This is a genomic window from Burkholderia sp. AU30280, from assembly GCF_020420125.1.
Classification (GTDB): Bacteria; Pseudomonadota; Gammaproteobacteria; order Burkholderiales; family Burkholderiaceae; genus Burkholderia.
The window spans coordinates 1-224,827 of record NZ_JAIZRY010000011.1; the positions used below are offsets into that span (position 1 = coordinate 1).

General features: G+C 65.6%; 202 protein-coding genes, 16 pseudogenes, 1 riboswitch and 1 other annotated feature (1 of these 220 cut by a window edge). Of the genes and pseudogenes, 117 read left to right on the forward strand and 101 right to left on the reverse strand.

Features of this window, described 5'->3' with window-relative positions; genetic code table 11:
* Positions 1 to 127: 127 nt before the first annotated feature.
* The 3 genes and pseudogenes from LGN17_RS23975 to LGN17_RS23985 form a co-directional block, all read left to right on the forward strand.
* Positions 128 to 325, forward strand: a pseudogene (locus LGN17_RS23975) (type II toxin-antitoxin system RelE/ParE family toxin); the annotation flags it as partial.
* A 2-nt stretch (positions 326 to 327) separates the two neighbouring features.
* Complete coding sequence (locus LGN17_RS23980; protein WP_107310713.1) at positions 328 to 690, forward strand: addiction module antidote protein; 363 nt, start codon at positions 328 to 330, stop codon at positions 688 to 690.
* A 577-nt stretch (positions 691 to 1,267) separates the two neighbouring features.
* The gene (locus LGN17_RS23985; protein WP_226198876.1) at positions 1,268 to 2,155 is read left to right on the forward strand and encodes an NAD(P)H-binding protein; all 888 of its coding nucleotides are present in this window, start codon (positions 1,268 to 1,270) and stop codon (positions 2,153 to 2,155) included.
* Between the two features lie 34 nt (positions 2,156 to 2,189).
* Here LGN17_RS23985 and LGN17_RS23990 read toward each other — a convergent pair whose 3' ends face one another.
* On the reverse strand, positions 2,190 to 3,392 hold the full coding sequence (locus tag LGN17_RS23990) for a benzoate/H(+) symporter BenE family transporter (RefSeq protein ID WP_226198877.1): 1,203 nt from the start codon (positions 3,390 to 3,392) through the stop codon (positions 2,190 to 2,192).
* Positions 3,393 to 3,574: 182 nt separating this feature from the next.
* Positions 3,575 to 4,600: a fatty acid desaturase gene (locus LGN17_RS23995; protein WP_226199128.1), complete on the reverse strand. Its 1,026-nt coding sequence runs from the start codon at positions 4,598 to 4,600 to the stop codon at positions 3,575 to 3,577.
* 302 nt (positions 4,601 to 4,902) lie between these two features.
* Between LGN17_RS23995 and LGN17_RS24000 the strand changes: the two genes are divergently transcribed.
* A complete protein-coding gene (locus LGN17_RS24000) occupies positions 4,903 to 5,730 on the forward strand; it encodes a phosphate/phosphite/phosphonate ABC transporter substrate-binding protein (protein ID WP_226198878.1) in 828 nt (275 codons plus the stop codon).
* Positions 5,731 to 5,855: 125 nt separating this feature from the next.
* On the opposite strand, the gene dbpA is transcribed toward LGN17_RS24000, so the two are convergent.
* The 6 genes and pseudogenes from dbpA to LGN17_RS24025 form a co-directional block, all read right to left on the reverse strand.
* Positions 5,856 to 7,253: an ATP-dependent RNA helicase DbpA gene (dbpA, locus tag LGN17_RS24005; RefSeq protein ID WP_226198879.1), complete on the reverse strand. Its 1,398-nt coding sequence runs from the start codon at positions 7,251 to 7,253 to the stop codon at positions 5,856 to 5,858.
* Positions 7,250 to 7,447 carry a hypothetical protein gene (locus tag LGN17_RS24010; RefSeq protein ID WP_059237929.1) on the reverse strand — a complete coding sequence of 66 codons (198 nt, stop codon included), beginning with the start codon at positions 7,445 to 7,447 and terminating at the stop codon, positions 7,250 to 7,252. The genes dbpA and LGN17_RS24010 overlap by 4 nt, the downstream gene beginning before the upstream one ends.
* Before the next feature lie 274 nt (positions 7,448 to 7,721).
* Positions 7,722 to 9,383 carry a malate dehydrogenase (quinone) gene (gene mqo / locus LGN17_RS24015; RefSeq protein ID WP_226198880.1) on the reverse strand — a complete coding sequence of 554 codons (1,662 nt, stop codon included), beginning with the start codon at positions 9,381 to 9,383 and terminating at the stop codon, positions 7,722 to 7,724.
* 509 nt (positions 9,384 to 9,892) lie between these two features.
* Positions 9,893 to 10,180: a hypothetical protein gene (locus LGN17_RS24020; protein WP_175956815.1), complete on the reverse strand. Its 288-nt coding sequence runs from the start codon at positions 10,178 to 10,180 to the stop codon at positions 9,893 to 9,895.
* A gap of 63 nt (positions 10,181 to 10,243) precedes the next feature.
* Positions 10,244 to 10,388: pseudogene (locus tag LGN17_RS36770) on the reverse strand (Lrp/AsnC family transcriptional regulator); the annotation flags it as partial.
* Between the two features lie 54 nt (positions 10,389 to 10,442).
* Positions 10,443 to 11,312, reverse strand: coding sequence for a mechanosensitive ion channel family protein (locus LGN17_RS24025; RefSeq protein WP_226198881.1), 870 nt, complete (start codon positions 11,310 to 11,312; stop codon positions 10,443 to 10,445).
* A gap of 342 nt (positions 11,313 to 11,654) precedes the next feature.
* Between LGN17_RS24025 and LGN17_RS24030 the strand changes: the two genes are divergently transcribed.
* Together LGN17_RS24030 and LGN17_RS24035 are read left to right on the forward strand one after the other, a co-directional pair.
* Positions 11,655 to 13,019 carry a M23 family metallopeptidase gene (locus LGN17_RS24030; RefSeq protein ID WP_226198882.1) on the forward strand — a complete coding sequence of 455 codons (1,365 nt, stop codon included), beginning with the start codon at positions 11,655 to 11,657 and terminating at the stop codon, positions 13,017 to 13,019.
* Between the two features lie 165 nt (positions 13,020 to 13,184).
* The gene (locus LGN17_RS24035) at positions 13,185 to 13,469 is read left to right on the forward strand and encodes a DUF3144 domain-containing protein (protein WP_226198883.1); all 285 of its coding nucleotides are present in this window, start codon (positions 13,185 to 13,187) and stop codon (positions 13,467 to 13,469) included.
* A 99-nt stretch (positions 13,470 to 13,568) separates the two neighbouring features.
* On the opposite strand, the gene LGN17_RS24040 is transcribed toward LGN17_RS24035, so the two are convergent.
* Positions 13,569 to 14,402 (reverse strand): fucose-binding lectin II, encoded by an 834-nt coding sequence (locus LGN17_RS24040; RefSeq protein WP_226198884.1) that lies wholly within the window; start codon positions 14,400 to 14,402, stop codon positions 13,569 to 13,571.
* A gap of 119 nt (positions 14,403 to 14,521) precedes the next feature.
* Complete coding sequence (locus LGN17_RS24045) at positions 14,522 to 14,911, reverse strand: fucose-binding lectin II (protein ID WP_175965404.1); 390 nt, start codon at positions 14,909 to 14,911, stop codon at positions 14,522 to 14,524.
* Between the two features lie 941 nt (positions 14,912 to 15,852).
* Between LGN17_RS24045 and leuA the strand changes: the two genes are divergently transcribed.
* Positions 15,853 to 17,562: a 2-isopropylmalate synthase gene (leuA, locus tag LGN17_RS24050; protein WP_226199129.1), complete on the forward strand. Its 1,710-nt coding sequence runs from the start codon at positions 15,853 to 15,855 to the stop codon at positions 17,560 to 17,562.
* 425 nt (positions 17,563 to 17,987) lie between these two features.
* Here leuA and LGN17_RS24055 read toward each other — a convergent pair whose 3' ends face one another.
* On the reverse strand, positions 17,988 to 18,761 hold the full coding sequence (locus tag LGN17_RS24055) for an AraC family transcriptional regulator (protein WP_226198885.1): 774 nt from the start codon (positions 18,759 to 18,761) through the stop codon (positions 17,988 to 17,990).
* Positions 18,762 to 18,895: 134 nt separating this feature from the next.
* Here LGN17_RS24055 and LGN17_RS24060 point away from each other — a divergent pair, with 134 nt between their 5' ends.
* The 4 genes from LGN17_RS24060 (at position 18,896) to LGN17_RS24075 (ending at position 23,591) form a co-directional block, all read left to right on the forward strand.
* A complete protein-coding gene (locus LGN17_RS24060; protein WP_226198886.1) occupies positions 18,896 to 20,314 on the forward strand; it encodes an efflux transporter outer membrane subunit in 1,419 nt (472 codons plus the stop codon).
* A 47-nt stretch (positions 20,315 to 20,361) separates the two neighbouring features.
* Positions 20,362 to 21,480, forward strand: a complete 1,119-nt coding sequence (locus tag LGN17_RS24065) for an HlyD family secretion protein (protein ID WP_226198887.1) — start codon at positions 20,362 to 20,364, stop codon at positions 21,478 to 21,480.
* Complete coding sequence (locus tag LGN17_RS24070) at positions 21,477 to 23,060, forward strand: MDR family MFS transporter (RefSeq protein ID WP_226198888.1); 1,584 nt, start codon at positions 21,477 to 21,479, stop codon at positions 23,058 to 23,060. Before LGN17_RS24065 ends, LGN17_RS24070 begins: the two co-directional genes overlap by 4 nt.
* A gap of 126 nt (positions 23,061 to 23,186) precedes the next feature.
* Entirely contained in the window at positions 23,187 to 23,591 is a 405-nt protein-coding gene (locus LGN17_RS24075; protein ID WP_175956806.1) for a peptide ABC transporter ATPase, read from the forward strand.
* Between the two features lie 169 nt (positions 23,592 to 23,760).
* Here the strand turns inward: LGN17_RS24075 and LGN17_RS24080 are convergent.
* From LGN17_RS24080 to LGN17_RS24105, 6 genes and pseudogenes are all read right to left on the reverse strand, one after another.
* Positions 23,761 to 23,880: pseudogene (locus LGN17_RS24080) on the reverse strand (XRE family transcriptional regulator); the annotation flags it as partial.
* Positions 23,881 to 23,937: 57 nt separating this feature from the next.
* The gene (locus LGN17_RS24085) at positions 23,938 to 24,747 is read right to left on the reverse strand and encodes a TlpA family protein disulfide reductase (RefSeq protein ID WP_226198889.1); all 810 of its coding nucleotides are present in this window, start codon (positions 24,745 to 24,747) and stop codon (positions 23,938 to 23,940) included.
* Positions 24,748 to 25,090: 343 nt separating this feature from the next.
* Positions 25,091 to 25,684 carry a DUF4410 domain-containing protein gene (locus tag LGN17_RS24090; RefSeq protein ID WP_226198890.1) on the reverse strand — a complete coding sequence of 198 codons (594 nt, stop codon included), beginning with the start codon at positions 25,682 to 25,684 and terminating at the stop codon, positions 25,091 to 25,093.
* Between the two features lie 222 nt (positions 25,685 to 25,906).
* The gene (locus LGN17_RS24095) at positions 25,907 to 26,914 is read right to left on the reverse strand and encodes a hypothetical protein (protein ID WP_226198891.1); all 1,008 of its coding nucleotides are present in this window, start codon (positions 26,912 to 26,914) and stop codon (positions 25,907 to 25,909) included.
* Positions 26,915 to 27,240: 326 nt separating this feature from the next.
* On the reverse strand, positions 27,241 to 27,717 hold the full coding sequence (locus LGN17_RS24100; RefSeq protein ID WP_226198892.1) for a GNAT family N-acetyltransferase: 477 nt from the start codon (positions 27,715 to 27,717) through the stop codon (positions 27,241 to 27,243).
* Positions 27,718 to 27,982: 265 nt separating this feature from the next.
* Positions 27,983 to 28,216 (reverse strand): annotated as a pseudogene (locus LGN17_RS24105) (zinc-binding dehydrogenase); the annotation flags it as partial.
* Between the two features lie 278 nt (positions 28,217 to 28,494).
* On the opposite strand from LGN17_RS24105, the gene LGN17_RS24110 reads away from it, so the two are divergent.
* The gene (locus LGN17_RS24110) at positions 28,495 to 30,159 is read left to right on the forward strand and encodes an ABC transporter ATP-binding protein (RefSeq protein ID WP_226198893.1); all 1,665 of its coding nucleotides are present in this window, start codon (positions 28,495 to 28,497) and stop codon (positions 30,157 to 30,159) included.
* Positions 30,160 to 30,192: 33 nt separating this feature from the next.
* Here LGN17_RS24110 and LGN17_RS24115 read toward each other — a convergent pair whose 3' ends face one another.
* Complete coding sequence (locus tag LGN17_RS24115) at positions 30,193 to 31,230, reverse strand: aldo/keto reductase (RefSeq protein WP_226198894.1); 1,038 nt, start codon at positions 31,228 to 31,230, stop codon at positions 30,193 to 30,195.
* Between the two features lie 128 nt (positions 31,231 to 31,358).
* Here LGN17_RS24115 and LGN17_RS24120 point away from each other — a divergent pair, with 128 nt between their 5' ends.
* The 3 genes from LGN17_RS24120 (at position 31,359) to LGN17_RS24130 (ending at position 34,094) form a co-directional block, all read left to right on the forward strand.
* A complete protein-coding gene (locus tag LGN17_RS24120; protein ID WP_226198895.1) occupies positions 31,359 to 32,246 on the forward strand; it encodes a LysR family transcriptional regulator in 888 nt (295 codons plus the stop codon).
* A 175-nt stretch (positions 32,247 to 32,421) separates the two neighbouring features.
* Positions 32,422 to 32,721, forward strand: a complete 300-nt coding sequence (locus tag LGN17_RS24125; protein ID WP_226198896.1) for an ArsR/SmtB family transcription factor — start codon at positions 32,422 to 32,424, stop codon at positions 32,719 to 32,721.
* 20 nt (positions 32,722 to 32,741) lie between these two features.
* Positions 32,742 to 34,094: a pyridoxal phosphate-dependent decarboxylase family protein gene (locus LGN17_RS24130; RefSeq protein ID WP_226198897.1), complete on the forward strand. Its 1,353-nt coding sequence runs from the start codon at positions 32,742 to 32,744 to the stop codon at positions 34,092 to 34,094.
* Positions 34,095 to 34,177: 83 nt separating this feature from the next.
* Here the strand turns inward: LGN17_RS24130 and LGN17_RS36555 are convergent, their stop codons facing one another.
* Complete coding sequence (locus LGN17_RS36555; RefSeq protein WP_264166046.1) at positions 34,178 to 34,303, reverse strand: hypothetical protein; 126 nt, start codon at positions 34,301 to 34,303, stop codon at positions 34,178 to 34,180.
* A 17-nt stretch (positions 34,304 to 34,320) separates the two neighbouring features.
* Here LGN17_RS36555 and LGN17_RS36890 point away from each other — a divergent pair.
* Together LGN17_RS36890 and LGN17_RS24135 are read left to right on the forward strand one after the other, a co-directional pair.
* Positions 34,321 to 34,452, forward strand: a pseudogene (locus tag LGN17_RS36890) (Zn-dependent hydrolase); the annotation flags it as partial.
* A gap of 119 nt (positions 34,453 to 34,571) precedes the next feature.
* The gene (locus LGN17_RS24135) at positions 34,572 to 35,051 is read left to right on the forward strand and encodes a cupin domain-containing protein (protein ID WP_226199131.1); all 480 of its coding nucleotides are present in this window, start codon (positions 34,572 to 34,574) and stop codon (positions 35,049 to 35,051) included.
* Here LGN17_RS24135 and LGN17_RS24140 read toward each other — a convergent pair.
* Positions 35,048 to 35,337 (reverse strand): annotated as a pseudogene (locus tag LGN17_RS24140) (ArsR/SmtB family transcription factor); the annotation flags it as partial. The gene LGN17_RS24135 and the pseudogene LGN17_RS24140 overlap by 4 nt on opposite strands.
* A 124-nt stretch (positions 35,338 to 35,461) precedes the next feature.
* Between LGN17_RS24140 and LGN17_RS24145 the strand changes: the two are divergent.
* Positions 35,462 to 36,283, forward strand: coding sequence for an SDR family NAD(P)-dependent oxidoreductase (locus tag LGN17_RS24145; protein WP_226198899.1), 822 nt, complete (start codon positions 35,462 to 35,464; stop codon positions 36,281 to 36,283).
* Positions 36,284 to 36,362: 79 nt separating this feature from the next.
* On the opposite strand, the gene surE is transcribed toward LGN17_RS24145, so the two are convergent.
* The 3 genes from surE to LGN17_RS24160 form a co-directional block, all read right to left on the reverse strand.
* On the reverse strand, positions 36,363 to 37,142 hold the full coding sequence (surE, locus tag LGN17_RS24150) for a 5'/3'-nucleotidase SurE (RefSeq protein WP_226198900.1): 780 nt from the start codon (positions 37,140 to 37,142) through the stop codon (positions 36,363 to 36,365).
* Positions 37,143 to 37,324: 182 nt separating this feature from the next.
* Positions 37,325 to 37,633, reverse strand: a complete 309-nt coding sequence (locus LGN17_RS24155) for an AzlD family protein (protein WP_069250570.1) — start codon at positions 37,631 to 37,633, stop codon at positions 37,325 to 37,327.
* Positions 37,626 to 38,360, reverse strand: a complete 735-nt coding sequence (locus tag LGN17_RS24160) for an AzlC family ABC transporter permease (protein ID WP_226198901.1) — start codon at positions 38,358 to 38,360, stop codon at positions 37,626 to 37,628. Before LGN17_RS24160 ends, LGN17_RS24155 begins: the two co-directional genes overlap by 8 nt.
* A 124-nt stretch (positions 38,361 to 38,484) precedes the next feature.
* On the opposite strand from LGN17_RS24160, the gene LGN17_RS24165 reads away from it, so the two are divergent.
* The 3 genes from LGN17_RS24165 (at position 38,485) to LGN17_RS24175 (ending at position 40,577) form a co-directional block, all read left to right on the forward strand.
* Positions 38,485 to 38,943, forward strand: coding sequence for an Lrp/AsnC family transcriptional regulator (locus LGN17_RS24165; RefSeq protein ID WP_012365188.1), 459 nt, complete (start codon positions 38,485 to 38,487; stop codon positions 38,941 to 38,943).
* A gap of 226 nt (positions 38,944 to 39,169) precedes the next feature.
* Positions 39,170 to 39,739 carry a hypothetical protein gene (locus LGN17_RS24170; protein ID WP_175956779.1) on the forward strand — a complete coding sequence of 190 codons (570 nt, stop codon included), beginning with the start codon at positions 39,170 to 39,172 and terminating at the stop codon, positions 39,737 to 39,739.
* 136 nt (positions 39,740 to 39,875) lie between these two features.
* On the forward strand, positions 39,876 to 40,577 hold the full coding sequence (locus LGN17_RS24175) for a YebB family permuted papain-like enzyme (RefSeq protein WP_226198902.1): 702 nt from the start codon (positions 39,876 to 39,878) through the stop codon (positions 40,575 to 40,577).
* 342 nt (positions 40,578 to 40,919) lie between these two features.
* Here the strand turns inward: LGN17_RS24175 and LGN17_RS24180 are convergent, their stop codons facing one another.
* Entirely contained in the window at positions 40,920 to 41,552 is a 633-nt protein-coding gene (locus tag LGN17_RS24180; RefSeq protein ID WP_226198903.1) for a LysE family translocator, read from the reverse strand.
* A gap of 424 nt (positions 41,553 to 41,976) precedes the next feature.
* Between LGN17_RS24180 and LGN17_RS24185 the strand changes: the two genes are divergently transcribed.
* The 3 genes from LGN17_RS24185 (at position 41,977) to LGN17_RS24195 (ending at position 50,709) form a co-directional block, all read left to right on the forward strand.
* Complete coding sequence (locus LGN17_RS24185; protein WP_226199133.1) at positions 41,977 to 43,614, forward strand: ShlB/FhaC/HecB family hemolysin secretion/activation protein; 1,638 nt, start codon at positions 41,977 to 41,979, stop codon at positions 43,612 to 43,614.
* Between the two features lie 63 nt (positions 43,615 to 43,677).
* Positions 43,678 to 47,010, forward strand: a complete 3,333-nt coding sequence (locus tag LGN17_RS24190) for a GLUG motif-containing protein (protein ID WP_226199135.1) — start codon at positions 43,678 to 43,680, stop codon at positions 47,008 to 47,010.
* A 594-nt stretch (positions 47,011 to 47,604) separates the two neighbouring features.
* On the forward strand, positions 47,605 to 50,709 hold the full coding sequence (locus LGN17_RS24195; RefSeq protein WP_226198904.1) for an ATP-binding protein: 3,105 nt from the start codon (positions 47,605 to 47,607) through the stop codon (positions 50,707 to 50,709).
* Between the two features lie 86 nt (positions 50,710 to 50,795).
* Here LGN17_RS24195 and LGN17_RS36895 read toward each other — a convergent pair whose 3' ends face one another.
* Positions 50,796 to 51,062, reverse strand: coding sequence for a hypothetical protein (locus LGN17_RS36895; protein WP_413227044.1), 267 nt, complete (start codon positions 51,060 to 51,062; stop codon positions 50,796 to 50,798).
* A gap of 264 nt (positions 51,063 to 51,326) precedes the next feature.
* Between LGN17_RS36895 and LGN17_RS24205 the strand changes: the two genes are divergently transcribed.
* Positions 51,327 to 51,998 (forward strand): response regulator, encoded by a 672-nt coding sequence (locus LGN17_RS24205; RefSeq protein WP_012365196.1) that lies wholly within the window; start codon positions 51,327 to 51,329, stop codon positions 51,996 to 51,998.
* Between the two features lie 181 nt (positions 51,999 to 52,179).
* The gene (locus tag LGN17_RS24210; protein WP_226198905.1) at positions 52,180 to 55,266 is read left to right on the forward strand and encodes an ATP-binding protein; all 3,087 of its coding nucleotides are present in this window, start codon (positions 52,180 to 52,182) and stop codon (positions 55,264 to 55,266) included.
* Positions 55,267 to 55,988: 722 nt separating this feature from the next.
* Here the strand turns inward: LGN17_RS24210 and LGN17_RS24215 are convergent.
* Positions 55,989 to 56,321, reverse strand: a complete 333-nt coding sequence (locus tag LGN17_RS24215) for a DUF2322 family protein (protein WP_226198906.1) — start codon at positions 56,319 to 56,321, stop codon at positions 55,989 to 55,991.
* Positions 56,322 to 56,428: 107 nt separating this feature from the next.
* Positions 56,429 to 57,130 (reverse strand): flavin reductase family protein, encoded by a 702-nt coding sequence (locus tag LGN17_RS24220; protein ID WP_226198907.1) that lies wholly within the window; start codon positions 57,128 to 57,130, stop codon positions 56,429 to 56,431.
* A 297-nt stretch (positions 57,131 to 57,427) separates the two neighbouring features.
* On the opposite strand from LGN17_RS24220, the gene LGN17_RS24225 reads away from it, so the two are divergent.
* Entirely contained in the window at positions 57,428 to 57,754 is a 327-nt protein-coding gene (locus LGN17_RS24225; RefSeq protein ID WP_226199136.1) for a thioredoxin family protein, read from the forward strand.
* Positions 57,755 to 57,764: 10 nt separating this feature from the next.
* A complete protein-coding gene (locus tag LGN17_RS24230; RefSeq protein ID WP_226198908.1) occupies positions 57,765 to 58,184 on the forward strand; it encodes a secondary thiamine-phosphate synthase enzyme YjbQ in 420 nt (139 codons plus the stop codon).
* 75 nt (positions 58,185 to 58,259) lie between these two features.
* On the opposite strand, the gene atsR is transcribed toward LGN17_RS24230, so the two are convergent.
* The 3 genes from atsR to LGN17_RS24245 are packed head-to-tail and all read right to left on the reverse strand — an operon-like array spanning position 58,260 to position 61,486.
* Positions 58,260 to 60,071, reverse strand: coding sequence for a hybrid sensor histidine kinase/response regulator AtsR (atsR, locus tag LGN17_RS24235; RefSeq protein ID WP_226198909.1), 1,812 nt, complete (start codon positions 60,069 to 60,071; stop codon positions 58,260 to 58,262).
* Positions 60,068 to 60,571 (reverse strand): molybdopterin-dependent oxidoreductase, encoded by a 504-nt coding sequence (locus LGN17_RS24240; protein WP_226198910.1) that lies wholly within the window; start codon positions 60,569 to 60,571, stop codon positions 60,068 to 60,070. The genes atsR and LGN17_RS24240 overlap by 4 nt, the downstream gene beginning before the upstream one ends.
* A 42-nt stretch (positions 60,572 to 60,613) precedes the next feature.
* Positions 60,614 to 61,486: a response regulator gene (locus LGN17_RS24245; protein ID WP_226198911.1), complete on the reverse strand. Its 873-nt coding sequence runs from the start codon at positions 61,484 to 61,486 to the stop codon at positions 60,614 to 60,616.
* Positions 61,487 to 61,845: 359 nt separating this feature from the next.
* On the opposite strand from LGN17_RS24245, the gene LGN17_RS24250 reads away from it, so the two are divergent.
* The 3 genes from LGN17_RS24250 to LGN17_RS24260 all read left to right on the forward strand — a co-directional run bounded on the left by LGN17_RS24250 (position 61,846) and on the right by LGN17_RS24260 (position 64,516).
* Positions 61,846 to 62,433, forward strand: a complete 588-nt coding sequence (locus LGN17_RS24250) for a tetratricopeptide repeat protein (protein ID WP_175957026.1) — start codon at positions 61,846 to 61,848, stop codon at positions 62,431 to 62,433.
* A 121-nt stretch (positions 62,434 to 62,554) separates the two neighbouring features.
* Positions 62,555 to 63,382 carry a penicillin-binding protein activator LpoB gene (locus LGN17_RS24255; RefSeq protein WP_226198912.1) on the forward strand — a complete coding sequence of 276 codons (828 nt, stop codon included), beginning with the start codon at positions 62,555 to 62,557 and terminating at the stop codon, positions 63,380 to 63,382.
* A 123-nt stretch (positions 63,383 to 63,505) separates the two neighbouring features.
* On the forward strand, positions 63,506 to 64,516 hold the full coding sequence (locus LGN17_RS24260; RefSeq protein ID WP_226198913.1) for a hypothetical protein: 1,011 nt from the start codon (positions 63,506 to 63,508) through the stop codon (positions 64,514 to 64,516).
* Positions 64,517 to 64,727: 211 nt separating this feature from the next.
* Here LGN17_RS24260 and LGN17_RS24265 read toward each other — a convergent pair whose 3' ends face one another.
* The gene (locus LGN17_RS24265; RefSeq protein ID WP_226198914.1) at positions 64,728 to 64,865 is read right to left on the reverse strand and encodes a hypothetical protein; all 138 of its coding nucleotides are present in this window, start codon (positions 64,863 to 64,865) and stop codon (positions 64,728 to 64,730) included.
* Between the two features lie 657 nt (positions 64,866 to 65,522).
* Here LGN17_RS24265 and LGN17_RS24270 point away from each other — a divergent pair.
* The 12 genes from LGN17_RS24270 to LGN17_RS24325 all read left to right on the forward strand — a co-directional run bounded on the left by LGN17_RS24270 (position 65,523) and on the right by LGN17_RS24325 (position 79,850).
* Complete coding sequence (locus LGN17_RS24270) at positions 65,523 to 66,929, forward strand: undecaprenyl-phosphate glucose phosphotransferase (protein ID WP_226198915.1); 1,407 nt, start codon at positions 65,523 to 65,525, stop codon at positions 66,927 to 66,929.
* A gap of 86 nt (positions 66,930 to 67,015) precedes the next feature.
* A complete protein-coding gene (locus tag LGN17_RS24275) occupies positions 67,016 to 68,200 on the forward strand; it encodes a polysaccharide biosynthesis/export family protein (protein WP_413227045.1) in 1,185 nt (394 codons plus the stop codon).
* Positions 68,200 to 68,688: a low molecular weight protein-tyrosine-phosphatase gene (locus tag LGN17_RS24280; RefSeq protein ID WP_319000857.1), complete on the forward strand. Its 489-nt coding sequence runs from the start codon at positions 68,200 to 68,202 to the stop codon at positions 68,686 to 68,688. The genes LGN17_RS24275 and LGN17_RS24280 overlap by 1 nt, the downstream gene beginning before the upstream one ends.
* 7 nt (positions 68,689 to 68,695) lie before the next feature.
* Complete coding sequence (locus LGN17_RS24285; protein WP_226198917.1) at positions 68,696 to 70,945, forward strand: polysaccharide biosynthesis tyrosine autokinase; 2,250 nt, start codon at positions 68,696 to 68,698, stop codon at positions 70,943 to 70,945.
* A 19-nt stretch (positions 70,946 to 70,964) separates the two neighbouring features.
* A complete protein-coding gene (gene wecB / locus LGN17_RS24290; protein ID WP_226198918.1) occupies positions 70,965 to 72,143 on the forward strand; it encodes a non-hydrolyzing UDP-N-acetylglucosamine 2-epimerase in 1,179 nt (392 codons plus the stop codon).
* A gap of 28 nt (positions 72,144 to 72,171) precedes the next feature.
* Positions 72,172 to 73,416, forward strand: a complete 1,245-nt coding sequence (gene wecC, locus LGN17_RS24295; RefSeq protein WP_226198919.1) for a UDP-N-acetyl-D-mannosamine dehydrogenase — start codon at positions 72,172 to 72,174, stop codon at positions 73,414 to 73,416.
* Between the two features lie 20 nt (positions 73,417 to 73,436).
* Positions 73,437 to 74,723, forward strand: a complete 1,287-nt coding sequence (locus tag LGN17_RS24300; protein WP_226198920.1) for a hypothetical protein — start codon at positions 73,437 to 73,439, stop codon at positions 74,721 to 74,723.
* Positions 74,720 to 75,952, forward strand: a complete 1,233-nt coding sequence (locus LGN17_RS24305; RefSeq protein ID WP_226198921.1) for a hypothetical protein — start codon at positions 74,720 to 74,722, stop codon at positions 75,950 to 75,952. The genes LGN17_RS24300 and LGN17_RS24305 overlap by 4 nt, the downstream gene beginning before the upstream one ends.
* Before the next feature lies 1 nt (position 75,953).
* On the forward strand, positions 75,954 to 77,081 hold the full coding sequence (locus tag LGN17_RS24310; RefSeq protein ID WP_226198922.1) for a glycosyltransferase family 4 protein: 1,128 nt from the start codon (positions 75,954 to 75,956) through the stop codon (positions 77,079 to 77,081).
* The gene (locus tag LGN17_RS24315; protein ID WP_226198923.1) at positions 77,078 to 77,878 is read left to right on the forward strand and encodes a polysaccharide lyase; all 801 of its coding nucleotides are present in this window, start codon (positions 77,078 to 77,080) and stop codon (positions 77,876 to 77,878) included. Before LGN17_RS24310 ends, LGN17_RS24315 begins: the two co-directional genes overlap by 4 nt.
* Before the next feature lie 131 nt (positions 77,879 to 78,009).
* Positions 78,010 to 79,089: an aspartate-semialdehyde dehydrogenase gene (locus tag LGN17_RS24320; protein ID WP_226198924.1), complete on the forward strand. Its 1,080-nt coding sequence runs from the start codon at positions 78,010 to 78,012 to the stop codon at positions 79,087 to 79,089.
* Positions 79,086 to 79,850, forward strand: coding sequence for a WecB/TagA/CpsF family glycosyltransferase (locus LGN17_RS24325; RefSeq protein WP_226198925.1), 765 nt, complete (start codon positions 79,086 to 79,088; stop codon positions 79,848 to 79,850). The genes LGN17_RS24320 and LGN17_RS24325 overlap by 4 nt, the downstream gene beginning before the upstream one ends.
* Positions 79,851 to 80,043: 193 nt before the next feature.
* On the opposite strand, the gene LGN17_RS24330 is transcribed toward LGN17_RS24325, so the two are convergent.
* On the reverse strand, positions 80,044 to 81,060 hold the full coding sequence (locus LGN17_RS24330; protein ID WP_226198926.1) for a 1-aminocyclopropane-1-carboxylate deaminase: 1,017 nt from the start codon (positions 81,058 to 81,060) through the stop codon (positions 80,044 to 80,046).
* Between the two features lie 198 nt (positions 81,061 to 81,258).
* On the opposite strand from LGN17_RS24330, the gene LGN17_RS24335 reads away from it, so the two are divergent.
* From LGN17_RS24335 to LGN17_RS24350, 4 genes and pseudogenes are all read left to right on the forward strand, one after another.
* Positions 81,259 to 81,759 (forward strand): Lrp/AsnC family transcriptional regulator, encoded by a 501-nt coding sequence (locus LGN17_RS24335; RefSeq protein ID WP_226198927.1) that lies wholly within the window; start codon positions 81,259 to 81,261, stop codon positions 81,757 to 81,759.
* Between the two features lie 246 nt (positions 81,760 to 82,005).
* Positions 82,006 to 82,101: pseudogene (locus LGN17_RS24340) on the forward strand (ArsR family transcriptional regulator); the annotation flags it as partial.
* Positions 82,102 to 82,335: 234 nt separating this feature from the next.
* Positions 82,336 to 84,057, forward strand: a complete 1,722-nt coding sequence (gene poxB / locus LGN17_RS24345) for a ubiquinone-dependent pyruvate dehydrogenase (protein WP_226198928.1) — start codon at positions 82,336 to 82,338, stop codon at positions 84,055 to 84,057.
* 9 nt (positions 84,058 to 84,066) lie between these two features.
* The gene (locus tag LGN17_RS24350) at positions 84,067 to 84,423 is read left to right on the forward strand and encodes a hypothetical protein (RefSeq protein WP_226199145.1); all 357 of its coding nucleotides are present in this window, start codon (positions 84,067 to 84,069) and stop codon (positions 84,421 to 84,423) included.
* Here LGN17_RS24350 and LGN17_RS36900 read toward each other — a convergent pair.
* Positions 84,418 to 84,567, reverse strand: a pseudogene (locus LGN17_RS36900) (ISKra4 family transposase); the annotation flags it as partial. The gene LGN17_RS24350 and the pseudogene LGN17_RS36900 sit on opposite strands and share 6 nt — an antisense overlap.
* A gap of 103 nt (positions 84,568 to 84,670) precedes the next feature.
* Between LGN17_RS36900 and LGN17_RS24355 the strand changes: the two are divergent.
* The 5 genes and pseudogenes from LGN17_RS24355 to LGN17_RS24375 form a co-directional block, all read left to right on the forward strand.
* A complete protein-coding gene (locus LGN17_RS24355; protein ID WP_226198929.1) occupies positions 84,671 to 86,194 on the forward strand; it encodes a GMC family oxidoreductase in 1,524 nt (507 codons plus the stop codon).
* Between the two features lie 15 nt (positions 86,195 to 86,209).
* On the forward strand, positions 86,210 to 87,664 hold the full coding sequence (locus tag LGN17_RS24360; protein WP_226198930.1) for an aldehyde dehydrogenase family protein: 1,455 nt from the start codon (positions 86,210 to 86,212) through the stop codon (positions 87,662 to 87,664).
* Positions 87,661 to 88,653, forward strand: coding sequence for an amidohydrolase family protein (locus tag LGN17_RS24365; protein WP_226198931.1), 993 nt, complete (start codon positions 87,661 to 87,663; stop codon positions 88,651 to 88,653). Before LGN17_RS24360 ends, LGN17_RS24365 begins: the two co-directional genes overlap by 4 nt.
* A 122-nt stretch (positions 88,654 to 88,775) precedes the next feature.
* Positions 88,776 to 89,417 carry an NADPH-dependent F420 reductase gene (locus LGN17_RS24370; protein ID WP_226198932.1) on the forward strand — a complete coding sequence of 214 codons (642 nt, stop codon included), beginning with the start codon at positions 88,776 to 88,778 and terminating at the stop codon, positions 89,415 to 89,417.
* 64 nt (positions 89,418 to 89,481) lie between these two features.
* Positions 89,482 to 89,571: pseudogene (locus LGN17_RS24375) on the forward strand (IS3 family transposase); the annotation flags it as partial.
* Positions 89,572 to 89,717: 146 nt separating this feature from the next.
* On the opposite strand, the gene LGN17_RS24380 reads toward LGN17_RS24375, so the two are convergent.
* The 5 genes from LGN17_RS24380 to LGN17_RS24400 all read right to left on the reverse strand — a co-directional run bounded on the left by LGN17_RS24380 (position 89,718) and on the right by LGN17_RS24400 (position 96,649).
* Positions 89,718 to 91,961: a xanthine dehydrogenase family protein molybdopterin-binding subunit gene (locus LGN17_RS24380; protein WP_226198933.1), complete on the reverse strand. Its 2,244-nt coding sequence runs from the start codon at positions 91,959 to 91,961 to the stop codon at positions 89,718 to 89,720.
* Positions 91,958 to 92,422, reverse strand: coding sequence for a (2Fe-2S)-binding protein (locus LGN17_RS24385; RefSeq protein WP_226198934.1), 465 nt, complete (start codon positions 92,420 to 92,422; stop codon positions 91,958 to 91,960). Before LGN17_RS24385 ends, LGN17_RS24380 begins: the two co-directional genes overlap by 4 nt.
* Before the next feature lie 238 nt (positions 92,423 to 92,660).
* Positions 92,661 to 93,098, reverse strand: coding sequence for a DoxX family protein (locus tag LGN17_RS24390; protein WP_319000860.1), 438 nt, complete (start codon positions 93,096 to 93,098; stop codon positions 92,661 to 92,663).
* Positions 93,099 to 93,161: 63 nt separating this feature from the next.
* The gene (locus LGN17_RS24395) at positions 93,162 to 95,468 is read right to left on the reverse strand and encodes an FdhF/YdeP family oxidoreductase (RefSeq protein WP_226198936.1); all 2,307 of its coding nucleotides are present in this window, start codon (positions 95,466 to 95,468) and stop codon (positions 93,162 to 93,164) included.
* Positions 95,469 to 95,503: 35 nt separating this feature from the next.
* A complete protein-coding gene (locus tag LGN17_RS24400; RefSeq protein WP_226198937.1) occupies positions 95,504 to 96,649 on the reverse strand; it encodes a serine hydrolase domain-containing protein in 1,146 nt (381 codons plus the stop codon).
* A gap of 351 nt (positions 96,650 to 97,000) precedes the next feature.
* Between LGN17_RS24400 and LGN17_RS24405 the strand changes: the two genes are divergently transcribed.
* Both LGN17_RS24405 and LGN17_RS24410 read left to right on the forward strand, forming a co-directional pair.
* Complete coding sequence (locus LGN17_RS24405) at positions 97,001 to 97,912, forward strand: LysR substrate-binding domain-containing protein (protein WP_226198938.1); 912 nt, start codon at positions 97,001 to 97,003, stop codon at positions 97,910 to 97,912.
* 102 nt (positions 97,913 to 98,014) lie between these two features.
* Positions 98,015 to 98,277: pseudogene (locus LGN17_RS24410) on the forward strand (IS3 family transposase); the annotation flags it as partial.
* Positions 98,278 to 98,317: 40 nt separating this feature from the next.
* Here LGN17_RS24410 and LGN17_RS24415 read toward each other — a convergent pair.
* Positions 98,318 to 98,537: pseudogene (locus LGN17_RS24415) on the reverse strand (IS3 family transposase); the annotation flags it as partial.
* Positions 98,381 to 98,498, reverse strand: a sequence feature (AL1L pseudoknot). (Overlaps the previous pseudogene by 118 nt.)
* A 131-nt stretch (positions 98,538 to 98,668) precedes the next feature.
* Between LGN17_RS24415 and LGN17_RS24420 the strand changes: the two are divergent.
* From LGN17_RS24420 to LGN17_RS24430, 3 genes and pseudogenes are all read left to right on the forward strand, one after another.
* Positions 98,669 to 99,298: a hypothetical protein gene (locus tag LGN17_RS24420; RefSeq protein ID WP_226198939.1), complete on the forward strand. Its 630-nt coding sequence runs from the start codon at positions 98,669 to 98,671 to the stop codon at positions 99,296 to 99,298.
* Between the two features lie 319 nt (positions 99,299 to 99,617).
* Positions 99,618 to 100,208, forward strand: coding sequence for a class I SAM-dependent methyltransferase (locus LGN17_RS24425; RefSeq protein ID WP_226198940.1), 591 nt, complete (start codon positions 99,618 to 99,620; stop codon positions 100,206 to 100,208).
* Between the two features lie 74 nt (positions 100,209 to 100,282).
* Positions 100,283 to 100,546 (forward strand): annotated as a pseudogene (locus LGN17_RS24430) (alkaline phosphatase); the annotation flags it as partial.
* Between the two features lie 139 nt (positions 100,547 to 100,685).
* Here the strand turns inward: LGN17_RS24430 and LGN17_RS24435 are convergent.
* The 15 genes from LGN17_RS24435 to gbpA all read right to left on the reverse strand — a co-directional run bounded on the left by LGN17_RS24435 (position 100,686) and on the right by gbpA (position 113,625).
* On the reverse strand, positions 100,686 to 101,237 hold the full coding sequence (locus LGN17_RS24435; RefSeq protein WP_175957079.1) for a cytochrome b: 552 nt from the start codon (positions 101,235 to 101,237) through the stop codon (positions 100,686 to 100,688).
* A 161-nt stretch (positions 101,238 to 101,398) separates the two neighbouring features.
* Complete coding sequence (locus LGN17_RS24440) at positions 101,399 to 102,082, reverse strand: response regulator transcription factor (RefSeq protein ID WP_226198941.1); 684 nt, start codon at positions 102,080 to 102,082, stop codon at positions 101,399 to 101,401.
* 12 nt (positions 102,083 to 102,094) lie between these two features.
* Positions 102,095 to 102,562, reverse strand: a complete 468-nt coding sequence (locus tag LGN17_RS24445; RefSeq protein WP_226199138.1) for a type II secretion system protein — start codon at positions 102,560 to 102,562, stop codon at positions 102,095 to 102,097.
* A 52-nt stretch (positions 102,563 to 102,614) separates the two neighbouring features.
* Entirely contained in the window at positions 102,615 to 103,010 is a 396-nt protein-coding gene (locus tag LGN17_RS24450; RefSeq protein WP_175957086.1) for a type II secretion system protein, read from the reverse strand.
* On the reverse strand, positions 102,985 to 103,473 hold the full coding sequence (locus LGN17_RS24455; RefSeq protein WP_175960344.1) for a prepilin-type N-terminal cleavage/methylation domain-containing protein: 489 nt from the start codon (positions 103,471 to 103,473) through the stop codon (positions 102,985 to 102,987). The genes LGN17_RS24450 and LGN17_RS24455 overlap by 26 nt, the downstream gene beginning before the upstream one ends.
* Positions 103,470 to 105,812 (reverse strand): secretin N-terminal domain-containing protein, encoded by a 2,343-nt coding sequence (locus tag LGN17_RS24460; RefSeq protein ID WP_226198942.1) that lies wholly within the window; start codon positions 105,810 to 105,812, stop codon positions 103,470 to 103,472. The genes LGN17_RS24455 and LGN17_RS24460 overlap by 4 nt, the downstream gene beginning before the upstream one ends.
* Positions 105,772 to 106,263 carry a hypothetical protein gene (locus tag LGN17_RS24465; RefSeq protein WP_226198943.1) on the reverse strand — a complete coding sequence of 164 codons (492 nt, stop codon included), beginning with the start codon at positions 106,261 to 106,263 and terminating at the stop codon, positions 105,772 to 105,774. Before LGN17_RS24465 ends, LGN17_RS24460 begins: the two co-directional genes overlap by 41 nt.
* Positions 106,260 to 106,814 (reverse strand): hypothetical protein, encoded by a 555-nt coding sequence (locus LGN17_RS24470; protein ID WP_226198944.1) that lies wholly within the window; start codon positions 106,812 to 106,814, stop codon positions 106,260 to 106,262. The genes LGN17_RS24465 and LGN17_RS24470 overlap by 4 nt, the downstream gene beginning before the upstream one ends.
* Positions 106,811 to 107,341, reverse strand: coding sequence for a hypothetical protein (locus tag LGN17_RS24475; protein WP_226198945.1), 531 nt, complete (start codon positions 107,339 to 107,341; stop codon positions 106,811 to 106,813). The genes LGN17_RS24470 and LGN17_RS24475 overlap by 4 nt, the downstream gene beginning before the upstream one ends.
* Positions 107,338 to 108,108 carry a hypothetical protein gene (locus LGN17_RS24480; RefSeq protein WP_226198946.1) on the reverse strand — a complete coding sequence of 257 codons (771 nt, stop codon included), beginning with the start codon at positions 108,106 to 108,108 and terminating at the stop codon, positions 107,338 to 107,340. Before LGN17_RS24480 ends, LGN17_RS24475 begins: the two co-directional genes overlap by 4 nt.
* On the reverse strand, positions 108,089 to 109,723 hold the full coding sequence (locus tag LGN17_RS24485) for a GspE/PulE family protein (protein ID WP_226198947.1): 1,635 nt from the start codon (positions 109,721 to 109,723) through the stop codon (positions 108,089 to 108,091). Before LGN17_RS24485 ends, LGN17_RS24480 begins: the two co-directional genes overlap by 20 nt.
* 58 nt (positions 109,724 to 109,781) lie before the next feature.
* Positions 109,782 to 110,963 (reverse strand): type II secretion system F family protein, encoded by a 1,182-nt coding sequence (locus LGN17_RS24490; protein WP_226198948.1) that lies wholly within the window; start codon positions 110,961 to 110,963, stop codon positions 109,782 to 109,784.
* Positions 110,964 to 110,965: 2 nt separating this feature from the next.
* Positions 110,966 to 111,478 (reverse strand): lytic transglycosylase domain-containing protein, encoded by a 513-nt coding sequence (locus tag LGN17_RS24495; RefSeq protein ID WP_175957102.1) that lies wholly within the window; start codon positions 111,476 to 111,478, stop codon positions 110,966 to 110,968.
* On the reverse strand, positions 111,453 to 111,893 hold the full coding sequence (gspG, locus tag LGN17_RS24500) for a type II secretion system major pseudopilin GspG (protein WP_226198949.1): 441 nt from the start codon (positions 111,891 to 111,893) through the stop codon (positions 111,453 to 111,455). Before gspG ends, LGN17_RS24495 begins: the two co-directional genes overlap by 26 nt.
* A gap of 271 nt (positions 111,894 to 112,164) precedes the next feature.
* Entirely contained in the window at positions 112,165 to 113,625 is a 1,461-nt protein-coding gene (gbpA, locus tag LGN17_RS24505; protein ID WP_226198950.1) for an N-acetylglucosamine-binding protein GbpA, read from the reverse strand.
* A gap of 305 nt (positions 113,626 to 113,930) precedes the next feature.
* Here gbpA and LGN17_RS24510 point away from each other — a divergent pair, with 305 nt between their 5' ends.
* Entirely contained in the window at positions 113,931 to 116,873 is a 2,943-nt protein-coding gene (locus LGN17_RS24510) for a glycosyl hydrolase family 18 protein (RefSeq protein ID WP_413227046.1), read from the forward strand.
* Between the two features lie 135 nt (positions 116,874 to 117,008).
* On the opposite strand, the gene LGN17_RS24515 is transcribed toward LGN17_RS24510, so the two are convergent.
* Positions 117,009 to 119,555: a CHASE2 and HATPase_c domain-containing protein gene (locus tag LGN17_RS24515; RefSeq protein ID WP_226198951.1), complete on the reverse strand. Its 2,547-nt coding sequence runs from the start codon at positions 119,553 to 119,555 to the stop codon at positions 117,009 to 117,011.
* Positions 119,556 to 119,601: 46 nt separating this feature from the next.
* Here LGN17_RS24515 and LGN17_RS24520 point away from each other — a divergent pair, with 46 nt between their 5' ends.
* Positions 119,602 to 121,848, forward strand: a complete 2,247-nt coding sequence (locus LGN17_RS24520) for a PKD domain-containing protein (protein ID WP_226198952.1) — start codon at positions 119,602 to 119,604, stop codon at positions 121,846 to 121,848.
* Here the strand turns inward: LGN17_RS24520 and LGN17_RS24525 are convergent.
* From LGN17_RS24525 to LGN17_RS24535, 3 genes are all read right to left on the reverse strand, one after another.
* Entirely contained in the window at positions 121,742 to 122,914 is a 1,173-nt protein-coding gene (locus LGN17_RS24525; RefSeq protein ID WP_226198953.1) for an acyltransferase family protein, read from the reverse strand. The genes LGN17_RS24520 and LGN17_RS24525 overlap by 107 nt on opposite strands.
* A gap of 610 nt (positions 122,915 to 123,524) precedes the next feature.
* Positions 123,525 to 124,514: an RDD family protein gene (locus LGN17_RS24530; protein WP_226198954.1), complete on the reverse strand. Its 990-nt coding sequence runs from the start codon at positions 124,512 to 124,514 to the stop codon at positions 123,525 to 123,527.
* A 504-nt stretch (positions 124,515 to 125,018) separates the two neighbouring features.
* Positions 125,019 to 126,170 carry a porin gene (locus tag LGN17_RS24535; protein WP_226198955.1) on the reverse strand — a complete coding sequence of 384 codons (1,152 nt, stop codon included), beginning with the start codon at positions 126,168 to 126,170 and terminating at the stop codon, positions 125,019 to 125,021.
* A 570-nt stretch (positions 126,171 to 126,740) separates the two neighbouring features.
* On the opposite strand from LGN17_RS24535, the gene LGN17_RS24540 reads away from it, so the two are divergent.
* The 3 genes from LGN17_RS24540 (at position 126,741) to LGN17_RS24550 (ending at position 129,650) form a co-directional block, all read left to right on the forward strand.
* A complete protein-coding gene (locus tag LGN17_RS24540; protein ID WP_175957119.1) occupies positions 126,741 to 127,778 on the forward strand; it encodes an ABC transporter substrate-binding protein in 1,038 nt (345 codons plus the stop codon).
* A gap of 70 nt (positions 127,779 to 127,848) precedes the next feature.
* The gene (locus LGN17_RS24545) at positions 127,849 to 128,814 is read left to right on the forward strand and encodes an ABC transporter permease (RefSeq protein WP_226198956.1); all 966 of its coding nucleotides are present in this window, start codon (positions 127,849 to 127,851) and stop codon (positions 128,812 to 128,814) included.
* Positions 128,815 to 128,828: 14 nt separating this feature from the next.
* Positions 128,829 to 129,650 carry a quaternary amine ABC transporter ATP-binding protein gene (locus LGN17_RS24550; protein ID WP_105815790.1) on the forward strand — a complete coding sequence of 274 codons (822 nt, stop codon included), beginning with the start codon at positions 128,829 to 128,831 and terminating at the stop codon, positions 129,648 to 129,650.
* 89 nt (positions 129,651 to 129,739) lie between these two features.
* On the opposite strand, the gene LGN17_RS24555 is transcribed toward LGN17_RS24550, so the two are convergent.
* Entirely contained in the window at positions 129,740 to 130,447 is a 708-nt protein-coding gene (locus LGN17_RS24555; protein WP_226198957.1) for a hypothetical protein, read from the reverse strand.
* 109 nt (positions 130,448 to 130,556) lie between these two features.
* Between LGN17_RS24555 and LGN17_RS24560 the strand changes: the two genes are divergently transcribed.
* On the forward strand, positions 130,557 to 131,459 hold the full coding sequence (locus LGN17_RS24560; protein WP_226198958.1) for a LysR family transcriptional regulator: 903 nt from the start codon (positions 130,557 to 130,559) through the stop codon (positions 131,457 to 131,459).
* A 39-nt stretch (positions 131,460 to 131,498) separates the two neighbouring features.
* Here the strand turns inward: LGN17_RS24560 and LGN17_RS24565 are convergent, their stop codons facing one another.
* The 4 genes from LGN17_RS24565 to aldA form a co-directional block, all read right to left on the reverse strand.
* Positions 131,499 to 133,166 carry a GMC family oxidoreductase gene (locus LGN17_RS24565; protein ID WP_226198959.1) on the reverse strand — a complete coding sequence of 556 codons (1,668 nt, stop codon included), beginning with the start codon at positions 133,164 to 133,166 and terminating at the stop codon, positions 131,499 to 131,501.
* Positions 133,167 to 133,183: 17 nt separating this feature from the next.
* Positions 133,184 to 134,401: a mandelate racemase/muconate lactonizing enzyme family protein gene (locus tag LGN17_RS24570; protein WP_226198960.1), complete on the reverse strand. Its 1,218-nt coding sequence runs from the start codon at positions 134,399 to 134,401 to the stop codon at positions 133,184 to 133,186.
* Entirely contained in the window at positions 134,398 to 135,720 is a 1,323-nt protein-coding gene (locus LGN17_RS24575; RefSeq protein WP_226198961.1) for an MFS transporter, read from the reverse strand. The genes LGN17_RS24570 and LGN17_RS24575 overlap by 4 nt, the downstream gene beginning before the upstream one ends.
* Positions 135,721 to 135,853: 133 nt before the next feature.
* A complete protein-coding gene (aldA, locus tag LGN17_RS24580; RefSeq protein WP_226198962.1) occupies positions 135,854 to 137,278 on the reverse strand; it encodes an aldehyde dehydrogenase in 1,425 nt (474 codons plus the stop codon).
* Positions 137,279 to 137,532: 254 nt separating this feature from the next.
* Here aldA and LGN17_RS24585 point away from each other — a divergent pair, with 254 nt between their 5' ends.
* The 3 genes from LGN17_RS24585 to LGN17_RS24595 all read left to right on the forward strand — a co-directional run bounded on the left by LGN17_RS24585 (position 137,533) and on the right by LGN17_RS24595 (position 139,328).
* Complete coding sequence (locus LGN17_RS24585) at positions 137,533 to 137,787, forward strand: type II toxin-antitoxin system Phd/YefM family antitoxin (protein WP_226198963.1); 255 nt, start codon at positions 137,533 to 137,535, stop codon at positions 137,785 to 137,787.
* A 56-nt stretch (positions 137,788 to 137,843) separates the two neighbouring features.
* Positions 137,844 to 138,374 carry a hypothetical protein gene (locus LGN17_RS24590; RefSeq protein WP_226198964.1) on the forward strand — a complete coding sequence of 177 codons (531 nt, stop codon included), beginning with the start codon at positions 137,844 to 137,846 and terminating at the stop codon, positions 138,372 to 138,374.
* A gap of 357 nt (positions 138,375 to 138,731) precedes the next feature.
* Positions 138,732 to 139,328 carry a cupin domain-containing protein gene (locus LGN17_RS24595; protein WP_226198965.1) on the forward strand — a complete coding sequence of 199 codons (597 nt, stop codon included), beginning with the start codon at positions 138,732 to 138,734 and terminating at the stop codon, positions 139,326 to 139,328.
* Between the two features lie 283 nt (positions 139,329 to 139,611).
* Here LGN17_RS24595 and LGN17_RS24600 read toward each other — a convergent pair.
* Together LGN17_RS24600 and LGN17_RS24605 are read right to left on the reverse strand one after the other, a co-directional pair.
* Positions 139,612 to 140,146 (reverse strand): annotated as a pseudogene (locus tag LGN17_RS24600) (IS630 family transposase); the annotation flags it as partial.
* A 48-nt stretch (positions 140,147 to 140,194) separates the two neighbouring features.
* A complete protein-coding gene (locus LGN17_RS24605; protein ID WP_226198967.1) occupies positions 140,195 to 141,133 on the reverse strand; it encodes a LysR substrate-binding domain-containing protein in 939 nt (312 codons plus the stop codon).
* Positions 141,134 to 141,363: 230 nt separating this feature from the next.
* On the opposite strand from LGN17_RS24605, the gene LGN17_RS24610 reads away from it, so the two are divergent.
* On the forward strand, positions 141,364 to 142,239 hold the full coding sequence (locus LGN17_RS24610; RefSeq protein ID WP_226198970.1) for a LysR substrate-binding domain-containing protein: 876 nt from the start codon (positions 141,364 to 141,366) through the stop codon (positions 142,237 to 142,239).
* 143 nt (positions 142,240 to 142,382) lie between these two features.
* Here LGN17_RS24610 and LGN17_RS24615 read toward each other — a convergent pair whose 3' ends face one another.
* From LGN17_RS24615 to fae, 4 genes are all read right to left on the reverse strand, one after another.
* Positions 142,383 to 143,717: an MFS transporter gene (locus LGN17_RS24615; protein WP_226199140.1), complete on the reverse strand. Its 1,335-nt coding sequence runs from the start codon at positions 143,715 to 143,717 to the stop codon at positions 142,383 to 142,385.
* Between the two features lie 167 nt (positions 143,718 to 143,884).
* On the reverse strand, positions 143,885 to 145,336 hold the full coding sequence (locus LGN17_RS24620) for an NAD-dependent succinate-semialdehyde dehydrogenase (RefSeq protein WP_226198972.1): 1,452 nt from the start codon (positions 145,334 to 145,336) through the stop codon (positions 143,885 to 143,887).
* Positions 145,337 to 145,392: 56 nt separating this feature from the next.
* A complete protein-coding gene (locus LGN17_RS24625) occupies positions 145,393 to 146,415 on the reverse strand; it encodes an aldo/keto reductase (protein ID WP_175957146.1) in 1,023 nt (340 codons plus the stop codon).
* Between the two features lie 41 nt (positions 146,416 to 146,456).
* On the reverse strand, positions 146,457 to 146,981 hold the full coding sequence (fae, locus tag LGN17_RS24630) for a formaldehyde-activating enzyme (protein WP_011356415.1): 525 nt from the start codon (positions 146,979 to 146,981) through the stop codon (positions 146,457 to 146,459).
* Positions 146,982 to 147,306: 325 nt separating this feature from the next.
* Between fae and LGN17_RS24635 the strand changes: the two genes are divergently transcribed.
* The 3 genes from LGN17_RS24635 to LGN17_RS24645 all read left to right on the forward strand — a co-directional run bounded on the left by LGN17_RS24635 (position 147,307) and on the right by LGN17_RS24645 (position 149,495).
* Entirely contained in the window at positions 147,307 to 148,227 is a 921-nt protein-coding gene (locus tag LGN17_RS24635; protein ID WP_226198974.1) for a LysR family transcriptional regulator, read from the forward strand.
* A gap of 224 nt (positions 148,228 to 148,451) precedes the next feature.
* Positions 148,452 to 148,802 carry a hypothetical protein gene (locus LGN17_RS24640; protein ID WP_226198976.1) on the forward strand — a complete coding sequence of 117 codons (351 nt, stop codon included), beginning with the start codon at positions 148,452 to 148,454 and terminating at the stop codon, positions 148,800 to 148,802.
* Between the two features lie 132 nt (positions 148,803 to 148,934).
* Complete coding sequence (locus LGN17_RS24645; RefSeq protein WP_226198977.1) at positions 148,935 to 149,495, forward strand: hypothetical protein; 561 nt, start codon at positions 148,935 to 148,937, stop codon at positions 149,493 to 149,495.
* On the opposite strand, the gene LGN17_RS24650 is transcribed toward LGN17_RS24645, so the two are convergent.
* Positions 149,496 to 150,371: a LysR family transcriptional regulator gene (locus tag LGN17_RS24650; protein ID WP_226198978.1), complete on the reverse strand. Its 876-nt coding sequence runs from the start codon at positions 150,369 to 150,371 to the stop codon at positions 149,496 to 149,498.
* Positions 150,372 to 150,531: 160 nt separating this feature from the next.
* Between LGN17_RS24650 and LGN17_RS24655 the strand changes: the two genes are divergently transcribed.
* Both LGN17_RS24655 and LGN17_RS24660 read left to right on the forward strand, forming a co-directional pair.
* Complete coding sequence (locus tag LGN17_RS24655) at positions 150,532 to 151,851, forward strand: DUF3422 family protein (protein WP_226198979.1); 1,320 nt, start codon at positions 150,532 to 150,534, stop codon at positions 151,849 to 151,851.
* Between the two features lie 34 nt (positions 151,852 to 151,885).
* Positions 151,886 to 152,089, forward strand: coding sequence for a hypothetical protein (locus LGN17_RS24660; RefSeq protein ID WP_226198980.1), 204 nt, complete (start codon positions 151,886 to 151,888; stop codon positions 152,087 to 152,089).
* A 37-nt stretch (positions 152,090 to 152,126) separates the two neighbouring features.
* On the opposite strand, the gene cynR is transcribed toward LGN17_RS24660, so the two are convergent.
* Positions 152,127 to 153,059 (reverse strand): transcriptional regulator CynR, encoded by a 933-nt coding sequence (cynR, locus tag LGN17_RS24665; protein WP_226198981.1) that lies wholly within the window; start codon positions 153,057 to 153,059, stop codon positions 152,127 to 152,129.
* A gap of 113 nt (positions 153,060 to 153,172) precedes the next feature.
* Between cynR and LGN17_RS24670 the strand changes: the two genes are divergently transcribed.
* From LGN17_RS24670 to LGN17_RS24685, 4 genes are all read left to right on the forward strand, one after another.
* Positions 153,173 to 153,832 (forward strand): carbonic anhydrase, encoded by a 660-nt coding sequence (locus LGN17_RS24670; protein WP_226198982.1) that lies wholly within the window; start codon positions 153,173 to 153,175, stop codon positions 153,830 to 153,832.
* Between the two features lie 30 nt (positions 153,833 to 153,862).
* On the forward strand, positions 153,863 to 154,333 hold the full coding sequence (gene cynS / locus LGN17_RS24675; RefSeq protein WP_175957163.1) for a cyanase: 471 nt from the start codon (positions 153,863 to 153,865) through the stop codon (positions 154,331 to 154,333).
* Between the two features lie 107 nt (positions 154,334 to 154,440).
* Positions 154,441 to 154,734 (forward strand): hypothetical protein, encoded by a 294-nt coding sequence (locus tag LGN17_RS24680; protein WP_226198984.1) that lies wholly within the window; start codon positions 154,441 to 154,443, stop codon positions 154,732 to 154,734.
* Positions 154,731 to 155,165: a GNAT family N-acetyltransferase gene (locus LGN17_RS24685; protein ID WP_226198985.1), complete on the forward strand. Its 435-nt coding sequence runs from the start codon at positions 154,731 to 154,733 to the stop codon at positions 155,163 to 155,165. The genes LGN17_RS24680 and LGN17_RS24685 overlap by 4 nt, the downstream gene beginning before the upstream one ends.
* A 190-nt stretch (positions 155,166 to 155,355) precedes the next feature.
* On the opposite strand, the gene LGN17_RS24690 is transcribed toward LGN17_RS24685, so the two are convergent.
* The 3 genes from LGN17_RS24690 to LGN17_RS36560 form a co-directional block, all read right to left on the reverse strand.
* Positions 155,356 to 156,639: a cystathionine gamma-synthase family protein gene (locus tag LGN17_RS24690; RefSeq protein ID WP_226198986.1), complete on the reverse strand. Its 1,284-nt coding sequence runs from the start codon at positions 156,637 to 156,639 to the stop codon at positions 155,356 to 155,358.
* Between the two features lie 146 nt (positions 156,640 to 156,785).
* Positions 156,786 to 157,676, reverse strand: a complete 891-nt coding sequence (locus tag LGN17_RS24695) for a LysR family transcriptional regulator (protein ID WP_226198987.1) — start codon at positions 157,674 to 157,676, stop codon at positions 156,786 to 156,788.
* A 16-nt stretch (positions 157,677 to 157,692) separates the two neighbouring features.
* Positions 157,693 to 157,815, reverse strand: coding sequence for a hypothetical protein (locus LGN17_RS36560; protein ID WP_264166048.1), 123 nt, complete (start codon positions 157,813 to 157,815; stop codon positions 157,693 to 157,695).
* Between LGN17_RS36560 and tam the strand changes: the two genes are divergently transcribed.
* On the forward strand, positions 157,814 to 158,599 hold the full coding sequence (gene tam, locus LGN17_RS24700; RefSeq protein ID WP_226198988.1) for a trans-aconitate 2-methyltransferase: 786 nt from the start codon (positions 157,814 to 157,816) through the stop codon (positions 158,597 to 158,599). The genes LGN17_RS36560 and tam overlap by 2 nt on opposite strands.
* A gap of 317 nt (positions 158,600 to 158,916) precedes the next feature.
* Here tam and LGN17_RS24705 read toward each other — a convergent pair whose 3' ends face one another.
* From LGN17_RS24705 to LGN17_RS24720, 4 genes are all read right to left on the reverse strand, one after another.
* On the reverse strand, positions 158,917 to 161,367 hold the full coding sequence (locus LGN17_RS24705) for a phosphocholine-specific phospholipase C (RefSeq protein ID WP_226198989.1): 2,451 nt from the start codon (positions 161,365 to 161,367) through the stop codon (positions 158,917 to 158,919).
* A 43-nt stretch (positions 161,368 to 161,410) separates the two neighbouring features.
* The gene (locus LGN17_RS24710; protein WP_226198990.1) at positions 161,411 to 161,548 is read right to left on the reverse strand and encodes a hypothetical protein; all 138 of its coding nucleotides are present in this window, start codon (positions 161,546 to 161,548) and stop codon (positions 161,411 to 161,413) included.
* 169 nt (positions 161,549 to 161,717) lie between these two features.
* Positions 161,718 to 162,398 carry an HAD family hydrolase gene (locus LGN17_RS24715; protein WP_175957178.1) on the reverse strand — a complete coding sequence of 227 codons (681 nt, stop codon included), beginning with the start codon at positions 162,396 to 162,398 and terminating at the stop codon, positions 161,718 to 161,720.
* A gap of 23 nt (positions 162,399 to 162,421) precedes the next feature.
* Positions 162,422 to 163,366 carry a choline ABC transporter substrate-binding protein gene (locus LGN17_RS24720; RefSeq protein ID WP_226198991.1) on the reverse strand — a complete coding sequence of 315 codons (945 nt, stop codon included), beginning with the start codon at positions 163,364 to 163,366 and terminating at the stop codon, positions 162,422 to 162,424.
* 267 nt (positions 163,367 to 163,633) lie between these two features.
* Between LGN17_RS24720 and LGN17_RS24725 the strand changes: the two genes are divergently transcribed.
* From LGN17_RS24725 to LGN17_RS24740, 4 genes and pseudogenes are all read left to right on the forward strand, one after another.
* Positions 163,634 to 164,314: an MgtC/SapB family protein gene (locus LGN17_RS24725; RefSeq protein ID WP_226198992.1), complete on the forward strand. Its 681-nt coding sequence runs from the start codon at positions 163,634 to 163,636 to the stop codon at positions 164,312 to 164,314.
* 43 nt (positions 164,315 to 164,357) lie between these two features.
* The gene (locus LGN17_RS24730) at positions 164,358 to 165,125 is read left to right on the forward strand and encodes a DeoR/GlpR family DNA-binding transcription regulator (RefSeq protein ID WP_226198994.1); all 768 of its coding nucleotides are present in this window, start codon (positions 164,358 to 164,360) and stop codon (positions 165,123 to 165,125) included.
* A 50-nt stretch (positions 165,126 to 165,175) separates the two neighbouring features.
* Positions 165,176 to 165,367, forward strand: a pseudogene (locus LGN17_RS24735) (molybdopterin-binding protein); the annotation flags it as partial.
* Positions 165,368 to 165,472: 105 nt separating this feature from the next.
* The gene (locus LGN17_RS24740; protein ID WP_175957278.1) at positions 165,473 to 165,796 is read left to right on the forward strand and encodes a LysR family transcriptional regulator; all 324 of its coding nucleotides are present in this window, start codon (positions 165,473 to 165,475) and stop codon (positions 165,794 to 165,796) included.
* A 97-nt stretch (positions 165,797 to 165,893) separates the two neighbouring features.
* Here LGN17_RS24740 and LGN17_RS24745 read toward each other — a convergent pair whose 3' ends face one another.
* Complete coding sequence (locus LGN17_RS24745; RefSeq protein ID WP_226198996.1) at positions 165,894 to 167,249, reverse strand: DUF2325 domain-containing protein; 1,356 nt, start codon at positions 167,247 to 167,249, stop codon at positions 165,894 to 165,896.
* 517 nt (positions 167,250 to 167,766) lie between these two features.
* Between LGN17_RS24745 and LGN17_RS24750 the strand changes: the two genes are divergently transcribed.
* Positions 167,767 to 168,651, forward strand: coding sequence for a patatin-like phospholipase family protein (locus LGN17_RS24750; RefSeq protein ID WP_226198997.1), 885 nt, complete (start codon positions 167,767 to 167,769; stop codon positions 168,649 to 168,651).
* 139 nt (positions 168,652 to 168,790) lie between these two features.
* On the opposite strand, the pseudogene LGN17_RS24755 reads toward LGN17_RS24750, so the two are convergent.
* Together LGN17_RS24755 and LGN17_RS24760 are read right to left on the reverse strand one after the other, a co-directional pair.
* Positions 168,791 to 169,138: pseudogene (locus LGN17_RS24755) on the reverse strand (aldehyde dehydrogenase family protein); the annotation flags it as partial.
* Positions 169,139 to 169,343: 205 nt separating this feature from the next.
* The gene (locus LGN17_RS24760) at positions 169,344 to 170,228 is read right to left on the reverse strand and encodes a helix-turn-helix transcriptional regulator (RefSeq protein WP_226198998.1); all 885 of its coding nucleotides are present in this window, start codon (positions 170,226 to 170,228) and stop codon (positions 169,344 to 169,346) included.
* Positions 170,229 to 170,427: 199 nt separating this feature from the next.
* On the opposite strand from LGN17_RS24760, the pseudogene LGN17_RS36775 reads away from it, so the two are divergent.
* Together LGN17_RS36775 and LGN17_RS36565 are read left to right on the forward strand one after the other, a co-directional pair.
* A pseudogene (locus LGN17_RS36775) lies at positions 170,428 to 170,852 on the forward strand (FAD-dependent oxidoreductase); the annotation flags it as partial.
* 23 nt (positions 170,853 to 170,875) lie between these two features.
* Positions 170,876 to 171,004, forward strand: a complete 129-nt coding sequence (locus LGN17_RS36565; RefSeq protein WP_264166050.1) for a hypothetical protein — start codon at positions 170,876 to 170,878, stop codon at positions 171,002 to 171,004.
* 82 nt (positions 171,005 to 171,086) lie between these two features.
* Here the strand turns inward: LGN17_RS36565 and LGN17_RS24765 are convergent, their stop codons facing one another.
* The 4 genes from LGN17_RS24765 to LGN17_RS24780 form a co-directional block, all read right to left on the reverse strand.
* Complete coding sequence (locus LGN17_RS24765; protein WP_226198999.1) at positions 171,087 to 172,472, reverse strand: MFS transporter; 1,386 nt, start codon at positions 172,470 to 172,472, stop codon at positions 171,087 to 171,089.
* 182 nt (positions 172,473 to 172,654) lie between these two features.
* Positions 172,655 to 173,524: an XAC2610-related protein gene (locus tag LGN17_RS24770; RefSeq protein ID WP_226199000.1), complete on the reverse strand. Its 870-nt coding sequence runs from the start codon at positions 173,522 to 173,524 to the stop codon at positions 172,655 to 172,657.
* Between the two features lie 47 nt (positions 173,525 to 173,571).
* A complete protein-coding gene (locus LGN17_RS24775; protein ID WP_226199001.1) occupies positions 173,572 to 173,940 on the reverse strand; it encodes a hypothetical protein in 369 nt (122 codons plus the stop codon).
* 30 nt (positions 173,941 to 173,970) lie between these two features.
* A complete protein-coding gene (locus tag LGN17_RS24780; protein WP_226199002.1) occupies positions 173,971 to 174,366 on the reverse strand; it encodes a winged helix-turn-helix transcriptional regulator in 396 nt (131 codons plus the stop codon).
* Between the two features lie 136 nt (positions 174,367 to 174,502).
* On the opposite strand from LGN17_RS24780, the gene LGN17_RS24785 reads away from it, so the two are divergent.
* From LGN17_RS24785 to LGN17_RS24815, 7 genes are all read left to right on the forward strand, one after another.
* The gene (locus tag LGN17_RS24785) at positions 174,503 to 175,135 is read left to right on the forward strand and encodes a glutathione S-transferase C-terminal domain-containing protein (protein ID WP_226199004.1); all 633 of its coding nucleotides are present in this window, start codon (positions 174,503 to 174,505) and stop codon (positions 175,133 to 175,135) included.
* 99 nt (positions 175,136 to 175,234) lie between these two features.
* On the forward strand, positions 175,235 to 175,621 hold the full coding sequence (locus tag LGN17_RS24790; RefSeq protein WP_226199005.1) for a hypothetical protein: 387 nt from the start codon (positions 175,235 to 175,237) through the stop codon (positions 175,619 to 175,621).
* A gap of 92 nt (positions 175,622 to 175,713) precedes the next feature.
* Entirely contained in the window at positions 175,714 to 177,006 is a 1,293-nt protein-coding gene (locus LGN17_RS24795) for a TolC family protein (RefSeq protein ID WP_226199007.1), read from the forward strand.
* 11 nt (positions 177,007 to 177,017) lie between these two features.
* A complete protein-coding gene (locus tag LGN17_RS24800) occupies positions 177,018 to 178,553 on the forward strand; it encodes an efflux RND transporter periplasmic adaptor subunit (protein ID WP_226199008.1) in 1,536 nt (511 codons plus the stop codon).
* On the forward strand, positions 178,550 to 181,756 hold the full coding sequence (locus LGN17_RS24805; RefSeq protein ID WP_226199009.1) for an efflux RND transporter permease subunit: 3,207 nt from the start codon (positions 178,550 to 178,552) through the stop codon (positions 181,754 to 181,756). Before LGN17_RS24800 ends, LGN17_RS24805 begins: the two co-directional genes overlap by 4 nt.
* Positions 181,753 to 182,124 carry a copper-binding protein gene (locus tag LGN17_RS24810; protein ID WP_226199010.1) on the forward strand — a complete coding sequence of 124 codons (372 nt, stop codon included), beginning with the start codon at positions 181,753 to 181,755 and terminating at the stop codon, positions 182,122 to 182,124. The genes LGN17_RS24805 and LGN17_RS24810 overlap by 4 nt, the downstream gene beginning before the upstream one ends.
* A 217-nt stretch (positions 182,125 to 182,341) precedes the next feature.
* Positions 182,342 to 184,156, forward strand: a complete 1,815-nt coding sequence (locus LGN17_RS24815) for an ExeM/NucH family extracellular endonuclease (RefSeq protein WP_226199011.1) — start codon at positions 182,342 to 182,344, stop codon at positions 184,154 to 184,156.
* Between the two features lie 229 nt (positions 184,157 to 184,385).
* On the opposite strand, the gene LGN17_RS24820 is transcribed toward LGN17_RS24815, so the two are convergent.
* A complete protein-coding gene (locus LGN17_RS24820; protein WP_226199012.1) occupies positions 184,386 to 184,634 on the reverse strand; it encodes a hypothetical protein in 249 nt (82 codons plus the stop codon).
* Between the two features lie 234 nt (positions 184,635 to 184,868).
* Between LGN17_RS24820 and LGN17_RS24825 the strand changes: the two genes are divergently transcribed.
* Positions 184,869 to 186,713: a S10 family serine carboxypeptidase-like protein gene (locus LGN17_RS24825; protein ID WP_226199013.1), complete on the forward strand. Its 1,845-nt coding sequence runs from the start codon at positions 184,869 to 184,871 to the stop codon at positions 186,711 to 186,713.
* A gap of 53 nt (positions 186,714 to 186,766) precedes the next feature.
* Positions 186,767 to 187,198, forward strand: a complete 432-nt coding sequence (locus LGN17_RS24830) for a 2-oxoglutarate dehydrogenase (protein ID WP_175957229.1) — start codon at positions 186,767 to 186,769, stop codon at positions 187,196 to 187,198.
* A gap of 70 nt (positions 187,199 to 187,268) precedes the next feature.
* On the opposite strand, the gene LGN17_RS24835 is transcribed toward LGN17_RS24830, so the two are convergent.
* Entirely contained in the window at positions 187,269 to 188,279 is a 1,011-nt protein-coding gene (locus LGN17_RS24835; RefSeq protein ID WP_226199014.1) for a GlxA family transcriptional regulator, read from the reverse strand.
* 89 nt (positions 188,280 to 188,368) lie between these two features.
* Between LGN17_RS24835 and LGN17_RS24840 the strand changes: the two genes are divergently transcribed.
* Complete coding sequence (locus LGN17_RS24840) at positions 188,369 to 189,517, forward strand: DJ-1/PfpI family protein (RefSeq protein ID WP_413227048.1); 1,149 nt, start codon at positions 188,369 to 188,371, stop codon at positions 189,515 to 189,517.
* A gap of 16 nt (positions 189,518 to 189,533) precedes the next feature.
* Here LGN17_RS24840 and LGN17_RS24845 read toward each other — a convergent pair whose 3' ends face one another.
* Positions 189,534 to 191,024, reverse strand: coding sequence for an aminotransferase class V-fold PLP-dependent enzyme (locus LGN17_RS24845; RefSeq protein ID WP_226199015.1), 1,491 nt, complete (start codon positions 191,022 to 191,024; stop codon positions 189,534 to 189,536).
* 199 nt (positions 191,025 to 191,223) lie between these two features.
* On the opposite strand from LGN17_RS24845, the gene LGN17_RS24850 reads away from it, so the two are divergent.
* Positions 191,224 to 191,838, forward strand: coding sequence for an NIPSNAP family protein (locus LGN17_RS24850; RefSeq protein WP_226199017.1), 615 nt, complete (start codon positions 191,224 to 191,226; stop codon positions 191,836 to 191,838).
* A gap of 243 nt (positions 191,839 to 192,081) precedes the next feature.
* Here LGN17_RS24850 and LGN17_RS24855 read toward each other — a convergent pair whose 3' ends face one another.
* From LGN17_RS24855 to LGN17_RS24875, 5 genes are all read right to left on the reverse strand, one after another.
* On the reverse strand, positions 192,082 to 192,282 hold the full coding sequence (locus LGN17_RS24855; protein ID WP_226199019.1) for a hypothetical protein: 201 nt from the start codon (positions 192,280 to 192,282) through the stop codon (positions 192,082 to 192,084).
* Between the two features lie 321 nt (positions 192,283 to 192,603).
* Positions 192,604 to 192,936 (reverse strand): TrfB-related DNA-binding protein, encoded by a 333-nt coding sequence (locus LGN17_RS24860; RefSeq protein WP_226199021.1) that lies wholly within the window; start codon positions 192,934 to 192,936, stop codon positions 192,604 to 192,606.
* On the reverse strand, positions 192,937 to 193,194 hold the full coding sequence (locus tag LGN17_RS24865) for a PAAR domain-containing protein (RefSeq protein ID WP_226199023.1): 258 nt from the start codon (positions 193,192 to 193,194) through the stop codon (positions 192,937 to 192,939). It lies immediately after the preceding gene.
* Positions 193,195 to 193,264: 70 nt separating this feature from the next.
* Entirely contained in the window at positions 193,265 to 194,599 is a 1,335-nt protein-coding gene (locus LGN17_RS24870; RefSeq protein ID WP_226199025.1) for a virulence factor, read from the reverse strand.
* Between the two features lie 139 nt (positions 194,600 to 194,738).
* Positions 194,739 to 195,233 carry a DUF3274 domain-containing protein gene (locus LGN17_RS24875; protein ID WP_226199027.1) on the reverse strand — a complete coding sequence of 165 codons (495 nt, stop codon included), beginning with the start codon at positions 195,231 to 195,233 and terminating at the stop codon, positions 194,739 to 194,741.
* Between the two features lie 22 nt (positions 195,234 to 195,255).
* On the opposite strand from LGN17_RS24875, the gene LGN17_RS24880 reads away from it, so the two are divergent.
* The 11 genes from LGN17_RS24880 (at position 195,256) to LGN17_RS24930 (ending at position 204,967) form a co-directional block, all read left to right on the forward strand.
* Complete coding sequence (locus LGN17_RS24880; protein ID WP_226199029.1) at positions 195,256 to 195,513, forward strand: hypothetical protein; 258 nt, start codon at positions 195,256 to 195,258, stop codon at positions 195,511 to 195,513.
* Positions 195,514 to 196,267: 754 nt separating this feature from the next.
* Entirely contained in the window at positions 196,268 to 197,515 is a 1,248-nt protein-coding gene (locus LGN17_RS24885; RefSeq protein ID WP_226199031.1) for an MFS transporter, read from the forward strand.
* A 152-nt stretch (positions 197,516 to 197,667) separates the two neighbouring features.
* The gene (locus LGN17_RS24890; protein WP_226199033.1) at positions 197,668 to 198,597 is read left to right on the forward strand and encodes a LysR family transcriptional regulator; all 930 of its coding nucleotides are present in this window, start codon (positions 197,668 to 197,670) and stop codon (positions 198,595 to 198,597) included.
* Between the two features lie 115 nt (positions 198,598 to 198,712).
* The gene (locus tag LGN17_RS24895; RefSeq protein WP_226199036.1) at positions 198,713 to 199,207 is read left to right on the forward strand and encodes a hydroxyquinol 1,2-dioxygenase; all 495 of its coding nucleotides are present in this window, start codon (positions 198,713 to 198,715) and stop codon (positions 199,205 to 199,207) included.
* A 38-nt stretch (positions 199,208 to 199,245) separates the two neighbouring features.
* The gene (locus LGN17_RS24900) at positions 199,246 to 200,265 is read left to right on the forward strand and encodes a hydroxyquinol 1,2-dioxygenase (RefSeq protein WP_226199037.1); all 1,020 of its coding nucleotides are present in this window, start codon (positions 199,246 to 199,248) and stop codon (positions 200,263 to 200,265) included.
* Between the two features lie 45 nt (positions 200,266 to 200,310).
* Positions 200,311 to 201,777, forward strand: coding sequence for an aldehyde dehydrogenase family protein (locus tag LGN17_RS24905; RefSeq protein ID WP_226199039.1), 1,467 nt, complete (start codon positions 200,311 to 200,313; stop codon positions 201,775 to 201,777).
* 8 nt (positions 201,778 to 201,785) lie between these two features.
* A complete protein-coding gene (locus tag LGN17_RS24910; RefSeq protein ID WP_226199041.1) occupies positions 201,786 to 202,853 on the forward strand; it encodes a maleylacetate reductase in 1,068 nt (355 codons plus the stop codon).
* 28 nt (positions 202,854 to 202,881) lie between these two features.
* A complete protein-coding gene (locus tag LGN17_RS24915; RefSeq protein ID WP_226199043.1) occupies positions 202,882 to 203,025 on the forward strand; it encodes a hypothetical protein in 144 nt (47 codons plus the stop codon).
* A 5-nt stretch (positions 203,026 to 203,030) separates the two neighbouring features.
* The gene (locus LGN17_RS24920) at positions 203,031 to 203,342 is read left to right on the forward strand and encodes a YciI family protein (RefSeq protein ID WP_226199045.1); all 312 of its coding nucleotides are present in this window, start codon (positions 203,031 to 203,033) and stop codon (positions 203,340 to 203,342) included.
* A 3-nt stretch (positions 203,343 to 203,345) separates the two neighbouring features.
* A complete protein-coding gene (locus LGN17_RS24925; RefSeq protein WP_226199142.1) occupies positions 203,346 to 203,681 on the forward strand; it encodes a Rieske (2Fe-2S) protein in 336 nt (111 codons plus the stop codon).
* Positions 203,682 to 203,878: 197 nt separating this feature from the next.
* Complete coding sequence (locus LGN17_RS24930; protein ID WP_226199047.1) at positions 203,879 to 204,967, forward strand: porin; 1,089 nt, start codon at positions 203,879 to 203,881, stop codon at positions 204,965 to 204,967.
* 31 nt (positions 204,968 to 204,998) lie between these two features.
* On the opposite strand, the gene LGN17_RS24935 is transcribed toward LGN17_RS24930, so the two are convergent.
* Complete coding sequence (locus LGN17_RS24935) at positions 204,999 to 205,385, reverse strand: hypothetical protein (RefSeq protein ID WP_226199049.1); 387 nt, start codon at positions 205,383 to 205,385, stop codon at positions 204,999 to 205,001.
* Positions 205,386 to 205,401: 16 nt separating this feature from the next.
* A complete protein-coding gene (locus LGN17_RS24940; RefSeq protein WP_226199050.1) occupies positions 205,402 to 206,298 on the reverse strand; it encodes a 5'-nucleotidase in 897 nt (298 codons plus the stop codon).
* A 388-nt stretch (positions 206,299 to 206,686) separates the two neighbouring features.
* Here LGN17_RS24940 and LGN17_RS24945 point away from each other — a divergent pair, with 388 nt between their 5' ends.
* From LGN17_RS24945 to LGN17_RS24960, 4 genes are all read left to right on the forward strand, one after another.
* Complete coding sequence (locus tag LGN17_RS24945) at positions 206,687 to 207,547, forward strand: hypothetical protein (protein WP_226199052.1); 861 nt, start codon at positions 206,687 to 206,689, stop codon at positions 207,545 to 207,547.
* A gap of 8 nt (positions 207,548 to 207,555) precedes the next feature.
* Positions 207,556 to 209,040 (forward strand): hypothetical protein, encoded by a 1,485-nt coding sequence (locus LGN17_RS24950; RefSeq protein WP_226199054.1) that lies wholly within the window; start codon positions 207,556 to 207,558, stop codon positions 209,038 to 209,040.
* A 32-nt stretch (positions 209,041 to 209,072) separates the two neighbouring features.
* Positions 209,073 to 209,237, forward strand: a complete 165-nt coding sequence (locus LGN17_RS24955; RefSeq protein ID WP_226199056.1) for a hypothetical protein — start codon at positions 209,073 to 209,075, stop codon at positions 209,235 to 209,237.
* Between the two features lie 122 nt (positions 209,238 to 209,359).
* Entirely contained in the window at positions 209,360 to 210,247 is an 888-nt protein-coding gene (locus LGN17_RS24960) for a hypothetical protein (RefSeq protein WP_226199057.1), read from the forward strand.
* An 84-nt stretch (positions 210,248 to 210,331) separates the two neighbouring features.
* Here the strand turns inward: LGN17_RS24960 and LGN17_RS24965 are convergent, their stop codons facing one another.
* Positions 210,332 to 211,438: a helix-turn-helix transcriptional regulator gene (locus LGN17_RS24965; RefSeq protein WP_226199059.1), complete on the reverse strand. Its 1,107-nt coding sequence runs from the start codon at positions 211,436 to 211,438 to the stop codon at positions 210,332 to 210,334.
* A gap of 274 nt (positions 211,439 to 211,712) precedes the next feature.
* On the opposite strand from LGN17_RS24965, the gene LGN17_RS24970 reads away from it, so the two are divergent.
* From LGN17_RS24970 to LGN17_RS24980, 3 genes are all read left to right on the forward strand, one after another.
* Complete coding sequence (locus LGN17_RS24970; RefSeq protein WP_226199061.1) at positions 211,713 to 212,096, forward strand: hypothetical protein; 384 nt, start codon at positions 211,713 to 211,715, stop codon at positions 212,094 to 212,096.
* A gap of 24 nt (positions 212,097 to 212,120) precedes the next feature.
* Complete coding sequence (locus tag LGN17_RS24975; RefSeq protein ID WP_226199062.1) at positions 212,121 to 212,879, forward strand: hypothetical protein; 759 nt, start codon at positions 212,121 to 212,123, stop codon at positions 212,877 to 212,879.
* A 253-nt stretch (positions 212,880 to 213,132) separates the two neighbouring features.
* Positions 213,133 to 213,236, forward strand: a riboswitch (SAM-I-IV-variant riboswitch).
* 42 nt (positions 213,237 to 213,278) lie between these two features.
* Positions 213,279 to 213,635 carry a hypothetical protein gene (locus tag LGN17_RS24980; protein WP_226199063.1) on the forward strand — a complete coding sequence of 119 codons (357 nt, stop codon included), beginning with the start codon at positions 213,279 to 213,281 and terminating at the stop codon, positions 213,633 to 213,635.
* Between the two features lie 367 nt (positions 213,636 to 214,002).
* Here LGN17_RS24980 and LGN17_RS24985 read toward each other — a convergent pair whose 3' ends face one another.
* The 3 genes from LGN17_RS24985 to LGN17_RS24995 all read right to left on the reverse strand — a co-directional run bounded on the left by LGN17_RS24985 (position 214,003) and on the right by LGN17_RS24995 (position 216,355).
* Positions 214,003 to 214,785, reverse strand: coding sequence for a S1 family peptidase (locus LGN17_RS24985; protein ID WP_226199064.1), 783 nt, complete (start codon positions 214,783 to 214,785; stop codon positions 214,003 to 214,005).
* A 227-nt stretch (positions 214,786 to 215,012) separates the two neighbouring features.
* Complete coding sequence (locus LGN17_RS24990) at positions 215,013 to 215,375, reverse strand: helix-turn-helix domain-containing protein (RefSeq protein ID WP_226199065.1); 363 nt, start codon at positions 215,373 to 215,375, stop codon at positions 215,013 to 215,015.
* A gap of 134 nt (positions 215,376 to 215,509) precedes the next feature.
* The gene (locus LGN17_RS24995; RefSeq protein ID WP_226199066.1) at positions 215,510 to 216,355 is read right to left on the reverse strand and encodes a hypothetical protein; all 846 of its coding nucleotides are present in this window, start codon (positions 216,353 to 216,355) and stop codon (positions 215,510 to 215,512) included.
* Positions 216,356 to 216,585: 230 nt separating this feature from the next.
* Between LGN17_RS24995 and LGN17_RS25000 the strand changes: the two genes are divergently transcribed.
* Both LGN17_RS25000 and LGN17_RS25005 read left to right on the forward strand, forming a co-directional pair.
* A complete protein-coding gene (locus LGN17_RS25000; RefSeq protein WP_226199067.1) occupies positions 216,586 to 217,971 on the forward strand; it encodes a hypothetical protein in 1,386 nt (461 codons plus the stop codon).
* 5 nt (positions 217,972 to 217,976) lie between these two features.
* Positions 217,977 to 220,307 carry a hypothetical protein gene (locus tag LGN17_RS25005; protein WP_226199069.1) on the forward strand — a complete coding sequence of 777 codons (2,331 nt, stop codon included), beginning with the start codon at positions 217,977 to 217,979 and terminating at the stop codon, positions 220,305 to 220,307.
* 276 nt (positions 220,308 to 220,583) lie between these two features.
* Here the strand turns inward: LGN17_RS25005 and glmS are convergent, their stop codons facing one another.
* On the reverse strand, positions 220,584 to 222,413 hold the full coding sequence (glmS, locus tag LGN17_RS25010) for a glutamine--fructose-6-phosphate transaminase (isomerizing) (RefSeq protein WP_226199070.1): 1,830 nt from the start codon (positions 222,411 to 222,413) through the stop codon (positions 220,584 to 220,586).
* Between the two features lie 156 nt (positions 222,414 to 222,569).
* Here glmS and LGN17_RS25015 point away from each other — a divergent pair, with 156 nt between their 5' ends.
* On the forward strand, positions 222,570 to 223,061 hold the full coding sequence (locus tag LGN17_RS25015; protein WP_021160045.1) for an Lrp/AsnC family transcriptional regulator: 492 nt from the start codon (positions 222,570 to 222,572) through the stop codon (positions 223,059 to 223,061).
* A 32-nt stretch (positions 223,062 to 223,093) separates the two neighbouring features.
* Here LGN17_RS25015 and panB read toward each other — a convergent pair whose 3' ends face one another.
* Positions 223,094 to 223,951 carry a 3-methyl-2-oxobutanoate hydroxymethyltransferase gene (gene panB, locus LGN17_RS25020; RefSeq protein WP_226199072.1) on the reverse strand — a complete coding sequence of 286 codons (858 nt, stop codon included), beginning with the start codon at positions 223,949 to 223,951 and terminating at the stop codon, positions 223,094 to 223,096.
* Positions 223,952 to 224,028: 77 nt separating this feature from the next.
* On the opposite strand from panB, the gene LGN17_RS25025 reads away from it, so the two are divergent.
* Positions 224,029 to 224,827, forward strand: the 5' portion of a protein-coding gene (locus LGN17_RS25025) for an AraC family transcriptional regulator (protein ID WP_226199074.1). Its footprint extends 20 nt past the window's final position; 799 of the gene's 819 nt are visible here — the first part of the coding sequence; the start codon lies at positions 224,029 to 224,031; its stop codon lies off the right edge, out of view.

Below are 224,827 nucleotides of genomic sequence, written 5' to 3' on the forward strand. Positions count from 1 at the left end.
TCAGTGACCACAGTTCGTCATCGAGTATCGGTTTGGCCATGGCCTCCTCGTCAGCGAAACAACGAAGAGGTTAACAAAACGCGCGGCGGGTTAACAGCCCCCGAACACTCATTTTGTTAGAGATTTTAAGCTCGGCAACCTCGGCCAATGGCGGGCAGTCGGCGACGGCGTCAATGAAATGAAGATCGATGTAGGGCCGGGATATCGAGCCTACTTCGTGCGACGCGGGAAAATCATCGTCGTGGTGTTGTGCGGTGGGGACAAGTCGACCCAGAAGAAGGACATCAGGGTGGCGAAGCAAATCGCCGGCGAACTGGAGGATTGAGTATGAAAATAAGCGAACTGGCCGAATTCGACGGCTCGAAGTACCTGAAGGACGAGGAAACGATTCGTCACTACCTGGCGCAAGCGTTCGAAGATGGGGATCCGCGGCTGATCCAGGCCGCGCTCGGGAATGTCGCGAAGGCACGCGGTATGACGGCGCTGGCGCGCGAATCTGGCGTGAAGCGTGAAGCGCTCTACCGCGCACTGTCGGAAGGTGGAAACGCCGAATTCGCAACGATCATGAAGGTTGTCAGCGCGCTGGGATTGCACCTGACCGTAGCTCCGGCCGCGCCGGCGGCCGAATCGGCGCCGGCTCCTGCGCCAACCCGTGCGCGCTCGCGTGCTCGTCCGGCGGCGCACGCATAGCGGTCATTGGCGGCCGGCTGTGCATACCGCACTGTGCCAGCCAATGCGTGCATCCTGCCGGCGTTGCCGGCGGGACGGGAGACCGCACAGAATCTGTGCGAGGCGGGTTAAAGCTCTGGCTCCGACTGATGAAGCCCCATAAGGTAAGGAAACGAGGTATCCAACTGTCGGACGCCGACAATGCAACGCTTCATGACCGGAAGTCCAACGACATGTCGAGCGTGCTGTTGTATCAGCGGGTGAAAATCGTCGAAGATTCGGGGGAAGCTTTTCATTACGTCGACCGCGGCAATCGGGATGTCCTGTACGCCGCAACGTCAGGTCGTTCACCCTCAGCCAGAAATCGCCTTACCGTCTCACGTTTCGATGGGCCTGTTGAAGCGTAACGCCCTTGGGCGTGAGCGGCTCGTCTATCGGAGGCGTGTTCGTTCACGGGACCGGCGACGCAGCGGACAACTCGCATAGCAGCCGCCCCCCAATCCGTCATCCTTTCCTGCTGTATTCATCCCTCCCTGCGCGCGGTTCCCTCTGTCCGACCCAATAATCACCTCACCCTCATCTCCCCTAGGAGCGAATCGTGTTCGTGATCTTCGGTGCATCCGGCAACGTCGGCCAGTCGACCGTGACCGCCTTGCGCAAGGCCGGTCATCCCGTGCGCGCGGTGTTGCGCGACCCACGCCATCGTGAACGTTTCGCGCAGCTCGGCTGCGACATCGTGATGGCAGAGCTGACGGACGCGAACGCGATCGCGTCGGCAATCGACGGCGCACAGGCCGTGCAGATACTGTGCCCGGTGCCCGTCGCCGACCCCGATCCGGCCGCGACGATGACGCGGACGATCGATGTCGCGACCGCCGCGCTCGCCGCCAATCCGCCGCCGGTGCTGCTCGCGCTGTCGGACTACGGCGCGGAACGCGACGGCAATACGGGCATCACCCGCCTGTTTCATGACTTCGAAGCACGGCTGAAGACGATTCCGACGCAACTGACGCTGCTGCGTTCGGCCGAGCATCTGCAGAACTGGACGCGCGTGCTGCCGGTTGCGCTCGGCACCGGCATGCTGCCGAGCTTTCACCATCCGGTCGGCAAGGTGTTCCCGACAGTCTGGGCGCCCGATGTGGGTGCGATCGCGGCGCGGCTGCTGCTCGATGCGCCCGAAGGCGGCAACGGGCCGCGCATCGTCAGTGTCGAAGGGCCGCGAAGGGTGAGCGTGACGGCGATCGCCGATACGCTCGGCACGGCGGCCGGCCGGACCATCGTCGCGCATGAACTGCCGCGCGACACCTGGGCCGCGACGCTGCTGCGTGCGGGCCTCAGCGAACGCCACGCGCAGTTGATCGTCGATCTCTACGACGTGCACAACGCCGGACAGATCGACGTCGAGGCGGGTGTGTCGGAGCGGCTTTACGGCACGACGACGTTGACCGATGCGCTCGCGCAGCTGGTGCGCCAGCACGCGCGGTGACCGAAGCGGCGGCGCGCGATGCGCACCACGTGCATCACGCCTGTCGCCGCACCTTGTTCAGTACCGCATACGAAAGCGATCCGATCACGATCCCCCAGAACGCGGAGCCGAGCCCGAGCCACGTCATGCCCGACGCGGTCGCGAGGAACGTGATCAGCGACGCCTCGCGGTGATTCTCGTCCTCGAAGATCCCGTGCACGTTCGCGCCGATCGCGCCGATCAGCGCGAGCCCCGCGAGGATCGCGACGAACGCCTTCGGCAGCGCGAAGAACACCGTGACGATCGTGCCCGCGAAAAGGCCGCCGATCAGGTAGATCGCCCCGTTCGCGAGCCCGGCGACGTAGCGCCGGTGCGGATCCTCGTGCGCGTCCTTGCCGGTGCAGAGCGCGGCCGTGATCGCCGCGACGACGATCGTGATCCCGCCGAAGCACGCGACCACGAGCGACATCACGCCGGTCGCCGTGATGATCGGGCGCGCGGGCGTGTGATAGCCGGACACGCGCAGGATCGTCATGCCCGGCAGGAACTGGCCGGTGAGGCTGACGACGACGAGCGGCAGCGCGAGGCTGAGCGTCGTGCCGAGCGTCCATTCGGGCGCGATGAAGATCGGGTGCGCGATGCTTGCCGACACGTTGCCGAGATGCGTCATCCCGAGCAGCGTCGCCAGCACGGCGCCCGTCAGCAGGACGAGCACGATGCTGTAGCGCGGCAGCGCGCGCTTGAAGATCACGTAGGCCGCGATCATCCCGAACGCGAGCGCGGGCTGCTCCGACGCCGCAGCGAACGCATGCGTGCCGAACGGCAGCAGGATGCCGGCCATCATTCCGCACGCGATGCCGCGCGGAATGTGGCGCACGAGCCGGTCGAAATAGCCGGTGACGCCGATCAGCAGGATGATCAGCGCGGCCGTGATGTACGCGCCGACGGCCTGGTTGAGCGTCAGTTGCGGAAACAAGCCGACGAGCAGCGCGGTGCCGGGCGCCGACCACGCGGTGATGACCGGCACCTTCAGCTTCCAGCTCGCGAACAGGCCCGAGATGCCCGCGCCGATCGAGATCGCCCAGACCCACGACGACACCATCGCGTCGGATACATGCGCCGCCTGCGCGGCCTGGAAGAAGATCGCGAGCGGGCCCGCATACGAAATCAGGACTGCGAGAAAGCCCGCGGTAATCGCGGAGACGGACCAGTCGTTGCCGATCGCGCGGATTGTGCCGGGCGGGGTGTTCGGTTGCATCGTCGTGGGGGCGTGCGGCGCGTGGCCGGGGCAGAGCCGGGGCGAATGATGGTTGGGAGCCCCGGACGAGCCGTCATTCTGGGCATGGCCGACGCAATTGGCAATGCGCGGACGGGAGTGATGTTGTCGGCGTTTCGTAAGAAAGATGCGGCGGGCGGACGAATCGGCGCCTTCGCCGCACGTCACGTACTGATCTGCAACACCTTGTCGACCACCGCCACCTTGATCCCGCTCCCCGTCGACAACGACGCCGTGCCCTGATCGAACGGGTGCACGGGCGTATCGGTCGGCGTCCACGCATGGCGCGCGAGCAGCTCGCGATACCCGCCGCGAATCACGAAGCCGCCGCATTTCTGCGCATACGCGTCGCGGCGCATCCGGTATGCGCGCGGCAGGTCATACCACGGCAGCTTCGGCAGGTCGTGATGGACGAGGTGATAGTTGTTGTTCAGGTACAGCAGCCGCATTGCGAAGCCGGCTTCATTGATCGCGATGCGCGCCTTCGGATGCGGCGCGGCGCGGTGCTCGTACAGCGAGCGGATCATCGCGATCGACAACGCGGGCCATGTGACCGCGAGCAGGTAATACCACCACGGCACGCCGATCGCCCGTTGCAGCCACGCGAGCAGCGCCACCACGCAGGCGATGTGCGTCGCCCACATCGGCAGATAGCGGAAGTCGGCGCGGCGGAACGCGGCGAATGCGTCGACGCACATCGCGGCGATGCTCAGCGGCGGCCCGGCGACGAAGCGTCCGATGAACGTCTTGCGGGCGACCGTCAGCACGCGCTGCCAGCGCGGCAGCTGCGCCCAGCGTTCGCGCGTGACGTAGTTCGTTTCGGGATCGACGCCCGGCACCGTCAGGTCCTCGTCGCGATGATGGTCGAGATGCGTGTCGCGATACAGCGTGTACGGATACCAGACCGTCAGCGGCGGGTAGCCGAGCAGCTTGTTCACACGCGCGGAGCGCGTCGGATGGCCGTGCAGCAGTTCGTGTTGCAGCGACAGGTGCCACGCGCCGAGCAGGATCAGCGGCGGCGTCGCGGCCGCGAGCGACAGGGTTCCGTCGCGCACGAGCAGCAGCACGGCGAGCCAGCCGCCGTAGATCGCGACGACCAGCAGCCAGGTCGGCCACTCGGTGCGGGCGGTGAAGCGGGTGTCGAGCGCGGCGATCGCACGCGCGTGGTCGACGTCGAAATATTCGGCCATGGCGTTGAGGCGGGATTGAACGGGTAGTGCGGGGAACGAGCGGTTGAACCGGTGCGCTCGGCCCGGGTGCGCAGGTGTCTCGCGGATCACGGTCGGCCTGTCCGCGATCACGCGCGGTGGCGAAGCGCGGGCAGGCATCACGACGGTACCGGGATCGCGCGGTGCGGCCAACCAATCGATTCGCATTTGCTTATCGTCGCGCGGCCGATAAGCTTCGGGCGCGCGGCGCCCCCGTTCGGCCCCCGTTTTGCCGGGATCGAACCGGATTCCGCTGCGCGAGCGGCAATGCGTAGAATGCCCGCATGAGCCCATGGATCGCCGCCCTGCCGATGTACAACGTGACGCCGCGCCACGACGCGCTGTGGCGCGCGCTGCTGCGCGATGCACTCGATGCGTTCGCGCGCGCGGGCGGCGGGCCCGCCGAAGTGGCGCCTCCCGATGAACCCTTCGACGACCTGCACGCGCTTTGGCGGCGCGACGATCTGCTGCTGTCGCAGACCTGCGGCTATCCGTACCGGATGCTGGGCTTGCGCGATGTCGTGCGACTGATCGCGACCCCCGTGTTCGATGCGTACGGTTGCCACGGCGCGCACTACAGCAGCGTGCTGGCCGTGTCGGCGCGCGCGCATGCGGGCGGCGCGACGACGCTCGCCGCATGCCGGGGGCTGCGGGCCGCCTTCAACGGCCGAGATTCGCACAGCGGGATGAACGCGCTCCGGCATGCGGTCGCGCCGTATGCGCGCGACGGACGATTCTTCGGATCGGTTGCCGCGCTCGGCTCGCATCTGAACGTGCTGCGTGCGCTGGCTTCGGCGCAGGCCGATTGCGCGGCGATCGACTGCGTGACGTTCGCGTACGTGCGCGACGCGCTGCCCGGATTGCTGGCGGATATCCGGATCATCGGGATGACGGCATCCGCACCGGGGTTGCCGTTCATCGCATCGCGGGCGCTGGCGGACACACAGGCCGCCGCATTGCAGGATGCGCTCGACCGCGCGGTGTCGGCCGATGCGGAACGGGCGCGCGTGCTGCGGCTGAAGGGATTCGAACGGTTGTCGCCGGCCGATTACGACACGATTGCGCGGTTCGAGCAGCAGGCGGCCGCGTACGGTTATCCCGCGCTGGCCTGAGTGCGGCGCGCAGCGCGCCCGCGCCGACGCCGGACACGTTCTTCAGATCGCCATCGGTTTTCAGCGTGTCGAACGCATGCTCGACGGGCGAGCGCGCCGCGTGGGCGTCACGGCGCGCGCCGGCATCACTCTTCGTCCATCAACCGGACCTTGACCCGCTTGCCCTTGATCTTCCCTGCATTGAGCTTGCGCAGTGCGTCGCGCGCCACGCCACGCTCGATGGCGACATAGGTCGAGAACTCGGTCACATTGATCTTGCCGATCTGCTTGCCGTCGAACCCGGCGTCGCCGGTCAGCGCGCCGAGCACGTCGCCCGGGCGGATCTTGTCCTTGCGCCCGCCGAGGATCTGCAGCGTTTCCATCGGCGGCGTCAGCACGCCGTCGTCGGCCGGCTTCAGTTCCGCGAGCGGGTGCCATTCGACGTCGCGCTTCTGCGCCTGCTCGATCGCGCCCACGCGGCCCATCTCGTCCATGCTCGCGAGGCTCAGCGCCCAGCCGTCCTGATCGGCGCGACCCGTGCGGCCGATGCGGTGCACGTGCACTTCGGGGTCGGGCGTCACGTCGACGTTGATCACCGCTTCGAGCTGCGCGATGTCGAGCCCGCGCGCGGCGACGTCGGTTGCCACCAGCACCGAGCAGCTGCGGTTCGCGAACTGGATCAGCACCTGGTCGCGTTCGCGCTGGTCGAGCTCGCCGTGCAGCGCGAGCGCGTGGAAGCCCTGCGCGTGCAGCACGTCGAGCAGGTCGCGGCACTGCTGCTTCGTGTTGCAGAACGCGATCGTGCTCACCGGCCGGTAGTGGTTCAGCAACTGGCCCACCGCATGCAGCCGCTCGTTTTCCGTCACTTCATAGAAGCGCTGGCGGATCTTGCTGTTGTCGTGGCGCTCTTCGAGCTTCACTTCCTTCGGGTTGCGCAGGAACTGCTGGCTCAGCTTCACGATGCCGTCCGGATAGGTCGCGGAGAACAGCAGCGTCTGGCGCGTGGTCGGGCACATCCGTGCGACCTTCGCGATGTCGTCGAAGAAGCCCATGTCGAGCATCCGGTCGGCTTCGTCGAGCACCAGCGTGTTCAGCGCGTCGAGCTTCAGGTTGCCGCGATCGAGGTGATCCATGATGCGGCCCGGCGTGCCGACGACGATGTGCGCGCCGTGTTCGAGGCTCTGCGCCTGCGGGCGCATCGGCGTGCCGCCGCACAGCGTCAGCACCTTCACGTTTTCCTCGGCGCGCGCGAGGCGGCGCACTTCCTGCGCGACCTGGTCGGCGAGTTCGCGCGTCGGGCACAGGATCATCGCCTGCACGTCGAAGCGGCGCGCATCGAGGCGTGCCAGCAGCGCGAGCGAGAACGCGGCGGTCTTGCCGCTGCCCGTCTTCGCCTGCGCGATCAGGTCCTGGCCGGCCAGCGCGATCGGCAGGCTCGCGGCCTGGATCGGCGTCATGTCGACATAGCCGAGCTGCGCGAGGTTGGCGAGCGCGGCGGGCGTCAACGGCAGTGCGCTGAACGGTGTGGCGGTCGGCTGGGTCATTCGAGGTCTCCGAGGTAAGGCTTGCCTTCCATCTGTTCGTAGACGACGGTGCCGTCGTCGCCCTCGAAGCGTTCGAGATAGTTGCGCGCGCCGCACAGCGGGCAGCGGAACAGCAGCCCCTGGCCTTCGTCCTTGATGACGACGTCGGACTGTTCCCACTGCGTGCCGCAGCTCTGGTTTCGGCAGGTAAACAAGGTCTTTCTCCAGCAGAATTCGGTTGAGGTGGCGCCCGGGCGGGCGCGGCAACGACGGGCGGCGCTCGCGCGGTTCGGGCGCGGGCCGCATCGGGCGTCGCTTGGATTGCGTCGATGCGGATGATGGATCGGGCGGCGACGGGGTCGCGCGTGCCGCAATTCTAGCGGAAGCGGGCGACGCCGCCCGTGCCTGCGGCGCGCGCCATGAAAAATGGCCGCCCCGGAGGGCGGCCATGTCGTGCGGCGCAACGACGCCGCGCGGCGGTCTTATGCGTTACAGCGCCATGTCGGCCGACGCCTTCGCCGGGCGGGCCGGCGTGGTGCCGGTGGCCTGCGACGGGACGTTGACGTCGATCTTCGGCGGCGGCGAGAGCTGCAGCACGTCGCTGGTGTACGTCCATTCCTCGACGACCTTCGCCGGGCTGTCGTTCAGCTTCGTGCCGTAGCTCGGCACGATCTGGCGGATCTTCTGCTGCCACTCGGGCGTCGCGACCTTGTCCTTGAACACCTTCTTCATCAGGTTCAGCATGATCGGCGCGGCCGTCGACGCACCCGGCGATGCGCCGAGCAGGCCCGCGATGCTGCCGTCCTGCGACGCGACGATCTCGGTGCCGAGCTTCAGCACGCCGCCCTTCACCGGGTCGCGCTTGATGATCTGCACGCGCTGGCCGGCCTGCCACAGGCGCCAGTCTTCCTTCTTCGCGTTCGGGAAGTATTCCTTCAGCGCGTTGAAGCGGTCGTCGTCGGACAGCATCAGCTGGCCGGCGAGGTACTGGACCAGCGGGAATTCGTCCACGCCCACGCGCATCATCGGTGCGACGTTGTGCGTGTTGGTGCTCTTGAGCAGGTCGAAGTACGAACCGTTCTTCAGGAACTTGGTCGAGAACGTCGCGAACGGCCCGAACAGGATGATCTTCTTGCCGTCGATGATCCGCGTGTCGAGGTGCGGCACCGACATCGGCGGCGAGCCGACCGACGCCTTGCCGTACGCCTTCGCGAGATGCTGCTTCACGACCTCGGGGTTGTCGGTCACGAGGAACGAGCCGCCGACCGGGAACGCGCCGTAGTCCTTCGCCTCGGGGATGCCCGACGCCTGCAGCAGGTGCAGCGCGCCGCCGCCCGCGCCGATGAACACGAACTTCGCGTCGACCGATTGCGCCGGTTCATCCGAGTGCAGCTTGACCCACGTCACGTGCCACGTGCCGTCGGCGTTGCGCTTGATCTCGCGCACTTCGCTCGACAGCGACAGCGTGAAGTTCGGCTGCGTCTTCAGGTAGCCGACGAACTGGCGCGTGATCTCGCCGAAGTTCACGTCGGTGCCGATCGGCGTCCACGTTGCCGCGACTTTCTGGTTGCGGTCGCGGCCTTCCATCATCAGCGGCACCCACTGCTTGATCTGGTCGTAGTCTTCCGAATACTGCATCCCGCGGAACAGCGGGCTGGCCTGCAGCGCTTCGTAGCGCTTCTTCAGGAAGCGGACGTTGTCGTCACCCCACACGAAGCTCATGTGCGGCGTCGAGTTGATGAACGAGTGCGGATTCTTCAGCACGCCCTGCTTGACCTGCCACGCCCAGAACTGGCGCGAGATCTGGAACGACTCGTTGATCTCGACGGCCTTCGAAATGTCGATCTTGCCGTCCGCCTTTTCCGGCGTGTAGTTGAGTTCGGCGAGCGCCGAGTGCCCGGTGCCGGCGTTGTTCCAGCCGTTCGAGCTTTCCAGCGCGACGCCGTCGAGGCGCTCGACCATCGTCATCGACCAGTCAGGTTGAAGCTCGTGCAGCCAGACGCCGAGCGTCGAGCTCATGATGCCGCCGCCCACCAGCAGGACGTCGACCTTCTTCGTATCGGCGGCATGCGCGGACGACGCGGCGACGCACAGCGCGAGCGCCGACAGTATTACCCGTAACGTTTTGATCACAGCAGATCCCTTTTTCAACTTGGATGCATCGGTTTGCCAAGCCGCCCGGCGCGTGTGTCGATCGCGGTGAATCGCGTATCCGGAGATCCGGATCGCAAATCCGGAATTCCGGATCGACGCGGCGCGCCGTTGCATTTGCGCACGCGAAGCCGTCGGAAGGACACCTTCGGATCGGCTTCCTGCGGGCAGGCAAGCGCCTGCGTCACAGTGGCGCACAACGCGCCCGGGCCCTTGCGGCAAGCCTGAGCGAAAGGCGCTTCAGGCTGCGTGGAAAGAGGCTGCGCGCGACGCGTTTTGCGGGGGCGGGGTGGCAAGGGGCGCGTAATGTAACCGAACTCGTTTGCCGTGTCACAAACGAAAAATACCGTTGTTTTCGTGGGGTTTTTTGTGTGTCCGGGTTTCCGGAACGACGGTCGCGGAAAGCGGGAACGGGGGGAATGACCGAGCGGGATCGGGAGGGAATTTCGGGGGCGTCGCGTCGTGTCGCGGCGGCGGGCCGCGACACGATCGCGTGACGTCACGTCACTTTACTTCGCGGCGCCGTTCCGGCAGAACTGGTCGTACGCTTGCGCCGAATTCGCGAAGCCCTTTTGCTTGGCGAGTTCCCACGGGCGCTCGCATTGTTGCGTTGCTTCGCACCACGAATAGCCGGCCGACGGGATGCAGCCGTGCGCATCGCGATCGCTGCCGACCATCGGCGGTGCGGCCGGCGCCGGCGATTGAGCCGGCGGCGTGGATTGCGCGGCACAGGCGCTCAGTGCCAACGCGCAGGCCAGCGTGGCGGCCAGCGACACGGAAGGGAGGAATCGCGTCATAAAGTAGTGCTCCATGGGATGAGTTTTGGAGTTTCGGGGGGGCTTCCACGTTCGTCGCGCCGTTCAGTCGCCCGGCGCCGGCACGCGCGATGAGAACTTTACCTCGCGCAACGCGAGGCTCGACTGAATCGACGAACCCCCGGCCTGCTTGCGCAGCACGCGCTCGACGAATTCCGCGTACGCGATCGAGATCGGCCGCGACGACCTGCATCGCGCTCGAGATCGCGCTCGAGAAGATGCCGGGCTTCGCGGCCTTCGCCGTTTACAGCGCGCGCGTTTGTGCGCGGTCGGCGCGACGCTCCGTGTCGTGCACGACGTGCAGCTCGCGCGTGCGGATCGGCAGCGCGCAATGCGCGTCGGCGAGCGTCTTGCGCACCTGGCGCGCGATGCGCCAGCGCATTGCCCAGAAGTTTTCGGTATGCGTCCACACACGGATGTTCGCGACGACCGTGCTGTCGTCGAAGCGCATCACCATCACGTCCGGCGCGGGATCCTGCAGCACGTCGGGATCGGCCGCGGCCAGCGCGCGCAGCGCGTCGAGCGCACGATCGATATCGTCATGCACCGACACTTCCACTTCGAGATCGAGGCGGCGGGTCGGGTTGCGCGTGTAGTTGCGGATCGAGCTGCCCCACAGCGCGCTGTTCGGCACGTATTCGCAGATGCCGTCCGGCTTCGTCAGCCGCGTCATGAACAGCCCGACCTCGTCGACGGTGCCCGCGACGCCCGTGCCGCCGTCGATATAGTCGCCGACCTTGAACGGCCGCAGCAGCAGAAGCATGATGCCGGCCGCGATGTTCTGCATCGTGCCCTGCAGCGCGAGCCCGATCGCGAGGCCGGCCGCGCCGAGCACCGCGACGATGCTCGCGGTTTCGATGCCGAGCTGCGACAGCGCGCCGACGATCGCGACGATGCGGATGCCCCAGACGGCGACGTCGCAGAGGATCGGCCGCAGCGTGTCGTCGACGCGCTCCTTGTTGGAGAGCAGACGGTTCAGCCAGTTGCCGATGCGTTTCGACAGCCACCAGCCGGCGACGAGCAGCGCCAGGCCGGCGCCTAGCTTGATGGAGAGGGTGGACAGCGCGTTCCACAGGAACGTCCAGCGTTCCGGGTGCAGGTGATCGAGCAACATGACGGGATTCCGGTTTGAAGGCACAGTGCGCGATGCGTCGCGTGCCCGCCGTGGTCGGGCAGGCTTGCGGCTGACGCGCCGGCAGCGTTCGACTGTACACGGGGCGCAATGGTTCGCGCGAACAGGTGGGGTCGAATGCCGCGTAGCCGGGGCGCCGTGCCGCGAAATCGCGATTTCGATTTAGTACTAAGCGGCTGTGCGTTCAAATGAGACTAGTCCTATTCAGCTGCGTCGATCACGCCGATACACTCGGTTTTACGTTGCCGGGTCGCACCGATCGTTCCTCCGCGATACCCGGCTTTTTCCCGATTTTTTCACTGACAGACAGCGAGTGACGACGTCATGCGGTTAGACCTGCGTTTCCGTCTCGCACGCGAGCAAGGTCAACCCGCACAGCGCGGCGTTCGCGGTGTCCCGATGCGCCGCACGCTGCTGCGCGGCGTCATCGCGGCGGCCTGTGTGGCCGGCGCACCGGGTGCGGTGGCGCACGCGTCGCACGACGACGCGCCGTTTTCGCCCGTGGTGGCCGACCTTGTCGACGTGCCCTTTTTCAATGCCGCGCGCACGACGTGGGGCGGCTTGCATGCATCGACGGCCGCGCCGCTCGACGTTGCCTACGCGTCTCATGCGTCGACCGTGCCGACGGCCGGCGAACGCGACGACCCGGTGGCGCGCTTCGGTGCATGCGTGGCTTACCGCGTGCTGTGCGACGCGGCGCGCGGGGCGGTCGAACGCGCGTATGCGTCGAGGTTCGACTACGGTCTTGCGTCGGCATTGCCAGTGACGGGCGAGCAGGCTGTGTTCGAGCGGCGTCCCGTCGATCTTGCCGCGGCCGAGCCGTTCGTGCTCGCGGAAGCCGATCGCGGCGCGCGTGGCGGCGCGATCGTCGGCAGCCTGCAGGCGTCGCTGGCGCGCGCTGATCTGCCGGCCGGCGTTGTCGCGCAGATCACCCGCATGCTCGCCGGTCGCGTCGACCTGAAACAGCGCGGTGCGCTCGGCGACACCTTCCGCGTTGCATACGAACCCGACAGCAACGCGGCTCTGCCGGGCGGCGTGCGCGTGACGGCGCTCGAGCTTCGCTTGCGCGGCCAGCACTTCGCGAGCGTATGGTTTGCGCCCGATGCTCGTTCGCCGGGCGCCTATTACGACCTCGACGGCGTGCCGCTCGCCGGCGTGCGGTTTGCGATGCCGGTCAGCGCAAACCGCATCAGCTCGCATTTCGGTGCGCGCGTGCATCCGGTGACCGGCGCGCGTCACGTGCATTCCGGCGTCGATCTCGCCGCGCCGGCCGGGCGTGCGGTTCATGCGTCGGAGCGCGGCGTCGTGACGTTCATCGGCACCGAGCCACGCGGCTACGGCAAGTACGTGGTGGTCCGCCATGACGGCGGCTATGCGTCGTACTACGCGCACCTTTCGGCATTCGAGCCGTCGCTGCGCACCGGCACGCGGGTCGCGCGCGGCCAGCGTATCGGCGCGGTCGGCAGCACGGGTACGGCCACGGGGCCGCATCTGCACTTCGAGGTCCGGCGGCATGATCGCCTCGTCGACCCGGTCGCGCTGGTACAGGCGGGCAAGACGGCGAAGCTGAGCGGTGAACGGCGCGTGGCGTTCAACCGCGTGGCGCTCGATGCGCGCATGCGCCTGGCGTCGGCTGCGTGGTCGCAACCGGTGGCGATGTCGAATCCTGCCGGATCGCGGGCCGGTTGACGGTTGGCGCGGTGCCGCCGCCCGCGGCGGGCGGCATCGTTGCATGCGTGCGTCGATGTGCGCGCATGCAATGCCGAATTGCCGGTCATCGTGCGAAGCAACATGGTGGTGCAGCCCCCTGAAATACGGGACAATGACTGTTACTTCACGCGCAGCGCATAAGCCATGGAAGTCGACGAAAATTTCTATGCTCGTGCAGATGAGCACATCGAGCTATCGAACGAGCAGCTTCAAAAAGCACCGAGTCGTGGCAAAGTCAGCGCATCGATGATGTATGCGACCGCACGATTCAACGCATGGCTTAGCGCATCCGGCCATGAGTCCGGTGCGGACATGGCCGCGACGCGGGAAGAAACGGTCCAGTATTTCTGCGATGAATACAGGAAGGCACTGGAACTTCACCTTGACGAATACATCAACAATTTCGATCGGTACATGCGGCCGAACTGAAGGCGTCAGGGCTGTCGCGCGTGGCGGAGGAGACGGGCACGCGCGTTGAAATGAATCGCCACGCCGGGCGGCGTGGCGAGGGGCGCTGCGTGATGCTGCTTAACCCAGCGGCCAGTTCAGGAACACGATGCCGTCGTTGTAGTCGTCGTCGGTGCCGTCTTCCGAGCCGACGATCCCGAAGTACGTCTTCTTGAAGAGATCGACCTGCCGCGAGCCGAGCCGCGACGGCTTGCCGTTCGCCATCACGATCACGCGCACGCGTCCCTTGCCGGAGTCGAGCACCTTGGTGCCGAGGTTCTGGTCCTGCACGCCGGCGCCCTTGAACGTGGCGACCGGTTTCGGGTTGTCGTCGACGTAGATGTCGATCGTCTGGTCGTTCGCCGCGTTGGTGAGCGCGGTGACGCCGAACTTGATGTTCGGCGGCAGGTTGAACGTGCCGTCGCGCTCGCCGCCGCCGCCGATCGTGCCGCTACCCGTGCCGCCCGGGTTGCCGCCCACTCCGGTTTCGCCGCTTCCGCTGCCGGTCGACGACGATGGCGCGGCCGTGTCCCCGATCGCGGACAGGCTCGCGTACGAGTCGATATGCATCGCGCTGCCGCGCACGCTTTTCCACTGGCCCTTCACGAACGTGACGCCGGCGCCGACGTCGATCGTCGCGACGAGCGTGAACGGCATGCGCCCGGTGGATTCGGGCACCTTCGACGAATACGTGAAGCAACCGTCCGCGACGACGCCCTTGTTGGTCGCGATCGCGAAATAGATGCCGGGGAAGTTGTTGCCGGTCGCGTACGGCGTCGGCACGTTGAGGATCACCTGCAGTTTCCCGTTTCGAATCTCTGCCTTGGCGATGTCGATGTACAGGCCCGGGATGTCGACGTAGGTTTCCGATGTCGCCACCGGTGCACTGATGATCGAAGCCGAAAGGAGGGGCATGGATGTCTCCGTTGGTAGGTCGGGTTTAGACGCAAAAAGGGGGGCCGCTGAATGCGACGCGTCACCGCCGGCCGGCCCGCAGGCGGCCGGTGGTGGTCGGTCGTCACGCGCGTGTCAGGTCAGCCGATCGGCCACTGGAGCACGACGATGCCGTCGTTGTAGTCGCTGTCGTGGCCGTCTTCCGACACGACGATCCCGAAATTGACCGTGTACGGCGAGCCGTCCGATTTCTTGCCGGTGATTGGCGCGAGGCGCGCATCGGTGGCCGACGGCTTGCCGTTCACCGACACTTCGAAGCGGATCTTGCCGTTGCCGGAATTCAGCGTCGCTTCACGCGTGCCGTCGCGCGTGGTCAGCTTGTAATAAGCGGCGGGTTCCTTGCTGTCGCCGATGAACAGCTTGATGTGCTGCTGCTCGGCGGCATTCGCGAAGAAAATCGCGCGGAAATCGGTATTCGGCGGAATCGAAAACTCGCCGGCGCGATTGGATGACGTTTGAAAATCGGCCATGCTTTCCTCCTGAGGAATGATGGGTAAGGCTTCAAGCCGTGTCGCGCAAACGTTTGCCGTTTGAAATGCGACATACCGAGCATGCCGAAAAATAAATCAGAAAATATTCGCCGGGGAATGGCTATTGTTCAGTAAATCGAAAATGGAGGTTAATCGATTTATTGAAATGTATTTAATGGGTGGTGTTTCGATATATTCAGGAAACTATATCGTCGGGTGTATCGATTTTCTGAATGATGCGCGATGGCACAGGCGGGCCGGGAGGCGGGAGCAATCGGGCTTGGGCGCGGGCGCTCGGCGTTCGCATATGGCAGCGTTGGTTTCAACATCAGCATCTCGGTCGTGGCCGCGCCCACCGGCCACCACCGAACGCCCGCACCGAAACCCGATCGCGACAGGGGAGGGGTGCGGCAACCGGCGAAGTACGTTGACCAACTCACTCCGAACGTGAACAGGGGCCTCACCGGCGCCGCACCCATGAAGCATATCGACACGGCGCCGCGCCGCCTATCGGACTGGACTGATTCTGAGCGATCAGATGCAACGCCATGTGCGCTCGGCCAGTTGACAGCCCCCATCCCCATGTGATTTGATTGCGGCCATGCAAGCCGCCCAGTCCCTCTTCTCGCTACGACTACTAGCCCGTTTCTCCGGGCTGGGTCTGCGGCTGCGCGCTTTCCATCTGCTTCTTTCCTGAAGCGCCAGATTTCCCCCGCATCACCGACCTGGCCCCGGTTGTCGACCGGCGCCTGAGTTCGTCCTTCTTCCGAATCGTTCCGCTCCGTCCCGGTCGCTCAACCGCCAAGGCTGTCGTTCGCCGTACCGCTTTGCCGTTGTGCCGTTTTCTACCGTTTTCATCGCTGCGCGCGCAGCCTGCCCTCACGACCGATGGCCAGCGCGCGGCGGTTTCCCGACAAACCGACCGAGGACCGAACATCATGATGCTGAAGAACCCCGCGACGAAGTACCGACCGTTCACGCCCGTCAACCTGCCGAACCGCACGTGGCCGACGCGCACGATCACGCAAGCGCCGATCTGGATGAGCACCGACCTGCGCGACGGCAACCAGTCGCTGTTCGAGCCGATGGACGCGGCGCGCAAGATGCGGATGTTCAAGATGCTGGTCGCGATCGGCTTCAAGGAGATCGAGGTCGCGTTCCCGTCGGCGTCGGAGACCGACTTCAACTTCGTGCGCGAGCTGATCGAAGGCGGCCACATTCCCGACGACGTGACGATCGAGGTGCTCACGCAGGCGCGCGACGACCTGATCGAGCGTACCTTCGCCTCACTGCGCGGCGCGAAGCGCGCGATCGTGCACCTGTACAACGCGACCGCGCCGGAATTCCGCAAGATCGTGTTCGGCCTCGACCGCGATGGCGTGAAGGCGCTCGCGGTGAACGCCGCGCGCACGATCAAGCGCTTCGCCGATGCCGCGACCGACACGCATTTCACGCTGCAATACAGCCCCGAGACCTTCACGGCGACCGAGCTCGATTTCGCGAAGGAAGTCTGCGACGCCGTGTTCGACGTGTGGCAGCCGACGCCGGAGCACAAGGCGATCGTGAACCTGCCGGCCACCGTGGAAGTCGGCACGCCGAACTTCTACGCGGACCAGATCGAATGGATGCACCGCAACCTCGCGCGCCGCGATGCGCTGATCGTGTCCGTGCATCCGCACAACGACCGCGGCACGGCGGTCGCGGCGGCCGAGCTCGCGGTGATGGCGGGCGCCGACCGGATCGAGGGCTGCCTGTTCGGCAACGGCGAGCGCACCGGCAACGTCGACCTCGTCACGCTCGCACTGAACCTCTATTCGCAGGGCGTCGATCCGGGCCTCGATTTCTCGCAGATCAACGAAGTCGCGCGCATGGCCGAGGAATGCACGCAGTTGCCGATCCATCCGCGCCATCCGTATGTCGGCGACCTGGTGTTCACCGCGTTCTCCGGCTCGCACCAGGATGCGATCAAGAAGGGCTTCGCGGTGCAGCGCCCCGATGCCGTGTGGGAAATGCCATACCTGCCGATCGATCCGAGCGATGTCGGCCGCACGTACGACTCGATCATTCGCGTGAACAGCCAGTCGGGCAAGGGCGGTATCGCGTACCTGCTCGAGCAGAGCTATGGCGTCGTGCTGCCGCGCCGCCTGCAGGTCGACTTCAGCGCGGCCGTGCAGCGCCTGACCGACGACAGCGGGCTCGAAGTGACGAGCGCGCAGATCTGGTCGCTGTTCCAGCAGGAATACGTGGAAGGCGATGCGCCGCTGCGATATGTCGGCCATGAGCTGACCGAGCGCGACGGCCGCGAGACGATCGTGCTGACCGCCGATGTGCACGGCGAGCGCCGCGTGCTGCGCGGCGAAGGCAATGGCCCGCTCGACGCGCTGATGCACGCGTTGCGTACGCCGCTGCGGATCCAGCACTACGAGGAGCGTGCGTTGTCGCAGGGCGCGGATGCGAAGGCGATCGCGATCGCGGAACTGTCCGGCACGGGCGTGCGCGGCAGCGCGTTCGGCGTCGGCATCGATGCGAACCTGACGACCGCGTCGATTCGCGCGGTGATCAGCGGCATCAACCGCGCGTATGCGCGCGCGGACGAAGCGGCGCAGGCGACGTTTTTTGGTGTTCAGCCGGCGGTGAAGGCCGTCGCGTAACGGGCGGCTTGGCGGCCGCGCCGGCCAGGTCCGGCGCGGCCGTGTCGTCGTCCGTGCGGTTGCTGGTGCACGGACGGCAAGCTTGGCGCGCGGTTCCGTCTTCATGAAATTCACCCGCGCGCGCGTCTTGGCGTCGAGATGCTTGCGCGACGGATACGCCAGAAACACGCCCACTTCCTCCGCCCGGCAATCGGGCCGTACACGCACCCACGCGCCTGAACGTAGTCCGTCGTCCGCGACGCGCGCCGGCAGCAGGCCGATTCCCGCCCTTTCCCGTCCCTTCCCGAACCGCGATCTCGCGCGATGTCGCAACGTCGGCCGTCGTCGCCGGCTCGAATGCGATCGCTGCCGCATTCGCACCGCGTGTCAGCGTCCATGTGCGTGCGCACGTCGGCGCGCGATCGTCGCGATACGGGCAGTACGGTTCAGCGCCGCGGGAAGTATTCGCTCGGCGGCACGCCGAGTGCCTTGCGGAACATCGCCGCGAACGCGCTGGGGCTGTCGTAGCCGTGCTCGAGCGCGAGTTCGAGGATCGGCGTGCCGGCGGCGAGACGCGGCAGGCTCAGCAGCAGGCGCGCATGGCGGCACCATGCACCGTGCGTCATCCCCGTTTCGCGCTTGAAGGTGCGCGCGAGCGTGCGCTCGTTCATGTGCGCGTCGCGCGCCCACGATTGCAGCGTGACGACCGATGACGGTTCGTTGATGAGCCGCGTGCACAGCGCGGCGAGCGCCGGATGGCGCGGCATCGGCACGTGCAGCGACAGCAGCGGCGCGATCTCGATTTCGTCGAGGATCAGCGCGAGCACGCGGCCCGCGCGATGCGAGAGGTCGTAATCCGCCGGCAGTTCGCTCGCGGTCACGATCAGCTCGCGCAGCAACGTGCCGACCTCGATCACGCGGCATTCACGTGGCAGGCTCGGCCGCACTTCGTGTGCGACGAACACCGTGCGCATCTGCACGTCGCCGGCCATGCGGATCTCGTGCTGCGTGCCGCCCGGCACCCAGACCGCACGCCCCGTCGGCACGACCCAGCTACCGGCATCCGCATGCACGAGCATCACGCCGGAAATCGCGTGAATCAGCTGGCCATGCCGATGCGAATGCGGCGGATACGCGATGCCGGCCGCCGCGTCGGACGCGACGACGGCGATCTGCTTGTGCTTGTCCTGGTGCTCGAGCGCGCTGAAAAATTGATCCATGTGTCCATTTCTCGACGACGAATGCGCTTTGCGCGCGAGATCGACCGAATGGGTCGAAATTACCATAGGCCCATCGTTTGTTCGACTGCCATTGCACGATGCGCGCCTCGTCATTTCCTCCGGTTTCCTCCCGTTTGTCCGTTGCTGCCGCGCTGCTGAGCGCCGCGATGCTTGCCGCCTGCTCGGTCGGCGCACCGTACCGTCCGCCGGTGGCCGATGCGGCGCGCACGGCGCCGTTCGACGCGGCGGCCGATGCACCCGTCGCGTCCGGCGGGGCATTGCCCGATCGCTGGTGGCAGCTGTTCGACGATCCGGCGCTCGACGCACTCGTGCGCGAAGCGCTCGCGCAGAACCGCGATCTCGCGGTGGCCGCGGCGCGCGTCGCGCGTGCGCGAGCCGTGCTCGATGAAGCGGACGCCGCGCGGTTGCCCGATACGACGGCCGGCTTCGGCGTCGACTACGGCAAGCACGCGTCCGACCAGATCGTCGCGAGCGCGAAGGGCACCGATGCGCGTACGCGCTGGGGTTTCGCGCCGTCGTTCGCGGTGTCGTGGGAAATCGATCTGTGGGGGCGCGTCGGCCATCTCGTCGACGCCGCGCGTGCCGATTCCGAGGCCGTGCAGGCTGCGTCGGATGCGATGCGCGTCGCGGTGGCCGCCGAAACGACGGCCGCCTATGCGCAGGCGTGCGCGTACGGCGAGCGGATCGACGTGGCCGAGCGCTCGGTCGCGATCGCCGACCGCCTCGCCGCGCTGACCGCCCGGCAACGTGCACACGGTCTCGTGTCCGATCTGGAAGTCGCGCGATCACGCGCATTCGCCGACGACACGCGCGCCGATTTGCCCGCGCTCGCAGGCGCGCGCCGTGCCGCGTTGTATGAACTGGCCGTGCTGACCGGGCACGCGCCTAGTGCGATTCCCGACGCGGCCGCGCGCTGTCGCGCGACGCCGTCGCTGGCGCGACCGTTTCCGGTCGGCGACGGCGCCGCGCTGCTTCGGCGCCGGCCCGATCTGCGCGAAAGCGAGCGGCGGCTCGCCGCGTCGAACGCACGGATCGGTGTCGCGACGGCCGAGCTGTATCCGTCGATCGTCCTCGGCGGTTCGGTGAACTGGCTGTCGACGACCGGCGATCCGTCGTCGCTCGGCGACAAGTACGCGATCGCGTGGGGCGTCGGGCCGCTGATCACCTGGCGCTTTCCGAATGTTGCAACGAGTCGCGCGCAACTCGCGCAGGCCCGCGCGGACGATGCCGCCGCGCGTGCGTCGTTCGATGCGCAAGTGCTGCGCGCACTGAAGGAAACCGAGCAGGCGCTCGCACGCTATGGCGCCGAGTGGCGCCACAAGGCCGCGCTCGACACCGCGCGTGCCGAGCACGCACGCGCTTACCGGCTGGCCGAACTGAACTACGACGCGGGCGCGCTGGATTTTCTCGGCGTGCTCGACGCACAGCGCAGCCTCGTCGCGGTCGATGCCGCGCTGGCCGCATCGACGCAACAGGTCGCGCTCGATCAGGTGGCCGTCTTTAAGGCACTGGGGGGCGGCTGGCAGCGCTAGCCGCCTGTTCGTGACTCCGCCCGCACTCAACCATTCCGATTCCGATCATGAGCACCACAGCCGTCCCCGAGAAATCCGCCCGTTTCGCGCGGCGCCACTGGATCGCCGCCGGCGTCTTCATCACCGTCATCGCGCTGGCCTGGTTCGGCTGGCGCTGGTGGACGGTGGGCCGCTTCATCGAGCACACCGACGACGCGTACGTGCGCGCCGACGTCGTGACCGTCAGCCCGCGCGTGGCCGGCTATGTCGCACGCGTGGCCGTCGACGACAACCAGCCCGTGAAGCGTGGCGACGTGCTCGTCACGCTCGACGATCGCGACTATCGCGCGAAGCTTGACGATGCGCAGGCGGCCGTCGCCGCGGCCGAGGCAACACTGCGGGCCGAGGAAGCCGCGGCCGCCACGCTCGACGCGCAGGTCGGCCAGCAGCGCAGCGTGATCGAGCAGGCGCAGGCCGACGCGGCCGCCGCGCGTGCCGAAGCCGCGCGGCGCGATGCCGATGCGGCGCGCTACCGGCAGTTGTTCGCCGAATCGGCCGCGAGTGGGCAACGCTGGGAACAGGCGCACGCCGATGCGCTGAAGGCGCGTGCGGAACTGGCCCGCGCGAGCGCGGCGGTGCGCGCGCAGGACGACCAGCAGACGGTGCTGCGCCGGCGCCGCGCACAAAGCGCGGCTGCGATCGAGCAGGCGCGTGCCCGGCTTGCGGCGTCCCAAGCGAAGCGCGCGCTGGCACGACTCGATGTCGAACATACGGTGATCCGCGCGACGCGCGACGGCACGATCGGCCAACGTGCGGTGCGCGCGGGCCAGTACGTCGAGGTCGGGATGCCGCTGCTCGCGGTCGTGCCGCTGCGCGACGTGTACGTCGTCGCGAACTTCAAGGAGACGCAGCTCGGCGCGATGCATGACGGGCAGCCAGTCGAGATCGACGTCGATACATACTCGGGCCGCACGCTGCACGGCCGCGTGCTCGGGCTCGCGCCGGGCTCGGGTGCCGAATTCGCGCTGCTGCCGCCCGACAACGCGACCGGCAACTTCACGAAGGTCGTGCAGCGCGTGCCCGTGAAGATCCGCCTCGATGCCCCGCCGCCGGGCCTGGTGCTGCGGCCCGGCATGTCGGTGATCGCGCGCGTCGATACGCGCGGCGCGCCGGGAGCCGGGTCGTGACGGCGGCCGCAACGCAGGCCCCGCACGACGAAGCCGTATCGCTGCGCGCATGGGTCGCGGTGCTCGGCGGCGTGTTCGGCTGCTTCATGGCGGGGATGAACGTGCACGTGACGAACGCGTCGCTGCCCGACATCCGCGGTTCGCTGGGCGCGAGCTTCGAGGAAGGGTCGTGGATCTCGACCGCGTACCTCGTCGCCGAGATCGTCGTGATTCCGCTCACCGGCTGGCTCGTGCAGGTGTTCTCCGCGCGCCGCGTGCTGCTCGTCGGCGCAACGGGGTTTCTGGCGTTTTCGATCGCGTGCTCGGTCGCGCCGAACATCTCGTCGATGATCGTCGCGCGCGCGTTGCAGGGCGCGTTCGGCGGCGTGCTGATTCCGCTGTCGTTCCAGCTGATCGTCACCGAGCTGCCGCCGTCGAAGCATCCGTTCGGCATGGCGCTGTTCGCGGTGGCGAACAACGTCGCGCAGGCGGCCGGGCCGTCGCTCGGCGGCTGGCTCACCGACATGTATTCGTGGCGCTGGATTTTTTATCTGCAGATTCCGCCCGCGATCGCGCTGATCGTGGCGATCGCATGGGCGATCCGCCCGGTGCCTGTGCAGTTGTCGAAGCTGCGCCAGGCCGACTGGTTCGGGATCGCGACGATGGCGCTCGGCCTGAGCGCGCTGCAGATGGTGCTGGAGGAGGGCGGTCGCAAGGACTGGTTCGCGTCCGACCTGATCGTCGATCTGTCGATCGTCGCGGCGGCGGGGCTCGCGGCGTTCGTCGCGATCGAGCTGCGGCGCAAGGAGCCGTTCATCAACCTGCGGCTGCTCGGCCGCTACAACTTCGGGATCGCGAGCCTGATGCAGTTCCTGTTCGGCGCGGTGGTGTTCGGTGTGGTATTTCTCGTGCCGAACTACTTCGCCGAACTGCACGGCTACAGCGCGCGCGACATCGGCCTCGCGATGATCCCGTACGGGCTCGTGCAGTTCGTGATGTCGTTCCTGACGCCGCCGCTGATGCGCCGCACGAGCCCGCGCGCGACGATCGTGCTCGGCTTCGCGCTCGTCGCGGCAGGCTGCCTGATGAACATCCACCTGAGCGCCGACGCCGCATCGAATGTGATCGTGCCGTCGCTCGTCGTGCGCGGGATCGGGCAGTCGCTGGTCGTGATCGCGCTATCGGTGATGGCCGTCGACGGAATCGAGAAGGCGCAGCTCGGTTCGGCATCAGGCGTGTTCAACATGGTGCGCAACGTTGGCGGCGCGATCGGCATCGCGGTGGCGAGCCAGATCGTCGTCGAGCGGCAGAAACTGCACGCGATGCGGATCGGCGAGGCCGTTTCGCCGTTCTCGGCAGCCTTTCAGGAACGCATGACGATGCTGGTGCGGCTGCTGTCGCGTGTGCACGTGCCGCGTGCCGATGCGTTGCCGGGTTCGTCGACCGGCGGCGTGCACGAGCTGGCCCTCGCGCTCGTGAATCAGCGCGTGATGCGCGAGGCGCTGCTGATGGCGTACAGCGATACGTTCCTGATCGCGGGTGTCGCCATGGTGGGGTGTACGGCAGCTGCGTTCGTATTGAAGGGAAAGAAGAAAGCGTGATGGGGACAGACGCCTGACAGTGAAGCCTGACATAGCTGACAGGCGATGACTTCTTGCAATGGGCGTATCGTGCATGCGTCGCGCGCGAGGCTGTTCTCCCGCGCCCATCACGATGAGGAGTGTGGCATGACGAAGGATGATTCTCTGAGGGGACAGATCAAGGAGCAGGCTCAGGCCGCGGATCGTCACAACCTGGCCCGGCCGGCCGCGAACGGCGCGCTGTGGGCGCGCGGTCTCACGACGCAACGGGTTGCCGACCTGTTCAAGACCCTGCAAGGGTTGCCGGGGCACTGGATGCAGTTGCAGAACGAGGTCAACGCCGGGAACCGCTATTTTTACGGCGTGCAGAATGGCAGCGTGACGACCGACGAGGGGAAGGCGCTGATCCGCTGGATCGCCAATGCGGTCGTGAGCGCCGCCGGGAATGCGCAGTTCGACTTCCCGCTGCAGCAACTGCGTTTCACCGCCGACATGGGCTGGCTGAAGCTCCAGCGTGTGCAAGGGCGCGTGATGGTGTTTTCGCAGCCTTGACCGTCAGTTCCGGCGCGTCGCCGGAATCCGCGGCGATCAGTACGGTGCCGGTGTATCTAGGGTGATCGCGGAGCGCCGGTACGTTGCTCCCGCTCGCCTGTGACGGGCCTTCGGCGGCGGCCGGGCCCGGCCCGCTACACACACTGCGTTTCGTTCATTCCGCGGGCCGTCAGACCGGCACCGTGATGCCGGCCGAACGCGGCGGCCCCGCAGGCCGCACCACGATTTCCACATGCTGGCCCAACGACGCCAGCGTCTGCATCAGCCGTTCCAGCGAAACGTTCCGGAGCCTTTCGCGTTGCTCGGGCGTGACGACGCGGTGCCGCTGTCCTTCGGACGGCGCGCGTTACTGGCCGAAGCGGTCCGCCACGGCATCCTTCAGCCGTGCGGCGGTGATCTCGCCCATGTGCGATTCGACGAGATTGCCTTTCGCGTCGAAGAAGAGCGTCGTCGGCAGCCCGCGCGAACCGTAGGTCTGCATCGCGTGCAACGTGCGGTCGAGCAGCACGTGATCGAACCGCAGTCCCTTCTGTTCGAGGAACGCGCGCACCGCTTGCGCGTCTTCGCCCTGGTTGACCATCAGCACCGTCATCCCGGGATGATCCTGCTGCGCTTGCGCGAGGATCGGCATTTCGCGTTGGCACGGCGGGCACCACGTCGCCCACAGGTTGACGACGACGGGCTTGCCCGCGAAGCGTTGCACCGGTACCGGCGTGGCGTCGAGCGCTTCGAGCTGCAACGCGGCAAGCGGCGGCGCGCTGTGCTGCAACGTGGCGAGCGTGCCCTGCGCGATGCCCCATGCGGCAACGCCCGCGAGCATGCCGGCCATCACCGGGCGACGCAGCGCGGGCAGGCGGCGCAGGCGCCAGCCCGCGAACACGATCGCGGCCGCGAGGCCGATGCGCCAGTCGAAGCCGCCGTCGCCGAGCGCGATGATCGAGCGCGGTGCGGCCGCGTACTCGTGCCACCACTGCGCGACGTAGCCGATACGCGCGGCGAGCAGGCCGAGCAGCAGCGTGTCGAGGATCAGGCTCGATGCGGTCTTGTGGTGTCCATCAGGCGGGCGGCGCTGGATGAGGCGCGCGACGAGCCACGCGAGCAGTGCGGCGACGGCTACCGCGACGACGCGGATCGAGAAGGGACCAATGCTCAGCATGAGGAAGGGTAGGGTGCGAACGAGCGGGGCTGGAGACGGGATTGTCCGCCACGGCGACGAAGCCGTCGACGGTCGTGTCGGCGATTCGACAGGTCGCCGCGGATGGGGGTTCCCGCCGGGAACGTAACGGCTCGTTGCGAATTCGACGGAAGAGCAGGTTCAGGACGCCGTGATTTTCAGGCGCGCATGCTGCAAATCGGACCGGCCCGATGCTCAGCGGCGGTCAGCGGAATCGCGTTCATCGACACGACACGGGCCGGATATGCGCTTCGTCGTCGCAGCGGCGAGCGCGGTGATTGACGCCCGACGGGCCTTGCATGCGGGGCCCGCCGGGCGTCGGCGATTACAGATTGCCCGACGGGGCTTGTGCTGCGTTCGCTTGCTGCGCGTCGGTCGCCGGATCGAGCGTCGTCAGCGTCTTCTCGGTGAACTTCTCGTACAGCCAGTTCAGGCGCGTATCGTCCATGCCGCCGGCGAGGCCGCCGAGCGCATACGAGGCCGACACCTTGAAGCGGTCGATCTGATGATTGTCGGCGTCGGTGAGCGTCACGGTGCCGTCGACGTGATCGTTGCCCGCCATGAAGCCGAACATCACTGCCGAGAAGCTCGAGCGCACGCGAATGCCGTTGACTTCGATGTTCAGGTGCATCGCATCGGTCGAACCCGCCGTTGCCAGCAACTTGCGTGCGGCCAGTGCGCTTTCGATTTTCCCTTTCAGGTTCTCGGGGCTGAATTTCAGATTGTCTTTCAGCGCGTCTTGCGCGGCTTTGTCGAGCGTGACTTGAACGATCACGGGTTTCGAGCCGAATTTGGGCGTCGATGCAGTTGCGATGGCCCCCGGCTGATCGCTGGCGTCGCGTGTCACGCTGCTCGCGCAGCCCGACAGGAAGCCGATCGTCACCAATGCCAGAGCGGCATGACGGAATACAGATTTCATGATTTGGTCTTTTGGGTTTGGGTTATTTGAGATGGCTCTGAGGCCGGGCGAAAATCTAACACCGGACGAATCAATTCAAAAGGTCGAATAAATCGACAATCGATTCGGGATTTATTGATCGCGATGTCGTACGCGAATGGAATGCCGGTTGACCGCGTTGCGAGCGCGTGGGGGGGGCTGGCGATCGGGCGTGACTGCCGTGGGGCTGATTATTGCGGACGATCACGGTCCGTTGCCGGAGACCGCGCCGCCGAGCCGATACGCGGTGAAGAACTCGTACCAAGGCGACCCTTCCCCAACCGGCACGTTGAGCGCGGCCGTCCGCCGCTTCAACACGCCGAACACGTCGTTGATCCGCGCTGTCTGCCCCGCATCGTTGAACGGATAGGGCCGCGCCCGGCCGGCCGCGAATGCGCCATACGCAATCGCAAGCAGCCGCGCGCTGTCGTCGGTCGACGCGATCGCACCGTTGATCATTTCGGCGAAGCGCGGCCGGTCTTCGGCGCGCGATCCGGACAGGCACAGGAACACGATCGCCGATAGTTCGTGTAGATCCTTCACCCGCAGCAGCTCCGGCAGCCGCGCGACGATCCGCTCGACCGGTTCATCGCGCAGTGCATCGCCGAAGTCGAGCACGGCGGTCATCGGATTCGTGTCCGCTTTCAGGCGATCGAGCGCCGACGATACGGCCGACGCGCTCGCCCCGTCGGGCGACGCTGCCGGAGCAGCCCGCAACGCATCCGCCACCTGCTGCGTCCATTCCGGAAAGATCATCCGCACGTTGCCGAACTGTTCGCCGCCTTCCGCCGCCGGATTCCAGCGATACACGATCGTGCCGCCGCGAATGAACGGCGAATACAGGTGCTCGGGGGTCTGGGGCAGCGGCCGCCGGTTGATCGGCAGCCAGGCGAGCGTCAGCCAGTCGTAGCGGCCGGTGGCGGGCACGGCAGGGCTCGAGCTCGCGACGACCTGCCACGTGCCGCGATTCGCATAGCGGCGCCGCGCGTCGGGTACCGGGACGGTCTGGCCTTTCGCGGTGTCGAAGTACGTCGTGCCGGTCACGTTCGCGCCGCTGTCCGCGGCCGGCGTGATGGTGGAGATGACCCACGACGCGCCGTCCGCCGACCGATAGTCGGACGGCTTCAGCGTGGCGACGTCGTGCACCATGCGCGTTTCCGCCGCGACGGGGCTGGGCGGGAGATTGGCGGGCGCGGCCAGGATGCTCGGCATGGGATTTCCTCGGAATCGGGTGCGCATCGCCGAGCGAGGACGACGCGCGGCGGCGCGGATTGTTTTATGCCACTGTAGAACGTCGCCGCCGGAAACGGAAACCGGCCGTGCGATGCCCCCGCCCGCGCGTGCCGCTGTTTTTGTGGATCGAGGCGCGGCCGGCGGGTTGAGCGGGTCGCTGGGGGACACAAAAATTGACCGCAAGGAGGATCGTGTATCCCCGGGGTGACAAGGTTTGCCGAAGCGGCTGTTCCGGAAGCGATCATGGCCTTCAATCGGGCCGGGAAATCCACGAGATGGCACTTGCCCGCGCGTCGCCGTTCAGCTCAGCGCGACAACTCTTTCCGGTAGAGCACGGCTCCCGGCTTTTCCGCGACGGTGTCGTAGAGCCGCTTCGCCGTGTGATTCGTTTCGTGCGTCTGCCAGTACACGCGTTCGGCGCGATGCGCACGCGCGGTGTCGTACACGGCTTCGATCAGCGCGCGGCCGACGCCCTTGCCGCGCTCGCTGTCGAGCGTGAACAGGTCCTGCAGGTAACAGGTCGGCCCGGCGAGCGTCGTGCTGCGGTGATACAGGAAATGCACGAGCCCGACGAGCCGGCCGGCGCGTTCGGCGACGAGCGCATGCACGGGTTCGTAGACGTCGAAGAAGCGCGACCACGTGAGCTGCGTGATGCGCCGCGGCAGCGCGGTATCGTCGAAGCGGCCGTAGAAGCGGTTATAGCCGTCCCATAGCGGCAGCCACTGGTCGTAGTCGTCTTCCGTGACCGCGCGTACGGTCAGTCCGGTGTCGTTGGCGTTCATGTTGGCGGACCTGTCGAGGAGAAGTGCGCGCGCCGCCGGTCCGGCAGGCGCGTCGCAGGTCTCTACGATAGGAAGTCCGCGGCCCCATGGGTAGGCCCATGACGACGGCTTTTCTTGGTGCCACGATGCGCGTGATTCTTGTGAGGTTGGCTGACCGTCAGAACCTGCGGTGGTCATGTCGGCTGCGCTCGGGGCGGACAGATTCAGCTCCGCGCATCGCTGAGCCGCGGGCGCAACTCGCTACGTTCAGCCTGAGAGAAAAAGATCACGCCCCTTTGGAACTAGCACCCCGTTCGGGATAAGCCGACGGCTCGACCGCAATCGCGATTTTTCCTCGAACCCCGTTGTCGGGACGCTCCGGCAGGGCATGCGCGAGCGGAATGTCGGCAAGGGAATAGACGGCACCCACGTGCGGCCGGAGCTGACCGCATTCGATCGATGCACTCAACTCATCCAGCTTGCCGGGGTTTTGTCGCGTCAAGACAAAGTGATAACTCGCGATATCGGGACTTATCGATATGTCAATGTGAGTGCGCGCCGCCGTTCTGTCGAGTCGGCCCGGTTCTCACGCAGCGCCTGGGTTCGCATGCATCCGTTGGAACGGCAGTGATCAACCGCCCAAGGGTCCTGCTGAACGGAACGGGCTTCCGGGAACCGCGCGACACCGCCGCCGTGCCGCCCCAACGTCACCATGCCACCACGCCATTCCTTTCGCTCTGTTAGACTTTTTCGCCCATCGCCGCCATCCGGGCTGCGCCGTGCCCGGTTCATCCCGCCATGAACGAAACTCGTGCGTCGCATCCGATCACCGAGGTCCTGCGGGCCTACTGGAAGGCCGATCGCCTGATGTTGCTGACGGTCGTGGCCGTCGTCATCCTGTCGAGCGCGAGCGCGGTTGCCGCCCCCTATCTGTTCTCGCGCCTGATCGATGCGCTGTCGCACCGCGGCGTGCTCCACGCGCTGATCCCGGGCTTCGTGATCTACGCGGTGCTGCTGGGCCTCGCCAGCGCGCTGCAACGCGTGGTGCAGTACCTCGCGTTCATGAGCTCGGAGAATCTGGGCTTCATCACCAGCACGCGCTTTTTCGAGCGCATCCTGAACAAGACCACGGCGTTCTTCGTCGAGCACAATCCCGCGGAAATCCAGAACGCGAACCAGCGCGGCAGCCGGGCGCTGTCGGTGCTCGTGCTGCTGAGCCTGATGGACCTGATTCCCGGCACGCTGCAGATCGTGCTGACGCTCGTCACGCTCGGCGCGCTGATCAACCTCGAGGTCGTGGCCATCACCGCCGCCTACGGTGCGGTCGCGGTGACGATCGCGATCGTTGGCGCGCGGCGCTCGCGCGCGTTCCTCGATCGCGCGATCGAGGCCGGCCAGGAGAATGCGCGCTTCGTCGGCGGCGCGATCCATGCGATGGAGACACTCCGGCATTTCGGCAGCCATCGCTGGATGAGCGAACGTTTCTCGGAGAAAGCGCGCGTCGTGCGCGACAGCTGGCGCGCGTATGTGCTGCAGCACGTCCGCTATCTTGCGGTGCTGGGTCTTGGTCTCGCGATCCAGTTCATGGTGACGTTCTGGCTGCTGCTGCCGCGCCATGCGGCGGGCGCACTGTCGATCGGCGACATCGTGCTGTTCAACACGTTGCTGCTGCAACTGAACCAGCCGTTCGAAATCATCGCGCGCGCGGTCGCCGAGTGCGCACGCTCCCGCGCGGAGCTCGGGCCGTTCGCGGCGCTGTGGACGGCGCCCGAGGAGCGGCAGGTGTCGCACGTGTCGGCGTTTTCGCCGCGGGACGGGCGCATCGTGTTCGACCACGTCGCCTATGCGTACGACAACGGCCGCGGCGTGACCGACGTCGACTTCGTCGCCGAACGGGGTGCGATCACGTTCCTCGTCGGCGAAACCGGTGCGGGCAAATCCACCGTCTTCAAGCTCGCGCTGAAGTCGATCGAGCCGACCGGCGGGCGCATCCTCGTCGACGGTGTCGATCTCGCGGCGATCGATCGCGCCGACTGGTACGGCGCGGTCGCCGTCGTGCCGCAGGATGTCGTGCTGCTGAACGAAAGCCTCGAGGACAACATCCTGCTCGGCCGGCCACGCGATGCGCAGCGTCTGCGCGAAGCGGCGGCGAAGGCGACGATCCTGACGTTCATCGAGAGCCTGCCGGACGGCTTCCGCACCACGGTGGGCGAGCGCGGGCTGAAGCTGTCCGGCGGCGAGCGCCAGCGCATCGCGATTGCCCGCGCGCTGTACGGCGATCCGACCGTGCTGTTTCTCGACGAAGCGAGTTCCGCGCTCGACGAAGCCACCGAGCGCGACATCATGGAGCACGTGCGGCTGCTGGCCCGCGACGTCACGGTCGTTGCGATCACGCACCGGCGCTCGGTCATCGGGCCGGCCGACAAGGTCGTGCGGCTCGGCGAAGCGCGCGTGCCGGCCTAAGGCGACACGGCCACCTTCGCCGGCCGTCGGCGCTTACCCGCGCAGCGGCGGATTGAGTTGCGCGAACGCCTGCTGGCGGCGATACGGGAAGTACGGATACGGTGCTTCCACCGCGCTCGCCGCGTCGAGTTTCGCGACCTGCGCATCGGTCAGTGCCCAGCCGGCCGCGCCGAGGTTCTGCCGCAGCTGTTCCTCGTTGCGCGCGCCGATGATCACCGACGACACGGTCGGGCGCTGCAGCAGCCAGTTCAGCGCGATCTGCGGTACGGTCTTGCCGGTTTCCTCGGCGATCGCGTCGAGCGCATCGACCACGTCGTACAGGCGTGCGTCGTCGACAGGCGGCCCGAAGCTGGCCGTTTCATGCAGGCGGCTACCTTCGGGCAGCGGCGCGTTGCGCCGGATCTTGCCGGTGAGCCGGCCCCAGCCGAGCGGGCTCCAGACGAGCGCGCCGAGCCCCTGGTCGGCGCCGAGCGGCATCAGGTCCCACTCGTAGTCGCGGCCGACGAGCGAGTAGTAGACCTGGTTCGCCACGTAACGCGACCAGCCGTGCCGATCCGCCAGCGCCAGCGATTTCATGATCTGCCACCCCGCGAAGTTCGACACGCCGATGTAGCGCAGCTTGCCCGCGCGCACGAGATCGTCGAGCGTCGACATCACTTCCTCGACCGGCGTGCCCGCGTCGAACGCGTGGAGTTGCAGCAGGTCGATGTAGTCGGTGCCGAGGCGGCGCAGCGCGTCGTCGACGGCGCGCACCAGCCGCGCGCGCGACGTGCCCGCGTCGTTCGGGCCGGCGCCGGTCGGCAGGCCCGTCTTCGTCGAGATCAGCACCTGGTCGCGGCGTCCCTGGATCGCGGCGCCGAGCACGCGCTCGGATTCGCCGTCCGAATACACGTCGGCCGTGTCGAACAGGTTGACGCCGGCGTCGAGGCAGATGTCGATCAGGCTGCGCGCTTCGTCGACGCCCGTGTTGCCCCATGCGCCGAACAGCGGGCCGGTGCCGCCGAACGTGCCGGCGCCGAAGCTCAGGACGGGAACCTTGAGGCCGGAGCGGCCGAGGGTGTGGTATTCCATGGCGGGTTTCCTTTGGGTAATCGAAGTGTCGAGGGGTGCCGCGTGGCCAGGGTCGCCTCACTGTATCGCTTGTGGATATTCCGGATAATTGGGCAGACTTCGAAAATATCGTTCGGAGGAGGCGAATAATGCTGCTCGATAATCTCGCGCTGTTCCTGCGCATCGTTGAGAAAGGCGGGCTGGCCGTGGCGGGCCGAGAGTTCGGGCTGTCGCCGGCCACGGTGTCCGAGCGGCTGACCGCGCTCGAGCGCCACTACGGCGCGGCGTTGCTCACGCGCACGACACGCGCGATCAGCCTGACCGACGAAGGCCGCATGCTCGTCGACGGCGCGCGACGCCTGCTGGCGGAGGCCGATGAACTCGAAAGCCGCGTGCGGTTGGGTGTGCAGTCGCTGTCGGGGCCCGTGCGCCTGAGCGCGCCGGCCGATCTCGGGCGAGAGCGCGTGGTGCCCGTCGTCGACGCGTTCCTCGTCGAGCATCCGGGCGTCACGGTCGACCTGCATCTCGGCGACGGTTACGTCGATGTCGTCGGGCAGGGGCTCGATTTCGCGATCCGGCGCGGCACACTCGCCGACAGTTCGCTGCGCATCCGTTCGCTCGGCCGGGCGCGGCGCGTGGTGTGCGCGTCGCCCGAGTATCTCGCGGCGCACGGCACGCCGCGGCATCCGGACGAACTTGCCGCGCACGACTGCATCGTGATGCGCTTCGGGCCGGACCTGTATGCCGAATGGCCGTTCAGCATCGATGGCGAACCCCGGCGCGTGGCGGTGCGCGGCCGGCGTGTGGCCAACGATGGCGCGCTCGTGCGCGCATGGTGCGTCGCGGGGCATGGCGTCGCGCTGAAGTCGCTGGTCGACGTCGAGCAGGATCTGGCGTCCGGCGCGCTCGTCGAAGTCCTCCGCGCGTTCTCGCCGGGCGACGTCGATTTGCAGATCGTCTATCCGGGCAACGCCGTGCAACCGCGGCGCGTGCGTGCGCTGATCGACAGGTTGGCGCAGGCGCTGGGCGAGGGGTAACGGGCAGGTTCATGTGGTCCGCCGAGCGTTGCGGCGCGTGTCTCGCCACGATCGTATCGAAGGCCGGCGTGACGATCCGGGGGCGCGATGCCGCCAGTTGAAACCGGCGTTCGCTCTCGATTGCACACATTTCGTCATTTAGCTAATATTCGAAACGTTAAATGAAACCGAACCCATGGACGACGTCACCCGCATCAGCGCACTGGCCAACGAAAGCCGCCTGGCCGTGATGCGCTGGCTCAAGCAGCCACACAAGCATTTCCCGCCGCAGCCGCACGGCGATTTCGACGAGCTCGGCGTGTGCTGCACGTACATCACCGAGAAGCTCGGCATCGCGCCGGCCACGACCACGCGCCACATGCGCATCCTCGCGGATGCCGGGCTCGTGCAGGCGACCCGCGCCGGCAAGTTCACGTACTACAAGCGGATCGACGGCGCGCTGCAGCAACTCGGCCGCGATCTTTTGCAACTCTGACTCCCAAGAAGGCAACCGACATGGACGAACTTGCATTGCTGGCCGACGCCGACCGGCGCGCGCACGCGTATCTGGCCGCGACGAACGAGCGGCGCGCGTTTCCCGACGCGGCCGCATTGGCCGGCCTTGCGGCGTTCGACGAGCCGCTGCCCGATACGGGCCGCGCGGCCGACGACGTCCTGCGTCTGCTCGACGAGCGCGGCACGCCGGCGACCGTCGCGTCGAACGGACCGAACTACTTCGGCTTCGTGATCGGCGCCGCGCTGCCGGCCGCGGCGGCGGCCGAGCGCTTGATGCTCGCGTGGGACCAGTGCGCGTCGTCGTATGCGAATTCACCGGTGGCCGCGACGATCGAGCGCCAGGCCGCGCGCTGGGTGGTCGACGTGCTCGGGTTGCCCGAAGGGAGCGCGGTCGGCTTCGGCACCAGCGCGACGGCCTGCACGCTCGTCGCGCTGGTGGCCGCGCGGCGCGCGCTGCTCGCACGCAAGGGCTGGGACGTCGACGAGGACGGCCTGATCGGCGCGCCCGAGGTGAAGGTCGTGATCTCCGAACTCGCGCACATCACGGTGAAGAAGGCGCTGCGCGTGCTCGGTTTCGGGATGAAGCGCCTCGTCGTCGCGCCGGTCGACACGCATGGCCGCATCGACCCGGCGCACATGCCGCCGCTCGACGACATGACGATCCTCTGCGTACAGGCCGGCGAAGTGAACACCGGCGAGTTCGATCCGTTCGCGGCGCTGATTCCGCCTGCGAAGGCGGCCGGCGCATGGGTGCACGTCGACGGCGCGTTCGGCCTGTGGGCGCGTGCGTCGTCGAAGCGCGCGCTGACGGACGGCATCGACGGCGCGGACAGCTGGACCACCGACGGCCACAAGTGGCTCAACACGCCGTACGACGGCGCGATGGTGATCTGCCGCGACGCGGCCGCGCTTGCGACCGCGATGAACAGCGACGCCGTCTACCTGAGCGGCGCGCAGGACGCGCAGAAGAATCTGAACCTCGAATTCTCGCGACGCGCGCGCGGCATCCCCGTGTGGGCCGCACTGCGTTCACTCGGCCGCGCCGGCGTGGCCACGATGGTCGAGCAGCATTGCGCGCAGGCGGCGCGGGTCGCGGACGGGCTGCGCGCCGCCGGCTACGACGTGCTGAACCGCGTCGTGCTGAACCAGGTGCTGGTGCGCGCCGGCACCGACGATGAAACGGCTGCGATCCTCAAGGCTGCGCAGGCATCGGGCGACGTGTGGTTCGGCGCGACGGTGTGGCAAGGGCGGCCGGCGTTCCGGATCAGCGTGTCGTCGTGGCGTACCGAAGACGCGCATATCGATCGTCTCGTGGCATTGCTGACGGCGTTGCGCGGCGTGCACGTGCGCTGAGCGGCGACAACGCGGCGGCGCGCGCGGCGGTTCACTCCGTCACGCGCGGCGCGTTTCGCGTATGCGCCGGATAGGCCGCATCGTCAGCGCACCGAGTCGGAAAACGCGTGCATCGAGAACGCGAACGCGGCTTCCGCCGGCGCCTCGATCTCCGCTTCCCCGCCCTCCAGATGACCGTCGAGATCGCCGCGATCGTCGCGCACGGTCATGCGTTCGACGCCGATGCGCGCCTGCCGCGATGATGTTCGTGCCGTGCAAGGCCGGCTTGAGCCACAACGAAGCGGAAAATGCCGAGCCGGTGCCCCTCGCACGAGGTGCGCGGGTGCTGGCGAACCTGCTGGCCGATTGCGTGCGTTAGCCACGCGCGAGGGCGGGGCTCGCAACGCCTCTGCAAGCGTGAAAATGGCGGAAAATAGCCGCTGCGCGCGCCACGCCGGCGCAGCGTTCAAACGAAGCATTCACGCTTGCGAGAACCCCATGTCGACTCCCTTTCCCCGGGAACTGCTGAAGGCCGCTGATATCGCGAAGATGGAACCGGTGCGCGCGGTGCATTCGCTGAATCCCAATGCCGTTCGTCTCAAGCGACAACTCAGCGACCTGACCGGCCTGACACAATTCGGTGTTCACCTGCTCACGCTGATGCCCGGACACGAATCGGCCGAGTATCACCGTCACCTGTACGAAGAAGAGTTCGTGTACGTGCTGTCCGGCACCGGCGCGGTCACGATCGGCGAGCGCACCGAGGCAATCGGGCCCGGCGATTTTCTGGGCTTTCCGCGCGGCGGCGAAGCGCATACGGTGCAGAACACCGGCGATACGCCGCTGGAGCTGCTCGTCGGCGGGCAGCGGCTCGAGCACGACGTCTGCGAATACCCGCGAGTCGGCAAGCGGCTCTATGTCGCGGGCGAACTCGAAGACTATGTCGATCTGCCGAAGCGGCCTAGATCGCCCAAGTAGTCGCCCATCACCTTGTTGATCTCGTCGACGTTGCGCTCGCCCACGCGGCCGAACGCCTTCATCAGCAAGATGACCTCGCTGTCGCCGGCGAGGCGATACACGATGTGCTGGCTGCGCCGCTCGGTATCGACGAGGCGCACGCGCCGCAGGATCGGCAGGTGCCGCGACGTGTTCGCGAACGTCATCCCGACAGCGCCGTCAGTGCCTCGACCGACCGCTCACGCTGGGCGGGGTGCTCCGGCAATTCGAGCCGGGTCGGATGGCCGGGCGCCTGCGCGAGCTCGGCCCTGCGATCGGCGCGCTGTCGGCCGGCCTGATGGCCGACCGCTTCGGCTTGGCCGCCGCGACGTTCGCGTCAGGGGCGTCGTCGCGATTATGATGCGGGAACGCCACTGACAGGGTTCCCCGATATGGACGCGCCGCTTCCGCCGATCTCTGTTCCGATTCCCGAAACGGAACCTGAAACCGAAACCGTTGCCGAGCCGCGCGCGTCGCGGCTGCATCGGCCGGTCGCGCTCGTCACCGGTTCGACGTCGGGGATCGGCGCGGCGGTTGCGCGCCGACTGGCGGCGGACGGCCATGCGCTCATCCTGCATTCGCGCCGCTCGGCGGACGTGGGGCGCGCGATGGCGCGCGAACTCGGCGCGGCCTATGTGCAAGCCGATCTCGCCGACGACGCCGAGCGCGTGCGCCTGATCCGCGAAGCCGTTGCCGTGCACGGGCGGCTCGACGTGCTCGTCAACAACGCGGGCGTCAGCCGCGTGATTCCGCATGACGACCTCGCCGCGGCGACTCCCGACGTGTGGCGCGAGATGCACGAGATCAACGTGATCGCACCGTTCCGGCTCGTCGCCGAGGCGGAGGCCGCGCTGCGCGAGGCGGCGTCGCACGGGCGGGCCGGGTGCGTGGTGAACGTCAGCTCGCATGCGGGCGTGCGGCCGAAAGGCGCGTCGATTCCATATGCGGCGGCGAAGGCCGCGCTGAATCACACGACGCGGCTGCTCGCGCGCACGCTTGCACCGGCGATTCGCGTCAATGCGGTCGCGCCGGGGCTCGTCGATACGCCGCTTACGGCCGACTGGACGGACGCGCAGCAGCTCTGGCGCGAGCGCGCGCCGATGCGCCGCGCGGCCACACCGGACGACATCGCGCAGACGGTCGCGATGCTCGTCGCGTCCGACTACGTGACGGGCGAGATCGTGATGCTCGACGGGGGAATGAACCTGACGTGATGCGGTGAAGCAGCCGCGCACCCGCGCGCAGGTGTCACGTGCGCGCTGGCCGCGACCGCTTGCTGGCCGGATCAAGCGATCAGCCGAGGCGCGATCGCAGTTGCGCGAGCGCCTGGTCGTGCGTGCGCTCGAACTTCAGCGGCGTGACGGCGACATACCCATCACCCAGCGCGACCGTTTCCGAATCCGCATCGTCGTCGCGCGGCGCGCGTGCGAGCTTCAGCCAGTGATACTCGAAGTCGCGCGGGTCGCACCTCGACACGATCTCGACGCCCTGTAGCGTACCGGCGCCCTGGTTCGTCACCTTGAGGCCACGCACGTCCTGCGCGGGCCGCGGCGGGAAGTTCACGTTCAGGCACGCATCGCTGTCCCAGCCGGCGGCAACGAGCCGGCGAATGACGTCCGGCGCAAGCGCGAGCGCGGTGTCCCACGGCACCGCGTTGCGATCGGTGAAGGCCTGGCTCAGCGCGATGGCCGGCACGCCGACCAGCATGCTCGTCATCGCGGCGCCGACCGTGCCGGAAAACACCGTTTCGGTACCGAGGTTCCCGCCGCGATTCACGCCGGACAGCACGATGTCGGGCCGCGCGTCCTTCATCAGGTGGCCGATCGCGATCGCGACGCAATCGCCGGGCGTGCCGCGCACCGCGAAACGGCGGTCGCCCTTGCGATGCACGCGCAGCGGGTCGTGCAGGCTCAGCGAATGAGACGTGCCGCTCTGGTCTTCAGCCGGTGCAACGATCCACACTTCGCGCGCCAGTTGCGTGGCAACCTGTTCGAGCACGTCAAGGCCGGGGGCATCGAATCCGTCGTCGTTGGTGAGCAGGGCACGATCGAACAGCGGGCGGGTTTCTGGCATCGGGACGATCCTCGTGGAGATGGGCAATGAGAGGGGGGCGTGCAGTGTGGCGCCAGCCACAAGGCTAGCATTCCCGCGTGAGAATCGTCGTGTCGCGCGGTGGGCGCGGATGCGAAAACGGGCGCATCGCGCGCCCGTTGGCCGGTGTGCATGCCGCGACGGGCGCGGCGGGTCGGAACCGTTCAGCCGAGCAGGTGCCGCAGCAGGCCGGCCGACACGACGCCGACGATGACGGTCGGCAGGATCGACAGGCGCGTCGCCGCGATCAGCGTCACGGCCAGCGCGAGCAGGTCGGCCGGGCGCGTCGACACGAACGCCGGCGCGATCACCGAGATCAGCACGCAGCCGGGCACGTTCTCCATCACCGACGCCATCCGCGGGCTCAGCGTGCGGTTGCGCAGCAGCACGTAGCCAAGGATGCGCGACAGATACGTCGTCGACGCCATCAGCACGATCGTCGCGACCGTGCTGAAATCCGGGAAATCAGGCATCGCGCGGCTCCCACAGCAGCGCGGCGACCAGCCCCGCGCAGGCGCCGGCCGCGACGTACCACGCGCCGGGCACGGCCAGGTGCGTGGCTGCGGCGACGACGAGGCTCACGAGCCACGGGCGGCTCGCGCGCATCCCTTTCCACATCCCGCGCAGCAGCACCAGGAATACCGCCGTGAACGCCATGTCGAAGCCGTACTGCTCGACGTTGCCGATCGTCGGGCCGACCGCCGCGCCGAGCGTGGTCATCGAGATCCACGTCAGGTAGAGCCCCACGCAGATGCCCGCGTAATAGGGCACGCTGATGTGCGTGGCCGAGCGCGCCCGGGCGTCGGCGAGCGACATCGCCCAGCTTTCGTCACACATGAAGAACAGCGCGAAGAACGCGCGGCGGCGCGGCAGGCGGCGGATATACGGCTCGAATGCGGCGCCCATCAGGATGTGGCGCGAATTCACGAGGAACGACATTGCGACGATCAGCGCGATATGCGGCGGCGATGTCCACAGATGGATCGCCGCGAATTCGGAGCCGCCGCCGAAGTTCATGCCGGTCATCATCGGCACTTCGAACAGGCTCAGCCCCTTCTGCGCGGCCTGCGCGCCCAGCACGAGCGCGAACGGCACGAAACCCAGCATGACGGGCAGCGCCGCGCGCAAACCGCGACCCATCTCGGCGACATAGGCGGGCTTCTCGCGAAGCCCTGACGACGTTGAAACGCTACTGCTCATTACTCCTCCTTCGGGGGAGGAATTGTCTGCTTTTTTGACTCGAATCGGGTTGCGTTGTGGCCAGATTTTTCTCAGAATTTGGCATTGAACGCGTGATACGCAAATTTTTTGGAATTGAATGCCAATGAAACTTGACGCCATCGACCGCCGGATCCTGAGCGCGCTCCAGCGCGACGGCCGCATGCAGAACGTGGAGCTCGCACACGAGGTCGGGCTGTCGCCGTCGCCGTGCCTGCGGCGCGTCCGGCTCCTCGAGGAAGCCGGCGTGATCGAGAAATACGTGGCCGTGCTGAATCCCGCGAAAGTCGGCAAGGGGCTGACGATCTTCACGCGCGTGTGGCTGAAGGGGCAGGACGCGGAATCGGTGAACCGCTTCGCCGAGGCCGTCCAGCAGATGCCCGAAGTCGTCGAATGCCACCTGATGGCGGGCGATTGCGATTTTCTGCTGCGCGTCGTCGCGGCCGACATCGACGACTACCGGCGCTTCCAGATGGAAACCCTCACGCGCATTCCAGGCGTGCTGAGCGTGAAGACCGACATTCCGATGCAGAAGGTCAAGCTCACGTCGGCGCTACCGACCTAGCTCGATGCCGGTGCGTGTCATGCAACGGACGGGTCGACGAACGGCCACGGCTCGGTGACAATCGCTCGGTAGACTGACGAATCGCCGCGCTTCGAACCGGTTGCCTGGGTGGTCGCGCGACGTTCGATGCGCAAGCAACTAACGGTCAACGCCGACGCGATCGGGCAGGCGGTGCTGCGCGCCGGTTCATGCGCCGGCGCGGGCGTTTCTTCTTGTCGGGTCATTCATGCAGCCAATCAACACGCCGTGGAATTCGCTGGAAATCGTCAAGCTCGTGCTGGGCGTGCTGACGCCGTTGTCGGTTGCGTGTCTCGGCTGGCTCGTCGCGCGCCGGCTGAAGCGGCTCGAACTGGTGCAGTGGACCAACCAGCGATTGATCGAGAAGCGGCTCGCGCTATACGACGCGGTTGCGCCGCAACTCAATGCGTTGCTGTGCTTCTACACGTGGATCGGCTACTGGAAGGACATCTCGCCGGACGACGTGATCCGCGCGAAGCGCGACCTCGATCGCACGTTCCACATCTACCGCTACCTGTTCGACGACGACGTGTACGACGCGTATCACACGTACATCCACGCGCTGTTCGACATGCATACGGGCCCGGGCCGCGACGCGCGGATCCGCTCGCTGATCCAGGCGCCCGACGGTGATCGGAGCGTGCACGGCTCGTACGAATGGAAGCCCGCGTGGTCCGAACGCTTCTCGACCGCGAATGTCGTGCCGAAGGACGACGTGTTGCGCCACTACACGCAGTTGATGGAGCGGCTGCGCGTGGCGCTGGGCGCGACGCGCTGAAGGCCGCGCGGCGGCCGCGCACCGGTATCGAAATTCGCCACCCGGCGGCGCGGATACCCGCCCTCGCGGAAGCAGCGCGTGCGGCGCGCGGCGGCAGCTGACATGCTCGCGCCATCTCCACTCGCGCGAGGTCCGTATGGTTGTCGATACCGGCTGCCAGCCGCTCATGATCCGCTTGCCTGAAGCGGGCCGGCGGCGTCTCTTCTCCTCGGGTTATCACGATCCGAATGACATGCCGCTGCCGATCGAGCCGGAGATCGGCGACATCGTCTTCATCCGCGTCACCGTGCGACCGTTTCTCGAAGTGGCGAGCGCGACGCGCTCGTGGACGAATCACGTCGGGATCGTGATCGGCGAGCGCGGCGGCGAGCCGTTGATTGCGGAGAGCACGTTTCCGCTGTCGCGCGTCACGACGATGTCGCGTTTTCTCGCGCGCTCCGATCGCGGCGCGTGCGTGATCGCGCGGCTGAAGCAGCCGCTCGATGCCGCGCAGCGGCGCCGGCTCGTGGAAGCGGCGATGCGCCGGACCGGCGTGATCTACGACACGGGTTTCAATCTCGCGTCACGCCGGCAGTTCTGCTCGCGGTTCGTGCGCGAGGTCGTGCGCGATGCGACGCGGATCGTGCTCGGCGACGTCGAGACCTTCGACATGCTGCTGCGCCGGAATCCCGACCATCCGCTCGGCTTCTGGAAGATCTGGTATTTCGGCCGGATTCCGTGGCGCCGTCGGACGGTGATGCCGGCGAGCTTGCTCGAGAGCGGGGCGTTGCACGTCGTGGCGGATACGCGCGAGCACGTTGAAAACGTGTCCGAAGGCGCCGATCCGGACAGCGTCTGACTCCAGCGAGCGAGGTCGCGAACCTCTTGTCACCGGCCGACGCCCGCTTGAGCGTCGTATCGAGTGATCGCGCACGCCGGCTCTTCACGAACGCGAGCCGGCGTTACTCCACAGTGGGCGCGCTCGTTTCCGTGCCTTCCGCGATATCGGTCGACACGATGCCGGCCACTCGCCGCACAGCCAGCAGCGCGCCGAGCGCTGCAAATGCCTCGCGATTCAATCGTTCGTATTCAGTGAGCCGCTTGGGGGCCGACAATGCGCGTTTGCGCGGATCGTCATACGTTCCCCTACCGAACCTCATTCACTCGATTGCACCGGCGTGATTGCCCGGCAGGGTCACGACTACTGCCGCCCCGCCACCGCCAACCGCGCGGCCAACCCCACGAACACCGACCCGAGCAGATACTGCGGCAGCTTCGACGGGCGGCGGCGCGCGCCGATCCGCTGGCTCAGCCGGCTCGCGGACAGGATGACCGCGCCGTTCACGACGATGCCGATCAGGTTCAGCACCGTCGCGAGCACGAGAATCTGCACGGCGATCGAACCGTGCCCGGGGCGCACGAACTGCGGAAACAGCGCGAGCACGAACAGCGCCATCTTCGGGTTCAGCAGGTTCGTCGTCAGCCCCTGGCGGAAGATCGCCGCGGTCGAGTGGCGACGCTGCGACGCGACGGGTGACGGCGCGGTTGCATCCGAACGGAACGTCTTCCACGCGAGATACAGCAGATAGGCGGCGCCCGCGAAGCGCACGACGTCGTACGCGATCGGCACCGCGAGAAAGAGCTGCGACAGTCCGAGCGCGGCGGCGAGCGCATGGCAATAGGTGCCGGCCTGAATGCCGGCAAGCGTCGCGAAGCCCGCGCGCCGGCCCTGGCTCACGCTGCGGGACGCGATCAGCAGCATGTCGGGGCCCGGCGTGGCGGTCAGCGCGAGACATGCGCCGGAGAACAGCGCGAGCGTGGAGAAGTCGATCATGGGCGTCCCTTTTGCGTGAGCGGCGTGAAAGGAATGCCACTTTAGGCGTGCCGCCGCAGGTGGTCAACCGTGCTCGCGCGATGCTTGGGTCGACGGCCGGCTTCCATCCTTTCGATCAATCGGAAGTCGTCTTTACCATTCGCACGCCTCGTCCGGCCGCGCCAGCAATTAACAATTCAGTCACGAATTTTCGTACGTGATCTAAATACATGCGAAATGTCCGTCTGTAGCATTCGGCGCTTGAGTTGCAGCTGGCAAGTGCCTTGCCGGCAAGGTCCGAATGTGTTCCATGTGGGTAGATCATATGCAAGTCGTCGACCGCCGTCGGGCCGTCATTGGTCGCGTCGAAGCGGCGCGGTCACGCGAGGCCGGTTCGCGTTCGGTGTCGCGCGACCTCGGCGTGGTTCTGCGGGTTCGCCACGCAATGTGTGTGGCGCTGATCTGCGGTGGTGTCGCGAGCCTGTTCGAGCCGGTCCATGCACAAGTGCCGGATGCGGGGCGAGCGATGCGCGATATCGAGGCGCCGCGGCCGGATCTGCCGCCGGAAGCCGCGCCCGAACTGACGGTGGCGCCGTCGGAAGAGGCTGCCGAGCGCGCGCCCGAGTCGGGGCCTCGCGTACTCGTTCGCGCATTCGCGCTCGACGGTAATACCGTGTTCGGCAACGACGAGTTGCAGCCGCTCGTCGCCGATCTTGCGGGCAGCACGCTGGGTTTCGCCGACCTGCAACGCGCCGCCGCGCGCATCACTGCCTACTATCGCCGCCATGGCTACGTGCTGGCGCGTGCCTACCTGCCTCGCCAGGACATCGACGACGGCGTCGTGCGGATCGAAATCGCCGAAGGGCGCTACGGCGCAATCACGATCCGGAATCATTCGCGCGTGTTCGATGCCGCGCTGCGCCAGCCGCTCGCGGCGCTGCAGCCGGGCGATGTCGTACGCGGGTCCGCTCTCGAGCGCAGCCTGTTGCTGCTCGACGACCTGGCCGGCGTCGCCGCGCGCGGCACGTTGCGTCCGGGCGATACGCCCGGCACTACCGATCTCGTCGTCGACGCAGACAAAGGGCCGCTCGCGTCCGGGTCGCTCGAATTCGACAACTTCGGTGACGTCGCGCTCGGGCGCTACCGTGTCGGCGCCAGTGTCGACGTCAATTCGCCGCTGCGGCTCGGCGATCGCCTGAGCCTGCGCGGGCTGCTCAGCAACGAACTGCAGCGCTACTACCGTGCCGCGTACCAGCTGCCGGTCGGCCCCGCGTCCACGCGAGTCGGCGTCGCGTATTCGTCGCTGCGCTACCGGCTCGGCGGAGCATTCTCGGATCTCGATTCCAGCGGCCGGGCGAGCGTGCAGACCGCGTACGTGACCCAGCCGCTCGTGCGCGCACGCAACCTGAGCGTCACCGCGCAGGCCCAGTACGAAAACAAGAACCTGCGCGACGACTACGGGATATTCGCTATCCGGCGCGACAAGAACATCGGCCTGTGGACCTTCGGCGTCAGCGGCAACAGTCAGGACGGCTGGCTGGGCGGAGGCCGCAACGGGTTCTCGGTGATGTTCGGTGTCGGGCGGCTGCGCAGCAACGATCCGTTCGAAGCGGATGCGCTGAAAAAATCGATCGGCAGCTTCACGAAGCTGAACGTGAGCGCGCTGCGGGTGCAGGCGCTCGGGCGTCGGTTCGAGCTGTACACGCAATTCAGCGCGCAGCTCGCGTCGCGCAATCTCGACGAATCGGAGAAATTCAGTCTCGGCGGCCCATACGGCGTGCGCGCATACGCGCTCGGCGCCGGCAGCGGCGACCAAGGCTGGCAGGCCAGCGCGGAGTTGCGGTATCTCGTCGCGCCGGGCTGGCAGGTCAGCACGTTCGTCGACGCCGGGCGCGTGCAGGCCGACAAGTTCCCATGGTCGCGTGAGCGAAACATGCAGCACATGCAGGCCGGCGGTGTTGGTGCGAGCTGGTTCGGCGCGAAGCGCCAGGTGACGCTGACGGCCTCGTGGCCGCTCGGCGCGGCGTTCGGCTCGCCGACCCGCGCGCCGAGCGTATGGGTTCAAGCCGCTCAGTATTTCTGAGCGTGCGTGATCGGTCCGTCCGACAGGGCGGGTTATAAAAAGCAGATTGAAGAGGATACCAAAATGAACAAGGCCTATTCACTGGTGTGGAATGAAGCACAGGGTGGCTGGTGCGCGGTCGGGGAAACGGCGCGCCGTCGCGGCAAGTCGGGCGGCGGCAAGCGCCTGGTTGCTGCGGGCGTGTCGCTGCTGGGGCTGGCTGCTGCGTCGGGCGCGTACGCGCTGCCGACGGGCAGCGAGATCATGTCTGGGCAGGCCGACATCGCGAAGTCGGCGGACAACAAGACGATGTCGATCAACCAGCATACGGACAAGCTGATCACGAACTGGCAGGACTTCAGCGTGGGTAGCGGCGAGCGGGTGTCGTTCAAGCAGCCGACGAGCCAGTCGATCGCGCTGAACCGGGTGGTCGGCGCGAACGGCAGCCAGATTCACGGCCAGCTGGACGCGAACGGGCGGGTGTTCCTGGTGAACCCGAACGGCGTGATGTTCGGCGCGGGCGCGCAGGTGAACGTGGGCGGTCTGGTGGCGTCGACGCAGAACCTGTCGGACGCGGATTTCCTGGCGGGCCGCTACCGGTTCGCCGGAGCCTCGGGCCAGTCGGTGGAGAACGCCGGGACGATCACGGCGGCGGACGGCGGCAGCGTGGCGCTGCTGGGCGCGCGGGTGTCGAACACGGGCGTGATCCGTGCGCAGATGGGGCGCGTGGCGCTGGGCGCGGGCAATGCGTTCAACGTGAACTTCGACGGCAACGGGCTGCTGAACCTGCAAGTCGAAAGCGGGGCGGTGGACGCACAGGCGCACAACGGCGGGCTGCTGAAGGCGGACGGCGGGGAGGTGCTGATGACGGCGCGCGCGGCAGGCGATCTGCTGGGTTCGGTGGTTCGGAACAGCGGCACGATCGAAGCGAAGGGCCTGAGCAGCCGCGCGGGGAAGATCACGCTGGACGGCGGCGAGGTTCAAGTCGGCGGGAAACTGGACGCGAGCGCGCAGGACGCCTCGACGGCAGGCGGCACGGTAACGACGCGCGGCGAGCGGGTGACGGTGTCGCGCGACGTGCAGGTGGATACGCGTGCGGCGTCGGGCCGCGCCGGCCAGTGGACGATCGAGGCGGCCAACGCCGGGGTCGGCGGTAACGCCGCGATCGACGGCGAGACGCTGTCGCGCAACCTGGGCACGACGAACGTGGCGCTGACCAACACGTCGGGCGACCTGACGGTGGGCGACGCGGTGAACTGGGCGAGCGACAACGCGCTGGCGCTGACGTCGAAAAAGGGCAACGTCGACCTGAAGCAGTCGCTGACGGCGAGCGGCGCGAACGCGGGCGTGACGATGAACGCGGCGCAACGCATCCGCATCGGCAACAACGTGGCGCTGACCGGCGAAAACGCGAGCCTCGCGCTGAACTCGGGCAGCGGCCATACGCTGACGAACGATGCGGTAGTCACGCTGTCGGGTCGCAATGCGTCGTTCTCGGCGAACGGTGAAGCGTATCGCGTGATTCACGATCTCGCGGGGCTGCGCGGCGTCGATGCCAACATGAACGGCCGCTACGTGCTGGGCAACGCGATCGACGGCAAGGGTGCGCAATTCCGCAGCCTCGGCGGCGACAGTGCGTCCTTCAGCGGCGTGTTCGACGGTCTGGGCAATTCCATCGGCAATCTGTCGGTCTCGAATCCCGGCAGTGCGGTCGTCGGGTTGTTTGCGGTCAACACCGGCCGCATCGCCAACCTCGGGCTCGACAAGATCACGGCGCGCACGCCGGCCGGGTACACGGCGTCGCCGGTCAGCGTCGGCGCATTGGCCGGCTACAACCTGGGCGACATCACCAACGTAAAGGCGAAAGACGTCCTGGTGAGCGGCAACGGCCGCGCGATCCTCGGTGGCCTGGTCGGCAGCAATATCAGCGGACGGATCGATCGCGCATCGGTTTCGGGCCGCGTCGAAGGCGGCAGGGACGCGCTGTACGTCGGCGGTCTGGTCGGAGAAAACCGCACGGCCCTTCTGCCGGATCTGGGCGACGCGACCATCAGTAACAGCCGCGCCGACGTCAAGGTCAGCAGCGAGTCGGCCGGTGATACGGGCGGCCTGGTCGGTGTCAACCGCGGCGTCATCACGGCGTCGACGGTCGCGGGTAGCGTCACCGCCCTGGCCCGCGATGCGCGTGTCGGCGGCCTCGTCGGTTACAACGAAGGCGGGGTGATCAAGGCTGCTTCTTCGTCGGCGAGCGTGCGGGCCGGCCACGATGCGACGGCGGGCGGCCTCGTCGGCTACAACGCCGCGTTGATCGACGCATCCGACGCGACGGGCGACGTGACCGTGGGCGACAACGGGAAGGCAGGCGGCCTGGTCGGGGAAAATCGCGGCACGATCGCCGCGTCGACGGCGGGCGGCAAGGTCGTTGCGGGTGCGTCGGGTTCGGTCGGCGGGCTCGTCGGCGTCAATCGTGCGACGATCGTGGCGTCGACGGCGCGCGGCAGCGTTCAGGCCGGCAACGCCGCGATGGCGGGCGGTCTCGTGGGGTTGAACGAAGGCACGGTCCGCGCATCCACTGCGCTCGGCAACGTCTCCGCGGGCGCCGGCAGCCAGTTGGGCGGTCTCGTCGGCCGTAACGCGGACAAGGCCGAGATCCTCGCATCGGACGCACATGGCAAGGTGGAAGGGCGCAACAACGTGAAGGCGGGCGGGCTCGTGGGCTCGAACATCGGCAAGGTGGACGGTTCGTCGGCCAGCGGCGCGGTCAAGGTCGGTGCGCAGAGCCAGGCAGGCGGTCTCGTCGGCGACAACAACGGCCTCGTGGCCGCTTCGTCGGCAGGCGGCACCGTATCGGCCGGCGACGACAGCATCGCAGGGGGGCTCGTCGGCTGGAATGGCGCCATCGGCAAGGTGGTGAGCGCCTACGCAAGCGGGGCCGTGAATGTCGCCGGCAGGGGCAGGGCAGGCGGCCTGGTCGGCCTCAACTGGGGCGGCGTGTCGTCGTCGGGCGCGTCGGGCGACGTCGTTGCCGGCGCCGGTAGCTACGTCGGCGGCCTGGTCGGCCACAACCACATGGTTGCTTCGATCGATGCGTCCGACGCCATCGGTTCGGCGAAGGGCGGCGATGGCAGTTCGGTTGGCGGCCTGGTCGGCAAGAACGACGGCAAGATCGCGTCGTCGTCGTCGTCAGGCTCGGTGTCCGGCGGGCGCAATGCACGGCTGGGCGGCGTCGCAGGCGAAAACTTCGGCAACGTCGATCGCTCGAGCTCGCGCAGCCGTATTGCCTATACGGCCGGCTACGACCAGTTGTACGGTGGGCTGGTCGGCCTCAACTTCGGCTGGATGAGCGGCAATGGCGTGAGCGGAAACGCGGCGGCGGTGCCGCTCGCGGGCCTCGATTTCGGCGAAATCCGGAACTGATCGGTCCCGTTCGGGGAGGCGTGGCGGGTTGCCGCGACGCCCGCCTCCCCGGCGCGTCGCGCTGTCGCGACTTTGGTCCGACGCCCGTTCGGCACAGGTGCCGTGCGGGTCGGCGGGCCGGCGATGGCGGCACGCGCGCCATCGTCGTGTCTGCCTTCGTCGCAACGATGCTTTGCAAGGGTTCTTCGCGTCGATCCGCGAAGAACCCTTTCTTTTGGGTGGCGAGCCGGGCGCGGCCGGAAAGTCGCGGGACAGTCGGTATGCGGCGCCGTCGTTACGCATCAAGGTAGCCGCGCGACCGGGCTATCCCTGAAAAAACGCCAACTCATCGTGTTGCCTGAGCGGCTCACCCGCCGAACGCGCTGTCAGCGCAATGCGAAACAAACGACTCATATTTCCTGCATCAAATTTCGTTCAAGTCCGAAATTGCGAGGCCGTTCGATGTGACGTGTACGAAATGGTTCGTACGAGGCGGACACCCCCGCAGGCCTTTGGCATGATCGGAATCCCCCTTCTTTCCAGGTGTTTTCCGAGGCGGTCACGGATGTCGGAACGATGTCGTTCCGGTCGCGTTCGCGATCGCCGCCGCGCGCCATGTCGCAGAGCCCGCTTCAATCCCTTCGTCGTTACCAGAGCATTTCGGTGTTCGGCGGCGGCATCGTCGTTACCATCCTTGTCCTGATCGCTTGCGGTCTCGGGATGGCGTCGATCGTCTCGGGGTATGTCGAAGGGGAGCGGCGCAACTACCTGAACGGCCTGGAGCAGACGCTGAACGAAATCCAGGTGAGCGAAACCTCGTTCCGCAACGGCGTCGCGAACGCGCAACTGATCTGGCAGGAGGCCAGCGCCGCGCCGGCGGCGGTCGTCGACACCTTCTTCCTCGACGACCAGCGCGTCGCGACCCGTCCGCATCCGTCGCTCGTCATCGGCGTGCCCGCGCAAACAGGCGATCGGGCCGAAGTCGCGCGCTATCTGTCGCTGTCGATGCTGTTGGCACGCATCTGCGCGGCCAGTTCGATCAATCGCGGGCGCACGCTCGAGGGCTACCACTACAGCACGCGCACCGGTTTGTTCGCGCTGGTTCCCCATCGAAACCGAGACGATCCGGCGCTGGTGTCGCCCGAAAGCCGCGCACGCGTGCTGGACGCGCTGCGCGTCGATTTCGAACGCCCGTATCCGGGCATCACCGACTCGCGCCCGCACGTGCGCTGGCTGGCGCCGTTCACCGATCCCGTGTCGGGGCAGCCGCGCATCCGGCTCGCGGCCGAGGCGCGCGACAACGGCAAGCCGTTCGCGGTGCTCGTCACCGAATATCCGCCCGATTACCTGCTGTCCTGGCTCGCCGACTATCGTCCCGAAGGCATGTTCTACATCACGACGGCCGACGGTCGGCTCGTCACGATGGATCCCACAGCGCGCGAAACCGGTCGCGTGGAAAGCCTGCTGAAGCTGAACCCGTCGCGGGGCGGCGCGTCGGCGTTGGGGGCGCCGGTGTTCCGGGACGGCTTCCTGCTGTTTCACGGCAAGCTCGAATCGACGGGCTGGACGCTCGCCTATGCGCTGTCGTGGACCGACATCGCGGCCGGCGTCGCGCGCTCGGTCGGCACGCTCGGCGCCGCGACGCTGCTCGCGCTCATGGTCATGTGGGGGTTGCTGCTGCGCTTTCATCGGCGGGAGTTCGTGCCGCTCTACGCGCACTCGCAACGCGTGTTCGACAGCGAAGCGCTGTGCCGCAGCGTGATCGAGATGGCGCCGATCGGGCTCGGGCTGATCGCGCGCGACGACGGGCGTTGCATGCTCGTGAGCCCCGCGCTGACGGACATGATCGGGCGGATCGGCGGCGACTATCATGCGCTGTCGAGCCAGGTGGTCGACGCCTGGCAGGCGCGCGGCGATGCAGGCGGCGAGCAGCACGGCGGCCTGCTGCTGGGCGACGTGCAAGCTGCGCCGCTGCACCTCGAATTCATTGCGTGCGGCGCACGCTATCAGGGCACGGACGTGCTGATCGTCGCGGTTGCCGACGTGACCGCCAAGCGGCAGCTCGTGCAGCAGCTGGAAGAGGCCGTGCGCGCGGCCGATTCGGCCAATGCGGCGAAATCGTCGTTCCTCGCGGCGATGAGCCATGAGATCCGTACGCCGCTGAACGTGATTCTCGGCAACCTCGAACTGCTCGAGCGCTCGGCGCTCGACGCGACCCAGCATGGCCGCGTTCACACGCTGCGCACGTCGGCGACGAGCCTGCTCGCGCTCGTCAGCGACATTCTCGATTTCTCGAAGATCGAGGCCGGCGCGATGTCGGTCGAATCGATCGCGTTCGACGTGACCGCGGTGGTCGAGCGCGAGCTGAACGCGTTCGCGACGATCGCGAAGGCGAAGGGGGTGCAGCTGTTCTGCGAGATCCATGCGAGCAGTACGCAACAGATGCGCGGCGATCCGACCCGGTTCGCGCAAGTGCTCCGCAACCTGCTGGGCAACGCGCTCAAGTTTACCGACGTCGGCCGCGTGACCGTGCGCGTCGCGGTCGTTGCCGACAGGCACGACGCACCGGAGCTGTCGGTCGAGGTCGAGGACACCGGCATCGGCATCGCCGACGAACATCGACGCAAGCTGTTCAATGCATTTTCGCAGGTCGATACATCGATCACACGACGTTACGGCGGCACGGGGCTCGGGCTTGCGCTGTGCGACCGGCTCGTCGCGGCGATGGGCGGCCGCATCGCGGTGGAGAGCCAGCCGGGTGTCGGCAGCCGGTTCAGCGTGCTTCTGCCGCTCGGCATGGACGTCGTCGCGCTCGACCGGCCGCGCGCGGCACACGCCCACGCGCTGGCGCTGATCGCCGCGCATCCCGGGTGGCGCGATTTTGCGTTGCCGCATCTACACGCATGGGGATTCGACGTCAGCGTGTACGACAGCCCGTCGAGTCTGCCGGCCGGCATGGCACGACGCGGCGCGGTCGTGCTGTTCGGCGATTCCGACACGTGGTCGCGAGCGGATCTGAACAGCCTGAGCGATTGCGCGCCGCTGATACTCGCGACACCCGATGGCCCGCTCGAACCGTATCGCGCGGGCGACACGGTACGCGTATCGTGTTATTCGCTCGGCGGCTTGCGTGCCGCGCTGGCGCTCGGCGGCCAGATGGGCGATGAAAGCGGGATCGATGCCGTATCGGGCGACGACCCGCGGCGTGGCGATTCGCATGCTCGCGATTCGGCAACGGTCACCGCATCGCGCGACGCGGCCGCGCACGGCAGTCGCACATTGCGCGTGCTCGTCGCAGACGACGAAACCATCAACGACTCGATTTTCAGCGAGCAACTGTACGCGCTCGGCTACGCGGCAACCGAGGTCGGATCGGGGCGCGCGGCACTCGAATCGCTGGCCAGCGACGACTGGGACGTGCTGCTGATCGGCGACGACCTGCCCGACATGCGCGCGCAGCAACTGGCGGAAGCGGCACGTGGCGTCGATCCCGCGTGCGACGTGCTGGTCGTGACGTCGCATTTGACGCCCGAGGGCATGCACCGCTGCACGACAGCCGGTGTCCGACGCGTATTGACGAAACCCGTGACGCTCGGCCACCTGCGCGGCGCGCTTGCGCATGCGTGGCAGCGCCGTAACGCGACTTCGGCGAAGGAGCCGTGCGCGGCCATGTGCACATCGAGATCAACCAATCATGAAACGGCTTTGCATGACAAATAACCGACAGCATCGTATGCGTCAACGCGTATCCAACATAACAAAGGCAGGGTGCCGACGCACGTTCACGTTGCGCGGCAGAATTCAAATCAATACTGGAGGGGAACATCGTGCGTCATGTAGGGAAGATATTCGCACTGTTGCTCGATTTCGCCGCACTTTCTGAGAAGTCTCGTCGGGAATTCCTGACGATGATGAACGAGTTTCTGCTCATGTCGCCGGTTCAGCGGCGCCGTACCCTGATCGAGTGGAAAAACAGGGTGGACGACAATACGCATGACCTGCCCGGCGATTCGAGCCACCGATAGCGCGCCGTGTAACGGCCCAGCCGAGCTGCGAGAGAGCGCGGCCGGCATCCCGTAACGGCTCCGAGCCGTCGTGATCTTCGGACAATCTGCACGGTGCGGCCGTGCGGACGCGTCGTGTGCACGGCGAGCGCCGGCGCATCGTCCGCCGTACGGCCACGCGTCGATCGAAGGGCAGACCGGGATTTATCTTAAAATTGAGGCATTATTTGTCCGGTGCGCCGAATACGGCCAGCCATCGACACGATGGCGCGAGCATGCTCCCGTCGCGGCGGGGACCGGATGCGTGACTGAAAGCCTCGGGGAAACAGGAACATGGACGAATTCTTTGTACGCGTGATGGTAGCCGACGATCATCCGGCGTCCGCGCTCGGTATCTCGCAGGCATTGCAGGGCAACAGCACGATCAAGCTCGTGGGCACCGTTTCGAACTCGACGGACCTGGTCGCGGCGCTCGACGCGCAGCAGAGCGACGTGCTCGTGCTCGACTACGTGATGCCGGGCGGCAAGTACGGCGACGGGCTCGTGCTGCTGTCGTTCCTGCAGCGCCGCTATCCCGCGCTGCATATCGTGACGATCACGATGATCGACAATCCGAGCGTGCTGCGCGCGATCCACAAGCAGGGCGTGAGTTGCATCCTCAGCAAGTCCGATGCGATCTCGCACCTGATCGGCGCCGTGCATGCCGCGTACGTCGGTGCGAACTACATGTCGCCGTATATCAAGCAACTCCTGCAGGACATCGAATCCGAGCCCGCCACTCGCGCGCTGACCACGCGCGAGATCGAGGTCGTCCGCTTGTTCGGCGCGGGCTACACGGTGGGGGAGATCGCCGCGCAGCTCCATCGCAGCAAGCAAACCATCAGTTCGCAGAAGTCGAGCGCGATGAAGAAACTCGGGATCGTCCGCGATGCGGATCTGATCCGCTATAACGACGAGCAGAACCTCTCCGGCGCGCCTGACGGCGATGCGTCGTCGTCGACGTGACGCGCGCGCGAGCCGGTTGCCGCTCTGGATCGGCTTCAGCGCGGAAGCCGTCGAAGTGAGGCCCTACGTGTGGGTGGCGGCACGCCACGCCACGTGACTGCCCTGTCTTACAGGGAGGCGATGCGCCGGCATCGGCGAATGACGCGGCATGCCCGGCCACGAGCAACGAGATCGATACGACATGCCCGCAAAGCTCAAGAGACTTGTTTCGTACCCCGCCGTTGCCAGTCGCAAGCCATTCGAGCCGGGGCGCGTCCGGCGGCAGCAGCAGTTCCTGCTGTATGCCAGCGGCGCGGCGATCTCGGCGTTCATTCTGGCGTGTGCGACGCTCGTGCTGCTGCTCGACGTGCAGGAGTCCCTCGAGCGCTTCCGGGTCGAGTTCACGGGGCGCCGGGCCGAACTCGTTGCCGAGGTGGAGATCATGAGGGCGCTGCGCAATCGCTATGTCGAGGACATGGAACTGCAATGGGCCAGCGTCGCTGAAAATCCGCGAAGCCTGCCCGGGGTGCTTGCCGGCAAGCACGGCAAGCAGACGTTCGTCGGGCGGAACGGGCGAATTGCGATCGCGGCATTCGCCGACATCCCGCCGGCCGTATCGGCGAACAGTCACTTGCCTTATCTCGCGCGCTATCTCGAGCCGGTCGAGATCACGGGCGTCCTGCCGCCGGCACAACCGGCCGATCCGGGCGGTTCTTCCTATCTGATCGATCCGAATGGCGAGTTCATCGTGACGGCAGGGCATCCGTTGGTGAAACGAGCGCTTGCGTTGCCAGGCGGTTTCGATGTCAAGGCACTCGTCGCGCAATTACGGCCGATGACGAACGATACATCCGTGTCGATGGCGCCCGTCGCTCGTCAAAACACGATCACGCTCGAGCGGCGATTCGATCCGGTGCTCGGACGCTCCGTGCTGCGGATGGTGCAATGGGTGCTTGGGGCGAACGGCAGGCCGGTCGTCTGGTTCGTCATCAACAGCCCGCCGCTGATCGAAGGGATACTGCGCTCGCCGGGCGCCGGCACGGAATATGCGCTCGTCGATTCCGGCGGACATCTCCTGCTCGGCCGGCAACCCGACAGCACGATGGTGGCGCGCGCGCTCGAGCATGCGCGCCACGACGATGGCGAGCGGGCGGCCGCACATCGCGTCGGCATGAACTTCGTCGTCAGCGACAGGGTGCCGAGATCGGACGACGTGGTGATGGCGACCATCTCGTGGCGTGCCGTTTTGAATGATGTAGCGTTGCGCGCGAGCCTGACCGTCGCGCCCGCGCTCTTCGCGATCGCGCTGCTGTGGATCGCAATCGTGATGTTCGACCGGCGCGCACTGCGCCCGGCGAATCGGCGGGCGATTCGCCTGATCGAAAGCGAGGCGCTCAACCGGACGCTGATCCGCACGGCGCCGGCCGGGCTTGTGTTGCTGTCGTTCGCCGACGGCGAAACGATCATGCGCAACGACGCGCTGATCGCTTACGAGCAGGACGTGTCGGGCGAGCCGCTCGGCAAGCGCTTGTGGCGCGCGTACCGGGACGGCGCGCTTGCCGGCCATGCGCGTACGCGCGTGACGCGGGAGCTGGCCGTCGAGCGCGCGGGGCACGGCACCGTTTATCTCGACGCGCACATCGTGCGCACCCGGTACCGCGGGATCGACGTGCTGCTGTGCACGCTGCTCGACATCACGGCCCGCAAGCAGGCGGAGGCGAAGCTGCGCGAGGCGCGCGAGGCCGCCGAGTTCGCGAACAAGGCGAAGTCGACGTTCCTCGCGACGATGAGCCACGAGATCCGCACGCCGCTCAACGCGATCATCGGCAACCTGGAACTGATGGAGCGCGCGCAGATGGCACCGCCGCTGCGGCGCCGGCTGGGGACCATCATGTCGTCGTCCGATGCGCTGCTGCGCGTGATCAACGACGTGCTCGACCTGTCGAAGGCCGAGTCGAACCAGATGGCGCTGGAAAGCATCCCGTTCGACCTGCGTCGTGTCGTGAACGACGTGGCGGCGATCTTCCGCCCGCTCGCCGATGCGAAAAACCTTGCGCTGACGTGCCGCATTGCCCCGGATCTCGCCGATGGTTACGTGGGCGATTCGACCCGGCTGCGGCAACTGGTCTCGAACCTCGTCAGCAATGCGATCAAGTTTACGAAGCGCGGCGGCGTGACGATCGACGTGCGGCTTGCAAAGGCGAGCCCGGCCGGCCGTTGCGTCGAAATCGCCGTCAGCGATACGGGCATCGGCATTCCCGAAGACAGCCTGCCGACGCTGTTCGACGTCTATGTCCAGACCGATGCGTCGATCTACCGGCGCTTCGGCGGCACGGGGCTCGGGCTGCCGCTGTGCAAGCGCATCGTGACGCTGATGGGCGGCGCGTTGAAGGTCGACAGCCGTCTTGGCGAAGGCACGGTTTTCGTGGCTGCGTTGCCGTTGCCCGAAGCGCCGTCCGGTTGGCGAGACGATGCGCCGGAACCCGGGACGTTCGTGGATGCCGAGCGCGGATACGACACGGAGATGGACGCCGAAGCGGGTGCGGAGGCTCTTGCCGAGTCCGACGATGAAGAACCGCTGAAAGTGCTCGTCGCCGAGGATCATCCGGCAAGCCGGGCGTTGCTGCGCGACCAGCTCGACGCGTTGGGCTACGACGCGACGATCGTCTCCAACGGCATCGAGGCGATGCGCGCCTTTTTCGAGAGACCGTACGACGTCGTGCTGACCGATCTCGGCATGCCGGAACTCGACGGCTTCGCACTCGCGAACTTCCTGCGCGAGCAGGGCGCGCGGGTGCCCGTGATCGCGATGACGGCACACGCGACCGACGAGGATCGCCGGCGCTGCGAACAGGCCGGCGCGGTGGAAGTCGTGCTCAAGCCGCTGTCGATCGAGACACTCGATGCTGCGTTGCGGCGGCATGCGGGACGCGACGCGACGTCGCCCGCAGCGGCGGCTGAGCGAATGCCTGTCGCGCCCGCGATGACTGATGAGGTGCGGCATCGACTGCACGAGGCAACGCTGCATTCGCTCGCGGCGATCGGCGATGCGCTCGCGAGCGGCGACGCCGATACGCTGCGCATCGAACTGCATTCGATGCGCGGGGGTTTTGCGCTGGCGGGCGATGCCGATGCGCGTGACGCTTGCGCGCGCGCCGAACATGCGATGCGGGATGGCGGCCCGGAAGCATTGAAATGCGTGTGGGATTCGACCGAGGATGCCGTTCGGCTGGCACTTGGAAGGTTGTCGACGGGTAGCGGGTCGAATCCGGGCGGAGCGGGAAAATAATCCGGAGTATTGATCGTCGGTTCAGGGGCGGCGGTTGCCGTGCCGGGAATCGCTGTTGGAACATCCTGACAACCACCGCCAGACGAAGGCGTTTATGCCCTTAAAAGCGGCAGCGTGGCGAATGCCTTCGCATGATGCGTGTACCCGCATCATGCGAAGGCACGCGAAGTGCCGCACGACCGGGCGCAAATCGCTGCGACGATCGACACGTCGCTCAGCGGAGCGCACTGGCATGTGCGGAGGCGGGATGGTCGTGGTCGATGCCGGGGCGGCAAACGGTTCCCGCAGCAGGCAGTATGCGTTTGGGGTGCGTGTGTGCGATGCGTCGCAAAAAATTCGACGCCGATGCGTGATGGACAAGGTGATTCGCTGGCGGCAGTGTGCGTGATCTTTGCGAGATCTTGTCTAAATCAGGACGACCAATCGCGAAAGTGACGACTGGCGTGCGAAGCCGTCATCGATGACATGAATGCGGGGCGCATGCATCATGGCAAGCATGGCGGCGATGCCTTTCGCGAAACCGGGCCGGCGTGCAGCGGGCAACTGCGGGTGCTCGACGAAAGCGAAGCGTCCTGGTTGACGCGTGCCTGGGTTCGATCGCGCATGACTGAATTGCCGCGGTTCTGCAGGCGGAACAATGATGCGGCACGCATTGGCACCCATTGAAGAGCGGCATGAACGTGCTACGCATCCATCTACGGCGTCATCGCCCCGCCTGTCGCTCAACCCTTCGCGACGACGTCGATGCGCAGCGCGTCGCCGCCGGCCGCGATCGCGAGCAGGCGATCGACGTTCGGGTGCGCGCCGGGGCGGTTGCGTGCGTCGGCGGTGTGCTCCGCGAACACCGCGAGGCCATGCTCGGCAGCCTTCGCGTCGAGCGCGCCGAATGCCTGCTTCAGGTAATGGTAGACCGCGAGCGAACCCTGCTTGCCGGGCTGGTTCTCGATGCTGGCGACCACGTCGCCGTTCGCGGCGACGAGATCGATGCGCGCGATGCCGTCGATGGCCGGCAATTGCGCGAGGTTGTCCTTGAATACTGGGGTAGCTTGAATCACTGAAAACACTCCGTCGGTTCGGTCATCGGCCAATGAGCATGGCCGGCCGTATTTTATCCGATCGGTCTCGGCGCCCAGACCGGCGCGGGCTGCTACATCGCGCTTCATCACCGCCGGGCGTTGGCCGGCACGCCCGCTTCCCGCGAACGCTCGATGTCCGGGCTGCGATACGCGCGCTCCGGAATCTCGGCGAGCCTCGACGCATGCAGCTGCCGCGGCGCCAGGCCGTAAAACCGCTGAAAACTCATGATCAACGGCGACCATCTGTCCGGATCGATGCGGTCCGGATGGCCGTCCATCAGCAGGTCGGGATGCACGTGCACGCGCTGGATGCGTACCTCGAACACCGTGATCTTCCCGCGCAGGTCCGGTGTTTCCTCGGCGAGGCCGTGCGTGGCCGCGACGACCGCTTCCAGGTGAATCGGGCACTCGAGCGCACGCGGCGGCCGCACGGTTTGCGATGGCGTCTCCGTCAGCCCGGCCATGCCGAACTTGTCGGGTTCGTACACGTAGCCCTTCGCGCGCTTGCCGTCGGGCACCGGATGCGTGCCCGTCGTCCGTGCGATCCGGTCGACCGCGTGCGCTTGCGCGGAGGACGGCAGGTTCAGCACGCATTCGCCGGTGCGCAGCAGGTTGCGGGTGGTCTGCGAACTGGCGGCGATGCCGATTACACCGCGCCAGCCGAGCCAGAACGCGGACGAGATCGGCGCGAGATTGGCCGTGCCATCCGGATTCAGCGTGCTGACCAGCACGACGGGCGTGCCGAAATAGAGGATGTTCGGTTCGGTGACGCGATGCAGAGCGTTCATGGTCGGAGCCTTCGCTTCGTTGAGGGATCGGTTCGCATGCTGATCCTGTCGCGGCCGCGCGGCGCTCCGATTCTTGTCGTCTCATCCGGAGACGGTCGCGATGCGGCGACGCACGAAAATTGCTCGCCCTCCAGTGCCTGCGATGCGCGGCAACGGCGCGAGCATGCGGCGCGCGAGCGGCCATGAGCGCATCGGCGCCACGCAGGCTTTTCGGCTACAGTAAGAAATCGCAGGCCGCATGCCGCCGCGCCTCGCGCGCCGCACGGCCACATTCCGGAATTGCACATGAGGGCCCCGATGGACACGCTGCAACGCTATACCGCCAACGCGCCCACGCGCGAGGAAGTCGAAGCACTCGCCGGTTCGACCGTCATCGAATTCGGCACCAACTGGTGCGGCATCTGCGCGGCCGCTCAGCCCGCGATCGTCGAATCGTTCGCCGCCCATCCCGCCGTGCGCCACTTGAAGATCGAGGACGGGCCGGGCCGCCCGCTCGGCCGCTCGTTCCGCGTCAAGCTGTGGCCGACGCTGGTGTTCCTGCGCGACGGCGTCGAGGTCGCGCGCGTCGTGCGCCCCACCGATGCCGGACAGATCGAAGCCGACGGCTTCGCCGCGCTGGCCTGACGCCATGGCCATGCAACAAGCCATCACGCATATCGCCGTCGACGTGCACGGCGGCGGCCTCGTCGAGTTCACGCCGCAGGTGCGTGCGTTCGTCGACCAGCAGTCGATCCGCACGGGCCTGCTCACGGTGTTTTGCCGCCATACGTCGGCTTCGCTGCTGATCCAGGAGAACGCGGATCCGTCGGTGCGGCGCGATCTCGAACGTTACTTCGCGACGCTCGCGCCGGAAGACGAAAGCCGCTACGAGCACGACACCGAAGGCCCCGACGACATGCCCGCCCATTTGCGCACGGCGCTCACGCAGGTGCAACTGTCGATTCCGGTCGAGCATGGCCGCATGGTGCTCGGCACCTGGCAGGGGATTTATCTGTTCGAGCATCGGCGCGCGGCGCACCGGCGCGATATCGTGCTGCATCTGATCGGCGAATGAACGGGAATGTGAGCGGGAGCGCATGACGCGGCGCCGGCGCGCGATGCCGTGCACGTTTGCATGCGGCGCGCCGCTTCAGGCGAGCAGTTTCTCGACAAGGGCGCCGAGTTCGCGCAGGTGTACCGGCTTCGGCAGGAATTCGTCGAACACGCGCTGGTTCTCGCGCAGCGCGGCCGATTCATACGCGCTGACGCCGAGGATCGCCGGATGGCGGCCGTCGTCGTCCGGCCGCGTGACCGCGCGAATGCGGCGCGCGACCTCGAAGCCGCTCAGGTCCGGCAGTTCGAGATCCAGAACCACGATGTCGTAGCGGCCCGCGCCGAAGCGCGCGACGCCTTCCTCGCCGGTGCCGCACAGATCGGCGTCGATGCCGAGCGCCGACAGCATCGCGCCGAGCGTTTCGCGCGCGTTGTCGTTGTCGTCGACGACCAGCGCGCGCCGGTCGCGATGTGCGGCGGCGGCCGGCCACGCGGGCGCTTCGCCGGCGGCCTCGATGAAGTCGGGCACTTCGACGGGCAGCGTCACGACGAATTCGCTGCCTTCGCCGACCACGCTGCGCACGTCCACATGCCCGCGCAGCGTCGTGACGATTTCGCGCACGACGGCAAGCCCCATGCCGATCCCGTCCACATGCAGCCCGACCGCGTCGTTCGCACGATAGAACGGCTCGAAGATCTTCGGCAGATGCTGCTTCGCGATGCCGGTGCCCGTGTCGCGCACGGCGATCGTCAGTTGCTTGCCGGCCGGTGCGTCGGCGAGTGCGATCGATATGTCGATCGATCCGCCGAGCGTGTATTTGACGGAATTCTCGATCAGGTTCGACAGCACCTGTCGCAACAGCTTGCGATCCGAGCGGATCGAGAGATCGTGCGGCTCGACCTGCTGCGCGACCGCGATACGCTTGGCCGCGATCTTCTCGCGCAGCGGCTCGATGACTTCGACGAGCAGCGACGCCATGCCGACCGTTTCCAGTTCGGCGAGGCGCTTGGTCGAGCGCAGCTTGATGTAGTCGGTCAGGTCCTTGACGAGTGCTTCGAGCGATAGCGCGGAATTTTGCAACCGCCGGATCGTCTTCAGGTTCGCGTCGGATTGCGGGCGCGCGAGCAGGATCTCGATCGACCCGCAGATCGCCTGCAGCGGCGTGCGCAATTCATGGCTGACCATCCCGAGGAATGCGTTCTTCGCCTCGATCATTTCGAACGCGCGGTCGGACGCCTTGCGTTCGGCGTCGAGCGCCGCGTCCTGCCGTTCGAGCAGGTCGTCACGCGTGCGCATCGTATAGAACAGCAGCAGGAACAGCGCACACAGGATCACGCCGAGCACGGTGCCGAGGATCAGGATCGCGCGCTGCTTTTCCTTCAACTGATGGAACGTGAAGTCGCGCTGCGCCATCTCGATCGCGCGGAAGTAGTTCGCGAGGCCGTTGACCTTCGGCCAGTACGCATTGACCTCGTCGATCAGCTGCCGCGCGTTTGTCGGCGCACCGCGCAGCAATGGCACGTCGTGCTTCAGGCGCGTCATGAACTCGCCGAGCGCGTCGATCTCGTTGCGCGCGCGCGGGATGCGCAGCCAGTATTCGGATACTTCGGAGGGCCGCTGCAGGAACCCGAACGACACCGACAGGCTGTCGAGCTGCATCTGCACGTGATCGAAGTCGTCGTCCTGATGCGTTGCGTAGAGGATCAGCTGCCGGTCGAATCGCGTATAGACGTTCCGGTATTGCGCGGCAGTCCAGAACACGCCTTCGCGCGGCCCTTCGAGCACACCCTCGTTGACCGACGTGGCGAGGAGATCCCACAGCAGGAACGCCCACGCGGCGAACCCCATGATCCACAGCGAGCCGAGGACCAGGATGATTTTTCTATTTTTCCATCGCCGGCGTTTCATTTCACCGTCAGGCCGATGATCTGCCACGCGAACTTGGCCTCGCCGAGCGGCGTCTTCAGTTCATCGGGATACTGGTCGCGCGGGTACATGATCCACAGCGGGCCGTAGTTGTCGTTGCCGAGCACCTTGCCGTTCATCGTCCGCGCGAGGATCACGCCGTAACGATCGGCGTCGGACACGGGGATCGTGAACGTGTATTCGTCGATGCAGTGGAACTCGATTTGCGTGCCGTGCGCGCCGACGATCTTCAGCACGTCGGACAGGCGCGGGCCGGTGAAGGTCGCCTTCGGTGTCCAGCTCGTCGACGTGACGATCGTGTGCTGCGGCAGCGCCATCAGCGCCTGCTCGGAAAACACGTAGGCCGTCCCGCCTTGCTGGTTGGGCTTGTCGATCTTGCCGTCGACGGTGAACGTAAACGACGAAGCGGCCCAGGTCGCGGCCGCCATGCCGAGCAGGCAGGCCGTCAGCAGGCTCTTGATCCAGATGGTCGAAATTCGCATGTCTTGCCCTCGGTCGTGCGGTGGTGATTTGTCGTTGTGGCCTCAGTTCGCGGCGGCGGGAGCCGGCAGCGGGATCTTCAGTTCGCGCGCCACTTCGGCGAACAGGATCGGCAGGCGCACCGGTTTTTCCTCGCAGCGCGCGTTGTAGTGCGACACGATGTGCGCGATTTCGTCCTCGCTGGCTTCGCCGGTCGAGATCTTTCCGGTCAGCAGGAAGATCGGCGCGCCGCTGTTCTCGCTCGAGCGGATGCCGCGCACGAGTTCGGCGGCCGTCTGGTCGCCGAGCATCCAGTCGAGGATGTAGCCGTCGAAATCCTCGACCTCGAGCGCCTTGCGGAACGCTGCGCCGTCGAAGTACGGAATCGCGTTCACGCCTTTTTCGATGAAATATTCACACACCGTTTCGGCGACATCCTGCGAATCGTCGACCACGGCGATCCGCGCCGCATACACGTTCGGCTGGGCCGAGCGCAGCTCGATGACGTCGACCGGGTACGTGCGGCCTTCGCGCGCGTGCTGACGCTCGGTGATGAGCCATTCGCCCTGCCACTGCAGCGCGACGAAATCCGTCTCGATCTGGCTGCTGGCCTTGGTCGAGATCGCGGCGCGGCAGCGGAAGCGCCGCGACTCGATCACGAGCGTCGCGTCGATCATTTCGGCGGCGGCCGGCTGCGTGCCCTTGTCGTCGAGCAGGATCGCGGGCGGCACGCCGAAGTGCGTCGCGATGTCCTGCAACTGCGACAGGTTCCACGGGATCAGGCCTTTCATCTTGCGCGTGACGACCGAGAAGCTCAGGCCGAGCACGTTCGCGATCGTCGTGTTGTGACTTCGCGGCGGAATACCGTTCCGGTTCAGTAGGTCGCGCACCTTGTTGGCGGTGATCAGATCGACGTTGGCCTGCTCGCTGTTGGACATCTCGATGGGGTCTCCAGGGGTTTTGGCGAGGGTGAGCATATCAAAACTGACGCGTCATGCAAGCTTTGAAAAAGCGAATGACCTTGACATGCCATTTTTCTCCATTATTATTGCTCACCACGTCACTATTGTTTTTCGCGTCATGTTTGGAGATCGATGCCGGCCACAGGCGGTGCAGCGAAACGCGGGAACAATGAAGCAGTGACTGAACGATTCGAAGAGAGAACCTGAGAGAGCCTTGGAGTGCGTGTCGGCGTTGGCGGATTGTATCCGTTGCGCCGCGCGCCGCCGGGTACGAGCTCGCTGGGGTGGGATAGCTCGAAGAATTGCGGCGCCAATAGAACCTGAGGGAAGTAACAATGTACCGCCGTTTACTCGCACCGGGGCTGCTGTTGCTACTGGCCGCGTGCGCGCAGGATCCGTCGATCACCAGCAACACGGTGCGGATCTGCGACGACACGGGTTGTTCCGACCGTCCTAAAGATCAGGTCTCCTATCAAAAAAGGGACGATTCGGAAGACCAGGAAAGCCCGCGCATCGCTGCGCTGAAGCAGACCGCGAAGACCCAGCCGAAGGCCGCCTACGACCTCGGCCTGCGTTATTTCCGCGGCGACGGCGTGCGCCAGGACAGCTACCAGGCACTCAAGTGGATGCGCGAGGCCGCCGAGCGCGGCGACCTGCGGGCGCAGAAGGCGCTCGGCAGTTTCTACCTGTTCGGTCTCGAGGAAATGGGCTCCGACGCGCGCGAAGCGGAGAAGTGGCTGTCGATCGCGGCCGGCCGTGGCGACAAGGAGTCGAAGAAGCTGCTCGACCTGGCGCGCAAGGCCAAGAAGGAAGACGAAGAAGACTGGAAATGGCGCACGGAATGGCGTGACCGCTATTACGACTACTGGTACTCGGGCTATCCGTACTACGGCGTCTGGCAGCAGACGTACTGGTACTACTGACCGGGCCTGAAGCAACGGGGGCAGCAGCGGGGAGACCACCATCGCGCGCCAGCCGGGGGGGCTTATCGAAGTTCGCACGAACACATAAGCCGGACAACGACTCTAATCGATCAATAACGACATGAAGACCATCCTTTCCCAACGTCTCACTCAAGGTGCGCTGGTGGCGGCGCTTTGCGCGTCCGTGACGGGCTGCGGCGGCGTGGTGACGCCCGGCGGCCAGAACGCGGGCGTGACCGGTGCCGCCGCGGGCGGCACGAGCGCCGGCGCCGATTCGGGGCTGCAGCGCTGCGCGTCGCCGCTCGGCACGATTGCCGTCGATGATGGCCGCAACGCCGACTGGTGGGGCCCGTTCGGCAGCGCGACCAAGATGACGACGATCGACCCGCTGCTGCGCCTGGCCGTCCAGCAGTCGAACTGCTTCGTGATCACGTCGATCGGCAACCAGAAGAGCGACGCGCGCCTGTCGCGCATCACGCAGCTGCAACGCAACTCGGGCGAATACCGCGCGGGCTCGAAGCAGCAGAAGGGCCAGCGTGTCGCGGCCGACTATTACATGGAACCGCAGATCGTCATCAACGATTCGCCGATCGGCGGCATCGGCAGCATGATCGGCGGGCTGATCGGCAACAGCGCGATCGCGGCGGTGGCGGGCCACCTGCAGACGAAGGCATCGGTCGTCACGCTGACGCTGTTCGACGTGCGCTCGGCCGTGCAGATCGCGGCGTCGGAAGGCAGCTCGACGGCGACCAACTACGGCGCGGCGCTGGGCGGCTTCGGCGGTGGCGTGGGCGGCGCGCTCGCGGGCTTCTCGACGACGCCGGAAGGCAAGGCGACGGTCGTCGCGTTCATCGACGCGTACAACAAGATGGTCGTTGCGCTGCGCAGCTACAAGGCGCAGGACGTCAAGGGCGGCCTCGGCCGCGGCGGCCAGCTCCAGGTCAACTGACGTTCCCGGGCCGGCGGTGCGCCGCCGGCCGATTCCTGATGCTTGATTCGTGATGGTCCGCGCGTGCGGAACGATTCGCGCGTGCCGGTTGTGTTCGTCCTGTTCGTTTGAAAGGTGATTCCGATGAAAGCCGTTGCATTGATCGCATTGACGTGTCTGGCGCTGACTGCTTGCGGCGGCGACGACAATTCCTCGCCCGCGGCATCCGGCGGATCGGGCACGAGCAACAACGGCGGAAGTGGCGGCACCGGCGGCACGGGTTCCGGCGGGACGGGAAGCGGCGGCAGCGGTGGCTCGGGCGGCAGCACGCTGACGCTGCGCTACGACGCGCAGCCGACCGCGGCGGATCAGGCGAGCTTCCTGACGTTGCTCAACAGCGAAGGCGCGAAGGGCTATCGCTATCTGGGCGACTACTTCTACAGCGCGTCGAACGGCGGGTCGCGTTCGATCTTCGTGAACGACGGCGCGGCGCAGACGTACACGTACCAGTTGCAGGCGGCGCCGTCCGACATGACGGGCTTCGTCAACCAGGCCAACGCGCAAGGCACGAGCGGCTACCGCTACGAAGGGCCACTCACGTACGGCTATCTCTATCGCAAGGACGGCGGCTCGTCGGCGACCTATACGTACGCGACGACGGCGTTGCCGGCCGACACTAACGCGTTCCTCACGCAGGCGAACGGCCAGGGCCAGTCGGGCTACTGGTTCCTGGGCCCGATGATGGTCGGATCGGTGCAGGCGAACGTGTACATGAAGAACAACGCGTCGAACGCGACCTATACGTACGATGCGCTGGTGCCGACGACGAACGTCAGCGACTTCATCGCGCAGGCCAACAGCGAAGGCGCGAAGGGTTATCGCGCGAAGGGCGGGATGCTGTTCGGCAGCACGATCTCGTGGGTCTACGTGAAGGACCAGACCCAGTCGCCGACCTTCACGTACCAGTCGGCCGCGATCCAGTCGACCGGCGACAGCTTCGTCCAGCAGTCGAACAATTTCGGCGCGCAGGGCGCCGCGTACCTTGGCGATCTCGCGCTCGGCACGTCGACTCCGGTGATGGCGTCGTTCTACTTCAAGCCGGCCAACTGCACGGGATTCCTGTGCACGACGCTGAATCCGCTCACGCAGAATTGAGCGGGCGACGCTGGCACAGCAGCGTCGCGCGGGTCGTTCACGGTTGAATGACCCGCGCTCGCCGAATCGAGTGCCTCAGGTGCGCCACGTCATCCGTGGACGCATCTTTTGCCGCCGGCTTGCCGGCGGCGTTCCGTTTACGCGTCGGATTGCGCCCCGCACGCGATCTCGCTGCGAAATTTCGATCACGCTCAAAGCAGACTTTCTTGTTCTAACACGCGAGCCGAGCGTTGACGTTGACGTTGCCGCGATGGATGCGCACGAGCGGCATCGTGACGAGCGCGCGGCACACGGTCGCCTTTTTGCCGCTGTCGAGATCCTCGAATTCGTCGCGGAGCCGGGACGTCATGTCGGAATAGGCGACGTCGATGCACGTCGACACCGGGTCGGCCGGCACCCGAGACGAAGCGCGGAAGTGACGCCGGCGCGCGTTGCTCGTCAGGACGCGCAGCGAAAACCGACCACCCACGAGTAGCGGCGCATTGACGCCGCACTTATCGCAACGTCGACACACGTCGCAATCGTCGGACATCGGGTCCGCGGGATGGCGGTGCTTCCACACTGTCTCGCGAAGTGACCCGATGCGCATCGCACCGCGTGCTTGATCAATTGACATCAATCAATCTGCCATGTAGGCGGGGACCTCATTGGCAAATAGGACGAGAAAGGTCTCTATATCAATTTGTTTCGGACTTGAACGATTTAAAACGCCAGATCGTGGTGGCAGTATCCAAGTCTTACATCGTCTCGATAAGCGATGAGCTCGTGGTAAGCGGAGAGCGTCGGTCTCGTTGAAGTTGTCAGGCCACGTCCACCAGGTTCGAAAATCAACGGTTCGTAACATTTGATTGAAGGCCTGTGTCAATCGAATCAGATTCGCATTGCTAAACAATAGATGAAATCGATCATCGGTTCGGGAGTCGATCCGTGCCGGCGTGGCATGCATTGCGTGACGATGCGCCGCAGTTCCATTGCCGATCGACCGCGACGGTGATCGCCCAGGGTTATGCCTTCGTTAAACCAAACTAGATACACCCCCGCCGTTCGCGGAAAAGCGTCGCGGTTCAGGTTACTGGATGCCGCGCTGCTTGTCGCTACCGCATGGGCGGCGAGAAGCTGGCTGGGCGGCTCGCCGTCTGCCGAATCGGATGCCGTGCTGATGGCCGTTTCGATCGCGTGCGCGCTGCTCCTGTTTCCGTTGGTCGGCTTGTACGGCGATCCCAAGCGCCGCCTGTCGTGGCGTCGCGTGTGGCTCGCGCCGGCCTGTCTGGCCGTCGCGTTGTGTGTCGGCGCGGTTTCCGTCATGGCGCACGACCGGCAATTTCCGATCGCGCTCGACTGGGTAGCCGGCTGGTTCGCGTTGTCGGCGGTCGCGCTCGTCTTGTCGCAGGCCGTGCGGTGGTGGCTCGGCGTTGGCGCGGCGGCGCGGCATGCGCGGCGCAAACCGGTTGCGCTCGTCGGGCATCTCGAACGTTGCCGGACGCTCGTTGGCCGCGATGCGCGTGAAACGTGGCGGCCGTTCCGGATAGCCGCAATCTTCGACATGTCCGGTCCGTCGCCGATCGGGCCGGAAGAACAGGCCGTGCATCGTGACCTGGCCAAATTCGTCGAGCACGTGCGTCGCGCACAGGTCGGGGAAGTCTGGATCGTGTTGCCGTTGTCGGAGGCCGATCGTGTCGGCGAGATCGTCCGCGCGTTCGCCGAAGATCTGGTCGACATCCGCTTCATGCCGGATCTCACCGGCATGACGCCGCTTCATCCGGACGGCGCGATTCGTGGCCGCGCGCTCGATCTCGTCTCGTCGCCGCTGTCCGCGCGGGCGCTGGCGGGCAAGGCGATGTTCGATCGCGTGTTCGCGGGCCTGGCATTGATCGGAATCGCGCCGCTGATGGCCGTCGTTGCGCTGGCGGTCAAGTTGTCGTCGCCGGGGCCGGTGCTGTTCCGGCAGCAACGCAGGGGCGCTTACGGGCGCGTCTTCACGATCTACAAGTTCCGGACGATGCGCATGTGCGACCCGCGCGAGCCTGGCGAAGTCCGGCAGGCGACGCAAGGCGACCCGCGCGTCACGCGTGTCGGCGCGCTGCTGCGGCGCACGAGCCTCGACGAACTGCCGCAGTTCTTCAACGTGCTGAAGGGCGACATGTCGGTGGTCGGGCCACGACCGCATGCGGTGGAGCACGACCGCTTCTACCGGCACCTGGTCGACGGCTATATCCAGCGCTACCGGATCAAGCCGGGCATCACCGGCTGGGCCCAGGTCAACGGTCATCGCGGCGAGACGGATCGCATCGAGAAGATGCAGAGGCGGATCGAACACGATCTCTATTACCTGAATAACTGGTCGTTTGCGATGGATATGCGGATCGTGGCGGCGACCGTTCTGTATGGATTCACGCATCGCAATGCCTATTGAATGACGCGTCGACGTACGGTGTCTGGACAACGGAAATGGAAACAGGAAAACGGCCCGGCTCACGGGCGCAACGATTGCGATCGGCGATGACGGTCTTGCCCGTCGTGCTGCTGTGCGCTTGTGCGGTCGAACCGGGCATGCATATGAACCTCGCGCACGATGCGCCTCACGATGATGGTATCGCGACGCAGACATACGAAGGCGGCTTGACGGTGTCGATGCATCGCATCGTTGCGGCATCGCTCGGCCAGCCGCAAAACGCATCCGCTTTGCGAGAAGCGGCGGCGTCGGTACCGATCGGGCCGATCGACGGCGAGTTGATCGCGGCCCAGCGGCGCGAGGCGCGCACACAGGATGAACGCATGCGCGCGGTGCTCTTTGCCGCGCCGGCGCCATACGCGATCGACGCGGGCGACGTGCTGCAGATTACCGTGTGGGATCACCCCGAACTGGCCGCGGCGCAGGGCAACCCGGGCACGCAACAGGTGCGCCCTGCCGATCCGCCGGCGGGCTTCGTCGTCGATCAGGCCGGCAACCTGGCTTTTCCGTACGTGGGCGAACTGCATGTCGCCGGCATGAACACGAGCGAGATTCAGTCCGCGCTTCGCGCGCGGCTGTCGAAGTGGTTCGTCGCGCCGCAGTTGACGGTGCGCGTTGCGTCGTATCGCGCGAATCGCGTCTACATCGACGGCGAAGTTCATGCGCCTGGCGCGCAACCGCTCAACGACACGCCGATGACGTTGTTCGAAGCAGTCGCGCGCGCGGGCGGCTTCACAGCCGACGCCGATCAGAGCCGAATGACGCTCGTGCGCGACGGCGTCGCCTATCCGGTCGACCTGTCGGGGCTGATTCGCGAGCGCGTCGATCCGTCGCGCATCGTGCTGCGCAACGGTGACCTGCTGCAGGTCGGCGCGCGCGACCAGTTCGGCGTGTACGTGATGGGCGAAGTCAACAAGCCGACGACGGCGCTGCCGCAGCGCAACGGCCGGCTCACGCTGGCCGACGCGCTGTCGCAGGCGGGCAGCGTGAACCAGGGCACGGCCGATCCGAAGCAAACCTACGTGATTCGCGCCGGCGCGGACCGGCAGGCGCAGGTGTTTCATCTGGATGGCCGGTCGCCGGTGTCGATGGTACTCGCCAACGAGTTCGAGCTGCAGCCGCGCGACGTCGTGTACGTCGACAGCACGAAGCTGGCGCGCTTCGGCCGCGTGCTCGCGCAACTGCTTCCGGCCATCAACGCGGGCCTGACGGCCGCGATCGTCACGAAATGATGAAACGGATCCTGGTGGTGTGTACCGGCAACGTATGCCGCAGCCCGGCCGCGCAGGCGCTGTTGTCGCGCGCGCTGCCCGGTCGCACGGTGGAGTCGGCCGGCGTCGCGGCGATCCGCGGGACACCGGCCGATCCTGTGATGAACGCGCTGTTGATCGCGCGTGGCCTCGACCTGTCGACGCATCAGGCCCGATGCGTCGATGACCGGACCTGCCGGTGGGCCGACCTGATTCTGGTGATGGAGGTCGCGCATCGCGAGCTGATCGAGCGGACTTTCCCGATGACGCGCGGCCGTGTGTATCGCCTGACCGAGCGCTACGGGATCGACGTTCCTGATCCGTACCGCCGAAGCCGCTACGTCTACGACTACGCGACGAAGCTGATCGAGTACGGCGTTGCCGATTGGGCCGCGCGGATCGCCACCTTCGACCCGAACCTGCAGCAGCATCCGGATACCGGCACGGATGCGCCGGAACACTCGCAGTGAGCCTCAAATGAACGCATCGAACCCACGCCAACCTCATTTACGCGACGCCGATGAACTCGACGTGCGCGGCATCCTCGACCTGCTGATCCGGCACGCAGGCCGCATCGTCGCGGTCACGGCGGCGTGTGCCGCGCTTGGCGCCGGCTATGCACTCGTCGCGAAGCCGGTCTACAAGGCAGACATTGCCGTGCAGGTCGAAAGCGGCGGCTCGGACCTGCGCAGCATGGCGGAGGGGGGGCTCGTCGGCGGCCTCGGCGCGCTGTTCGACGTGAAGTCGACCGACGACGGCGAGATGGAAATCCTGCGCTCGCGGCTCGTGACCGAACCGGTCGTCGACGGTCAGCATCTGCACATCGAAGCGCGTCCGCGCCGCGTGCCCGTGATCGGCTCCGCCGTCGCGCGCTTCAATCGCGGGCTGTCGACGCCCGGCCTGTTCGGGATCGGCGGATTCGTCTGGGGCAACGAGCGCATCGATGTTCCGGCATTCGACGTGCCACGCGACTTCCAGAAACATGCGTTCATCGTCACGTCGCTTGGCGACGGGCGCTATCGTCTGTCCGGCGGCGATCTCGATCGCGATGTGGAAGGCGCGATCGGCGAGCTGCTGCGCGTGAAGACGGCCGCAGGCGACGTGACGCTGCGGGTGGCCGGCATCGAAGCCGAGGCGGGCGCGCAGTTCGTCGTGAAGGCGGACTCGAGGCAGGTCGTGCTCGCCGAACTGCAGAAGAAACTGGCGATAGCGAATCGCGGCAAGGATCAGTCCGGCGTGATCGGCGTGTCGTACGAAAACCATGATCCGGAGCGCGCGGCCGCCGTGCTGAACGCGATCGCCGACAACTACGTTCGGCAGAACGCGAGCCGCAAGGCAGCTACCGCCGAGAAGTCGCTGGCGTTCCTGAGCGACCAGGTACCGACCGTGGAGCGTCAGTTGCGCGCCGCCGAAGATCGCCTCAATGCATACCAGGCCCGCCACGAAATCGTGGACCTGACCGAGCAGGCGAAGGCGATGCTGACGCAATCGACCGCCGCGCAGATGTCGCTGTTCGAACTCGAACAGAAGCGGCTGGCGTTGGCGTCGACGCTGACGCCGGCTCACCCGGAACTCGCGGCGGTCGACCGGCGGATCGCCGCTGCCAAGGCGCAGATCGGGACGATCAACGACACGATCCGGCGTTTGCCCGACGCGCAGCAGAACGTCGTACGCCTGCGCCGCGATGTGACAGTGCAAACGGAGATCTATGTCGGCTTGCTGAACAGCATCCAGCAGCTTCGCCTGGCGACCGCGAGCAAGATCGGCAACGTGCGCGTGATCGATCGCGCGATCGTGCCGGACGAGCCCGTGCGGCCGAAGCCCGCGCTGGTCACGGTAATTGCCGCACTGATGGGGCTCGTGCTCGGCACGTGCGCAGTCGTCGGCCGCGCGGTGCTGTTCGGCGGCGTGACCGATCCCGCGGAGATCGAGCGCGACACGAACCTGAACGTGATGGCGACGATTCCGCACAGCGTTGCGCAACGCCGGCTCGCGCAGCGCGACGCTGCGGCATGCGAGGCGACGGTCCTGGCGCTGACGCGACCGAACGAACCCGCGGTCGAGGCGCTGCGGAGCCTGTGCACGGCGTTGCGGTTCCAGTTGATGGACTGGCCCGACGGCAACCGCGTGCTGATCACGGGACCGTCCGCGGGTGTCGGGAAATCGTTCGTGTCGGCCAACGTGGCCGCGCTGCTCGGACAGTCGAACAAGCGCGTGTTGCTGATCGACAGCGACCTGCGTCGTGGCGAGCTGGCCAGGCGCTTCGGCATGCGGCCGGAGATCGGCCTGTCGACCGTCCTTCGCGGCGGCGGGACCGCCGCCGCCGCCATCGTGCGCGACGTCGCGCCGAACGTCGACCTGCTACCGGCCGGCCCGCACGTCGACCGGCCCGTCGAACTACTGTCGTCCGATCGTCTGTCTGCGTTACTGACGCACGTTGCACGCGATTACGACGTCGTGCTGCTCGATGCGCCGCCGCTCCTGCCGGTGACGGACGCCGTCGTCCTGGCCGCGCATGCGGACACGATCCTGCTCGCGGCACGCGCCGGCGTGACGACCTCGGGCGAACTGCTCGAAGCGGCGAAGCGGATCGAACGCGCCGGCGCGCGCGCGACCGCGGTCGTGTTCAACGGCTTCCGGCCGGGGCTGCGCTCCGCTCGGTACGGCAACTACGGCGCGTACGGGTATGACAGCGCCGATTCGCAAACCGCTGCGGATCGCACGTGATCCGCCGACGGAGATTCCGATGACCCATCACCACGAAAACATCCTCGTTACGTTCGGCACCCGCCCGGAAGCCATCAAGATGGCGCCGCTCGTCCACGCGCTGCGGGCCCGCGAAGGCGTGCGCTGCGGCGTCTGCGTGACGGCCCAGCATCGCCACATGCTCGATCAGGTGCTCGACCTGTTCGGCATCGTGCCGGATTTCGATCTCGACCTGATGCGCGCCGGGCAGACGCTGGGCAGCCTGACCGGGCACATCCTCAATGCGCTCGACCCGGTGCTGGAATCGTTCCGGCCCGATCTCGTGCTCGTGCACGGCGATACGACCACGACGCTCGGCGCGACGCTCGCGGCGTACTACCGGCGCATTCCGGTCGGTCACGTGGAAGCCGGGCTGCGCACCGGCAACCTGTATTCACCGTGGCCGGAAGAGGCGAACCGGAAGGTGACGGGCGCGCTCGCGCTGCATCACTTCGCACCCACCGAAACCTCGCGGGCGAACCTGCTGGCCGAAGGCGTCGAAGCCGACCGCGTGCACGTGACCGGCAATACCGTGATCGACGCATTGCTGACGATTACCGAGCGCCTCAAGCACGACGGGGCGCTGGTGCAGCAGATGCGCGAGCGGTTTCCGTTCGTCGACGACGAGCGGCGCATGATTCTCGTGACCGGCCACCGCCGCGAGAACTTCGGCCGCGGGTTCGAGCAGATCTGCGAAGCGATCGCGACCATCGCGAAGCGCTATCCGGAGTGCCGCATCGTCTACCCGATGCACCTGAATCCGAACGTGCGGGAACCCGTCACGCGGCTGCTCGGCGACATCGGCAACGTCATGCTGATCGAGCCGCAGGAGTACTTGCCGTTCGTCTATCTGATGAGCCGCGCGTGGTTGATCCTGACCGACTCCGGCGGGATCCAGGAAGAGGCGCCGTCACTCGGCAAGCCGGTGCTCGTGATGCGCGACACCACCGAGCGGCCGGAAGCCGTCGGGGCGGGCACGGTCAGGCTGGTCGGCACCGAAGTCGAGCGGCTGGTCGGCGCGGTGGTCGAGCTCTGGGAAGACGGCCGCACCTATCGCGCGATGAGCCGCGCTCACAACCCGTATGGCGACGGCCGTGCAAGCGAGCGGATTGCGGATCTGCTGGTCTCGCCGCCGATCCTGACGCAGGGGCCGGCATACCTGGCCGGCTCGCCCTGCTGAATCCCCCGACGTCTGGAGAACCTCATTCATGTCATTCGAAACCGTTTCCGTCATCGGGCTGGGCTACATCGGCCTGCCCACCGCGGCGGCCTTTGCCGCGCGCCGTAAAAGCGTGGTCGGCGTCGACGTGTCGCAGCACGCGGTCGACACGATCAATCGCGGCGAGATCCATATCGTCGAACCCGAACTGGACATGCTCGTGCATGCCGCCGTGACGCAAGGCTACCTGCGCGCGACGGCAACGCCCGAGCCGGCCGATGCGTTCCTGATCGCGGTGCCGACACCGTTTGCCGATGGCAACAAGCCGGACCTGACCTATATCGAGGCCGCATGCCGGTCGATTGCGCCGGTGCTGAAGAAGGGCGACCTGGTGGTGCTGGAGTCGACTTCGCCGGTCGGGGCGACCGAAAAAATTGCCGCGTGGCTCGCGGCGCAACGCCCGGACCTGACCTTTCCGCAACAGACCGGCGAGCGCTCGGACATCCGTATCGCGCATTGCCCCGAGCGCGTGCTGCCGGGCCACGTCGTGCGCGAACTCGTGGAGAACGACCGCGTGATCGGCGGAATGACGCGCAAATGCGGCACGCGTGCGCAGGAACTGTACGAGGTGTTCGTGCGCGGCGAGTGCATCCTGACCGATGCGCGCACTGCCGAAATGTGCAAGCTGACCGAGAACGCGTTTCGCGACGTGAACATCGCGTTCGCGAACGAGTTGTCGGTGATTTGCGACCAACTGGACATCAACGTGTGGGAACTGATCCGGCTGGCGAACCGCCATCCGCGCGTCAGCGTGCTGCAGCCGGGGCCGGGCGTGGGCGGCCATTGCATCGCGGTCGATCCGTGGTTCATCGTCGATTCCGCGCCGGAGCACGCGCGTTTGATCCGAACCGCGCGCAACGTGAACGACGACAAGCCGCATTTCGTCTACGAGCGCGTGCGGCAGGCGGCGAGCCGCTTCCGCGAGCCGGTGATCGCGTGTCTCGGGCTTGCGTTCAAGGCGGATATCGACGATTTGCGCGAGAGCCCGGCGATGGAGATCGTCGAAGCGCTGGCGCGGAACGCCGGTGCGACGCTGCTGGTCGTCGAACCCAACATCGCCGCGTTGCCGGCGTCGCTGGAAGCGAAGACCCGGCTGTGCGATCTGAACACCGCGCTGGCCGAAGCCGACGTGATCGTGATCCTCGTCGATCACGCGCCGTTCCGGCGAATGGACCCGGTGCGGCTGCAGACCAAGGTCGTGATCGACACACGCGGCGTACTGGCGCGCGGGTAACGGGCGGGCGCACAAACATCATGCTGCGGAATGCCGACGCCGAAAAGCTGCTGGGCCGTGTCGAAGCGCTTGTCTGTACCGGCGCGCCCGGTCTTTATCGCGTGCTGACGTTCTGGGTCATCCAGCGGATCTATTCGCTGGACGAGCTTGGGGCTGCGGCGTCCAACCTGTCGATCGCGCAGATGATCGGCTTCTTCACGGCCATCGGCTGGGCGACGCTGATTCTGGTACGCGTACCGGCGACCGACGGGAAGCAGGCGGCGCGCGGCGCGTTCTACTCGTTGGTGTCGATGGCGGGATGGACCGCCGTGGCCGCCACGTTCGCATGTGTGCTGGTGTCCGCGACCGGTCTCGTCGCGTTCGATCTCGGCGGCGTGGTCGCGCTGATGTGGGGCTGGACCGTGTATCAGCTCGCGCGACATTTCTTCGTGTCGTACCGCCGCTACCGGATCACGATCGCGTTCGACTGCCTGCTGATCGTGGGCTCGTGCGCGATGCTGTGGATTGGCACGCGCCACGGCCATTCCGCGTCGTTGTGCCTGGCCGTTGCGCTGGTCGTGGTGGCCGTCGCGATGTTCGCCGCGATCGGCGCACCCGATCGTCGCGCGTTTTCGATGCGCATCGACGTGAAGGGGCTGCAGTTCGGGCTGACCAATTTCCTGTCCGGCGGCATCGCGCTGGTGACCGTACCGGTGGCGAAGGCGATGTGCGGTGCGTCGTTCGCGGGGATGCTGTCGTTGTTTTCTTCGGTGACCGCGATGGGCAACCTGCTGCCGCGCGCCATTTCGATCGCGCAATTGCCGGACCTCGTGAAGCGGAAGAAGGACGAGGCGCCGCTCGATGCGACGCTGGGCGCGATGCGGCGCAATATCGACCTGTCGAATCTGGTCGTACTTGTCGCGAATCTTGCGATGGTGGCAGGACTGACCTACCGATACGGGCTCGACGGCCACGGCGTGTCCGCGGTGCTCGCAGGCGGCGTGCTGCTGGCGATCCAGTGCGCGGCCGGCGTGCTCGGTGTCGTCAGCAGCAACGTGATGATGGTGTTCGAGCAGAGCGCGGTCACCGCGCGGATCAACATCGGTACGTCGGTGTTGTTCGTCGCATTGCTCGGCGGCTGCGTCGTCATCGGCGGCGAAACCGGGTTCTTCTGCATGCTGGCGTCCGCGGTGGTCGTGACGCTGATCCGGAACGCGATCGTCGTGATGCATGCACGGCGGGTATGCACGGCCTATGCGGAATCGATCGGGGCATTGGACGCAGCCGATACGAAAGCGACGCCGGCGGCGTCGGGAGCGCGTCCATGAACGCGGCCGCCCGATTCCCGGCGATCGTGCCGCATCGTCGATCGCGCGTCGCCGACCTGGGCGCCGGACTGCTGGCGCTCGCTTACTTGGTCTTCTGCGTCAGCGACACGCTGCTCACGCTCGACGACGATCGTTCGCAGGTCGTAAAGATGAGCGCGTTCGGCCTCGTGTTCGCGGCGATTCTGCTGCGCCCGCGCTTTCACCGGCTGGCCGTCGTCGCGCTCCCCATCGCCGTGTCGCTCTGCATCGGGATGCTGCTGTCGTTCAACGTCCATGCAGGGATCGAGGAACTCGTCCGCTTCCTCTTTCCGGTCGCGATCACGGTGGCGATCTTCCCGTACCGCGACCGGCTCGACTTGCTGGTCAGGACGTTCATCGGCGTGGTCGTGAGCAACGACCTGTTTCAGCTGTATTTCTATGTGTCGTACGCGATCGGGTTGCCGCTGTTCATGCCGGTGCGGATCGACTCGGGATTGTTCCTGCGTGCGCAGGGGTGGATGGGATTCTTTTCGGAATTCAGCTTCATCAACTTTTGTGCTTTTCTGCTGTGTCGCTTCCATTTTTGCAATTCGTCCAGGCAGAAATGGTCGTGGGTATTCCTGCTGTTCTCGCTGCTCGGATTTTCTTTCAAGATGTACGTCGCGATCATTCTTTACCCGGTATTTCTTGGCTGGCGAGATATTCGAGTCTGGGCGGTGTCGTTTCTCGCGATGCTGGCCGGAACTCTGTTTCTCCTGATCGGATTATTCGATTCGTTCGTTCGGGTCGCGATGGCGAAACTGTCGTTCTACATCCTCTCCGGTAACTCGGCGCGAGCGGAATCCTATCGGGTGATGTTCGAGTCTCTGCTGAACGGCAATTTGCTCGGTGAGGGCCTTGGGAGTTTCGGCGGCCCCGCGTCGGTGAAGTACGACTCGCCGCTATATCAGACCTATCACTTCAACTGGTATGGGCTCGCCGGTGTGTTGAAGACCACCGATACGTTCTACCCGCATCTGTTGGTCGAAATGGGCTTGTTTGGCGCGATTCTCTGGCTTGCATTCATGCTTTTCTATGGGCAATCCAGGAGGAAAAACATGATCTGGATGTATGTCGTTCTTGCGTTTTGTTTCGACAATCTGTTCTCGATGGCATTTCTCTCGCCATCCTATGTGTTTTCAGCGTTGCTGATGATGTATGTGTTTTCCGCGCATGCCAGGTCATCGAGGGGGGAATCGAATGAGACATGAGATGAATGACGCGGGGATTCCCAACGCGAACCGGATCAACGTATTGCACGTCGGCCCCGGATATGGTCAACGCGGCGGTATTGCTTCGGTACTCGGGGAACTGGCCGCCCGGCGGGCCAGCTTCGAGCGTGCCGACATCGGAACGACGATCTTCGAAACACATGGCTTCCAGAACACCGGATCATCACTGCGGTTCTTTTCGTCGGACATGCCGAAATTCATCTTTGCCGCAAGGGGAGCCGACGTTGTGCATTTCCACGTTTCGGAGCGTGGTTCCTTCTACCGAAAGTTCGCCCTCTATCTGATCGCGAAAGCGATGCGACGACGGGTGGTGTTCCATTTGCATTCGGGTAATTTCGACCGCTTTGTCGTGCGTGCCGACGGCGTGACGCGTGCGGCAATACGTCAGTTCATAGGAGGCGCTGACGCGGTAATCGGCGCGTCTTCTGCGTCGGCACGGCTGTTGAATCAGTTTCGGAGAAACGCTGACGATACAAGCGTCGTTGCCAATTTCGCGACGGATGCGGAACATGATGCAATGCACTGCGGTTCGCATGATCGCCCGCGGGCCTGCGTTCAACCCTATATCGCATTTGCCGGTCGCCTGTCGACCCAGAAAGGCGTCGACGTGCTGATCGAGGCTCTCGGCCTACTCACGAGGCAGGGATTCGATATCGCGCTGAGGCTGGCCGGCGAAGGTGATACGGAGCGATGGCGTGGCGTTGCACACGCTCATGACGTGATCGATCGAGTCCATTTCGAGGGATGGCTGGAGCGCGACGACAAGCTCTCGTTCTATCGAAACGCATTCGTGTTCTGTCTGCCTAGCCAGTTCGAGGCATTCGGTATCGCAGCACTGGAAGCCATGTTCTGCGGTGTGCCTGTCGTCGCCACACGGGTTGGCGGGCTAGAAGATCTGGTGAGCGAAGGTGTGACCGGGTATCTCGTCCCACCCAATGACGCCGAGGCACTTGCTGGCCGTGTTCGTCAACTACTCGAAGATCCGGCGCTCGCGACTCGCATGAAAGCCGCCGCACTGTCCCGGGCAAAACAGGACTACGTCGCCGAGGTGATTTCGGAGCGCTATGTTCATTGCTATCGCGACATCACGAACGGAGCCGCCATATGAAATTCGGCAAACCCGTCACGTCCGGCACTGTGCTGATTGCGGCAGGGCTCCGATCAATACTTGTCGTGGCTTGTGCAACGACGACGGCGGTTCGCGTGGAGTCTGCCGATTACCAATCCGTTTATTCGAACTCGTGGCATAACGGTCTGAACGGCCTGACGTTCCAGCAAACCACGTCGACGAATATCACGCTGGTGGACGATCCGGTTGCCTCCGGCCGTCGCGCGATTCGAGTCGAACTTCGAAAGAGTCAGGATTTTTCCCATCTGATCAATCGGTTGCCGAGGGCAGAATTTCTCTTGCCGCGCAACATCCAGCTTGCTCCCGGACATGAATATCTGATCCGGTGGCGCACCTATCTTCCGAGCGATCTCAGATTCGACAGCAAGCAATTCGCAATCATCACTCAAATTCACCAGGGTGAGCATAGTGGCTCACCCCCTGTCATGCTGCAACTGTTCGGATCGGAATACATCATATCCGTCCGCGGCGGCCACGATACGACGCATGACACGCAAAGACATCTCTGCTGCGCCGCGAATGACCGGGGAAGATGGGTTGACTGGACGATCCTCTATGCGCCCGATTCATCGGGTCGCCAGGCTATTACGCAGGTGTGGAAGGACAAACTCGCCGTTTTCGATGCGAATGGCATACCGAACGCTTATGTCGGCGATCGGCACAGCTATCTCAAGTTCGGCATCTACAAGCCAAGTTGGCAAACCTATCCCACTGACGTCGATGCACTCGCCGTGTATTTCGGCGATGTCTCCGTGGATGTCAAGAGAAACGATTGATGACTGCATTTCCCGATCCCGCCGCCGTCGCCGACGGCCTGCTCGCGCATTGCCAGCGCCACGACTACGCGGGCCACGATCCGTTCGATGGCCTGAACAGCCGCCTGTTTCGTTATTCCGGCCTGTCATGCTTGCCGCTCGCGCGCATCGCGTGGCTTCAATTTCACAAGCGCAGCCCGATCAATCTGCGCGGTCTGGCCGGCGTCCCACGCAAGCGGAATCCGAAGGGTATCGCGCTGATAATTCTCGGTTTGCTTGAACGTGAGCGCCGGATCGGCGACGGAACGAGCGTTGCGGAAGCGCGCTTGCTAGGCAACTGGCTGCTGGAGCAACGCGTCGACCGGCGGCTGTGGCGCCATAGTGCATGGGGTTATCACTTCGACTGGGCGGCTCGCGCCTTCTTTGTGCCGGTCGGCACGCCGAACGCAATCACGACGTGCTACGCCGCGCGGGCGCTGTACGCGCTTGGCGACGCGACCGGAGATTCCCGTTTCATCGACACGGCTGTCGATGCCGGATACTTCCTCGATTCGCTTTATACGGAACACGACGGTTCCGGATACTACGCATACATCCCGGGCGAATCAGCGTTCGTCCACAACGCGAACCTGTGGGCGACCGCATTCGTTTTAGAGACGGCTCGCCGAGCCGGCGATTCCGCGATGTGCGAACGCGCGCTGCGTGCGGCGACGCTCAGCGTGTCGATGCAGCGCGACGACGGCGCATGGGCGTACGGCCTGCGTAGTCATCACGCGTTCGTCGACGGCTTCCACACCGGCTACAACCTCGAGGCGCTGCACTGCCTGCAACAGGCCGCTGGCACGCGGCGTTTCGACGACGCGATCGGTCGGGGCCTCAAGTACTACCGGAACACGCTCTTCACACCCGACGGCACAGCGAAATACTACGCCGACCGGATCTGGCCTCTCGACATGCATTCGTTCGCGCAAGCGCTGATCACGCTGCTGACGGTGTCACCGGTGGAGTCCGACCGTCCGCTGGCGCAGCGTGTATTCGATCGCGCGATGCAGACGCTCTACCTGCCTGCCGAACGCCGCTTCGCCTATCAGCGCACGGCTCGTTCCGTCAATCGCGTTGACTACCTGCGATGGACGCAAGCGTGGGCGTTCTACTCGATCGGCCTTCTTGCGAACCACGTCAAGCCCGACGCTCTGTCGTCCCATTCCCTGTCCCGGGGAGAATTCGCATGAATCGCATTGAACTGTTCGGCTGTCCGATGGACGTCGGCACCATGACCGAAACCGTCGAGCTGATCCGCGATCGCATTGCGTGCTCGCAATTCACGCAGCACGTGGTCGTCAACGTCGCCAAGCTGGTCAATATGCAGGCCGATCCGGAGCTGGCCGCCTCGGTGCATGCTTGCGATATTGTCAACATCGACGGGATGGGTGTCGTGTGGGGCGCCCGCCTGCTTGGCCATGACGTTTCGGAGCGCGTCGCCGGCGTCGACCTGTTCGAGCGCCTGCTCGACATGGCCCAGCAGGACGGCCTGCCGGTTTTCATGCTGGGCGGCTCCGAGGCCGTTGTGCAAAAGGCGGCCTGCGCAGTCTCGGCAAAGTACCCGATGTTACGGATTGCCGGTATTCACCATGGCTACTTCTGGGATGACGAGCGTACCGTCGTCGACCAGATTCGTGTGTCGGGCGCGAAGCTCCTGTTCGTTGCGATTACGTCGCCGTGCAAGGAAAACTTCATCAATCGCTGGAAATCCCAATTGGGCGTCGATTTCGTAATGGGCGTAGGCGGGACGTTCGACGTGGTGGCTGGGAAGGTGAAGCGTGCGCCGCTGTGGATGCAGCGCAGTGGCCTTGAGTGGGCGTTCCGCGTCATCCAGGAACCGGGGCGGATGTGGAAGCGCTATCTGTCGACCAACAGCCGGTTCCTCGTGATGCTGACAGGTGCGTATGTGTCGCGGTTGTTTCGGCGTAAGGGAGAGGTCGACGCACATTAGATGTGTTCTTGCCGCCCACATGCTCGTTGCAACGGTCTGTCACGTGGGTCCGCAAAGCGGTTCGTCCGGCGACGCGTGCTTTTGACGAGCAAATGACGCGCGCGGCATCGACGAACCGCGCCGCCTGGCACTCGTTCGGCGGAGGCTCGAAACGGGCGCTAACAGCGCGCGCCGCGCCTCCGCCCGGCCCACCTCACCCCTGTCGGAAAATCTCCGCATACGCGCTCAACGCCGGCACGCCGCCAAGGTGTGCATACAGCACCTTCGAGCCCGGCTCGAACTCCCCGCGCCGCACCTTGTCGATCATCCCGTGCATCGATTTTCCTTCGTATACGGGATCGGTCAGCACGCCTTCGAGCCGCGCGCACAGACGAATCGCCTCGAGCGTGCCGTCGTTCGGCAGCCCATATTCGGGGCCCGCATAACGCGTGTCGAGCACGACGTCCTGCTCGTCGATGCGACGCCCGAGTTCGACAATCTCGGCCGTGTGCCGCGCGATGCGCGTGATCTGCGCATGCGTCTTCTCCGGCGTCGCGGATGCGTCGATCCCGATCACGCGATCCGCGCGGCCGTCCGCCGCGAAGCCGACGACCATCCCCGCCTGCGTGCTGCCCGTCACCGAGCACACGACGATGTAGTCGAACTTGAACCCGAGCTCGGCTTCCTGCTGCCGCACTTCCTCGGCGAAGCCGACGAAGCCGAGCCCGCCGAGCGGATGCTCGGAGCAGCCGGCCGGAATCGGATACGGCTTGCCGCCCGCCTGCCGCACGCTCTCCATCGCTTCTTCCCAACTACGGCGGATGCCGATGTCGAAGCCGTCGGACACGAGCCGCACGTCGGCACCCATCATCCGCGATAGCTGGATGTTGCCGACCTTGTCATACACGGGGTCCTCATAGTTGACCCAATGCTCCTGCACGAGCACGCATTTCATCCCGAGATGCGCGGCAACGGCCGCGACCTGACGCGTCTGGTTCGACTGGACGCCGCCGATCGACACGAGCGTGTCCGCACCCTGCTCGAGTGCGTCGGGGATCAGGTATTCGAGCTTGCGCGTCTTGTTGCCGCCGAACGCGAGGCCGCTGTTGCAGTCCTCGCGCTTCGCATACAGCTCGACCTTGCCGCCGAGGTGCGCGCTCAGGCGCTTGAGCGGCTGGATCGGTGTGGGGCCGAAGGTCAGCGGATATCGGGGGAAGCGTTGCAGGTTCATCGGCTTTTGTCTCCGGAAAGGCAGGGTTGGCGCAGGCATCGGTGCGCTCGGGAGCGGCCGGCACGCCGTCTCCCGATGGAAAAATGATAGGCAAGCACGCGAGAAATGAGCTTGCGAAATCAATATCGTCGACCTACGTTAATGACGACTCGAATGTCGATGAAGCAATTCGAGTTCGAAAAAACGGAGTCTGACGCAATGAAATTAAGTGGAAAACCGACGATGCCGGCCGATGCCGCGCCCGCGCTCGATCGCATCGATCGCGCGATCCTCAGGCAGCTTCAGCAGGACGCGTCGATCTCGAACGTGAGCCTCGCCGCGAAGGTGAAGCTGAGCGCGCCGGCGTGCCTGCGGCGCGTCGAGCGGCTCAAGGAGATGGGGATGATTCGCGGGATCGTCGCGCTGCTCGACCCGAAGCCGCTCGGGGCCGGCATGCTCGTCGTGATCGGCTTCGTGCTCGACCGCTCGACGCCGGAAGCGTTCGCCGCGTTCGAGAAGGCCGCGCAGAAGGTGTCAGGGTGCGTGGAGTGCCACGTCGTGACCGGCGAATTCGACTACTTCATGCTCGTGCGCACGCGCGACAACGAGAGCTTCAACCGGCTGCATGCGGAACAACTGATCTACCTGCCCGGCGTGCGGCAGGTGAGGTCGTTCATGGTGCTCAAGGAGATCCTGTCGACGCATGCGCTGCCGGTGTAGCGCATGCGTGGCGCGTGGCCGGCCGGTCGGGCTGCGTCAGCGGCGCGTCCGGCGAAAACTGTGTGTATCGGTGGCGTGGCCCGGCAGGGCAGCGCATCGGGAAGCTCGGGCACCGCGCGCGCATAGTCGGTCGCGGCGATCACCGGCCCGCGCGTGCCGGCGAGCGCGGCGGTCACGTCAGGCGTTGCGTCGGCATCGTCGGCAAGCCATGCGCGCCGCTCGGCTGCCATCCCGTCGCGCTGCGGTTCGCTGAAGCAGGTGCGCTACAAGACCGCGTTGCCGTTGCCGGCGGCGGGTCTGACGCTCGTCGATCCGGACGAGGCGGCGTCCGACTGGAGTTGAGCGCGGTCCGCGTGCCTGTCCGTTCGCTGACGGAACGGTGACGGAACCATGACGCCTGCCGTGCGAGCCGCGCCGGATCGAACGAATCGCGCGGCGGCGCCTCATACGGCAGTCGGCCCGCCCGCGTCGTCACGACGGGGCGCGGGTCAATCGCGTATGCTCGTCCGGTCGGCGCGTGTGTTCGAGCGCACGGTCGGTTCATGCGTGTCTCGATCCATCAACAGTGAGGGCATCATGGCAAGACAGACGATGGCGGAATACCTGGCGAAGACGCTGGCGGCAGCGGGCGTCGAGCGCATCTGGGGCGTGACGGGCGACAGCCTGAACGGCCTGTCGTTCAGCCTGAGCCAGATCGGCTCGATCCGCTGGATGCATACGCGGCACGAGGAAAGCGCCGCGTTCGCGGCCGGCGCGGATGCCGCGTCGACCGGGCGGCTCGCGGTGTGCGCGGGCAGCTGCGGCCCCGGCAACCTGCACCTGATCAACGGGCTGTACGACTGCCACCGCAATCACCAGCCGGTGCTCGCGATCGCCGCGCACATTCCGTCGACCGAGATCGGCCTCGGCTACTTCCAGGAAACCCATCCGCAGGAGTTGTTCCGCGAATGCAGTCACTTCGCGGAGCTCGTGACGAACGCATCGCAGTTCCCGCGCGTGCTCGCGCGCGCGATGCGCACCGCGATCGACGAGCGCGGCGTCGCGGTGATCGTGCTGCCGGGCGACATCGCGCTCGGCGACGGCCCGGACGAGCTGCCGGCGTGGAGCGAATCGGCGCCGCCGTCGATCCTGCCGGCCGACGCCGATCTCGACCGGCTCGCGGCGCTGCTCAACGCGTCCGATGCGGTGACGCTGCTGTGCGGCAGCGGCACGCAGGGTGCGCACGATGAAGTGGTCGCGCTGGCCGACACGCTCGGCGCGCCGGTCGTGCATGCGCTGCGCGGCAAGCAGTTCGTCGAATGGGACAATCCGTTCGACGTCGGGATGACGGGGCTGATCGGCTTCAGCTCGGGCTATCACGCGATGGAGTCGTGCGACACGCTGTTGATGCTCGGCACGGATTTCCCGTACCGGCCGTTTTATCCGTCGAACGCGAAGGTTGCGCAGATCGACTGGAAGGGCTCGCAGCTCGGGCATCGCGCGCCGCTCGCGCTCGGCCTCGTCGGCACCGTGAAGGAAACGATCGCGGCGCTGCTGCCGCGCCTCACGCGCAAGACGCAGCGGCGTTTCCTCGAGAACGCGTTGAAGCATTACGCGGCGGCGCGCAAGGGGCTCGACGATCTCGCGGTGGCCGAGCCGCCGGGCCGCGCGATCCACCCGCAATACCTGACGAAGATCGTCGACGAAGTCGCGGCGGAAGACGCGATCTTCACCGCCGACGTCGGCACGCCGACGCTGTGGGCCGCGCGCTACCTGACGATGAACGGCAAGCGGCAACTGCACGGCTCGTTCAATCATGGCTCGATGGCGAACGCGATGCCGCAGGCGCTCGGCGCGCAGGGCGCGCATCCGGGGCGGCAGGTGGTATCGCTGTCCGGTGACGGCGGGCTGTCGATGCTGCTCGGCGATTTGCTCACCGCACGCCAGCTCAAGCTGCCGATCAAGATCGTCGTGTACAACAACAGCCTGCTCGGCTTCGTGTCGATGGAACTGAAGGCGGCCGGCTATCTCGACACGAACGTCGACCTGAGCCCGACCGACTTCGCGGCGATCGCGAAGGGCGCGGGCATCTTCAGCGTGCGCGTCGAGCATTCGGAGAACGTCGAGGAAGCGCTGCGCATGGCGTTCGCGCACGACGGGCCGGCTGTCGTCGACGTCGTCACGTCGAAGTACGAGCTTGCGATGCCGCCGAAGATCGAACTCGCGCATGCGAAGGGCTTCAGCCTGTTCATGCTGCGCGCGATTCTCAGCGGGCGCGGCGACGAGATCGTCGAGCTGGCGAGAACCAACCTGCGGTAATGCGGTGCCGTGCGCGGTGCTTCGGGCAGCGCGCGCGGCGCACCGCACGGACGAGCGCGCCGGGGGGCGTTCGTCGGTGCGGGACGAATCGAACAATACGACAAGAAGGCAATCGAGATTCGTGCCTACGAGGCATCCGACCTGCACACGCTGTCGGCCATCTGGTTCGATGTATTGCTGCTCGCGCATCCGTTTTTCGGCGACGCGCGGCTGCGTGAGCAGCGCACGCCGCTCGAAGCGGTTTATCTGCCCGAGGCGGAAACCTGGGGCGCGTGCCGGGCCGCAGACGCAATTTCTACCACTCCCTACCGATCAGATCCGTCGCCTGTGGCTCAAGCGCCATCTTGCACTCGAGGCGCTCCGTAGCGGATGCGGCGACGTTGAAGCCCACACTCGTGGCGGCTTGCCGGTTTCGCCCAGTGCAGCCACGACGAATGCGATCGACGATGGCCGGTTGCCGGCTTCTACGCGATTTCGCGTGCCCGAACCCTTGCGATTGCAACGAGCTTTAGGTTGCCGTAATTCGAACCGATAGTTCTGGTATTGCGTCCGGGAAATCACCTTGCCTCGGGTTAATCTGCATTCAGATAACCGAATCCAAGGAGAAAGCCCGATGAGCAAAGCCGATATCAAGAGTCCGGTAGCACATGTGGTCGACGTTTTGATTGTGGGTGGAGGGTCGGCAGGCGCGGTGCTGGCGCGGCGCCTGAGCGAGACCGCGAATCGGCGCGTGTTGTTGCTCGAAGCCGGCGCCGCGTATGACGCCTGGGGCTATCCACATGCGGTCGCGAACAGCGACCAATTGGGCGCCGCGACCGGACATGATTGGGGTTATCGATCAGAGCCCGGCTTCGTCGAACATCCGATCGGCGCCTTTCGAGGCAAGGTCCTGGGCGGAAGTTCGGCTGTCAATGGTTCGGTGGCCATTCGAGCAAGACCGCAGGATTTCGATAACTGGGCGCTGGCAGGCTGGTCGTATGAAGATGTCCTGCCGGCCTTCAAGAAACTGGAGCACCGCGTCGGCGGCGCGGATGCGCTGCATGGCCGCAACGGTCCGTTGCCGGTCCGTCAACTCGAGCGCGATGACATCACGCCCATGCAGCGCGCATTCATCGACGCATCGATCGCAAATGGATTCCAGCCGATAGACGATTTCGACGGGCCAGATGCGCATGGCGTCGGTCCCTACCCGATGAATATCGTCAACGGGGTCCGCGTCAATACCGGTATCGCGTATCTGGATAACGAAGTCCGCGACCGGAGCAACCTGGAAATTCGCGGCAACGCATTGGTCGATCGGGTCCTGTTCGACGGTACGAAGGCCATCGGCGTGCGTTTGGCGAATGGCGAGGAAATCCATGCAGGAGAACTCATTCTCAGCGCCGGCGCTTATGGCAGCGCAGCCATCCTGCTGCGTTCGGGGATCGGCCCGAGCGCGGATCTGCGCGCGTTGAGCATTCCCGTGGTGGCGGATTTGCCGGTCGGCCAGCGCCTGAAGGACCATCCGTTCTATTACAACGCGTACGCCGCGCACCCGGACAGGATAGGTGCGCAGTCGCCGGTGATCGGCGCGAAGCTGTGGACGCGCAGCAAGCAGGCGAAGCCCGGGGATCTCGATCTCCACGTGACCGCCACGCATCTGTTTCCCCATGATCAGAGCCCGACGAAGGTCGGTTTCGTGCTGGCGGTCGCGCTCACGCGTCCGCTGTCGGTGGGCCGGCTCAGCCTGGTCGACCGGAATCCGGAGACAGCACCGCGCATCGACCTCAACTTCCTCGCCGATCCCGGCGACCGCGCCCGGTTGCTCGACGGCGTCAAGATCGCGCGGCGGATTGGTCAAACCGAACCCCTGTCTCTCCTGATTCATTCCGAACTGGCGCCCGGCATCCACGCGCGCACGGATCAGGAGATGCTCGATTCGATCAAGGCAACGCTCGACACCTATCATCATCCAACGTCGACGGCCCCGATGGGCGGTATCGGCGACAACGGGGCGGTGGTGGATCTGCAGGGCAGCGTCCACGGCGTATCGAACTTGCGCGTGGTCGATGCGTCGATCTTTCCCGACGCCATCTCGGTGGCGACCAATGTCACCACGATCGCGGTCGCCGAGCATATCGCTCGGCACTACGCCTGAGCAGGGGATCCGATCATGGCGATCACGACAGCCCTGCATTGGATCGACGGCGCCTGGATCGACTCCGGGACGCACCGTGATTCGGTCGATCCGGCAAGCGGAACGGTCATCGGCAGATACGCGGATGGCGGCGAAGCGGTGGCCGAACTGGCGATCGCCTCGGCGAGGAAGGCGTTCGACACGGGAAACTGGAAACACGACGCGTCGCTGCGCGCGAAGGTGCTCGACGAACTGGCCGCGTCATTCGAGCGGCACGAGGAAGCCCTGATCGAACAACTGGCGCTGGAAAACGGCAAGGTCAGGGCGGAGGCGCGCTTCGAGGTCACGATGGTGCCGTCGAAGTTGCGTTTCTACGCAGCGCTGGCGCGTGCGGAGCGTGGTCACAGCGGCACGCCGAGACCGGATGTGTTGTCGGTGGTGGTGCGCGAACCGATGGGCGTCGCCGGGATCATCGTGCCCTGGAATTCGCCGGTCGTGCTGTTGATCCGCTCGCTGGGACCGGCGCTGGCGGCGGGCGTCACGACGGCCATCAAGATGCCGGGGCAGACGGCCCAGACCAACTCGCTGGTGGCGCGCGTCATCTCCGAAGCCCCCAGCTTGCCGCGCGGCGTGATCAACCTGTTCAACGAGTCTGGCGCCGAAGGCGCGAAGCTGCTGGTCGCGTCGCCCGCGGTGCCGGTGATTAGCTTCACCGGGTCGACGGCGACCGGCAGGGCGATTTCGGCGGTGGCTGCACAGCGCATCAAGCGCGTCGGACTGGAACTGGGCGGGAAGACGCCGCATCTGGTATTCGACGACGCCAATCTGGACGCGGTACTTCCGATTCTCGAGAAATCGCTGACAGTCTTTGCCGGTCAGTTCTGCATGACGGGTTCGCGGTTGCTGGTACAGCGCGGCGTTGCGGCGCAAGTACGCGAAGGGCTTTCCAGGCGACTCGAGGCGGTCCGCGTGGGGCCCGCCGCCGATCCGGCCAGTGACATGGGGCCGCTGATCGACAAGCCGAACGTGGCGCGGGTCGATGCGATGGTCGAGCAGGCCATCGCGGCGGGTGCACGGGTGATTACTCGCGGCGGACCGGTTCGGGAGGGCGTGCTCGCAAAGGGTGCGTTCTATCGGCCCACGCTGCTGGAGGTGACCGACCCGAAGCTGCCGATCGTGCAGCAGGAGGTATTCGGTCCGGTGTTGACCTTGCAGGTTTTCGATACGGAAGAAGAGGCGGTGGCGCTCGCGAACGACAGCGAATACGGTCTGGCGGCCGGAGTCTGGACGCAGGAGGTTCACCGGGCGATGCGGGTTGCCCGCGCGCTGCAGGCGGGTACGGTCTGGATCAACGATTGGGCGAAGGTCTACGACGAATTCGAGGAAGGAGGCTATAAGCAATCCGGTCTTGGACGCCTGAACGGTGTCGCCGCGATCGACGATTTCGTCGAGTACAAACACATCACGTTGAATACAGGACATGTGTCATGAAAGGAAAAATCGTGCTCGAGGAGCACCTGACGACCGAGTTGAATAACGGCCTGTGGGATGCCGCGGGTGAAGCGGCTCGCAATGGCAAGGCCTACATGGAAGATGTCGATGCGAGGCTGCTGGACGTGGATACGCGCTTGAGCGACATGGATGCGAACGGTATCGATATCGCGATCCTCTCGCTGACGTCACCCGGCGCACAGTCCATTCTCGATGTAGGGCAGGCCGTGGATTTCGCCAGGAAGACGAATGACCAGATCGTGGAGCAATTTTCCTCTCATCGATCCGGTCGCCTGAAGGCATTCGCGACGGTGGCAATTCAGTCTCCGCGGGCCGCGGCGGATGAGCTTGAACGTGCGGTCGTGGAATTGGGCATGAAAGGGGCGTTGATCAACGGGTACACGAATATCGGCGATCGCGACACCGCGCAGTACCTCGACGAAGAACCGGTATGGGAGTTCTGGGAACGGGTATCGACGCTGAATGTACCCGTGTATTTGCATCCGAGGGAGCCGCTGCCGGTTCAGCAACGCATCTATGCAGGATACGAGTCGCTGGTGGGGTCGGCCTGGGGCTTCGCTCATGAAACGGCGACGCATGCGATCCGGTTGATGCTGAGCGGCTTGTTCGATCAGTACCCGAACATCCAGATCATCCTCGGCCATCTCGGCGAGGGCTTGCCGCTCATGCTGCCGCGCCTCGAACATCGGCTCGACATGCAGCGCGAAGGGGCGGGGCTGGGCAGGGCAAAGCGGCGGGTGAGCGAGTATTTCAGCGAGAACTTCTACATCACCACGGCCGGTCACTTTCACACCAAGGGGTTGTTCAACGCGATCAGCGAGGTCGGAACGGATCGCGTGATGTTTTCGGCCGATTATCCCTACGAGAGCATGACTACCGCGAGCCAGTGGTTCGATCACGCATTGCTTAGCGAAAACGACCGGCAAAAGATCGGGCGGGACAACGCCGCCCGGCTGTTCGGGCTATAGCTTCGCGAATACGGAGGACACGTTTCGTTTCGAGGTATCGATCGTTCGGGGGCGCGTCGCTTTGACGAGCGGAAACGGATGTCGTGCAAATGTGCGGAAACGTTTGTTATCAGGAGAAGGGAATGGAACATGTTGCAATCATCGGCCTGGGGAACATCGGGTCGCGTCTGGCGAAGAACCTCGTCGCCGGCGGGGTTTCGTTGATTATCGCGGATGCCGACGAGGATAAGGCGAAGCAGTTGGCGGACACGTTGGGAGAACGGGTGACGCATGCAACGCTCGATCAGGCCATCGACCGGGCGGACATCGTCATCTTCGCGGTCTGGTTCGACGTCATCAAACGCTATTTCGAAACCCACGGCGCGCAACTGGCTGGCAAGATCGTCGTCGATACCTCGAATCCGATTGCACCCGACAACGCGGGTGGCTTCAAGAAAATCCTCCCGGAAGATCAGTCGTCGGGGCAAGTCCTCGCCAGCCTGTTGCCGGTCGGTGCGAGGCTCGTCAAGGCGTTCGGCACCCTGGGCGCGGCGTCGCTGACGTCGGGTGCGAATCGTCGCCCGACGCGGGCCGTCGAATTCTATGCGGCGGACGACGCGGCAGCGGGAGACGCAGTGGCGAAACTGATCGACGCGAATGGATTCGATGCCCTGAAAGTGGGTGGAATCGACCAGTCGATTCGCATCGAGGTCTTCGGCGATCTTCACGAATTCGGCAAGCTCGGCCGTCTGGTCTCGGCCGATGAGGCTGCGAAACTGATCTAGAACAGGTCTGGGTGAGTGTCCAGTGCCGGCCGCGTGGCCGGCACCGGATGACTTGCTTCCGGTCGGCTACCGGCGGCTGCATGCAATCGTGGAGCGCGAAGGCATTCATGCGAATCGCAAGCGCGTGCATCGCCTTTATCGTGAAGGGGCGGTTCATCTTTCATAAACGTCAGATAAGGCGCTATAAGGTCCAATTCGTCATCCTGGACACAGGTCGAGGACGGTCTCCGCTTTTCCAACTCCTTGTGACGTGAATAACGCGCTCCAGTGAGCGGAACGGCATTGTTCCGAACGGCGGGATCACGCAAATGCACCGCGTAACTTATCGGGCGTGATCGGTAGATCCCGGATGCGGCGGCCCGTCGCATGCGCGATTGCATTGGCCAGTGCCGCCGCCGCCGGCCCGACCGAGAACTCGCCCGCGCCCAGCGATGCTTCGTCGGGGTGATCGATCAGCTCGATATCGATCGGCGGTACTTCGTCGAACCTCAGGATCGGGTAGTCGGCCCAGGCGCGCGTCGTGATCTTGCGTCGGTCGAATGCTACGCGTTCCTTCAACGACCAGCTCAACGCCTGCACGATGCCGCCTTCGATCTGGCTTTTTGTGCCGTCCGGGTTGACCACGCGCCCGACGTCTGCTGCCATCGTGACGCGCGTCACCTTGACGATACCGCGTTCGCGATCGACCTCGACCTCGACGACCGCGGCTGCGTAGGCCTGGATGTTCTTGTAGCGCGAGTAGGCGAGACCGCGTCCGCGGTGTCCGTCGCCTCGCGCGCCAGCGCGCCAGCCGGCGCGCCGCGCGCATGCGTCGAGTACGGCCAGCGCACGCGGGTCGCTCAGGTGCGCGCGGCGGAATGCAACGGGATCGATGCCGGTTGCGGCGGCCAACTCGTCGATGAACGATTCGATCGCGAACACGTTCGCGTAGGCGCCCAGCGTGCGCAGCGAGCTGGTGCGGATCGGCGCGTCGAGCAGCAGGTGATTGACGACGCGCTGGCGCGGCAGGTCATAGACGGCCACCGCGTTGCGGTCGCCGTTTCCGTACGGCTGCGGAATATGCAGCGGCGGCGTCGGCGAGAACGGCCTCGCGAGATCCCAGGCGGCAAGCAGATTGATCCCGCCTTTCTGGCCTGGTCGCGCCGCATGGGTGTTGCTCCACAGCTCGTATTGCCAGTCGACGATGCGGCCATCGTTCGACAGAGCAGCCTTCACCTGAATCGCCATCGCGGGGCTGATCGGGGACCATGCGAATTCGTCGTCACGCATCCATTGGAGCTTGACCGGCCGGCCGGGCACCTGACGCGCGAGCAAGGCCGCGTCGAGCGCGGCGTCGTCCGCACCGTTATGGCCGTAGCAGCCCGAGCCTGCCGTATGCACGACGTCGACGGCGGCGACCGGCATGCCGAGCACCGTTGCCAGATCCCCGCGTAGCGGAAACGCGCCTTGCGTATGTGACCAGACGGTCAGGTGCGCGTCGTTCAGCAGCGCTACCGCGCAGGACGGCCCGATCGACGCCTGCGACAGGTACGGCCGCGAATAGGTCGCCTCGAAATGCCTGGCGTCGGCGGGTGGCGCGATCTCCTGGCCGACCGACGCAACGATGCTGTCTTCGCTGCGCCAGCGGTGCAAGGCCTCGGGCAGCGCATTTGCGTCGGGCAGGGCGGTGCCGTCGTCGCTCCATTGCGCGGCGGCGGCCAGTGCGCCGCGCGCGGCGATCGCCTGTTCCTCGCGCTGCGCGACGACGCCGAGAAAATTCCCGTCGCGCACCACGGCAATAACGCCCGGCAGAGCGCGCACGCGTGCGTCGTCGAGCGCGAGCAGTCTGACACCTGCGCGCGGGGGCCTGACGACTCGGCCGAACAGCATCCCGGGCATGCGCAGATCCTGTACGTAGGCGGCCTCGCCGGTGAACTTGCCGGGCAGGTCGAGGCGCGGTATCGCCTTGCCGACCAGACGGAAGTCGGCGGGGCGTTTCGGCACGACGTTCGCCGTCACTTCGAGGTCGAGCAGATCGCGCTTGCCCGCGACCAGGTCGCCGTAGCTGACGGCGCGGCCGCCGGCGGCCAGTACGCGGCCGTTTTCGGTCCGCAACGTGCCGACGGGCACGCCGAGGCGGATCGACGCCTGCTGAAGCAGCGTCGCGCGGGCCTGGGCGGCGGCGATCCGGAGGGCGGCACCGCTTTGCTCGATCGACTGGCTGCCGTATGTGTAGCCTTCGTTCGGGCTGCGCGTCGTGTCGGCCGACACCATCTGCACCCGGGCGAGATCCGCGTCGAGTTCGTCCGCGGCAATTTGCGCGAGCGCTGTGAGGATGCCCTGGCCGAGTTCGGCTTTGCCGGTGAAAACCGTGATGGCGCCATGTTCGTCGATGCGGATCCAGCCATCGAGCCGGCGGTTCGTTCGCAGGCTGATTGGCAGTGCCGGTTGCGCCGCGCTGCCGGCCGGTTGGGGCAGTGCGCTCAATGGGGTGAGCGTGAAGGTGGCGACGAGCGCGCCCGCAAATTTGCCGAAGTCGCGGCGGGTAAGTTTGGCGACGTTCATGCGCGCATCTCCCGCGCGGCGCGCAGGATCGCGCGGACAATACGGTTATGCGCGCCGCAGCGGCACAGCATGCCCGACATCTCGCGGCGGATCGTCGCCTCGTCGGGGTTCGGATTGGCATCCAGCAGCGCCTTCGCGGCGATCAGCATCCCGCTCGAACAGTAGCCGCACTGGGCCGCCTGTTCGTCGATGAATGCTTGCTGCACCGGATGCAGCTTCGCTCGCGAACCGAGACCTTCGATGGTCGTCACGGGCGCGTCGCCCACGGCTCCGACCGGAAAGACGCAGGAGCGCACCGCGGTTTTGCCGATCAGCACGGTACATGCGCCGCATTGCGCCTGTCCACAGCCGAATTTGGGGCCGTTCAGGGCGAGGTCGTTGCGCAGCACGTAGAGCAACGGCGTATCGGGCGCTGCTACGACGGTGTGCGTCCGCAGGTTGACTTGAAGCGAAAGCGTCATGGAGTGCTCCTGGCGGGTTGCCGGAGGGGGCCTCGTCTTGACCACGAGGTTGCTGCGTAAAAGGATTTCGTATGCGATCGGGGGCTGTCGGAACGGGTTGATAAGTAAAACAAAATAAAAATTTTACGAACCATCGAGAAATCCAACGGACCTAATCATGAATTTCTCAATAGCTTATAAGTATTGGGAAATTTTTTAATCTGGCGGGCGATCCGTAATGGATCGCATACGGTTTCCATCAGTGGCGATCGATCGAGAAGCGGCCGGGGCCGGAGACGATCAACACCAACAGACCGCCCACGATACTGACGTTCTTGTAGAAATTGATCTGGTTTGCATACTGGTCGGCACCCGTCATGGTCCAGTACGGGTGACCGATGAAGGCGGTGCCGAGCGTGTAAAGCGCGAGCAGCAACGCCACCGGCCGCGTGTAGAAGCCGGCCACGATCAGCAGCCCGGCCACGAACTCCATCACCACCGCAATCACCGCCGCGAGCGTCGGCACGGCCACGCCTGTCGACCCCATATACGCAACGGTGCCGGAGAAGCCGATCAGCTTCTGCCAGCCGAACATGACGAACAACACCATCATCAGCACGCGTGCGATCAGCAGCACGTTGTCCTGTTGCTTGTCGAAAGAGAGGTAGCGCATGGTTGGGAGATTCTCGTGAAAGATTGATTGATATCGTGCGATCGACAATGCCCGGCGCCATGTCGGCGCGTGGCGTCTCGTTTATGGTCAGGTCGATTCTGCGGCGGTCTCGCGAGGCGCGTTCGACAGCGAGCGAACGATCCGGACCGGCACCGACTTGTACGATGGAGTCCCGCTCTGTTTGTCCACGTAATCGAGCGGAACCAGCTTGTTCGCTTCCGGATAGTAGGCCGCCACGGAACCCGGGGCGATGTCGTATGCGACCACCGTAAGACCTTCCATGCGGCGCGTTCGGTCCGCTGAGAGGGTTTCGATGTCAACGAGATCGCCGTGTTCGAGCCCGCGCGACGTGAGATCGCGTTCATTCATGAAGAGGATGTCGCGCCGGCCGAAGACGCCACGATACCGATCGTCCATCGTGTAGAGCGTGGTGTTGTATTGGTCGTGGCTGCGGATCGTGGCCAGTCTCAACATGCCCTCGTCAGCGACGTCGTCATCCTCGGCGAGACCGTCGAACACGAAGAATTCCGCCTTTCCGGAGGCTGTCGGCCAGATGCGTTCCGCCGGCGGGAGCGGCAATCGGAACCCGCCGGGCGTCTTGATGCGGGCGTTGAAGTTCGCGAACTCCGGAAGCACGCGCTCGATCAGGTTCCGGATGCGGTCGTAGTCTTCGATCAGTGCTTGCCACCGGATCTTGCTGTCCGGCAGCGTGGCACTGGCGATGCCGGCAATGATGGCCGGCTCCGACAGCAGGTGTTCCGACGCGGGTTTGAGTTTCCCCTGCGACGCGTGCACCATCGACATGGAGTCTTCGACCGTGATGGCTTGACGCCCGCTGGTCTGGATATCGGCTTCCGTCCTGCCGAGGCAAGGCAGCAGAAACGTTTCCTTCGCAACCAGCAGATGCGACCGGTTCAATTTGGTGCCGAGATGCACGCTCAATTCGAGTCGCTGCATGGCGGGAAAGCATTGATCCGGGTCAGGTAGCGCGACCGCGAAATTCCCGCCCAGGCAGAGCAGCGCCTTAGACTCACCGGCGATGATCGCCTGCATGGCCTTCACGGCGTCGTGCCCATGCTGTCGAGGCGGCTTGAAACCGAATGCGTGTTCGATCCGATCGAGAAACGTGGTGCTCGGTTGCTCGGTGATGCCAACCGTGCGATTGCCTTGGACATTCGAGTGTCCGCGCAACGGACAGATGCCTGCCCCCGGCTTGCCGATATTGCCGCGCAACAACAGCAGATTGACGATCTGCTGGACGTTCGACGTGCCCTTGTTGTGCTGCGTGATGCCCATGCCGTAGGTGACGATCGTGGCCTTGGACTTGGCGTAAAGCGCGGCCACGCTCTCGAGATCGGCGCGAGTCAGGCCGCTCGCCACCTCGATCTCGGCCCACTCGGTGGTGTCGAGATCGTCGACCAGGGCGGCGATGCCCTGGGTGTGCTCCGCGATGAAACGGTGATCCAGGACCTCGCCGGTCGCCGCATCCAGCGCAAGGAGCGCCTTCATCACCCCCTTGAGCGCGGCGGTGTCGCCGCCTACTTTCACCTGCAAATAGGTCGAGGCAATCCGCGCGGAACCGTAGGTCGCCATCTCGAGCGGATTTTGCGGATCCTCGAAGCGCTCCAGCGCACGCTCGCGAAGCGGATTGAACACGACGATCGGCACGCCGCGTCGCGATGCTTCATGCAGGGTGCCCATCATGCGGGGATGATTGGTGCCCGGATTGTGGCCCATCGAGATGATGAGTTCGCATTGGTCGAAATCGGCCAGGGACACCGTGCCTTTGCCGATGCCAATCGATTTCGGCAGGCCGACGCTGGTCGGTTCGTGGCACATGTTCGAGCAATCCGGGAAATTGTTCGTGCCGTATTCCCGCGCGAAGAGCTGGTACAGGAAGGCCGCTTCGTTGGAGGCCCGGCCCGACGTGTAGAACTCCACGGAATCGGGGTTCGGGAGACGGTTCAGGATCGCGCCGATACGGGAGAAGGCGGTATTCCAGTCGATTGCCCGGAACGTATCGCTGGTGCGGTCGTACACCATCGGATGCGTGAGTCTTCCCAGGTCTTCCAGATCGAAATCGCGCCATGCGCGCAGTGACGAGACCGTGTGGCTCGCGAAGAATTCGGGCGGCACGCGTTTGGTCGTCGCTTCCCAGGTCACCGCCTTTGCGCCGTTCTCGCAGAATTGAAACGTCGAACCATGCTCCTTGTCCGGCCATGCGCAGCCGGGACAATCGAAGCCGTCCGGCTGGTTGGTCCGGAGCAGCGTGACGGGCGCTTCGATCGTCTCCATCTGCAGGCGTATCGCCCTGGCCGTCGCGCGCAGCGCGCCCCATCCGCCGGCCGGCCCGTCATAAGGCCGGATGCCGGGTACTTCACGTCGCTTGGTCATAAACGCTCCCTTGAACGCATGAGATCGGGCAGACCCTAGGCATACAGCGCATCGCGTATCCGGTTTGGATAGGCGCCGGACATGCCTTCGAACGTCGTGTTCGTCAGGCTGACGACGGTGAGACGCTTGAGCGGGTCGATGAACCAGTTGTGGCCATAGACACCTCCCCACTGAAGCGTGCCCGGTGACTGGGGGGAATCCGATGCGGCGGCGTCCGACAACACGGCCCACCCGTAGCCGAAACCCCAGCCGGGTCCCTGCGTTCCGGCCTGCGGACCGACATGGTCACGCATCATGTCTTCGACCGTCGAGCGTTGAAGGATCGGCGCGCCGCCTTTGCGGATCACTTCAAGAAATTGCAGGATGTCGCCTGCCGTACCCGCCATGCCGCACCCGCCTGACGGGTAGGAATCCTTGTAATGAATTCGACTGGGCGCATAGCGAATGGCGTTTGCATAGGCGGGAACGATCGATTCGTCGGTCATGGCGACGGGATCGGGATGGCCGTCGACATACGGTTTGACAAGACGCCTGGATTTGTCGACGTGGAACGTGAGATCGTCGAGGCCGAGGGGGGATGTAACGAGCCGGTGCATCGCGTTCGGAAACGACTCCCCGGTGGCGCGCTCAATCACCGCGCCCAGCACGTCCAGTCCGAGCGAGTAATTCCATCGCTCGCCGGGCGCGAAGCGCAGCGGAACGCTGGCCAGTCGCCGCAGGTTTTCGTCGAGACTCAGGTTGGGTTGATCGAGCCCGTCGGAAATGTCGGCCTGATCGTAATGCCCGCCGGCCACGTCGAGAAAGCGATAGCCGAGCCCGGACGTATGTGTCAGCAAGTGCCCCAAGGTGATGTCCGGCGCGGTGCCGTCGGCAAGACGCGGGCGGAATTCGGGCAGGTATCGTGTGACGTGATGATCCAGCGCGATCACGCCGCGTTCCACCAGAACCATGATCGCCGCACTCGTCAGCGGTTTGGTGACCGAAGACAGGCGAAAGATGGCGTCTTCGCTCATCGGCGTATTCGTCTCCCGGTCAGCCAACCCCGCCGCCCGGCGATAGACGGTCTCGCCGTCGATCGCCACCATCAGCACCGTGCCGAGCACGCGTTTGTTGCGGATTGCATGATCGGTGACGGCGTCGAGGCGACGAGTCAGTTCGCGGCGATTGAGTTGATCCGGCATCTGAAAAGGTCCTTGTCGGAGAGCAGGCGGTTTGTGGTCGTCAGGCAGATGCGTCTGGATAGGGCTTCCTTGCGGAACGGGCATGCGCGACGAGCCGATGTAGTGGGACAGTCTAGAGCGGGGTACATGACGGGAGGAAGTGCCGCTCACGCGAACGATAAGTTCGAATTTTTGCAACGAACTTGCGATGAACCGCCAATGCGCGCAGCGTCCGATCGCCGCCGCGGTATGAAATCGGACGAGCTTGAACCTGCGCGTCGAATTATTGCTGCATCGATCGAGTCAACTCGGGATCGATGATTCGGATCACGATATGATCACGCCTGATGGAACCCGGAGCCACGCAGAGATATGCTGAATCTGAACGACGTCTATTACTTTGTGCAAGTGGTGGAGAACAAAGGCATCACGGCGGCGGCGCGCGCACTCGGCATGGCCAAGTCAAGTCTCAGCCGGCGCATCCATGGGTTGGAAACGGCGCTCGGCGCCCGCATGATTCAACGCACGTCGAGAGGCTTTGATGTCACGGAAGTCGGCGAGGCCTTTTACAAGCATGCGGTTGCCATGCTGATCGAGGCGGAGGCGGCGGAGAACGTGGTGCGACAGCGGATGGCGGAGCCCAGCGGGATCATCCGCTTCTCGTGTTCGGTCGCGACGGCGCAGCTGCTGCTCGCCGACCTGATTCCCAAATTCATGATCGATCATCCGCATGTGAGAATCGTTCAGCATGCGTCCAACCGGCAGGTCGATCTGCTTCAGGAAGGATTCGACCTGTGCCTGCGCGCGCACGTCGACCCGTTGCCGGACTCCACGCTGGTACAACGGGTGATCGCGCAAGCATCCTGGCACTTGTTCGCGGGGCCGGACTATTTGCGGAGCAGGGGCGTGCCCGATACGCCCGCCGATCTCGCATCGCACGACGGCATAGCGTTTGGCGGCATTCAGGATGTGAGCGAATGGCGCTTGAGTCATGCGGCGCGCCCGGATCAGGTTGAGACCGTGCCATTCAAGGCGCTGCTCTGCAGTGACGACATGACGACGCTGAAAGCTGCGGCCTGTCACGGCATGGGCATTGTCGCGTTACCCGGCTACGTGGGGCGTTCGGAGGTGGGGCGGGGGCAACTTGTGCGCGTCTTGCCGGACTGGATCGCGGGCCGGTCGACAATCAGCCTCCTGATGCTGTCGCGACGCGGATTGCTGCCATCGATCCGGACATTCGTCGACTTCTTGGCGGAGCAGGTGCCGATCGCCGTGCAGTGCTGAGCGTGTGTCGCTATTCCACACGGCTCGGATGCAAGCGCGAATGGCGTTGCGGTAGCCGTGCGATTCGAGCCCACATACCCGGTTAGTATCGCGTTACGACCGGGGCGGCAGGCGAGCGCAGAACGCGTGCGTCGCAGCCCGCAACGCCAGGGACTACGCCCGGTCTTCAAGCGCCCGTTTCGGGTGACGACGGATTCGACACACACCGCCTGCCGGTGGCGCCAAAATTGTTCGATCGGCGCGTCGCCGGCAGGTCGATGTCCGGGCGGATCAGCGCGGACCTGATCTGCCAGGCGTTGTGCAGCGCGCACTGGCAACGCAAAGCACGACCAGGATTGCCGCTGCGCTCCAATCGCGGCGCCCAAGGCTGATTCGGTCGCCCAGCGTTGAACTGTCAGTTGACCCGTTCCGGCGGGCGCGGCGTTTGGACAGATTCCGAAGCCGTGCGGCATGGCGTCGGTAGCCCGACGGGACAATCCGCAAGACCTTGCAGATCGGCTCGACGCCGAAGGTGTCGCGATGCCGATCAATGGAGGCCTTCAGGACTTGAAACGGCGGTCGAGCTCAGCCTGGTCGAACACCCGCTCGCCAGCTCGAGGATCTCGTTGGTACGGTGCAGTTCCTTGAATCCGAGCCTCCACAAAAACCGGTGTGGTTCAGAGTGAATTCTTGTGACCCGGTATCGTCTGAAGCTATTGTGGCGGACGTAGGAAGCGAGTCGATTTAGAAGAATCGCGCTTAAATGGACGGGTACACATGCATGAATACATCAGGATTGTTTCGAATGCGGTGCGTCGGATGGTGATAATGCCAAGCTATCGAGTGAGCGCAGTGATGCGCCTTTGTGCCGCCGCATTGGCGGCGCAGGCTTTGGTAAGCGGTAGCGCACATGCGGTGAACAATGAGATGTCGTCGAGGCAATGCGAACCGCCACTCGCGCAGCGTCTGACGCGGGCTGCGCTCGCATCGCCCGACGCTGTTCTACGAGATGGTTCTCTCTACGGCGTACAACGTTGGACCGTAGCGACACGCGCTAGCTATCTCGGCCTGGAATTTCCCGGATTGCTATCGTGCGCGTACACGGTGAGCGCTATCTTCCGGGCTGCATGCCATCCGATCGGCAATCTTGCTTCAGTCTCGGCTGTCGATGCGACGTTGTCCCGCTGGCCGAAGGTTACGAAGATCGAAGATCTTCAGCCCGGTGATGTGGTGTTTTGGCGACCACGACGCACGGGCATGTTTCGATGCCCTAACACGCATTGGCACGTTGGTATCGCTGTCGGAAATGGCCGTACAGTCGACAACGACTGGTGGTCGGGAATGCCGGAAAAACATTCAGTCAGCCGGCTATGCCTGACTTTCGCCTATGCGCGTCGAGTACCGTAATCGTGTGTAGGCGTTGTGCGCAGGATGTATGGCAGACCAGGATCGTCGGCGAGCGCGATCCCGCGCACTTCCGGTAGCGCATCGATCGCTGATCGCGCATCCGGCGGCCGATCCGGCACGAATTGATCAGCGGAATCAGGGACAATCTTCACGTCGCCTTAAGTTTGCGTTTCCTAGAATCGATTTGAACGTCGCTCTTCCTGCGGCGGACCGCCTCGCCCAGGAGGATGCGCATGCCAAAGCCCCGTGTCGCCGTAGTCCTGTTCAACGAAGCCGTCGGCACGTCGAGGCCGACAGCGCAGCCGCGGGAGGGCCGCCCATGATGTGGCCGAACGCGTGGCGTGTCTCGGCACTGTTCGTGCGCGAGTGGGTCGGCCGTCCGGCCGCGGTGGGCGCGTTGTGCCCGAGTTCGCGGCAGCTGGCGCGGGAGATGGCCGACGCGGTGCCGGACGGCGACGGGCTGGTCGTCGAGCTCGGCGGCGGCACCGGCGCGATCACCGCGGCGTTGCTCGAACGCGGCGTCGCGCCACGGCGGCTCGTCGTGGTCGAGCGTTCGCCGGCGTTCGTCCGGCATCTGCGGCGACGCTTTCCCGGCATCTCGGTCGTGTCGGGCGACGCGCGGCAGCTCGAGCGGCTGCTGCCGCCCGACGCGCGCGTCGACGCGATCGTGTCGTGCCTGCCGCTGCGCACGCTGCCGCGCCAGGACGTGACGGCGATCGTCGACCAGTGCCGTCGCGTGCTGTCGGCCGACGGCGTGATGATTCAGTTCACGTACGACCTGCGGCCGCCCGGCCGCCATCCGTTCGGCGATCCGGCATTCGTCGCCTGCGGCAGCCGGATCGTGTGGGCAAACATACCGCCCGCGCGCATCGTGACCGTGCGCAGGGTCACTGCCGAACACGCGGGCTGATGCCGCTGCGAGCGGGGCGCCCGGTCGTGGCGCCTCGCCGTTGCCTTTCATCAATCCTTCGAATTCTTTCAATCGACGGCGTCGACGTGCCGATGGGCGGGGGCCGCAACCACTGGACGCCGTTCGATCCGGTGGCCGACAAGCGCGGGCGCGCGGACGGTCGCAACCTGCTCGACGAGATGAAGGAGGAGGGCTACACGGTCGTGGCCGCGAAGGATCGGCTCGCACAGGCCGGCAGCGGCAAGCTGATCGGCCTGTTCAGCTCGATGCGCCATCTCGAGTACGAACTCGACCGGGTGGCGGGCAAGGATGCCGACGGCAATACCTACACGACGCTCGTGTTCGGCAACGGCGCGAACCGCCGCTTTCGGCCGTCATTCCGTTCGCCATAAGGCCTTCGTTACCGTACTGGCTGGTTGCGCCACGCCTCGTCGCGGTTCCTTGCCTTGATCGGCGAGGCGACCGGCCCGATCGTTTTCAAAGCATGCGCTTCAGGACATCGTTCTTCGACACGAAATGATGCTTCAGCGCGGCGCCGGCATGCGCCGCCACCAGAGCGGCCAGCGTGTAGCAGGCAACCTTGTGCAGTGCGAACCAGTGCTCGGTAATCGGGCCGGCGGAGAACGGCGTTTTCACGAATACCGTCCAGAACAGCCAGTACCCTTCAGGCACCATCATGTAGCCGCTCACCAGGACGACGGCGATCAGCGCGTAAATGAGCGAATGGACCAGATGCGCAATCGCGCGCTGCTTGTCCGGAATCGAACGAATCTCCGGCGGCGTCCTGCGGAAGAACGACCACAAATACCGCAGCGGAAACAGGACGATCAGGCACGTCGCGAGCGACATGTTGAGCGTCGACACGAAAGCCCAGATCTTCGGGTGCGTGATGAAATGAAGCGAGATGCCTGCAACCATCGTATAGAGAATGATGGCCGCGAATACCCAGTGCAGCGAGCGGGAAAGCCGATCGTATCGGTCGACGCTCGGCGAGCGGCGCCATGTGTGTACCTGCGAAACGGAAGACATGATTCAACATCCTTTATCTGTTGCCGACCGATTGATCGGCATGACTCAAAGATGAGAATTATCTTGGCCGCGTTGCAGGATGCAAAAGAACCTGAACGATTTCTAAACCCCCGCGACCGTCTCCATGACGGCCGCGGGAACCAAGCGGGCCCGCCGGCGGGTCAGGTCCGTTCGAGCCGGTACCCGTAGTTGTATATCGTCGAAATGATGAGCCCGTTCTTCGGCCGCAGTCCCAGACTCTTGCGCAGCGTGCTCACATAGGTGGCCAGCGTCGCGTCGTACTTGCGGTCGATGACGCCCCATATCTGCTTGATCATCATGTCCTTGGACACGATCTGGCCGACGCTTTCGAACAGCATCAGCGCGAGATCGAATTCGCGCTGGGCGAGTTCGACCGGCTCGCCGTCCACGGTCGCGACATGCCTGCCCGTGTCGAGCGCGAACTTGCCGACCTCGACGAGCTTCGGTCGCCGGGTTTCCGGATAATATTTTCGCACCTGGGCGCTCACGCGCGCGATCAGCTCGCGCTCTCGAAGCGGTTTGACGAGATAGTCGTCGGCGCCGTTGTTGAGACCGAAGACGATATCGTCCTCGCCGTCGTGCTGCGTCATCATGATGATCGGCAGCGTATCGGCGAACGATTCCCGCGCCCATCGCATCACGTCGATGCCCGACATGCCGGGCACGTCCCAGTCGAGCAGCAGCACGTCGACACGCCGGGAACGCACCAGCTCGACAAAACTTTCTCCATCGTGACGCACCTCGATCTCGTAGCCGGCCTTCTCGAGCCATCGGGCCACGACGCCCGCCTGCATCACGTTGTCTTCCAGGATTGCAACGATCATGTCGTTTCACTCTCAGTGTGCCGCCGCGCCCGTCGACGTGCCGGCTCCGTTCGCGGAGCCGTCGCCGGGCACTGGCGGCAAATATGCAAACGTCCATTCGCCATACGTGTCGCGATCGCCGAAGGCCTCGTAGCGGACCGGGAACCCCTGGCGTTTCAGCGGCCGGCCGGACGCTTCGCTGAACACGCCCATGATCCCGCCGTCCGGCGCTTTCACGAGCCCCCAGGAAGTCGAGCCGGTCAGCGGGTCGGCATACAGGCGCCGCAAATGCCGCTGCGTCGGCAAGGTCCGGCGATCCTCCAGCAGGGCGTCGAGCGACGCCGGATAGCGGTTCTGCCCTGCGGCATTGTAGTAGCTTGCGATCGCCGCGCGAAACTGGTCGCCGACGAACAGCAACTGGGCTTCGCGGTCGCGCTGCTGAACGGTGCTCCAGATGCGCGCTGCCTGGGTCATTCCCAGGCCCAGCGCCGCGACGAGCATCAGCACGCCGAGATACGCGATGCCGCGTTGAGCGCGTGGACGCCGCCGCAGGTTACCACGTCTCATAGCCGCTTCCGTCGAGTGCGCGGCCCTTCGCGCCGCTCTTCACGTCGGCTACGCCGCCGGCGTCTCCGGCCAGCAGAAGCCACGAATTGCGTTTGCCCGTCACCGGGTCGAGCGGCACTTCGCGCAGGTAGCGATTGGCGACGAGCGTGTCGAGCGAATCCGGGTTGCGACCGTTATCGGCCCGGTAATCGTCGATGGACTGTCGCAGCGTGTTCAGGTTGTGGCGCAGCACCGTTTCCCTGGCGCGGTCGCCCTGTTTCAGATAGCCGGGCGCGACGAACGCGGTCAGCGTCGCGATGATCGCCATGACGACGAGCAGTTCGATGAGCGTGAAGCCGGCGACACGCCGCGCTCGCCTACCATTGGTTGTACGGGATGCCATTGAGGCCCTCCTTGCGATTGGTCGAACGAATGTCGAATACGTCCTCGCCGGACGAAAAGGATGCGGGATCGCTTGCGTAGCTGCGCGTTTCCCACATCTCGTCGGCCGCCTTGCCGTCGCATTCGCACATCGGATCGGCGGGAATCTTGCGCAGGAAATACAGTCGCGCGCCGCCCGGAGACGTCTTGTCCTCGACGCCTTCGACAAGCGTGCGCAGGTCCGGCGGATAGCCGCTGGCGTCGGCGCTGCGCTCGACCCGTCCGTCGTCGGCCGCGGCCTTGTACGCATCGAGCGCCGAACGGATCACGACCAGCGAGCGGCGCAACTCGGCTTCGGCGGCGCGACGCTTGACGAGATCGGTCAGCGGCAAGGCCACCGTTGCGAGCAGCGCAAGCAGCGTCAGCGCGACCATCAGTTCGATCAGCGTGAAGCCGCGCGCGCGAACGCGTCGGCGGGCGATCATGCGAAGCCCTCCGCGCGCGGCAGCCACGCCGGCGCATCGGCTTGCAGGGTCGCGCCGGGCAGGCCGTCGCTCCGGACGGAGGCAACGAAGGACACCAGCGAGCCGATCAGCGAGCGCAGCATGGCCACCAGCCCGGGCTTCGCCGATGCGGGCGCTGCGGGTTCGAAGCGCGAGTCCGCCTTGGCGACGGCCTCGGCCGTCGACGGCTGTGCGGCCGGAGCGGCCGTCTGTCCGTCGAGCGCAGGCGCGACCGCCGACGGCCGGGCGGCCGCCTCCGCGCGCACGCGCATCATGCCGCCGCCATGCGCACCGCGCTCGCCCGCCGTGTCTTTGGCGGCGCCGGGCTCGCCGGCCGGACGCGCATCCGCATCCGTCTTCGCTTTCGTTTCCGCATCCGCTTCCGGCGCGCCGTCGGCGACCTTGTCCGTATCCGGTTGCGCGGCGGGTACGGTCGGCTCGATCGAAGCATCGAGGTCCGGGCCGCTCGTGGATACCGTCCGCGCGGGTACGGGCGCGGCTTCGAGCGTCAGCGCCTCGGTCGTGATGCGCGCCTCCGTCCCGGACAGGAACGTCGTGACCGCCGACGTCGGCAAGTCGAGGTTGCGCTCGATGTGCGGCGTGATCAGCAGCACGATTTCCGAGCGCTCGTTGCTGCGGGCGTTCGAGCCGAACAGCCGGCCGACGACGGGCAGGCCCGACATGCCGGGCAGCCCCGAAACGTTCTCGATCTCGTTGCGCTTGACCAGACCGGCGAGGATCTGCGTTTCGCCGTTTCTCGCGGTCATCAGCGTTTCCGCATTGCGCGTCCCGAGTGCATAGGCGACCAGGCCGGTCTTGGTGGTTTCCTTCGACAGGATGCTGCTGACTTCCATGTTGACCTTCACGCTGACCTCGTCGTCGAGGCTGATGCGCGGCTCGACCTTCAGCATCAGGCCGACGTCCTGGTAGCTGACCGATTCCGTGACGACGCCGTTCGCATTCGTGGTCGTCACGATCGGCACGCGTTCGCCGATCTTGATGTTGGCCTTCTCCATGTTCCGCACGCGGATCTTCGGATTCGCGAGCGTCTTGGTCTTGCCCTGCTTCTGCAGCATGTCGATCGCAAGCGACAATGCGCCGGATTCGCTCGATACGCCGATCCGGTCGCGGTTCACGCGCAGCAGGTCGCCGAGCGTCAGCACGGCGCCGTCGACGCCGCCGAGCGCGCCGAACTGAATGCGGCCCGGATACTGGACGCCGAGATCGACGCTGTCGTTCATGTTGACTTCCAGGACCTGCACGTCGAGCGTGACTTCGGACTGCGGAATATCCAGCCCCATCACGACGCGCTCCGCAACCTGGATCGTTTCGGGCGTGTCGCGCACGACAACCGCGTTGACCCGCTCGTCCACGTAGATGTCCTTGGGCTTGATCATCTGGCGCAGCGCGGCCATCACCGATTTCGCGTCCGCGTGCGACAGGAAGAACGTCCTGAGCGCGAACTCGGTGTAGTTGCGGCTTTTCTCCGGCTGAGACGGGTAGACGAGCAGCGTGTGCTTGTCGAGCACCTTCTTCTCGAGCTGGTTCGTGCGCAGCAGCAGGTTGATCGCGTCCTCCGCGGTGGTGCGCTCGGCGAACATCGTGGCGGGCTGGCTCGTATCGACGTCGCGGTCGAACACGAAGTTCACGCCGGACACGCGCGAGATCACGTCGAAAATGGTCGACATCGGCTGCTGCTTGAAATTGAGCGAAACCGGTTTGCGCAACGCGTCGGACAGTTGCGGACGCACCGGCCGGCTCGCCTGCGACGCGCGCAACAGCGAATCGCGCAGCCGCTTGGCCTCCGCATGGTTCGGCTGCTCGGCAAGAATGCGCCGGGCGATCTCCAGCGCTTCCTGCGGTTGTTCGCCGCGGATGCGCTGCGCGCGCGACAGTTCGATCGCCATCTGCTGGCGGCTGGCGACCTGCTCGAGTTCCTGGCGGGCGCGGAGATTGCCGGCGTCCTCGGCCAGCACGTTGTTCAGGTGATCGATCGCGGCGGCGTGGTTCCCCTGCGTGCTTTGCCGCTCGGCGGCCTTCAATTCGGCGCGCACGTATTCCTGCCGGGTCAGCTCGACGGACGTGGCGATCCGGATATCTTCCGGTGCGATCTCCTTCTGCCGCTGGAGCGTGCCGAGGCGTTCGGCAGGCGTTCCGGCGTCGGCCGCGGGGGCGCTGAACGGGGTGCTCGCGCAGCCCGCCAGCGCGAGCGTCGAGACCAGGAGTAATAGACTGACGGTACGTTTCATGATGGTGTTCGATAAAGGTTCGATTCGGAATTCAAGGGGTCGGCGACGGAGGCGAAAGCTCGACGTCCGCACCGTCGCGGGTCATCACGACCGGGCCCGTTTCGCGCAGCGTCTTCAGCCGATAGCCGTCGGCGATCTCGGCGCCCGGCAATACGGCGTCGCGGACGCCGCAACGGCGCCCGCACAGCAGAAAGGTCCGGCCGCCGCCATCCAGCACGACAATGCGTTGCCCCTGCTCGCGCCATTCGCCGGCGATCTCGAACGGCGCCGAAGGCTCGGAAGGCTCGGAAGGCGCCGGCGCGGTGTCGATCGGATCGGCCAGCGCCGGCGCTTCCGCTTCGGACACGCGGGCTTCGGCGAGCGCGCTGGCAGACGCATCTTCTGCGCCGAGCGATGCCCAGTTCTGGGCCGGAAAAACGTCGACGACGCGTGGCTGACCGGCGATCTCGTCTGCAAGGGTGCCGCTCGCGGCGACTGCGACGGCCCATGCCGCCGCCAGTCTGAAAAGGGATCGGGGCATCATGTGTCGGGCCCCAGCAAGCTGACCCGAAGGTCGATGTTGACGATGGGGCTGTCGATCTTTTCGCGTTCGATGACGACGCTCTCGATGCGCACCATCGGCTGGTCGGCGATCGTGCGCATCGCGTTGCGCAGCCCGGAGTAGCTGCCGCTCATCGCCATGTTGATCGTGAGCCGCCGCAGCTTCCCCTTCACTTCGGCCTCGCGTCGGTAGGTGGCATGCTTTCGCTCCAGGCCGTTCTGCGACAGGATCTCGAACAGCGAATACGCCTGCTCGCTGTTGCGCAACTGCTGGACGTCCCGCAGCGTCATGCTGCCGCCGCCCGCCTGCGGGCCCGGCTTCGGCAACGCGGCCAGTTCCTTCGCGAGCGCATCGCGCTCCGCGTCGAGTCGCGCGCCGTCCGGCTGCAGGTAAAGCGCGTGCAGGCCGAGCAGCCCGACGACCGCGCCGGCCGCCAGCAGCCCGGGTACGCGCAGCTTGCGGGTCGCCGCGTAGGCGCCCCAGCGCAAGCGCGCGGCGAGCGCCGTCGTGTCGATGGCTTTCAGGTTTGTCATGGGTGTTCGATGCTCAAGCTGAAATGAAAGATGCTCTTGCCGTCCTCGATCTTCGTCCGATGCTGAAGCAGGCCGATCTTGCGGTCCGGATGACGGTCGTTCAGGCGGTCGACGAACAGGTAGATATGCGACAGATCCGCGGCGCCGCCTTCGATGCGCGCCTCGCGACCGGCCTTGTCCACCGTCAACGACTTCAGCGCGATCTGCGGCTTCCACGCGTGCTCGATCCAGTCGACCACCGACAGGCCCGAGCCTTTGTCGCTCATCTTCTGCTCCGCAAGCACGCGCTCGATGCGCCGCTGTTCCGGCGTTTTGGCCTTTTCCCGCCGCTGTTCGCGCTCGATGACGCGCTGCCGCTGCTCGATCTGTTTGCCGATTCGGTCGACGTCGTCGCGAAGCGCATCGACGCGGGTCCATTCGCTGCCGGCGAACATTCCCGCCGCCAGTGCGCAACAGAGCGCGAAGCCCGCCCACGGCGTGACGCGCGTGCGCGGCGCGGTGAAATTCAATCCCGTCAGGCGCTTCATGCCGGTTCCTCCGCTGCGGCGCCCGTCGGTTCGACGCCGGTGCGATCCGGCGATGCGCCCGCCGCGTTGCCGCCGGAGAACATCGAGCCGTCGAACCGGCTTGCATACGTGTCGCCGCCGGCCGGCTGCCCGGCGATCAGCGCCGCTGCGGCAAACCAGTCGTCGGCGCGCTCGCCGGCGTGCGGCAACGTGACCACGTCGCGCCATTCGCCCGAGCGCCGGAAAATACACGTCACCACGTGCGGCTGGCGCAGCGCGAAACTGAAATCGTCGCCGCCCAGCCGGGCGGCGTGTGCGTCGAGCGACGCCGACAGCGCGTCGCGAAAACTCGCGATCCGCCAGCCGGCCGCGCGGCTCGCGTCGACGAGCGCCGTGAGGAGCGCGTCGCATGCCGCCACCGCGAGGCGCGTGCGGCCGCGCCGCTCGTCCTCGATGAGGATGCGCAGCGCGCCGCGTTGCGCGCGGGCGGCGAACAGCATGCGCGCGTACGCTTCCCATGCGGCGTCCGACACCAGACCTTCCTGCCAGGGCAGCACCACGCCGTGCGACCACGGGTGCCCGACGATGACGTGCATGCGATTGCACATCGGCAGGCGCGCTTTCGGCAGACCGGCAAGCACGCGCGCGAGCGCGTCGGCCGGCCGGCCTTCGTGCGCGACGACCTCATGCGGCGCGTCCGCGCACGGTGCGCGGCGGCCCTCGTGCACCCAAACGCTCAGCGTATCGGCGTCGATCAGCGCGGTGACGTCATTCCAGAGCGATCGCACGCTGCACCTCCTGAAATGTCGTCATGCGCGCGCGCACCGCCGCCAGCCCCGCATCGCGCATCGACTGGTAGTCGGGGCTGTTCTCGAGCGCGTGGGCGCGCTTCTCGACCGAGCGTTCGAGCAGCGCCGCCTTCAGCGGCGCGTCCAGCGTCAGCACCTCGGCGAGCCCGATCCGGCCGTGATAGCCGGTGCCGCGGCACGTGTCGCAGCCGCCGCCCGGCACCACCTCGCGCCGCAGCGCGTCGAGCGACGCGCCGGCCAGATCCGCGCCGTCCGTCGCCGCGTCGCCGCAGCTCGTGCAGATCCGCCGCACGAGACGCTGCGATACGACGCCGTTGAGCGCCTCGAGAAAAGTCGACGGCTCGACGCCCATGTAGATGAACCGGTCGATCACGCTGAAGCCGTCGTTCGCGTGCACGGTCGACAGCACGCGGTGGCCGGTGAGCGCCGACTGCACCGCGATCGACGCGGTTTCCTCGTCGCGGATTTCGCCGACCATCACCGTATCCGGATCGTGCCGCAGAATCGAGCGCAGCCCGCGCGCGAACGTCAAGCCCTTGCGCTCGTTGACCGGAATCTGCAGCACGCCTTTCAGCTCGTATTCGACCGGGTCCTCGATCGTGATGATCTTGTCGTCGCCCGTGTTGACCTCCGACAGCACCGCATAGAGCGTCGTCGACTTGCCGCTGCCGGTCGGCCCCGTCACGAGCATGAGCCCGTAGGGACGATGCGCGAGCGCGCGCACGCGGCGCGCGGTCGGCGCGTCGAAGCCGAGCACGTCGAGGCTCACGCTGTCGCCGCGCTGCGACTTGTCGAGCACGCGCATCACGGCGTTTTCGCCGTAGGTTCCGGGAATGATCGATACGCGGAAATCGATTTCGCGCCCTTGCATCACGACCTTGAAGCGGCCGTCCTGGGGCACGCGCTTTTCCGCGATGTCGAGCGCGGCGAGCACCTTGAGCCGCGACATCGTCTGCGTCGCCGCTTCGACGCCGGGAATGTGACGGATCGATTGCAGCACGCCGTCGATCCGATAGCGGATCGCGAGGCCATCGGCCGCCGATTCGAGGTGAATGTCGCTCGCGCGGCTCTGCAGCGCGTCGTACAGCGTCGTGTTGACGAGCCGGATGATCGGACTTTCGTCCTTTGCGATGCTGGCAAGCGAGATCGATTCGGTGACCTGCGCGAGCGTCTCGCCCGGCGCATCGATCGTGACGTCGTCCATCAGGCGCTCGTTCGACTCGATGTCGCCGAGCACGCGCTCGACTTCGCCGGGTACGCTCATCGCGACGCCGACGGGCTTCGCGCCGAAGCGCGCGAGCAGCTCGTCGCGCACGGTGCGCGCGAACGGGTCGGCGACGACGATGCGCGATGCGCCGTCGAACTCGATCGGCAGCACGCGCAGCGACAGCGCGTCGTGCAGCGGCAGCAGGTCGAAACGCGTCGGCGCGGCACGCAGCGTGTCGGCGTCGACCGGCTCGATGCCGAGGCAGGCCGCCACGTCGGCGAGCCGAGTCGCGTCGGCACGCATCAGATCGTCCACGTACTGCGCGAATCCGGCGCCGGATGTACCGGACTCCGTCTGCCAGCGTTCAATCATGTGTTGCGTATTCATTGTGCATTCTCCAGTAGGGAGGTGGGATCGCGTCGCCGATGCGTCATCGCGCGGATCGTTATCCGACGCTGCCGGCCAATTCGAAGATCGGCATGTAAAGCAACAAGACCACGGCGCCGACCGTTGCGCCGACCGCGAGCATCAGCACCGGTTCGAAGATCTTGCTTATCATTTCGATGGACCGGTCGAGCGCGCCGTCGTGGAACTGCGCGATGTGTTCGCACATCCCGCCCAGATCGCCGCTCTGCTCGCCGACGCGCAACAGGCGCTCGGCGACGGACGTCGTCAATGCGTGGGCCGCGAACACGGTCGAGACCGGACGTCCGGCGCGCAACTCGCTCAGCGCGGCCGCCAGGCGCGGCCGCAAGTGCTCGGGCAGTACCTTGCCCGACAACTGCAGCGCTTCGATCACCGGCGTGCCGCCGGCGATCAGGAGTCCGACGGTCCGATAGAAGCGGGTCAGCGCGAACAGCGCGCAGATGTCGCGCACCTTCGGCGCGCGCCACATCGACCGCCGCGCCGCGCGCTTGAAGGCAGCCGAGCGCAACGTCAGCCCCGCACCGACGAACGTTGCGGCGACCGCCAAACCGACCGCCGCGCCGTGCTCGCGCAACACGGTCGCCCACCAGAGCATCGCCTGCGCGGTCGGCGGCAACTCGGTCAGCGACTCGAACACCACCGCGAAGCGCGGTATCACGAAGAAGGCCATGAACAGCAGGATCGCGATGCCGACGCCGATCACGACAGCCGGATAGATCAACGCGCCGGTGACCCGCTTGCGGATCTGCTCGATCCGCACTTCGTATTGCTGGTAGCGTTTCAACACGACCGGCAACTGGCCGCTGCCCTCCGACGAGGCGATCGTCGCGACGAGCAGTGCGGGAAATATGTCGGGCTGCCGGGCGAGCGCCGCGGAAAACGGCTGCCCCTCGTACATCACCGACAGAATCCGGTCGATCACGTGCTTCGACGCCTTGCCCGCGTCGTTCTTGTCGCGCAATGCCTCGAGCGCCTCGATCAGCACGAGGCCCGCATCGAGCAAGGTCGACAGTTCCTGCAGGAACAGCGCGAGCGCGAATTTCGCGGCGCGCTTCCGGCCGCCGAAGCGCACGCGGCGGATATCGAGCACGGCGCCGCCCTGAGTCGCGATCCGGGCTCGCACATCCGCCTCGCTCGCCGCCTCGATCGTCTGCTGCGCGACCTTGCCGTCGACGAGCACCCGTATCCGAAACGATTCCATGGCTACCTCCGCCACGCGTCGAGCGCCGCCATGCTGGCGCCGCGATCGACGGTAAGCGCGCGATACTCGCGCCAGACCTTGGTCGCATACGATTGGCGCGCCGGTTTGCGCTTCTCGGAAGAACCGGCGTTGTAGGCGCCGACCGCATTCCAGGTATAGCCGTGCCGTTCGATGAAGCCGGCGAGAATCGATGCGCCGGTATCGATCGACGTGCACGGTTCGTCGATCAGGCGCTTGCGCGTGACGCCGGTCTTGATCAAGCGCGGCAGATGCGAGCTGTTGATCTGCATCAGGCCGATGTCGTAGGTGCCGTTCCGGTTGTAGTTGATCGCATCGGGATTCAGCGACGATTCGACCTTTGCGATTGCGACGAGCAGGAGCGGGTCGATACCGTGCCGCTCGCCGGCCTGGGTGAAACAGTCCTTGGCCGCGGCGCCGGACGCGCATGCGACGAACAACGTCGCCGCGACGGTCCAGCGACGCAGACCCTTACATGCCATAAACGAGGTCCGCATCGATGCCACCCCCTCCTACACGACCGTCCCGCCCGAGCGACACGATCTCCGCCTCGCCGTCGCGGCCCGGGACGTTCCACTGATAGGCGCGCCCCCAGCCATCCTTCGGCACGGCCTTCGCGAGATACGGGCCGCTCCATCCGTCGACGTTTTGCGGCTGCTTGACCAGCGCGTCGAGCCCCTCGTCGGCGCTCGGGTAGCGGCCCGTATCGAGCCTGAACTGCGTGACGGCGTCGCCGAGCGTCTTCATCTGCGACTCGGTCGAGCGGACCTTTGCCTTGTCGACCTGCGAGAAGAGCTTCGGGCCGACATAGCCCGCCAGCAGTGCGATGATCAGCAGCACCACCAGCAGTTCCAGCAAGGTGAAGCCTCGCTGGCCTCGCCTGTTCTTCCATTTCGGAGTATTCGTTTTCACGTTGTATGCCCTCGGTTGAAAATCCGGCGCGATGCGCGGTTGGGAATGTCATCTCGTTTCAGATGACGAATTGATTGGGCGCTTTCCCGGATACGGACTCGATCGAGTCGAAGCGCCTTTCGATAACGCTGTTTTTCGAGCGTGATGCAGGCGCAGCCGGTTTCGAAAGGGCAGGTTCGACCTGCCCGAAACGCGCTGCGCATGCATCCGTCGGCGACGAACGAGTCGCACGCCTGGCGGCGTGCGGCTCGAACGAAGCCTCTCGGCGTCCTTACTTGCTACATGCGCCGAGGTCCTTCCAGACCTTGCCGGTGTGGTCGGCGCCCGTCGTCGCCGGCGAGCCCGGCACGTCGTTCTGGGTCCACCAGCGCGCCTCGTAGGTACGGCCGTCGTGCTGCACCTTGGCGCCGCCCGTATAAGCCGTGCCTTGCTTCCACGCCGCCTGGCACTGCGCGCCTTCGCCGCCGCCCGTTCCGCCGGTCAGCTTGAACGTGACGGTTTCCTGCTTCAGCGTGCCGCCTTCGATCTGCGACGTCGCCACGGCCGTATGCGCGCCCGCCTTCGCATTCGCGATATCGACGCTCAGGTCGCCCTGCATCCGCATCGTTGCCGACTTCGAGCCGACCATCGAATTGGCCGCGTCGTAAACCTTCACCGTGACGCTGGTGTCCTTCGAATGGTTGAACTTCAGGAAGAACTTCGCCGTCGCCTTGCCGTTTTCGATCTTGAATTCGGGGTTGTTCGTGATGCTGAAGTTTTCGTCGATGCCGGATTCCGGCTTTTTCTCGACCGTCGTTTCCGTGCGCACGATGCCGCTGCCGCTCTTCGCGAACACGTCGTTCGCGCCGAGCGACGGTTCGATGCGCCCGTCGCGCTCGATGCCGGCCAGCAGATTCGCCGATTGCACGCGGTTGATTTCCTTCGCGAGCAGCATCGGCCACATGTTGCGTTCACCCTGTTCCGCCGTGCCGATCGTGACGGTCGTCTTCATCGACGGCACTTCGCCGCCCGACTTGAACACGCGGTTCATGACCTTGTCGCCGGCCTTCAGGTCGACGGTCGGCGCGATGTTGCCCACGGACGACCAGCTCGGCTTGCCCGGATCGGTCGGACCGCCGTCCGCCTTGATGTTGAGATCCGCGACGTTGTAGAACATGCCGGCCGTGTCGCCGACGTGCCACGTGCTCAGCATGACGTGATGCCCGGTCCGGTCCGACGGAATCGTGCAGCCGTGCGGCCCGATCTCATCGGCCTTCTTCATGCCGCCGTCGATCGTGCAGAACGGCGTCAGGTCGAACTGGTCGCGCGTCAGCGGCAGGTTCGGATTCCAGCCCTGCTTCGTCAGGTAGTACTTGAACTCCTTCGTCACGTGCGGCGCGGTAAACGTCCATTTGAACTGGTGCGCGCCCGACTTGATGTCGTTGGTCTTCCAGCGATCGACGGATTGCTCGTTGAGTTCGCTGAACTGCACGACGCCGCCGCTCGCGATCTGCCCGTCCGGCGCGCCTGCTTGAGGAAAGCCCTGCTTGCCCTCGACGCTCTGCGGTTCCCACGTGACCGAGCCGCAATTGAAGTTCGACGCCGGACCCTGCTTCGAGCTGCACATCAGGTTGCGCGACGGCGGATCGGAGAGATAGCCGTGCGCGATCGCATGTTGTGCGAAGAACATGGAAGCGCATGCAACCAGCGGCGACAGTTTGAAGAGCGTTCGGTTCGCGGTGTGTTTGTTCATGGTGTGTAGGTGATTGATCGTATCTGGCGATACTGCTTTCGTAAGAGAGGTTGATCGGTGCCTGCGTGAGGCCCGGCGTATGTGCGTCATGCATCGACTGGGATGTGACACGGGTTGCAGTTTCCGCGAGCGTGATCGGGCCGTGAATCTTCTTGAGCGATTCATCAAGAAACCGGCGTCTGGCACCTTCGGGGCCGGCATTTCTTGAGACATCCTTCAGATTGGTTTGCGCGAGACGGCGGGTAAAAAACAATACGAAGGTCGATTCAGACACTCTTTTCAATTACTCAAGGAAGACGATCAAATTGCGCCTGAATAAACTCAACCTCCATCGAGCGAGCATCGCTGGTACATCCGGCCGTAACCAGACGCTTGCGTTCGCGGCGATCGCCACGGCCAGCGCGCTGTGTTTCGCGAACGCGGCATTCGCAGCCCCCGGGAAACCCAGCCTCAAGCAGTACGAAATCACGTCGCAGCCGCACGGCTTCGTCGAAATCGACCTGCAGAAGGCCGGGAGCGCACCCTACAAGGACATCGTCAAGCTCAACAAGAAGGTCGACGTGCCGCTGCCCTTCGACATCTGGAGCAACGGAACCGCGGTGAAGGCGGTCGCGGTGGTCGACGGCGCGGTCGACGCCGCGTCGGAAATCAAGCTGACGCCCGGCGGCAACCAGAGCGGTACCGTGGTCACCAACGTCAAGACGCCGGGCGTGAAGAAGATGCAAGTCCGGGTGATCGACGCGAACGGCGCGTCGACCGACAGCGCGCCGATCGACGTGGTCGTCTTCGACACGATTCCGGAACTGGCCGACACGCTGCCCGACAACGCGAGCAAGGCGCACAAGCACTTCAAGAACACGTCCGGCTCGGTGGTCGGCACTTACTTCGCGGCGTGGTCGGTTTATGACCGCAAGTTCAACGTCGACAACGTGCCGGTCGAGAACCTGACGCACATGCTGTACGGCTTCGTTCCGATCTGCGGCGGTGCGGACATCAACACGTCGCTCGCGCGCGACGTGCCGAATTCGTTCCGCGCGCTGCAGCAGACGTGCGCGGGGCTGCCCGACTTCAGCGTCGCGATCCATGACACGTGGGGCGAGCTCGGCATGACGCTGCCCGGCCAGACCGCGAACTCGAAGCTCAAGGGCGTGCTCGGCCAGATGATGGCCGCGAAGAAACGCAATCCGAATCTCAAGATCCTGCCGTCGATCGGCGGCTGGACGCTGTCCGATCCGTTCTTCCATCTGCACGATCCGGCCAAGCGCAAGGTGTTCGTCGATTCGACCGAACAGTTGCTGCGCACCTGGAAGTTCTTCGACGGCGTCGACATCGACTGGGAATTCCCGGGCGGCAAGGGCGCGAACGGCGCGATCGGCAATCCGCAGACGGACGGCGCGCTGTACGTGACGCTGATGAAGGAACTGCGGCAGATGCTCGATCGCGTGTCGGCGGATACCGGCAAGACCTACGAGCTGACGTCGGCGATCGGCGCGGGCAAGGACAAGATCGACGTGGTGAACTACAAGGAAGCCACGAAGTACATGGACTACATCTTCGACATGACGTACGACTTCTATGGTGCGTTCAGTCTGACGGAGCTGGGTCACCAGACGGCGCTCTACGCACCCGCGGCGCGGCCGGACACCAAGTACACGACCGACAACTCGATCAAGGCGCTGCTCGCGCAGGGCGTCGATCCGAAGAAGCTCGTCGTCGGCGCGGCGGCATACGCCCGCGGCTGGACCGGCGTGTCGGGCTACACGGACGGCAATCCGTTCACCGGCACCGCGAAGGGGCCGCACAAGGGGCAGTGGGAAGCCGGCATTCTCGACTACAAGAAACTCAAGTCGGAAATGATCGGGCCGAACAATGCGGGCATCAACGGCTACGAGTACCACTACGACCAGACCGCCGAGGCGCCGTACGTGTTCAACAAGAGCACCGGCGAGCTTCTCACGTTCGACGATCCGCGCTCGGTGAACGCGAAGGGCGACTACGTGCGCAAGCATCAACTCGGCGGGATGTTCTCGTGGGAAATCGACGCGGACAACGGCGACATCCTGAACGCGATGCACGAGGGCCTCGGGCACGGCGACGGCGGCAGCGGCGCGGAGAATCATCCGCCGATCGCGAACGCGGGCGCCGGCATGACGGTCACCGGGCCGCAGACGGTGACGCTCGACGCATCGAACTCGCGCGATCCCGACGGCGACAAGCTGACCTTCAAGTGGGAACAGATCGGCGGCGATCCGCTGAAGATCGGCAATCCCGCCAGTGCGAAGGCGACGGTCGACGTCCCGGCGGTCAAGCAGGACACCCGCTATACGTTCCGCGTGACGGTGACCGATCCGGCGGGACTGAAGGATGCCGCCCAGGTCGTCGTGACCGCTCAGGCCGAATCGTCGGTCGAACCGCCGCCGGCCGAAAACCGTCCGCCGGTGGCACGGCTCAACGGCCCGGCCCAGGCGGACGGCGGTCAGGCCGTGGTCCTCTCGGCCGAGAAATCGACCGATCCGGACGGCGACAAACTGACGTTCCAGTGGACGACTCCGTCCGGCATCGATGCGCAGGCTTCCGGCCCGGCGCTGCGCTTCACCGCGCCGAAGCTTGCGAAGGACCAGTCATTCACGTTCTCGGTCAAGGTCGGCGACGGCAAGCTGTCGTCCACCGCGCAGCACACGGTGCTCGTGAAGGCGACGGATACGGGCGGCGGCGGTAACGGCGGTGGTGGCAACGGCGGCGGCGAAGGTGGCGGCGAAGGTGGCGGCGAAGGCGGCCAGTACCCGGCATACAAGGCCGGTACGCAGTACAAGGCCGGTGACGTCGTATCGAACCTGGGCAAGCTGTACCAGTGCAAGCCGTTCCCGTACAGCGGCTGGTGCTCGGGTGCGCCGGCCGCCTATGAACCGGGCAAGGGCTCCGCGTGGAGCGATGCGTGGACGGTCTTCGGCAACGGCGAAGGCGAAAACGGCGGCGGCAACGGCGGTGGCGAAAACGGCGGCGGCAACGGCGGCGGCAACGGCGGCGGCGAAAGCGGCGGCGGCAACGGCGGCGGCGAAGGCGGCGGCAACCATCCGCAATACAAGGAAGGCACCAAGTACGGCGCCGGCGACATCGTGTCGAACAACGGCAAGCTGTACCGATGCAAGCCGTTCCCGTACACCAACTGGTGTTCAATGGCTGGCTGGGCGTATGAGCCGGGCAAGGGCACCGCGTGGGACCAGGCCTGGGAGGAGCACAAGGACTGACGCGAATCCCGACGAGCATCGGCCCGCGGCGCACGCCCGGGCCGGCGCGAAACCCGTAACGTTCAACCGGCATCGACCGATGCCGGCATGGCCCTCGCCTCGCGCGAGGGCTTTTTTCATTTCGGCGGCGGCCGGTTACGCCGGGCCGTTCAGCTCCGCGCAGGTCACCGGCAAGTGCACGGTGAAGCGGCTGCCCCGTCCCGGCGTCGACGTCACGTCGATCGATCCGCCGTGACGCTCGACGACCGTCCTGACGAATGGCAGCCCCAGCCCGACCCCGCGGCTCGCATCGCGATACGTGCCGTCGACCTGGAAGAACGGCTCGAAAAGTCGCGGCATCGCTTCCGCCGGAATACCGATGCCCTTGTCTTCCACGGTGATGGAAACATTGCGCTCGCCGACGTTGATCCACACGTCGACGACCGTCTCCTCGTCCGAATACTTGATCGCATTTTCGAGCAGGTTGATCAACGCGCGCAGCAGCATGTCGCGCGTGCCGAGCACGAACACCTCGTCGCCGTCTTCATGCGGACCTTCGACGCGGATCCGCTTCGCGCTCGCGCTGTGCCAGACCTGGTCGACCGCCTCGGTTGCCAGATCGCTCACGGACACCGGCACATAGGCGTTCCTGTCGAGATGTTCGGCACGCGACAATTGGGTGAAATCCTGCGCGACGCGCAAGCTGTAGTCGACGAGCTTGTGCAGATCCGCCAGAAAATCGGGATCCGCCGCGCCGTCGGCGACGGTGCGCTGCTCGAGCAGCGACAGCACGGTCGACAGCGGATTGCGCAGATCGTGCGCCATGTGGCGCAGCGTCATCCGGTCGCTTTCGACCGCCGCCTTGACGTTGTGAATGTCGACGAGGCAGATCATGCTCGCCGTGGAGCGATGGTGATCGCCGTCGCCGAACGGCGTCACCATCATCATGTGCGTGCGCGCGTTCAAGGTCAGTTCGACCGAGTGAATCCTCCCCGTCTCCTTCGCCGCCAGGATCTCGTCGTACGCGATGCCGAGCACCTTCCGGACGGCCGCATCGTTGTCGACGTCGATCGATTTCAGCATCGCTCTGCCGCGTTCGTTGCACATCAGCAGGTGGCTGTCCTGTTCGACGAAGATCGGATAAGGCAGCGTATGGATCACGTCGACATAGGTCGATTGCCATTCGCGAATGCGGGACATCGCCTGCACGACGTCGTCGTCGATCGACACCGCGTCGCCGGCGGCCGCCGGTTGCGCGAGACCGGCGAACGCATGCCGACCGGCCAGTCCGCGCAACCCGCGGTATTCCTTCATCAGGGCCGCGCGCAGGCTGCCTGCCCGCCGCCAGCCGCAGACGGCGAAGATCGTCACGCACACCGCCAGCAACGGCCCGACCGGCGTCCAGTACGCGCCGTAGACGTGCAGCGCCGTTTCGCCGGCGACGTATGCGACCAGCCACGCCAGCGCGAATCCGTACATGCGCCAGCCCGGCACGAACATGCAGGTCAACAGCATGCCGGTCGCGACCGCGATGCTGACGGCCAGTTGTATCGAAGTGGGCATGCGCAGCATCAGGCGCCCGGCGAGCAGCGCATCGGTCACGAGCGCATCGATCTCGACGCGCCGCACTCTCCCGTCGCTCCGGGGCGAAAGATAGAACGCGCCCGACAGGTCGGATATCCCGTCGCCGATGAACACGATGCGGTTGTGCCATGTCGACGCGGGAACGCGACCTTTCAGCACGTCGACGAGTGAATAGCGGTCGAGGTCGAAGCGCAACGGCAGGAGCAGCAGGATCGAGCCGCCTTCGACATCCCCCATCCCGGTCACATGATCCTGCACATGGCGGCGCACGTCCGGCAGCGGCGCGTTCGCGACGCGGATCGCCTGAAGGCCGACGTGCGGAATCTCGTGGCCGTCGCCACTCCTGACGTAAGGCACGATGCCCTGCACCAGATGATCGCTGCCCAGCACGACGCTGCGCTGGCCGACCGCGGCAGCCGCTTCGCGCAGCAGCCGCGCCGGAAAAATCATGGTCTCGGCGCTTCCGTTGACCGGCGCCCCCTGCGCAGGCAATACCACGCGACCGTGCTTCGCGATCGCCGCCGCCAGCAGCGCATCGTCCCGGGACGCCGTGATCATCGTCATGTCGAGCACGACGCTCGATGCGCCGGAGACGCGGTCCAGCACCTTCGCATAGCCCGCGCGCGTGTAGCTCCCGCCGTCGCCCATCTCGGCGATGGTCTTTTTGTCGACCATGATCACGGCGACCTTGTCGCGCGCGCCGTGATCGAAGCCGGATGTAACCAGGTCCCAGTAAAGACGGTCGAGCGGCGAAAGCAGCGCCTCGGCGGCCGGCGTGCAACTCAGCGCCGCAAGCATGGCGACGCCGGTCAGCAATAGCCACGTGGACGGTCGTACCGACGCTGCGAGCGTTGGAATCCGGCGGAGCCTGTCGAGCATTGGGCGGAATTTCCCCGAATACGATGTTTTCGGATGACGGCGACGACACGGCGGGCCAAGCCGCCCGGAACACGCGATTCCGCATTTTCCGTCCAACAGTCTAGCTCTGTTTCGGCCGGCCCGGAACAGACGGGCGCGCGTACCGATTCCGCATGAAATCGACGCCGCCGGCGATCCATTGAATTGGAGTATTGAGGAAAAGTTGAGGTTGTTTGAGCGAGTTGCGGGGCGCCGGAACAATGGGCACTCCTTTCAATGCGCACCGCTTGCGCCGAATGCTATCTCAATGATCGTGAAGCCCCTTGACCCGACTTTCGCGCTGACGGCCCTGTCAACGGCCATCGCAGCCCTGCTGATACCGACCGGCGCATCCGCCGCCCCCGCCTACGACCCGATCAAGCATTACCAGGACGGCGCCGAGCGATGCCTGGCGTGGCAACCGGCAAGCACCGATCCCGCCGTCGCCGCCTGCGACGGCGGCGCCGCGCAGGACTGGGCATTCGTGCCGAGCGCGGGCTACTACCAGATCCGCAACGCGGGGGCCACGCAGGCGCGCGGCCAGGACATGTGCCTGCGCACCCAGGCCGGCAATACCGGCATGGGCCGTGTGTCGGTCGAGCCGTGCGCCGGCGGCGATGCGAAGATGGCCCAGTGGCGCTTCGAGACCGGGCCGGCCGGACGGCTGGGCATGCTGAACGCGTACCGGATTTCGACGGGCCGGGACGAAGTGCTCGCGATCCGGGAGGGCGGCGACGGTGTCGCGATGCAGTCCGCCCGTGGCGAGCCGTCGGCGACGTGGGTATCGGCGGCGACGTTCGCGCCGCCGCAGCGCCCGCTGCTGGGCGAGAAAACGGCGCTGGTGCTGGCCGCACGCTTCAGCGATGCCGCGGCGAAGGATCATGAGGTCGTCCGCAAGGCCGTGTTCGGCGACGGCGACGACTATTCGTCGCTGCGCCGCTACATCGAAGTGGCGTCTCACGGAAAGGCGACGCTGGCCGGGACGGTGCTTGCCGACGTCGACCTCGGCGCGCGTCCGGCAACCTGCACGTCGAGCGCGCTGCTCGATTCGGCACGCAAGGCCGCGCAGGGGCGGGGTGTCGACCCGGCCCAGTTCGACTACCTGTTCGTCGACCTTCCGAAGCTGGGGAGTTGCAACTGGGCCGGGCTGGCGGCAAAGCCCGGCAACTGGATCCTGTCGAACAATAGCGGCCAGGCGTATTGGATGTGGACGCACGAATTCGGCCATTCGCTCGGCGCGTCCCATCCCGATTCGCGGGTGGATTGCCCGACCGTCGGCGGCGCCGTGCAGGTGGGCGCCGCATGCCGCACGGGCAAGGTCGACGATCCGTCCGACACGGTCGGTGGCGGCGGCCGTCGTCTTTACCCGGGGAGCTACCAGCTGTTCTCCGGCTGGCTCGATCAAACGGATGTCCCGGAGATTCGCGAGTCTGGCACCTACAAGCTGGCGCCGCTGTTCGGCGATCGGGCCGGCGCGAAAGGCTATCGCATCGCGCGCAGCGACGGTACGCAGTTGTGGCTCGAATTCCGGCAGCCGTTGCGCGGCTTCGACGACTGGAAAGCGGACGATCCGTTCGTCAACGGCGTGATCGTGAGAACGGTCAAGTACCAGGGCAACTCGCTGATGAACACGCTGGTGGATACGACGCCGGGCAGCGCGAACGGCATGAAGGATGCTCCGCTGATGCCGGGGCACGCGCTGCACGACACGCTGTCGGGCAAGATCGTCACGGTGAACTCGGTGGGGCCGGACGGCGCGGTGGTCACCGTGCAAAACGACGGCGTGCTGCTGCCGGAGGCGACGATCACGGGGCCTGCGCAAGCCGATGCGAACACAACGGTCACGTTGTCCGGCGCGGCGTCGGTCGGTGAACGCCTGCGATACGCATGGAGCGCGCCGGCTGGCGTCGCGCTGAAACCGGCCGGCAGCAGCGCGAGCGTCGTCGTCCCGCCGTCCGACAAGGATCGCGACTATGCATTCGGGCTGACCGTGACCAACGCCAACGGATATACGGCGAGCAAGACCCACGTGCTCAAGGTGAAGGCGCAGGAGGCGATCGCGCCGCCCGGCGCATCGATCGCCGGACCGTCGACGATCGCGGGCGGCGAGCACGTGACGCTGTCGGGCGCGCAATCGAGCGGCAAGGGGCTGTCGTACGCGTGGACGAGCCCGGCCGGCTTGCAGGTCGTCCAACAGGGCGCGACCGTGAGCTTCGTCGCGCCGAAGGCCGGCAGCGCGCGCGACTACGACTTCCGCCTGACCGTGACCGATACGCTGAGCCGCAAATCGACGGCAACCCATCGCGTGACGGTGCGCGCCGACGCCGGCGAGACGGTTGCGTCGTGGGATCCGAAGCAAACCTATTCCACGCCCTGCCAGAAAGTGGCCTACGCCGGCAAGCACTGGCTCAACGGCTGGTGGGTGCTGGGCGACGTTCCCGGCCAGGGGGGTGAATGGGGGCCGTGGCGCGAGCTTGGGGTGGCGAACATGCACGCGCAGTGCAAGGGAAAATGATGGAAACCGCGCGCGAGATGACCGCGCTCAAGCCGGCCGACAGCACCAGGTACGCGACGAGCAACGCCAGCTTGCCGTCGCCATGCGTGGCAGACGGCGGCCAGAACGTGCGCAGCGCGCCGAGCACGATCAGGTGGAACAGATACAGCTCGTAGCTGAGCCGCCCGCTCCAGCGCAGCGGCGCGAGCACGCGGCCATGCGTGCGTTCGCGTTCCGCATGCGCGCCGATCAGCAGCACGGCCGTGCCGAGCGCCATCGCGGAGACCCCGATCACATGGCTTTGGGCGATCGGCCACGCGAGATAGAGCGCCGTCATCGCCGCTGCCGCGAGCCATTGCACGGGCGGCGTCGCGAGTACCTGCCAGCGCGCGCGCTCGGCGAGCAACGCGGTGCAGCAGCCGATCGCGATGCCGTCGAAGCACGCGAAGTACGCATAGAGGAATCCGCCTTCGTCGCCAGCATGCGTGAAGCGGTACACGGGGCCGATCGCGGCAATCAGCAGCCAGAACGCGAACAGTCGCGTGTCGCGGCGCAGCGCGATGCACAGCAGCGGAAACGACAGGTAGAACACCTCCTCGACCGACAGCGACCACAGCACGCCGAGCGCGTAGTTGACCCATCCGTACGCGCCGATCAGCACGTTCATCCAGAACGTCAGCGACGCGAGATTCACGAGCCAGAACGACACCGGGATGCCTTCCGGCGCATGGTTCTGGAAGATCGGCACGCCGGCCGCCGCGAGGCCGTTGACGAGCGCGAGCAGCAGGAGCAGGCACGGGACGATGCGCGCGATACGCGACACGTAGAACGCGCGCACGTCGAGCGCGCCGAGGCTGCCCCAGCGGCGGCGTGCATTCGACGTGATCAGGTAGCCCGAGATCGCGAAGAACATCGTCACGCCGTAGTTGCCGTTGCGCACGATCGCATGGACCGCGTCCCAGCCGACGATGCGCGCGAGCGACGTGTCGCGCAGCGAGTAGGGGATGTTGAAGTGATGCAGCAGGACCAGCACGATCGACACGCCGCGCAGCAGGTCGATTCGCGCGTTGCGCGGGCCGGTGCTCATTGCGGGCTGCCTGGTTCGGCGACGGCGGAGCGCGCGGCCGGGAGGCCGGCGGCGGCTACGGACTGGGTGCGGCGCCAGTGCTTCAAGTGACACTCCTTCGGATGGGGCGGCACACAGTGTATCGACGGATCGTCGGCTGTCGACCTGTCACGGTTGACGGGGCGGCTGGCGTTTCATGACACGGGTCGGCCCGATCGAACCCGGGTAGCCGCGGATATTGTGCAGTCAAGGGGCATGCGCCGTTGCTCAATGTCCTGCAAGGACGTAATAGATCCCGAGGCACGCAACGGCGAGTAGCGGGAGCGCGATGACGATGAAGGCAATACGACGGATGCCGTGCAGGCGAGTCACGCCGACATACAGGCTGAGGGATCCGAAAAAAAAGCGTCACCGGCCAGTAGATGGCGCCGTAAAGGACCGGGACGACCCAGATCGGCAGGTCGATGCCGATGTCACTCATTCAGGATGCTCCGTTGTATGTGTGGACGCGCGTTCCGTCGTGTTCAGCTGGCGCCGCGATCCGACGTGGCGACTCCCGATGCGGGCCCTTTGCTCTCGTCCGGTGGACGGGCATGGCTCAACCGGGTGGGCGGCGGTCACGCCTGCATCGTCACGTCGACCCGGTGCCGACGGTCGCGGCCCATTCGGCAGGCGAGCGCCCCATGAAAAACTGGTTTCGCCACGTCGCAATGCCAAGATTGACTGCGCGGACACTGACCACGTTGACGAGATCCTGCTGCCGCAGCCAGGCCGATGCGGAAAGCGCTGCGTGTGCAACCGCGGTCGCCCCGGCCTTGTTCAGCAACGTCGGCGTGCTCGCGGCCACGGTGATGGTGACGACCGCTTTCGCCGTCTGGCCCGCCGGGCCGACCGCACGCAGGTTGCCGATCCAGACGCCGCTCTGGAGCACGCCCGGAACGGTGGACGCCGCACGCTGGATCTGATGGATATCGGCCAGGCGATCGTCATCGATCAGCCGCGTTGCCGCAAAACGACTGCCGACGAACAAAAGCAGGCCAAGGACGGCCAGGATCGCCCAGTGCTTTCGGCTAACCGGAGCGGCATCCTCGACAGGGGCCGCGACTCGCACGACCCTGCTGGCGGTGAGCAGATCCTGTACGGACTGGCGGCTCGGCCTGTTGAACACGAGCAGATACAGCAACGCCATGCCCCAGAAGAACATGATCGCGTCGTTTGCGGCGGCGAGCCATGCCATGCCCGGCTCGTGAAGCGCGGGCAGGTCGATGAAGGCGATGCCGCCGAGGATCAGCGGAACGGCGATCAGCGCGTACCGTGCCCAGGCGCGAAGGTACCCGGGACCGGATCCGTCAGGGGCGGCGCTATCGGCGACACGGATCTGCATCGCTCGCTTGCCGAGCGACTGGTGCCGATTCCCGCCCTCGAGCAGGCCAAAGTAAATGGAACCGATCAGGAAGCCGATCAGCCTTCCCCATTCGCCAATCGTCGAAAGGGCATCGAAGAACAGGATCGCGATCGCCAGCCCGATCAGTCCGAGAATGATTGAATCGATCGAAAAGGCGGCGGTTCGTCGCCAGAAGCCGGCAGCGCCGTGCGATTTTGGGCGTTCGTTGTGCTCCATTGCCGTAGTCCCCGATGCGTTGTGTTCGTCGAGCCGTTGGGGCTCGTTGCGGCGCGTGGCCGCAGGATTGCCTATCCCCATACCGTCACGGTGGTGACAGGCAGATCATATCGACCGGCCTGACGTGGAATTGCAAACGAGTGTGAGCAATGCGCAAGCGCGAGCGTCCTTCATCCCGCAAGCGGCTTGTCCACGATCAACCCGAACGCGGCACGGCGTGCGCTGCCAGACGGACAGCGCACGCCCTGCGAGCATATCGGCCGGGCGCCGGATCGAGACAGGCACCGACGGGCATGAAAGGCTGGAAACGATTGTCGTGGATTTTCATGAGGCCGTCGAACGCGTGTGTCCGGCTTGGCGAGGCAGCCGATGTCGCACACGCGCTCCGGCATCCGGCGACGAACCATGAAAAAACCCGCCGGCAGGCTTGCGCTTGCGGGCGGGCAAAGACACCTCGGGCAGACCGGCGCGGGTGTCGCGTGAAGAATGGAGAACCGGGTTGCGTCAGAACTTGTGGCGCAGCGCGATGCGCACGGCCACCTGGTTCGACGTCGACGACGGCGCGTCGGTGCCGGGGATGAACGCGTTGTCGAGGATCGAGTTCGTCTTGTCGCCGGCGATGTGCTGGTAGGCGGCCTGCACGTACACGTCGGTGCGCTTCGACAGGTTGTAGTCGGCCATCAACCCGGCCGAATGGATCTTCGGCTTCGCATTGCCGGTCGACGCGTCGTACTTCTCGAGCGACAGCACGTACTGTGCGCCGACCATGAACGCCGGCGTGATCTGGTACGAACCGTTCAGTTCGAAGTTCTGGTACTTGATCGCGCTGACCGTCGCGCCGGGGGCGATGATCGCGTCCGGCGTGCCGAGGTAGCCGTTGCCGGTCGGGTTCTTGTAGTTCGAGTTCGTGTACGCGAAGCCGACCGTCGCGGGCCCGAACGTGTAGTTGATGCCCGCGCCGAACACGCGCATGCGCTCGGCGAGGTAGCTCGCGTCGTTCGCGGTGATCGCGCCGGCCGAGCCGTCGCCCGGATGGTTCGCCTGCAGGTACGCGGCGCCGATCAGCAGGCCGTTGTTCTGGTACTGCGCGCCGAAGCTGTACGCGCGGTTGTCCGAGAAGTTCGTGCTGTTGCTGAAGCTGTAGGCGCCGCCGAACTGGAAGCCGCCGAAGTTCGGGCTCGCGTACTTCACCGTGTTGTCGAGACGGAACGAGTTGTCGGTGTTGTCGTTGTCGAACGGGTGGGCGAGCAGGTAGCCGCCCCAGTTGCCGTTGGCCGTGGTCGGCGCGAGATAGTCGACCACCGAGTCGTACTGGCGGCCGAACGTCAGCGTGCCGTACTGGGCCTGGCTCAGGCCGACGTAGGCCTGGCGGCCGAACATGCGGCCGCCCTGGTTGAGCCGGCCGGTGTTCACGTCGAAGCCGTTTTCGAGCTGGAAGATCGCCTTCATGCCGCCGCCAAGATCTTCGCTGCCCTTCAGGCCCCAGCGGCTGCCCTGCGCGTAGCCGCTCGCCATTTCGTAGACGTGGCCGGTGCCGACGTTGTTCGTGTAGTTCAGGCCTTCGTCGATCACGCCGTACAGCGTGACGCTGCTTTGCGCGAACACGGGGGCGGCGAAGGTTGCCGTTACGGCGAGCGCCGTCAGGGTCTTTTTCATTGAGATCTCCGGGATATCCAGCTTGTATCGGTTGTCGTGAGCGCGTCCGGCGAGGCGCGCCCCGTCATCCGGGGCGACCCGGCGCAGCGCGTGCGGCGCCGGAAACGCGCAACGCGCGGCGGCGCGGCAACCGGCAGCGTCGGGTCGTGTCTCCTCCGATGACACCGCGCATTCTTCCCAAGCCGAAAAGGATCCGAAAGCGAGTAATTTCGATGATTGCTATCGGCTTCGCCAATGGGGGCGCGACAGGCTGTTTCGACAGTCGAAACGGGGTGCGCTGCACCACGCTTCAAGGCCGCTCGCGCGACGGCCGAACGGGGGCGCGACACCGCATGCGCGGGGCCGTGAGCGGACTGGGGGAATCGGCTGGGAGGCCCGTCCGGCGGGCTTTCAGGGATGCCGGAAGATCGATTGGCGCTGCCGATTGCAATGATCGGAATTACTCGTTTCCCTAAACAAATTGGCGGCTGAAACATGCAGGCTGACCGGACGTGGCTGGATTCACGATGCGCCGGTCGCCGCGCATGCCGCGACGCACAAACAACAGATTCGATTTGGAGACGACCCACCATGCAGATTCGACGACTGAAAACGGTCCTTCTCGCCGCCGCGGCGATCCTGTCCGCGCCTGCCGCCCATGCGGCCGGCGGCGCGTGCGCCGACGGCAAGACGGTCCATTTCGCGGGCATCACGTGGGAGAGCGGGTCGTTCGCGACCGAAGTGCTGCGGCAGATCATGGAAAAGGGCTACGGCTGCAAGACGGACGTCGTGCCGGGCAGCACGGCCGCCACCGAAACGGCGCTCGCGCGCAACGACCTGCAGATCTGGGCCGAGCAGTGGACGGGGCGCAGCGAGATCACCGCGAAGGCCGTCGCGTCGGGCGCCGTGAAGCTGATCGGCGACACGCTGCCGGGCGGCACGACGGAAGGCTGGTTCGTGCCCGACTACGTGGTGAAGGGCGATCCGGCGCGCAACATCAAGCCGGTCGCGCCGGGGCTCGTGTCGATCGACGATCTGCCGAAGTACAAGCAGGTGTTCGCCGACGAGGAGGAACCGGACAAGGGCCGCTTCCTGAACTGCCCGACCGGCTGGGACTGCGAGCGCGTGAACACGCGCCTGTTGCGCGTGCTGAAGCTCGACCAGTCGTACACGAATTTCCACCCGGGCACCGGTGCGGCGCTGGACGCGGCGATCGTGTCCGCGTACCAGCGCGGCGCGCCGATCGTGTTCTATTACTGGGGCCCGGCCGCGCTGATGGCGAAATACAAGTTCACCGCGCTGAAGATGCCGGCCTATAACGAAGCATGCTGGAAGACGTTGCGCGACGAGAGCAGCACGCACCAGTGCGCATCGTCGTACATGGTGTCGCGGCTGACGGTCGGCGTGTCGAAGCCGTTCGCCGATGCGAACCCCGATCTCGTCGGCGTATTCGGCAAGGTGCGGTTTCCGATGGACTTCCTGAACCAGACGATCCTCGAAATGACGACGAAGAAGATCGACGGCGCGGCGATGGCCACGCAGTTCCTGAAGACCCGCCCGGACATGTGGAAGCAGTGGGTGCCGGCCGACGTCGCGCAGAAGATCGCCGGCAGCCTGAAGGGCGCGTAACCTGCGCGCGGCGGCGGGCCCGCGCCCGCTGCCGCCGTCACGCGCCTTCGCGGCGCGACGGAGAATCAACATGAACGGCTTCTTTCTGCACCTGTCGATCGCCGACTGGGTGAACAGCGCGCTCGAGACGTTCGTCGCGCAATACGGCGACGGCTTCCATCACTTCAGCGTACTGGTGCTGCGCTACCTGCTCGTGCCGCTCGAGGGCGCGCTGCGCGTGGCGCCGCCGTGGCTCGTGCTGCTGGTCGTCGGCGCGATCGCGTGGAATGCGACGCGCCGCATCGGCCTCGGCGCACTCTTCATGCTGCTGCTCTACGCGATCGGCTGCTTCGGCCTGTGGGACAAGTTGATGCAGACGCTTGCGCTGATGCTCGTCTCGACGGTGCTGTCGGTCGCGATCGGCGTGCCGGTCGGCATCCTCGCGTCGCGCAGCGCGTGGCTGCGGCGGATGCTGCTGCCCGTGCTCGACGTGATGCAGACGCTGCCGAGCTTCGTGTACCTGATCCCGGTACTGATGCTGTTCGGCCTCGGCAAGGTGCCCGCGATCCTCGCGACGATCATCTACGCGCTGCCGCCGCTGATCCGCCTGACCGATCTCGGCATCCGCCAGGTCGATCCGGACGTGACGGAAGCCGCGCGCGCGTTCGGCACGACGCGCTGGCAACTGCTCGTCAACGTGCAGTTGCCGCTCGCGCGGCCGAGCATCATGGCCGGCATCAACCAGACGACGATGATGGCGCTGTCGATGGTCGTGATCGCGTCGATGATCGGCTCGCGCGGGCTCGGCGAGGACGTGCTCGCCGGCATCCAGACGCTCGACGTCGGCAAGGGCACGCAGGCGGGCCTCGCGATCGTGATCCTCGCGATCGTGATCGACCGGATCAGCCAGGGCTTCGGCCAGGAACGACGTGCGCGGCGGCGGCTCGCGCAGCAGCGCCGGCAGAGGGGCGCGTCGCGCGTGCCGTACCGGTTGCCGCGCAAGGCGCAGTCGGCGGGCGTCGATTCGAATCAGGCGACGCAGTCGTCGCGTGCATAGGAACGGAGACAGACATGGCGACCATCGACGTCAAACACGTGTACAAGCTGTTCGGGCCGCAGGCCGCGCATGCGCGCGTGCTCGACCTGCTGCGCTCGGGCAAGCGCAAGGCCGACGTGCTGGCCGAAACGGGCTGCAACGTCGGGCTCAACGACGTGAGCCTCGGCATCGAGTCGGGCGAGATCTTCGTGATCATGGGGCTGTCGGGCTCCGGGAAATCGACGCTCGTGCGGCACTTCAACCGGCTGATCGAGCCGACGGCCGGCGAGATCGTGATCGACGGCAGCGACGTGATCAAGCTCGACGCGCACGGGCTGCGCGAGCTGCGCCGCTTCAAGGTCAGCATGGTGTTCCAGAACTTCGGGCTGCTGCCGCACCAGACCGTGCTCGACAACGCCGCGTATGCGCTGCGCACGCGCGGCGAGAAGCGGCACGATGCGGCCGAGGCCGCGCGCAACTGGCTGACGAAAGTCGGGCTCGACGGCTATGGCGATCACTATCCGGACGAGCTGTCGGGCGGGATGCGGCAGCGTGTCGGGCTGGCGCGCGCGCTGGCGGCCGACACCGATGTGCTGCTGATGGACGAGGCGTTCTCGGCGCTCGATCCGCTGATCCGTACCGAGATGCAGGATCAGTTGCTCGAACTGCAGGCGACGCTTGCGAAGACGATCGTCTTCATCACGCACGATCTCGACGAAGCGCTGCGGATTGGCGACCGCATCGCGATTTTGCGCGACGGTACGCTCGTGCAGGTCGGGACGCCGGACGATATCCTGTCGCGGCCGGCGGATGATTATGTGCGGCGGTTCGTGGAGAAGCGGTCGAGTGTAAATTGAATCAGCCGGGCGGGGAGAACGATGCGGCGCTGCGCACCGCACTGCACCGCATCGTTCTTGCGCCGTTGCGGCCCGTGCGCCGTTTGCGGTTACGGTTCGATCGATTCGTAGCGCCGATAGCGCCCGCTTCCGTAATTGTCAGGCATCCTGCATTTCTGGTAACTCTGCATCAGCCGAAACGCGGACTTCTCCCGGTCCGTCTCGTCGCCTTCCCGAAGCCAGAGCGCATGGCTTTTCTCGGCGAGCAAGACAAGCAGGCGTCGTCTGGCAGCGGACAACGCCGAACGATCCAGCAGGTCGCACACGAGATTGGCGGTCACCGCACCGAACAGCCTGCGGTGCGCCGGGCAGTCGTTCGACGCGAGCAGGTGCATCGCTTCGGCGAAGGCCGTTTCCGCTTCCGCCGCCGATCGCTGCAGCGTGATCGCGGGGAGCGCGAGCGCCGTGACGTAGACGCGATCGTTGGTGTCGAACCTGTCGAGCGACGCATTCACGTCCGCCAGTCGTTCGAGCACCGCATGCTGGCGATCGATGCGCCGGCGCGATTCGGCCGGTACGTCGTCGTGCGCGTCGATGAGCTGGTCCAGACAGTCCATTCCCGCCTGCCAGTCGCCGAGGTGCTCGCCGAATACGTGCGTCGCGAGCGCCGCCAGTTCGACGAGATCCTGCTCGCCCATCGGGAATGCAAGCCGCTCCCGCAAGCGGGCCGCCACCGCTGCCGGCTGCTTCGTATGGTCCTGCCAGTCCTGTAACAGCGACTCGCGCAATCGCTCGTCGTCCATCTGCGTCGCCTCCATGCGTTCCTCCGTTCGGTTGCCCGAATGGTAGGAGCGGAATAGACGTGTGTACAGTGCAGGTTTGTCAGATATATGATGCATTCGATGCAAATCTGCGAGGAGCGCGGCGTTGAACCGGATCGACCTGAACCTGCTGCTGGCGCTGAAAGCGCTGATCGACGAGGAAAGCGTGTCCGGCGCGGCGCGCAGTCTCGATCTGAGCCCGTCCGCGATGAGCCGGACCCTTGCCCGTGTCCAGGACGCGATCGGCGACAAGGTGCTGGTGCGCGCGGGCAAGGGCATGGTGGCGACCGAAACGGCGCGGCGGTTGAAGGAGCCGCTCGACCGCATCCTGCAGGATGTGGAACTGCTGCTCGGCGCGCAGCACCGGTCGATCGACGCGCAGCGCGTGTTCAACATCAGCGCGAACGACGGGTTCATCGATTCGTTCGCGGTACCCATCATCGCGCAGGCGTGCGAGGCATGGCCGCATGCGAGGCTGCGCTTCCTGCCGAAGCACGAGAAGACCGTGGCGCGCCTGCGCAGCGGGGAAGTCGATATCGAAATCGGCGTGGTCGGCGAGACCGGGCCGGAGATCATGATCCGCAAGCTGTTCGACGACCGCATGGTCGGCGTGCTGCGAAAGGGCCATCGGCTGGCGCGGCGACGCATGACGCTCGATGCGTATCTTTCCGTGCCGCACATCAGCGTGTCGCGCAAGGGGCGTTTTCACGGGCCGATCGACGATGCGCTGAGCGAGCAGGGGCGCGAGCGCAACGTCATCGCGGTGGTGCCGAGCTTCAAATCGGGCATCGAGCTCGCCCAGCGCTCGGACTGGATCGCGCACGTGCCCGAGAAGCACACCGCCGAGGCCCGGCGAGACGTCGTGACGTTCGACCTGCCGGTCGCGACCCCCGCGCTCGCGATCTCGATCATGTGGCATCCCCGCTTCGAACGCGACGCGGTGCATGCCGGGCTGAGGGACCTGATCGTGAACGTGTGCCGGCAGATCGTGGGCGCCACGAAGGGCTGATGCTCGGCGGCGGTGACCGCCGAACCTGCCCGCACCGCGCTACTGCGCGACCGTCTCGCGTGGCGTCGACGGCACGCCGGCCGTCTCCGGCCGCGCCGCATCCGCCAGGATCAGATCCGCGCCTTTCTCGGCGACCATCATCGTCGGCGCGTTGATATTGCCCGACGTGATGTTCGGGAACACCGACGCATCGACGATCCGCAGCGCCTGCAGCCCGTGCACGCGCAGCGATGCATCGACCACCGACGTCGCCGCGTCCGGCCCCATCGCGCACGAGCCGCACAGGTGATAGATCGAACCCGACTGCTCGCGGAAATACTGCAGCATCGCTTCGTCGGAATCGACCTGCGGCCCCGGCGAGATTTCCTCGACGGTCATCGACTTCAGCGCCGGCGCGCGCATCAGCGCCCGGATCATCTTGCTGCCCTGCACGGCTTCATCGAGATCCTTCTGCGTGGTGAGCGCGTTGATGCGGATCTTCGCGGCATCCTCCGCGCGGTTCGACGCGATCTCGATCGTGCCGCGGCTCGTCGGCCGGCACGGATTGAACGCGATCAGGAATCCAGAATACGGCTCGGGCTTGATGCTTGCGCGGTCGCTCTTCGGGATCCGGTATGACAGCGGATTGAAGTACAGCTGGATGTTCGGCTCCCGCGCATCGTCCGAGCCGCGGAAGAAACCGCCCGCCTGGTTCACGCTCATCGCGAGCGGGCCCCGCTTCGTCAGCAGGTAGCGCAGCCCGATCTTCATCTTGCCGACGAGCGTACCCATCTCGTCGTTCAGCGTCGGCCGGTTCGCCTTGAAGTAGAAGCTCACGCACAGGTGGTCCTGCAGGTTGCGGCCGACGGCCGGCAGCGCATGCACGAGCGGCACGCGCTGGCGCGCGAGCAGCGACGGATCGCCGACGCCCGACAGTTGCAGCAGCTTCGGCGTATCGACCGCGCCGGCCGCGAGGATGACCTCGCGTGCCGCGACGAGCGTTTCGTCGCCGTGTTCGCCCGCGATGACCACGCCGGTCGCACGCGTGCCGTCGAACGTCACGCGCCGCACGAGCACGCCCGAGCGCAGCGTGAGGTTCGCGCGGCCCAGTGCGGGACGCAAGTACGCAAAGCTGCTCGAACAGCGTTCGCCGTTCTTCGTGTTCAGGTCGTAGATGCCCGCGCCTTCGAACTGCGCGCCGTTGAAGTCGTCGGTGCGCGGCAGGTTCAGTTGCGCGCATCCCTTCAGGAACTCGTGGACGATCGGATGCACGTCGGCCTTCATCGACGTGATGTGGATCGGCCCCGTCGAACCGTGATGCCGCGGGTCGGTCGCGCCGGCCGCGTGGGTTTCGAGCTTGCGGAAGTACGGCAGCACGTCGTCGTACGCCCAGCCGGGATTGCCGGCGTTCGCCCAGTCGTCGTAGTCGCTGCGCTGGCCGCGCACGTAGACCATCGCGTTGATCGAGCCCGATCCGCCGACCACCTTGCCGCGCGGGCAGTACAGCTTGCGGTCGGCGAGCTGCGCCTCGGGCTCGCTGTAGTACATCCAGTTGTAACGGCGGTTGTAGTAGGTCTTCGTGAAGCCGACCGGCACCTTGAACCAGAACGACGCGTCGCGTTCGCCGGCTTCGAGCAGCAGCACCGAGTGACGGCCCGATTCGCTCAGGCGGTTCGCGAGGATGCAGCCGGCCGAGCCCGCGCCGACGATGATGTAGTCGTAAGTCATGGTCGCGTTTTTCCTGGTCAGCCCTTCGCGGGGGCGAGATCCTTTACGTCGACGGGCTTCTCGCCCATCTGCAGGTGCAGCCGCTCGCCGGTGTACGGCGTGTGACGGCGCACGACGTCCATGTCGAGTTCGATGCCGAGGCCCGGCTCGTTGGACGGGATGATGTAGCCGTCTTCCCAGCGGATCGGCGTCTTCACGACTTCCGCGTGGAACCCGCCCCACGTCATGATGCTTTCCTGGATCAGGAAATTCGGCGTGCAGGTCGCGAGCTGGATGCTCGCGGCTGCGCCCACGGGCCCGTTGTACAGGTGCGGCGCGATCTGCGCGTAGTGCACTTCGGCGAGCGTTGCGATCTTCTTCGCTTCGAGCAGGCCGCCCACGCGCGCGACGTTCAGTTGCAGGATCGATGCGCCGCCCGCCTGCAGCAGCTTGTGGAATTCGTACTTGGTGGTCAGGCGCTCGCCGGTCGCGATCGGAATCGACGTGTGCTTCGCGACTTGTGCGATCGCTTCTTCCTGGCCGGGGGGCACCGGCTCCTCGAACCACAGCGGGTCGTATTTCTCGAGCCGCTTCGCGAGCCGGATCGCCGACGACGGCACCATCTGCCCGTGCGTGCCGAACAGCAGGTCGGCCTTGCTGCCGACGGCTTCACGCACCTTGCGGCAGAACGTTTCGCAGCGGTCGAGCACTTCGAGCGACAGCTGATGGCCCGAATAAGCCGTGTACGGGCCGGCCGGGTCGAACTTGACGGCCGTGAAGCCGAGCTTCACGTTCTCGGCCGCGCATTCGGCCGCGAGGTCGGGGTCGTCGTAGTCGTATTCGCCCTTCGCGTTCTTCGGGTACAGGTACGTGTACGAGCGCAGCCGCTCGTGGATCTTCCCGCCGAGCAGTTCATACACGGGCTTGCCCGCGGCCTTGCCGACGATGTCCCAGCACGCCATCTCGAGGCCGCTGACGACGCCCATCATCGTGAGGTCGGGACGCTGCGTGAAGCCGCTCGAATAGGCCTGGCGGAACAGCCGTTCGACGTGATGCGGGTCGCGGTCGAGCAGATGGCGTTCGAACACGTCGTCGATGATCGGGGCCATCGCCTTCGGGCCGAACGTCGCCGAGTAGATCTCGCCGACGCCTTCGATGCCGTCGTCGGTTCTCAGCTTCACGAAGATCCAGTACATCCCGCCGACATGCGGCGGCGGCACGGCGACGATATGGGTTTCGAGCGAAACGATCTTCATGCGGACTCCTGGAGGCGGTTGAGGCGGTATTTGAGGAACGCGGCGGCGCCCGCGCCGCAGAGCGCGATGGCCGCGATATAGCCGAAATAGAGCTGGTAGCCGTGCGCGCCCGGCCAGGTCTGCGTCACGTAGCCGTTGATCAGCGGCACGAACACGTCCGGCGAATAGCCGAGCACCGAGATCAGGCCGATCGCGAGGCCCGCGCAATGGGTCGGCACCTTGCAGTCGTCGAGCAGCGACCAGTACAGGCCGCGGATCGCGTAGGTGAGGATGCCGATGAACAAGACGAGCACGACGAGCATGGCCTGCGGGCTGTGCGCGGGCGCCGCGATCAGCCCGACGAGCGACAGCGCGGCGAGCAGCAGCGCCCAGAACAGCACGGACACCTTCGATACGCGATCGCCGAGGAAGCCGCCGCCGATGCCGCCGACGGGGCGCATCCACAGCTTGAGCGTCGTGATGAAGCCGGCCGCCGTCGCGCTGAGCCCGAAATTGCCTTCGTGCAGGTACGCCGAGAAGCTGTAGGTCGCCCAGAACACCTGGTAGCCGCAGAACACGATCGCGGCGACGAGCCACAGCTCGGGGATCGACGCGAGCGTCTTCAGGTCGGTCAGCACGTTGCCTGGCCGGCGATTGCTGGCCGTCGCACGTTCGCCCGTGCTCGCCGGATCCTTCACCAGCGCGAGCAGCACGCCGAGCGCGATGCAGAAGAATGCGTACAGGTGGACGACGAGCTTGAAACCGGCCGCGTCGGTGCCGCCGCGCGCCTGCGTCACGTACGCGAACAGCGTGATCGCGATCGTGGCGAGCAACGCCTCGACGAGGCCGCGGCCGCCGTCGAGCAGGCCGAAGAAACGGCCCTGTTCGTCGGGGCCCGCGATCGTGTTCACGCGCTTGATCACGGCGGCCCAGAACGTGAGGCCGGTGGTGAGCCCCCAGCCGCCGAAGATCAGCACGAGCGTGTCGAACGACGGCCCGGTCGCGTAGACGAGCCCGAGCGCGCCCGTTGCGAGCAGCGAGAAGCAGATCAGCCAGCGCGGCGACAGGCGGTCGGCGAGCCAGCCGCTCGGCAGGTAGCTCACGAGGAAGATCGTGCCGAGCGACGAATACAGGTAGCCGAGCTGCACGTCGTCGATATGGAAGAACTGCAGCATCGTCGGCTGGTACACCTGCCGCAGATACAGCATCGGGTAGATCGCGCCCGCGGCAATCACGAGCAGCAGCAGTTGCAGGTAGCGTTGCGCGCGGGCGGGCTGCGACGCGTGTGCGTCGTCGTGCAACGCGAGCGACGCGGCGTGCGTCGACGGTTGGGTCGGCATGGTGTCTTCCTCCATCAGACTTCCTTTACGCGGAGGTCTGCAGATTTGTTATGTGTTCGATCGGGTCAGGGGCGGTGCGCGCGGCGGGGTGTCGTGGTGCGCGCGCCGGAAACGGTGCGTCGGCGTGACGGCGTCAGTACTTCATGACGACGAGGCGCGTCTGCGTGAATTCGAGCATGCCGTGCTTGCCGTCGTCGCCGCCGAGGCCCGAGCGCTTCCAGCCGGCGTGGAAGCCCTGGTACGGGTCGGCCGGCGTGCGGTTCACGTACAGCTCGCCGGCTTCGATCGCGTTCGCGACGGTCATCGCGGTGCGGTAGTGCTCGGTGTAGAGCACCGACGACAGGCCGAACTGGTGGTCGTTCGCCTGCGCGATCGCTTCGTCGATCGTCGTGTAGCGCAGCACCGGCATGATCGGGCCGAAGGTTTCCTCCTGCACGATCTCCATGTCCTGGCGGCAGTTCGTCAGCAGCGTGGCCGGGTAGAAGAAGCCGGGGCCGGCCGGGATTGCGCCGCCGGTTTCGAGCGTCGCACCAGCGGCGATCGCGCGTTCGACCATCCCGTGGATGTGCGCGCGCGCCGATGCGCTGACGAGCGGGCCCATCCGCGTGGCGTCTTCCGCACGGTCGCCGATGCGCACGGCCGCCATCTTCTCTTTCAGCAGCGCGACGAAGCGATCATGCACGCTGTCGTGCACGTACACGCGCTCGATCGCCGTGCAGAGCTGGCCGCAATGAGTCGTCTTCGATGCGACGAGTGCAGCGGCCGCGCGTTCGAGGTCGGCGTCGGGCTCGATGATCGCGGGCGTCTTGCCGCCGAGTTCGAGCGACGGCTTCGCGATGTTCGCCTTGCAGTAGTCGAGCACCTTGCGGCCCGCGTTCACGCTGCCCGTCAGCGTGATCATCCCGACTGCCGGATGCGTGCACAGCGCTTCGGCCGTCGGGTGATCCATCGTCAGGATGTTGATCACGCCCGGCGGGAAGCCTGCATCGTCGGCGGCCTTCGCGATCTCGAACGCGGACACCGGCGTGTGGTTGCTCGGCCGCACGACTACGGTGTTGCCGGCGATCAGCGCGGGCGCGACCTTGCGCAGCAGCGTGTAGACAGGGTAGTTGAACGGGATCAGGCACGCGACGACGCCGATCGGCTCGCGTTGCAGGAACAGGTTCTCGTCCGGCGTGTCGCTCGGGATGATCTCGCCCTCGATCCGGCGCGCCCACTCGGCGTGGTAGCGCGTGATCTGGCCCGCGTAGACGGCTTCGTTCGACGCGTCCTCGACGCTCTTGCCGGATTCCTGCGCGAGCGCCGCGCCGATCTCGGGCGCGCGTGCGGCGAGCGCGTCGGCGAAGCGGTGCAGGCAGGCGGCGCGCTCGGCGCTCGGCAGCTTGCGCCAGGCTTTCTGCGCGGCGGCCGCGGCGTCGACGGCGGCGAGCGCCGCGGCCGGCGTCGCGGCCGGCACGCGCGCGAACGGCGCTTCGGTGGCGGGATTGTGGACGACGATGAACGTGTCGCTTTCCGGGGCGACGAAACGGCCGTTCACGTAGTTGCGTTCGGTGCGCATGAAGTGACTCCTCCGATGAATGCAGGCGGATCGCTTCGGGTGGCGACACGCGTGGCACGGGATGGAGGCCATTCTGTTCATGCGTTTGGCGCACGACAAACGACTTATTTTCGTGGCGACCATGAGAAAAACGCACGTTACCGAGTGAGTCGGGCGGAGTCGCCCGTCCGGCAAAGGACGGGCTTTTTCGCACTGCCCTGCGCAGAATGCGTAAATTACGTATAAAACGCATTCGACAGCCCCCGGAGGTCGCCATGCCAACCATTACTGCAACCGATCTGGCACGCAACACGCGCCAGATCCTCGACCAAGTCGCGCAGCGTCGCGAAACCGTCGTGGTCGAACGTAATCAGACCGTAATCGCTCGCCTGGTGCCGGCCGAACCCGTCATGAACGCGGCGCAGGCGCTCGAGGGCTTGCCGCAAACGCTAGGCGCCGAGGACGCGGCCCGCTGGCTGCGCGATAGCCGCACCGGCTTCGAAGATGGAGTGCGTGACCCGAGGGCGTGATCATCGACCGCTGCGTTTGGGTGGGCTTGGCAGGTGGTGCAGTTGAGCCGCGCGCCGTGATCGACACTACTGACGATGTGCCGGTGTTCATCTCGACGGTCTCGCTCGGCGAACTGGCATTCGGCGTGCACGCATGCGCGGACGCCGCCGACCGTGCGCGGCGGGCCGCACATCTGAGGCAGCTCGAGCGCCGGCCGGTGCTCGACGTCACGCGCCACACCGCGGCCGCTGCGAACTGCGCTGCGGCGTCGGTGGCCTTGCTGACGAAAACCGGGCCCAAGCGGGTCCGGCGGAATCTCGCCACGACCCGCGAGGCGAACGCGCGAGCTGAATCAATGCGGGATGAACGTGCGTTGGCGGACCGCCACCGCGATTCGCTGGCACGACAACGGATCTGCGACGCACTCGACGCTGCACCGTCCGCGATCGTCGACCGACCGGTCGCGCTCGATCGCGAGCTGCCACCGCGACGTTCGGGTTGCGCCGCAGCTGCGAAGATCGGATTTATGCCGACGTGCCGCTTACCGCGCTGGTCGGCCACAAGACGTCGAGGCCGTACTGCGGAAAGTCGAGCTGCAGGCCTATGACGTGAAACGGGTCGTGGTGATGGTCGATGTGCAGGATCGAGGCGAGACGGTGTATGCCGCGTTCAACGTGAATTGCGAGACCGTGTTGATCCACGCGCAGTGAGCGAGCGGATCGCTACTGGCATGTCGACAGCGATCAGATCGTGCCGATACCGGCACCGCGTTGCTGCGGTCGTTCATCATCGACTCAATGCAAATGAAACTAGCTGTATGCTGTTGGCCTGTCGCTGCGAATTCACGGTTTGCTTGCCGGTGATGGCTAAAGCAGCTTCCAGATACGAAGCAGTAAGGAATTGCAAATCGCAACAATCACATCGTATGTTGACAATAAAAAATAGAATTTTTCGTAGAGGGTCGATGGCAGTGATCGTGCAAGCCGCTGTCATTTCAACTTTTATCGCACTTGGCCTGATCTATGTTGGAGAAGTTATGGCGGAAGAAAGCACGCACAAGATTGAAAAATCGAAGGAATTTTGGATTAAAAAGCTTGGTCTGGCGCCGCACCCAGAGGGTGGGTACTTCAGATACGAGTTCGGTTCAGATGTGGTCCGAAAAACAGCGGACGGAGCTGAACGAAAAGACTATAGCGGAATATATTTCATGGTGACGCATGATAGTCCGTCACACTTTCATCAGATGAAGTCCGATGAAATATGGTATTACCACGCTGGGGATGCGTTGACGATGCATGTCATCGATGAAGCAGGGAAATACCGCACCGTCCGTATCGGCCCCAATCCGGATCGTGGGGAGGTGCTATCCGTGGTCATGCATGGTGGCTGGATTTTTGGCGCGTCAGTTGACTCGGGTGATTATACTTTGGTTAGTTGTACGGTAGTGCCGGGATTTGACGAGGCTGACTACAGAATATTAATTCAGTCTGAATTGTTGGAAAAATATCCAGAAAATCGGAATGCCATACTGAAAATGGCATACAAAAATCTTCCAAAATAAAAGGCGGGCGTGGTGTTGAGGTGCTCCGCTTTCTTGGTTCGATAGTCGTTTGCGCGGATGAATTTTGGACGGGGTCATTCGTGTCAACGGTGAACAGTATTCCAACCTGCCAAGTAGAGGCGATCTTTCCAAAAGATGGTGGGAAGCGCTCGTCGGGGGCAAGAATTCGTGTGAATTTCAGGTCTATCGCCCGTATCTCCGCACGACGCATCCAGACGCCAGCGCCGATATGTGCCGACGTCGTGCGAGCGAGAAGCGGGCGAACTCAACCTCACATTATCGTTTAGACCCGTGCGCAAAACCGTTCGAGGCTCGCGAGAATTTCATCGGCCGACTGGCTCCAGGCGAACGGCCGAGGATTCGCGTTATAGACGTCGAGGTAATGCCGGATTGCCTCTTCAAGTTGCCGTGTCGAGCGATGCGTGCCACGTCGAATGTACTTCTCGGTCAACGTGGCAAACCAACGTTCCACCTGATTGAGCCACGATGCAGACGTTGGGGTGAAGTGAACCTGGAAGCGCGGATGTCGAGCGAACCGGTTTTTGATCGAAGGCGCCTTATGCGTGCCGCAGTTATCCGTCACCCGATGCACGTCCAGATCAGCGGGCACGTTGGCATTGATCGTGCGCAGGAATTGCAGGAATTCACTACTGCGATGGCGACGATGCAATTCACCGATGATTTTGCCCGTGGCAATGTCCAGCGCGGCAAGCGAGGTGGCGATGCCGTGGCGCATGTACTCGGGTACGGCGCTCGGGAATGCTGGGCGCCAACGCTAGTATGGGCTGCGTGCGGTCCAACGCCCGGATCTGGCTCTTCTATTACGACAGGCGGCAATTTATTCAACGAATTTCCAACTCGCAACACTACGCCAGCGGCACTTGCGGAAGCGGCGACGACGGTTCGAGATGGCGTTTCGCGAGCCACACTTCCTGCTGCAGCCAGTCGCGGAACTGGACGATGTGCGGCAGGTTCGTCTGCTCGGGCCGCGTGACGAACCAGTACGACTGGTGGCCGTCGACATGCACGTTGAGCACCTGCATCAGTTGCCCGGTCGCGAGTTCGCGCGCGACCATGTGGCGGTCGGCGATCGTGATGCCGAGACCGTCGATCGCCGCCCGGATCGCGTGGTCGAGCAAGTCGAATTCGTAGCCGCCGCGTGTGTCGACGTCGGCGATGCCGGCGGCTTTCAGCCAGTGCTGCCAGGTCAGGTAGCGCTGGTCGTCGGTGGCGAGCACGTGCAGCAGCGTGAAGCGGTTCAGGTCGATCGGCGCGCCGTCCTGTCGCAGCCGCGCATACAGCGCGGGCGCGCAGACAGCGATATGCTGCTCCTGCATCAGCAGTGCGTTGTCGAAGCCGTCCCATTCGCCGTCGCCGAACCGGATCGCGCAGTCGAGCACGCGCGATTCGCCGAGGCTGTCGTGAATGCGGGTCGTGAGGCTCAGCTCGAATTCGGGATGCGCGTCGCGCAACCGGCCGAGGCGCGGCACCAGCCAGCGCGCGGCGAAGGTGGGCGGCACGTTCGCGCGCAGACGGTTCAGGTGGGTTTTTTCCTGCAGGCTGCGCACGGTCAGCTCGATCTTGTCGAACGATTGCTGCAGTGCGCGCAGCAGCACGCGGCCGGCCGCGGTCAGTTCGAGCTGGTGATGGCGGCGCTCGAGGAGGGTTTCGCCGAGCTGGCCCTCGAGCTGGCGGACCTGGCGGCTCACCGCGCTCTGCGTCACGTTGAGCAACTCGGCCGCGCGGGTGAAGCTGCCGGTGCGGCCGGCCATCTCGAAGGCTTTCAGCGCATTCAGCGCCGGCATCTTGCGTCTCACGGGCGGTGTAGTGTTTGGTGCGGGATGCTTATTGTAGGCGGATGGCCGCGGGCGCGGGGACGATGAATGGCGGCGATGGAGCGCGCGGGCCCAGGAGGCTTCGACGGCGTGGCGGCTGGCGCGCCGGGGTGCGACACTGCCGCTCTCGGGATGGCCGGCGGCGCCTGCCGGCAACGACACGAACGATACGAACGATACAAACGAAAGGGACACACATCATGCGACGCCTGCCATCGTTGATCGCATTGCGATTTTTCGAGGAGACCGCGCGTCACCTGAGCTTCAACCGCGCGGCGGTTTCGCTGTGCGTGACGCAGGGGGCGGTGAGCCGGCAGATCCGGCTGCTCGAGGAAGCGCTCGGCGCGCGGCTGTTCGAGCGCGATCACAAGGGCGTGCGCCTGACCGATGCCGGCCAGCGGCTGCTGCCGTTCATCGGGCAGGCGTTCGACACGATCGAACGTGGCGTCGGCGAAATCGCCGCCACGCGGCCGGGCGCCAAGCGGCGGCTGACGGTGTCGTTGCCGCCCACGTTCGCGACGCAGTGGTTTTCGCCGCGGCTCGGCACCCTCGCGGAGGCGCTGCCTGACGTCGAGCTGTCGATCCGCACGGAGCCGGCTGACGATTGTCATTGCCACATCCGCTTCGGGCGCACGGCGCGCGCCGGGATGCAGTCGGAACTGCTGATGATGGAGCGGCATGCGCTCGTCGGCGCACCGCGCTATCGCGGCGATGCGCTCGATGTGCTGCTCGGCCGGTTGCCGTCGCTGCATGTGCTGCACGAAGGCAAGCGCCTGACGCTGTGGGCCGACTGGTGCGAGCAGGCGGGCGTGCCGCTGACGCGGATCGGCGACGGCATCGAGTTTTCCACGCTCGAACAGGCGATTCGCGCGGCTCGCAAGGGCGCGGGGCTCGCGGTGGTCGACCTCAACATGATCGAGGAGGAGATCGGCGAGGGCAGCCTCGTGCGGCTGTCGCCGGTGCAGCCGATCGGGCCGTTCGGCTATTGGCTCGATGTCGAGCCGGAGAGTGTCGCGGTCGAACCGGTGGTCGCGTTTGCTGCGTGGTTGCGGGAGCAGGCGGGGAGGAGAGGGTAGGCGGCGAGGGCGATGGGACGCGGCCGATCTTTCCGTGCGAACACGCTCGCGCGCGTCGTCGCAGCGGCGCATCGGCATGGCGTCGATGCGAACGCCTTGATCGCGCGCGATGAAGCAGGCGGGTACGTAGCCCGCTGCCACCGTCAATGCCCCGATGCCTGCTCCAGCGTCAGGTGCTTCGTCTCCGGCGCCCATGCGATCGACACGATCATTCCCACCAGCAGCACGCCCGCGAGCGCGAACATCGTCGCGTGAAAGCCGAGCGTCGCGATGCCGGCCGGCAGCAGGAACGTGCCGATCGCCGAACCGAGCCGGCTGCACGCGATCGCGAGCCCCACGCCGCTCGCGCGCACTTCGGTCGGGAAGCACTCGGGCGGGAACACGCCGACGAGATTGCTGAACGCCGACATCGTCAGCGTGAAGATCGCGAACGCGACGATCATCGCGATGGCCGCCGACGACGGCAGCACCGCGAGCGCGACGAGCGATGCGCACGTCACCGCGAACGAGCCGATCAGGAAGCCGCGCCGCGACAGCCGGATCGTCAGCCAGATGCCGATCAGCGCGCCCAGCACGAGGAAGCCGTTCAGCAGCAGGTCCGCGCCGAAGCCTTCGGCGAGGCCGATCGTCTTCAGGATCGTCGGCAGGAACGTGTAGATCGCGAAATACGGAATCACGAGGCACACGAAGAACGCACAGTTGAAAACCGTGCGGCGGATCAGGTCACGCTGGAACAGCCGCGCGAAGCCGCCATGCGCATGCGGCTCGGTCGAGCCGTCGAGCATCACGTGCGGCCCGAAATGCTTCGCGACGATCGCGCGCGCCTCCTGCGCGCGGCCTTTGCCGAGCAGCCAGCGCGGCGATTCGGGCGTGCCGATCCGCAGCACCAGCACGATCAGCGCGGGCAACGCCGCCGACGCGAGCAGCCAGCGCCAGGCGTCGGGCGTGACGTCGCTGTACGCGAGACCGAGCACGTTCGCGGCGACATAGCCGATCGTCCAGATCACGCTGAACGAGCCGAGCAGCGCACCGCGATGCTTGCGCGGCGAGAATTCGGCGAGGATGGCGTGGCCGACCGTGAAATCGCCGCCCATCCCGAAGCCGATCAGCACGCGCAGCAAACACAGTTCGAGCGGCGACGTGACGAAGAACTGCGCGAACGCGGCCGCGGTGATGATCACGAAGCTCGTCAGGAAGATCTTCTGCCGGCCCATCCGGTCGGACAGCCAGCCGAACACGAGACTGCCGAAGAAGATGCCGATCAGCGCCGAGCTGCCGATCATCCCCATCCAGAACGCATCGATCGGCATCTGCTTGCCGAGCGCGGCGAGCGCGTAGCCGATCGTGCCGAGCGTGTAGCCCTCGGTGAAATGCGCGCCGAACGTCAGGCCGGCGATCTTCACGTGAAAGCGGTTGAGCGGCACGTCGTCGAGCGCGACGGGGCGGTGCGGCGCCTCGGCGCCGCGCGACAGCGGCAATGCGCGCGCCGTGCCGGATTGAACGTTGGCTTGAGTCAAGCTGCCTCCTGGATTGTAGGTGTGCGTGCAGCGGCGCGCGGCGGCGGAACGCCGCCGAGCATGCCGTGCGAGGCGCCGCGCGGCCGGGCGGCGCGCGGCGCGGGTCGACCGCGGGGAGCGGCCGGTGGTCAGCGGCCGAGGCCGGCCATCAGCGTGTACTTGAGTTCCACGTATTCGTCGAGGCCGTACTTCGAGCCTTCGCGGCCGAGCCCCGATTGCTTGACGCCGCCGAACGGCGCGACCTCGGTCGAGATGATCCCGTCGTTGACGCCGACCATTCCGCTCTCCAGCGCACCCGATACGCGCCACGCCCGGCCGAGGTCGCGCGTGTAGAAGTACGCGGACAGCCCGAACGGCGTGTCGTTGGCCGCGGCCACGGCTTCCGCCTCGGTCGCGAAGCGGAAGCAGGCGGCGACGGGGCCGAAAGTTTCCTCTTCGGCGATCAGCATGTCGGCCGTCATGCCGGTGAGCACGGTCGGCTCGTAGAACGTGCCGCCGAGCGCGTGACGCTTGCCGCCGGTGAGCGCGTGCGCGCCCTTCGCGACGGCATCGGCCACGTGCCGCTCGACCTTGCCGAGCGCCGCGTCGTTGATCAGCGGCCCCTGGTCGACTTCGCCCGCGAGCGCGTTGCCGACGCGCAGCGTGCGCACCGCGTCGGCGAGCTTGCGCGTGAACGCGTCGTACACGCCGTCCTGCACGAGAAAGCGGTTCACGCACACGCAGGTCTGGCCCGTGTTGCGGAACTTCGATGCGATCGCGCCCTCGACCGCCGCATCGAGATCGGCATCGTCGAACACGATGAACGGCGCATTGCCGCCGAGTTCGAGCGACAGCTTCTTCAGCGTGTCGGCCGACTGCTTCGCGAGCAGCTTGCCGACCCGCGTCGAGCCCGTGAACGACAGCTTGCGCACGACGGACGAACTCGTCAGCGTCTCGCCGATCGCAACCGCATCGCCCGACACGACGTTGAACACGCCGGCCGGCACGCCCGCGCGCTCGGCGAGCACCGCGAGTGCGAATGCCGACAGCGGCGTTTCCTCGGACGGCTTCAGTACCATCGTGCAGCCGGCCGCGAGCGCGGGGCCGGCCTTGCGCGTGATCATCGCGAGCGGGAAATTCCACGGCGTGATGGCCGCGACGACGCCGACCGGCTCGCGCGTGACGACGATCTGCGAATTCGGCTTCGGGCTCGGGATCACGTCGCCGTACATGCGCTTCGCTTCTTCCGCGAACCATTCGAGAAAGCTCGCCGCATACGCGACTTCACCACGCGCTTCCGCGAGCGGCTTGCCTTGCTCGCGCGTCAGCAGCTCGGCGAGCGCGTCGCGGTGTTCGAGCATCAGCTCGCCCCAGTGCTTCACGCGGGCGCCGCGTTCCTTCGCGGTCAGTGCGCGCCACGCGGGAAACGCGTGCGCGGCGGCGTCGATCGCGCGTTGGGTGTCGTCGGCGCCGCCTTTCGCGACCTTCGCGATCGTCTCGCCGGTCGCGGGGTTGAACACCGGATAGGTTGCATCGCTCGCGCCATGCGGTTCATGCCATTCGCCGCCGATGAAATGGCCGGTCCTCAGAAATGCGTTCATTGTGTGTCGTTCCTTCAGTGCCTCGGAGCCTCTCGGTACCGCAGTCCTTCAAACTTTCAGTCCGTCGCGAAGCTGCCCTGCGCCGGACGCGAGGTGCGCGCGATGCGTTTGCCGGCCGTGTAGTCGTTGATCAGGTCGCACGGCGTGTAGTTGCGTTCCAGCTCGTGCAGCTCTTCGTCGGTGAGTTGCGTTTCGAGCGCGCCGAGCGCGCTGTCGAACTGCGCGACGGAATCCGCGCCGACCAGCATGCTCGCGATGCCGGGGCGGCCCAGCACCCACGCCTGCGCGATCTGCGCGGGCGGCACGCCGCGGCGCTTCGCGACCTTCGCGACCGATTCCGCGATCGCGAGCGACGATGCGTCGCCATACATCTGCGCGGTGAAGAAGTCGGTCTGGTTGCGCGTCGATTGCGGCTCGCAGGTGAGCAGGCCGCGCGCGAGCGGGCTGAACACCGATACGCCGACGCCCTGGTCGATGCAGTACGGCACCATCTCGCGCTCTTCCTCGCGATACGCGAGGTTCAGCTGCAGCTGCATGTTGATCGGCTTGTCCCAGCCGTTTCGTTCGCAGGCCTGCATGATCTTCGCGAACTGCCACGTGTACATCGTCGACACGCCGATATAGCGCGCCTTGCCCGCGCGCACGATGTCGTGCAGCGTGCTCATCGTTTCCTCGACGGGCGTGTTCACGTCGAAGAAGTGCAGCATGAAGATGTCGACGTAATCCATCCCGAGGCGCTTCAGCGACCCGTCGATGCCGTCGAGCACGTGCTTGCGCGAATGGCCGCCCGCGTTCGGATAGCTGCCCATGTCGTAGCCGACCTTGGTCGTCACGACCAGCTCCTCGCGGCGCGCGTTGCGCTTCAGGATGCGGCCGACCACTTCCTCGCCGACGCCGGTCGAATAGAAATCCGCGAGATCGATGAAGTTGACGCCGGCGTCGAGTGCGCGGCGCACGATCGGCTCGCTCTGCGCTTCGTCGAAGATCCAGGGCTTCCATTCGGGGGTGCCCATGTTCATCGTGCCGAGACACAGGCGGGACACCTTCAGGCCGGACTGGCCGAGGCGGACGTATTCCATGTTTCCTCCAGGTGCGGCCTTGTATCGGCCGCTTGTCGTCGTCAGTTTTTCTTCGGGGTGTAGAACGGGTTCGACACGTCGCGCGCGGCGGCGAACACCGCGTCGCGATGCGGCAGCCCTTCCATCGCCGCGACGATCGCGTTGCGGCACGCGCGGTAGTTGTTCTCGAACACGGCGTCGAGATCGTCGGTCTGCGGGTTCACCCAGTTCGCGGACACGACGACCCAGTCGTTCTCCGCTTCGGGCGGTAGCGTGCCGTTCTCGAGCGCTTCGGCCACGGCCTTCGCGATGCCGGCCTGCGACGCGCCCCACGTGGCATTGCCGTGGAAGTCGCTGGCGATCTGCGCCTTGTTCACGTACAGCGTGAGCGGCTTGGTCGGCACGCCCGGCTGCGCGATCACGACGAACGGCGCATGGCCGGCCGACGGCGTGGCGAGCGCGGTGGCGAACGCCTGGCCCGCCGGGCCGTTGCGCGGGCCGACCAGCACGTTGATGTGCGCGAGGTTGACGCCGGGGCCTTCGAAGCCTTCGCCGATGTAAAGCTGCCTGGGTTGGGATGCGGTCATTGCGGTGTCTCGTCGATGAGGTGGGTGTGAGGCGATTGTGGTGGGCCGTGGCGCGGCCGGTGAATCGATGTTTTCTGATCGGGCCATGAGTTTTCGTCGTCTCCGGGAAAGCCCTGATCCCGATGCGCGAATGCCCGCCGGGCGGGCCTCGGCCGTTGTCGTGACGGCGGGCGGGGCGGGATCGGCGGGTGGGCAATCGCGTACCGGCTCCGGGTTTGTCATACCCGGGCAGGGGTTGGAGGGCCGAGCGCATCTGGACAACAATCGGCGTACTCCGAGCCCTATCTTTCGTCTTCCCTTTTTTTTTCGAAAGCGAGTAATTCCGATGGCTGCCATTCAAAGGCCCGATTGGTCGAAGCTCAGTTCGCTCGATCCGGAGCTGATCCGGGCATTCGTCGCCGTGGTCGAGAGCGGCGGTTTCACCGCGGCGGCCCGGCAACTGCATCGCACGCAATCGACGATCAGCCTGCGCATCCGCACGCTCGAGGAGCGGCTCGACACGCACCTGTTCATGCGCAACAGCCGGCGGCTCGAGCTGTCGCGCGACGGCGAGAATTTCCTGATCCACGCGCGCCGGATCATCCAGGTGCAGAACGACGCGATCCTCGCGCTGAAGCAGGCGAGCAGCGACCGCGGCGTCGTGCGCTTCGGGCTGCCCGAGGACTATGCGGAGCTGTGGCTGCCCGACCTGCTGAAGTCGTTCTATGCGACGCGGCCGGGCGCGCGTTTTCATGTGCATTGCCGCACGTCGCTCGAACTGCTCGAACGGCTGCAGGCCGGCGAGCTCGACGTCGCGCTCGTCGTGCGGCATGGCCCGAACGCGAGCGGGCGGCTGCTTGGCCGACACGACGTCGTGTGGGCGGCGCACCGCGATTTCGCGCTGGACCCGCAGGCGTCGGTGCCGCTCGCGCTGTTTCCGGAGACGTGCTGCTACCGGCAGCGCGGGCTGCAGGCGCTCGCGACGGCCGAGCGGCCGTATCACGTCGTCTATACGAGCCAGAGCCCGACCGGCATCAAGATCGCGGTGAACCACGGCGCGGCCGTGACGATGATCGACCGCTGCACGCTGCCCGAGAACTGGCGCGTGCTCGACGAGACGGACGGGCTGCCGCCGCTGCCGGCGGCCGATCTCGAACTGCATCGCTCGCCGGGCATCTGCGACCCGCTGACCGACGATCTGGTGTCGCTGATCGAATCGATGGTCGACGAGCGGCGGCGTGCGTCGCTCGACGCGTTCGCCGCGTAACGGAACGACCACGGGGTCGCACGCCGCGCGGGCGAGGTTGGGGCAAGCTGCGGCGCGAGATCGCCGCGCGTGCGTGACGACCGCACGGACAGCTTCCGGCCGGTGTCGTGTTGTGTCCCCGATGGCGTTTTTTGCATCGGCGGCGCGTTTTTTTGCACGACGTTTATGCCGTCTCTTCTAAGCTGGGGAGGTGTCGAACAGCCGAGACGGCTTCCGTCCGCTCCATGACCTTCATTCATCCCGTTCCCGCCTTCGATGTCGCCGGCCGCCAGTTGCGCGCCGGCGCACGCAACAACGTCATTCCGTTCCCGCCGCCGCGCCCGCGCCTGCGGTTGCCCGTCACGCTGACGGCCGACTCCGGCGAACGCGCGCACGCCCTGCTCGCGGCGCTGCTGCATTCCCCGCTCGGCGTCCATGTCGTCAGCGCGCGTGCCGTGCGCGACGTGGTTCACGTGCACTTCGACATCGCACCGGAAGACCTGGATTTCACGCTGCGCACGCTGATCGCGCAGCAGGCCGATGCGGTGATCGGGCCGGTCGCGCGCCGTTTGCGCGTCGGGCCGAAGGCGCGGTGAAGCGAGGAACGGTTGTTGCTCGTTCCTGGATGGTTTGTCCGATCCGCCGCCCGATCGCCGGTGCCCGCCCGCAGGCGGCACGGCGGCGAGCGACATCGCGTGCGCGGCGCCGATCCTGAATATGGAGGGGTCATGGACCTCATGGAAGCAGTGCCTGTCGCGCGGCCGGCGAGCCGTCGCGTACCGACGGCGTCGCTGCCGTCGGGCCAGCAACTCGCGCGTCAGCTCGTGACGACGGTGCGCGTGGCCGAAGTGCTGCTGCATCAGGCGATCGTCGTGCCCGACGGGCATCAGTGGTCGGTCGACACCGAGCGGGTCGACGCGGCCGGCGGGCCGCTCGCGGCGTGGGAAACCTGCGTGACCTGGCGGATCGGCAAGGTGTTCGCCGCGACGGTGAGCCCGGCCGCGCGCGTCAACGATCGCGACCAGGTCGCCGTCGAGATCCGGCTCTGCCTGCCCGAACAGGACTATATGGCCGGGCGGCGCGTGAGCACGTTCGGCCGCTGCCACGGCAACCGCTTCGGCGCGACGCTGTCGGTCGCGTCGGGGGCGCAGTGGGGTTGGCAACGCAAGGAGCACGTCGCACCGGAACACGCGCAGCTGCGCGGCGATACGCTCGAGGCGCTCGTCGATGCGGTGGCCGCGAACGTCAACGCGGCGCTGGCCGCGGCCGGATTCGGCGCGACGCGCTGATCACGCGTCGGCGGTTTGCCCGGTCTGCCGCTGCAGGTCTTCCATCAACTGCTCCGCGAGAAAGTCGCACGGCGGCCGCTTCGATTTGGTGCTGCGCGCGAGGATCAGTTCGAGCGGCGGCAGGTCGGGCAGCCCGTGCGAGCGGCCGAGCATCGACAGTTGCGCGGGAATCGCGCAGCGCGCGAGCGGCGCGACCGCGAGGCCGGCCTCGACCATGCTGAGCAGCCCGAGCAGGCTCGGGCTTTCGTAGGAGGTGCGGTACGACACCTTGGCGCGCTCCAGGCTGCGGATCGCGTTCTCGCGCGCGACGCTGCCCGGCATGAACACCGCGATCGGCAGCGGCCGCTCTTCCCACACGCGCGGCCCGTTCGTCATCGCGGCCCACGCCATCGGCTCGTGGCGGATGAAATCGCCGGTCAGCCCCTTGATGCGCGTGCCGCACACGAGATCGACGGTGCCCTCCTTGATCAGCGGCGCGAGCGCGCTGCTCGGCAGCCCCATCACCTGGATCTCGACCTTCGGGTAGGTCGCCGAGAATTTCTTCAGGACCGACGGCAGCAGCGACGACGCGTAGTCGTCCGGCACGCCGATCACGACTTTACCGGTCACTTCCGGCCGCACCACGGCCGCCCACGCCTCGTCGCGCAGCGCCAGCATTCGTCTGGCGAATCCGAGCAGCACCTCGCCTTCGCGCGTCAGCACGATGCTGCGCGGCTTGCGCACGAACAGCGGCCGGCCGATCGCGTCTTCCAGGCTCTTGATCTGCATGCTCACGGCCGACTGCGAGCGGTTCACGGCCTCGGCGGCGCGGGTCATGTTGCCGGTTTCCGCGACGGCGACGACGGTGGCCAGCACGTCGTGATCGAGCATCTTCATGGGTATCAGGAAAACTGAACGTAACGATCAGCATTATGCGTTTTTATTGTTGCTGTGTGTCTGCCATAGTGCGATCACGCTGACGTTTCATCCGAAAGGGCGCGGCGTTTGGGCCGGTCGATCCGGCGTGCAGCACTGAACAGGAAAGCGTGGTGTATCGATGATGGACCATCCGTTGCGCGCCGCGCTGGCCGCGGAATTGCATGCCCGGCCGTTCCTGCGGCTCGCCGAAGCCGTGTCGCTCACGCATTACGCGATCTACGCGGACGGCCAGCCCGACATCCACGAAACGCTGCTGCACGCACTGTGCCGCGATACCGGCATCGCCGCGCCGCACGAAGGCGCGACGCACTACGCGGTGCAGTCGCCGAGCGGCTGGTACCTGAAGTGGGAACGCCATACCGAATTCTCGACCTTCACGTTCGTCGCGCCGCGTCGCGACACCGGCTACTTCGACGATCTCGCGATCGAAGGCATTCCGGCTGCGTGGTTCGCGCGGCTCGCCGGCATCCGCTTCGTCGCGGTGCGCATGGAGCTGCTGAAGGGCGACGCGGCGCGAATCGTGTGCGGCGACCTGCGCCGTTGGATCGACGGCCCCGCGCTGGTGGGCAGCAACGTGCTCGGCGGCGGCAAGGTGTTCTGCGACTGGCACGTGCGCGACGACGGCTTCATGCGTTTTCTCGTGGTCGACGAGGATTTTCGCGAGGAGCAGGGCGGCCGCCTGCTGCAGCGCCTGCATGAAATCGAAACCTACCGGATGATGGCGCTGCTGGCGTTGCCCGTCGCGCGCCGGATGAGCCGCGAGCTGGACGAGATCCACGCGGCGCTGCACGCATTGATGCAGCGGATGGACGCGAGCGGCGCGGATGGCGACGACACGGCGCTGCTCGTCAAGCTCACGCATCTCGCGGTGCGGGTCGAATCGCTGGCGGGATCGGGCGCACGTTTCAGCGCGTCGCGTGCGTACGAAAAGCTCGTGCTGGCACGCATCCACGAGCTGCGCGAGGAGCGCATCGAGGGGATGCCGACGATCGCCGAATTCATGGAACGCCGCTTCGCGCCGGCGATGGAAACCTGCCGCAGCGTATGGGCGCGCCACGAGCAGATCGCCGCGCGGATCGCGCGGGCGGTCGACCTGCTGCGCACGCGCGTGAATCTTGCCCAGGAAAAGGACGTGACGCGCCTGCTGGCGGGCATGGAGCGCACCGCGCGCAATCAGCTTCACTTGCAGCACGCGGTCGAAGGGCTGTCGGTGGCAGCCATTTCGTACTACGTGCTGTCGCTCGCGACGGCGGCGTTCAAGGCGCTGCACGTGATGAACCTGCCGGTTGATCCCGAGCTCGCGGAAGGCCTGCTGATCGCGCCGGTCGTGTTCGCGGTGATCCACATTACGCGGCGCACGCGCGCGCAGCTGGCGCGATCGGAGGCGGCGCACGACGGCACGCCGGTGCAGGCGGCGGCATTGAAACGAGTTGGTTAGAACTTCGAAAACATAAACAGGTAAAGGAGTGGAGATGACTTTTTCGCAGAAGCAACCGGGGTTTTACAGCGGTTTCGATGCCGCGTTCGACGAACCGGCACCGGATGAGCCGGGCGCGCCGGAAGCGCCGCGCGTGTCGTCTTATCAGGCCGTGCTGCAGGAGCCGATGACGTCGCTCGTCGGGAATACGAACGACCGGCCGGACGTCGCGGCGGTGGCGATTCTCGGGTACAACTGACGCGGTTGCTTGCCCCGCTCCGGGGCAACGCCGGCCTTCATTGCCCGGCCGCCCCGGGGCGTGCCGGGCGGGGTTCGCCTGCCTTTTTCCCTTTCCCCGCCCCCTGCGCCAACGCCAGTTCGACGAACGCGCGCGTAGCGGCGCTCCGGTATGCCCCCTTGCGCTGCAGCAGCACGGCCGTGCGCCGCAGGACCGCCGGATCGAGCGCGACGGCAACGAGATCGTCGTGCCCGGCCGCGATCGTCGCGGGCAGCAGCGTCGCGAGGTTCGTGCGGCGCACGATCTCGATCACCGCCCCCAGCGAATTCGCTTCCATCAAGACGCGCGGCCGCACGTCATGCTCGCGGAAATAGCGGTCGATCTGCATGCGTGTCGCGAACTCGGCCGTGAGCAGCACGAGCGGCGCGTCGTGCAGCACGCGCAGGCCGGCCTTGCGCTTGCCGGCGAGCGCATGCTGGCGGCGCACGACGAGCGCGAGCGTTTCGACCAGTAACGTTTCCGCCTCGATATCCGCCGTCTGCACTTCCTCGAACGCGATGCCGACATCGAGCTCGTCGTCGACGAGCAGCGCCTCGATGCGTTCCTGCGACATCTCGCGCACCGACAGCGACACATCCGGATAGCGGCCGTGAAACGCCTCGACGAGCGGCCCGATGAGATAGCTCGTGAAAGTGGGCGTGACCGCGATCCGCAGCGAGCCGCGGCTCAGATCCTGCACGTCGTGAATCGCGCGCCGGCCTTCCGCGAGATCGTGCAGCGCCTGCCGCGCATAGCGGAAATACACGTCGCCGGCGTCGGTCAGCCGCGTCACGCGCCCGCTGCGGTCGAACAGTTGCGCGCCGAGCGTCTCCTCGAGCTGGCGGATCTGCTGGGACAGCGCGGGCTGCGACACATGCAGCGCGGCGGCCGCGCGCGTGAAGCTGCGGTGCTCGGCGACGGCGAGGAAGTAGTGGATATGGCGCAGCAGCATGGCGGTTCCTATAAGTCCTGCTTATCCACAGGATCATAAATCAGTCTTTTACCTTATTGGAAGTCCGGCGTAACCTGCCCTTCATCGATTCCACCTGCACCGGAGAACACACGATGAAGGACATCATCGAAGGCTTCCTGAAGTTCCAGCGCGACGCCTTTCCGGAACGCGCCGCGCTGTTCCGTGATCTCGCGCGCAGCCAGAACCCGCGCGCGCTGTTCATCTCGTGCTCGGACAGCCGGCTCGTGCCCGAACTCGTCACGCAGCGCGAACCGGGCGACCTGTTCGTGATCCGCAATGCCGGCAACATCGTGCCGTCGTACGGCCCCGAGCCGGGCGGCGTATCGGCGTCGGTCGAATACGCGGTGGCCGCGCTGCGCGTGACCGACGTCGTGATCTGCGGCCATTCCGATTGCGGCGCGATGACCGCGATCGCCACCTGCCAGTGCATGGACCACATGCCGGCCGTCGGCCACTGGCTGCGCTACGCCGATTCGGCGCGCGTCGTGAACGAGGCGCGCACGCATCGCAGCGAACGCGAGCGGATCGACTCGATGGTGCGCGAGAACGTCGTCGCGCAACTCGCGAACCTGAAGACGCACCCTGCCGTGCGGCTTGCGCTCGAAGAAGGGCGGCTCGCACTGCACGGCTGGGTCTACGACATCGAATCGGGCTGCATCGACGCCTACGACGGCGCGACCGGCCGGTTCGTCTGCCTGGCGGACCACCCCGAAATCCGCGCCACGCCCGCGACGCTCCCCGTCGCGGCCTGAATCGCTCCTACCCAACCACGAGGAATTGCCATGATCCAGTCCCAACTCAGCCAGACTGCCCGCCACGCGCTTGCGGAGACCGTCGTGCTCGCGAAGGCGCGCAAGAACCTGTCGTTCGCGCAGCTCACCGAAGGCACGGGCCTGAGCGAAGCGTTCGTGACCGCCGCGCTGCTTGGCCAGCACGCGCTGCCGGCGGAAGCGGCGCGCAACGTCGCCGACAAGCTCGGCCTCGACGACGACGCGGTGCTGCTGCTGCAGACGATCCCGCTGCGCGGCAGCATCGACGATCGCGTGCCGACCGACCCGACCATTTACCGCTTCTACGAAATGCTGCAGGTGTACGGCACGACGCTGAAGGCACTCGTTCACGAGAAGTTCGGCGACGGCATCATCAGCGCGATCAATTTCCGGCTCGACGTGAAGAAGGTCGACGATCCCGAAGGCGGTTCGCGCGCGGTGATCACGCTCGACGGCAAGTACCTGCCGACCAAGCCGTTCTGATGCCGATGCGGCGCCGCGGCAGCGGTGCCGCGCAGCTTCCCGCCCGACGTGCACCGGCCGCCAGCCGGCGCACGGTCCCGCCGTTGCGCTTCAACGAGGACGCAGCCATGGAACTGGTGAAACGCACGATCGATCTTGCGAGGAAGAACGCGGAAGCGGGCGGCCGCCCGTTCGCGACGGTGATCGTCCGTGGCGGCGAGATCGTCGCGGAAAGCCCGAACCTCGCCGCGCAGACCAGCGACCCGGCCGCGCACGCCGGGATCCTTGCGGCTGCGCGATGCGTGGCGAAGGCAACGGGCGCGCCACCACGGCATGCCCGTCGACGCGCTATAGTCGAGCGATGCCCGCCCCGGGTGTTGCATGCCCGGCGGTATCCCTCTTCGACCGAACCCGCTCCATGACGACGCAACCCGACGTTTCCATCCGGCTCACCGACACCGGGCAGCCGGGCGCGCACGACTTCATCAGCCGCAAGCTCGGCGAATTCAATCACGCGATGACGGGGCGCGCCGACGCGGCCACGCTCGACGTGTACGTGACCGATCCCGCGACCGGCGAGATCCTCGGCGGCCTCACGGGGCGCACGTCGCTCGGCCTTTTCTTCATCGATCTGTTCTACCTGCCCGAATCGCTGCGCGGCGGCGGCTTCGGCAGCCGGCTGCTGCGCGAGGCCGAAGCGGAAGCGAAACGACGCGGCTGCGCGCGTGCGGTGCTCTACACGATCTCGTTCCAGGCGCCGGATTTCTACCGGAAACAGGGCTACGAAGCGTTCGGCGAGGTGCCGTGCGAGCCGGAAGGCGCGTCGCGCGTGTTCATGGTGAAGGTGCTGTAAGCCGGTTCGGCCGGTTGGCGTCGCGCGATCGTCATGGTCACGTTTGGCGCGTGTTGCAGATTGCCGATCAGGTATCGATGCCGCGTGGTGTTCATGGTGCGAATCTTTGGGTCAGCACGATTACGCGGCTCGAACGCCGACATCCCGGTGCCGCCCCGTGCGAACCGGCACGGGGCGCATGCCGCGCGGGTCAGCAATGCTCCAGCGCGTACGACAGGTCGGCGATCAGGTCGTCCGGATGTTCGAGCCCGACCGACACGCGGATCAAGCCTTCCGACACGCCCGCCGCCGCACGCGCATCGGCCGGTACGCCCGAATGCGTCGTGGACGCCGGATGGCAGATCAGCGATTCCGTGCCGCCGAGACTGACCGCCGACTTGAACAGCGTCAGGTGGTTGATGAACCGGAACGCCTGCTCGCGGCCACCGTCGAGGAGGAACGCGAACGTCGAACCGGGCCCGGTGCACTGGCGCCGATAGACGGCCTGGTAGGCCGGATCGTCGATGAGCTCGGGATGCAGCACGCGCACCGGCCGATGCGGATTGTCGGCGAGCCAGCGAGCGACGGCGCTGCCGCTGCGGGCGGCCTGCTGCATGCGCAGTACGAGCGTTTCCATCGAGCGGGTGATCATCCACGACGAATGCGGGTCGAGCTGCGAGCCGAGCGTGCTGCGGATCGAGCGGATCTTCGTGATCAGCTCGCGGGTGCCCGTGACGCCGCCGGCGACGAGGTCGCTATGCCCGCCGATGTATTTCGTCAGCGAGTACACGCTCAGGTCGATGCCTTGCCGCGACGGCTTCTGGTACAGCGGCCCGAGCAGCGTGTTGTCGCAGACCGACAGCGGGCGATAGCCGTGGCGCGCTTCGAATGCGTCGATCTCGCTGCGCAGCCCTTCGAGGTCGAACAGCGCATTGGTCGGGTTGGCGGGCGTCTCGATGTAGCACATCCGCACCTTGCCCTTTTGTGCGGCCGCTTCGAGCGCGGCGCGGATTGCGTGGGTGGACAGCCCGTCGGCAATCGCTTCGGAGCGAATGCCCCACTCGGGCAGGAACTTCGAGATCAGCGTCTCGGTGCCGCCATACAGCGGCACGGACTGGACGACGCAGTCGCCCGGCCGCAGGAACGTCAGCAGGATCGCGGCGATGGCCGACATGCCGCTCGACGTCACGACGGCGGCTTCGGAATCGTCGAGCAGCGCGAGGCGATCCTCGACGATCTCCAGGTTCGGGTGATTGAAACGGCTGTAGACGAGGCCCGCGCCTTCGCCTTCGGGCGAAGGCTTGCGCCCGGCCACGACGTCGAAGAATTCGGCGCCGTCCTCGGCCGTGCGGAACGCGAACGTCGACGTGAGGAACACGGGGGGCTTCACCGATCCTTCCGACAGGAACGGATCGTAGCCGTACGACATCATCTGGGTTTCGGGATGAAGTTCCCGGTCTGCAATCTTGCGCTTGTGATAGTTGCGATAGGCCATGCAGTGCTCCGTGCAGGGGTAGTGAGGAACGGCCGTTGCAGCGGTGGCGTGACGTGCTCGGCGCCGGGTAGGCGCCGGTCGTCGCGACCGCGTGTGGCGATACTACCCCGAAGGCGCTGCTTCGTGACGCACCCCTGACAGTGTCGTCAGGGTGTCGCCTGTTCGACGATCATGTCGTACAACGCACGGGCGGCCGGCGACAGTTGCGCGCTCTTGCGCGTGACGAGCACGAGCGTGCGCGACACCGCCGGCTCGACGAGTTCGATCGTGCGGATCATCGGATACGCGTTCTTCTGGATCGCGAGCTTCGGTACCACGGCTACCCCGAGCCCTTCGGCAACGAGCCCGAGCGCCGTCGAGCTGCGCTGCACTTCGTAGAACGAATGCAGCGACACGCCGCTCGTCTTCAGCGCGCCGTCGAGCAGCCCGCGATTGCCGCTCACTTCGCCGGCGAAGATCAGCGGATGCGGCTGCAGTGCGGCCCAGCGAATGCGCCGCCGCCTGGCGAGCGGATGATCGTCGCGGCACACCAGCACGTACGGATCGCTCGTCAGCGGCACGTTGACCAGTTCGGGATGCCGGTCGCCGGCGATGCCGATGCCGAACTCGGCCTCGCGATGCAGCACGGCCTGCAGCACCGACGCCGACGCGTGATCGAGGATCTTCACGCGATCGTGCGGCCGGTGCGCGGAGAAGGCGCGCAGGATGCGGGGCAGGTACTGCACGCCGACCGTCGGCACGCACGCGATCGTGACGTCGCCGCGCTGGCTCAGGCCGGTTTCGCGAATTTCGGTGAGCGCGTCGGACAGCTCGTTCAGCAGCCGGCGCGCTTGCGGCAGGAAGCGCCGGCCGATTTCGGTGAGTGTGGTGCGGCGCGTGGTGCGCTCGACGAGCGCGACGCCGAGAAAGGTTTCGAGCTTGCGCAGCCGCTGCGTGATGGCGGTCTGCGTCACATGCAGCGTTTCGGCTGCCTGCCGGAAGCTGCCGCCGTCGGCGATCGCGACGAAGGCCTGGACACCGAGCGTATCGATTTTCATCAGAAATTTGAATCAATCACGATATTAAATTCATTTTACTGAACTTCGTGACGATCGCAGAATGCGGTGCATCGACGGCCGCCGGCATCCCGCGCACGGAGAAGGCCAGGCCGATTACGCCGACCAGGAGGAACGACATGACGACCCTACTCGATCGATACGCCGCCCAGTACGTGCAATTCGAGGACGAACGCACGCGGCCGATCCGCGATCTGCTGGCTGCCGTGCCGAACACGCCGATCCATACCGCGATCGACATCGGCTGCGGGCCCGGCAATTCGACGGAGGTGCTGATGGCGCGTGCGCCGGACGCAACGGTTCACGGGATCGATGCATCGGCGGACATGATCGACGCCGCGCGCAAGCGCCTGCCGGGCCTGCGTTTCGATGTCGTGGATATTTCCACCTGGGACGATCCGGGCGGCTATGACCTGATTCTCGCGAATGCGGTGCTGCAATGGGTGCCCGCGCACGACACGCTGTTTCCGGCGCTCGTCGGCCGTCTCGCGCCGGGCGGTCATCTTGCGGTACAGATGCCGGACAACCTCGACGAACCCGCGCACCGGCTGATGCGCGAGGTCGCCGCGGCCGGGCCGTGGGCGGACAAGCTGAAGGGTGCGGCGCGCACCGAGCGGTTCGACGCGCGTCACTACCACGCGCTGCTGTCGCCGCTGTGCTCGCGTGTGGACGTATGGCGCACGACTTACTACCACCCGCTGCGCGGCGGCGCCGACGCGGTCGTGGAGTGGTTCAAGGGCAGTGCGCTGCGGCCATTCCTCGCGGCGCTCGACGATGGCGAGCGCACGGCGTTTCTCTCGCGGTATCGCGACGCGATCGCGGGGCCGGACGGCTATCCGGCACTCGCCGACGGCACCGTGCTGCTGCCGTTCCCGCGCCTGTTCATCGTCGCGACGCGGACGTAACGCGGCAATGACGGGCGGGCGGCAGTGCGTCAGCTTGCCGGCCGCCGGCCGTCGCGCGAAAGCGAGCCGTCTTGCCGGACGCCTCGTTCGCCCAGCCGCCGGATCGAAGCCGGCGTGCTTGCGCCGCGCCGGCGCTCGGACTGTGGATCCTCGAAATCCGGATCGCGCACCCGGCGCGGCCGTTCGGCGCGTGCCACGACGACCTGCTCGTATCGCGCGTACCGCGCGGCTGGAAAAGCATTCGGGCGCAACGTGGCGCGTCGCGCCCGAATGCGTGCCGGCCCCATGCGGGCGGCCGGCACGGTCCGGCCATTCCGTCAGATGGTGATCGTGACGGGGCCCGCGAGCGGCGTGTAGCCGTCGTCGAACAGGTACCACGCGTCGTACTGCCCCGACGCCAGCGCGCTGTTGGCCGTGGACGAGAACAGCAGCGAGCCGGTGCTCTTCGGCAAGTACGCCCACGACTTGTAGCTGCCCTTGGTCGGCTGCGCGCCATGCGCAAAGATGCCCACCCAGTTCTTCGGGCTATGGTTCCAGGGCGGCGCGACGTAGTCGAACCGCAGCGTGCCGAACGTCGAGCCCTGTGACGCGAGCGACGCGACGAACTTCTTGCCGGTATTGCCGATCGCCGAATCCGTGAGCAGCGCGCCGGATTGCATCTGCACGCAGCCCGCCACCCGGCGCAGGAAGTTCGGGTCGTTCGCGTCGCGGATGCTTGCGTCGTACCAGCCGCCGTCGCCGTACCACGTCACGGCTTGCGTCGCGCCGGCGGCGACGGTGACCGACTGCCGCGCGTTCATGCCGTAGGCGTTGTCGGTGAGCTGGAACGTCGTCGCGCCGGCCCCGGCCGAGTTGTCGAGCGTGATCTGCACGTTGCCGTTCGCCACGTCGTAGCACAGGCTGATTTCGGCGGTCGATCCCGTGTTGCCGGACGAGCCGATGCTGCCGCGGAACGTCTGCAGGAAGCCGTTCGGCCCGTAGATCGAATAGTCGTAGCCGCCGCCGCTCGTCAGTGCGAGCGAATCCGACAGGTTCGCGCACTGGCCCGCGCCGGCCGCGATCGTGTAGTGCCGGGGGATCGTGCTCGTGCCGTCGACCCACGCCTGGAGGTGTACGCCGGCGGCGCCGGTGTTGGTCATCGTCAGCGCCAGCGTGTTGCCGGCGCGGTTGACCTTGCCTTGCACGAAGAATTCGTAGGGCAGGCGGCAGGCGGTGCTGCGGCCGGCGGCCTGCGCCGGCACCGCGGTGGTGGTCGGATAGGGGATCAGGACGGTCGAGCCGTTCGGGTTCATGTTGCTGGCCGGCGGCTGGATCGCCGGAACCGTCTGGTCCGCGTTCGAGAAATCGAAGGCCGACGTCAGGTCGCCGCACACCGTGCGCCGCCACGGCGTGATGTTGGTTTCCTGCAGCCCGAAGCGCGCTTCCAGAAAGCGGATCACCGATGTGTGATCGAAGACCTGCGAATTGACCTTGCCGCCCTTCGACCACGGCGAAATGACGAACATCGGCACGCGCGGGCCGAGCCCGATCGGTACATCGCCGCTTGCCGAGCCGTCCGATGCCGCGCCGCTGCCGGCGACGAATTCGGCGGCTGTCGAGACCGTCGACCGACCGGTGCCGGCAGCGGCGCTGGCCGGGACGGCCGGCGGCATGTGATCGAACAGGCCGTCGTTCTCGTCATACATGACGAGCAGCACCGTGCTGGCCCACACCGCCGGATTCGACGTCAGCGCATTGAGGACGTTGCTCACGTACCATTCGCCGCCGCTCGCGGCCCACGACGGATGCTCGCAGTATGCGTACGGCGCGGCGATCCACGACACCTGCGGCAGCGTGCCGTTGGCGACGTCGGCCCGCAGCTGGCTGAAGAGGTTCGTGTCGTATTCCTTGCCGCCGCCTGACGGATCGATCTGCGTGCCGTTGAGCGCCGGCGCGAGCGGATCGCTGGCGCCGAGGTTCTGGTATTGCTTGAAGTTCAGGATGACGTTGTCGCCGTAGTTGCCGTTCCACCAGAGATCGCTTTGGGAGCCGTTGTATTCGCCGTAGCCATGGCCGGCGTCCAGGCCATTGCCCTTGTCCTGGTAGAACTTCCACGTGACGCCGGCCGTGTTCAGGCGCTCCGGCATCGTGGTCCAGCCGGTGCCCGTCATCGTGTTGGTCGTGTACGGCGCATAGCCGGGGACGTTGCCGCAGCACCCGGTCCACAGATACAGGCGGTTCGGGTCCGTCGGGCCGAGCATCGAGCAGTGGTAGGCGTCGCACACCGTGAACGCGCTCGCCAGCGCGTAGTAGAACGGAATGTCGTTCTGCGTGAAGTAGTACATCGTGCCGCTGGTCTTCGCGTCGGCCCAGTTGTCGTAGCAGCCGTTGTTCCAGGCACTGTGCGTGCCGCTCCAGCTGTGGTCGAGGTCGCCGTAGTAGGTGTCGCCGTTCGCCGTTCCGGAGGGCGGGGACGGGTTGAACGGGAACACGTAGGACGTCAGCCAGGGCTGGCGCCACACCGGATACCCGCTCGAAATCACGACCGGCCGCGGATCGCCGAAGCCGCGTACGCCGCCCAGCGTGCCGAGGTAGTGGTCGAACGAGCGGTTTTCCTGCATCAGGATCACGACGTGCTTCACGTCCTGGATCGTGCCGGTCACGGTGGCTGCCGGAATGGCCTGCGCGCGCGCGATGCTTTCGGGCAGCATGCCCGTGATCGCGGTGGCGCCGGCGAGCTTCAACGCATCGGCGAGGAATTGACGTCGTGTCGTGGGTTTGTTTTGCATGATCGCTCTCTGTCGTGGATGGCTGGCGTGGGGCCGGCGTCGGTCAGTGGCACGCGCTCGCGCAGTGCAGGACAGGCGTGGACGCCGAGCCCGGTGCGGCCGCGCGGGCGGCCGCGACGCTGGCCGGCGTGCCCGGGTCGCCATCGCCGCATGCGGCCAGCGTGCACAGGAGTGCGATCATGAAAACGCCGCGCCAGTGCGGAAAGCGGCTTTCCGGCCGGCTCGGCTTGACGACAGGCTTTCGAGCCGGTTCGAGTCGGATTCCTGAATGATCGAGACTGTTGCTGCGTGTTCCGTATTTCATTACCCCTCCAGACATGAAAAATGGACAGCAGAGAATATCGCCCGAATCAGAACAACTTCATGACAGGCCATCCGCGCGTGCCTGCCACTTGCAACAGCCTCGAGTCGGGATTGGTTGCGACCGGATGCGTGACGTAATCCAGCAGCGGCACGTCGTTGATCGAATCGCTGTAGAAGTACGTGCGTTCGAAATCGGCCGGCGCGTAGCCGAGTGACGCCAGCCACGCGGTCGTGCGCACGATCTTCCCTTCGCGGAAGCTCGGCACGCCTGTACTGCGCCCGGTAAACGCGCCGTCCGGCGTGCCGTCGTCGGTATCGAGCTCGATGCCGAGCAGGTGCTCTATACCGAATTCCGCCGCGATCGGCCGCGTGACGAAGACGTTGGTCGCCGTCACGATGCAGCAGAGATCGCCGTTCTCGCGATGGCGGTCGACCAGCTCGCGCGCCTGTGGCGTGATCGCCGGACGGATCACTTCGTCCATGAACAGCGCATGCCAGCGTTCGAGCACCTTGCGCGGATAGCGGGTGAGCGGCGCGAGCGTCACGGCGAGATACGCGTCCATGTCGAGCGTGCCGGCCGCATAGTGACCGTAGTGCTCGTCGATCAGCGCCACGTGCGCGTCGTCTTCCCGCCAGCCGACCCGCGTGATGAAGCGGCTCCAGGCCTGATCGCTGTCGAGCGGCAGCAGCGTGTGGTCGAGGTCGAACAGCGCGAGATTCTTGTACATGGGTGGTTCCTTGTCTGGCGTGTTCATGCGCCGATGAGCTTCTCGATCGCGTCCTTCGCGTTCTTGCCGTCGATGGTCGTGACGCCGTCGAGCCACTTCGACAGCACGCCGGGGTTCTTCTTCGCCCACTCCTTCGCGACGGTGACCGGATCGGCGTGATTCATGATCGGCACCATCAGCTGGTTCTCTTCGTCGGTCGTGAACGTCAGGTTGGTCAGCAGCCGGCCGACGTTCGGGCAGCGTTCGAGATAGCCGGGCGTGACGAGCGTATAGACCTTCGCCGAGCCGTAGTTCGGGCCGAACACGCCGTCGCCGCCGTCGAGATAGGTGATCTTGAAGTTGATGTTCATCGGGTGCGGCTCCCACGCGAGGAACACGATCATCCGGTGCTCCTGCACCGCGCGCGTGACCTGCACGAGCATCCCGGCCTCGCTCGATTCGACCAGCTTGAAGCCGCCGAGCCCGAACTCGTTCTTGTCGATCATCCGCTGGATCAGCGCGTTGCCGTTGTTGCCGGCGCCGATCCCGTAGATCTTGCCGTCGAGCTGGTCGCGGAACTTCGCGATATCGGCGAAGCGCTTGAGGCCCTTGTCCGACGCGTATTGCGGCACGGCCAGCGTGTAGCGCGCGCCGACCAGGTTGGGCTGCGGCAACTGGTGGACGGCGCCGGCATCGACGAACGGCTTTACCGTCGGTGTCATGCTCGGATCCCAGTAGCCGAGGAACGCGTCGATTTGCGCCTTCTTCACGCCGGCCAGCACGATCGGCGGCGACGCGATCGTCTTGGTCGCCTCGTAGCCGAGCCCGTCGAGCAGCATCATCGCGACGCCGGTAGTGGCCGCGATGTCGCTCCAGCCGACATCGCCGAGCGTCACCTTTTTGCAGGTGTCGCCTTCCGACGCGTGAACGGGGGCCGTGGCCAGCGCCGCCAGCAGTGTTGCAGCCAGCATCCATGCCTTCTTCATCATGTTGGTCTCCTAAGCAAGTGTTCCGGATCGTGTTGCCTGAATGGTCTGACGATTGATCGTGCTGATCGGATGAAACAAACGAATTTGGGTCTGGCTTTGTCGTTTTTCGTACCGTATATTAGAACGCACAAAATCGCAAGATCGCACAAAAATACAACTTGCCGGTTGCCGGCCCGACGACGGGCGGGCGAAGGCAGGAAGCATCGGGCGACGGCCCAGGCGGGCCGTGCTTCATCAGGTAGACCACGCAAAGCAAGGAGATCTCGCATGATCAGTCAGCTGGAAATCGTATCTCGCCTGTTGCTGGCGGCATTGCTCGGCAGCATCGTCGGCATCGAGCGCGAGCGCCTGTCATGGGCGGCCGGATTGCGCACGCACATGCTGGTGGCCGTGGGCGCCGCGCTCGTGATGGTCGTGTCGGCGTTCGGTTTCGCGGATATCCAGAACGCGAAAAATGTGTCGCTGGACCCGTCGCGGGTCGCCGCGCAGGTGGTGTCGGGCATCGGCTTTCTCGGCGCCGGTTCGATCATGCTGCGCGGCGAGATCATCCGCGGCCTGACGACCGCGGCGAGCCTGTGGGTCGTGGCGGCGGTGGGGCTGGCCGTGGGCGGCGGCATGTACGTGGCCGCGATCGCCGCGACGGCGATCGTGCTCGCGATCCTGGCCGGCCTGAAGCCGATCGAGAAGCGTTTCTTCGCCGTGCGGCAGCGTTGGGGCGTCCGTATCCTCGCGAGCCGCGGCGCGGTGAAGCTGACGTCGCTGCAGGCGATGCCCGGCATCGACCAGGCGCGCATCGTCCAGTTCATCATCGAACAGGACGACGCCGCGCCGGACGACGACCGCATCCACGTGGTGTTTTCAAAGATGACGAGCAGCGAGTTCCAGGCAGTCCGTCAATCCCTGCAGACCCTCGTGGGCATCAAAAAGATGGAGGAGAGCGCAGCCTAGTTCGCCGTTCGAATAACATTGACGTTCATTCCGAGGACATTCCATGTGGCAAGAAGAGCGATACCAGAGGATCCGGCTTCTGTTATCGAAGATGCAGCGCGTTTCCACCGACCGGATCATGGCTGAACTGAACGTGTCGCGGGAAACCGTGCGGCGCGATCTCGTCGATCTCGAGGCGCTCGGTGAACTGAAGCGCGTACATGGCGGTGCGGTGCAGGTAGGCGACGAAGCGCCGATCGCCGAACGCGCGCAGACGCACGTGAAAGCGAAGCTGGCGATCGCCCGCGCGGCGGCCCGGCTGGTCACGGGCTCGCAGACGCTGTTCATCGACGCAGGCACGACCACGACGCTGCTGGCCGAGGAGCTGGCGAAGCTGTCGGGCCTCACGATCATCACGAACTCGATCGACGTCGCACTGAAGATGCGCTCGAGCGACCCGGCACAGGCGAACAACGAAACGATCCTGCTCGGCGGGATGATCGGCAGCCGCGCGGCCGCGACCGTCGGCGACGGCACGGTTGCCGAAATCTTCCGCTACCGCGCCGACCTCGCGCTGCTGTCGCCGGTGGGCGTCGATGCCGTCCGCGGCGCGACCAACTATGACCGGATGGAAACCGAAGTGGCGCGCGCGATGGTCAGCAACGCGGCGGACGTCGCGATCCTGGCCGATTTCAGCAAGCTCGGCACGAACAGCCGGATCGGCTTCTGCGAGCCGGCGCGGATCGGCGCGCTGGTGACGGACTCGAAGGCGGAATCGGTCGACAGCTTCAAGAGCATCAGGAAGGTCATCAAGAACATCGTGCTGGCGTAGCGCCGGGCGGTGCGGGGCGCGATCGGCCGCCGTCATGCCGCCCATGCGGCGCGCATGCGCACGACGGCTACGCGGTCACGTTTTCCTGGCATGAACTGTTCAACACGCCCGTTGGCGAACACGCGATCGTCGCGTTCGAATGCGGCGCCGCGCCGCTGCTGTTCCCGGGCGCCGACCTCCTGCCGGCGCCGCGCCACGTGAAGCGGCTGGCCGGCATCGTCGCGCGCGTGCTCGAGGTCTGATCCGGCGCGGGCCGCACCGGCCATCGTGTATGCTTGCCCGCATCGTTCAACGGGCAGGACAACATGAAGAAACCGGCACACCCCAAGCCTGAGGTGCGGTTCAGGATGCGTATCCAGCAAGCCGATACGATCGCGCTCGGGCCGGGCAAGGTCGCGCTGCTCGAAGCCGTGCGCGAGCACGGTTCGATTTCGGCGGCGGCGCGCAGCCTGAAGATGTCGTATCGGCGTGCGTGGTTGCTGATGGACGAGTTGAACCGCTCGCTGAAATCGCCGGCGACGGTGTCCGAACATGGCGGGCAGAGCGGCGGCGGCAGCGTGCTCACGCCGGTCGGCGAGGAGATCATCCGGCTCTATCGCGGGATCGAGGCGCGCGCTTACGCGGCTTGCGCGGCCGACATCGCCGCGCTCACGAAAATGGTCAGGCGCTGAAGCGTGCGCTGGCCTGCGGCCCGTTCACGCTGACGACGGGCTTTCATTGGCACCCTGAAGCGCCGCGCGCACCGCATCCGGCGAAGCGAACCACCCCCTAGCCATGCCGCAGGCAGATGCGCGGCGTGCCGCCCATGCCACCCCTGGCGGCCTCCGGCGCCATGACGTCGCGCGCCTGCGCATCGAGCCGCCCGATCAGCTCGACGAAACTGGCGACGCTCGCCGTCCGCAGCGGGTAGTACGCGATGTGGTGGCGTTCGCAGATGCGCTTGAGCTGGTTCACCGAATCGTGGTCGATACAGTCGACCGGGAACACGACCATGTGCGCGCCCGGCAGCGCCGCCGCCAGCAGGCCCTTGCGATCCTCGACGCCGCCGTCGTGCAGCGTCACCGCGCCGCCCGCCGTTTCGACGATCCGCTGGATCGCGCGGTTCGAGCCCGGACGCCCGCCGACATACACGAGACGCATGCCCTGCAGAATCGACAGCGGATTGGTCGCGCGCTCGGCCGGCTCGTCCGCCGACGCCTGCACCGCCTGTTCGATCGCGCTCGCTTCGGCACGCAGCGTCTTCACCATTGCCATCAGGTCGTCGAGCCGCGCGCGCATCGCGCGGGCGCTCGCCTGTTCCGCGGCGATCCGCTGCTCGGCCGCCTCGCGGCGGCTCGTATGCAGCGCGAGCCGTTCGTCGCGCGCGGCCAGTGCGTCGCGCAGCGCGCGCACTTCGTCACGCAATACGCTTTCGGCCGCCGGCGGCTGCGCGTTCTGGCGTGCGGCGAGGCCATCCCGTTCCTGTAATGCCGCGTCGCGCTGCGCGCTCATTTCGTGCAGGCGCGCCTGCTGCCGTTCGATCTTCGCGTGCAGCGCCGCATTCTCTTCCTCCAGCGCGACCAGCCGCCGGATATCGGCGCGATTGGCCGCGCCGACCAGGTGCGACAGCATGTGCAGGTCGCCGAACGCGGCCTGGCGGACGGCCATCGTCGTGCGCGGATGCGTCATCAGCGCCCAGTACGCGGGCGCAATGTCGCCGCTCTGCAGCGCATCCTTCCAGCGCGCGAGGAGTTCATCCGCGTCCTGCGCGCTGTCGAACGCGTGGATCGCGCCGGCGTAGCGTGCGTCGAGCGCCTTGTGCAACGCCTTGGCGCCCGCCGTGCCGTCGATCGCGAGCGCGACGGCCGCGTGATGGATCTCGAGGTCGGTCGCGTGCTGGCGGTCGAGGTCGGTGAACTTCGGCACGAGCCTGCGCAGTTCGTGCGTGGTCAGGCAGGTGCCGATGATCGAGCAGTGCAGGTTCGCATCGAGCTCGGACAGGCGCGTGCGGCGCTTCAGCTCGGTCAGTTGCGCGCGCGACGGCGCGCAGCATGGGTCGACCCGCACGCCGGTTGCCGCGGGCAGGGTGCCGCCGGGCGACGAGATATTCGCCGTGCGGGCAAGGCGAAAGGGCGGAGCGTGCATGTTGACCTCTGTCCGGCGTGGTCGGCGGAGATGGATGCGCGAAAGATTTGCGAAATATACCATGGAATATAACGAGCGAAATTCCACGGAAATCACCGAGCAACGCGGCGTGGCGCGGTCAGGGCGCGGTTGAATGGCCGGTGAGCGGCATTGCGGCAGGGGCCGGGGCGCGGGCGAAACGGGGAGCGATGCCGATGCGTGACGCGCCATCACGTACTCGACGCATAGCCCGACGAACAGCACGTCGACGCGCATCGCGGCCGGGTCGTTGCCGACCGAATCGGAGAACACGTCGTCACGCGTTCTCTGCATGGATGCGAGCCGGAAACAGGGCGGGAATGACGTAGCCCGCCCCAACGATGGCGCATCGCCGGATGCCGGCGAGCTCAACGCGCCGCACGCGTCACCGGAGAACCGGTGGGCCGCGAGCCGGCAGGGTTTTCATCAGGACATCCGGAGCGCCGCACGATCCATCATGGAGAAAGCGCTGTCGCAGCCAACCGCAGGAGGGCGCGCCGTGACGTCCAATCCCACTCCCTCGACCGCCTTCGTGTTCGCCGGCGGCGGCAGTCTTGGCGCCATCGAGGTCGGCATGCTCCGCGAACTGGTCGCGAGCGGCGAACGGCCCGATTGCGTCGTCGGCGCGTCGGCGGGCGCGATCAATGCCGCCTATTTCGCCGGCCGGCCGGATGCGGACGGCGTCGCGATGCTCGCCGCGCTGTGGTGCAGAATCCGCCGCCAGGACGTGATGCCGTTCTCGATGCGCAGCATCATCGCGATGCTGCTGCGCAACCGGCCGCATCTGGTCGAGGCCGATGCGCTGCGCCTGCTGCTGGAAACCAACCTGCCGTACCGGCGGATCGAGCAGGCCGTGTTGCCGCTCCACATCGTCGCGACCGACGTGCTGAGCGGCCGCGAAGTCGTGCTGTCCGCCGGCCCGGTCGTGGATGCCGTGCAGGCCAGCGCGGCGATTCCCGGCGTGTTTCCGTCGGTCAGCATCGGCGGCCTGGAACTCGTCGACGGCGGCGTCGCGAACAATACGCCGATCTCGGTTGCGATCGCGCTCGGCGTCAAGCGGATCGTCGTGCTGCCGGCCGGGTTCGCCTGCGCGTTGCGCGTGCCGCCGCGCAGCGCGATCGCGCATGCGACGCACGCGCTGACGCTCGTGATCGCGCGGCAACTGGTGCGCGATCTGGAACTGTACGCGACGCGCGCGCAAATCCATGTCGTGCCGCCGCTGTGTCCGCTCGACGTATCGTCATACGATTACTCGCAGTGCGCGCAACTGATCGACAAGGCCGCGGAACGCACGCGCGCGTGGATCGACGAGGGCGGGCTCGCGGAATGCGCGATTCCGGACCCGCTGCGCGAGCACGATCATGCGGCGGCGCTGTCGCCTTGAGGAGGGTTCGCGCATCGTGCAAACGCATGATCGACGGGCGCCGATCGCGCGGTTCGCTCCCGGAAATTCCGCGAAGCACCAAAAAAACGGCACCGTGTGCGAGACACGGTGCCGCCAACGGCCTGAAAGGCCCCGCTGGTCAGTCGATCGCGCGCATGGCGTGGCGTAGTTCCTGATAGCTGCGCAGCCCTGCCACGCCGAGTTCGCGGCTGATCCCGCCGAGCCCGAACCCGCCCCAGCACACGTGCGGGTAGATGAGCTGGGGCGCGTTGATCCACACGAGCCCCGCGCGCACGCGCTGCTGGAATTGCTTCGCGATCCGCGCATCGCGCGTCACGACGGTCGCGACGGTCGCGACGGTCGCGACGAGCCCGTAGCGCGTGTCGTTCGCGAGCGCGATCGCCTCGTCATCGGTGCGGAACGATTTCACGCATGCGACGGGGCCGAACACTTCGTCGGTCCACAGCGGGTTGTCGGCGGCCGCATCATCGTGGCGTTGCCGCCCATCGGCTGATTCAGCTCGCGGGGCATGGGCCGTCTCCTTTTTCTCAGGTAAAGCGATCGGCCGATGGTAGAGGAGAACGCCCGCGCGAAGATTTTGAAGTCGCAACGTTTACATCAACGGGGCTCGATGCAAGTGGCGCCGCCGTATCGACGCGGCGCAACCGAACGTGGCGGCGCGGCCGGGCGTGTCAGCGCGGGACGGCCGGCGGCGCGGCGCCGTCGTGCGGGCCGGCGCAAGGGAACGCGGTGGCGGCTGCCCCCCACGCGGCGAGTTCGCGCTTCGTGCGCACGCCGAGCTTCGCGAACGCGCGCTTCACGTACGACTCGGCCGACGCGACGCGCACGCCGAGGATCTCGGCCGTCTCAGGCACGGTCTTGCCGGAGAGCAGGTGCTTGCAGGTTTCGTATTCGCGCTTCGACAGCTTCACACCGTCGGCCGCGATCCGCGCATCGAACTGCGCGAGCGGATGGACGTCGGGCGTCGGGTGCGCGATGCGCCGCGCGGCCGTGGTCGACGCGTGCAGTTCGAGCAGCGGGAACAGCACGTCGCTGATGCTGCGAAAGCGGCTCATCTCGGCGAGCGTGAACGGCGGCCGGTCGCGGCCGCGCTCCAGCGCGATCGAATGCTGCGAATAGCGCGTGCCGCGCGCGAGCACGCATTCGTGCCCGATATGCACGTCGTCGAACAGCCGCTGGCGGAATTCGCCGGGCGGGATCGCCGCGATGTCGCGCACCACGAGCATCGTGCCCGTCTTGCCGCGCAGCCCGGCGAACAGCGGGTCGCTGTCGAGAAAGCGCTCGTAGTAGAGCGTCATCACGGCGGAGATTTCGGCGGATGCGGTATCGATGCCGCTGCTGCCGATCCATTCGCATCGGTAGCCGGTGGGCATCGAGCCGTCGACGCGCGAGCGTTCGACGTGCGCGACGTCGAGCGGCACCACGTCGTTCAGCAGTTGCGTGAGGCGCGGCACGAAGTGCGGCGTGCCGACCGTCTCGATCAGCTCGCCCAGCGCCTTGAACGACACGTTGAAGCGGTCGTTGTCGCGGTGGAAGGGGTTCACGTCGAGCAGCATGCGGTTCCCCGGGTGAAAAGCGGGCGGATTGTAGCGTCGGCAACGAAAAGCGTCATTAGGGGGAAACACCGCCGGTTGTCCTGCCGACCCGTTCGCCCCGCAAAACGCCGCTTGTGCCCCCCCGAAAGGGGGCATACCGGGGCAGTGTAAATGAGTAACTTTGTCCGTGCTTTTTTCAATCAAGAGTCGAAAGATTCGGATGACCAAACTGAATTCGCCGCTGTTCGCGGGCGCGCGGTGGTCGCGCAACCGCAGCGGCATCGCGCACCCGGCGAAGCTTGCGTGGGGGCTGAAGCGCGCGGCGCTGAAGCTCGGCGTGAAGCGGTACGAGCACACGCCGCTCGTGACCGCGACCACGTGCTCGCGACCGAGCCGCTCACCGGCGAGCAACTCGCGCGGCTCGGTGTTCGAGAAGCGCCATCTCGGCGACAAGGCCGTGTTTGCCGCCGGCTATACGGGCTTCGGCGTCGCGGCGAGCCGGTTCGGCGCTTTCATGGGGCTGAACCTCCTTCGACCGAGACGGCCCCGAACGCCAAGCCCGACATCGCGAACCAGAGCCCGAGCTGCATCCCGCCCGGGCCGATGCGTTGGGTCGCCGCGAAGGTCACGTTTCATGCGTTCGACCGACCGCGCAGGACGCGATCGACATGGCGCGCACTACACGCGTGAGCGCGTCGACGCTGCCGACCGTCGCCATCGATACCGATGCGTGCGTGCTCGACTACGTGGCCGGCAATCCGCACGATCTCGCGCGCGACGGGGCCCGGCGGTTCTGACGCGGCGCGCGACGTGCGGCCAGCGGCAGCGGTAGCGGTAGCGGTCACGCAGGGCGGCATGCACGTGCCGCCCGCGTGACGCTCATGCGTCGATGCGCTCGACCTTGCCGACGAGCAGCCCGTACGACAGGCTGCCCGCAAGCGCCATCGCGGCGATGTAGGTGATCGCGCGCGAGAAGTCGGCACCGTTCACGAGCAGCCCGATCACGATCGGCGTCGCGATCGCGGACAGGTTGCCGATCAGGTTGAACACGCCGCCCGTGAGGCCGAGCAGCCGCGCGGGCGCGAGCCCCGACACCAGCGACCACGTGATCGACGCGAAGCCGTTGCCGAAGAACGCGATCGTCATGAACGCGATCACCCAGCCGGTCGACGTGACGTAGTTCGCGCCGATGATGCAGGTCGAGATCAGCAGGCCCGAGATGATCGGCAGCTTGCGCGCGAAGCCCTGCGAGGCGCCGCGGCGCATCAGCCAGTCCGACAGCACGCCCGAGCACAGCACGCCGACGAATGCGGCGAGGAACGGCAGCGACGCGAGGAAGCCCGACTTGATGAAGTCCATCCCGCGATACTTGACGAGGTAGGTCGGGAACCACGTGAGGAAGAACCACAGCGTCGAGTTCAGCGCGAACTGGCCGAGATAGATGCCCCACAGCTTGCGCCGGCCGAGCACGACGCCGAGATCGCGCCACGTCGACGGCGCGCGTTCGCCGCGCGCCGCGATACGGTCTTCGAGATCGACGAGGCCGCCGCCGTCGCGGATCAGCGCGATCTCGGCCGCGTTGACGCCGCGAAACGCGCGCGGCTCGCGGTACACCGCATACCAGATCGCGGCCCAGGCGACGCCGGCGAGGCCGGTCGCGACGAACACCATGTGCCAGCCGAGATGCACCTGCAGCCATGCGAGCACCGGCGTGAGGAACGCGAGGCCGACGAACTGCCCCGACGTATAGCCGCCAATCGCGCTCGCGCGCTCGCGGGTCGGGAACCAAGTCGTCACCACGCGGTTGTTGATCGGGTAGGCCGGCGCTTCGAGCGCACCGACCGCGAGGCGCAGCACGATCAGCCCGACGAACGAGCCCGCGAAACCGAGCAGCAGCGTCGCGGCCGACCACAGTGCCAGCGCGCCCGCATACAGCACGCGCGGCGACACCTTGTCGACGAGCCAGCCGCCCGGGATCTGCATCAGCGCGTAGGTCCAGCCGAATGCGGAGAACACGAGGCCTGCACGCACCGGATCGATGTTCAGTTCCTTGAACAGCGCGGGTGCGGCGATCGACAGGTTGCTGCGGTCGAGATAGTTGATCACGACCGTGACGAACAGCAACGCGAGGATCAGCAGCCGCTTGCGGCTGGGTGCTGTTGTCTGCGCCGCGGCTGTGCGGGCGGCGGGATCGGATGCGATGCCGCCGCGCGCGGGCTGTTGTTCCGGCGGGTTGGCGTGGGTGCGCGACGCGGAATGGGCCACGGTTGTCTCCTGTGTTCTGTGCCCGGCCGTCGCCCGCGAGCGGGGCGGCCGAATCGAATGGCGTTGGGGCGAACGTTAGAGCCGTGGCGCGCGGCGCGTCAACATTTGGACAGGCATCCCTATTAATGGGACGTGACGCGCTCAGTATGTGGGAAAGAGCGGCGATCGAGTCGCCGCGTGCGTCAGTGGCCCATCGCTTCCTTCGCGCTGACCCAGCCCTGCACCGCACCGGCGTGCGGATTGCGATACCGCACCTTCAGCCACTGGAAATCGGCGCCCGCGTCGATCAGCTCGACCGTGTCGCCCGCGACGACGTAGCGGCGCGTGGGCGCGTCGTTCATCGCATCGTGCAGCGGCAGGCGCGCCGGGCGCACCTTGAACGTGACCGCACCGCCGCCGTACGCATCGGGGCGGCGCGATACGCGCTTGCCGTGCTCGTCGTAGGTCAGCAGCATCGACGACGGGCCTGAATCGCCGTCGAGCAAGTCGCGCAGGTCGTCGGGTATCGCTTCGCTGGACTGGTACAGGTACATCCTGCCGCCGGCATCGAAGCGGTACGCATCGGTGTACCAGATCGGGCCGCCGCGGCACGAGCTGTACAGCGTGTGCGTTTTCGGTTTCGCGACCACGTTGACGAGGTCGTCGCAGTTGCCATGCGGCAGGTTGCCCGCCGGCATGCGCAGCGGCTCGAACTGCTGGCGCGCGGCGTCGTACAGGTAGATGCCGTAGTTGTCGTTGACCATGCCGAGCGTCGCGTGCACGGCGAGATCGCGGTGGCCGTCGAAGTTGTAGTCGTCCGACGCGAGGTGATAGTGGCCTTCTTCGTCGGCGGCGGTGACGTCGAGCGTTTGCGTCTTGCCGCTCGGCAGGAAGCGCACGGTGATGTGCTCGCTGTCCGCGCGTTCGACGCGGGCCGTGACGGTGTCGTCGACCTTGAACGTGAGCAGCGGCTTGGCCGCATGCGCGGCGGGTGCGATCGATGCGAAGGCGGCGAGCAGCAGCGCGGTCGCGGCAAGGCGGGGAAGCGGGCGAAATCGCGAGGTGCGCATCATGGGCGAACGTAGGAGCGAGGGTCGAGGATGAGCGGGCTGACGACTGCCTAACCGCGCGTGCTGTCGTCCTGAAACCCGTTCTTGCCGACGAAGATCTCCTTCAGCGCGGCGCGCAGCGTGACCGGATCGTATTGACCGGGCGCGAGATGGATCACGTAGCGCGTCTGGCCGTCGAGACGCGCGGCGAGGGCGGGTTCGATCTCGACTTCGATCGTGTCGTCCGTCAGGCGCACCGACAGATCCTTGACGCGCACGTTGATCTGGTCGCGCACCATCACTTCGATCAGCGCGTCGTCCGGAAAGCGCGACAGCGCGAAGCAATAGTCCTGCTCGGCGTCGTGACAGTAGATGTTGGCGAAGCTTTCGTCGTCGTCGAGATCGGACGTTGCCGCGCCGATGGTGGCGTGAAGTTCCATGAACGGGGTTCCTGCGTAAGGGGGTAACGGTTATCGGGTTGAAGGGAGGGTCGCTTCGATCGCGGCTTCCGTACCAGGAGGCGTCCCACCGGCATCGCACGACGCATCGGCGTCGCGCGCCTTCAGCCACAGCCCGAATTCGCGCATGACGTCGACCACCGGCCGCAGCCGGTCGCCGTCGGCGGTCAGATCGTACTCGACCCGCACCGGCACTTCCGGATACACGGTCCGCCGCACGAGCCCGGCGTCTTCGAGTGCGCGCAGGTCGAGCGTCAGCATCCGTTGCGAGATGCCGGGCATGTCGCGCCGCAGGTCGCTGAAGCGCCGCGGCCCGTCGAGCAGATACGACACCAGCAGCAGCCGCCAGCGGCCGCCGAGCAGGCGCATCGCTTCTTCAACGGAACATCCTGTCGCACTCGTTTTCATCGTGCCGAATCCTGGTCGGTAAATTTTTTGTGACTACGGCACAAACGACTGCCGTCTTCCCAGCCCTGCGCCGATGCGAGATATTAGCGCCCGCGTCGCGGCGAATCGATACATGGACAACCCACGAAGGACACGCATGAAGCTCTATCACGCTCCCGGAAGCTGCTCCCAGGCCATCTGCATCGTGCTGCGCGAAGGCGGCATCGAGGCCGAGATCGTCAAGGTCGACGCGCGCAAGCATGTTATTGAAGACGGGCGCAATTACTACGATGTGACCGAACTCGGCTACGTGCCGCTGCTCGAACTCGACGACGGCACGCTGCTGCGCGAAGGGCCGGCGATCGCGCAGTATCTCGCGGATCGGTGCCCGCCCGCCGCGCTCGCGCCCGCCTACGGCACGCTCGGCCGTTATCGGCTGATGGAGTGGCTGAACTTTCTCACGGCGGAAATCCACAAGGGTTTCATTCCGCTGCTGTACGCGGTGCAGGCGGGGCAATACGTCGACCCGGCGAGAGCGAAGCTCGACAGCCGTTTCGCGTGGATCGACCGTCAGCTCGACGGCAACGCGTTCCTGACCGGCGACACGTTCACGGTCGCCGATGCGTACCTGTTCGCGCTGACGGGGTGGGGCAAGGCCGAATGGATGCGGTCGGTGTACCACGCGGATATCGACCTGACCCGGTATGCGCATCTGCGTGCGTGGTACGAGCGGGTGCGGGCGCGGCCCGCGGTGCAGGCGGTACTGGAAGCCGACGGGCTCGCGCGGTAGCGCGTTACGGCGGCGGTGGCACCGGTGGCGGTGCCGGCCCGCCGTTTCGCCGAATCGACGCGCCGCCACACAGCAAAACCCCGCGCTATAATCCCCGCCATGAAATTCCTCCGGACCATCATCCTGCTGCTGCTCTGCGCGGTGCTGCCCATCAGCGGGCTGGCAGCCAGCGGCCTGGCCGGGGAATGTCCGATGATGCAGCAGGGCATGTCGATGGACATGAACGCTGGCATGTCCGGCATGTCCGCCGACATGCCGGGCTGCGATTCGATGAAGTCGTCGCCCACCGGCAAGTCTCACGCGAAGGCGAAGGGCATGTCCTGCAAGCTGACGGCGCAATGCCAGTTCGGCAGTCTCTATCATCCGGCCGCTCGCGCCGACGTCAGTCGTCCCGCTGCATATGCCCGTACCGTCGCGTTCCACTACGCGCAAATTCTCCCGGTCCGCGATCCGAACGGATTGTGGCGCCCTCCACGCATCAGCTGATCCCGATCCGATAGGTTCGCCGCATTCGCGGTGAGGTTCGTCCTGTAACAGGACGTGGAATCCCTATGGGGTTCCGCCGTTGGGGTTAAACCATGTCATTCCATCTCGGCACGCCGCCTGCGCGGCGTGCGCGTCGGCGCGCGCCCATGCTGTGGGCGGCGCTGCTGGTTGCGGGCGCCGTTCACGCGCAGCAACCGTCTTTCACGCTGGACGCCGCGCTGCAGTCCGCCACCGATCATTCCGCTTCGATGCAGGCCGCCCAGGCGTCGGTGCGCGCCCGCTCGGAGTCGGCCGTGAAGGCCGGCCAGCTGCCCGACCCGATGCTCAAGGCGGGCATCGACAACCTGCCGGTCAATGGCGGCCAGCGCTTCACCATCGGCCAGGACTTCATGACGATGCGCCGCATCGGCATCGAGCAGGAGTGGGTGTCCGGCGACAAGCGGCGCCTGCGCTCGGCGCTCGCCAACGAGCAGGTCGGGCGCGAGCGCGCCGGCTATCTCGCGCAGCTCGCGAGCGTGCGCCAGCAAACCGCGACGGCCTGGCTGAACGCCGTCTACGCGAAGCAGGCGCTCGCGCTGCAGCAGGCGTTGCTCGATCACATGAACCATGAGCTCGAGGCGACGAAAGCGTCGTATCGCGGCGCGAAGGCGAGTGCGGCCGATGTCGTCCAGGCGCGGGCCATGCTCGCGCAGACGCAGGATCAACGGCTGAAAGCGCAGCAGGTCTACCAGACCGCGCTCATCGCGCTGTCGCGCTGGACTGCCGTACCGGCCGACGATGTCACCGGCACGCCGCCCGCGCCGGAATCGTTCGTATCGTCGCTGCCGCCGGACGAGCTGCGCCTGTCGCAACCGGCGCTCATCACGGCCGCCGACGATATCGCGGTTGCCGAAGCGGATACCGCCGTCGCGAACAGCGAACGCAGCCCGAACTGGACGTGGGAAGTCGCGTACCAGCAGCGCGGCGGTGCGTATTCGAACATGGTGTCGGTCGGCGTCACGATCCCGCTGCCGCTCAATCGTAAGAACCGCCAGGACCGCGACGTCGCCGAAAAGGCCGCGCTCGCGACGAAGGCCCGCCTGATGTACGAGGACACGCTGCGCCAGGTGCAGGCCGATATCCGCACGCAGTCCGCGACGCTCGCGAGCGGTCGCGCGCGCATCGCGAATCTCGGCGACGCATTGCTGCCCGCCGCCGATCAGCGCGTGCAACTGGCGGACGCGGCCTACCGGGCGGGCACCGGCTCGCTCGCGGATACCTTCGCCGCGCGCCGCGCGCAACTGGATGCGCAACTGCAGGTGCTCGATCTCCGGCGCGAGGTCTCGCAGACCTGGGCGCAGCTCGAATACCAGGTCGTGCCGTCGACGCTGGCCGCGGCGCAATAAAGGAGAACGACATGACGAAGCAAATATGGGCCCGCGCGGCCGTGCTGGCGTTCGCCGGTGCCGCGCTGCTCGGCGCGGGTTATTTCGTGGGCGCACGCCACGCGGCACCGGCCGCAGCGGCAACCGACATCGCCGCATCGCCCTCGCCGGGCAACGCCGATCCGAAAAGCGGCCGCAAGGTGCTGTACTGGCACGACCCGATGGTGCCGAACCAGCACTTCGACAAACCGGGCAAATCGCCGTTCATGGACATGCCATTGCAACCCGTCTATGCGGACGAAGGCGGCGGTTCGTCAGGCATCCGGATCGATCCGGGCCTGCAGCAGAACCTCGGCATCCGCTATGCGACCGTGCGCCGCCAGCCGACGGCGGCCGGCTTCGATGCGGTGGGCACCACGCAGTTCGACGAGTCGCGCGCGGATGTCGTCCAGTCGCGTGTCACCGGCTACATCGACCGTCTCTATGCGCGCGCGCCGATGCAGCGCATCGTGAAGGGCGCGCCGATCGCGTCGCTGTTCGTGCCGGACTGGCTCGCGCCGCAGGAGGAATACTTCGCGCTCAAGCGCGGCGGGATGGACGGCAGCCTGCTCGATGCCGCGCGCGCACGGATGCGGGCGCTGTCGATTCCGGACGGCATGATCGCGAGCCTCGATCGCACCGGTCGCGCGCAGACGCATGTCGTGCTGACGGCGCCGGAAACCGGCGTCGTCAGCGAGCTGAACGTACGCGACGGCGCGATGGTCGCGCCCGGTCAGACGCTCGCGAAGATCGCCGGGCTGGCGACGCTGTGGCTCATCGTCGAGGTGCCGGAAGCGCTTGCGCTGAACGTGCAGCCGGGGATGGCGGTCGACGCGACGTTCGCGGGCGACCCGGCGCAGCATGTCACCGGACGCATCCGCGAAGTGCTGCCCGGCATCAGCACGAGCAGCCGCACGCTGCAGGCACGCGTCGAGATCGACAACGCCGCGTTGAAGCTCACGCCCGGCATGCTGATGCGCGTGCGGGTCGCCGCGCGGCAGACCGTGTCGCGCCTGCTCGTGCCGTCCGAAGCGGTGATCGCGACGGGCAAGCGCTCGATCGTCATCGTGAAGAACCGCGACGGCCGGCTCCAGCCCGTGACGGTGACACCGGGTAACGACGTCGGCAGCGACACCGAAGTGCTCGGCGGGCTGAACGAAGGCGACACGGTCGTTGCGTCGGGGCAGTTCCTGATCGATTCCGAGGCGAGCCTGAAAAGCGTGCTGCCGCGGCTGCAAAGCGGCGCCGGCGCGAGCGCGGCGGGCGCGATGTCCGCGTCGGCGCCGACGGCGGCGGCACCCACCTACGAGACCACCGGCAAGGTCGAACAGGTCACGGCCGACGACATCACGTTCTCGCATCAACCCGTTCCGGCGCTCGGCTGGGGGGCAATGACGATGACGTTCGGCAAACCGTCGGCCACCGCGTTCCCGGACGTGAAGCCGGGCCAGACGGTGCGTTTCGCGTTCACGCAGGGCGACGACGGCTATCGGCTGACGAAGGTCGAACCGCAGGGAGGCGAACGATGATCGCGCGCATCATTCGCTGGTCCGTCCACAACCGCTTCCTCGTGCTGCTCGCCACCGTGCTGATCGCCGCATGGGGCGTCCACTCGCTGAGGCAGACGCCGCTCGATGCGTTGCCCGACCTGTCGGATACACAGGTGATCGTGAAGGCGTCGTATCCGGGCAAGGCGCCGCAGATCGTCGAGGATCAGGTGACCTATCCGTTGACGACCACGCTGCTCGGCGTGCCCGGTGCGAAAACCGTCCGCGCGTATTCGTCGTTCGGCGACGCGTTCGTCTACGTGCTGTTCGACGACCGCACCGATCCGTACTGGGCGCGTTCGCGCGTGCTCGAATACCTGAGCCAGGTGCAGAGCCGGCTGCCCGCCGGCGCGACGGTGTCGCTCGGGCCGGATGCGACCGGCGTCGGCTGGGTGTACGAGTACGCGCTCGTCGATCGCACCGGTCGTCACGATCTCGGGCAACTGCGCGCGCTCAACGACTGGTTCCTGAAGTTCGAGCTGAAGGCGGTGCCCGACGTGTCGGAAGTCGCCAGCATCGGCGGCATGGTGCAGCAGTACCAGGTCGTGCTCGATCCGGACAAGCTGCGCGCGTACGGCATCACGCAGGCGGAAGTCGCCAATGCGCTCGCCAATGCGAACCAGGCGTCCGGCGGTTCGGTCGTCGAGCTGGCCGAATCGGAGTACATGGTGCGCTCGACCGGCTACCTGCGCACGCTCGACGAGTTCCGGCAGGTGGTGCTGCGCACGAACGACGCCGGCACGCCGGTGCTGCTCGGCGACGTCGCGCGCATCCAGGTCGGCCCGGCGATGCGGCGCGGGATCGCGGAGCTGAACGGGCAGGGCGAGGTGACGGGCGGCGTCGTCGTGATGCGTTCCGGCAAGAACGCGCTGACCACGATCGATGCGGTCAAGGCGAAGCTGGCCGACCTGAAGCGTTCGCTGCCGCCCGGCGTCGAGATCGTCACGACCTACGATCGCTCGCAACTGATCGAGCGCGCGGTGGGCAACCTGAAGGACAAGCTGGTCGAGGAGTTCGTGATCGTCGGGATCGTCTGCGCGGTGTTCCTGTTTCATCTGCGCAGCGCGTTCGTCGCGATCCTGTCGCTGCCGCTCGGCGTGCTGGCCGCGTTCATCGTGATGCGCTACCAGGGCGTGAACGCGAACCTGATGTCGCTCGGCGGGATCGCGATCGCGATCGGCGCGATGATCGACGCGGCGATCGTGATGATCGAGAACGCGCACAAGCATCTCGAGGCGTACGACCACGCGCATCCCGGCGAGCCGATCACGGCCGCGCGACGCTGGGAGCTCGTCGCGACGTCGGCCGCGGAGGTCGGGCCCGCGCTGTTCTTCTCGCTGCTGATCATCACGCTGTCGTTCATCCCGGTGTTTTCGCTGGAAGGGCAGGAGGGCAAGCTGTTCGCGCCGCTGGCGTTCACCAAGACCTACACGATCGCCGCCGCCGCCGGCCTGTCGGTGACGCTGGTGCCGGTGCTGATGGGTTATCTCGTGCGCGGCCGCATTCCGCACGAGCACGCGAATCCGATCAACCGCGTGCTGATCCGTGCATACCGGCCGCTGCTCGAAGCGACGCTCAGGCGCCCGTGGGCCGCGCTCGGTGTCGCGGTCGTCGCGCTCGTGCTGACGGCCGTGCCGTTGTCGCGGCTCGGCGGCGAATTCATGCCGCCGCTCGACGAAGGCGATCTGCTGTACATGCCGACCGCGCTGCCCGGCATCTCGGCCGACCAGGCGAGCGTGCTGCTGCAGCAGACCGACCGGCTGATCAAGACCGTGCCCGAGGTCGATACGGTGTTCGGCAAATCGGGCCGCGCCGATACCGCGACCGATCCCGCACCGCTCGAGATGTTCGAGACGACGATCCGCTTCAAGCCGCGCAGCGCATGGCGGCCCGGGATGACGCCGGAGAAGCTCGTCGACGAACTCGATCGCACGGTGAAGGTGCCGGGGCTGTCGAACGTGTGGGTGCCGCCGATCCGCAACCGGCTCGACATGCTGTCCACCGGCATCAAGACGCCGGTCGGCGTGAAGATTTCCGGGCCGGACCTGGCCGGGATCGACGCGATCGCGAAGCAGGTCGAGGCCGCGGTGAAGCCCGTGCCGGGCGTGACGTCCGCGCTCGCGGAACGGCTGAACGGTGGCCGCTACATCGACGTCGACATCGACCGCCTCGCCGCCGCGCGCTACGGGCTGTCGGTGGCCGACATCCAGTCGGTCGTGTCGTCGGCGGTCGGCGGCGAGGATGTCGGCGAAGTGATCGCGGGGCGCGAGCGCTTCCCGATCAATATCCGCTACCCGCGCGAGGTGCGCGATTCGGTCGAGAACCTGCGGCAACTGCCGGTCGTCACCGCGCGCGGCGCGCAGATCCGCCTGGGCGACGTCGCGCGCATCGCGATCGCCGACGGCCCGCCAATGATCCGCAGCGAGAACGCGCGATTGTCCGGCTACGTGTACGTCGACATCCGCGGCACCGATCTGCAAAGCGCCGTGCGCGCGATGCAGCAGGCCGTTGCGCAGCAGGTCGCGTTGCCGCCCGGCTATTCGATCGCGTGGTCGGGGCAGTTCGAGTATCTCGAACGCGCGGCGGCCAAGCTGCGGACCGTCGTACCGGTGACGCTCGGGGTGATCTTCGTGCTGCTGTTCCTCACGTTCGGCTCGGCGGCCGATGCGCTGCTGCTGATGTCGACGGTGCCGTTCGCGCTGGTCGGCGGCTTCTGGCTCGTGTGGGCGCTCGGCCACGCGGTGTCCGTCGCGACGTCGGTGGGCTTCATCGCGCTCGCGGGCGTGGCCGCCGAATTCGGCGTCGTGATGCTGCTGTACCTGAAGGGCGCGCTGCAGCGCCGGCTGGACGCCGGCGAATCGCTGACCGAGGCGCTGCTGCTCGACGCGATCCGCGAAGGCGCGGTGTTGCGCGTGCGCCCCAAGGCGATGACGGTCGCCGTCGTGCTCGCCGGCCTCGTGCCGATCATGGTCGGGCACGGCGCCGGTTCCGAAGTCATGCAGCGCATCGCCGCGCCGATGGTCGGCGGCATGGTCACGGCGCCGCTGCTGTCGATGTTCGTCATTCCCGCCGCCTGGTTCCTGCTGCAGCGCCGTCGTGCGCGAAGCGCGGGCCGCGCGCGGCATTCCGAAGCTGTTCCTCACGGCACGAACGTGCCATCCATCCCAACCGGAGAATCCCGATGAAGAAGCTGATTACCGTCACCGTTGCTGCCGCCGCCGTTCTTGCTGCCGGCGCGGCCGTCACCCCCGCCTTTGCCGCCGGCGACATGGCCGGCATGGACATGTCCGGCATGAAGATGTCGTCGGGCGGCATGGCCGAGTCGAACGCCGCGCTGACCGACGCCGAAGTGAAGCAGGTCGATGCCGCGACCGGCAGGATCACGCTCAAGCACGGCGCGCTCGAGAACGTCGGGATGCGGCCGATGACGATGGCGTTCAAGGCGAAGGACGCGGCGATGCTCGAGCACGCGCATGTGGGCGACCAGGTCAAGGTGCGCATCGAGAAGGTCGACGGCGTGCTGACGATCGTCAAGCTGGTGAAGGCGTCCTGACCTGAGCGCACGCCGGTGCATCGCCCGTCCGCGAGGCGGGCGGCCGCACCGGCGCCGCGCGTATCGGGCCGCAAGGGGGGACGCGTGCGCGTGAAACCATGCGGGAATCCGGACATGACCGACATCGATCATTACGTCAACCTGTTCTTTTTATTACCAACAACTGTCATCGAGCGCCGCTAAGCTTTCGTTACCCTCACAACCGGGATTCCCCGTCATGCGCTCGACAATCCGCCTCGTTACTCCGCTATTGCTGCTCCCGGCGCTCGCCGCGCCGGTTTTCGCGGCCACCGCCGCGCCCGTCAGTCCGAACTGCGGCGGCAGCACGACGCCGATCGCCGATATCCAGGGGCCGGGCGCGCCGTCGCCGCTCGCCGGCCAGAACGTGTCGATCGAAGCCGTCGTCACCGCCGATTTCGGCGGCACGGACGGCTTCGGCGGCTTCTTCGTCCAGCAGGCCGACGCGCAGCGCCGCAACCAGCCGGGCGTGTCCGAGGGACTGTTCGTCTACGCGCCGAAGGTGCGTGCGAAAGCGGGCGACCTCGTGCACGTGACGGGCAAGGTCGAGGAGAAATACGGCCAGACGCAGCTCACGCAGTCGGGCGAGATCGCGGTGTGCGCGAACGGCCAGACGGTCACGCCCGCAACGCTCACGCTGCCGGTCGACAGCCCGAACGCGTTCGCCGCGTATGAAGGCATGCTTGTGCGCCTGCCGCAGACGCTGAACGTCACGGACAACTACGAACTCGGCCGCTACGGCAGCGTGATGCTCAGCAACGGCCGCCTGCGCACGCCGACGAGCGTCGTGCCGCCCGCGCGGGCGCAGACGCAGATCGATGCGAACGCACGCAATCGCCTGATCCTCGACGACGGCTCGAACAAGCAGAACCCCGCCACGGTGCCGTACCCGGCGCCGGGCCTGTCGGCCGCGAACACGCTGCGTGCGGGCTACACGGTGCGCGACATCGAAGGCGTGCTCGAAGTGCGTTACGGCGCATGGCGCGTGCAGCCGCTGCCGGGCGCCGCCGCGCCGGCATTCGAAGCGCGCACGAACCCGCGCACCCCCGCACCGGCGCGCGCTCCGAAATCGAATCTGCGCGTGGCGTCGTTCAACGTGCTGAACTACTTCAACGGCGACGGTCTCGGCGGCGGCTTCGACGATCCGAACAACCGCGGTGCGAAGAACTTCCAGGAATTCCAGCGCCAGGAAGCGAAGATCGTCAGCGCGCTGAAGGCGATCGACGCCGACGTGATCGGCCTGATGGAAATCCAGAACAACGGCTACGGCGAACTGAGCGCGGTGCGCCAGCTCGCGGCGAAGCTGGGCAACCACTGGCGCGTCGTCGATCCGGGCGTGTCGCGCCTCGGCGGCGATGCGATCACGGTCGCGATGATCTACGACAGCCGCAAGGTCGAACCGGTCGGCCGTGCGGCCACGCTCGCGATCGACGACAAGAACCGCCAGCCGCTCGCGCAGTCGTTCCGGCTGATCCGTGGCAACAAGCAGTCGCTGACGGTCGCGGTCAACCACCTGAAGTCGAAGAACTGCCCGGACGCCGCGAACGACGATCTCGACCAGGGTGACGGCCAGGGCTGCTGGAACCCGACGCGCACGCGCGCGGCGGCGAAGCTGGCCGACTGGCTCGCCGGCAACCCGACGGGCGTCGCGGGGCAGGGCGTGCTGCTGATCGGCGACTTCAACAGCTACACGTACGAAGACCCGATCCGCACGCTGGAATCGCGCGGTTACCGCAACCTCGTCGCGCGCTGGATCGGCGCGCATGCGTACAGCTACGTGTACAACGGCGAAGCCGGCTATCTCGATCACGCGCTCGCGACGTTGCCGCTCGCGTCGCACGTGAAGGCCGTGCACGAATGGCACATCAACGCGGACGAGCCGGTCGCGCTGCAGTACACGCTCGCGTACAAGTCGGCGGAGCAGCAGAAGACGTTCTACGCGCCGGATGCGTATCGCTCGTCGGATCACGATCCGGTGCTGATCGATATCGCGCTGCCGGGCGGCGGGAAGTGATGGCGGATTGAGCGCGGGGGGAGCGCGGCGTGCGGCGAGGCGGCACGCCGCGTTTCATCCCGGCCGCACCGGCCGGCCGGATTGCGGGTAAATAATTCCGCCGAAATTTTCATGAATCAGCGAAATCGGTATTTTATGGATGGCGCGATGCGGATAAATGCATCGTTTGAAAAATCGTTGAAGCGACTCGAGTCATCGAATGACGATCCATGCTTGATGTCGTGCCGAATTAATCGATCTCCGATAATAAAAATGAAAGAATAATTCCGGCGATCTGAAGGCTTTCGACGCGCGGCGTCAGTGCCAGTAAGGAATTGCCGGTCGTGCGATAAAAACCCCCGATTCGGTGGATTATCGCCGATGGAGCGTGCAATGCACGAATATTCCCGCATTCTTTCAATTTCCAGACACTGTCGGCCGTTAGCATCATTGCGGGATTTTTAATATCCGAATGATCTTTGACAACGCGGCGCAGCACCGCCTATTTTTGTGTTGTCGTAAATTTGGGTCATATAAAAGTTGTCCAAACTGCAGGGGGCGTCCGAGCACCATTCTCGCCAGCAGTTTGCTGTGTCTGTATCAAGTTCAGTCTCTTAGAAGTCCAATCCCCAACCGCCGACTGCCGACCGTGCAACGCGAGTGGCGGGTCGGCCTGCGCGTTTCGCAGGCGTTGGCGGCCTTTGTGATGCGGTATCCGAATCAAAGGACAGAGATGAAACCAGACAGGAGCTGTACCGGCAGCCGCCGTGGCCGTCACGGCCGGTTGGCCGGGCTAGGTGCATTGACCGTCATGACCTTGGCGCTCGCGGCGTGCGGCGGCGACGATTCGTCGTCCGTCGGTGCGTCGAGCCTCGCGCAGGCCACCGCCAGCCAGCAGGCCAGCGCGCAACAGGCGGCCGGCCAGACGCCGGCCAACCAGCCGTACGTCGACCCGGTCGCGTATTCGATGAATGCGACCGACGGCCTGGCCCCCGGGCAGGTGTCCGAGAAAACGGCCGTCATGCATTACCAGTGGAAAAACGGCGGCACGACCGTCAACTACACGACGACTACCGGGCACCTGACCGCGCAGGACTCGAACGGCAATGCGGAAGCGTCGATGTCGTATGTCGCCTACACCGCGCCGAGCACGAACGGCAAGCCGCGCCCCGTCACGTTCGTCTATAACGGCGGCCCCGGCTCGTCGTCGATCTGGCTGCGGCTCGGCTCGTTCGCGCCGACCCGCGTGGCCACGCCCGATCCGCTGTTCGGCAACAACTGGCCGAACTATCCGCTCGTCGACGATGCCGAAAGCCTGATCGACACCACCGACCTCGTGTTCATCGACCCGCCCGGCACCGGGCTGTCGGAAGCCGTGTTGCCGAACACCAACCAGAAGTACTGGGGTTCGGATGCGGACGTGAACATCATGCGCGACTTCATCCAGCGCTACCTGAACGTCAACAGCCGCAACACGTCGCCGATCTACCTGTACGGCGAATCGTACGGCACGCCGCGTACCGACATGCTCGCGCTGGCGCTCGAATCGGCCGGCGTGCACCTGACGGGCATCGTGCTGCAGTCGTCGATCCTGAACTACTTCGCGGATGCGGTGGAAGCCGTGGCGATCACGCAGTCGACGGAGGGGCTGCTGCTCGAAACCGATACCGTGGCCGGCTACCTGCCGGGCTATGCGGCGGTCGCGGCGTACTTCAACCAGGTTTCCCCGGCACCGGTGAACCAGGGGCTGTACGCACTGCAGACGGAACTGTTCACGACGCTGATCTACAACCAGCTGCAGAAGTACTCGCAGTCGTGGGTGTTGAGCCAGCTCGGCATTCCGGATGCGCTCGGCACGCCGGTGTTCCCGAGCGATGCGACGCTCAAGCTGTGGTCGATCCCGTCGAGCCTCACGCAACAGGCGCTGCGCGGCTACTTCAACGCGAATCCGTTCGGCACGAGCCTGCTGCCCGGGACGACGATCGGCCGGTATGACGGACGCGTGTCGTTGCCGAACTCCGATCCGCGGCTGCAGAACGACGGCGACCCGTCCGACATCCTGATTTCGCAGCCGTTCACGAACGCGCTTGCGACGCAGATGCCGGATTACCTCGGCTACACCGCGCCGAACGCGACGTACCTGCCGCTGAACGACAACATCATCGAGGTCTGGGACTTCTCGCACGACGGGCAGCCGATGCCCGACACGATCCCCGATCTGCTCGGTGCGCTGCAGCTCAACCCGAAGCTTCGCGTGCTCGCGGAGAATGGCTTCCACGATCTCGCGACGCCGTTCTTCAACACCGAGAAGCAACTCGCGCGGCTGCAGACGGTGAAGGGCCTGAATCCGAAGCTGCAGGTGAACTTCTTCCAGGGCGGCCACATGATCTACCTGGACGACGTAGCGCGACCGCAGATGAAGCGGGACCTGAAGACGTTCTACAAGGGCGGGCGGATTCCGACGGCGCTGACGCTGCACACGCTGCCGCCGCCGTGGCCGGATGAAAACCCGCCGAGCGTACCGACCGGCAGCGTCCCGGGCGCAACGGCCGCGACGACGCTGGCGGCCGCCCCTTGAGCGACCCTGAGCGACGGACTCCTTGTCAAAGGAACCCTCTATTCATCCATTGAATGCGAGTGATCATGTCCCTAATCAATTTGATGCGGCGTATGTCTCCGTTGATCGTCCTCGGTGCCGTGATGAGCAGTGCCTACGCGTTGCCGCCGCAGGCGGTGGCGCCGGTGAAGCTGCCGCACGGCGGGCACGGTGTCGACGGTCCGTTCTTTCCTGCCACGAAAGCGGCGCCGGTGTTGCCGTCGACCGGCGCGACGCTGCAGCAGCAGGCGCAGCAGCGTGTCGATGCGCGGCTTGGCGCCAATACGGTGCTGAGCAACGGCGCGGCCGTGACGAAGGCGCAGGCGCAGAGCAACGGCCTCGGTTTCGTGTCGAAGCACTTCGACGAAATCGATACGAAGCACACCGGCCGCGTGACGATGAGCGATGTGCGGCAGTTCATCCAGCAGCGGCAGGTGCAGGCGCAGCAGGAACAGCAGGACGAGTGACGTAGCACGTAGCAGGCAGGGCGGCGGCCGGTGCGGGACGATTCGCGTCGGCCGCCGGAAGGCGCGCGGCCTATTCCGCCTGCCGCTTGTCGCGTCGCTGTCCGAAGCGTGCGCGATAGTCGCGCGGCGATACGCCGACCTGCTTCGAGAATGCACGCTGCAACGCGTCGACACTGCCGAAGCCCGAGCGCACGGCGATGCGTTCGAGCGGCCAGTCGGCTCGCTCGAGCAGCGCCTTCGCGCGCTCGATGCGTGCCGCCAGGACGAACTGCGCGGGCGATCGTCCGGTCTCCTTTAGGAAATGACGCGCAAACGTGCGTTCGCTCATGTGCATCCGTGCGGCCAGCGCGGCGACGCCGAGGTCGCCGGTCGGATCGTCGGCGATCTCGGTGAGCAGCACGCGCATGCGCGGTGTCGCGCTGGCCAGCGTGCCGAGCCCGACGCTGAATTGCGCTTGCCCGCCGGGACGGTGCATGAACAGCACGAGTTCGCGCGCGACGGCGACGGCGGTCGGTGCACCGCAATCCGCCTCGACGAGCGCAAGACACAGGTCGATGCCGGCCGTCACGCCGGCCGACGTATGGAAGGGCGGATCGCTGACGTAGATCGCGTCGGGCTCGACGCAAACGTCAGGGCACAGCGCCTGCAGCGTCGAACACTGGTTCCAGTGGGTGGTCGCTCGCCGGCCGTCTAGCCAACCGCCCGCGGCGAGCACGAACGCGCCGGTGCAGATGCTCGCGATGCGCCGTGTGCCCGCGAGCCGCATACGCAGCCACGGCAGCACGCCGGCGTCGGACGCCGCGTGTCGCAGCGCCGTTTCGCTGCCGCCGGCGACGATGATCGTATCGATCCGATCGGGCAGTGCCGCGAGCGCGGTCGTGCCGGCGAGCCGCAAGCCCGCATGCGTGACGATGTCGTCGCCGTCCTGCGACGCGAGCGTCAGCCGATACGGCGTCGCGTGATCCGGCCGGTAGCGGTTCGCGATCGCGAATACCTCCATCGGGCCGGTGATGTCGAGCGACTGGACGCCTTCGAAGCCGATCACGACGATGTCGCGTACCGGTTGCAGGGGCAGGGGCATGGCGGAAAGTGCGGTGGAGTTGTCCTTGTGACCGCGAGCATGATCCTTGTAATTTCCCGGGCATGCAATCGAATGACGCGGGGTGGACGATGCGGGAAAGAACGGGACGGCGTGCAGGACGCGCGTGGATGGCGCTGCTTGCGTGCATGTTGTTCGGCATGTGGGCATGGCCGGCGCAGACGGCCGGCGCCGAGGCGGCAGGCGCACCGACGCCGATGCCGATGCCGATGCCGACGTTGACGTTGACGTTGACGTTGACGACGGCCGCGCCGAAGGACGGCCGCGTGCGCCCGCTCGTTGCGATCGTGGCGGACAACGCAGGCACGGAGACGACCGATTTCGTCGTCCCTTACTCGATCCTGAAGGCGTCCGGCGCGGTGGATGTCGTCGCGGTGTCGACGGATGCGGGGGCCGTCGAACTGATGCCCGCGCTGCGCATGCTGGCCGACGCGACCTTCGAACGGTTCGATGCCGCAACGCCGGCGGGAGCCGACGTGGTGATCGTACCCGCGCTGCACCGCGCGGACAGCCCGGCCGTATTGGCATGGCTGCGCAAGCAGGCCGCCGGCGGCGCGACGATGGTTGCGATCTGCGATGGCGCGGAGGTGCTCGCGAACGCGGGCCTGCTGCGCCATCGTGCCGCGACGTCTCACTGGTATTCGCGCGACGGCCTGCGCCGCCGCTTTGCCGATACGACCTGGGTCGACGATCGTCGCTATGTGATGGACGGCACCGTGATGACGACGAGCGGCGTGTCGGCGTCGCTGCCTGCGTCGCTCGCGTTGCTGAGCGCGCTGGCCGGGCCCGAGGCAGCGCGCGAGACCGCGCGGCGCATCGGTGTGCAGGCCTGGAGCGATCGTCACGACGGAAGCCGGTTCGCGCTGACCGCGCGCACGGTGATGTCTGCGCTGGCGAATCGCGTGGCGTTCTGGCGGCACGAGACATTCGATCTGCCGGTCGAGCGCGGCTTCGACGAACTGCCGGTGGCGCTGACGGCCGATGCATGGGCGCGGACATGGCGCGGCGACGTCGTCGTGACGGCGGACGCGCACGAGGTCGTGTCGAAGCACGGGCTGCGGCTACTGACGCAGCCGGCGGGCGCCGGGCATGCGCCCATCGTCATTCCGGAAGGGCGGCGCGGCGATGCGGTGCTGCCCGGCGTGCTCGCGGACATCGCATCACGTTACGGCGGCGCGACGTCCGATTGGGTGGCGTTGCTGCTGGAGTATCCGCGTTAGCGGCGCCGTGCCGGGTTCAGGCCGAGGCCAGCGCCGCACGTCGGGCGCACAGGCGATTCCACAGCATGCCGGAGCGGCTGCCGCTGCGGCAGTACGCGAGCACCGGCTTCGGCAGCGTGTCGACCAGTTCACCGAATGCATCGATCTGCGCATCGCCGATGCCGTCGCGCTCGACCGGCAGGTAGCGCGCTTCGAGGCCCAGTTCGCGGGCCGCCGCGGCGATGTCGTCGAACGCCGGATGGTCGTCGCCTTCGCCGTCCGGCCGGTTGCAGATCACCGAGCGGAAGCCGGCGTTGCGGATCGCCTTCAGGTCGGCCGGCGTGATCTGCCGTGAAGCGGAGAATCCGTTCGCCGCCGTCGCGCGACACTGTTCGATCGCGTGGCGGAAACAGGCGATCGCGAAGTCGACGTCCTGCTCCGTCGTGAAGCGGCCGAAGCTCACGCGCACGGTGCGGCCTGCCGCATCCGCATCGAGGTCGATCGCGGTCAGCACGTGGGACGGTGCGCCGCTGGTCGAGTTGCACGCGGACGTCGACGATACGGCGAGCGCTTCGCCGAGCATGAACGGGAAGAAGCCGGGCGCATTCACCGTCAGGCTCAGCGTGTGCGGGATGCGGCGCGCGGCGGCCGCGTTCTGCGTGACGTCGCCGAGCGTGACCAGCGCATCCGTCAGGCGGGCGCCGAGCGCCGCGATCCGGGCGGCTTCGCCGTCGAGCTTTTCGGCGGCCAGTTCGCATGCCACGCCCATGCCGACGATCTGGTGGGTGGCGAGCGTGCCCGAGCGCAAGCCGCGCTCGTGCCCGCCGCCATGAATCTGAGGGGCGATCCGGCTCGCGATGTCGCGGCGCACGAACAGCGCGCCGATGCCCTTCGGGCCGTACACCTTGTGCGCGGACATCGACAGCATGTCGATGCCGAGCGCGCGCACGTCGATCGGCGTCTTGCCGAGCGCCTGCGCGGCGTCGACGTGGAGCAGCGCGCCCGCGTCATGCACGATGCGCGAGATTGCGCCAATATCGGTCAGCGTGCCGAGCTCGTTGTTCACAAGCATCAGCGACACGAGGCCCGTGTCGGGGCCGATCGCGGCAGCGACCGCGTCGGCGGTGATCTCGCCGTCGCGCGTGGGCGTCAGGAACGTGACCGACGCGCCGTGCTTCGACAGGTTCGCCATCGTGTCGAGAATGGCCTTGTGCTCGATGCGGCTCGTGATCAGGTGGCGCTTGCCGGTCGCGTGTTCCGCATAGCCCTTCAGCGCGAGGTTGTTCGATTCGGTGGCGCCCGAGGTCCAGACGATCTCGTCGGCGTCCGCGCCGATCAGCGCGGCGACTTGCGCGCGTGCCTGCTCGACCTTGTCTTTCGCCAGCCGGCCGGCGGCATGCGAGCTCGATGCGGGGTTGCCGAAGATGCCGTCGAAGCCGAGGCAGGCCGTCATCGCGTCGATCACGCGCGGATCGGCGGGCGTCGTGGCGGCGTAGTCGAGGTAGTGCAGCGTGGTGGTGTCGCTCATGTCCTTCTCATGCTCGTTTCTTTCGGAATGGAAGAAATGATACGGGGGACAGGAGGGAAAAAGGATCCAAAGTGGGCTGTCGATTCAGCTTGATATGGAAGAATGTTTTATCCAATTGTGGATTGGGGGAATTTATTTTTCTTGTGGCTAGCGGGTGCGATTTGCGTGTCCGCAGCCCATTTTGCGAGGGATGGTCGAGATGCAGTATGAACTGACGACGTTGTCGTGTTTGCTGCTGGCGCAGGATGCCGTTTCCGCCGGTGCGCATCGATGGGTATCGGATCCGGGGGCTGGGGGGCGTCTCCTCGGCGCATGGCGTTCGGAAATCGGCGAGCTGGGGCAGATCGTCGTGTTGCGAGGCTTCGACGATGTCGGCGAACTGCAGCAGGAGCGTCGTCGTGCGTTGATGAGCGGCAGGCCGTTCAATATCGACGGTGACGACGTCGGTCTCGACATGGAAACCTACGAACTGTTTCCGTTCCTGCCCGCGATCGAGCCGTCGACACTCGGCAGGTTCTACGAACTTCGCCGCTATTGGCTCAAGCCGGCCGGGATCGCGCCGACGATCGCCGCGTGGGAGCAGGCCGTCGGCCCGGCCGAAGCCTATACGTCGCATCTCGTCGCGAACATGTACGCGACGGATGGCCCGCCTCGCATTGCTCATATCTGGGGGTTCTCGAGCCTGGAGGAGCGTATGGCATTGCGGGCGCGCCACTATGCCGAAGGGCTTTGGCCGCCCAAGGGCGGACCGCAGCAGATCGAGCGGGCGACTTCGACGATTTGCCTGCCGGAAGCGTGGTCTCCGCTGTGTTGAATTTTCAATGATTCGCCGATGAAGCCGCCCCGCCCCGGGCTGCCGAGGGCAGCACGATGCGAAGGCAACTGGCCGTATCAACCACCCCGAAGCGGCTGGCTTGCCGCGCATCGCGGCGAGGCTGCGGCAAGCGCCGGATATTCTCCGCCAGTCTCAGAGATGGAAAGCCGGCCCGGCCGGAGCGCCGGATGGCGGCGCCGGCACGCCGACACGAAACGCGATCGGCAGTGCCGCGAGCAGCATTCAGGGCTGCGCAGAGGACGCCGCGTGCGGAGCGCGCACGGCATTCATGCCCTTGATCAGGTCAGCAATGCGCCGTTCGATGTCGTCATATTGGCGTGCGATCTGGGTTGCGTCGGGATCGTGAATGTCGACGTCTCGTGTCGAGGAGAACGCCGTTCCGTGCACGGATTCGTACTGGATATCGATAGCGATATCGTTCATGGTCAGCAACTTGAGCAAGATGGGCAAGCATGGAGGTGACGCCTTATCCGACAAGGCCAGAAGCGGTACGATCTCGCCGGCTTTCAACGGGGCGTCGGGGCGCGGCCAGCCGGTACTGAAGCATCCCGTGGCACCGATACCTGCATCGGACTGGACGTGCGACCAGATACGGGACCGAGACCAGTGTATTTTCGGGTTCCGATCGTCACGGTCATACCCTTGATGATGGCCGGTCCCAGCCCTGCATTTGAAAGATGGATGCCGTGCCTGTTTTCGGCGTCGTCGAAGTGCTGTGTTGCCGCTATGCGGGGCGGGAATCGATCAGATCGCCGTATCTTGTTCATTCTGATTCGCCAATCGATATGCATCTCGCACCCATGCCTGGAGTGCGGGCTCATACCTGGCCGGGATCGTGATCGTGAGGGTGGTGAGGCGCGTGCAGCTTCCCGGTAGCTCCAGATACCGCTGCCACACCTTCCGTACAAGCTGCGACATCGCGGAACACGTCATGCCGACTTCCGCCGCCACAGCCCGTTGTGATCGACCCTTGACGAAAATCTCGTGCAGGGCCCACTGGTTCAAGGGCTTGATTCGTGTATTTTGCATGCGCAACAGGCGGAACTGTTCGGCAGTCATGCGTCGGGTCTTTTGCATTCAAACTCGCCCGGAAGTGTGAAGTGAAGAAATCAAGGTCGCGCCGCATGAAGTCTTGTGACCATCGAAGGCAGAGTCGCGACCTTCGACCTTGAATGCCGTGTCGCCCTCGGCAATCGTGCAGGTACCGTGAATCGGACACGAACACACGTCGCCTATGCGGGCGACCGAGCGCCCCATCACCTTGCTCGTTTCGGCTCCGGATTTGACCCGGCCGCCGTGGGTATGTACGTCGCCGACCCGGATAATTCCTCGCATATGACTCATCCCCTGAATGATTGGCGCGGAACTCGCGTTCGCACGTGGCGTGCCGTCGCGTCGGGTTGCATCACCATGAATAGCCCTGCATGCCGTAATCGGTATCGTGCCGGCGGCCCCACCACGGCAGGTAGGCATTGTTGCCACCGCGCGCGCGGAACCAATCCTTGTCGGGATCGATCGGCGTGAGTTTCGACGGTGGCATGACGACAACCGCGACGGGATGTTCGGGGTCGGTCGTGCCGGCGATCAGGGCGTTGCCGCCGAAGTGGTTGATTCGGCCGATTGCCAGCGCGACGTCGGTCAATGCGCTGCCGGTACCCATGTCGCCGAGTCGGGCAGCGGTGTTGAATGTCTGCTTTCGGTGGTCGTATTCAGGAAGAGTTTCCGTCAACGTCTGTGCGAGCGCGGCAACGCGTGACGACGCTGCATCGCTGCCTGCGCCTGCGTCGTGGACGATGTAACTCAGGTTCGCGACCGCGACGCCGGCATTGCGTGCCGCCTGGTCGATGGTTGCCTTCCATGCCTGGACGGCGCGCGTCGTGCCGACCTTCGGCGAAAACGCTTGCGTGTTGCCCGTTGCGGCTTTGCCGATCCAGGCGAGCGGTTCGCGCTGCGTGTTGAAGTTCGGGCCGGCGAGGAATAGCACGACGAGGTTCTCGTTGATCTGCGCGTCGGTGGGCGGGAAGCTTGGCGCGTCCCAGTTTATTGCCCATACGGTCTTGTCGGGGTTCGCCTGCAAATAGTCCAGTGCCTTGTTCAGCGACGTAAAGCCAGCGTTCGCGCCGCCTTGCGTGATTTGCACATCAGGGGGCGTGTCGCGGCTCCACATTTCTCGGAAATGCGGGTTGCCGATCAAAAACGTCTTTCGAATCGAATCGCGCAAGTAGCTTTGCGAGTCGCCAACTTCGAGTCGATTCGGAATGGCCAGTTCAACACGAATGCCCGCGAGTTCGCGCCAGTCCGCTTTATCGCTGGGGTTCACCGTGTAGAAGTATTTGGGGTTGGACGCATAGCGTGAGCTAAGCAGCAGAGGGAATTTGTACATGTACTTGCAATAGAAGCCTCTAAACGTTTCCTTGCCTCTGTTGCCATATGCGATACCCGCTACGGGCTGCAAGCTCGTAAAGGACTTCGGGTCGGTGCGAACCATATCGTCATTCTTGTTTGGAGCAGAGAGTTCTTGTGCCCACAACAATTGCCATTCGGTCGGGTAGTCCATGCGTTGCAACGGATTCAACCACATCAGGCCAACAACCTGCGCGACGAATGGCTTCGCCGGTTCTTCTGCGGCTTGCGCGGTATGCTCTCGGACGGGCACGGCTTGTGCTGGACGCATCAGGGCGGTGGTGAACAAAAACACCATGAGTACAGCGAGACCGGGTACTACAACGAATCGTTTCATCCAATCTCCTATTTCCAAATGTGCCGGATCGGGTTGTTCTACGTGCGTCATCAGCGAGGCCATGAGCACGGTGGTGATCAGCCATGTCGAAACGGCGACGGCGACACGTCTCGACCGTGTGGCGATTAGCGTCTTCAAATCACCCCCCGACCTTCAGATAGAACTCACCTTCACGTTCGTCCACAATCGCGTCGGGTATTTTTCCCTCGCTTTTCTCCGCATGTACCCACTCCTGCATCGGTAAATCGTCGAGTTGACCGCGCGAGAAGTAGTCGACGTACTTCTTGTTCGGATGATCTAAGGGAATCCCGTCCCCCATCCGCCAATCGGCCTCAATTCTCAAGTCATAGAGTTGATCGGGAGTCAGGTAGCACAGCCCCACCGCAACGTCATACGCAAGCGCCTTTTCGGCATGTTCCGGATTCATCATCGTCGTGGAATGATTCGTCGGGCTGTTGGTCGCCCCGCGATCGAGCCAGTCGACAATCTGCTTGTCGCGCCATTCCTTGTAACCCTCCGGCATGGCGCTCTTGCCGTCCTCGCCGATCACATGGCCGTCGCTATCGAGCCATTCGGTGTTCAGCGTTCGACGTGCCTCCATCCGCATCAACGCGCGATCCTCGTAGCGTTGCACGGCTTCGGTACACGCAGGTCAGTTGCCCGTCGATCCCCGATATCAACCCTTCGCGAATATCGGCGTGTTGGAGCATCAGCAGATGGCCGACCGTGCGTTGCGCCAGCCCGAAATAGAGATCGACAGGCCGCTTGTTACCGCCAATCAGACCGGACGCAAACTTTCGGAATGTACTTTCTATCGACATCACCGCAATCTCGTTATTTTCGTTCTCAATTCGGACTGGTTCGAATTGGGGTTTCAGGTAAATAAAAAGAAGGTTATGGAAAATTCGCGGTGAAGAATATCAAACTTGTTTGCCATGAGAAATGGTTTGATATTTAGAGATGGCTTTTATATTTCGGGGAGACTGTATGTGACCTTCTTTGCAAGGCGCGGGAATTTTTGTTTGGTAATGGGTTTAAATATTTTGGATGGGAATTTATCGGTATGACGGGGTGAGGTAATTTATTTTTCGTCGAAATAAATTGAATGGAATGTGTAAAAAATGAGATTCATCCCATGTCTGGACGAGCTGCGTCGCATGGTGGTGTCGGAAAGTGAGGCGAACAGGATTGCGCTGGTGCTCGTCCGGTGCATCTTGGTTTGCCCCTGTTTGCTTCGCCTCCCGCTACCCGGCGAGCGGCTTCTTCTTGCATGGTTCGCGAAGGCTTTGCGTGATCGTGAGCGGGCATGGCGTGAATGGCGCCTCGCGTGGATGCCCGATGTCCATGAGGGAATTCCCCGGTGACGCATGCGCGAGCGTCACTTCGACGCCGCGCCCGTTCGCTTCGCGCTTTCCCGTCGCCCCTTTCTGGCACCGCCCCCGATTATTTGCGTTTCGCGAATGGCGCGTTCGCCGGTTGCTCCATACCCGATTGGCGGCCGTGCCTCTATCGTGGTGACACCGGCCGATCGAACGCTGCGTGTCGAACCCGCACCGCGGCCGGCACTTCCTCGCGATTCGCGTCGCACACACAAGACATCGGACCTAGCTCATGCGCAGGCGCCGCGGCGCGGCGCGCGCAGGCGAAGCCGTGTCCACGGAGACGGACATGAAAGCAAACGAGTGGGATACCTCATACGAGTGGAAGGCGGTCACGCTGCTGGCGCTCGGCTTCGGGCTGGTCGGCCTCGACCGCTGGCTGATCGCGCCGCTGTTCCCTTCGATCATGAAGGACCTCAACCTGAACGCGCAGGACGTCGGCAACTGTATCGGCGTGCTCGGCCTGTCGTGGGGCATGTTCGCGGCGCTGATGGGCGGCATCTCCGACAAGATCGGCCGCCGGAAGGTGCTGATTCCGGCCATCGTCGCTTTCTCGCTGCTGTCGGGCTTCTCGGGGCTCGCGGGCGGCCTGCTCGGGCTGATCGCGATTCGCGGCCTGATGGGCGTCGCGGAGGGCTCGTTCTGCCCGACGAGCTTTGCCGCGACGGCCGACGCGTCGCATCCGCGGCGGCGCGGGCTGAACCTCGGCCTGCAGCAAAGCGGTTTCGCGCTGTTCGGGCTCGCGCTGTCACCGATCATCGCGACCCAGCTGCTCGGGTTCGTGTCGTGGCGCTGGGTCTTTGCGCTCGTCGCCGTTCCCGGCCTGATCCTCGGCGCGATCATGTTCGTCGTCATCCGTGAGCCGAAGGTCACGAAGGCCGTCGCGTCGGAGCATGCGCCGGCGTCGCTCGGCCATGTGCTCAGGAGCCGCAACATCCTCGTGGCGATGGCCGCATTGTGCTGCGCGATGACGGGCGTATTCGTGCTCGGCGCGCTGCTGCCGCTGTACCTGACCGGCTACCTGGCGCTCGGCACGCAGAAGATGGGCCTCGTCGTATCGGCGATCGGCTTCGGCGGTTTTCTCGGGCAGTTCGGGTTGCCAGGGCTGTCCGACCTCGTCGGCCGCCGTCTTGCGAGCATCGTCGGATTCGCGGGAACGGCCGTGATGCCCTACCTCTTCCGTGGCCTCGGCCCGCAGCCGCTCGCGCTGTTCGGGGTCCTGTTCGTCGCGTCGTTCTTCACGCTCGGGCTGGTGTCGCTGCTGTCCGGCCCCGTGGCGACCGAGGCCGCGCCCGTCGGGCTCGTGTCGACGTCGATCGGCGTCGTGGTCGGCGTCGGCGAGATCTTCGGCGGCGGCATTGCGCCGGCGATGGGCGGCTACGTCGCTGCACACTTTGGCATCCAGAACATTCTGTGGCTGCCGATGGGCTCGGTTCTGCTCGGCATCGTGGTCAGCCTGCTGCTGAAGGAAACCGCGCCGGCCGTGCTGCAGCGCCGCGTGGCCGTGCAACCGGCGCTGGCGGCGGGAGAGCAGTAGCGTTAAGGCCCACGCGCGACGGTCGGCGCAGGCGTGGGCCGGCGCCGCCGCCGATTGACATCCATTGCGTGACACTGTGACGCCTCCCGCATGGCACAGCCCGTTATCCGCACGGGTAGACTGCCGGTTTCGCTGTCGAAAAAGGGCGCGGTATGGACCGGTTTCTGAGCATCGAGGCATTCGTCAGGGTGGCGGAGGCGAGCAGCTTCGCCGAGGCGGCGCGGCAGCTTGGCGTGACCAGCTCCGTCGTGACGAATCGCATCCAGCAGCTCGAGAAGTTCGTCAACGCGCCGCTGTTCCATCGCAGCACGCGCCACGTGCGCCTGTCCGAAGTGGGCGAGGCGTTCTATCGCGAGTGCGCGGAGGTGGTGGGGCGCGTCAACGAGCTGACGGACCAGATGCGCGAGCTTCGCGCGACACCGACCGGGCGGCTGCGTATCCAGATGCTGCCCGGTTTCGCGCTCGATCACTTCGGCGCGCCGCTGATGGAATTCAACCGGCGCTACCCGGGCATCCAGCTCGACGTCATCGTCAATGACCGGGTCGTGGACCCTGTCGAAGAAGGATTCGACATCGCGTTCCAGATCTTTCCGCCCATTTCCGAATCGCTGATCGAACGGCGGCTGTTCACCGTCAGGCGCCTCTTTTGCGCGTCGCCCGCGTACCTCGACGCGCATGGTGCGCCACACCATCCGCGCGACCTCCTGCACCACACCACCGCGCTGTATTCGGGCTATCCGTCGCGCAACCGCTGGACGATGACGCGCGGCGACGAGGTCGTCGAAATGGAGTTGCCCGGCATGATCCGCTCGAATTCCGTGCACCTGCTGCGCGAGTACGCGCTGTCCGGCGGCGGCGTCGTGTGCCTGCCGACGCTCGTGGCGAGCGAAGCGCTCGTCGCCGGCCGGCTGGTGCCCATCCTCACCGACTTCCAGCTCGCGCCGCTGAGCTTTGCCGCGGTGTATCCCGCCACGCAGCGACAGGCGCTGAAGGTGAAGGCGCTGGTCGAATTCCTCGCGGAAACCATCGGCGACGAACCCCCGTGGGATCTTCCCCTTCTGGAGCGTGGCTGGGTGCGTTGAACCGCGCGGATTATTCGCGAAACGCAAATGCCGTAGTCGCCGTCCCGGGCCTTGTTGCGGGGGTTCCTTGCCCCTAGAGTTGAATCCAGCAAGCGGTTCAACTCAGGAGACAGCAATGACCGACACGGCATTCCATACCGTCTTTGGCTCGCTCGACAGCTACCGGAAGGGCGAGATCGAAATCACGAGCGGCAGCGCTCAACACTACGCGTTCTCGAATGTCTTCGAGGTCGCATCGAAGTCGGCCCCTTACGAAAAGGTCGTCGCCGGCAAGAACCTCGAATACGTGATCGAAGTGCTGCGCACCGACGGCCAATCGCCGTGGTTCGCCTGCGCGCACGACGAGTTCGCGATCCAGATGGATGGCGAAGTCCGGATCGAATTCATCAAGCTCGATACGCCGCCGGCATCGGGGCGCGGAACCGTGAGCGCCGGCACGCAACCGGCCGGCCGCAAGATGGGCTATGTCGTATTGCGCCAGGGCCATCAGGCGCTGCTGCCGGCCGGCTGCGCATACCGCTTCACCGCGAGCCGGCCGGGCGTCGCGCTCGTGCAGACCGTCCTGGGCGAGCTGTCCGTGGAGAAGTGGGCCGACATTTGCCTGCACTGATTCGTCCGACCTCATTCGACTATTCCAGGAGACACGTCATGGCCACCCTTGACACCCTCGACCCCTCCGTGGGCTTTGCCGCCGATCTGGTGCGATCGACCGAAGCCGATGCCGTCACCGGCTACCGCCGCTTCCAGCTCGGCGCGTTCGAGTTCCAGCGCGACGAATATTTCGTGAAGATCAGCTGGCCCGCGAAAGGCCGGACTCGCACGCATGCGATGCCGGCGGACGTGTTCCTGCGCGCGATGATGCGCGACGTGGCGTGGGGCTTCTTCTACGGCTGGGTGAACTTCGACCACGTGTTCGGCACGCGCAATCACTACGGCAAGGTGGACATGTATGCGGGCACCTTCAACGGGATCCTGAAGGACGCCGGGGTCGACTACACCGAGACCTTCGACACGCCCACGATCATGGCGACCTTCAAGGCGATGCTGCACGACTGGACGAACGAAGGCTTCGATCCGTTCGCGGCGCCCGAGGAAACCGGTACGGCGTTCGGACGCAAGCACGGCGACAACGGCGCGGCGATCGAGCGCACGCGCATCGCGACGCGCCGCATGCCGGGCCTCGAAGGCGATTCGCCGCTGCGCGACGACCTGCCGGTCAACCGCGCGTTCCTCGACGTCGCGCAGGACGAACCGGAAGTGCACGTCGAGCCGGGCTTCGAAGGCGAGCTGCACGCGTTCAACCTGTTCAAGTACCTGTCGCGCTCGGACGTGACGTGGAATCCGTCGGTCACGTCGGTGTGCGGGCGCAGCCTGTTCTGCCCGACCACCGAGGAATTCATCCTGCCGGTGTTCCATGGCAACGACCGCGTCGAATGGTTTCTGCAACTGTCCGACGAAATCGTATGGGACATCGGCGACAAGAACACCGGCGCGCCGCGCGCACGCGTGACGATGCGCGCGGGCGACATCTGCGCGATGCCCGCCGACATCCGGCACCAGGGCTATTCCACGAAGCGCTCGATGCTGCTGGTCTGGGAAAACGCGACGCCGGACCTGCCGCAACGCTACGAGAGCGGCGAGCTCGCGCCGTATCCGATCGCGTTCTAAGCGGCGCTTCCGTTTCCGCTTCAAGCCTTACACCGAGGACGATTCATGCAAACCCAACTCTTCATCGACGGACGCTTCGTTGACGCTGTCGACCGCGGCACGATCGACGTGCTGAATCCGCACGACGGCGCCGTCATCGCGAAGATCGCCGCGGCCACCGCGGCGGATGTCGACCTGGCCGTCGCAGCCGCGACCCGCGCGTTCCCGAAATGGTCGGCGCTGCCGGCCGCCGAACGCGGCCGCTTGCTGCTGCGCCTGGCCGATGCGATCGAGGCCAACGCGGAGGAACTGGCGCAGCTCGAATCGCTGGACACCGGCCATCCGATTCGCGATTCGCGTTCGCTCGACGTGCCGCGCACGGCGGCCTGCTTCCGTTACTTCGGCGGCATGGCCGACAAGCTGCAGGGCTCGGTGATTCCCGTCGAAACCGGCTTCCTGAACTACGTGCAGCGCGCGCCGATCGGTGTCGTCGGCCAGATCGTGCCGTGGAATTTTCCGCTGATGTTCACGAGCTGGAAGATGGGCCCGGCGCTCGCCGCCGGCAACACGGTGGTGCTCAAGCCGTCGGAAATCACGCCGCTGTCGACGCTGCGCATCGTCGAGCTGATGGCCGAGGTCGGGTTCCCTGCCGGTGTCGTCAATATCGTCCCCGGCTACGGGCATACGGCGGGGCAGCGGCTCGCCGAACATCCGGGCGTCGGCAAGATCGCGTTCACGGGATCGACGGCCACCGGCCGCCGGATCGTCGAAGCGTCGCAAGGCAACCTGAAGCGCGTGCAGCTCGAACTGGGCGGCAAGGGCGCCAACATCGTGTTCGACGATGCCGATCTCGACGCGGCCATCAACGGCGCCGCGTGGGCGATCTTCCACAACCAGGGGCAAGCGTGCATCGCCGGCTCGCGTCTCGTGCTGCACGAACGCATCGCGGATGCGTTCCTCGAGCGCTTCGTTGCGCTCGCGTCGTCGATCCGCATCGGCAACCCGCTCGATGCGAACACCGAGATGGGGCCGCTCACCTCGAAGCAGCACCTCGAACGTGTGCTGTCGTTCGTCGATGTCGCGCGCGAGCAAGGCGGCCGCGTGCTCACCGGCGGCAGCGCGCCGCAGGATCCGGCGCTTGCCGATGGCTACTACGTGCGCCCGACGGTCATCGAGGCAAGGAGCGCGACCGACCGCGTTGCGCAGGAGGAGGTGTTCGGCCCGTTCGTCACGGTGCTGCGCTTCGGCAGCGACGACGAAGCACTGGCCATTGCGAACGCAACCGAATACGGGCTGGGCAGCGGCCTGTGGACGAAGGATCTTTCCCGCGCACACAAGATGGCGTCGCGGATCAATGCGGGCATGTGCTGGATCAACTGCTACAAGCGCGTCAATCCGGGCAGCCCGTTCGGCGGCGTCGGCAAGTCGGGCTACGGCCGCGAGATGGGCTTCGAGGCGATGCACGACTACACCGAAGCGCGGTCGGTGTGGGTCAACGTCGACGGCAACGTGCCGCCGCACTTCAAGCGCTGAGGTTCGCCATGGATCGCTTCGTCTATCAGGGCACCCCGTCCCGCGTGGTATTCGAATGGGGCGCGCTCGCCAGGCTGCCGGACGAGTTGTCGACGCTCGGCGCCCGCCGCGCGCTGATCCTGTCCACGCCCGAGCAGCGGCCGCTCGCCGAGCGTGTCGCGGCGATCCTGGGCGAGCGTGCGGCCGGCATCTGCGCACAGGCGGTCATGCATGTGCCGATCGAGGTCGCGCACGCGGCACGCGAGATGGCCGGCGAACTGGACGCGGACTGTTGCGTCGCGATCGGCGGCGGGTCGACGATCGGGCTGGGCAAGGCCATTGCGCTCGAATCGGTGCTGCCGATCCTCGCCGTGCCGACGACTTACGCGGGCTCGGAGATGACGCCGATCTTCGGGCTCACGGAAGGCCGGCTGAAGCGCACCGGGCGCGACGCGCGCGTGCTGCCGCGGACGGTGCTCTACGACCCGTCGCTGACGTTGACGTTGCCGCCGGCCATTTCGGCGGCATCGGGCATCAATGCGATGGCGCATGCCGTCGAGGCGCTCTATGCGGAAGACGCGAACCCGGTGATCAGCCTGATGGCGGAGGAATCGATTCGCGCGCTCGGCGAAGCGCTGCCCGTCGTGGTGCGCGATCCGGCGCACCGCGCGATGCGCAGCCGCGCGCTGTACGGTGCGTGGCTCGCGGGAACCTGCCTGGGCGCGGTCGGCATGGCGCTGCACCACAAGCTGTGCCACACGCTCGGCGGCACCTTCAACCTGCCGCATGCGCAGACGCATGCGGCGATGCTGCCGCACACCGCGCACTACAACCATGTTGCCGCGCCCGACGCGCTGCGCCGCGTGGCGCGCGCGCTGGGCGGGAACGATGCGGCCGAAGCCGGCCCGCTGCTGTTCGCGTTGAACGCGCAGCTCGGCATCGCGCCCGCGCTCGCCGATCTCGGGATGCCGGAGGCCGGCCTCGACGAAGCTGCCGATCTCGCTTGCCGCAACCCGTATGCAAACCCGCGGCCGATCGAACGCGCGGCGATTCGCGCACTGCTTCAGCACGCTTGGGAAGGGCGCGCGCCGCAATGAGCGGCCCGATGCGTCAATGGAGAAAGACATGAGCCATGACCGCCATGACGGCGACGCCAGGCTGAACGAGCAGGTCGTCGCCGGCGTCGACGGCGCGCCGAGCCCGCGCTTGCGCATGCCGATGCAGCGCCGCGTGCGGCATCTGCGTGCATTCGTCCTCGATCGGAGCTGAGCGCCATGGCGCGTTTCTTTGCGGTGTTTGCGACGGACCAGCCGGGCATGCGCGACGTGCGCGATCGCGTGCGGCCGATTCACCGGACTTACCTGCGCTCGGCCGATCAGCACGGCGTGGTGGTGCGGCTCGGCGGCCCGACGCTGGAGCCGCACGGCGACGCGATGAACGGCACGCTGCTCGTCGTGGAGGCGGACGACATTCAAGCGGTGATGCAGTTCGTCGGCAACGATCCGTATGTGAAGGAAGGGCTGTTCTCGCACGTGGAAGTGCGGCCGTGGGACTGGAGCCTCGGCAACCCCGAGCAGAGAGTGTGAATGATGGAGGCACGACCACTCTGCCGCTTTTCCGATGTGCCTGACGGCGGCGCGCGGGTCGTCGACGAAGCGTGCATCGGACGCCCCGTGATCGTCGTGCGACGGGGCGAGCAGGTGTGGGCGTATGTGAATCGTTGCCCGCACTTCTCGGTGCCGCTCGATTTCGTGCCGGGCAGCGTTTCCTGTTACCGGTCGCAGGTGCTGATGTGCGCCCATCACAGCGCGCTGTTCCGGTTCGACGATGGCGTGTGTATCGACGGGCCTTGCTCGGGCTCGGCGCTGGAGGCCGTGGCTGTCGAGGTGGATTCCACCGGGTGGGTCGTCTATCGCGTCGCTTGATCCGGGTGTGTTGACGAAGTGCAGGCAAGGCCGGTTGATGCGGCGGTTTTTGTATCTGTCAATCAGTAAAGCTAATCATATTCAACGCGTCGGGTAATCGGCACCCGAAAGACGGCGATTCCTTGTGCAGCATCGGGCGAGCACCTGCCACGCAGCAGGTGGCGGCCTCGCATTTTCATAAAAAAGACGGAGACGGAATGAAACTCAGGTTTGGAGCAGTGGCGATTCTTGCCGTGGCGCAGGGCGCATGGGCGCAGAGCAGCGTGACGATGTTCGGGCTGATCGACGCCGGCGTGTCTTATGTCAGCAACGAGGGGGGCGGAAAGAACGTCAAGTTCGACGACGGCATCTTCGCGCCCAATCTCTTCGGCTTTCGCGGCACGGAAGACCTCGGGGGCGGATATCGCGCGATCTTCGCGCTCGTGAACCAGTTCTCGATGGCCAACGGCAGCATCGTCGGGACCGGGATTTTCGGGCGCAATGCGTACGTCGGTCTCGAAAGCAATCGGCTCGGCAGCATCACGCTGGGTAACCAGTACGACTTCATGGTGGATGCGCTGTTTTCAAGGAACAACGCGATTTCACGGGATATCTCGGGGCTGTACGGCTTTCGCAATGGCCCGTTCCAGCGTCTCGCGCTCCCGGACAACCCGACCGGTGCGTTCGATTGGGACCGCACGGCAGGCAGCAAGCCGATCGCGAACGCCGTCAAGTACCGTTCGCCGACGGTCGCGGGCTTTTCCGGCGGCGTGATGTATGCGTTTGGCGGGGTGGCCGGTTCGGTTGGTGCAGACAACGCAGTCAGCGCCGGGTTGAACTATGAAGCGGGCGCGTTGGGTGTGGGCGCGGCTTATACGAACGAGAAGTACGGCCCCGCGCCCGGCGTGCCGTCCACCAGCGTGCGCAACTGGGGCGTCGGGATGCACTACGACTTCGGTGTCGTGACAGCGAGTGCGCTGGTGACCACCGTGCGGAATTCGTTCAACGATGCCGCGGTGTGGATGGCCGAAGCGGGCGGGTTGTGGCACGTGCGGCCGGATGTCGTGCTGGGGGCGAAATACATGTACATGAAGGGCAATGAAGCGGTGAACGACAACCACGCGCATCAGGTCAGCGTGGCGCTTCAGTACCTGTTCTCGAAGCGGACGATGGTCTATGTGTCGGCGGATTATCAGCGGGCGAACAGCGGTGCGAACGCGCAGGTCAATGGCGTGCTCGATCCGAACGGGGCTTCGAGTTCGGCGAGCCAGACGGTGGCGCGGGTGGGGGTGCATACGGTGTTCTGACGAGTCGATCCGCACCGAATCACGTGCCGCGCTATTCCAGCAGATAGTGCATCGCCGCGGCACAAACCGGGCAGAGTGTGCGAACGCGGCCATCCGTGTGGCCGCGCAGCGTGGCCGGATCGCCGCAATATTCGCACATGCGTTGACTCAGGTTCGCCGCGGAGGCGAGCCAGCGATCCACTTCGCCGGTTACGTTTCCGCGTACGCGGAAACGCAGCCCGCCGAGCTTCTCCTTCACTTCGAGCACGAGCAGCAGCGACTTGCGCGCTTGCGCTTCGAGCCGGCACGACAGCTGGTCGATGATCGCGTACCAGCCGTCGTCGCATTCGAACAGGCAGCTCCCGGAGAACCGGGGCGCCAGCGCCTGATAGATGGTGGGGTACGTGTCGACCAGCTTGTTTTCGAGTTCTCGATTCATCTGCAAATTCGCTTGTTCAATGAAGAATCAGCCCGGATTCGTTGTTGATGCCGTATGGCACGTGGCCGGTCGCGACCCGGCGTGCGGCTGATTCGCAGTTGCGGACATGGTCGTCGAAGAAGATGTCGGGGCGAAATTCCGCGAGGAACCCCGCCTTGTTCCTGCCGCCGAGGAACATCGCTTCGTCGACCGTGATACCCCACGCGATCAGCGTGCGAATGGCGCGCTCGTGTGCCGGGGCGCCGCGTGCGGTCACCAGCGCGGTACGCACGTTGACGCCGGATGCGCGCCGGCCGCGCAGCGCGCACAGGGCAACGAGGAACGGCTTGAGCGGGCCGGGCGGCAGCGGCGCGTGCGCATGACGCATTTCATGGGCGTTGAATGCGGACAGCCGGCGCCGCTGGAACACGCGCTCCGCTTCGTCGCTGAAGAGGACGGCGTCCCCGTCGAAGGCGATGCGCAGTTCGTCGTCGTGCGTGCAGCCGGTCGGGGCGGGCGCCGGATACAGGCAGGCGGCCGGGAACCCGGCGGCCATCGCGCTCGCGACGTCCCCGGCATGCGTCGAGAGAAACAGGTTTGCGTCCAACGGCGCGAGATAGCGATGAGGTTGTGCACCGCCGGTGAAGATCGCCCGATGAATCGCCAGCCCGTGATGCCGGGCAGACGCGAACACCCGCAGGCCGGTCGTGGGGTCGTTGCGCGACAGGAGCGCGACGTCGACGGCCATCTCGTCGTCGCGATTGAACGCCAGCAGCTTGCGCACCAGCGGGAACGCGACACCGGGGCCGGCCGGCACGTCGAGCCTCGACGCCTGCAGCGCACGGTAAGCCGACGGATCGTCTTCCCGATATACGAGATGCTCCGCGTCGAAATCGAACAGTGCCCGGGCGGAAACAGCAACGGTGATTTTCATGCCTGAACTCATGGGCTCTCCAATGACTGCAGGCAAGGGTGCAACACACTTGGGACAAATCCTGTCCTTTGGGTTGCGCGGAATCGTGCCGCGCGGGCGAACGTGCCCTGCGCGGCATCATCCGGCGCGTGTCTGAAGCGCAATCTCTCGCGGCGTGTTCGTTCGGGACATGAATTGTCCCGAACGAACATCACCATCCGGCCTGACGCATCGAGCAAAGCGGCGGCCGCGAACCTAAAGTTGGCCGCCATCGGCGCCGTTAAGCCGATGGACTATTTCTCGGCTTCAGGCGCGAGATGCGCATCACCCCCACAGCCGCCGTTGCGGCCCGACGCAAGCCCGACGTGAACGGGTGGCGCCGGAATGACGATACAGACCGGAGATCGACATGCTTAACAGAGAGGCGGCAGCGACCGCACGCAGCCAGCTCGAGGCTGCAGCCAAGGAATACGACAAGCGCCAGGCTGCGGTGCAGACGCTCGCGACCGAGCTTTACACGCTGCGGCGCGAGAGCAGTGAACTGCTGATCGGCGAAGTCGAGGCCTACGTCAACGGCCTGGCCTCCACGCCGAAGGAGTTCGATCGCGCGTTTGCCGAATACAAGGTCGAATATCGGACCTTCGAAGGCGTGGTGACCGAAGTTGACCGGCAAATGCACGACGTCAACGTGACGGGCGGCGCGGCGACGGGCGTAGGTGTGGCCGCCGGCGCATCGACCGCGTTGCTCGCGCCGACCGCGGCGATGGCCATCGCGACCACGTTCGGCACGGCTTCGACGGGCACGGCGATCGCATCGCTCTCCGGCGCCGCGGCGACCAACGCCGCGCTGGCGTGGCTGGGTGGCGGCGCACTGGCGGCAGGCGGCGGCGGGATGTCCGCGGGCGGCGCGCTGCTCGCGCTGGCCGGCCCGGTGGGTTGGACGCTTGCCGGCGCGGCGGTCGTGGGCGGCGGCGTGTTCATGTGGCGCGCCAATGCGAAGGTCGCGGAGGAAGCGCACCAGCGGCGTATCCCGATCGAGAAAGGGATCGCTTCGCTCCGGATGGCCGCAGGCGAAATCGACGGGCTCAAGACGCTGACGCAGACCCATTCGGCCGGCATGAAATCCCTGCTGGCAGCGCTGAAGCAAACCGCGCCGGCCGACTATGGCCAGTTCTCGGCGGCAAGCAAGGATGCGCTGGGCGCCCTCATCAATCACGTGCGTGCGCTGTCCGCGCTGTTGAACAAGACCATCCTGGCCAAGGCAGCCTGAGACCGAACATGACAATCCAGATGTCGGCAGACCTCGGCGAAAGTGACGCTTTGCCCGGCGCTGCTTCTTTCCCTCGCACGTCGAGCCTGGCCGACCAGGCCGCGGGTGTCGTGGTCGATGCGATCAACGGGGCGCGCGTGGCGGCCGAAGCGGCATTGCAGTCGGCGCAGGATCGCGCGTTCGACAGCGCGATGGACGCAATGAACACGTTGCGCGAATTCATCGGCGAACCCGGAAAGATTCTCGGCCGGATGGACACGAAGCACGGCGAGATCGCGGAGCAGGTCGAAGTCGCGGTTCGCCGCGCCCGCGATTTCCTCGCGCAGGTCGCGCCCGGCGCGACCTTCGACGGTGTCGGGCGAACGGCGCCGATGGACTATCGAATCGACGGCATTGACTTTCAATCGAAGTTCATCAACGGTTCGAGCAAGGGGCTGACGCACGTGCTCGAGCATATGGGCAAGTACAAGGATTTCGCGACCGACGGCGTCTATCACATTCCGAAGGACCAGCATGCGCAGATTCTCGAAGTGCTGAAGGGCAATACCGGCGAACTGAGCGACAAGACGATCCGTGCGATTCAGGAGAAGGTCGCGCAAATCGAACTGGCGAGCGGCAAGCCGTTTTCGGCGGTCGTGCAGCCGTCGGTATCGACGTACGGTGAAGTCCAGCTCGGCAAGGTCGATGAAACGGTCAACGCGCATGAACAGGATCTCAAGCAACAGAACGAGACGCTCAAGGACCAGATCCGCATCGAACACGAGCCATCCCTCGCCGAAGGGTTGAAGGCGGCGGGCGGCGCGGCGGCGGTTGGCGCGGCAGTCAGCCTGACCACGAAGCTGTGGCAGAAGTATCGGGACGGGAAGAACATTTTCGCCGGCGACTTCAACGCCGACGACTGGGCGGAGGTCGGCCTGTCCACCGCAAAGGGGGCGGCCGGCGGCGCTCTCGCCGGCGGCGCCATCTATGCGCTGACGAACTGCGCCGAGATGTCCGCGCCTTTCGCGGGTGCTTTCGTCAGCGCCGCCAGAGGGATGGCGGTGCTCGTGGCCGACTATCGGTCCGGGAAGATCTCCGTCGACGCGCTCATCGACAACGGGATGTTCGTTTGCAGCGATGCGGCCATCGTGGGGCTGTGCACGGCGGCAGGCCAGGCGTTGATTCCGGTGCCGGTGCTGGGCGCAGTCCTGGGCTCCATCGCGGGCAAGTTCCTGTCGACCTTCATCGGGAAGCAGGCGCGCGAAGTGACCGACAGGCTCGCCGAGCGCACGAAAGGCATCGTGGACGCGCTCGATGCCGAAGTCCGCAAGGTCCTTGCGTTCCTCGAAGCGGAATTCGACCGGCTGGGCGAACTCACCGCGGCAGCGTTCGACCTCAAGGCCAATGTGCGTCTGCTCGAGTCGAGCCTGACGCTTGCCCGTGCGCACGGCGTGAGCGAATCGCTGCTGATCAAGGGCGACGCCGACCTGGACGCCTTCATGACGGGGCGGTAAGCCTTGTCGACCACCACTAAGGAACGCTCGACATGACGATTTTCTGGATGGCGCTGATGACGGCGCTCAATGGATGCCTCGAGATCCTGGGGACCCTCCTCGGCACGGCGCTGGCGGCCGCCTTCATCTGCTTTCTGATCGCCGCGCTGATTGCGGCGGTGATCGAGATGTTCAAGGGCGAGCCTGCGACCGCGTAATGCCCGGTGCGCGGACGGAGCGCATCGAAGCAGCGATTGAACGATCCGGACCCGGGCATCGGCCCGTGTTCGGCCGACGAATTGATCTGTCGTAGCTGGCGACACAAGAAAGCGAACGGAACATGACCTACGAATTTGATGAGAAGTGGTGGAGCCTGAGCGCGCTGCTGCAAGTCGCGGACGACGGCGATCTCGCCATCCTGGCGGATCACCTGACCGACAAGGGGAAGGGCCGCGGCGCGCTGTCGGGCATGCGGCTCGCGCAATTGACGGCCTGTTGCGAAGCCGGCGTGTTCGGGCATGCCGACCGTAACGACATCGCAAGCGAAATCCGGCTGTTCGGCGGCAACAGCATCGCCAATGCCATGCGCGGCGGCGAAGGCGTGTCGTACCTGGAGCTCGTCGTCGACGTGGCGAAGCACCTGGAGATCGATGTGGAAAGCTGGGAGTCGGCGCTTTCCTTGGAGACGAAGATTCTTCGCAGGCTGTTTCTGGATGCGCTCGATGCGATGACCGGCGACATGCGCCGAACCATCTTGTCGGATGTCGGCCTCGGCGCGCTGGTCGATGTCGGGCGCGCGGAGCTTGCCGCCGCGTTGCGCGACGCGCCCGCTCATGGCGAAATCCGGGTGAAGGTGGCGGCGTTCGTCGCCGAGTCGACGGCCGCGACCGTTCTTGGCCGGGGGCTTGCCATCGCGGGCAAAGCCGGCGGGGCGTCGACCGTGCTCGCCTCCGGCGCCATGGCCGCCGCCGCGAGTGTCGTTGCCCCGCTCGGGCTGGTGTTCGGCGCGGTGGCGCTGGCGGGGCCCGCCTATCGCGTCTCCGTCCCGTGCGTCGTCCAGGTGGCCTACATCCGGCAGAAGGCGTACCACAAGGTGCAGAACGGTGGCGCGCTCGACGTCGTCGGCCCGGCGGCTTCGTCGGAAAAGATGCCGTCGATGCCGCCGGTGCCGGATCTCGGTCCGTACGCGATACCCTTGCTTCCCAAGATCAAGTGGATCAAAACGTAACGCAGAATTTGGCCGGTCGTGCCGGAGCGCGTTCGGCGAAGGAGAGGGGTGGCTTTTGCCGGCCCTCGGTTGCTTCTGTCGGGGTCACGACGCCATCGCCGGACACGCTTGCGTGGTGCGGGCTGCGCCGTATCGTGCGGCAAGCCTTTCGTACTCGCGTGCGAATTCGTCGCGCAGGGATGCCGGCGCGAGGATTTCCGCATTCGCGCCGAAGGAGCGCAGCCACCAGCGCAGCTTCAGGCTCGGAATGACGGTGCCGCTCACTTTCAGTCTTCCGTCGGGCAGGGTTTCCAGTTTCTGGTCCCTGGCCATCGGCGTTTCCTTGAGATGGTTGCCCGCGCTGCCGTCGAACGCGACGCTCAGGTGAATGGCCGGCTCGGTCAGGAAGTTGAAAGCCTGCTCTCCATCGATATAGGTGCGCAGATGAAAATCGTCAGGATAGTTGAACGTCTTGCCGGATTCGCTTGCCGACACGATCCGGTCGAGCCGGAAGAGGCTGCGAAGCCACTGGATCCTGGGCTTGTCCTTGCGTGGTTCGAATGACGGATCCTGCGCCACCATGTACATCACGCCGGCCGACTCCACCAGCGCGAGCGGCCACAGGATCTTCGGCTTCAGGTCTTCCGTGTCGGGCTTGCCGGCCGGGCGATACTTGACGAGCACTTCGCGCTCGAAGAACGTTGCGGTCGCAATGACCTGGAAGATGTCGTCGCTCAGGTTGGGGCGAATGAGGGTGAAACTACCGTCGACGGAATCGACCTTGTCGGGCCACGCCTGGTAGATCCGGCTGTCGGCCTTCTCCTGCGACAGCCGTACGTCGGCTGCGGCGAAGAGCGGTTCGAGGTCCTTGGTCACCGCGGCCGGAAGCTTGGTCCCCGCGAAGCGCTGGAGGATGTGAAACGCAACGGCCTCGGCCGCGCCCATGAGACTCGGGCTGTCACACGTGCCTTGCAGCCACGGCTTGCGCTGCCAGAGCAATTCGCGGCCGCGGGAAGTCGAGATGACGACCTTGTCTTTCTCCAGCTTCATCAGTTCCCGCAAGACCTTCTTCGGATACTTCGTGCGATGTCCTCGTTCTTCGAGCTGCCGCCGCACTTCAGACGTGGAAATCCAGTCCGTCGCATCGCGATGGGTCGGCAGGATGCGCAGAATTGCTTCGTCTAATGATGTTGTCACTGGTCCCTCGATCACGCTTTTTGTCGATTTCTCCGCGCGCCGCCGACGCGATGGTGCGCGATGACGGCGATGCTAAAGAAAAACCGGATTTTACGTACGATCGGGACACAAATTGTTCCAATGTCCATCGATGCTGTTCGGCGGTTTGGTGTCGCGATTGCGATCGGGCGATGCATTGCGGGGCATGTTGAACGTACCGCAAGCGTTTGCGGGCGGTGCGCGGTGCGGAAAGGTCGGGAAATCTCGGGCCGCTCACTAAAGTCGAGACGCGGGCTGTCGATACATGGCCATGAAGCAGGCAGAAGGCAACGCCTGCAATCAGCGCGCGAGCAAATTCACCGGCGGTTATGTGCACGGGTATCGACATGACGCGTGTACTGTTTTTACGGGGGAACATGTGAATCTGGCAGAACTGGATCGACTCGAATCTCTATGGATGGGCCCGGGAAGCAAGGCGATCGTCGACTGGCAGCCCATCGAAGGGTTGACGCCGTATAGAGGCAAGTGGACTGCGGTCGTCGATGGTCCGGACTTGAATCGGGAAGAAGCGCAGCCGGAAATCTCCGCCGCATACATCGATGCCGTCAGAAAATTGTGGCTCGGCGCCGATCTCGACGAGCCTGCGCACGGCAGCTCCACCCACTGCGGAAACGCGGGCCATTTCCACTGCTAAAAGATCACTACCAGAGGGAAGGGCGTGCGCGTCTGGGCGCCGTGGCGCGAGCAGAGCGGCGGCGCGACCACGTGGTGGTGTTCGAGCTTGCAGGAGGCCGGGCATCGCTACTCTTGGCCGGACCATCCCGCCGGGACGTTCGAACAGTTGAGCGCCGCGCTCCAATGCGCGATGCGCGCCGGGAGCGAAGCGACAACGAACGTGGTGTGCCGGAAGATTCTGGATTGGGGGGGCGTTCGCGGCCGTCCGCACGCGGCCCGCGTCGACTGGCTCGACGAACAAACGCAACGGGGAAACCTGATATCGAGCATTCGCACCGCGACGCGCGCGCTGCGCGCGGCGTCGACGTCCAGCCTCGATGCGGTGTTTTCGGAGAGCGGCATTCCGATGACGTCCGGGACGACGAAAATATTTGCGGCCGCGGCCATGGATTTTTCGGCGGGATGGTCTGTGCCCACGCAAGATGTGCTCATTTTCGACGGTCGTGTCACGGGGGCGCTCGGCCTCATCGCACGCCGCGTTTCCCACGCACTGCCGGAAGCATTTCGTTTCCCGTCAAGCCGGGAATCGGAACGCCGCCGCGACGCGTCATGCACGCATCTCACGTTGCCGAACTTGCACAGCCTGAGTAACGTCAAGCGGGCGAAATTCGCGCGCCTGGGCGCTTACTGCATCGACCGGATCGTCGGAAAATCCGAATTCCTGCTGGCGGAGAAAGCGCTGTTCATGATTGGCTACGATGTCCGGTGGCGATGCGATAGCCAAGGGCGGTCTTGTCCGTAAGGGCTCGATGGAGGTTTCGCTTGTCTCACCGCACACCATTGGTGTGCGGTGAGACTATTCAAGGTTGCCACCTCACCTTCGTTTTTCACGCTGCATCTGCTGGCCGTTCGCGAACTTACCCGCCCAAGGGCTCTGCCGGTGCGCGGGTAAGTTCGAGGATGCGTCCGGCCGAGGAGTCGCTTTCCCGGCACTTCTTGCCCGATGTCCGTTTTTCGGTATAATGAACCCACGTTCGGAATGTCGAACGTGAGAAATCAAGCATCCAGAGTCGGACTATCCGACGCCAACCTGCCCTCCCGGGCAAGGTGGACGCCCTTGAGGCGATGCGGCCGATTTACGGCAACGAAACGGGAGCAGCATGGCTGGCACCGGTTCGATAACCACTCATCCGGAGCTACCATGCGTCAAGCTACCTCTGCTTCCTGCCCGACAGTCTGTGAAGACTGGTCGCACCTCCTCCCAGGTTTCACGCTGACGCATACGGTTCATCTCGTATCGGGATTGAATCCAGGCATCGTCTCGACGGCGGCTGCCGTACTCGAAGGTGAAACCGCCACGGTTGACCGTTGGGCCATCGCCCGCTGTGGGGACGTTCTGGAGCAGAAAATCGTTCTCGGGGAAATGACGGAAGGGCAGGCGGTTCGGTTGCGCGAGCGACTTGCCGCGCTCGATGGGGTGCTTCGTACGAGGATGGAGCATCATTTCGTTCGGGCGGGGGCGGCTGTGTCGGGCAATGCGTCGGAGCGCGGGCACTAGACGATGCATGCTCGTCGGCGGGGGATTTGGGGAAATGCCGAGGTGCATTAATTCTGGTTACGCCCGAACTCTCGCTTTTCCAATAATTTGCATTACATACGCTGCGAGTGGAAACTGCTCGGGTGGCTCCTCTATTGATACGAGCACATCCTACGATGGCCGGCCAACTCGGATTTTCGGATGCAGCATAGACCGTCATCTTGAAGAGCGAGGTGACTAAAGGGCGCGTGCGGACGTCCTAGAAATAGAAACGTTTACGGTGTGATGGCAGCGCATTCTACCGCCCCTGAGCTTGAACGTTTCTCACCGCCCGCCAAGCCAACGAGGCGTCACCGACGACTGCGGTTCGGCCAGGCGCGGCGAGTGACTAGGCGAAGAACTTCAGCGGCAAAAGACTGATGGCGACAGTACAGCCCGAGGGCACTTTAATCATGCCATCTTTGCCCCCGTCGACAGCCGTTACGGCTCTTTGAGACAGAACCCCAATTGCTTCTCCCCTCTCATTGATAAGGGGGCCGCCGCTCGCGCCCGGATGCATCGCGTTGTCGATATACACAAGGTCGCACTCTAAATTCCGACTTGCAACGCTCGCTACTATGCGTCGAAGGTTCGCAACGTGGCCCTGCTTGATGAGCGGGCCGGTCATGTCTGCCATGTAACCCTTCTCCATAGCAGCTTTGAACGCATCCGCGCCCTTGGCAGTAGGCGATAGCAGCCGGTCTACGCTAAACGGAACACTCAGTTCCTCCGAATACCCAGCCATGATTACGCGCTGCCCCAGGCGTGGAGACTCATCCACCGTAACGGGAATATGAGGAGGGGCAGAAGGAAGTGGCGCCTTCGCGTGCAGTACCGCCAAGTCCAACTGGATATTCTCGGAAAGACCCGGGACTTGTATCTCAAGGCAACACATCACGACCACATACTCAGCTACCGGAAGTCCAGGAAACTTGCAGAAAATCTTCAGCGCGGGATCAGTGTAGTCGCTCAACAGGATGGGGAAGCGCCCTGTGACAACATGAGCTGCCGTCAGAACTTGACCATCTGTCGTGAATGAGTACCCTGTACCCTCGCTGATTTTCTCATCGTCCAGAAAAACAGTTATGTAGCAGCAGGCCGGAGAGATTCGGTTGTAGAGTTCTTCGAGCATGTCAGATTTGGTATCGTAGCGACGTGGGTGCGGCACAAATAAAAATTATCACCTGCGTGGCGTCTCTGAGATTACGCCATGAACGTGCCCCGCCTAGCGTGGCATCGTCACGAAACAGGGCATCGAGATATTGCGCCAGATCTTACCTCTTGACGAAGGAAGCCCCCTGCAAGGTCCGGCACGACATGGTCCCTCCTCGACATGCATCGGGGACACAGCTTTCAAAACTACAGTGCCAGCGTCATCTGGCTGCCAGAACTCTTGAGCGACGCGTTCGACCGCCCGGAGATTCCCTCGCCGCGTTGAGTACCGGTCAGTGCATAGAGCCCGACGGAGTGTAACCTGCCGCATTCAGACGGTTGTCGGGTCCACAAGGTTTCGATTCTGTAGCCCTCCTTGCGCAGTTCGACAATCCGAGGCCGAGGGTCGACGATGTCGAGAAACCGCATCGCTTCCAGTGTGGTGACGCCGCCGCGCACGTTCATTGCTTCGAGCAGGCGAGAGCGCTGATGTGCGGCTGTGTTCTCAGGCCACTTCGCGATGATGTTTCTGAACGACGACAGGTCCAGCGGTCTGATTTGCTTGTGCATTAGACTCAACGGTAGTGAAGTTGACGTCCATTATTTGCCATACACTTCAAAACGTTACTACCGAAATACCGAGAAAATCGGGTGGCAAATCGTCCGGCCGAAATTAGGTCATTTTCGAGGCCGATTTCGGCCGTCTATCGCTCCAGCAGGAAGTCAGGCTCTATCCCGATGTCACGACGGAGCATACCCAGGTAGTCGACGGCGAGGATGGCGTCGGTCTCGTCCGGAAGGCTCTTGGCGAGTGCCAGCATCGCTTGGAATATCTCACTGGTCGTTTGTGGCGCTGTGATCGAAGGGGCCTCCTTAGGTGCGATGCTTGCCCGTGCAACCAGGAGGTGCGCGGCGTTCTCGCTCTCGGCAGTTAGGCGGCGTTTTTCCTCGACATGCCGCTCAATGGTGGCTCGCTCATCGGCGGTCAGAATTTTCCGGATCGCGCGTGATTCTGTGTCCTCCCAGACGCGAGCTGCCGCTGTGGCAATGAACTTGTTAGGGTAGTCCCCGCACATCTCATAAAGAGCACGTGCAAGATGCAAAACGAAGATGCGCCGCTCTTCCATTGGCGGACGTCCAGCGGGGCGAGTCTTGACCGCCGATGCAACGCTGCGAAGGTGTTTGAGTGAGCCGGAAAAGCTCTTCTGCAAATCCGCTGGTACCCAAGAGGAATCCTCTGTCGTCAGCGCAGACTCGAAAGCGTCCGCACGCTTCATCACGCCCTGGACAGCGGAGGAAGTGGGCAGCACGTCCGACGGCGCATCATCCACGCAAGCAACATACGCCAGCGCAATCTGAGTAATCGCGCTGACCTTCAGAACCGTCCCCTTTCCGAAGACCGACCGCCTGAAGAAGCTCCGAACGCTGGCGTGGGTTAGAAAGCATTTGTACCACTCAGACTCAGCTCGCTCCGCCTGACCAAGCCTCAAAAAATGTCGAGCCTCGTCGCAAGTAGAGCGCAAAGCCTTGTTCGTTTCCAGAACAAACATGTATGCACCTTCAGTCGTTTATGCGCGCGGCATCGCACCGACATTAGTTCGAGTGCCAACCTGACATCATCGCTCCGTAAGGGCCTGTGCAGCCATCTTGACCTCGGCAGTGACGCTATGCCACTCTAGCTCAAGCGAACTATTCAACCAAGTCACCCAATTAAAATTTACCAGGTCAAATCTGCGAGCTTTCGACAACTGTCGGTTTGGCGAGCCGGAGAGCGGCGAACTTGACACTGAAGCCGACGGCCGCTGGGCTACAATTTCGCTGGACGCAGGGGGCAAGGCGTGCCACAAAGGTAAACGGCGAACAGGAATCGAAGATGCGACTGCCAGAGCGGGATATCGATAGTATCGAGGACGCAATTGCAACTCTGAGCAATCAAGAGTGGCGCGAACTCGCGGTCCCGATGGCTCCCGTTGGAGTTACATCATTCTGCGCCGAGGCTGCCTTGCTCCAGTTTGTTGTGACATGGGCGCGAAACTATCAGAACGAAGCTGTCGCGACGTTTTCCGATCTTTACAATTCGGCTGAAAATTTCGAAGCGAACCTCCAGAAACACCTTGGCCTTCCCTATGTCCTGGCGGCCTGGGTGCTCGCGGGCCAATTGCGAGGTGGTGACGGAAGCGTCCTCAAGCGCCGCGAGGCGAAAGGTTACGGCGCATTTCTCGATGCAATGGACAATTTCCAGTTCCATCAAACCCACGAGACAAATGAAGCGCGGGCCAACCTCATGTGTATCCAGGGGAGCAAGCGTGAGTTTATTCGCCCGTTCTACGAGCGGGACAAAGCGACATGGCGAGTGCGACCGGAAGGCGACATCCGTGTCGTGATTCAAGACGTGCTCGCTCACCTTGCCGATGACTGGACAGCGAAGTATCTACGTGAGGTCTCTGACCCATTGGCGCATCTGGTCCGTGAGTTGGTCGAGAATTCAGACTGGTGGGCGAGAGCTAACCACCACGGGGTTGAATACGATAAAGGCGTCCGAGCGGTCACACTACGCCTGCGCCAGATTGACGACGACAACGCGCACATGTTCGCGGGCGGAAATACGCACGTCCACTCGTACCTCTTGCAAAGTCTCACGACCCACCCTCGTGTCAAGAGGGACGAGCCGCCAAGCACGCACAAAGGTCCCGTGCGGAAGCTCGGCTTCATGGAAGTTACGATGGTCGACTCTGGACCGGGGCTTGCACGCCGCTGGCTTGCCAGCCGCCCGGAGGCAAAGCGTTCAGTGGACAATTTGGCCGACATCCCGGTGGTCGAAGAAGAAAACGCACTCATCGATTGCTTCAAAAAATGGCGAACTTCTTCTGGGAACTCGCTTCGTGGCATAGGCCTGTTTAGCATCGCCACGTTGCTCATGAAACGAAATGGGTTTCTTCGCATACGTACGGGGCGGTTGGCGTATCTTTTCGGAACGCAGTCAGCCGTAACAGACATCGATACACAGTTGCGAACACACGACCTCTCGACAGACTACGTTAGATTGGAAGATGGAACGCATGTCTTCTTGCAGGACGGGAAGATGATGTTCTTCCTCCGCCCCTGGTCGCAGCGAGAACTCGGGCCTGTTGAGGGCACTGCTTATTCCATTCTGTTGCCGGTGTGATGCCGATGCTCTTCATTCCATTTTCCGGCCCTTCGTCGTTCACAAAGAATTCACTGCTTTTGTTCTTAGGCTCTGATACGCCAGATTGGGCTGAGATTCGAGAACACTTTCGAAGCTGGTCTGCGACCAACCCTGTGCCCCCCGAACTCATCGTCCTCGGCAATAAGGAGGCTGCACGGCGGCTGCGTGAAGAGCAAGAGATGCCAGAAAGCAGCGGCACTTCCTTTGATGTGGTTTCACGGCTGTGCCGGGTTTGGCTCTTCGCCTATTCGAGTGGTGGGCACGTCTATCACGTTGCGAAAGAAAATCAGATGGAGCTCGATGGCCTGCGAGAGGTGCTGATGCCGGCGTTTCATAGCTTCGTCAAGTCGGAGTTTGACCTTGGAAGCATTGTTGCAGCAGCACCCCAAGGCTTCTATTTCGCTAAGCTATCCAACCGGGTGTCGTCCCACTTCATTCGAACGGAAAGCTTACTCACGTGCACTGCGTCCATCGAGTTCGTCGCACTTCGACTACTAGCGTCTTTCACTGGGTATTGCGACGGACTTCCCGAGGCCAAGGTTCGCATACTGGTTGATTCGATGGCAATCTGGCCCGTTGCCCAAGCGTTGATTTCAATGCGCAAAGGGGGCGACGCGCATCGCCGGTACGTTATAGCAAGCTTCCGCTCTTATGAGGGGTTGGACGAAGTGAGCCTGGACTCTGGTCCTGCCTTCGTTATCATTTCAGCTTCAACCTCAGGGGGGATGGAATCTCGCATCATCGAAAAACTGGGTCACCGATACGTTGAGTGTTTCACTGTTTTAGGCCTTGAGCCTCGAGAACAATCAACTGAAGCGGCGGCTGCCGAAAAGCATCGAAATGTTCTCTTCAGTCTGCCCCGTCAATTGACCGGACCGTCGTCGTTGGCCGGGCTACGGCCCCAGTTCGAAACCGATGTTGGGGAGGTGCCTCCAGGGTGCGAGGCAGTTCGAATTATTGGCGAACGGTTTCTGAGTCAGAACTTCAAGCCGAAGTCTGTACGGTTAGCGCATAAGGCGCTTCCTCCCGCTCGAAAAACAGCGTTGACGAAAATCTCCAGGGATAGAGTGGCTCTCGTTGCTCGCCGTCGGCCCGGCGGGCAGTCATTCTGGTCGTTATCGTTCGATACCACTAAGCTCGTCGATACATACTGTGTCGACAATGCCGATGGTGAGTGCTTACTGCGAAGCTGGCTGTCCAATTATGCAGCGGCCGGCGATACCGCGGTGATCTACCCTGTCGACACTCTCGAAAAGGGGCGGCCAGGCGAAGGTGAAGCGAAGCGCATGGCCGATTTGGCGCGAGCGCTTCTGCTTGAAAAATCACCTGGAGGCGATATCCGGGTTCTCAATAGCTCCGATTTGGATAGACCGACTGCCGAGATGCGGGCATTCATTCCCCGTGCTAGCGTGGTGGTAGTCACGCCTATACTCGGTAACGGGTTCATTTTCAAACAGATTAGCGCGTCGCTGCGCGCAACCCAACCTAAGGGGCCACGTTTATATCTTTCCCTAGCCGTACTCCCGGAAAGCGACGCACGGTTGAAGGAACTGCAGAACGACCTTCAGCTGAATGCCGATGACAGCCGATACCAATTCAAAGCGCACATCGAACTCCCGATTGGAAAAATTGACCAAAACGTGGACTGGTCCGCCGAGGCTCAACTCATCAAGAATGTGGTGGACGAGTGTTCCGACCGCGATATCGACGCTCCTGCGGGCCTGATCGAGCGATTGCGCAGATTCCGAGAAGGAAATGGCCTGCCGGGTCCGATGGCTTTCATGCCCTCATACGTTGACAGTCAGCCTGCTATGTCTCCCGGATTCTTACTGTGGCAATCGGTTCCGCCACTCGCTGGAACTGACTTGGGGGCCGGCGTATTGATGACCGTTGCAGTATTCCTCGAGGCTTGCCGCGCTGCTGGGAGCAAGGACAGCGAGACGAGTCTGATAAGCGGACTGTTCCAGCAAACACTCATTGCGCCAGCGAACTTCACGCGATTCAACGATCCCGCAATTCAGGCGGCGTTACTGCGTGCCGCGTACAAGTCAGAATTGGACTATTCGGCCAGCCCGGACCTCAGTGGCGACATGCAGAGGCTCATCATCCGGTTGATGGATTTGCACGATGCTCCGGCGGGAGAGGCATTACCTGAATTTATGCTTGCTTTGGCGGTGGGACGCGTGACCCTCTTTCGGGAACACATGGGGGCGCTGCTTGGAAAGGCACAAAACTTACCCGGATGGTTGCGCATCCTCGCGGAAGAGCTTCCAGGGTTTCAAGAATCAGACAAGACTTCCGACGTCAATGCGTGACCGAGTCGCAGAGAGCATCAGATCAACGCAAAAGCTGATGTGGCCGCTCGACTTCTTCGACATATTCATCCGGTGACATCACCCAGGCCGTAGCCAAGTGGACCGGTTCCGGGCACGATTGGAAGCGCGCGATGACGCAGTTTGCACTGCTTTAGCCGGAACGATTCAACATCGGAGTCTGAGTCTCAACCCGCTTCACACACGGAATTCCGTATACCTCCGACACGTTAAGTGAAACTACTAGAACTTATCACCGAAAAAGGTAGGAAATATCCCTCACTCCACCGTCACCGACTTAGCCAGATTCCTAGGCTTATCAATATCCGTCCCCCTTGCCAGCGCCGCGTGATACGCAAGCAATTGCATCGGCACCGTATGCAGAATCGGCGAAAGCGGCCCGTAGTATTCATTGAGCCGAATCACCTCGATCCCGTCGCTCGGCACCAGCCCGCAGTCCACATCCGCAAAGACAAAAAGCCGTCCATTCCGCGCGCTGACCTCATGCATGTTCGACCGGAGCTTTTCGAGCAGCATGTCATTAGGCGCAACGGCAATCACCGGCATCTCGTTACTCACCAGCGCCAGCGGCCCATGCTTGAGTTCGCCCGCCGGATAAGCCTCCGCATGAATATAAGAAATCTCCTTCATCTTCAGCGCGCCCTCGAGCGCGATCGGAAAATGCATCCCCCGCCCGAGAAACAGCATGTTGTCGCGTCTTGCGAGCAGTTCCGACCAAGCCATGATCTGCGGTTCCAGCGCGAGCACTTTCGACATCGCATCGGGCAGATGCCGCAGCGCACGCAGATGCGCCTTCTCCTCGTCGTCGCTTAACCGCCCGCGCACCTGCGCAAGCGACAACGTCAGCAGGAACAACGCAACGAGCTGCGTCGTAAACGCCTTCGTCGAAGCCACCCCGATCTCGACGCCCGCACGCGTGACGAACTGCAGCGCGCATTCCCGCATCAACGCACTCGTCGCGACATTGCAGATCGCGAGCGTGTGCATCATTCCAATGCGCTTGGCGACATGCACGGCACCCAGCACGTCAGCCGTCTCACCGCTTTGCGACACCGCGACAACCAGCGTGCGCGGATTCGGCACGCTGTCGCGATACCGGAACTCGCTCGCAATTTCCACGCTGGCCGGCAGCTTCGCGATGCTCTCGATCCAGTACTTCGCCGTGAGCGCCGCGTGATAGCTGCCGCCGCACGCGAGCAGCAACACCGAATCGACGTCATTGAAAACCCGCCACGCGCCGTCACCGAACAACTCCGGCATGATCGAAGACACATCGAGCAACGTATCGGCCACCGCCTGCGGCTGCTCGAAGATCTCCTTCTGCATGTAGTAGCGATACGACCCGAGATCGGCCGCACCGCTATGCGCGGCGACCCGTTGCACCGCGCGCTCGACGCGCTGGCCGGCCGCATCGACGATCCAGTAGCGATGAAGCTGAATATCGGCGACATCACCGTTCTCGAGGTAAGCGATGCGATCCGTGATCCCCGACAACGCAATCGCATCCGATGCCAGAAAATTCTCGCCTTCACCGACGCCAACGACGAGCGGCATCCCGTCGCGCGCGCCAACGATCCGGTGCGGCTCGTCGCGGCACATCACCGCGATCGCATAGCTGCCGCGCAGTCGCGCGACCGCACGCCGTACCGCATCGAACAGATCGCCGTCGTACAGATGATCGATCAGGTGCGCGATCGCCTCGCTGTCGGTCTGGCTCGCGAACACGTAGCCATGCGCCTGCAGCTCGGCGCGCAGTTGATCGCAGTTCTCGATGATTCCGTTGTGCGACAGCGCGATGCGCGCATTGGCGTCGCTCGGCGAGAAGTGCGGGTGCGCGTTGAGCGTGACGGGCGCGCCATGCGTGGCCCAGCGCGTATGCGCGATGCCGGTGTAGCCCGACAGCGCATGCTCGGCGATCTCGCGCTGCAGGTTGGCCACGCGGTCGACGCTGCGGGCGCGCGCCAGCGCCCGGTCGCGGTAGACCACGACGCCGCACGAATCGTAGCCGCGGTATTCGAGCCGCTTCAGGCCGTCGACCAGGTTCGGCAGGATGTCCCGCTGGGCGACCGCCCCGACAATTCCACACATATCGCGCTCCCTAAATGTCCTGTCTGGATCAGTGAGAGCGATGGTAGGGCGAGCTAAATGGAATTAAATTTCAAAATATACGATCAGATGAAACAAATGGCAGATCGACTATCATATTGAAATTAAATTTCACGCCCTGACTGGAAGGAGCCGCCGATGGCCGGCATCACCCTCGACGATCTCGACCTGCGCATCCTCGCGATCCTGCAGGACGACGCGTCGGTGTCGAACCTGCAACTGGCCGAGCGTGCACTGTCGTCGCCGCCCACCTGCATGCGCCGCGTGCGCCGGCTGACGGAGGCCGGCGTGATCCGCCGGCAGGTTGCGGTGCTCGATCCGGTGGCGATCGGCACGGCCGTCACCGCGCTGATCGAGATCAGTCTCGACCGGCAGACTGCGGAAGACTACGACGCCTTCGAAGCATATGTGTGCGCGGAGCCGGCCGTCACGCAGTGCTATCGCGTGTCGCCGGGGCCCGACTTCGTGGTGGTGGCCGATCTGGCCGACGTCGCCGAATACGACGAATTCGCGCGGCGGCTGTTCACCGGCGCATCGAACGTCCGCAACGTGCGGACGTTCTTCTCGACGCATCGCGCGAAGTTCGAAGCGAATGCGCGGGTCACGCATGCGATGCGCAAGCGCGCGTAGTGCCCGTCGTGCCTGTCGTGCCCGTCGTGCCATCACGCAGCCGCGTCAGCCGCGTCCGGCAGTTGCAGCGGCTTGCCGTACCCGAAGCAATGCGCGGGTTCCGGGAACGCACGCTGGCGCACGTCGTGCGCGTACCGGCGGATCGCATCGCGCGTCACCGCATTCGCATCGGCATAACGCTTCACGAAGCGCGGCGTGTACGCATCGAATGCGCCGATCATGTCCTCGGTCACGAGCACCTGCCCGTCGCATGCGGGCGATGCGCCGATGCCGATCGTCGGGATCGTCAGCGTTTCCGTCAGGTGGCGCGCAAGCGCTTCGGCGGTGCCTTCGACGACGACGCAGAACGCGCCTGCCCGTTCCGCGGAGCAGGCCGCGTCGAACACCTGCGCGGCCGAACGCGGGTCCATCCCCTGCGCGCGGAAGCCACCCGTCGCGTTGGCCTGCTGCGGCATGAGGCCGACGTGCGCCATCACCGGGATGCCGCGCTCGGTCAGGAAGCGGATCGTGTCGGCCATCTCGGCGCCGCCTTCGAGCTTCACGGCCTGCGCGCCGGTTTCGGCGAGCAGACGCGCGGCGGAGCGATACGCTTGCGCGGGCGATTCCTGATACGTCGAGAACGGCAGGTCGACGACGACGCACGCCTGCGCGGCGCCGCGCACGACGGCCGCACCGTGTGCAATCATCATGTCGAGCGTGACGCGCAGCGTATCGGGCATCCCGTACAGCACCATGCCGACGGAGTCGCCGACGATGATCACGTCGGCCACCTCGTCGACCAGCTTCGCGATCGGCGCGGAATACGCGGTCAGCGACACGAGGCTGCCGATGCCCTTGGTCGAACGGATCGCGGTGACGGTCTTGCGGGTGGTGCGGGTGTGAGCGCTCATGGGTGGAAGCCGTGTGAAGGAAGAGCCGCCACGGTAGCATCGCGCTCGTTCGTGCAATGACCTTCGGAGGACGTCTTATGTTGCTGGCGGGACAATCGGGTGACCCTTACGCGGTGCCGCCGATGGCGCGCCTGCCGAGGCCGCTTTACGTGCGTGCGTTCGGGATTCCCGGCAATGTGAGCATCGACGCGCACAGTCATCCGTGGGCGCAGCTGATGTATGCGATGAGCGGGGTGCTCGAGGTCGCGACGCCGTCGGGCCGGCACCTGCTGCCGCCGCACTATGCGATGTGGATTCCGCCGCACGTGCCGCATGCGGTGTCGACGCGCGATGGCGTCGCGTTCCACAGCCTGTATCTCGATGCCGCGATCGCGCGCGACGACGTGCACGACGATTGCGCGATCCTCTGCATGACGCCGCTGCTGCGCGAACTGGTGTTCGCGACGGCTGAATTGCCGGTGAACTACGACGAGGCGGGGCCGGACGGTGCGCTCGTCTGCCTGATCGCCGACCGGATCGCACGCATGCGGCAGGCGCCGCTGACGGTGCCGCTACCGCGCGATCCGCGTCTGCTGAAAATCGCGCGCGCGTTGCATGCGTATCCGGGCGATACGCGCAATCTCGACGAATGGGGCCATCAGGTCGGCGCGACGCGTCGCACGCTGTCGCGGCTGTTCCGGCAGGACACGGGGCTGTCGTTTACCGAATGGCGGCAGGCGGTGCGGCTGCTGGCGTCGCTGCCGCTGCTCGACGCGGGCGAGCCGATCGGCTCGGTGGCCGCGCAACTGGGTTACGACTCGACGTCGTCGTTCATCGCGCTGTTCCAGGCGAAATTCCAGGTGACGCCCGGCGCGTATGCGAAGCGTGAAGCGCGCC

Excerpts from the sequence above, each read along its gene's own strand:
- LGN17_RS24645 (WP_226198977.1), top strand. The coding sequence starts at position 148,935 with ATGGACCTCATGGAAGCAGTGCCTGTCGCGCGGCCGGCGAGCCGTCGC.
- LGN17_RS24920 (WP_226199045.1), top strand. The coding sequence starts at position 203,031 with ATGGCGCGTTTCTTTGCGGTGTTTGCGACGGACCAGCCGGGCATGCGC.
- LGN17_RS24925 (WP_226199142.1), top strand. The coding sequence starts at position 203,346 with ATGGAGGCACGACCACTCTGCCGCTTTTCCGATGTGCCTGACGGCGGC.
- LGN17_RS24620 (WP_226198972.1), bottom strand. The coding sequence starts at position 145,336 with ATGAACGCATTTCTGAGGACCGGCCATTTCATCGGCGGCGAATGGCAT.
- LGN17_RS24895 (WP_226199036.1), top strand. The coding sequence starts at position 198,713 with ATGACCGACACGGCATTCCATACCGTCTTTGGCTCGCTCGACAGCTAC.
- LGN17_RS24100 (WP_226198892.1), bottom strand. The coding sequence starts at position 27,717 with ATGAACGCCAACGACACCGGACTGACCGTACGCGCGGTCACGGAAGAC.
- LGN17_RS24020 (WP_175956815.1), bottom strand. The coding sequence starts at position 10,180 with ATGACGCGATTCCTCCCTTCCGTGTCGCTGGCCGCCACGCTGGCCTGC.
- LGN17_RS24720 (WP_226198991.1), bottom strand. The coding sequence starts at position 163,366 with ATGATGAAGAAGGCATGGATGCTGGCTGCAACACTGCTGGCGGCGCTG.
- LGN17_RS24145 (WP_226198899.1), top strand. The coding sequence starts at position 35,462 with ATGGACGCGCCGCTTCCGCCGATCTCTGTTCCGATTCCCGAAACGGAA.
- LGN17_RS24775 (WP_226199001.1), bottom strand. The coding sequence starts at position 173,940 with ATGGAACTTCACGCCACCATCGGCGCGGCAACGTCCGATCTCGACGAC.
- LGN17_RS24565 (WP_226198959.1), bottom strand. The coding sequence starts at position 133,166 with ATGACTTACGACTACATCATCGTCGGCGCGGGCTCGGCCGGCTGCATC.
- LGN17_RS24445 (WP_226199138.1), bottom strand. The coding sequence starts at position 102,562 with ATGCTCGTCGCGGCGCTGGGCCTGGGAATGACCCAGGCAGCGCGCATC.
- LGN17_RS24120 (WP_226198895.1), top strand. The coding sequence starts at position 31,359 with ATGCTGCTCGATAATCTCGCGCTGTTCCTGCGCATCGTTGAGAAAGGC.
- LGN17_RS24885 (WP_226199031.1), top strand. The coding sequence starts at position 196,268 with ATGAAAGCAAACGAGTGGGATACCTCATACGAGTGGAAGGCGGTCACG.
- cynS (WP_175957163.1), top strand. The coding sequence starts at position 153,863 with ATGATCCAGTCCCAACTCAGCCAGACTGCCCGCCACGCGCTTGCGGAG.
- LGN17_RS24315 (WP_226198923.1), top strand. The coding sequence starts at position 77,078 with ATGAAATTCGGCAAACCCGTCACGTCCGGCACTGTGCTGATTGCGGCA.
- LGN17_RS24085 (WP_226198889.1), bottom strand. The coding sequence starts at position 24,747 with ATGCTGAGCATTGGTCCCTTCTCGATCCGCGTCGTCGCGGTAGCCGTC.
- LGN17_RS24800 (WP_226199008.1), top strand. The coding sequence starts at position 177,018 with ATGACGAAGCAAATATGGGCCCGCGCGGCCGTGCTGGCGTTCGCCGGT.
- LGN17_RS24075 (WP_175956806.1), top strand. The coding sequence starts at position 23,187 with ATGACGAAGGATGATTCTCTGAGGGGACAGATCAAGGAGCAGGCTCAG.
- LGN17_RS24365 (WP_226198931.1), top strand. The coding sequence starts at position 87,661 with ATGAAAGGAAAAATCGTGCTCGAGGAGCACCTGACGACCGAGTTGAAT.
- LGN17_RS24870 (WP_226199025.1), bottom strand. The coding sequence starts at position 194,599 with ATGAAACGATTCGTTGTAGTACCCGGTCTCGCTGTACTCATGGTGTTT.
- LGN17_RS24740 (WP_175957278.1), top strand. The coding sequence starts at position 165,473 with ATGCGTATCCAGCAAGCCGATACGATCGCGCTCGGGCCGGGCAAGGTC.
- wecB (WP_226198918.1), top strand. The coding sequence starts at position 70,965 with ATGACCCATCACCACGAAAACATCCTCGTTACGTTCGGCACCCGCCCG.
- LGN17_RS24670 (WP_226198982.1), top strand. The coding sequence starts at position 153,173 with ATGAAGGACATCATCGAAGGCTTCCTGAAGTTCCAGCGCGACGCCTTT.
- LGN17_RS24605 (WP_226198967.1), bottom strand. The coding sequence starts at position 141,133 with ATGCCGGCGCTGAATGCGCTGAAAGCCTTCGAGATGGCCGGCCGCACC.
- LGN17_RS24485 (WP_226198947.1), bottom strand. The coding sequence starts at position 109,723 with ATGAATACGCAACACATGATTGAACGCTGGCAGACGGAGTCCGGTACA.
- LGN17_RS24380 (WP_226198933.1), bottom strand. The coding sequence starts at position 91,961 with ATGAACGTCGCCAAACTTACCCGCCGCGACTTCGGCAAATTTGCGGGC.
- LGN17_RS24980 (WP_226199063.1), top strand. The coding sequence starts at position 213,279 with ATGCGTCAAGCTACCTCTGCTTCCTGCCCGACAGTCTGTGAAGACTGG.
- LGN17_RS24095 (WP_226198891.1), bottom strand. The coding sequence starts at position 26,914 with ATGCCGAGCATCCTGGCCGCGCCCGCCAATCTCCCGCCCAGCCCCGTC.
- LGN17_RS24760 (WP_226198998.1), bottom strand. The coding sequence starts at position 170,228 with ATGCTGCTCGACGTGAACCCCTTCCACCGCGACAACGACCGCTTCAAC.
- LGN17_RS24405 (WP_226198938.1), top strand. The coding sequence starts at position 97,001 with ATGCTGAATCTGAACGACGTCTATTACTTTGTGCAAGTGGTGGAGAAC.
- LGN17_RS24715 (WP_175957178.1), bottom strand. The coding sequence starts at position 162,398 with ATGTACAAGAATCTCGCGCTGTTCGACCTCGACCACACGCTGCTGCCG.
- LGN17_RS24695 (WP_226198987.1), bottom strand. The coding sequence starts at position 157,676 with ATGAAAATCGATACGCTCGGTGTCCAGGCCTTCGTCGCGATCGCCGAC.
- LGN17_RS25015 (WP_021160045.1), top strand. The coding sequence starts at position 222,570 with ATGGCCGGCATCACCCTCGACGATCTCGACCTGCGCATCCTCGCGATC.
- LGN17_RS24220 (WP_226198907.1), bottom strand. The coding sequence starts at position 57,130 with ATGAACGCTCTGCATCGCGTCACCGAACCGAACATCCTCTATTTCGGC.
- LGN17_RS24545 (WP_226198956.1), top strand. The coding sequence starts at position 127,849 with ATGAACGGCTTCTTTCTGCACCTGTCGATCGCCGACTGGGTGAACAGC.
- tam (WP_226198988.1), top strand. The coding sequence starts at position 157,814 with ATGACGACCCTACTCGATCGATACGCCGCCCAGTACGTGCAATTCGAG.
- LGN17_RS24180 (WP_226198903.1), bottom strand. The coding sequence starts at position 41,552 with ATGATCGACTTCTCCACGCTCGCGCTGTTCTCCGGCGCATGTCTCGCG.
- LGN17_RS24770 (WP_226199000.1), bottom strand. The coding sequence starts at position 173,524 with ATGATGCGCACCTCGCGATTTCGCCCGCTTCCCCGCCTTGCCGCGACC.
- LGN17_RS24130 (WP_226198897.1), top strand. The coding sequence starts at position 32,742 with ATGGACGAACTTGCATTGCTGGCCGACGCCGACCGGCGCGCGCACGCG.
- LGN17_RS24490 (WP_226198948.1), bottom strand. The coding sequence starts at position 110,963 with ATGGAATCGTTTCGGATACGGGTGCTCGTCGACGGCAAGGTCGCGCAG.
- LGN17_RS24655 (WP_226198979.1), top strand. The coding sequence starts at position 150,532 with ATGATGGACCATCCGTTGCGCGCCGCGCTGGCCGCGGAATTGCATGCC.
- LGN17_RS24280 (WP_319000857.1), top strand. The coding sequence starts at position 68,200 with ATGAAACGGATCCTGGTGGTGTGTACCGGCAACGTATGCCGCAGCCCG.
- LGN17_RS24540 (WP_175957119.1), top strand. The coding sequence starts at position 126,741 with ATGCAGATTCGACGACTGAAAACGGTCCTTCTCGCCGCCGCGGCGATC.
- LGN17_RS24725 (WP_226198992.1), top strand. The coding sequence starts at position 163,634 with ATGATCAGTCAGCTGGAAATCGTATCTCGCCTGTTGCTGGCGGCATTG.
- LGN17_RS24535 (WP_226198955.1), bottom strand. The coding sequence starts at position 126,170 with ATGAAAAAGACCCTGACGGCGCTCGCCGTAACGGCAACCTTCGCCGCC.
- LGN17_RS36555 (WP_264166046.1), bottom strand. The coding sequence starts at position 34,303 with ATGACCGTGCGCGACGATCGCGGCGATCTCGACGGTCATCTGGAGGGC.
- LGN17_RS24155 (WP_069250570.1), bottom strand. The coding sequence starts at position 37,633 with ATGCCTGATTTCCCGGATTTCAGCACGGTCGCGACGATCGTGCTGATG.
- LGN17_RS24125 (WP_226198896.1), top strand. The coding sequence starts at position 32,422 with ATGGACGACGTCACCCGCATCAGCGCACTGGCCAACGAAAGCCGCCTG.
- LGN17_RS24450 (WP_175957086.1), bottom strand. The coding sequence starts at position 103,010 with ATGGCATCCCGTACAACCAATGGTAGGCGAGCGCGGCGTGTCGCCGGC.
- LGN17_RS24395 (WP_226198936.1), bottom strand. The coding sequence starts at position 95,468 with ATGACCAAGCGACGTGAAGTACCCGGCATCCGGCCTTATGACGGGCCG.
- poxB (WP_226198928.1), top strand. The coding sequence starts at position 82,336 with ATGGCAAGACAGACGATGGCGGAATACCTGGCGAAGACGCTGGCGGCA.
- LGN17_RS24090 (WP_226198890.1), bottom strand. The coding sequence starts at position 25,684 with ATGAAATCTGTATTCCGTCATGCCGCTCTGGCATTGGTGACGATCGGC.
- LGN17_RS24585 (WP_226198963.1), top strand. The coding sequence starts at position 137,533 with ATGCCAACCATTACTGCAACCGATCTGGCACGCAACACGCGCCAGATC.
- LGN17_RS24690 (WP_226198986.1), bottom strand. The coding sequence starts at position 156,639 with ATGGCCTATCGCAACTATCACAAGCGCAAGATTGCAGACCGGGAACTT.
- LGN17_RS24905 (WP_226199039.1), top strand. The coding sequence starts at position 200,311 with ATGCAAACCCAACTCTTCATCGACGGACGCTTCGTTGACGCTGTCGAC.
- LGN17_RS24370 (WP_226198932.1), top strand. The coding sequence starts at position 88,776 with ATGGAACATGTTGCAATCATCGGCCTGGGGAACATCGGGTCGCGTCTG.
- LGN17_RS24830 (WP_175957229.1), top strand. The coding sequence starts at position 186,767 with ATGCGAGTGATCATGTCCCTAATCAATTTGATGCGGCGTATGTCTCCG.
- LGN17_RS24900 (WP_226199037.1), top strand. The coding sequence starts at position 199,246 with ATGGCCACCCTTGACACCCTCGACCCCTCCGTGGGCTTTGCCGCCGAT.
- LGN17_RS24440 (WP_226198941.1), bottom strand. The coding sequence starts at position 102,082 with ATGATCGTTGCAATCCTGGAAGACAACGTGATGCAGGCGGGCGTCGTG.
- LGN17_RS24635 (WP_226198974.1), top strand. The coding sequence starts at position 147,307 with ATGGCTGCCATTCAAAGGCCCGATTGGTCGAAGCTCAGTTCGCTCGAT.
- LGN17_RS24685 (WP_226198985.1), top strand. The coding sequence starts at position 154,731 with ATGACGACGCAACCCGACGTTTCCATCCGGCTCACCGACACCGGGCAG.
- LGN17_RS24910 (WP_226199041.1), top strand. The coding sequence starts at position 201,786 with ATGGATCGCTTCGTCTATCAGGGCACCCCGTCCCGCGTGGTATTCGAA.
- LGN17_RS24680 (WP_226198984.1), top strand. The coding sequence starts at position 154,441 with ATGGAACTGGTGAAACGCACGATCGATCTTGCGAGGAAGAACGCGGAA.
- LGN17_RS24850 (WP_226199017.1), top strand. The coding sequence starts at position 191,224 with ATGCAGTATGAACTGACGACGTTGTCGTGTTTGCTGCTGGCGCAGGAT.
- LGN17_RS24890 (WP_226199033.1), top strand. The coding sequence starts at position 197,668 with ATGGACCGGTTTCTGAGCATCGAGGCATTCGTCAGGGTGGCGGAGGCG.
- LGN17_RS24625 (WP_175957146.1), bottom strand. The coding sequence starts at position 146,415 with ATGGAATACGTCCGCCTCGGCCAGTCCGGCCTGAAGGTGTCCCGCCTG.
- LGN17_RS24705 (WP_226198989.1), bottom strand. The coding sequence starts at position 161,367 with ATGCAAAACAAACCCACGACACGACGTCAATTCCTCGCCGATGCGTTG.
- LGN17_RS24575 (WP_226198961.1), bottom strand. The coding sequence starts at position 135,720 with ATGCCGACCCAACCGTCGACGCACGCCGCGTCGCTCGCGTTGCACGAC.
- LGN17_RS24960 (WP_226199057.1), top strand. The coding sequence starts at position 209,360 with ATGACCTACGAATTTGATGAGAAGTGGTGGAGCCTGAGCGCGCTGCTG.
- LGN17_RS24710 (WP_226198990.1), bottom strand. The coding sequence starts at position 161,548 with ATGATCGCACTCCTGTGCACGCTGGCCGCATGCGGCGATGGCGACCCG.
- LGN17_RS24435 (WP_175957079.1), bottom strand. The coding sequence starts at position 101,237 with ATGTCTTCCGTTTCGCAGGTACACACATGGCGCCGCTCGCCGAGCGTC.
- LGN17_RS23995 (WP_226199128.1), bottom strand. The coding sequence starts at position 4,600 with ATGGCCGAATATTTCGACGTCGACCACGCGCGTGCGATCGCCGCGCTC.
- cynR (WP_226198981.1), bottom strand. The coding sequence starts at position 153,059 with ATGCTGCTGCGCCATATCCACTACTTCCTCGCCGTCGCCGAGCACCGC.
- LGN17_RS24915 (WP_226199043.1), top strand. The coding sequence starts at position 202,882 with ATGAGCCATGACCGCCATGACGGCGACGCCAGGCTGAACGAGCAGGTC.
- LGN17_RS24730 (WP_226198994.1), top strand. The coding sequence starts at position 164,358 with ATGTGGCAAGAAGAGCGATACCAGAGGATCCGGCTTCTGTTATCGAAG.
- LGN17_RS24165 (WP_012365188.1), top strand. The coding sequence starts at position 38,485 with ATGAAACTTGACGCCATCGACCGCCGGATCCTGAGCGCGCTCCAGCGC.
- LGN17_RS24420 (WP_226198939.1), top strand. The coding sequence starts at position 98,669 with ATGCATGAATACATCAGGATTGTTTCGAATGCGGTGCGTCGGATGGTG.
- LGN17_RS24400 (WP_226198937.1), bottom strand. The coding sequence starts at position 96,649 with ATGCCGGATCAACTCAATCGCCGCGAACTGACTCGTCGCCTCGACGCC.
- LGN17_RS24930 (WP_226199047.1), top strand. The coding sequence starts at position 203,879 with ATGAAACTCAGGTTTGGAGCAGTGGCGATTCTTGCCGTGGCGCAGGGC.
- LGN17_RS24985 (WP_226199064.1), bottom strand. The coding sequence starts at position 214,785 with ATGCTCGAAGAACTCTACAACCGAATCTCTCCGGCCTGCTGCTACATA.
- LGN17_RS24745 (WP_226198996.1), bottom strand. The coding sequence starts at position 167,249 with ATGCACGCTCCGCCCTTTCGCCTTGCCCGCACGGCGAATATCTCGTCG.
- LGN17_RS24035 (WP_226198883.1), top strand. The coding sequence starts at position 13,185 with ATGGAAGTCGACGAAAATTTCTATGCTCGTGCAGATGAGCACATCGAG.
- LGN17_RS36565 (WP_264166050.1), top strand. The coding sequence starts at position 170,876 with ATGGCGCGCACTACACGCGTGAGCGCGTCGACGCTGCCGACCGTCGCC.
- LGN17_RS24815 (WP_226199011.1), top strand. The coding sequence starts at position 182,342 with ATGCGCTCGACAATCCGCCTCGTTACTCCGCTATTGCTGCTCCCGGCG.
- LGN17_RS24230 (WP_226198908.1), top strand. The coding sequence starts at position 57,765 with ATGCAACAAGCCATCACGCATATCGCCGTCGACGTGCACGGCGGCGGC.
- LGN17_RS24360 (WP_226198930.1), top strand. The coding sequence starts at position 86,210 with ATGGCGATCACGACAGCCCTGCATTGGATCGACGGCGCCTGGATCGAC.
- LGN17_RS36895 (WP_413227044.1), bottom strand. The coding sequence starts at position 51,062 with ATGCCGGCCGCGCTCTCTCGCAGCTCGGCTGGGCCGTTACACGGCGCG.
- LGN17_RS24160 (WP_226198901.1), bottom strand. The coding sequence starts at position 38,360 with ATGAGCAGTAGCGTTTCAACGTCGTCAGGGCTTCGCGAGAAGCCCGCC.
- LGN17_RS24940 (WP_226199050.1), bottom strand. The coding sequence starts at position 206,298 with ATGAAAATCACCGTTGCTGTTTCCGCCCGGGCACTGTTCGATTTCGAC.
- LGN17_RS24330 (WP_226198926.1), bottom strand. The coding sequence starts at position 81,060 with ATGAACCTGCAACGCTTCCCCCGATATCCGCTGACCTTCGGCCCCACA.
- LGN17_RS24045 (WP_175965404.1), bottom strand. The coding sequence starts at position 14,911 with ATGGCCGATTTTCAAACGTCATCCAATCGCGCCGGCGAGTTTTCGATT.
- LGN17_RS24790 (WP_226199005.1), top strand. The coding sequence starts at position 175,235 with ATGAAATTCCTCCGGACCATCATCCTGCTGCTGCTCTGCGCGGTGCTG.
- LGN17_RS24260 (WP_226198913.1), top strand. The coding sequence starts at position 63,506 with ATGAAAGCCGTTGCATTGATCGCATTGACGTGTCTGGCGCTGACTGCT.
- LGN17_RS24000 (WP_226198878.1), top strand. The coding sequence starts at position 4,903 with ATGAGCCCATGGATCGCCGCCCTGCCGATGTACAACGTGACGCCGCGC.
- LGN17_RS24945 (WP_226199052.1), top strand. The coding sequence starts at position 206,687 with ATGCTTAACAGAGAGGCGGCAGCGACCGCACGCAGCCAGCTCGAGGCT.
- LGN17_RS24660 (WP_226198980.1), top strand. The coding sequence starts at position 151,886 with ATGACTTTTTCGCAGAAGCAACCGGGGTTTTACAGCGGTTTCGATGCC.
- LGN17_RS24240 (WP_226198910.1), bottom strand. The coding sequence starts at position 60,571 with ATGCGAATTTCGACCATCTGGATCAAGAGCCTGCTGACGGCCTGCCTG.
- LGN17_RS24325 (WP_226198925.1), top strand. The coding sequence starts at position 79,086 with ATGAATCGCATTGAACTGTTCGGCTGTCCGATGGACGTCGGCACCATG.
- LGN17_RS24335 (WP_226198927.1), top strand. The coding sequence starts at position 81,259 with ATGAAATTAAGTGGAAAACCGACGATGCCGGCCGATGCCGCGCCCGCG.
- LGN17_RS24170 (WP_175956779.1), top strand. The coding sequence starts at position 39,170 with ATGCAGCCAATCAACACGCCGTGGAATTCGCTGGAAATCGTCAAGCTC.
- LGN17_RS24040 (WP_226198884.1), bottom strand. The coding sequence starts at position 14,402 with ATGCCCCTCCTTTCGGCTTCGATCATCAGTGCACCGGTGGCGACATCG.
- dbpA (WP_226198879.1), bottom strand. The coding sequence starts at position 7,253 with ATGACCCAGCCGACCGCCACACCGTTCAGCGCACTGCCGTTGACGCCC.
- LGN17_RS24970 (WP_226199061.1), top strand. The coding sequence starts at position 211,713 with ATGAAGCAGGCAGAAGGCAACGCCTGCAATCAGCGCGCGAGCAAATTC.
- LGN17_RS24285 (WP_226198917.1), top strand. The coding sequence starts at position 68,696 with ATGAACGCATCGAACCCACGCCAACCTCATTTACGCGACGCCGATGAA.
- LGN17_RS24025 (WP_226198881.1), bottom strand. The coding sequence starts at position 11,312 with ATGTTGCTCGATCACCTGCACCCGGAACGCTGGACGTTCCTGTGGAAC.
- leuA (WP_226199129.1), top strand. The coding sequence starts at position 15,853 with ATGCTGAAGAACCCCGCGACGAAGTACCGACCGTTCACGCCCGTCAAC.
- LGN17_RS24305 (WP_226198921.1), top strand. The coding sequence starts at position 74,720 with ATGAACGCGGCCGCCCGATTCCCGGCGATCGTGCCGCATCGTCGATCG.
- LGN17_RS24530 (WP_226198954.1), bottom strand. The coding sequence starts at position 124,514 with ATGGAGCACAACGAACGCCCAAAATCGCACGGCGCTGCCGGCTTCTGG.
- LGN17_RS24795 (WP_226199007.1), top strand. The coding sequence starts at position 175,714 with ATGTCATTCCATCTCGGCACGCCGCCTGCGCGGCGTGCGCGTCGGCGC.
- LGN17_RS24135 (WP_226199131.1), top strand. The coding sequence starts at position 34,572 with ATGTCGACTCCCTTTCCCCGGGAACTGCTGAAGGCCGCTGATATCGCG.
- LGN17_RS24250 (WP_175957026.1), top strand. The coding sequence starts at position 61,846 with ATGTACCGCCGTTTACTCGCACCGGGGCTGCTGTTGCTACTGGCCGCG.
- LGN17_RS24115 (WP_226198894.1), bottom strand. The coding sequence starts at position 31,230 with ATGGAATACCACACCCTCGGCCGCTCCGGCCTCAAGGTTCCCGTCCTG.
- LGN17_RS24475 (WP_226198945.1), bottom strand. The coding sequence starts at position 107,341 with ATGAAGCGCCTGACGGGATTGAATTTCACCGCGCCGCGCACGCGCGTC.
- LGN17_RS24595 (WP_226198965.1), top strand. The coding sequence starts at position 138,732 with ATGGCAGTGATCGTGCAAGCCGCTGTCATTTCAACTTTTATCGCACTT.
- LGN17_RS24860 (WP_226199021.1), bottom strand. The coding sequence starts at position 192,936 with ATGCAAAAGACCCGACGCATGACTGCCGAACAGTTCCGCCTGTTGCGC.
- LGN17_RS24650 (WP_226198978.1), bottom strand. The coding sequence starts at position 150,371 with ATGAAGATGCTCGATCACGACGTGCTGGCCACCGTCGTCGCCGTCGCG.
- LGN17_RS24810 (WP_226199010.1), top strand. The coding sequence starts at position 181,753 with ATGAAGAAGCTGATTACCGTCACCGTTGCTGCCGCCGCCGTTCTTGCT.
- fae (WP_011356415.1), bottom strand. The coding sequence starts at position 146,981 with ATGACCGCATCCCAACCCAGGCAGCTTTACATCGGCGAAGGCTTCGAA.
- LGN17_RS24205 (WP_012365196.1), top strand. The coding sequence starts at position 51,327 with ATGGACGAATTCTTTGTACGCGTGATGGTAGCCGACGATCATCCGGCG.
- LGN17_RS24175 (WP_226198902.1), top strand. The coding sequence starts at position 39,876 with ATGGTTGTCGATACCGGCTGCCAGCCGCTCATGATCCGCTTGCCTGAA.
- LGN17_RS24455 (WP_175960344.1), bottom strand. The coding sequence starts at position 103,473 with ATGATCGCCCGCCGACGCGTTCGCGCGCGCGGCTTCACGCTGATCGAA.
- LGN17_RS36560 (WP_264166048.1), bottom strand. The coding sequence starts at position 157,815 with ATGTCGTTCCTCCTGGTCGGCGTAATCGGCCTGGCCTTCTCCGTGCGC.
- LGN17_RS24610 (WP_226198970.1), top strand. The coding sequence starts at position 141,364 with ATGCGACGCCTGCCATCGTTGATCGCATTGCGATTTTTCGAGGAGACC.
- LGN17_RS23980 (WP_107310713.1), top strand. The coding sequence starts at position 328 with ATGAAAATAAGCGAACTGGCCGAATTCGACGGCTCGAAGTACCTGAAG.
- LGN17_RS24255 (WP_226198912.1), top strand. The coding sequence starts at position 62,555 with ATGAAGACCATCCTTTCCCAACGTCTCACTCAAGGTGCGCTGGTGGCG.
- LGN17_RS24550 (WP_105815790.1), top strand. The coding sequence starts at position 128,829 with ATGGCGACCATCGACGTCAAACACGTGTACAAGCTGTTCGGGCCGCAG.
- LGN17_RS24835 (WP_226199014.1), bottom strand. The coding sequence starts at position 188,279 with ATGCCCCTGCCCCTGCAACCGGTACGCGACATCGTCGTGATCGGCTTC.
- LGN17_RS24520 (WP_226198952.1), top strand. The coding sequence starts at position 119,602 with ATGATCGTGAAGCCCCTTGACCCGACTTTCGCGCTGACGGCCCTGTCA.
- LGN17_RS24190 (WP_226199135.1), top strand. The coding sequence starts at position 43,678 with ATGAACAAGGCCTATTCACTGGTGTGGAATGAAGCACAGGGTGGCTGG.
- glmS (WP_226199070.1), bottom strand. The coding sequence starts at position 222,413 with ATGTGTGGAATTGTCGGGGCGGTCGCCCAGCGGGACATCCTGCCGAAC.
- LGN17_RS24825 (WP_226199013.1), top strand. The coding sequence starts at position 184,869 with ATGAAACCAGACAGGAGCTGTACCGGCAGCCGCCGTGGCCGTCACGGC.
- surE (WP_226198900.1), bottom strand. The coding sequence starts at position 37,142 with ATGCCAGAAACCCGCCCGCTGTTCGATCGTGCCCTGCTCACCAACGAC.
- LGN17_RS24950 (WP_226199054.1), top strand. The coding sequence starts at position 207,556 with ATGACAATCCAGATGTCGGCAGACCTCGGCGAAAGTGACGCTTTGCCC.
- panB (WP_226199072.1), bottom strand. The coding sequence starts at position 223,951 with ATGAGCGCTCACACCCGCACCACCCGCAAGACCGTCACCGCGATCCGT.
- LGN17_RS24780 (WP_226199002.1), bottom strand. The coding sequence starts at position 174,366 with ATGAAAACGAGTGCGACAGGATGTTCCGTTGAAGAAGCGATGCGCCTG.
- LGN17_RS24225 (WP_226199136.1), top strand. The coding sequence starts at position 57,428 with ATGGACACGCTGCAACGCTATACCGCCAACGCGCCCACGCGCGAGGAA.
- LGN17_RS24840 (WP_413227048.1), top strand. The coding sequence starts at position 188,369 with ATGCGGGAAAGAACGGGACGGCGTGCAGGACGCGCGTGGATGGCGCTG.
- LGN17_RS24495 (WP_175957102.1), bottom strand. The coding sequence starts at position 111,478 with ATGCGGACCTCGTTTATGGCATGTAAGGGTCTGCGTCGCTGGACCGTC.
- LGN17_RS24470 (WP_226198944.1), bottom strand. The coding sequence starts at position 106,814 with ATGACAAACCTGAAAGCCATCGACACGACGGCGCTCGCCGCGCGCTTG.
- LGN17_RS24270 (WP_226198915.1), top strand. The coding sequence starts at position 65,523 with ATGCCTTCGTTAAACCAAACTAGATACACCCCCGCCGTTCGCGGAAAA.
- gbpA (WP_226198950.1), bottom strand. The coding sequence starts at position 113,625 with ATGAACAAACACACCGCGAACCGAACGCTCTTCAAACTGTCGCCGCTG.
- LGN17_RS24955 (WP_226199056.1), top strand. The coding sequence starts at position 209,073 with ATGACGATTTTCTGGATGGCGCTGATGACGGCGCTCAATGGATGCCTC.
- LGN17_RS24245 (WP_226198911.1), bottom strand. The coding sequence starts at position 61,486 with ATGTCCAACAGCGAGCAGGCCAACGTCGATCTGATCACCGCCAACAAG.
- LGN17_RS23990 (WP_226198877.1), bottom strand. The coding sequence starts at position 3,392 with ATGCAACCGAACACCCCGCCCGGCACAATCCGCGCGATCGGCAACGAC.
- LGN17_RS24030 (WP_226198882.1), top strand. The coding sequence starts at position 11,655 with ATGCGGTTAGACCTGCGTTTCCGTCTCGCACGCGAGCAAGGTCAACCC.
- LGN17_RS24555 (WP_226198957.1), bottom strand. The coding sequence starts at position 130,447 with ATGGAGGCGACGCAGATGGACGACGAGCGATTGCGCGAGTCGCTGTTA.
- LGN17_RS24845 (WP_226199015.1), bottom strand. The coding sequence starts at position 191,024 with ATGAGCGACACCACCACGCTGCACTACCTCGACTACGCCGCCACGACG.
- LGN17_RS24195 (WP_226198904.1), top strand. The coding sequence starts at position 47,605 with ATGTCGCAGAGCCCGCTTCAATCCCTTCGTCGTTACCAGAGCATTTCG.
- LGN17_RS24995 (WP_226199066.1), bottom strand. The coding sequence starts at position 216,355 with ATGTTTGTTCTGGAAACGAACAAGGCTTTGCGCTCTACTTGCGACGAG.
- LGN17_RS24055 (WP_226198885.1), bottom strand. The coding sequence starts at position 18,761 with ATGGATCAATTTTTCAGCGCGCTCGAGCACCAGGACAAGCACAAGCAG.
- LGN17_RS24110 (WP_226198893.1), top strand. The coding sequence starts at position 28,495 with ATGAACGAAACTCGTGCGTCGCATCCGATCACCGAGGTCCTGCGGGCC.
- LGN17_RS25005 (WP_226199069.1), top strand. The coding sequence starts at position 217,977 with ATGCTCTTCATTCCATTTTCCGGCCCTTCGTCGTTCACAAAGAATTCA.
- aldA (WP_226198962.1), bottom strand. The coding sequence starts at position 137,278 with ATGCGCACCGAACGCAACTACGTGAACGGCCGTTTCGTCGCCCCGGAA.
- LGN17_RS24785 (WP_226199004.1), top strand. The coding sequence starts at position 174,503 with ATGAAGCTCTATCACGCTCCCGGAAGCTGCTCCCAGGCCATCTGCATC.
- LGN17_RS24640 (WP_226198976.1), top strand. The coding sequence starts at position 148,452 with ATGACCTTCATTCATCCCGTTCCCGCCTTCGATGTCGCCGGCCGCCAG.
- LGN17_RS24265 (WP_226198914.1), bottom strand. The coding sequence starts at position 64,865 with ATGACGTCCCGGCTCCGCGACGAATTCGAGGATCTCGACAGCGGCAAA.
- LGN17_RS24275 (WP_413227045.1), top strand. The coding sequence starts at position 67,016 with ATGACGGTCTTGCCCGTCGTGCTGCTGTGCGCTTGTGCGGTCGAACCG.
- atsR (WP_226198909.1), bottom strand. The coding sequence starts at position 60,071 with ATGAAACGCCGGCGATGGAAAAATAGAAAAATCATCCTGGTCCTCGGC.
- wecC (WP_226198919.1), top strand. The coding sequence starts at position 72,172 with ATGTCATTCGAAACCGTTTCCGTCATCGGGCTGGGCTACATCGGCCTG.
- LGN17_RS24310 (WP_226198922.1), top strand. The coding sequence starts at position 75,954 with ATGAATGACGCGGGGATTCCCAACGCGAACCGGATCAACGTATTGCAC.
- LGN17_RS24065 (WP_226198887.1), top strand. The coding sequence starts at position 20,362 with ATGAGCACCACAGCCGTCCCCGAGAAATCCGCCCGTTTCGCGCGGCGC.
- LGN17_RS24855 (WP_226199019.1), bottom strand. The coding sequence starts at position 192,282 with ATGAACGATATCGCTATCGATATCCAGTACGAATCCGTGCACGGAACG.
- LGN17_RS24570 (WP_226198960.1), bottom strand. The coding sequence starts at position 134,401 with ATGAAGATCGTTTCGCTCGAAACCCATATCGTCGCCGTGCCGCCGCCG.
- LGN17_RS24935 (WP_226199049.1), bottom strand. The coding sequence starts at position 205,385 with ATGAATCGAGAACTCGAAAACAAGCTGGTCGACACGTACCCCACCATC.
- LGN17_RS24865 (WP_226199023.1), bottom strand. The coding sequence starts at position 193,194 with ATGCGAGGAATTATCCGGGTCGGCGACGTACATACCCACGGCGGCCGG.
- LGN17_RS24525 (WP_226198953.1), bottom strand. The coding sequence starts at position 122,914 with ATGAGCACCGGCCCGCGCAACGCGCGAATCGACCTGCTGCGCGGCGTG.
- LGN17_RS24805 (WP_226199009.1), top strand. The coding sequence starts at position 178,550 with ATGATCGCGCGCATCATTCGCTGGTCCGTCCACAACCGCTTCCTCGTG.
- LGN17_RS24300 (WP_226198920.1), top strand. The coding sequence starts at position 73,437 with ATGCTGCGGAATGCCGACGCCGAAAAGCTGCTGGGCCGTGTCGAAGCG.
- LGN17_RS24425 (WP_226198940.1), top strand. The coding sequence starts at position 99,618 with ATGATGTGGCCGAACGCGTGGCGTGTCTCGGCACTGTTCGTGCGCGAG.
- LGN17_RS24210 (WP_226198905.1), top strand. The coding sequence starts at position 52,180 with ATGCCCGCAAAGCTCAAGAGACTTGTTTCGTACCCCGCCGTTGCCAGT.
- LGN17_RS24465 (WP_226198943.1), bottom strand. The coding sequence starts at position 106,263 with ATGATGCCCCGATCCCTTTTCAGACTGGCGGCGGCATGGGCCGTCGCA.
- LGN17_RS24385 (WP_226198934.1), bottom strand. The coding sequence starts at position 92,422 with ATGACGCTTTCGCTTCAAGTCAACCTGCGGACGCACACCGTCGTAGCA.
- LGN17_RS24355 (WP_226198929.1), top strand. The coding sequence starts at position 84,671 with ATGAGCAAAGCCGATATCAAGAGTCCGGTAGCACATGTGGTCGACGTT.
- LGN17_RS24185 (WP_226199133.1), top strand. The coding sequence starts at position 41,977 with ATGTGTGTGGCGCTGATCTGCGGTGGTGTCGCGAGCCTGTTCGAGCCG.
- LGN17_RS24990 (WP_226199065.1), bottom strand. The coding sequence starts at position 215,375 with ATGCACAAGCAAATCAGACCGCTGGACCTGTCGTCGTTCAGAAACATC.